We start from the raw sequence: 229,149 nt of genomic DNA on the forward strand, positions 1-229,149 counted from the left end.
TCGCGCACGGTGGCCGCGTCGGTGGTGGGGGTGAGGCCGGCCTGCACGGGCTTCCAGTAATCGGCTTGCAGGGCTTCGGTGAGAATGGCCGAGACGAAGGTCTTGCCCACGTCGGTGCCAATGCCGGTAATGAAGAGTCGTTCCAAGGAAAGGAATTAAATGGGTTCAGAGCAAATTGTCATTCCGAGCGAAGCGCGGAATCTGAGCTGGACCGCTGGATGGCTAACCCCGATTCCTCGCTGTGCTCGGAATGACAGCTGAAATTTAAAATACGGGTCTGCGGCAGCGCAGGTGCAGGAAGTACGGCACCACCCGGGCCTTGCGCAAAAACGGGTGGGCCGCCAGCTGCTCGTCGGTGGGGCAGGGCTCCTGCAGGCCTTCCAGCACGAAGCCCGCCGAAACCACGGCCGCCACCCACTGGCTTAGGGTGAGGTTGAATACCGGCACCCGGAACGGCGCGTGGCGCGCCTGCTCCTGGGCCGGGGCGGCATGAAACATCCACTCCTCGGGCTGGCCGTGCTGGTAGTCGAAGTAGCCGCCCACCTCCACGGCGTAGGGCTGGCCCTGGGCATCGCGCAGGTTGCGGCGGTGGGGCGTGGTGAAGCAGGGGTGACTGATGGAAAACTGCAGAAACCCGCCCGGCCGCAGCACCCGGAAGGCCTCGCGCAAAGCCAATGCTGGGTCGGGCACGTCCATCAAACACATGAAGGAGGTGGCGAAATCAAACGTCTCGGCCGCAAACGGCAACGCGGCGGCGCTGCCCACCAGGTACCGGATGCCCAGCGGCTCGGCAGCCTCGGTCTGCTGCGCTGCCTCTACGAAGGCGGGCGCAATATCAAGGGCCGTAACGTGGGCTCCCTGCCGGGCCAGCAGGCGCGTGTTGTACCCCTCGCCGCACCCGATATCCAGGCCCGTGCGGCCGGCCACCGGGGGCAGCCAGGCGAAGAAGGCGGGCGTGTTCAGCAGGTTGCGGTACACGTCGTAGCCGGCGCGGACCAGGGTGGTCCAGGCCGGGGCGTTGCGGTTCCAGTATTCACCTACTTCCTGGTCGTTCATAAGCGGTTTGAGTTGGTGATGAACGGGGTGTTAAATGATTAGGGACGAGTCGCTAGGATATATTTTTCGCTTAGTTCATTAGCTCAGGATTTAACCCCTGGACTATGGAGCGGTTGTTGTCGGCACAGCCGTGACTGAAGTTGCGGAGCGGAATGTAGCGCGAACTTCGCGCCCCAGGTAGAAAACCGCCCGAACGGCGCGGCGGCGCGAAGTTCGCGCTACATCATTGACGAGAAGTCAATATGCATTTCTACGCTACTTCGCTGGCCAGCACAGCGGCCAGCCCGTCAATATCCGCTTCCGAATTATCCGAATGCACAATGAGCCGTAACCGCTCCGTCCCTGCCGGCACCGTCGGTGATACGATGGCGCGCACGTCGAAACCAGCGGCCCGAGCAGCAGCGGCCACGGTGCGGACGTGGGCGGGGCCGGGGTTGCTGCTGAAGAACACGGGGTGAATGACGTGGCTTTCGGCCGGCACGTGCAGGCCGGGCACCGCGTTCAGGCGGGCTTTCAGGTAGTCGGAGAGGGCAAACAGCCGGGCGCGCTCCGGGCCGAGGTCGGGCAGCAGGGCGTAGGCGGCGGTGAGGGCGGCTACCGTGAGCGGGGGCAAAGCGGTGGTATAGATGAAGGGCCGGCTGAAGCTCAGCAGGTAGTCGCGCAGCACGGCCGGGCCGGCCACCGCCGCGCCCTGGTTGCCCAGGGCCTTGCCGAAGGTGAGGATGCGGGCAAACACGGCGTCTTCGAGGCCCAGCTCCGTAACCAGCCCTTCGCCCCGGGGGCCGTAAAGGCCGTTGGTGTGGGCCTCATCCACCACCAGGTACAGGGCCTGCTCCCGGCACAGGGCGGCCAGCTCGGGCAGCGGGGCCACGTCGCCGTCCATCGAGTACAACGCCTCCACGGCCACGAATACGCTGCCGGTGGCGCGGGCCAGCTTGCGGCGCAGGTCGGCCACCTCATTATGCCGGAAGCTCCAGGCGGTGGCAAAGGAGCCCCGGATACCATCCTTTACGGAGGCGTGGGAAGCGTCATCATAGAGAATTGTATCGCCGCGCTTAGGCACGGCCGCGAAGAATCCCATATTGGCGGCGTAACCGGAGTTAAACAACAGCGCCGCCTGGGCCCCGTGAAACTGCGCCAGCGTAGTTTCCAGCGCCTCGGCGGCGGCGGAATTACCGGTAAGCAGGCGCGAGCCGGTACTGCCAGCGGGCAGTTGGGCCGCCTCCTGCACGGCCGCCCGTACCTGCGGGTGCCGGCTCAGGCCCAGATAATCGTTGGAGCTGAAATCGACCAAACCTGCGGTGGGGGGTGTAGGCAGGCGGCGGCGGGTGCCGGCTGCTTCGCGCTTAGCCAGCTCGGCGGCCAGCCGGTTGTGAAGAGGGGAAACCATTATTGCTTCTTTTTCTCGCCGGGCAGCGGGAACTGGCGCGACAACCCCAGAGAATCGGGCTGCCACCCCAGCCGCTGCCGCGCTTCCTGCCGTACGGCCGTTTCAATTACCTGCTCATTGAGCATCCTCAGGCTGGCTACGTGCAGGGACACATCGGGCAACGCATCTTCGTACAGGATATACGTGCGCTGCCCCAGCCAGTACCACATACCCGCCACATTGCCCGCCTGGGGCGGCCCGTAACGGCGGGTGAGCTGCTGCAGGACAAAGCGGGTTTTCTTCTCCTTTTTGAGTTGATAGGTGACGCCGATAAACTGCCCGCCCCGAAACCAGAACTCCGGCTGCACCGGCTGGCCCGCTAAAGTCATGGTATCAACTTGGGGAAGCAGACCATACACCCGGCTGGTTTTCCAGCGCTTGCCGGTGCCCGAAAAGTGGGGCTTCAGGTAAGGTATCGTTGCTTCGGCTGAACCAAACATAATTCCATGCACTGCATAAGCAGAATCAAGCGGCTGGAGTGGCTCGGTACTGCGGCGTTGAGCCCGACTGAAAAACGGTAGTGTCAGCAACAGCCAAAAGAGTGTCTTGCTCACGGGCAGAAAGTAGGTCAGCTATAAAAACGCTCCTTCGGAGCAAAAAGCGTGGCCGAAGGAGCGTTGTAGCAATAAACATGAGGTTAGCATACGCCGCAGTCATGCAGACGTCAGGGCGTATGCCGGGCTACACCTCGAAGCGCTTCACTGAGAGCCAGACGCTGCCGTTCTGCCCGAAAGTGCGGGCGTTGATAACCATCCACTCCGAATCCACTTCCACCCGGTCGCCAACGCCCGGCAGCACGCCGTGCCGCTGCATGATGAGGCTCAGGGCAGCCCCGATTTTGTCTTCCAGTTCCAGAATCAGCTCGTGCGCCTCGCGGGACTCGTGCTGTTGGCGGAAGGTTTCGGCGAAGGCGTGGTCCAGGTTAAGGTCGAAGGCAATATCCATGCGGGAAAGCTATAAAATGGGTTTGGTGATGAACTCTACGCCTCCACTGCCGCCGTGCGGCCGAGCACCGTGGCACCCTCGGGCACGTCCTTGAACGACTTGCGGGGCTTGAGGCCGAGCAGGGCGAACATCTGCTTGTCGGCGTCGAAGTCGGGGTTGGGCGTGGTCAGCAGCTTCTCGCCCGAGAAGATGGAGTTGGCTCCGGCCAGGAAGCACAACGCCTGCTCCGTTACGGGCATTTCCTGGCGGCCGGCCGAGAGGCGCACCATGGTGTGGGGCATCAGGATGCGGGCCGTGGCAATCATGCGCAGCATTTCCCACACGCTCACGCGGGGCTGGGCAGCCAGGGGCGTACCTTCCACGGGCACGAGGGCGTTTACGGGTACGCTCTCGGGGTGGGCGGGCAGGGTAGCCAGCGTGTGCAGCATGGCAATGCGGTCCTCATCGGTTTCGCCCAGGCCGATGATGCCGCCCGAGCACACCGAAATACCGGCCTTGCGCACGTGCTCCAGCGTGTTCAGCCGGTCGTCGTAGGTACGGGTCGTGATGATGTCGTCGTACTTCTCGCGGCTGGTGTCGAGGTTGTGGTTGTAGGCGTAGAGGCCGGCCTGCTTGAGGCGCTCGGCCTGGTACTCGTTCAGCATGCCCAAGGTGCAGCACACTTCCAGGCCCATACCGTTCACCTGCTCCACCATGCCCAGCACCCGGTCAAAGTCCTTATTGTCGCGGATTTCGCGCCAGGCGGCCCCCATGCAGAAGCGGGTAGAGCCGGAGTCTTTGGCGCGCTGGGCCGAGGCCAGCACTTCGGCGTCGGGCAGTAGCTTGTGGGCCTGCACGCCGGTGTGGTAGCGGGCGGCCTGGGGGCAGTAAGCGCAGTCTTCGGGGCAGCCGCCGGTTTTCACGCTCAGCAGGGTGCACACCTGCACTTCGCCGGTAGCCTGGGTCTGGGCGTGGATGGCGGCGGCCTGGGTGACCAGTTCCATCACGGGCTGGTTATAGATGGCTTGTACTTCGTCGAGGGTCCAGTCGGTACGGAGGGTCATGGGTGGGATGCGTTTCGGTGGTTGATAGTCGTCGGGCGAGGGGGCCAAACGGGGCGGGTCGCCGGCGCCGAAGCGGCCAGCGGCCCGCAAGATACAGGAGAAGCGGATTTGTCGGGCAGTTACAGCGGTGTTCCGGGGGCAGGAAGGGCCGCAACCAGGGTGTGAGCCAGAGAAATTGCCTGAGCAAATTCCTTATTGCGAGTTTCTTCCTGGAAAAATCCCGCCTCCAGAATCGGGAGTTGCTGCTTTAGCCACTGCCGTAACAGGGCATTCTGGTGAGTCGCATCGGTTGGAGTAAGTGTACGGATATGCTGCTCCAACGAGTCAAGATTCGATACCATGCGCACCAGATTTTCGAAGGCCCAGCCCGATGCGGCGGGTGCCCAAGCCAGCAGCAGTGGGCTGATGGATCTGAGCAGCCGTATCAGCCAGGCCAATACTTCCTCCTCAAAAAGCACTCATGCTGGATGTGATGGGCCCACCAGGTCAACAGTGCTTCCCGGATGGCGGCCTGTTCCGCTGCCGGCCAGGAAGTCCAACCGGCAAGCTCCAGCTTACAAAACACAGTCTCTTTCTCAATGTCCGCATCCGGCCGCAACGATAGTTCCAGGAGGCGAGGAAGAAAGTAGCGGAAATCGGTAGTGTTTCCCCAAGTTGTCATAGCCTTGAACGCATAGCGCTGAAGTTGCGCTTCCGACAGGTCGGCCAGGGGCACCGTACATAAAACTATGTTTTCGGCGGCCGTGATGCAGCAGGGGCAAGCTTCTGGCAGCTGTGACAGCCGCGGATGAGAAAATATGGCGTACAGCGCCGACAGTGCTTCCGGAAACGACCGGCTGGCAGCAGTTGAAGCCCCGTTCATAGCGTCCGAATTACCCGGCAGGGGTTGCCCACGGCCACCACGCCGGCCGGAATGTCGCGCGTGACCACGCTGCCGGCCCCGATGGTTGTGCCCGCGCCAATCGTCACGCCCGGCAGCACCAGCACGCCCGCGCCCAGCCACACGTTGTCCCCGATGGTGATAGGGCGGGCAAACTCCCAGCCGGCAATGCGCGGCTCCACTTCCACCGGATGCCCGGCCGTGCTCAGCACCACGTTGGGCGCCACAAACACGTTGTCGCCGATAGTGACCGGGGCGCAGTCGAGCACTGTGAGGTTATAGTTGGCGTAGAAATTCCGGCCCAATTGGATGTTGTAGCCGTAGTCGCAGCGGAACGGGGCTTCGATGTGGGCGTCGGTTTCCCGGCCCAGCAGCTCGGCCAGCACCGGCCGGTTGAGGTCCACGGGCTCCTGGTTGTAGCGGTGGCAGAGCTGCTTGGTGCGCCGGCGCTCGGCTACCAGCTCGGGGTCGTTGGCGAGGTACGGCTCGCCGGCCAGCATCTGTTGTTTCGGGGTCAGGCTCATGGCTAAAAGTAGCGCGAACTTTGTAGTTCGCGTCTCCGCGCCAGCGGAATCGTTCGAGCGGCGTGAGGACGCAAATCGAACGGCGCGGGGACGCGAACTACAAAGTTCGCGCTACTGCCGGCTGCTAGTTATGAAACGTTGTTTCCGGTTCCGATGCAGGAGCCGCCTTGGCGTCGCGGGTGTTTTTCTGCACGGCAATGGCCCCGAACAGACTCAGCAGGAAGGCCATGGCGTAGAAGCCCTTTTCGCTCAACAGCAGCGTGGCGTTCCAGAGGCCCACCGTCAGCAGACCGATGGCCAAAATGGTGGAAAACCAGCTTAGCCCATAGTAGATGCCCGTTACGGGAATGCCCTCCAGCTGGTCGCGCACCGACTTCTGGAGGGAGATTCCCGAAAACAGCCCGTACATCAGCACCGTGAAGTAGTAGCCCTTCTCGTTGAGCGCCATCTGCGCGTTCCAGAGGCCGATGACGAAGGCAGCCATTCCGGCCAGCAAAGCAAACCAGGAAGCGGCAATGAAGGCGTTGGACGGTTTGGTGGTGTTCATGATGGTAAACGCTACAGGGTTAAAACGTGAATCGGACGTTTCCTCGTCCAACGCCTCAAACATGCCAGGTCCGCCGCGTTTTCAGGATGCCAGCATTTCGACTAATCAGACTTTTTACGGATTACGTATTTTCCCCCGGGAAGCGCGCAAAACGTGCCTGGGTTGAAGGAAAAATGTTCTTGATATGGATTTAAAGGATGTTTTGATAGTCTGTCGGGTAGGAGAGGAAGCGAATGGAATACCTGAAAAATCAGACCTCGAAAAAGAATAAATCATTGGTACGGACAGATGAAAAACAGCAGAGTCGGCCGCCTCACGTGAGGCGGCCGACTCTGCTGCTGGCGAAACAGGACCGGTAGGGCGGTTACCGCTTGCCGGGGCGGCTGGCCCCGCGCGAGCCGCGGGTGCTGCTTTTGCCTTTGGGCGGCGCGGCCGGTGCCTTGCCCGGGCCGGTGCTGCGCCCGCGGGGGCCGGCCGGCCGGCTGGCTTTGCCGAAACCGGGCCCGTCAGGGCGGATCATGGCACCGGCAGCCCGGCCGGGGCCGGTGGGCCACTGCGGCGGCTCGGTGGGGTTGGGAGCTGGTTTGCCCGCGGCTTTGCCGGCCCGGATGGCGGCTACCTTCTTGCGGGTAGGCTTTTCTACCCAGGCTCCGGCCGGCCGCTCCTGGTTGGGGCGGGCCGTGGCTGGCTTAGGAGCGCCCTGGCGACCGGGGCGGTCGGCCCAGAACTCGGCGGTGGAGGGGCGCTTGCGGCGGCGCGGGCTGCTGCCGTCGTCGGTGCCGCTGGAGTCTTTGATCATCTCAAACAGCACCTTCAGCTCCTTTTCGCGCAGCTCCCGCCACTCGCCCACGCCCAGGCCCTTCACGTTGATGTTCATCACCCGGATGCGCTCCAGCTGCACCACCTCGTAGCCGAAGTACTCACACATGCGCCGGATCTGGCGGTTGAGGCCCTGTACCAGCGTAATGCGGAAGATGTAGGGCGTTTCCTTCGACACCTTGCAGGGCTTAGTCATCACCCCGCCCAGCGGTACGCCGCTGGCCATGCCCTCAATGAACAGCTCGTTGATGGGCTTATCCACCATCACAATGTACTCCTTCTCGTGCTGGTTGCCGGCGCGCAGGATCTTGTTGACGATGTCGCCGTTGCTGGTCAGCAGAATCAGGCCCTGCGACTCCTTATCCAGGCGGCCGATGGGGAAGATGCGCACCGAGTGCTTGATGGCCCGCACGATGTTGTCCTTGATGCCGGTATCGGTGGTGGCAATGATGCCGGGGGGCTTGTTGTAGGCAATGTACACGGCATCTTCCTCGGCGCGGGGCTCAATGAGGTTGCCGTTCACCACCACCCGGTCCTTGCGCGTCACCTGGTCGCCGATGTTGCCCCGCTTGCCGTTCACGAACACGTTGCCCTGCTCGATGTGGCGGTCGGCTTCCCGACGGGAGCAGATGCCACTTTCGCTGATGTATTTATTGAGTCGGGTTGCCATGGGTTGAGTGCTTAGGGCCTGGCGCTTGGTGCTGAGGCACTTGGGCAGGCAGGTAAAAAACAGGCTGCCGGCCCCCTGAAGGGTCGGCAGCCTGCAAAGATACGGCATAAGCGGCGGCCGGCCGTACGCCCGGCCCGGGGTTTAGGCAAAAAACGCAAACAGCGCCGTTTCCAGCGCCGCCGGCAGCACGGGCGGCGTAACGGTACGTAAGGCCAGGGCCGGTTCACCACTGGCGGGCGCAAACGTGCCGGCGGTAGCGTTAAACTGCAGCCGGCCCTGCGTGAATTCGCGCAGGTGCTCCCCCGCTTCCGTCGTCATCGACTCGAAATTCAGCTGGCTGAGTTGGCCGCTGGCGTGGTCGAAATACAGCCAGAAGTACAGGTGGCCGGGGTTCTGGCTCTGGATATCCAGACGCTTGATTTCAAAAATGGTGGCCGTGTCGGCTTCGAACAGAAACAGCGGGCGGTAGGGAAAGGTCATGGGGCAAAGGTCGGGGGAAAGCGCGAGTTGACCCGTATCAGCCAAACAAGCTTTCCAGTTGGGCAGAGTCGTTACGCAGCAGCGTGTGCAGGATATGTACCGCCCGGTCAACGGGCTGCTCCAGCAGTTCCGACATGTAGGCCGGCTGCTGCTCAGTGTACAATCCCCAGAAACGTCGGATGCGTTTGGGACGGATGTAGAACACGTGGAATGCGTAATCCGCCGGTTCGCCCACTGCCGAAATACAAACGGCCTCCTGCGTCACAGTGTTCTTCACCTCAACGGAAGCCGACCAATGCACTTCGTCAGGGGGAGTAACGGTCAGTTTGGGGAGTTCTGCTTCCCACGGCACCTGCCGGAAAAACTCCAGAATCTGCTCTGGCTCCGCCGCACCGAGTTGCCGGGCTTTGGGGTGTAGGGGGTCGCAGTAAGACAAGGTAAAAGCCATGCAGCCAGTAGTTGTACTTTCGTTATCGATGGGTGTTTCCGCCGGCTTTACAGCTTCACCGTCTTCTCGCCCCGGTCCACACCTTTCAGCCAGGTAATGAGGCCGCGCATGTAGGTGGGTTGGTCGTCGTAGAAGCTCATGTGCGAGCCGTTGGGGCAGATGAGGGCGGTGCCGTGCTGCACCTTTTGGGCCACCATGCGCATGTGCGCGGGGTCCATGGTATCGTACCGGCCGCCGATGCTGAGCACCGGCACGCGCAGCTTCGGCAGGTCGGGCACGCGGTTCCAGTGCAGCAGCTTGCCCGATACGCCAAACTCGCTGGGCCCCTGCATGGTCACGTACAGCGACTGGTTCATTTTGGCAAAAGAGCGGTTCACGGGCTCGGGCCACTCGGCGGGCGGACGGCGCAGGATGTGCTCGGCATAGAAGTTGGGCAGCAGCAGCTCCATGTAGCGCGGGTTCTGGAAATCCTTGCGCGCCTCAATGGCCCGGATTTCCCTGAGCACCTCGGGCTTGAACTGCGGGGCCAGCACCTCTTCCGCGTACTTCCCGTAGTCGGGCACACTCATCATCATGTTGCTGATGACGAGGCCCTTGAGATGCTGCTGGTACTTGAGGGCGTACTCGGCGGCCAGAATGCCGCCCCAGCTGTGGCCCAGCAGCACGAAGTTGCTGCTGTCCAGCTGCAGGGCCTGGCGCACCTGCTCCACTTCCTCCACGTAGCGCGGCAGACTCCACATGCTGGTGTCCTTGGGGTTGTCGGAGTTGCCGCAGCCGAGCTGGTCGTAGTAGATGATTTCCACGCCCTCGCGGGGCAGGAAGCTTTCCATGCACTCAAAGTACTCGTGCGTGGCGCCCGGCCCGCCATTGAGCAGCAGCAGCTTCAGCCGCGGGTTGTGGCCGATGCGCTTGGTCCAGACGTTGAACCTGCCCTTGGGCGTGCTGATGGCCACCATCTGCACGCCACCGGTCTGCAGCTGCGTGGTGTCGGGGGCGGGGAAGTAGCTGCGGAGGCTGGGCGTTTCGGCAGAGCCGGTTTCGGTAGGGGCGGGGCCGGAGCAGGCGGCCAGCAGGCCCGTCAGGAGCAGGCCGGCGCAAAGGAGTTGACGGAACACGGGAGTGGGGGCAGCAGTGGAAAAACTAAACCTACCCAACTTCGCCGCCACCACCAAACGCGAAGCGGGCCACTCTATCCGGAGCGGCCCGCTTGCGTTCAAATCGTCTACAAAATCCGTGAAATCCGGAAGATTCGTTTAAATCCGTGATTTAGCCGAGCGTGTGGTACACGGCCTGCACGTCGTCGTCCTCTTCGAACTTCTCAATCAGGTTCATCACTTCCTCCAGCTGGTCGCCTTCGAGGTGCACGGTGGTGTTGGGCACGCGCTGCAGCTGGGCCGATACTACGTTCAGGCCTTTTTCTTCCAGGGCCTTCTGCATCTGGCCGAAATCGGTGAAGGCGGTTTCCACCACGATGTAGTGCTTCTCGTTGCCGTGCTCGTCTTCCTCCTGGTCGGCGTACACGTCCTCGGCGCCGGCGTCAATCAGCTCCAGCTCCAGCTCGTCCAGGTCCAGGCCTTCGGCGGCCAGCTTGAACACGCCCTTGCGGGTGAAGGTGTAATCGGAGGAGCCGGCGGTGCCCAGAGCCCCATTGCCCCGGTTGAAGTACATGCGCACGTTGGCTACGGTGCGGGTAGGGTTGTCGGTGGCGGTTTCAATAACAATGGCCACGCCGTGGGGCGCGTAGCCCTCGTACACCACTTCCTGGTAATCTTTTTCCTCCTTGCTGCTGGCGCGCTTGATGGCGGCTTCCACCCGGTCCTTGGGCATGTTCACGCCCTTGGCGTTCTGCATGGCGGTGCGCAGGCGGGAGTTGGTATCGGGGTTGGCACCCGATTCCTTCACGGCCATTACAATTTCCCGGCCGATACGGGTAAAGTCTTTGGACATCCGGTCCCAGCGCTTCATTTTGCGGCCTTTGCGGAATTCAAACGCGCGTCCCATCTATCAGTGAATTGGTAAAGTTGTGAAACAGTGAGTGAGCCCTGCGGCGGGGTGGGGCCGCAAGGGGCCGCAAGTTAGCAGAAACCCCGGCCGGGCGCAACGCGGGAATCTGGAGAAGGGGGATGCTAAAGCCTTGCTTTCCGACGCGCGAACCCGCCCAGTAGCCAGCAGGAAAGTAGCAATCCGCCCCAGAACGGCAGCAGCAGCAAGGCTGTCAACGGTGGAGTAGTGAGCAGGATGTGAAAAAGTCCTGGTCGCTGAAAAAGCAGCCATGCCAGGAGAAACAAGCTACTTTGGCAGAGAGCCCCGCCAAGCAGTACGCCAAGGAGTGGCGGGCTTGCAACTCGGCTTGTACACCACAGGGCACACCAAAACACCGGTGGCAGCAGCAAGAGAATACACACATAAAGGACCGATAACGCAGGTCCCGCACCCAGCCAAACTCCGCCGGCAGTCGTGAGCAGGAGTGTGCCGGCCGTTGTCAGTAGCACAAGCTCTGAGCGCTTTATCACTGCGTGAACCCGTTACTGCGCCCGCAGAGTGTATATACTCTGGTTGCCGGCCGGAAATCCGGTAATGGTAATCGTCAGCAGCCCGTTGCGTAGCCGGAAGGTGCCTCGGTCAGTACGAGGCTGGCCGTTTTTGCGGTAGCTGAAGCGGATGCTGTCGGCGGCAAATGTGAAACGGCCGTCCTGGTCGAAGCGCATGGTTGTGCCGTTGCCCGCCAAGGTTAGGCGCTTCTGGTAGGTGCCATCGGGGCGGAGCTGCAGGGTGCCGCTCACGCCCTTCGCCGCCAGGGGCGTAGGGCTGCTGGCCTTATCCAGAATGGCGTACGACTGGTAGGTGTACGTGGTAAAAAAAGAGGGGCTAACGCGGGCCTGACCAAATGCGGCCTGGTACGTCAGCACGGCCAGGACCGGAATGCAGCGTTTCATGCGGGCAAGATACGCGGCAGACCGGGCCCCTTCAAACCTGAAATGCCAGCAGCCATTGTTGGGCCTTCTCCTGCTGATCGAAATCGAAAAGTTGCACCTGCAGGCCTTGCACATGCTGCATAGTAGAGGCTACCCCGTAGCGGGAAGGCCAGTCCATGGAATTTATCCAGGCAATGGCCTGAACACCAGTTGTTACGAGCTGAGGTATAAATTCACGCCCGATCCACTCGGCGGCGGGCCACCATTCCCCAAATGCCTCGCTGCTGTCATTGAGTAGCTTGTGGCTATGCGTTTGGGAAGCACAGGACAGCAACTGCGCGCAGCCCTGCCGCACCGAAGCGGCATCATGATTCCCTATCCAGTGAACCCACAGCATCCCCGCGGGGGCGTTGTGGCTGATAGTGAGGGTGGGAGTATCAAGGAGCATAAGCGGGTGTGCCGTGCACTGTGCGAACAATAAGTAAAAATAGCAATTTCATAATATTATTGACGAGCTAGGGCCGGTACAGTCTGTGGGTAGGGCGTTGATCGGGCAATTTCCCGCTACATTTGAGCATGCCCACCTTTATACGCGAATTAATCCGGCCAGTGGCTGAATTACCCGAAGCAGACGTGTGTCTGGTTGGGCTACCCCTGGATTTCGGGACGGTGCTGGAGGGCGGCCGGGCCGGGGCCGCCGGAGCGCCGGACGCCATTCGGCGGGAATTGCGCCGCCACCACAAAACGTACAACCTGGAGCATAATGTGCGACTCGACGGCTTGCGCATTGCCGATGCCGGTAACCTTGGCCTGCACCACCCCGACCACGCTACCAATCACCAGACCATCCGGAGTGAACTGGCTCGGCTGCTGACAGAGTATCCGCGCGTGGTGGTACTGGGTGGCTCCCACGATGGCTCGTACAGCACCGTACGGGGCCTGCGGGATGCCACCGGTGGGGCGGCCGTGGGCGGCATCAACCTGGATGCCCACGCCGATGTGAAGGACCGGCCAGGGGTGCTCAGCAGTGGTACGCCTTTCGGGAAGCTGCTGCGGGAGGAAGTATTAGCGGGCCCGCGCTTCACCGAAATCGGGCTGCACTCCAACCTGAACACGTGGGAGGATATTGATTTCCTGCACCAGCAGCAGGCCCGCATTGTGCCCCTGGCCCACGTGCAGCAGGACGGTATGCCCGAGTATATGAGCCGGGCCCTGCGCCACGCCACTGCTGAGGGGCCTGCATTCGTGAGCTTCGACATAGACGGGTGCGCCGAGGCCTATGCTCCCGCCGTGAGTGCCCCCAGTGCCGAGGGATTTACGCCCCGGCAGGCCGTTGAAGCGGCTTTCCTGGCCGGCAAGGAGCCCGACGTGCTCCTGTTTGAAGTAGTGGAATTCAACCCCGTTTTCGACCGGGACAACCAAACCGCCCGGCTGGCGGCCACCATCGTTGCGGCGTATCTGACCGGTGTCGCGGCCGGGCTGGAGGTCTGAGGCCTACAGTGCGACATGTAATCTGACGGCGTAGTGCGGCTATCGGAGTGCTTTCTGCGTCCTGTGGCGTATTCGTTTTTTCCTTTGATTGTATGAAACTTCCTGTACTTATATCGGGCCTGGTGCTGGGGGCTCTGCCGCTGGCCGCCCAGCAGGCCCCGGCGCTCAGCCTAACGTGTCCGGTCCCGACTGCCAGCACGGCGCTACAAAAACAATACTGCGAAACCCGGGACCTGACAATACCCGCGCCGGCCATCGGCAGCACCCTCACCGTGGATGCCCGCACCAACGGCAGCATTGTTGTACGCGGCTGGAATGGTGCTGGCGTGAAAGTGCGCGCCTTGGTAACGGCCCGTGCGGCGGCCCTGACCGATGCCAAAGCCTTGGTGGCCGCTGTCAAAATCAGCACCCAGAACAACATGCTCCGTGCCGGCCGGGCCAACGAGTCGCTGGATGGCTGGGCAGCGGATTTTGAGGTGCTGGTACCCGCCACCACCAATCTGGAGCTGAAGGCCACGAACGGCAGCATCACCCTTGATAACGTAACCGGCACGCTGCGCCTGGCCACCACCAATGGTTCCCTGGTGCTGCGCAACGTAAATGGGGACGTGCGCGGCCAGACTACCAACGGTAGCCTGACGCTGCAGCTCACCGGCCCGGCATGGAGTGGCCCGGGACTGGAGGTAAGCACGGTAAATGGCAGCATCGACTGGCAGCTGCCAGCCGTGTATGCGGCCACCATCCTGGCCCGCACTACCCACGGCAAGGTTAGCGCCGAACTGAATACCAAACGCAAAAGCGTACTGCCGCACAACCTGGCCGCCACGTTGGGCAAAGGTGGGGCCCAGCTTAAAGCGAGTACAGTGCACGGCAGTATTTCCGTGAAACAACCCGCCGACACGGTGCCGATAGCCCCGGCTTCGGTTGAGTGATACGCCCTGATAAAACGTAGCATGCGGCCCTGGCTGCCGGAGCCAGGGCCGCATGTGGCGGGGCATCAACTTATTTTTCGGCTACCGAACGACTTCTTCCGTGCGCTCCCGCTTGGGCTCAGCCGCCACGGGCCGGGGATATTCGTTTTGCTTGTGGGTTTTGTAACGCTTGATGAGCACTGCTGCACCCACTAAGGCCCCCAGGCCCGCGGCGGCTACGGCAAACTTTGTCCGGATGGGGTCGTGCGGGGCCGGGGGAAGATACGCCACACCGTTTTCGTCGGTGCGGGCGGGCGTGCTCACGTAGCGGCCGTGGGCGGGCACTGTAAATTCATCGGCCAGCTTCTGCAGTTGCGCCGTGTGCTTTTCACCCGATACGGCCGGGCCGTGGCCGCATCCAATGGCGGCGGGCTGCAGGGCCGCCAGCGCCCTTATCGACTCGCCTACCTGCTGCCAGTTGTAGTTGAATGGAGCGCCGGCAATGCTGATTTCCGGCCGCTGAAGCAGCAATTCCGGTACCGACTCGTGGTTGGCCGTGGCAAAGGCGTCGCCGGCCAGTAGCGTGCGGTCCTTCTCCCGGAACAGGGCAATCTGGCCGGGAGCGTGGCCCGGTACGTGCTGCCACCGCCAGTCAGGCAGGAAAGGCGGGTCCAGGTCGTTGGCGGGTAGCTGCTGCACGTAGTCGCTGAGCTGAAACGACTGGGGCGGGAAAAACCGGGATACGAAAGCCAGAGAGCCACCACCGGCCACAGTAGGATCGGCAGGCGGATACACGGCCTTGGCCGTAAGGAAAGGCAGCTCCAACGGGTGGGCCAGCACAGGTACTTTCCAGTGTTCGGCCAGGGCCTGTGCCGAGCCGGAGTGGTCCATGTGCCCGTGGGTCAGAATAATGGCCTCCGGATGGGTGCCGGGATAAAAAATTGCGTCGGCGGCGGCAATGATGCTTTTCTCGGAGCCGGGCAGGCCAGTATCCACCAGCACCCACTCGCCGGGCGTACCGGTTTCCACAAAATATACATTCACGAAGCGCTGAATGGTGAGCTGGTGAACCCCAGCGGCTACTTTTTTCATGAGTTCGGGAGGTAGATGAACGGATACAGCCAGTACGCACGCCGGCCGAGCTTAGATATCCTTTGCCACATATTTGTACCTGGGCAGTACACCGCAATGCCTCAATTCACTACTTTGCCATCCCGGAAAGTGAGCCCCCGCAGTTCGCCTGCCGGGTATGCTTTCAGCCAGCCTCTGCCTCTTATCAATACCACCAATGACTGCCGATTTTTCTAAATCCTCCCTGTTCTCACAACTCAGGCAACAGCTGCAGCAACAGGGGTTCCGTATTGAACACCAAGACGAGGCCCGGCCCTGGGGCGGCTTTTTTGTGCTGGATGAAAACCAGGCCCAACAGTTTGCCAACCAGTATTTTGATGGACTGGCAGTGGATGAGCTACGGATTTCGGGTAAGCTCAGTCCTAAGATTCTGCTGGTAGCTCCGCACAAGCGCCTGAGCTGGCAGTACCACCACCGCCGGGCTGAAATATGGCGCGTGGTGAGCGGCACGGTAGGCGTCATTACCAGCGCCACCGACGACGAAGGTCCCCTGAAAACCTACGGCCCGGGCGAGCAACTCACGCTGCAGCAGAGCGAGCGGCACCGCCTCGTTGGCCTCGACGGGTGGGGGCAGATTGCCGAAATCTGGCAGCACACCGACGCCGCCCACCCCTCCGACGAAGACGACATCGTGCGCGTGCAGGACGACTTCGGGCGCTAAAATCACAGATGGTACAGATGGCGCGGATCCCGCAGATTCGGTCTGGTAGCGCTGCCAGCAAAGTTGAGCTCAGTGGCTGTACCACCTAACAAAACAGCCCCCTCGCATGAGGGGGCTGTTTGGGTGTTGAATGCAACGCTGGCCATGCACGGATCTGGGCTATCCGTACTATCAGCCACAGCCGTGGTTTACGCCAATGCCTTTTTCAAGTCCTGTAGTAGTTGCGCAACGCCGGCTTCTCCGCCCACGGAGCCCAGGTGCACGCGTAGGGTGCGGCGGCCCGCTGTGTGCAGGGCTTCCAGGTCGCCGGCGGCCTGGGCATTCTGGAAAGTGCCGAAGGTGTAGGGGCGGCCGGGCAGGGGCAAGTCCTGGGCGTGGTCGGTGGTGAGCTGCAGGAACAGGCCGGTGTTGGGGCCGCCCTTGTGGTACTGGCCGGTGGAGTGCAGGAAACGGGGACCGTAGCCGGCGGCCGTGGCAATGTGCAGGCGCTGCTGCACCAGCCGGCGCAGCTCGTCCAGCTCCGCGTTCAGGGCCGGCGTTTCCATCAGATACGCCTGAATGCAGAGGAAGTTATCGGTGCCGGCCTGCCCGAAGAAAGCTTTCAGTACATCGGCAGCCGTGGCCGTAGAGCCGGCTACGCTGGTGTAGTAGCTCAGGCCGTTTTCCGTTAGCACCGGGGCACTGGTCTGGGGCAGAGAGCCCCGCTCCACTACTACCTTCATCAGCTGGTCGGTGGCGGTTTTGGCGGCCTGCACGTTGGGCTGATCGAAGGGGTTGATTTCGAGCACGGCACTGGCTACGGCCGTGGCTACTTCCCAGCGGAAAAACTCGGCTCCCAGGTCCAGGGCGTCGCGCATCAGAATGGTGATGACTGGATGGCCGGCCGCCTGCAGCGCGGCTACTTTGCGGCGGTTTTCGGCGTCCGGCTGATTCTCGTAGCCCACGTACACGAATACCCGGTCCGGGCCGTACACCTCGGGCGTGCCCAGCGGGTCGCCGGCCACGGGCAGAATACCCTTATCCTCCTTGCCCGTACTTTCCGCAATCAGCTGCTCCAGCCACAGGCCCAGGTCGGTGAGGTGTTCGGGCACTACCAGCGTGAGCTTGTCGCGGCCCTGCTGGGCCAGTACACCCAGGGCCACGCCCAGCTCCAGACCGGGGTTGTGGGCCACGGCACCCTCCGAGCCGGCGGCGCGCATCATGGCAATGGCGCGCTCCAGCAGGGTCTGGATATTGATGCCGTACAGGGCGGCGGGTACCAGCCCAAAGTAGGAGAGAGCCGAGAACCGGCCGCCCACTTCGGCAAAGTTGAGGAAGATCCGGCGGTAGCCCTCGTTGGTAGCCTGGGTGACGAACTTGGAGCCCGGGTCGGTAATAGCCACGAAGTTTTCGCCGGCCTTGTCGCCCTTCAGTTCCTGGAGGCGAGCGTAGAAATAGTCGCCAAAGGCCAACGGCTCGGCCGTAGTGCCCGATTTGCTGGCCACCACAAACAGGGTTTCAGGCAGGGAAACGGCTTCTTCAATCTCGCGTACCGAGCCGGGGTTGGTGGTGTCCAGCACCAGCAGGGGCAGGCCGTCGGCGCTTTTCTCGAATGCCTGCTTGAACACGATGGGCGTCATGGTGCTACCGCCCATGCCCATTACTACCACATGCTTAAAACCGGCGGCGCGTACTTCCTGCGCAAATTCTTCGATTTCGCCTACGCGGGGTAACATGGTTTCGGCTACGCGCAGCCAGCCCATAAAGCTGCGCAGGCTCTGCTGGGCCTCCGCGTCCTGCACCCACAGGTCGGCCTGTTTCTGCCAGAAGCCGGCGGTAAAGTTTTTAGCGTTGAAATCCTGGAGTTTCGTCTCTACAGCAGCCTGATACTGGCCCAGCTGCAGCGTCATGGCCGGGATAGAGGAAGTGGAAGTGTCCATGGTAATCTGGTTCACGATATGACGGTTGAAGAGGCTGCCCCGGGCTGTAGGCCACGGGGAAGCCGTCGGCGCAGTGCCGCATGGCGCGTACACCGGCCGAAGCCGGGCGGCCGGGCAAAGGTAGAGAAGTCGTGACATTCCCGCTTTATCAGGCCGGAGTGTGTTCTCCCTGAATCAGGAATCAGCGGATAAGGCCACCAACTGCGTTTCCCATTCCTGCTCCAGCACTACCTGGGCACCTTGGGGGGCATATTCCAGCATCCAGTCGAGGGCACCGGCTACGTTGCTGAAGAACTGCACCTCGTAGCGGATGAAGGTGCGGCCGGCATACAACAGGCTCTCAACCACCATGTTGTTGTACACGTTGCTGGCAGGTAATACCAGTGCCACCCGCTCCACGGCTGGCACCGACACCCGGCCCAGCCACTGGGTAGCCAGCCACAACTGGTCACTCAGGCTAAGGGGCGGCAAATCGTGCAAATCCAGTACTACTGACCGCACTACTCCGTACTCAACGAGCTGGGCCACAGCGCTCATACTCAGCTGAAACCGCGGGAAAGCGGCGTCGGCGGGTTGCCACTGAAACCGCAGGAGCGCGTATTCGGGAGCAAACTGGGCCCGAATATCGTGTAGCGTCAGTAGCATGTGGAGGAAAGCAGAAATGCCCGGAGGGGTCAGCGAAAATACGAAACGGCCGAGCTTTTGGATGAGGGGTACAGGAAAAAAAGTGGGTACATAGATTACGCCAGAACACGCGGGCCGATATTTGCCGGATGACTCTCCCTGTTTCCCCTGCACCAACGCCCCGCCTACCGCCCGGACTGGCCCTGCTGCGCCTGAAATTTCGGGTGCTAGGTGCCCTTTCCACTGAGTGGGCTTTTGCCCGGGCCTGGAACCTGTTCACCACGCCTCGTAAACTCCCCATCAAGTCTTGGGAAACGGCAGCTTTACGCGAGGCCCGGCCGTTTGCGGTAACCGTGAGCGGCGGGCAGGTACGGGCCTACGAGTGGAACCCGACCGGCGCGCGCACCGTGCTGCTGGTGCATGGGTGGGAGCACCGGGCCAGCTTCTGGGGTGTGGCCGCGCAGGCGCTGGCAGCGGCTGGGTTTCGGGTAGTGGCACTGGATGGACCGGCCCACGGAGCGTCCTCGGGCACCCGTACCACGCTGCCAGCCTTTGCCCAGGCCGTGCAGGCCGTGGGAGATACCCTGGGTGAACTACACGCAGTCGTGGCGCATTCCTTTGGCGGGGCGGCTACGGTAGGCGTGCCGGTGCATTTCAACCAGGCTACCGGCGGGCAGCTGCCCCGGCTGGTGCTGCTGGCCGTGCCCGGCAGCACTACCGCCGTGGCCCGCCGCTTCGCCGGGCTGCTGCAGCTGCCTGCCGCTGTGGTGCAGCGCATGGACCGCCACGTACAGCAGCAGCACGGCCGCAACGCCGAGAGTTTCAGCCTGATTCAGGTAGGTCATCGGTTTCCGGCCGGCCGCGCCCTGTTGCTGCACGATGAGCAGGATGAGAGTATCCCGTTTGCCGAAGCCCGGGAAATTGTCGCCAGCTGGCCGGGGCTGGCATTTCAAGCGACTACCGGGCTGGGTCACAACCGCATCATGCGCGACCCGGCCGTGTTGCAGCAGGTAGTGGCGTTTCTGGCTTGAGAGAGGTGGGGGCCGATAGGGTAAGGGCTGGTACGCGCACCGGAACATTTGCTGCCCGTGGGCGTTAATCACCCCATGCAGCGGCCTTTTACTCGTGTGGTCGTTGCAGAAGTCTTTCTTTCACTCTCCCAACCTGTTTGAGTATGTCCGCTTCTACCCGCAACATCATTGCCTGGATTCTGCAGGGGCTGCTGGCCCTGGCGTTTATTGCCTCCGGTGGGCGCAAGCTCCTGGATATGCCCGGTACCGTGGGCATGTTTGGCCAGTTGGGCATGCCTGCGGTGCTGGCGTACATGGTGGCCATCGGCGAAGTAGTGGGCGGCATTGGCCTGCTCATTCCGCGCTTTGTGCGGTTGGCAGCGGCCGGCCTTCTCCTCATCATGATTGGGGCAGTGATAATGCACGCTACTAAAATACCGGGGGGCCTGACGAATGGGGTACCCGCTATGGTGCTGCTGGCGCTGTTGCTGGTAGTGTTGTGGCTACGCCGCCCGGCAACCACGGTTGCTTAACCCACGCGGCATGATATCCGCAGAAAGGCCGGGAAGCAAACTGCTTCCCGGCCTTTCCGTGGGTGGTTAGATAGAAGTATGCCCTTCGGCCGCCAGCTCCCGCAGCAACTCCCGCAGGTGGGTGGGCTCGGGCAGGATGCGCAGCACGTGCGCCAGGTATTCGGCCTCGGCGCGGAGGTGACGCTTTATTACCCGGATTTCCTGCTCCCGCTTTTTGCCAGTGCTGCCGCTGAAGCCATTGTCGCCGTATTTCAGCTCGTTGAGCTGTTGCTTAAGCTCCTGCTGCTGTTGCTGCAGCGCCTGGGTGTAACGCACCAGGAGAGTATCATCGGTGGTAGCGGTGGGCGTAGTATCGGAGAGCAGCTGGAGCAGGGTGTACAGGTCGTTGGTTTCGTAGGCCTCCGTGATGCGCTGCATCAGCTGGGTGCGGTGCTGTTGGGTTGCCTCGTCGCGGGCCAGGTCGGGATGATGGGCGCGCGCCAACTGCCGGTACAGGTCTTTGGTGTTGCCAAGCAGCTGCTGCTCGGCGGCGCGGGCCGTTTGGGCGGCGGCTTCCTCCGCTTTCTGCTGCCTGGTTTTGCGTCGGGCCCGGGCCGCTGCGGCGGCCTGCTCGTGGGGTGATAGGGTGGGGTCAAGAGGTTCCGCGACGGGCTCGGTGGTGTTCATCGGGGGCTGCTCGTCGTCCGCATCTACCCGACGACGCGGGGCGTACTTGCGCAGCATCTCGGCTGCATCCTCCCCGAAACGGTCCTGCAGAGCCCGTGCATTACCCACAATCAGGGCCGTAATCTGCTGTTCCTCCAAGCGACTGAAGTAGCCGAGCAGCAGGGCGTTTTCCAGCGGGCCGAATAACGCCTCCCGGGCCTGCACCACTGCCTGCGCGGCGGGGCCTACCTGCTGCCAGTAACGGCGGCGGGCCTCAGCCTGCTCCCCGCGTAGCTCCTGCAGCCGCTGCCGCAACCCTTCCACTTGCGCCACTGCTTCCCGAAATGCCTGCTGCGCCGGGGTGCCTGGCGCTTCAGCCGGGGTAGGGGTGGGCAGCTGGTTGGCGGCGGGTAGGTCAGTGAGCGGGTTGTGCAGATTCATACCGACAAAGGTAGGTGGTTGGTGGTTAGGTGGATGGGTAGTTGGGTGGTTGGGTGGTTAGGTGGTTGGGTGGTTGGTGCTGACATTCCGAGCAGGTCGGTCATCAAACGAGGATGAAAAACTTATTTTCTTTATCCACCCAACCACCCAACCACCCAACTATCTACCCAAACAGCTCATACGCCACCCGGAACGTGTTGCAGTGGGCATCCACAATGTCGCGGAGCTGCTCGGAGTAGCCGCCGCCCATGCTCACGGCTACGGGCAGGCCGGCTGCACGGCACAGGCTCAGCACGTACTCGTCGCGTTGGCGGCAGCCGGGTTGGGTGAGGGCCAGCTTGCCCAGCTTGTCGGTGCTCAGTACATCTACCCCGGCCTGGTAGAAGATGAAGTCGGGCCGTATTTCTGTCAGCAGCCGGGGCAGCGTTTCGCGCAAAATCTGCAGATACGTAGCATCACCGGTGCCCAGTTCCAGCGGAATATCCAGGTCTGACTGCTCCTTGCGCAGCGGATAGTTGGCGCCGGCGTGCATGCTGAAGGTGAACACGCGGGGCTCGTCCCGGAAAATACTGGCCGTGCCGTCGCCCTGGTGTACGTCCAGGTCCACTACCAGCACCTGCCGGGCCAGGCCGTGATGCAGCAGGTGGGCGGCAGCCACGGCAATATCGTTGAGCACGCAGAATCCTTCGCCCCGGTCCCGGAAGGCGTGGTGGGTGCCCCCGGCCAGACTCAGCCCAATGCCGTCCCGCAACGCCCGCTTCGCCGATTCTACGGTGCCGGCCACGCTGCTCAGGGAGCGGCGCACCAGCTCCGGGCTTTGCGGCAATCCCAGGCGGCGTACCTCGGCGGCCGAGAGCTGCAGGTCGCGCACCCGGTGCCAGTATTCGGCGGAATGCACCCGCAGAATATCTTCCTCGGCGGCCAGGCCCGGGTCATAGAAATCTTCGGGAGCGGCAATACCCTGCCAGAGCAGCTGCTCCTGAATGAGGGCGTACTTAGCAATGGGAAAACGGTGGCCGTTGGGCAGGCTGATGCTGTAGCGGACGGAAGAGGCAAGGCAGGGCATACGGTTTCCGCTCAACGCAACGGCTTTCCGGTAGGTTGGCCCTCCGGAGCAGAAATCGGGTTTTCCCGTATGTACTTACCTTGCCCAGGGCCGCTAGTGCATATTCCGCTCCTCAATCAGCTTGAAGAACGCCTCAGCGTACGATTCGCCGATGGGAATGATGGCCTCGCCCATATAAATGCGGTTTTTGCGGATGGAATCGATATGGGCCAGGGCCACAATGTAGGAGCGGTGTACACGCACAAAATCGGGGCTGGGCAGGCGGTCTTCAAAGGCTTTCAGGGAGTTAAGCGTCAGAATAGGCTTGCCGCCGGCGTAAATCTTGATGTAGTCTTTGAGGCCTTCCAGGTACCGGATGTCGCGCAGGTTCAGGCGTTGGGTGTGGTAGTCGGCTTTCACAAAGAGGTAGTCGTCGGCGGCGGGGGTGGGCGCAACGGGCGGGGGCAGCGGGGCCGGTTCGGTCGGGCGGGGGGCCAGGCGGTCCTGGGCGCGCTGGGCCGCCTGCAGAAACCGCTCAAAGGCAATGGGCTTCACCAGGTAATCCACGGCATTCAGGTTGAAGCCCTCCAGCGCGTAGTTCTCATAAGCGGTGGTGAAGATCACCAGGGCCTGGGGCTGCATGCTGCGCACAAACTCCACGCCCGTGAGGTCGGGCATCTGGATGTCCAGAAACAGCACGTCTACCGGCTCGCGCTGCAGCACTGTGAGGGCATCGAGGGCGCTGCGGCAGGTGCCCACCAACTCCAGAAAGGGCACGCGCTCCACGTAGGCGCTGAGCAGGCGCAGGGCCAGGGGTTCGTCATCCACGAGCAGGCACCGGAGCATAGGCCAGAGTCAGGGTTAGTTCGATGATAAATTCGTCGGAGGTTTCCTCCAGCAGCAGTTGGTGGCGGCCATCGGGGTAAAGCAGGTGCAGGCGCTGGCGCACGTTGGGCAGGCCAATGCCCGAGTTGGGGTCGAGGGTGCCGGTAGGGGCAAAGCGCGAGTTCTGCACCGTAAACAGCAGCCGGCTCTCCCGCACGATAATATCAACGGCAATGCGGGAAAAATGGCGGCCACTGACCCCGTGCTTAAAAGCGTTTTCCACGAAGGGAATCAGCAGCATGGGCTCAATCAGGGCCCCGGTCAGCTCCCCATCCACCGTGAAGCGAATGTGCACCTGCTCGTCATCGAGGCGCAGGCGCTGCAGGTCTATGTAGTTGCGCAGGTACTCCACCTCCCGCAGCAGCGGCACCCGCGCCGCCTCCGACTCGTACAGCATGTAGCGCATGAGCTGGGAGAGCTTGAGGATGGCCGCGGGCGTGTCGTCGGATTTGAGGTGGGCCAGGGAGTAGATGTTGTTGAGCGTGTTGAACAGGAAGTGCGGGCTCACCTGCGACTTCAGAAAGGCCAGCTCGGCCGTGAGCTGCTTGTTAGCCAGGTCCTGCCGGGCCTGCTCCGTGGTAAACCACTCGCCGGTGATGCGCATACCGGTACTGATAATCCAGGCCAGCACCCCCAGCAGCCACAGCCCCTGGGGCGGGCGGGAGTAGTGCATAGCACCCGGGGGCAACCGGTGGTGCACATGATGGCCCAGCAGGCCGGCCATGCGCAGCAGCATGGGCAGGTACACCAGGGCCAGCAGGCCGGCCGCCGCCAGAAAGTACAGCGCAAACTTCTTCCGGGCGAAAAGCCGGGGTACCAGCACGTAATAGTTCAGGTAGAAATACCCGGCCACCATGAGCGGCAGCAGCAAATTGCGCACCCGAAACGGTGGCGGATTTTCCGACAGCAGCCGGGGCAACGCTGCCACGGCTACCCAGGCCGCCACGTGCACAATCACGCGTAACACCTGCTCACGGGTAACTCGGGGGAAGGAAAAAACCATGCGGGAAAGCAAAGAGGCGTTGCGTACAGAAACGGCCCGAAAAAGGCTCAATGCCCCTGAACCGTTACGCCCCGGGAGCATAACGGCTCGGGACCGGCGTGGCAGATTAGCCGGAATTACTGGTTGGTGCCGGGGGCCGGGCGTTGCAGCCGTTCCTGCTGTTTCATCTGGTATTTCTGGTACTGCTCGGCCGTGAGCACCTCTTTCAGCTTGGCATCGGTGGCGGCGCGCTGGGTTTGCATCTGCTGGCGCAGGGCAGCCCGGTCGCCGCTTTGGTTGTTGGCACGGGCGGTTTGCATGGCCTGCATCTGCTCCTGCCAGATGGCCGTTACCTGGGTTTGCTGCTCGGGTGTGAGGTTGAGCTCCTGAGCCAGCGCAGCCATGCGGTTGCCGCGGCCGCTGCGGCCTTGGCCGGCGGGCTGCTCCCCTTCGGCAGGCTTCACCTTGGCTTTCTCTTTCTTAACCTTTACTTTCTTAACGGGTTCCGTTTGAGCCTGAGCCAGCGGGGCAGTGGTGAGTATGGCACCAAGTACGAGGAAGGTAATCAGCAGCTTTTTCATGGAGAAGAAAAATATAAAGCCACTACCGAAGTGGCAGGACAAGAAGAACAACTCAAACTTACGGGCCTATCCGGCACCGCGCGAAAAACATCTGCCAACCTCGTAGTTCTCTCGACGCGCCCGCTGACTCCTGCCACTGACTCCCGCCGCGGGTGCTGCCCGATGGTGGTTCCGTACCTTGTCACCTATGTCTGCCCGTCCTTCCTCTGCCGCCCCCGCCGCCGCCTCGGCTGCTACCCCCGTTTCGGCCGACTGGCTGCTGGACTCGCTGCCCAGCGGAGTGCTGGTGCTGGACGCACAGGGCCGTATCCTGCGCCTGAACCGGCAGGTGGCCGCGTGGTGGGGCTTGCCCGCCGGGCAACTCATCCAGCAGCTCTTACCCGAAGTGCCCGCGGCCGCTCTACCCCCGGAATTGTTGCGGGCGCTGCGGCAGCTGCTGGCCGGCCAGCAGCTGCCGGAGGCAACTTATTTTCTGCCGCACTGCCAGCAATGGCTGCGCCTGAGCTGTCGGCAGCAGCCCGCGCAGTGTGTTGTGTACTGGCAGCCCGTAGATGCTCCGGCCCCAGCTGCCCACCCTCCGCAAACCGGACTGCGTGAGGCGCTGGCTACATACCAAGAGCTGTTTCAGGCTACTGAGGAAGGCTTCTGCGTGATAGAAGTACTGTTTGACGAGCAGGGAAAGGCTGTCGATTACCGCTTTCTGGACACGAATCCGGCCTTTGAGCGGCAGTCGGGGCTACAAAACGTGCTGGGGCGCTGCATCAGTGAGCTGGTGCCGGCCCTGGAGCCGCATTGGTTTGCAATGTACGAGCACGTTGCCCTCACCGGGGAGCCCCGGCGCAATGAGCAATGGGTAGGAAGCCTGCGCCGTTGGTTTGATGTGTTTGCCTTTCGGGTGGCAGAGCCCCATCGGCGGTGCGTGGCCGTGATGTTTCGGGATGAAACGCCCCGTAAGCGCATGCAGGACGCGCTGCGCCAGTCGGAGGAGCAGTTTCGGGTGGTAGCCAATCTGGTGCCCGACCTACTCTGGACCAATACTACTGAAGGCGCAACCGACTGGTGCAACCAACGCTGGCTGGACTATACCGGCCAAACCATGGAGCAGGTATGCGGCTACGGCTGGATAGATGTGATTCATCCCGACGACCGGGCCGGCTCCACGCGCAGCTTTCTGGAGGCGGTGCGCGCCGGCCAGCCCCTGCACCTGGAGCACCGTATCCGGAGTGCCGCGGGCCCGTATCGGTGGTTTCTGGTGCAGATGGTGCCGTTCACGCGGCAGGGACAGGATGTAGTGCAGTGGGTAGGCGCTGCCACCGACATTCACGAGCGAAAATTAGCCGAAGCCGCCGTAGCCCGGCACAAGCAGCAGCTGGAGCAGCAAGTAGCCGAGCGCACCCAGGCCCTACAGGAAAGTCAGGCGTTGCTGCACTCGGTTTTTGAGGCCAGCATCAACTCCGTAACGGTGCTTAAAGCCGTGCGCGACGCAGCGGGAGAACTGGTAGATTTTGAGTATGTCATCTCCAATCAGATTGCCCGGTTGTACAATAACGGAGTCGACACCTCGGGTGCCAGCTACACGCAGTTGCATCCCGGCGTGAAGAAAACGCTGCTTTTCGACCGGTTTAAGGAGGTAGTGGCCACCGGTCAGCGCCTCGACCTGGAGCTGTTCTACGGGTACGAGGACATTAACCACTGGTTTCGGGTGGTGGGGGCGCGCCTGGGCGATGGGCTGGTGGTAACCGCCGAAAACATCTCCGACCGCAAAGCCCACGAGCAGGAGCAGGTGCGCAGTCTGCAGCTGCTGCAGGAAGCGGAGGAGGTAGCCGCCATGGGCAGCTGGGAATACTACCTGGCCGAAGGCCGCATTAAGTGGTCGGCAGGTATGTACCGCCTCTACCACTGGGCCCCGGATCAGGCCCCAACTCCGTCCGTGTACCTGCAGTACGCTACTCCCGAGTCGTCTGCGGCGGCCGGGCTGCTGGTGCAGCAGCTGCTGGCCGGTACCACTGGTTTCGAGCAAACTCTGCGGCTGCGGGTGGGTGGCACCGAAAAAACTGTCCGGGTGAAGGCCGTAGTCGTGCCCGAAGCTGAAGGCCGCCCGGCCCGCCTGGTGGGCATGGACGTGGATATAAGTAAGGGGCAGCGCCTGGAGCAGGAAAACCTGCGTTTGCGCCTTACGCAGCAGCAGGAGCTGTTCGCGGCCGTGCAGCAGGCCCGGGAGGCGGAGCGCCGCCGGGTGGCCGAAGGGCTGCATAACGGGGTAGGGCAGATTCTGTACGCCACCAAGCTGCGCCTGGAGCAGCTCTCCGCCTTCGCCCGGCAGTTCACGCCCGAAGCCAAAGCCGCCTACCAGGAATCCAGTCAGCTACTGGGCGAGGCCATGCGGCAGATTCGGGGATTATCGCACGAGCTGGTGCCCCACATTCTGGAATCGTTCGGGCTGACCAGCGCCTTCCAGGATATCGGCTACAAGCTCAGCAGCCCCCGGCTGCGGCTGGAGTGCCGCAGCACCCTGGCAGAGGGTGAGCATATGTTGTCGGAGACCTTACAGCTGGCCCTTTACCGCATAGCCCAGGAGCTGGCCCAGAACATCGTGAAGCACGCCCACGGCGCTACCCGGGCCTGGGTGCAGCTGGACGCAGACGCGGAAGGGGTAATTCTACGCGCAGAGGACAATGGGGCCGGTTTCACCCCGGATGTTGCCCAGAGTACCGGGCTGGGGCTGCGCAGCATCCGCAACCAAGTGAAGCTGCTCGGAGGTACCATTACCATCCAGTCGGAGCCTGCCAAAGGAGTCAAGATTCGGCTTTATATCCCGTTCACCGGACTGGTTATCCTGTAATTTGCTTTAAAATGCAAGGCGCATTTAGTTGAAAAATTAGCGTAGTAATTATGAATGAAATTATCTGGATAAATATTGATTGATGATGGTGGTAAAAAAATAAAAAATATTTTTCAGTGCTATTGACAATATAAAAATAACCTTTCTATCTTTGTCGCGTTCAAGAGCACCAACACATCCTCGAACGCCTAACTTTTATCTGTCATGCGCAGTCACTTCAACGAATATCAGCCAATGCTCTGCGGCCTGGATCGGAAGATTCAGCCGGGGTTCGGCGCGCATGCAACCAGATGAGGGTTTATTAACTGACTATCATCTACGCAAACGCCCGAACCACACCAGGTTCGGGCGTTTTTGCTTTCATCCTTCCACGACGTATTCGCTATTCCAATGTTCCTCTTCACTACTCCGTCGCCCAAATCCTGGCCACTGCTTGCCGCCCACGGGTGGCAGGTGGCCACCCCGGGCTCCGCGTTTATTTCGCAACTGCACCGCGCCTTTCCGTTCCGGTAAACTTCCGCTGGCGCGGGTGCTGAAAAAATAAACTGGTTGGTATTTATCTGCTAAGTAGCGCACGAAAAATGCGCTAATGGAAAAATATTGCCTGTTGTTTTTGGTTTGCTAAATGGCTGTTTATTGTAAAATAAGTGGCCGGGAAACGTGCGCCCATTTTTTAAATAAGACATGATTCAGATAACAACACGGGGTGCCAGTGGCGCACCTTTTTCATCGGCTGCTCGGCCCCTGAGCAGCACTTTCCGATGGCAAATCGAAACAAGCCCCTCTCGGTGGAAGCCCAGACTGCCCGCCGCGCGGCTGCGGTGCTGGCCAACCGCCCCGCCGGACACAAATGGTCCATAGCCCGGCAAATTGATTTTATCTGTACGTGCCGCTCGGTAGCCGAAGTGCACGCCCGGCTGGAGCCCGATACCGTGGCGGCCCGGCTGTACGGCCACTGCCTGCACGGCCGCACCGCCGCTGAACAGGCCATCAGCCGGGAAGCACTGCGGGCCCTGGCCCAAAGCCGCACCCACATCCTGACCCGCCCGGAGCTGGTGCCGGCCGTGGCGGCCATTACCCGGCTGTATCCGCGGCGCTGCCGCGAGGTGGCGGCGTGGCACCCGCACCGGCGTAACGCGTTCCGGCAGCTCTACAGCCTGGTGCGCCACCTGTTTGATGTGTTTTACGACGTGCCGGGGTGGGTGGTGGAAGCCTGGGCAACCGGGCAGCTCACCCAGCACGAGGTGGACATGGCCCAGCTGACCGTGCACCTGGGCAGCGGCCAGGCTCTTCGGAGTTTTCCGAATCTGCCCGTGCCGCTGAGCCGCCGCCTAGAGCACGAAATGCGCCAGGCCCCCTACGAGTACACGCTGGTGCAGGCCGTGCGCTATGCCCAGCTGGCCGCCACCGATGCCCTACACCTGCTGCCGCCGGTGCTGGGTACGCGGCTGGGCCGCGAAATCACCCCGCAGGATGCCGCCTGGTTGCAGGTGGTGGCGTTTTTTCAGTCGGCTCCGCTGCCCGCCGGCGCGCAGCTGGGGCGGGTGTGCGAGTGGATTGAAGCCGTGCGCACGGTGGGCATCAACGGCCAGCCGCCGCACCCCGGCTTCTCGCTGAAAGGCCGCCGGCCGGCCGCCGTGCTGGCCCAGGCCTGGCAGTGGTACCGCCGCACGCAACGGGCCCGGGAATACTGGGGCTACAATGTGGGCCTAGCCACTACCTGGGAAGGGCTGCCGTTTGCGGGGTACATCGCCCCCGGCCCCCACCGGGTGCACATCATCCAGCTGCTCAACTACGCCGCGTTGGTGGAGGAAGGCAGCCTGCAAAAGCACTGCGTGTCGTCGTACGTGTACTACTGCCTGCGGGGCCACTGCGGCATCTTCTCGCTGCGCATCAACGGGGTGCGGGCCCTCACGATGGAAGTGGAGCCCAACCGCCAGATCGTGCAGGTGCGGGGCCGCGACAACCGCTCACCCACCGAGCCGGAGCTGCACTGGCTCCGGTGCTGGATGGCCGAAGCCGGCCTCAGCCTCAGCGCCACAGCCTACTAACCGCCCTGCTCATGCCTGCTCCCTCCAACACCACCCGGCCGGCCGCCTCCGCCGCCGATATTCGCTCCTTCATCAACTACCTCCTGTCCTTGTCCTCCGTTCCACCGCCGCGCCTCCCGCACTAGCACTGCTGCTTATCCGGCCGGGCGCGCCACTATCCTCCCATCCGATGCGTTTCAACTATACTCCCGTTCCGGCGGCTACCGCCGTCAACCACGCCGGCGCACCCGCCTACGTGCTCACGCCGGCCCTGGAGCTGTACGCGGCCGTTGCCACGGCGGGCCTGCAAGATCAGTTCTACGAAAAAGCCGACACCCGCCTGGCCCGCCTGCGCCACCTGGTGGCCCACAACGATGCCCGGTTTGTAGCCCAGCTGGCCGTGTACGCCCGCGAAAAGCTGCACCTGCGGTCCGTGCCATTGGTGCTGGCCGTGGAGCTGGCCCGCCAGCACCGGGGTACTAGCCTGGTAAGCCGCCTGGTGGCCCGGGTGGTGCAGCGCCCCGACGAAATTACCGAGCTGCTGGCCTACTACGCCGCCGCCAACGGCCGAAGCGGCTCCAAAACGCTGGGCCGCCTGTCGAAGCAGGTGCAGAAAGGGTTGGCGCTGGCGTTCAACAAGTTTGATGGCTACCAGCTGGCCAAGTACAACCGGGCCGGGGCCGTGCGCCTGCGCGACGCGTTGTTCCTGGTGCACCCCCGCCCGCACGACGACGCCCGCCAGGCACTGTTCGACCAACTGGCCGCCGATACGTTGCCCACGCCCTACACCTGGGAAACTGAGTTGTCGGCCCTGGGGCAGGCGAGCTTTGCCACTGATGAGGCGCGTACCGCCGCGTTCCGGCAGCAGTGGACGGAGCTAATTGACAGCGGCAAGCTGGGCTACATGGCGCTGCTGCGCAACCTGCGCAACATCCTGGAAGCCCAGGTACCCGCCGAAGCCCTCGGCCGGGTGTGCGCCACCCTGGCCGATGCCCGGCAGGTGGCCCGCAGCAAGCAGCTGCCGTTCCGGTTCCTGGCCGCCTACCGGGAGGTGTTGGCGCTGAAAACCGGCGTGCTGACCTCCGCACTCACGGCCCTGGGCTTGCAACCCAACCCGGCGGCCCAGGTGCTGGCGGCCCTGGAAACGGCCATCGGCCACAGCGCCGCCAACCTACCCGGTTTCTGCCCCGAAACCCGGGTGGTAGTGGCCTGCGACGTGTCGGGCTCCATGCAACAGCCGGTGTCGGCGCGCAGCAAGGTGCTGCTCTACGACGTGGGCCTGGTGCTGGGCATGCTGCTGCAGAGCCGCTGCCCGAACGTGGTAACCGGCATCTTCGGCAACATATGGAAGCGTATTACGCTGCCCGCCGGACCGGTGCTGCGCAACGTGCAGGAACTGTACAAGCGCGAAGGGGAGGTAGGCTACAGCACTAACGGCTACCTGGTGATTGAGGACCTGCGCCGCCGCCGCGAGGTGGTGGATAAGGTACTACTCTTCACCGACTGCCAGCTGTGGAACACCCACCTCAACGGCACCAGCATGGCTCAGGAATGGGCCAGCTACCGCCGCACCGTGGCCCCCCACGCCCGCCTGTACCTCTTCGACCTGGCCGGGCACGGCACCACCCCGGTGCAGGTGCAGCCCGAGCACGGCGCGTACCTGCTGGCCGGGTGGTCGGATAAACTATTTGACGTGCTGACGGCGCTGGAAAACGGCGGCTCGGCCCTCACCGAAATTGAGCAAATCGACTTCTAACCTATTACTCGTGCTATCCTTATCCAGCCGGTTGCTTGTGCCCTGATTGAATATGCTTACCGCGGCCCCGGGAGTGGCTTTGACACCTGATATCCGCGGTGCCACTCCCGGGTTGCGTCCCGAAATTCCCACCTCCTTCCTGCTCCTTCCCATGAACCGAGAATTCCGCCAACAGATTGCCCAAACCACCCTGGCCGCCCTGCAAACCGGCTGCTACCAGTCCGGTGAGGGCCCGGCCGTAGACCTGGCCACCGCGCAGCGCGCCGCCGAAACCGGCAGCCGCCTTTACAGCCCCGCCGATGCCGGCCTGCTGCTGCGGGAGCTGCACCCGGTGCCCGGCCCCCCGGCCGATATCCAAGTGTATGCGGCCACCACGCTGGAAGCCGCCGCCCGCCTAACGGCGGAGTACCGGCGGGTGGGCTGCCTCAACTTCGCCTCGGCCCGTAACCCGGGCGGCGGGTTTCTGGGGGGCAGTCAGGCCCAGGAAGAAAGCCTGGCGCGGTCCTCGGGGCTGTATCCATGCCTCACGCAGTTCAAGCAGATGTACGCCCACAATAGCCGCCCCGACGGCACGGCCCTCTACAGTGACTACCTGGTGTACTCGCCCGGGGTGCCGGTGTTCCGCGGTGAGGCGGGGGAGTGGCTGCCGCAGCCGTTGCTGCTGGATATCATTACGGCCCCGGCCGTGAATGCCGGGGCGCTGCAGCGCAACTCCCCGGAGCTGATGCCGCAGCTGGAACCCGTAATGCGCCACCGCCTGCGGCTGGTGCTGGCCACCGCCATCCGTCACGGCGTGGAGGCCCTCGTACTGGGGGCCTGGGGCTGCGGGGTTTTCGGCAACGACCCGGCCCAGGTGGCCCGGCTGTTCCGCGAAGCCCTGGCCGACCCCGCCATCCGCAACCGGTTCCGCCGCATCGACTTTGCCATCTTCGACCCCAAGCCCCCGCACGCCGTACTTCGGGCCTTCGAGGAAGCCTTGCAGGGCGCGTAGCCGGGTACGATATGTAACCCGCCAATAGCCCGTCATACAAAGGTCAGAGGCCGAAGTATCTCGCTCGGCTGACGTCTGGATAGTATCACAACAGCAGCATACACGATGCTGCACACTGCATGACAGTTCAATTACTTCAAAAACCGCTTAAATCATTTCTGCATCCATGTTCAAGGATAGATAATGTACGTTTTGGGAAGGTGGCTGCCGCTCATTGGGCATCCACCGGCCGGAATGGCTCCGGTGCCGCGCGTGGCGGCCCGCCCATTCCACCCCGACTGACGCTTTCCGGCTACCCGTAGCCGGTGTCGTAGGCAGGCGTTCCTTCGTCTGGTTGAAGCCCACCGCTCAGGTGGGTCAGGGTTCGAATCCCCGCCGCGGCTTGGCCGCGGTGTACCGCCCGCCGCCCTTTGCCCGGCTACCGGTCCGGAAGCGCAGTCGATGGTTGTTTTTCGGGAAAGGTGGGTGCCGTAGCTGTGGCCTACTTCGCGCTCTTAACGCCCAGGTCGCGGGTTCGAGTCCCGCCGGTTTTTCTCTCGCGGGGAAGGCCGTAGCTCAGTTGGGTAGAGCAGGTCCTGGCCCGGCGCTTGTTGCCCCGCCCCACCCGAAACACCGGAAGCAGTGTCGTACGGTTGCCCTCCTTCGCAGGTCAATTTCGAGTAAAAAGAAATTCGCGGGTTCGAATCCCGCCGGCCCGCACACCCGGGCCGTGGCTGAGTGGCTGAAAGCACCTTTTTCTAGCGGGCAACCGGCCTGTTACCTGCTTCTGTTTATAGTGCCAAACGCCGCCCTGCCGGGGCCGGATGCCGTAGGGCGGCCATACTTCGCAATTGGGTTGCCCGGGTCGCAGGTTCGAATCCTGCCGCAGCAGTTGCCCCTAAACCGGGCGGCTGGTGCGTAGCTCAGCTGGTAGAGCAGGATAGAGGCCGCCCGCCTGTTGCTCTGGCCCGCGGTGGGCAGCGTTTGGAAGGAAGCACCTGCCCGGTGCCTTGTAATCGGTTACTGGCTGGCTCTCTTCGATTAGTTTGCAGCGCCGGTTTGGCCGGTAGCCCGGGTAGGGTTTCCTGGATGAGTGGGTGAGTTCCGGCTGTCGTAAAGCCGCGTTCCTTCGACCTGTTTCGTCGCTACTGCTTTGGCGTAGCTGCACGCGGCTTGCTGGTTACGCCGGAGCTCACCTTTCCGTCCTGTTTCTTTCTTCTTGATATAATCCGTTATGGCCTCACAATTACGCGGCAACGACCTTCGCCAACTGGGTTTTCCGGAAGGTCGGGCCATTGGGCTGGCGCTGGCTCAACTGCAGCGCAAGCACCTCAAAAAACTCTCGCAAACCGACCAGCTGACCTTGCTGAAGGAACTGCTGGCTAACCCCCAAACCTACCTCACCCACCTCGACTGGAGCCACACGGCCGCCGCGCTGCTGCCCCCACCCAGCCGCCACATTGCCCTTGCCGAGCGCAAGGACTACACCATCTTCGGCGCCGAGCACATTGAGCAGGGGGCCATTCATCAGATGGAAACGGCCATGAAGCTGCCCGTGGCGGTGGCCGGGGCCCTCATGCCCGATGCCCACCACGGCTACGGCCTGCCCATCGGGGGGGTGCTGGCCACCGATAACGCCGTAATTCCCTACGCCGTGGGCGTGGACATTGGGTGTCGTATGGCGCTGTCGGTGTTTCCGTTGCCGCCTAAGTTTCTGGAGCAGCGGGTGCAGGAGCTACGCAAGCTGCTGCTGGAGCACACCAAGTTCGGCGGGCGCGACGTCTTTCGCCACGGCCAGCGCCTCGACCACGCCGTGCTGAGCCGGGCGGAGTTCCAGGACATTCCCTTCCTGCGCAATAAGCTGGACACAGCCGCAGCGCAGATTGGCTCTTCCGGCGGCGGCAACCACTTTGTAGAGTGGGGCGTGGTGGACATCCTCGACCCTGCCAACGAACTAGGCGTGCCGGTGGGCCAGTATCTGGGCTTGCTCTCGCACTCCGGTTCCCGGGGATTGGGGGCCAGCATTGCCAACCACTACACCAAACTCGCCCAGGATACCTGTCAGCTCCCGGCCGAAGCCCGGCACCTGGCCTGGCTGAGCCTGGAGGCCGAAGCGGGCCAGGAGTACTGGGCAGCCATGAACCTGGCCGGCGACTACGCCTCCGCCTGTCACCACCAGATTCACCACCGCCTAGCCAAAGCCCTCGGCGAAAAGCCCTTGGGGAAAGTGGAAAACCACCACAACTTTGCCTGGAAAGAACGGCTGGCAACCGGGCAGGAAGTAGTGGTGCACCGCAAAGGCGCTACCCCGGCCGGGGCGGGAGTGCTCGGCATTATTCCCGGCTCCATGACGGCCCCCGGCTTCATTGTGCGGGGGCGGGGCGAGGTCAATTCCCTGAGCTCGGCCTCGCACGGGGCGGGCCGGCTGATGTCGCGCACCCGGGCCAAGCAGGAGCTGGGCGAGGCCGAAGTGCGCCGCTACCTGCAGCAGCACGGGGTGGAACTCATCGGGGGCGGCCTCGACGAAGCTCCGCAGGCCTATAAAGACATCCGCCAGGTGATGCAGAGCCAGACGGAGCTGGTAGATGTGCTCGGCTCATTTATCCCGCGTATTGTACGCATGGAAGGTGGCGTATAGAGAAAAGAAAGACCCGTCCGAAGTATCGGGCGGGTCTTTTTGTGGGTAAATTTCAGGGACGGCTGCGCCGATGCCGACAGTAGGTCATCTCCAGCGTTTGATGGTGCGTGGCTGGCTGATGGCGGGTAGCGGCTACTGGGAGCAAATCAGCCAGAAGTAACAGCGCTACTGCCGTAGTGGCAAGGTTAGGGGTGGAGGCGCACGGTTCCATACGAGTGGGTGCTGATATACATATGAATTAAAACAACGGCCTGGTACCGGTGTGTAGGCACAAGGCAATAGGATAAAAGAGGGGGCGACGACCTCAATAGTGTTGGGCACTATCGAGGTAAAGTAAGTAGGCATACTTACGAAAACAAAAGTAGCAATGGTTTTCGCGCCTGCTACTTTCTTTCAGATAAACGCTTGCCTATAATCGATGAGTCGAGGGATGAACCCGTTTAACTAAAAAAACGCGGGGCGTGATAAACGGTTGCACATACACGCAGACTACCCCAGCGCCAAGCGCCTGAAACCAGGTATTTGAACTGGATTTTAAGCAGTTACTGAGCTGGCTCTACTCGTACCACGTCACCCACGCGCAGGCGGCCCCCTTGCACAATCCGGGCCGTGAGGCCGCCGTGGCCGCGCATAGCGTTATAGCCACCGGGGCCTAACTCCTCTTCCATGCGGGAGCAAGGGTGGCACTCACCCGTAATTTCCAGCACTACGTCCGGCCCAATACGAACCTGCCGGTTTTTCAGGGCCAGCAGGTTCAGGCCGCTGACCACCAAATTTCGTCGTAGGCGTTCCGGGGCTACCGGTTCGGGGAGGCCTAAAAACCCGGCCACGGCAGCCAGGTGTTCCTGCTGGATCAGGGTAATCTGCCGCTTACCGCCGGGTTTGGGGCGGGCATGGTCGCCGTGCAGGTGGCGGTCTGTTTCCGCCTCAGCCTCCGGCACGCTCAGCAACTGCTCGCGCCGGGCGGGGCGCAGGCCAATCCACTCCAGGCGGCCTTGTTGGGGGAGGGTATTCAGCAGCCGGGCTACCGTCGATTTATCGTCACCCGCGAATGGGAAAGGCATAAAGAACAGCGTAAAAGTGGCGGGTACTAGCGAATTTCGGTGTGCCGGATCTGGCCGCCCAGGTTGCCGGCCCGGGCCATCAGCCCGAAGCTCACCGCGGCCCCTACCAACGCCGCCAGCGTAAACAGCCGGGCGCGGGAGGTGGGAAGAGTAGCCAGCAGCGCCAGCGCCCCGGTAAGCTCCAGGGCCCAAAAAGCCAGCTCCGCGGCCTCCTCGTGGGCATGAATAAGCTGGCGCGTAACCCCCGGCAGCCGCTCGGCCACTTCCTCGGCTCCCTCGCCGGTAAGCTGGGTTGGAATGGCCAGCAGCGCCGCCCCCAGCAGCGCGTATAACCCGACGCGGCTGGTAGTCGAATTCTTGCGAATAACGCCCGCTGCCAGTACCAGCAGGCCAAATAAACTACCCAGGATAGGTGTGTGGTTCAGGATCAGGTGCAGGTGCGCTTCATTCATAGGAGCAGACAAGAGGGGGGTAAGAAAACGGGTTATTTCATTTCGAACTGCCGGGCTACCAGGAAAGCGGCCCCGGCGGCCAGCGCGCCGGTGCCCGCCATCTTCAGCGCGCCCAGCACCGGGGGCTGGCCCGTTAGGCGGCTTTTCAGATACCCAAAAACCAGCAGGCAGGCCAGCGTAATCACCGCCGACCACAGTAGGCCCTGCTCAGGGGTATCCGTGAGGAAGTAGGCACTCAACGGAATCAGGCCACCCACCGCATACGCCGCGCTGATGGTCAGGGCACTTTTGGGGGCTTGCTTAGGGTCGGGCTTCTCCAGGCCCAGCTCGTATTTCATCATGAAGCGCACCCACTGGTCCCGGTCGGCGGTAAGTTCCTGCAAAGCCTGAGCGCGGGTGCTTTCCGAAAGGCCCATTTCCGCCAGCAGCTCATCCACTTCGGTCCGCTCCACCTGGGGTACCTCGTCAATTTCCCGGTATTCCCGCTGCAGCTCGGAGGCGTAGTGCTCCACTTCGGTGCGGCCCGCCAGGTAGCCGCCCAGGCCCATGGCAATAGAGCCCGCCACAATTTCGGCCAGACCCGCGGTAATCACCAGCCCCGACGACTGCACCGCCCCGCTGAGCCCGGCGGCCAGGGCAAACGGCACCGTCAGGCCATCGGAAAGGCCAATTACGATATCCTGCAGCATGGCTGAACTGGTCAGATGCTCTTCGGGGTGGGGGTGCACGTGTTGCATGAGCAGAAAAAAGGGCCTTGGAATTAACCTGAAGCGGAATATACGCGTATGCTAAGCAAACGAACGGCCTCGGTTGCCGACCTCGTTCTATCTCCGACCCTATTCTTCCCTCCGAACAGTATCATGGCTAAATCAACTGCCAAATCTGCCCCGGCTCCCAAAGCCGCCCCGGCCGCTGCCCCCAAAGCCTCAGCTGCCAAACGCCCGGCCGCCGCGGCCAGCAACGGCCAGAGCGTACCCAGCGTTCAGCCCATCCTGAACCAGCAGTTCAATGCCCCGGCTCCACTCCAGAAGTACGGCACCGTGTCGCAGCGCCTGCCCATCGGCCTCGATGAGAAGACCCGGCAACAGAGTGTAACCAACCTCAACCAGCTGCTGGCCGACACCATCACGCTGCGTGACCTGTACAAAAAGCATCATTGGCAGGTAGTAGGCCCTACGTTCTACCAGCTGCACTTGCTCTATGATAAGCACTACGAGGAGCAAAGCACCCTGGTAGATACCATTGCCGAGCGCATCCAGATTCTGGGTGGTGTGGCCGTGGCAATGGCCCACGACGTGGCCGAGCTGACCAGCATTCCGCGCCCACCCAAAGACCGGGAGGAAGCGCCCGTGCAGGTAGGTCGTTTGCTGGAAGCCCACCAGATTATTCTCAAAAACTGCCACGATTTTGCCAAACAGGCCGATGAATCCGGCGACGACGGCACCAACGACTTAGCGGTAAGCGACGTAATGCGCCTCAACGAAATGCAGGTGTGGTTCATCTCGGAACACGTAGTTGATACCCCGCTGGCCCGCGCCGAGTAGGTGTCCTCAGTTTTCGAACAACAAAAGCGGCTCCCGTTTCGGGAGCCGCTTTTGTTGTTATCGGTGGGCTCGTTTCTTCTCCTGATGGTTTTGCTCGGCTTCTTCCACGGAGTGAGTGCGGCCCAGATCGTGGTCCTGCCTGGCTTTGTCGGCCAACAGACAAAAATAGCCGTGTAACAGGTTGATTTCTTCCTCTGAAAAATCCTGGGCGTTGATGAGCCGGTTGCTGGCTCCTTTGTGGGCGGCCAGCAACTCGTTCAATTTCAGATGTAGCACCAGCGAATCCTTGTTCTGAGCCCGCTGAATGAGAAATACCATCAGAAACGTAACGATGGTGGTGCCAGTGTTGATGACCAGCTGCCAGTTTTCGGAATAGTGAAACAGCGGCCCCGTAACGGCCCACACCAGCACGGTGCCCAAAGCCAGGCAGAAAGCCAGTGTCGAGCCTGACCACGCCGTAACAGCACTGGCGAAGCGGGCAAAAAAGCTGGTATGGGTGGGTTCGGTGGGAGAGAGGCGGCCGGGCATCACGGAAATAAGGAGGTAGTTGGGGGAAAAAAAGCAAGGTTGGCCGCCTTGGGTGAGGGAAACGTGAAATTTTTACTGGCTGACACTGAGCCGACAACCTATTGTCAGGCAGAGTGCGCCAGAAAAAATGCCCGTCAGGTTTGTGCACGTCACTATAACCCTCTACTTTTGTCCTCGATTCGCCGCCTCAGTGAATCCGGAAGCCACGGCTTCTGCCCGAGTAAACGGAGTGCCAACCAACCTCTGCGCACGTGGTGAAACTGGTAGACACGCCATCTTGAGGGGGTGGTGCCTTCGGGTGTGGGAGTTCGAATCTCCCCGCGCGCACTCTTGAAAAAACCGCTTCGGTAGCCCGAAGCGGTTTTTTTGTGCCTGGTTCTACCGTAACCTGGCCGCGGAACCACCGGAGCCTGCCCGGTCGGAGCATAGAGAAGCTGCTATGCTTTTCGTTACTTGGCGGCCCTGTTCCCGTGTTTCTATGAAGCTACCTTCTTTGCAGCACCTAGCTGCCGAAGCTGCCCGCGTGGTGCGGCGTTTTCCCCTTACACTGTTGTGCGCCGCCGTACTGTGTAGCGTGGGCATCTACACCAACCATCTGAGCAATCAGGGGAAGCAGGACCTGGAATGGCTGTTTCCATTACTGTCGGCGGCGGGGCTGGGGCTCTCGGGTACGCTGGCGGTGGCCCTCACGGCCGAGCGGTACCAGTGGCGGCTGGTGCTGCGCTGGGGCGCGCTGGCGGCGGTGCTGGGCCTGCTGACGGTCTGGTACGCCGTAGCTCCCGCCGAGCCCAACCCGGAATGGGGTGCCCGCTTGGCCTTGCTGCTGCTGGGGGCGCACCTGACCGTAGCCGCCGGCCCCTACCTCTCCGAACTGCGCCGCTCGGCCGATACGCCCGGCTTCTGGCGCTACAATGAAACCTTATTCCTACGCATCCTCACGGCCGGGCTGTACTCCGGGGTGCTGTTTGCGGGCTGCGCGCTGGCTTTGGTAGCCGTGGAAAACCTGTTTTTCGTGGATATTAAGCCGCGCGTCTATGCCGATTTGTTTGTAGTGCTGGGCTCCATCTTCAACACCTGGTTTTTTCTGGCCGGCGTACCGCGTGATTTTGCGGCGCTGGAGCAGGAAATCAGCTACCCCAAAGGGCTGAAGGTGTTTACCCAGTTTGTCCTGCTGCCGCTGGTGGTGCTGTATCTGGGCATTCTGTACGCCTACCTGGGCCGGATTCTGCTGCTTCAGGCCCTGCCTCAGGGCTGGGTATCCATGCTGGTGCTGGCCTTGGCCGTAGCGGGCATCTTCGCGCTGCTGCTGATTCATCCCATCCGCCACGCCGCCGAAAACACCTGGATTCGCACGTTCGGGCGCTGGTTTTACTTGGCTTTATTTCCGCTGCTGGGGTTGCTGGCCGTGGCTATTGGCACCCGCATCCGGGCCTACGGCATCACCGAGGAGCGGTATTTCGTGCTGGTGCTGGCTGCCTGGCTGTTCGGTATTGCCATCTACTTCCTGGTGCGGCGCGGGCAGGGCATTATATGGATTCCGGCTTCGCTGGCCGTGGTGGCGTTTCTGGCGGCCGGCGGGCCCTGGGGCGCGTTTGCCGTGGCCCGGCGGAGTCAGCTCAACCAACTCAGCGAAATCAGCGCGCAGTACGGGCTATTGAAGGCTGGCAAGCTGGACGGGGCCGGCAAGCGGGTGCCCAATCTGCCCAAAGAGGCCCGCAAGCGCATCAGCTCCATCTTCGACTTCTTTGCAGACCGGGAAGCGGTTGATAAACTTCAGCCTTTTTTTGCCACAAAGATTGTTCTTCCCGATTCCCTTCATAATAAGCCCCGATGGGCACGCACGTACCCACAAACCAAGCAACTCTACGCTATCAGTGGGTTGCCCGAGTGGAATGAGTATGGAACAGATGCCATAGATGACACGCACTTTTCTTTTACTACTGAGCACTCGGATGCTCAGTCACTAGGCGAGGGTCGATATTGGCTTCGCACCTTGGATTTATCAGCATACCAAAAGCTCAAGGATATAAATCAAGCAGAATTTACAATTCGTGAGGGTACCTTTCAGTTACTAAAAACTTCCCAAGGCCGATTCCTGGAGCTAAGGCAGCAAACTGCTTCGAATGTCTGGAAGCCTATTCTAATAATGAATATGGCCGCATTTGGCGACTCCCTGATAGAGCGCAGCGGTAATTCCGGTTTTACTTCAGTTCCCTTGCCGACGCAGCAACTCACGCTGCACTTCCGCAATGAGCAGGCGGCGTTGCATCTGTATCTGCGTTACATCAATCGGACTAAGAACCAGTCTGATAATAGCGAAGAATATACGTATGACGGGGACGCAATGCTGGAAGTAAAATAGAAAAGGCCCGGAGCGTGCCATATGCTCCGGGCCTTTTCGTGTATTTTCGGGTGAGTTATTCCCACTCAATGGTTGCTGGTGGCTTGGAGCTGATGTCGTAGACCACGCGGTTGATGCCGCGCACCTGGTTGATGATTTTGTTGCTCACCTCGGCCAGGAACTCGTAGGGCAGGTGGGCCCAGTCGGCCGTCATGCCGTCCACGCTGGTTACGGCGCGCAGGGCTACCACCCGCTCGTAGGTGCGTTCGTCGCCCATTACGCCCACGCTCTGCACCGGCAGCAGCATCACGCCGGCCTGCCACACTTTCTCGTAAAGGCCATGCTCTTTCAGGCCGTTGATGAAGATGGCGTCGGCGCGCTGCAGCAGGTCCACTTTCTCGGGGGTAATGTCGCCGAGGATGCGGATGCCCAGGCCGGGGCCGGGGAAGGGGTGGCGGTGCAGGATATTCTCGGGCAGCTCCAGGGTGTGGCCCACTTCGCGCACTTCGTCCTTAAACAACGCCCGCAGCGGCTCCACAATCCGCAGGTTCATTTTCTCGGGCAGGCCGCCCACGTTGTGGTGGCTCTTGATGGTCACGGCCGGGCCTTTCACCGACACCGACTCAATCACGTCGGGGTAGATGGTGCCCTGGGCCAGCCAGCGGGCTCCCTCTACCTTCTGCGCTTCCCGGTCGAACACCTCAATGAAGGTGCGGCCGATGGCTTTGCGCTTCAGCTCCGGGTCGGTCAGGCCCGCCAGCGAGTCGTAGAACTCCTGGGAGGCGTCCACGCCGCGCACGTTCAGGCCCAGGCCCTGGTAGGAGTGGAGCACCTGCTCGTACTCGTCCTTGCGCAGCAGTCCGTTGTTCACGAAGATGCCGTGCAGCCGCTTCCCAATGGCCTTGTGCAGCAGCAGCGCCGCCACCGAGGAATCGACCCCGCCCGAGAGGCCCAGAATGACCTGGTCCTCTTCACCAATGGTACGCTGCAGCGTTTCTACCATCGAATCCACGAAGTGCTCCGGCGTCCAGCTCTGGTCGAGCCCGCAGATGTTCACTACGAAGTTCTGCAGCAGCGTTTTGCCGTCGGTGGAGTGCGTTACTTCAGGGTGGAACTGGATGCCGTAGGTTTCCTGACCTTCAATTTTGAAGGCGGCCACGGCTACCTCGGGGGTGCTGGCAATAATATCGAAGCCCTGGGGCAGGCTCTTAATGGTGTCGCCGTGCGACATCCACACCTGCGACTCGGTGGGCACACCGTGCAGCAGGGGCGAGTCGTGGTGGACGCGGCTCAGGCGGGCGCGGCCGTACTCCCGGATGGTAGCGGGCAATACCTCGCCGCCCTGCTGGTGGGCCAGCAGCTGCGCGCCGTAGCACACGCCCAGCACCGGTACCTGGCCCAGGTAGCGGCTCAGGTCGGGGTTGGGCGAGTCGGCGTCGCGTACGGAGCAGGGGGAGCCCGAAAGCACAACGCCCCGGATATCCTCAGTGAGGGCCGGGGCGTGGTTATACGGATGAATTTCGCAGTAAACGTTCAATTCCCGGATGCGCCGGGCAATGAGCTGGGTGTACTGCGACCCAAAATCGAGAATCAGAATTTGTTGCGGCATGGGCAAAAGTAGCGCACAGATGGGAAAACCGCCGTACCGGCCGATAAATTTTTCCCGACCCCCGCTCGCATCCGGTACAGCCGGCCGCCGGAAATCGGTTAGCTGCCATCACCGGAAACCCATGTCACAGTCAGCAGGCAGAGTGGCGGCGGCAAGCTCGTTGGGTGTGGTCGATAGCCGGGTTTATGGCTAAAGTGCTACCAATATTCGCTGGAAATGCAAGTCACAATTGAGGGAATGGTTGCCTTTACAGATGCCCCGCGCAGGTGCATTTTTGCAGCAGACCGTTCCCGTTCACTAACTACCCCTCCGTATGCACTCCGCTCTACCCTTGCTGGCTCTTTCCCTGCTTGGGGCGCTGGCACTCCCCGCTGCTGCCCAGCAACCCACCGATCCGGCTGCTGCCGACGCGGCCAAAGCTCCGCTGCTGGCCGATGCCCGCTCGCAGGCCGTCGGCAAGCCGGAAAAGAAACTGCTAGCCGGCAACGTGGTGGATGAGTGGGGCAACCCGTTGAAAGGAGCCACCGTGATGCTTGTGGGCGACCATCTGCATTCGGTAAGCACCAACTCAGCCGGTGACTACCTGCTGCCCGTTATGGCGGCGGCCCCCGTCATTCGGGTGAGCTTTGCGGGCTATGAGGATGCGGAGCGCGTAGCCCGCGGCCCGGCCGATTTGCTGTTTAAGCTGGAGCCGATTGCCGGCTACCGCAAAAACCTGAAAAAACGTACCAAAACGGCTGCCAAAGTCTGGAAACGTTAACTGGGGCAACAGCCGGAGCGGCCCCGCGCAAAAGAAAGCCGTTGATAGTGTTGTTGATAGCGGCTCGGAGGAGAAAAAAAGCGGCTGATGTACCGGTTTCGCCAAATCGATTTCTATCTTTGCACCGGCGAGTCAGAACGACCAGCTCCTGCTGAACTCCCCCAGGACCGGAAGGTAGCAAGGGTAAGCGGTTGAGCGGTGCGATTTTGGCTCGCTTTTTTTTGTCCCTATAGCTCTGCGAGTGCGGCCGCGTGCGTCGGACCCCGCGGAAGTCGTGATACATCGGAAAGAGCGGCCCTGCCAGGCCGCTCTTTCGCGTTTCGGAAGGACGGGCAATTTTACCGAGGCGTGCACGCACCCCCGGTTGATGCGGGCGGATGCGGCGCGGAATGTGTAGTCACCAGACCCGCTCCCGGGGGCAGGAGGCAGTGCGTGCCTACAAAATCCGGACAATCCGCTGGCATCCGCGAAAATCCGTGAGCAGGTGCTTAGCTTTGCGGGCATTGTTGTTTCCCAATCTACCCGCATGAAATTTTTCATTGATACTGCCAACCTGAAGGAAATTCAGGAAGCTGTAGAGCTCGGTGTGCTCGACGGCGTAACCACCAACCCTTCCCTTATGGCCAAAGAAGGCATCAAGGGCACCGACGCGGTGATGGCGCACTACCGCCAGATCTGCGAGATTGTGGACGGCGACGTGTCGGCGGAAGTTATTGCCACTGATTTTGAAGGCATCATTCGGGAAGGCGAGGCCCTGGCCGAGCTGCACCCCAACATTGTGGTGAAGGTGCCCATGATTCGGGACGGCGTAAAGGCCATTCGCTACTTCTCCGACAAAGGCATCAAAACCAACTGCACACTGATTTTCTCGGCCGGGCAGGCGCTGCTGGCTGCCAAGGCCGGTGCTACTTACGTGTCGCCCTTCGTAGGCCGGCTGGACGATATCGGGGCCGATGGCCTGCTGCTTATTCAGCAGATTGTGGATATCTTCTCCAACTACGGCTACCCCACCCAGGTGCTGGCTGCCTCTGTGCGCCACGTGCCGCACCTGATCCAGTGCGCCGAGTTGGGAGCTGACGTGGTAACCTGCCCGCTGAACGTAATCACCGGCCTGCTGAATCATCCCCTGACCGATAAGGGGCTGGCCGCTTTCCTGGCCGACCACAAGCGGGTGAACGGGTAACTTTTCGTAATGTGTGAAATGTGAAAAATGTGTTGAATGTGCCGGAAGGACATTTTCACATTTTTCACATTTTCACATTTCTCACATTATAGCGTATGTACATCATCAAAGTAAAAGGCAAGGCCAAGATTCCGGATTACATTCAGCTCCGGGACGAGGCATTTGTGCTGATTGCCTATTTCCGCGCCGACCGGCCCCTGAAGGATTTGCACCGTTACGGCCTCGAAGGCAAGGAAGACGCCCTGGCATCGGTTATTGCCAACCTGGAATTCGGCAAGCTGCAAAAGCTGGAAATTTAGCCTGCTCATTGCCGGTATCTGCCGCCTGCCAACCTAACGAAGCCAAGAACTATGACCGTACTGGAGTTGCACGATGCCTACATTATGCAGGACGTGAATACGGTGCTGCGCAACGTGAGCTTCTCGCTGGAGAAGGGGGAGTTTGCTTATTTGGTGGGCCGCACCGGCTCGGGCAAAAGCTCGTTGCTGAAAACCCTGTACGCCGATCTGCCCCTGCCCGCCGGTACGGGTACCGTAGCGGGCTTCGCGCTGCCCCGAACCGGGTCTTCCGACAAAGTGCCCTATCTGCGGCGCAAGCTGGGCATCATCTTCCAGGATTTTCAGCTGCTGTTCGACCGCACCGTGGCCGAAAACCTGCTGTTTGTGCTGAATGCCACCGGCTGGAAAGGCAAAGCCCGCAAGCAGCAGCGTATTTCGGAGGTGCTGATGCGGGTGGGGCTGGCTAATGCCGCCGCCAAGATGCCGCACCAGCTCTCGGGCGGGGAGCAGCAGCGCGTGGTAATTGCGCGGGCCATGCTCAACGAGCCCCTGCTGCTGCTGGCCGATGAGCCTACTGGTAACCTCGACCCCGACGTGGCCGACAGCATTATGCGCCTGTTCACGGAAATTAACAATGCGGGCACTGCCGTACTCATGGCCACCCACAACTACCAGCTGATTCAGCAGTATCCGCATCGGGTGCTGAAGTGCGAGCAGGGCCAGCTACTGGATTCGGCCAGAACGCCGTTTGAGTTAGTCTGAGGGTGGCGTAGAAACGGCGGCCCTACCGGGTGTGCAAAATTCAGGCGGCTGACAACCAATCCGGCGTGCCTGGAGTCCTGCCTCAGCGCGGACTTTCCCACGATGCTCATGTATTTCTGTTTGTTTTGCTGAGGATGGTAGGCCTTTCGGTACTAATTCCGGTGTTTAACTACGATGTGCGGCCCTTGGTGCGTGCCTTGTTGGCACAGGCACCCGACTGGAGCGGCCCGTTGGAAATTCACTGCCTGGATGACGGGTCGGAGGAAAAATTCCGGCTGCAGAACCGGGAATTGGGCGAGCTGCCGGGCGTGGTGTACCAGGAGCTGGCCCGAAACGTGGGCCGCGCGGCCATCCGCAACCAACTGGCTGCTGCTGCCCGGCACCAGTGGCTGCTGCTGCTGGACAACGACAGCCGCCTGCCGGATGCGCAGTTTCTGGCCCGGTACGCGGGGGCCCGCCATCTGGCTCCGGTGCTATCGGGCGGTACGGCCTACGAGCCGGCACCCCCGCCCGAAACAGCGTTGCGGCTGCGCTGGCTGTACGGGCGGCACCGGGAGGCCCGGCCGGCCGCCGTGCGCCAGCAGGCCCCTCACGGTCAGCTCACGCTCAACAACCTGCTCATTGAGGCCGAGGTATTTCGTCGGCTGGGGCTGGACGAGAGCCTGACGCGGTACGGACACGAGGACACTAAGTTTGGCTGGCACCTGCGGCGCGCCGCCGTAACCGTGCAGCACCTCGATAACCCCGTGTTGCACGATGGGCTGGAACCCGCTCCCGTATTTCTGCAGAAAACCCACGATGCAGTGCGTAACCTGGTACAACTCTATCAAGAGGAAGGGCTGGGAGCTGATACCAAGCTGCTACGGGCGGCGCTGCGCCTGAAGCGGTGGGGACTAAGTGAAGCCGTTTGCACCGCTTTCGGTCTACGGCGGGAGCAGGTGCGCCGCAATCTGCTCTCCAGCCGCCCCAGCCTCCGCCAGCTGGATGCCCTGAAGCTGTACTGGCTGCTGAACGAGCTGCGCTGACGCCGGGCAAGCGCCGGTGGTGTTCAACCAGCTTCAGCCGCTTGCCAACTGCTGAGCCTGCTGCTGCCGACGAAATCATATACAGCCAAAAAAGCCGATTTCTGCATGCAGAAACCGGCTTTTTTGAATTCCTGAGATAGAACAGCTAGTTGTTCTTGTCGTCTTTGCCGTCAAACACGTCTTTCACGGCACCACCCACTTTTTTACCGGCATTCTTTACGTCTTTGGCGGTGTTTTCGGCGGCGCGGCCTACGGCGGAGCGTTCATCCTGCGTTTCGGCGGCTACTTCTTCGGCGCCGCGCTCCGTAGCATCCGCGCCCTGTGCGGCCCGGGCTTCCGCCTTATCGTAGGATTTGAAGGCGGCGTATTTCAGTTTTTCTTTCTGGATTTCTGCCAGGTCGCCGGCCGGAATGTCCTTTTTTACCTTGTCATAGGCTTCATCCAAGGCGCGCCACTCGGCATTGATGTTGCGCCAGTCGTCGATGTCGTACCGGTTTTCGTTTTGTTTGATGTCGTTTACGAAGGCCTCATAGGTCTGGCGGGCATTGGCAGCGGTGAGGCGGGCGGCCGGAGAGCTGGGCTTGTAGTATTTACCCATTTTCATGGTGCCAGTGCTGCCGTTCATGGCAGCCGTAGCGCCGGGGCGGTTGCGCCACGTCATTTCGCGCTTATCGTAGGCCGTAGTATAGCGGGTGCGGAGCTGCTCAATTTCCTGGCGGCGGGCATCGTCGTACTGGTCGGCGTAGCGGTCCACGGCGGCAACTTTCGCATCAAAATCCGATTTTAACTGGGCAGTTTCCCGGTCGTAGTCGGCCTCTGCTTCCGAGGCTACGGCCTCTGTTTTGGCCTCCGTATCGGCTACGAACGTTTTGAAGTCGTTGTAGGCCTGGTCGCTTTCGGCCGATACTTCCTGTTTTTGGGCTTGGTTGCAGCTGGTGAGAAGGGGGCCGCCCAGCAGCAGCACGGCGGCCAGGGCCTGTAGGGTGAGCGTTTTTCTAAACATAGTAGCGGGAGTGAGGTGGGGAGAGAAAAGCTACGGCAGCCGGGAGAATAGCTACCTGCTGCGCTTAACGAAAGGGCTGGGCCTGCGGTTACGGCCGTTTCAGGATGGGGCCGGAACAGGCGGCCCCGTATCTTTGGGCGGCTCACCGGACTCTACTATCGGTTCTCATGACAGCTGCCGACGCTATTCTGCTCCCTATTCACCTCCTGGACCTGGCGGCCCAGCACGTCCCCATTCAGGCCGAGCTGGAAGCTGCGGCGCGCGGCGCGCTGGCCGCCGGGCAATTCATTCAGGGGCCGGAGGTGGCCACATTTGCCCAGGAGCTGAGCCAGTATTTGGGCGGGCCGCACGTGGTGCCCTGCGCCAACGGCACCGATGCGTTGCAGCTGGCCCTGATGAGCCTGAACCTGCCGGCCGGCACCGAGGTGCTGGTGCCGGCCTTCACCTACGTGGCTACTTTGGAGGCGGCGGCGGTGCTGGGCCTGGTGCCGGTGCCGGTGGACGTACTACCCGATACCTTCACTCTCGACCCCGCCGCCGCCGCCGCCGCCATAACGGCGCGCACCGGGGCCCTGGTGGCCGTGCACCTGTTTGGGCAATGCGCCGACCTGGAAGCCCTGCGCCGGCTGGCCGACGAGCGGGGCGTGGCCCTGATTGAGGATAACGCCCAGGCCATTGGGGCTACTTTCCAAACCAGCCGGGGCGAAACCTGGGTGGCCGGCACAGTAGGAGAGGTGGGCACCACCTCGTTTTTTCCGAGCAAAAACCTGGGTGGCTTCGGGGACGGGGGGGCACTGTTCACCCAGGACGCCGGGCGGGCGGCCTACCTGCAACAGCTGGCTAACCACGGCCAGACGCGCAAATACCACCACCAGCACGTGGGCCTCAACTCCCGCCTTGATACTCTGCAGGCTGCCCTCCTGCGGGTAAAGCTGCCCCACCTGCCCGCCTGGACGGCCGCCCGCCAGCGCGTAGCGGCCCGCTACGACGAGCTACTGTCGGGCATATCGGGCCTGCAAACGCCGCACCGCGACCCGCGCAGTACCCACGTATTCCATCAGTATACCGTAACCGTAGCCGATGAGCCCGGCCACCGCAACGCACTGCAGCAGCAGCTGGCGGCTCAGGGGGTACCTAGTCAGGTGTATTATCCGTTGCCCAACCATTTGCAGCCGGCCTACGAGCACCTGGGCTACCGGCTGGGGCAGTTTCCGGTGGCCGAGCGGCTGAGCCGGACGGTGTTGTCGCTACCCCTCCACCCGACGCTCACGGCGGCGCAGGTGGAGTACGTAGCCGATGCAGTGCGCAAATTTGTGGATGTCTGAAAATTAGGGCCGTAGCTGGTGGTACGGGTTGCCCGGCAACGCAGATCGAGGATTAAACCCAACGGAAGGCGTGTGCGGCAGGAAAATGGTTTCCTGAATAGGACGGTGACCAGAATCCTATTTACTTCCGGCTGCTTATTCCTACCACTAGTTCTTCCCTTCATATGACGAAACCGTTTACTCCTTCGGCGGCGCGTACTCCGCTGCTGCGCATGCTCCAACAGGTATTTCGGGCGGCTTCCATTGCCACCGAGCCGGGTGCCCCTTCGGCCGATGAGCTGGCTGAGCAGCTGGTGGCGCAAAGCCGCCGCCGGTTTCTGGCCCGTTCGGCCCAGGCCGGAGTGGTGCTCGGCGCGGGCTCTTTGCTGAGCGCCTGCGCCGAACTGGCCGAGCCGGTAGCGCCCCGTGGCAGCATCAGCGCCGCACAGGCGGCCAAAAGCGGGCAGCCCCGCATTGTGGTGGTGGGCGGTGGTATGGCTGGCCTCAACTGTGCCTATCAGCTTCAGAAGGCCGGGCTGGTGGCGCAGGTGTATGAGGGCAGCAACCGCCTGGGGGGGCGCATCTACACAGCCCGTAACTTCATGGGTCAGGGATTGACTACCGAGCTGGGAGGCGAGTTTATCGACTCCGGCCACCGCGACATGCTGACGCTGGCCAGTGAGTTTGGCCTCCCGCTCTACGATGTGGAATCGGCCAGCGAAACGGCGCTTATTAAGGATGCCTACTTTTTCAACGGCCGCCACTACAGCCTCAGCGAAATCATCAGCGCCTTCCAGCCCTACGCCCAGCAAATCGGGGCCGACTGTCGCTCGTTGCCTAACGTAATTACGTACGATAACCTGACGCCGGCCGCCGCCCGCTTCGATGCCATGTCCATTGCCGGCTATTTCGATTCGGTGGGGCTCACGGGCGTAATCCGGGAACTGCTGGACGTGGCCTACGAAACGGAGTACGGCCAGCCTATCAGCCAGCAAACGGCCATCAATTTTCTCTGGCTGTTTTCGGCCGATACGCACAAAGGATCCTTCGATATTTTTGGCAGCAGCGACGAGCGGTACAAGGTGCAGGGCGGCAACAGCCGGCTGATTGAAGAATTGGCTCAGCGCCTGTTGGGGCACTATACCCTGAGTCACCGCCTGGTGGCCGCCCGCAAAACCGCCGCTGGCCCCTACGTTCTCACCTTCGAACAGCCCTCTGGCACCCGCGTGGAAGTAACCGCCGACTACGCCGTGCTGACGCTGCCCTTTACGCTACTGCGCACCCTGGACCTGACGGGCCTGAGCCTGCCCGCCTGGAAAGCCCAGGCCATTCAGCAACTCGGCTACGGCAACAATGCCAAGCTGATGCTGGGCTTCAATGGCCGGCCCTGGCGCGAGCGGGGCTACACTGGCTACTTTTTCTCCGACACGGCGACGCAGGGCGGCTGGGACAGCAGCCAGCTGCAGCCTACAACCCAGGGCACGTTTACGGTGTACCTGGGCGGACAGGCAGCCGTAAATTTGGGCAGCGGCTCGCCCCAGTCGCACGTGAGTACCCATTTAGCGGTGCTGGAAGCGGCCTGGCCCGGCACCCAGGGCCGCTACAACGGCCGCGTAGAGCGGTTTCACTGGCCCACGCACCCTTTCACCCGCGCATCCTATGCCTGCTACCGGGTGGGCCAGTACAGCACCATCGCCGGAGCCGAAGGCCGGCCGGTGGGCCGCCTGTATTTTGCGGGAGAGCATTGCAGCGCCTGGTACCAAGGCTTCATGAACGGGGCCGCCGAAACCGGACGAGAGGCCGCCGAGGGTATTGCCGCCGCTATCCGCACGGGCAACACGGCTGCGGTGCTCCGCCAGCGGCTTCGGCACCGCGCCCAACACCTGGCCTAGAATTCGGGTAATTACCGGCCAAAACGCCCCTTCTGGTTTCGCCGGGAGGGGCGTTTTGGCCGGTGCCCCACTGGCAGCGGGTTGCCTGGCCGCGTGATTTGGCACCGTTTTTTCTTTTTGCCGTATCAATACCTCATTTCCTGACCTAAGCCTCCCTTTTATGCGCCGTTCTGTTCTGACTGTACTACTGCCCCTGGCCGGCGTAGCTGCTCTTACCACCGCTGCCATTACCAAGCCCGCTCAGGGCTTTAGTCTGTTTTCCATCGACCAGGATATTGCCCTGGGCAACCAGGTAGCACGCCAAACCGACTCCTTATACCAGGCCAAGGGCCAGCTGATGTCGCGCGCTGGCAATGCCCGCGCGTATCAGCTGCTGGATGGGGTAGTAAAGCGCGTGCTGGATAATGGCAACGTGAAGTACCGCACCCAGTTCCCGTGGGATGTGAAGCTCATCAAGGATGACGCCGTGCAAAATGCTTTTGCTACGCCCGGCGGCCATATTTACGTGTTTACGGGCCTGGTAAAATTCCTAGATAACGAAAGCCAGCTGGCCGGTATTCTGGGCCACGAAATTGCCCACGCCGACCGCCGCCACAGCACCCAGATGCTGCAGAAGCAGTATGGCACCAGTCTGTTGCTGGGGCTGCTGCTAGGCAACCGCTCATCGGGCCAGCTCGTGCAGATTGCGGCTGGCCTGGGCCAGCTCAAGTTCAGCCGTGCCTACGAGGTGGAGGCTGATAAGTACTCTACTATTTACCTCAACGGAACCCGCTACTACGCCTGCGACGGGGCGGCGGGCTTCTTCATCAAGGCGGAAAAGCAGGGTGGGGGCGGTACGCCGGAGTTTCTGAGCACCCACCCCAACCCCGGCTCCCGCATCAGCAGCATTCAGAAAAGCGCCCAGCAATTGGGCTGCACCAACCGTAGCGTCAATAATACCAACTTCACCGAGCTGAAGCGGATACTGTAGTTTCAGGTAGGCAAATAACCACGGTGCCGCAGATGATGCATGGCTTTCATCTGCGGCACCGTGGTTATTTGCACCATCAGGGAGTTAGTCGGCGTCGGGTTGAGACGAGGGGGGCAGCAACACCTGGTTCAGCTCGTTTTTGTGGGTGCGCCAGTCGGGCATAAACTGATCCAGGAGGCCCCAGAACCGGGCATTGTGCAGCCGCTCGTGCAAGTGCGTCAGCTCGTGAACCACCACGTACTCCAGGCAAGGCAGGGGGCGCTTGATGAGCTCCAGATTCAGCCAGATGCGCCGGGCCCCAATGTTGCAGGTGCCCCAGCGGGTACGCATCTGCTTCACGCCCCAGCTGGCTGCCTGCCGGCCCACCACCGGCTCCCAGTGCTGTAACAGGCCTGGAATGCGCTGCTTCAGCTGCTGCCGGTACCAGGCGGCTAGCACGGCGGCGCGCTGGGCACTGGTGCTTTCAGAAGGAACGTGCAGGTGCAGTTGGGCAGTGGCCTCATCGAGCCAGGCGCGTGGCCGGCCGGGGGCGGTGGTTACCTGCAGTTCGTAGAGCCGGCCCAGAAAGGGGTGCTGCTCGCCCGATACGTACTGCAGCACCGGCCGGGGTGCCCGGGTGGCAAACTGCTGCTGGTGCTTCTGAATCCAGGCGTGGCGGGCCCGCACGAACTCCTCCACCGCCGTGGCCGGGGTGTGCAGCGGTACGGCCACCCGAATCCGGCCGCCGGCGTACACCGTCAGCCGCAGGCTGCGCATGCGCTGGCGCACCAAGTCAATTTCCAGACCGGCAATAGTAGTAAGGGGCATAGGAACCCCAAAGATAATACTGCCCGGCCAGCCCGCCACGCAGCCGAAGCGGGAGAACCGGCCGTTTTTTCGCAGTTTGCGGGCCCTTTCCTTCAACGTTCCCGCAGTGCCCGGTTCCGCTCCGTTATTCCCTATTCAATTTGCTATCTGTGGCGTGGGTCACATCGGCCGCCGCCACGCCGTCCTGGTGGCCCGCCACCCCGAAGCCCAGCTGGCCGCTTTGGTGGATGTGCGCCCCGAACTGGCCGCCGACCTGGCCCGGGAGTTTCCGGGTGTGCCGTTTTTCACGTCCCTGGAGGACTACCTGGCCCACGGCCCCGCCGCCGAAGTGCTCACGGTAGCCACGCCCAACGGCCTGCACGCGGCTCAGGCCCTGGCCGGCCTGCAGGCGGGCCGGCACGTAGTCATCGAAAAGCCCTTGGCCCTGCGCACCGCCGATGCCCAAGCCGTGGTGGATATGGCCCGGCAAACCGACCGGCTGGTGTTCGGGGTGATGCAGAACCGCTACTCGCCCCCGGCGGCCTGGCTGAAACAGGTGGTGAGCGAGGGCCGGCTGGGCCAGGTATATCTGGTGCAGCTCAACTGCTTCTGGAACCGCGACGAGCGGTACTACACGCCCGGCAGCTGGCACGGTACGCGGGCCTTCGACGGCGGCACGCTGTTCACGCAGTTCAGTCACTTCATAGACTTGCTCTACTGGGTGTTTGGCGACATCGAGAACATTCAGGCCCGCTTCCGCGACTTCACCCATCAGCACCTGACGGAGTTTGAAGACAGCGGTCTAATCAGCTTCGATTTGGTACGCGGCGGGAGCGGTACGCTGCAGTACAGCACTGCCGTGTGGGACCGGAACCTGGAAAGCTCCCTGACGGTGGTGGCCGAGCACGGCAGCCTCCGCCTGGGCGGCCAGTACATGGATAAAGTAGAGTACTGCCACCTGCGCGACTACCAACTGCCCGAACTCGCGCCTACTAACCCCGCCAATCAGTACGGCGCTTACCAGGGCTCGGCCGCCAACCACGTCCACGTCATCGATAACGTAGTGGACACCCTGCGCCAGCGCGGCCAGGCCACCACTAACGCTCTGGAAGGCCTGAAAGTAGTGGAGATTATTGAGCGGATATATGCGTTGAAATAGAGCATATGAACTATCCACAGCAAGCCCTGACCGACCTGCGCGACTGGCAGCGGCGGATGCAGCAGAAGCCCACGCTACTGAACCGCGTAACGCGCCGGGTGCAGGCCCGCCTGAATGCCCTGCTGCCCGAAAAGGTACACGTGGCCATTACCGTGGCCATTCAGAAAATGGTGCAGGGCGTGCTGTTCGGCTCCACGCACACTACCCAAAAGCCGGTGGTGGAGGGTACGTTGCAGGAGCGGGAGGAGCGGGTGCGGGCCCGTATTCGGGCGTACCGCAACACGGCGGCGGTGGAAGGCGGCGTGACCGGGGCCGGCGGTTTTCTGCTGGGTCTGGCCGATTTTCCGCTGCTGCTGGGCATCAAGCTCAAGCTGCTGTTTGACATTGCCGCCCTCTACGGCCACGATGTGCGCCAGTTCCCGGAGCGGCTCTACCTGCTGCACATCTTCCAACTGGCCTTCAGCAGCCAGCACACCCGCCGCGAAACTTACCGCCAGCTCGTCGACTGGCCCACCACGCAGCAACACGTCACGGCCGAGTCGTTCGACTGGCGCACCTTCCAGCAGGAGTACCGCGACTATATCGACCTGGCCAAGCTGGCCCAACTGGTGCCCGTCATCGGGGCGGCGGTGGGAGCCGTGGCCAACTACCGCCTGCTGGAACAGCTCGGCGAAACGGCCATCATGTGCTACCGCCTGCGGTGGTTTGCCGAACATCCGCCCCTGCCAGAGCCGCAGTAATATGTCGTAATCATGCTGTCATCCTGAGTGCAGCTAAGGATCTTTTAACGTTAGAATGGTTGCCGTAGCAACGACTCGTTCTATTGTTAGAAGGTCCTTCGTCTCCGCTTAATTCGCGGAATGCTCAGGATGACAGGTTTAAGCACAAACTCAACACCCAAAAAGCCCCGACGAACGTCGTCGGGGCTTTTTGGCAAGTGGGAGAGAGGCTTAGCTTTTGCCTTGTTTCATGCCCTGACGGTGGGCTTTGTGCTTGGCCATTTTGTCGGCCTGGCGCTGGGTGTATTTGGCGTATTGGTCGGCGCTCAGGATTTGCTTCAGCTTGGCATCGTACTGAGCTTTTTCGGCCTGCATGGCGGCGCGGTGCTGTTTTTTATCGGTGGGAGAGGCAGTGCCGGCCTGGGCTTTGTGGGCGTCCATCTGCCGGGCGCGGTCGAGGGCCAGCTGGCGGACCTGGGCAGTTTGGGCGGCCGAGAGGCCGAGCTGTTTGGTGAGGGCCTGGGCGGTGTGGTCGGCGCGCTGCTCGGGCGTTTTGGCGGCCTTGTCGCCTTTCATGTGCCGGCCGTGGGCGGCTTTCACGGGCGTAGTTTGGGCCGAAGCGGCAGCGGCAGACAGGGAGAAGGCGGCGAAGAGAACCAAGAGCTTTTTCATGAGGCTATGAGAATTGAAGTTGAATGCGAGTGAAGCCGCGGCGTACCCGCCGGCATCTATTCCGGCGGTTGCAACTCCGGTGCCAGTTTCGCCTAAAACCCGCCGGGAAAAAATATAAATTTCGCTGTTAAACCTTCGATTTCGGCGCGCGTCGCAGGTTTTTCGGCTTAGCGGCAGGCGTAGCAGGCCGCCTGTTCAGAGGCGAGCAGGCGGGCGTTATACCGCCGAGTCGGCACCGGGGAAGTGGACAGTAAGTGAAGCTGTTTGGAAAGTAGCTGATAGCCTCTGGGAGAGAACCGTCAGGCTTCGTGGGGCTTAGCCTGAAGACCCAGAGGCGGTGGAGTACCGGCTTTCGTTACGGTTTACAGACGCTAAAACAGGTGGGTTTGCGGGGGCAGCAATCCGGCTTTACCTTTGCCACATCAATTCTTTCTAGCCCAAAGGATTGTTTTTATACAGAGGCGCTGAGAGACAGGCTCGAAGAAGCGTCGGCAACCATCCGCAACTCCGGAACGGTGCCAATTCCTGACCATATAAAAACAACTTGCCGTGGACTTTTCGCCCCGCTTACTTGCCCGTTCCGTTGTATCCGCTGCCGTGCTGTGCCCGTTAGGCGCGCCCACGGGGTGTTGTTGCGCGGGTTGTTGTAGCTAGTTTGGCTGCCGGGCCGGCCTCCCGCTAAGGAGGCAGCGGCCCTATTCTCCTGGTTCCGGCCCGCCGTGGCCCGAACGGCTGCGCGCCCGCTGAGGCGGGGCAGGGAGCTTTATCTGCTTTTCTCTTTCTCCTTTTTACGACCTGTCGGGCCGCGGCCCGATGCACCTCTGTATGCTCAGAAAATCATTGGAACTGCTACGGCAGGAGGCCGCCGAAACCGGCGCCGGAACGCTGAAACGAAGCCTGAACGGCTTCAACCTCATTGCCATCGGCATTGGGGTGATTATCGGGGCGGGCCTGTTCTCGCTCACCGGCATTGCGGCCGCTAACAACGCCGGCCCGGCCGTGACGCTCTCGTTTGTGGTAGCGGCCGTGGGCTGCGCCTTCTCGGCGCTGTGCTACGCCGAGTTTGCCTCCATGGTGCCGGTGGCCGGCTCGGCCTACACCTACGCCTACGCTACTATGGGCGAGTTGTTCGCCTGGATTATCGGCTGGGATTTGGTGCTGGAGTACTCGGTGGGCGCGGCTACGGTGGCCATCAGCTGGTCGCAGTACCTGCTTAAGTTTCTGAGTAAATACGGTATCAATCTGCCCCCGCAGCTGGTCATGTCGCCCTTTGAGACGGCCAAGCTGGCGAGTGGGGCCGAGGTACACGGCTTCGTGAATATTCCGGCCATGCTCATCGTGCTGGCTATTACCCTGATTATTATCCGCGGCACGTCGGGCTCGGCGTGGTTTAATGCGCTGGTGGTCACGCTGAAGGTGGCCGTGGTGCTGGTGTTCATTGCCCTGGGCTGGCAGTACATCGACCCCACCAACTACCAACCCTACATCCCGGAGAATACCGGCGTATTTGGGGAGTTTGGCTGGAGCGGGATTCTGCGCGGGGCGGGCGTGGTGTTCTTCGTGTTTATCGGGTTTGATATTGTGGCCACCATGGCCCAGGAAACCAAGAATCCGCAGCGCAACATGCCCATCGGCATCATCGGCTCGTTGCTGATCTGCACCGTGCTGTTCGTGCTGTTCGGGCACGTGATGACGGGCCTGGCCAACTACACCGAGTTCAAGAACAGCGCCGCCCCGGTGGCCATTGCCATCGAGAAAACGCCCTACGCCTGGCTGTCGTCGGCCGTCATTCTGGCTATCATCGTGGGCTATACGTCCGTAATTCTGGTGGACTTGCTGGGCCAGAGCCGGGTGTTTTTCAGCATGGCCAAAGACGGCCTGCTGCCCCCGGTTTTCGCCCGAATTCACGAGCGGTTCCGCACGCCCCTGCAGTCGAACCTGCTGCTGGGGCTGTTCATTGCGCTATTTGCGGGCTTCGTGCCCATTTCGGTGGTGGGCGAAATGACGAGCATCGGCACGCTGCTGGCCTTCGTGATGGTGTGCGTGGGCATCCTCATTATGCGCAAGCGGGAGCCCGACGCCCCGCGTGGGTTCCGCACGCCTTGGGTGCCGGTGGTGCCCATCCTGGGTATTCTCACCTGCGTGGTGATGATGGTGTCGCTGCCCTGGGAAACCTGGCTGCGGCTGGCCGTGTGGCTGGCTATTGGCCTGGCCATCTACTTCGGCTACGGCCGTAAGCACAGCAAGCTGGGGCAGGCTGGGGAATTAACTATAGAGAAGTAAAAATTGGCGAGATATGCCAGCTGTGACAGCCGGGGCCGCAAGGCCCCGGTTGTTTGCGTTGGGGGGAAGCAGCTAGGGTAGTCGGTCCCATACTTGGCCGGAGTCAGAAACCATCCGAACGATACCAGCGAGGCGGTCATAGTAGAGCACGCGCATATAGGAGGCAGGAACGGGGGCACAGTCCGGCCCGCGGTTGGTAGCCACCAATTCTACTACTTCCGGATAGGTTCGGCCCTTAACAGTGAGTTGCTGAAATGGCCCTTCCAGGGCAGTTCCCATCGGAAATTTTATTCCACGGCAGCGGTAATAGTCGCTTTGTGGGTCGGTGCTACCGATGAATTCGGTCCAGGTCCCTTCTACATACAACTGGCTAGCACGAGGATTGGTACCCTGGGATGGGTAGGATGCGAGCAGCGCCGGGCCCCGGTACATATGAAACTCGCCGCCACTGCCGAGGCTATCCGTACGCCGCACGCGTACCAATATGTCGTCGTAGTACTTGATTAACTCCGATTTGCCAATAAACGACCCAACCGGAACAACAGTACGCTCCTCCATTTGTCGGTTGTCAAGCCGTTGATACAGCTCATAGGTGCGTTGCTGCCCGCGCGAATTTTCAAACTGCCATACCGTGCCCGCTGCTAGTTGCAGCCAGGGCGCATCGGCTTCCGTGAAAAAATAGTAAGGCACGTCATTGACAGTGCGTAAGCCAGGCACCGGAGCTGGGTCCGGCGAACAGGCCGTGCCAGTTAGTAATAGGCTGTTTGTCAGAAAACGAAGGAACGATGAGCGCATCAGGATAGAGAATAGGTAACCTACCGAAAGTAAGCGTGCGGCAAGTGATTCAGCTATCAAGATGTTGCTGCATCAGACTTCTTATTGTGCAGTTGCTGGGATAATTGTATTTGACGCTATAAAGCAAAAGCACCGCCAACAGACGTTAGCGGTGCTTTTTTTAATATATACGTCTTAAAGAAAGGTGTTAAAAAAAGACTTTTCGCAGCGCCCACAGGCTCCATACAATTACCATCAGGCCCACGCCCACGAACATCCAGCGGACGGGCAGGCGGCCGGCTAGGCGGGCGGCCAGCGGCGCGGCGGCCACGCCCCCGATGATCAGGCCCAGGATAATCTGCCAGTGCGAAATGCCCAGGGTGGCGAAGAACGTAACAGCGCTGGCAAACGTGACGAAAAACTCCGTGACGCTCACCGAGCCGATAACGTACTGCGGCGTGCGGCCCCCGGCAATGAGCGTGCTGGTTACCAGCGGCCCCCAGCCGCCCCCGCCAAACGAATCGAGGAAGCCGCCGGCCGCGGCTAGTAGCCCCAGTTTCCGGTGTTTTTTGCGCTGCTGCGTTTGGGCAAAGGCTTTGCTGATGATGCGCACGCCCAGTAGCAGCAGGTACACGGCCAGCAGCGGCTTCACGTAGCTGCCGTATTTCTCGCCGAAGTGCGACAACAGATACGCGCCCGTAATGGCGCCCAGCACGCCCGGAATCAGCAGTACTTTGAACAGACGCTTGTTCACATTGCCGAAGCGGTAGTGGTGGTAGCCCGAGGCTCCGCTGGCAAACATTTCGGCGGTGTGAATGCTGGCACTCACGGCGGCCGGGGCAATGTTCAGGCTCATCAGGCTGATGGCCGTGACCACGCCGTAGCCCATGCCCAGCAGCCCGTCGATGAGCTGCGCGCCGAAGCCGATGGCCACGAACAGCCAGAAGGTTTCGGCGTGGGTGGCTGCGCCCCATACCTGCTGCCAGGTGAAGTAGTAGCTCAGAATATTGAATACCAGCATGGCCGCAAAGGCCAGCAGGGCCCCGGTGGCAATCTTGCGCCACCGCGCCGCGGCTGGCGATTCGTAGGCCGGCCCACCGGTCAGCTCGGCCGTCACGGCGTTCAGGGATTTTACCTTGTGGGCGAAGTCGCCGCCTACCTTCTCCCGAATCTGTGACATGCGCTGGAGCACGTCGTGCAGCTCGTCGGGGAGGGTGTGGGTGAGCATTTCGCGTAGGCGCTTGGCAATGGTGGGCGACTTGCCGTTGGTGCTGATGGCAATTTTCAGGTCGCCCTTCTGCACGATGGAGCCCAAGTAAAAGTCGCAGGCGGCGGGCGTGTCGGCCACGTTGCAGAGCAGGCGCTGGCGCGTGGCGTCGGCCTTGATCTGCAGGTTGAGGGCTTTGTCGTTGGTGGCCACAATCACCAGGTCGTGGCCGACGAGGTGGGTGGGGTCGTAGGGCTGCTCGCGCAGCTGCACGGCGGGGTGCTGGCCGGCCAGCACCCGCAGCTCGGGCCCAAACCAGGTAGCCACCACCGTAATGGCCGCGTTGGGGCTGTTGGCCAGCATGGCCGAGAGCTTCTCGTAGCCCACGGCCCCGCCGCCCACCAGCAGCACGTGCAGCTGTTCCAGCTTCAGAAACACCGGAAACAGCCGGTTGCCATCGGGCACTGCGGGCGGCGGCTCGGGCTGGGGCAGGGCGTTATTGGAGAAAAGGGACATGGTGGTTGGTGATGGTTGGGGTCGGATGGAAAGCAAGGCAGAACAGTACTAACACAACGTCATTCCGAGCGCAGCCGAGGAATCTCGCGTGCAATGGTAATCCTGTCGTTAGGATTAGTTGCTACAACGTCAGCACGCGAGATTCCTCGCGCTGCTCGGAATGACGTTCTAATGTTGTTCGTTCTATCGGTTACTCGTGAAACGTCAGGCCGCTTGCGGTGGGCTGCACGTAGCCCTGGCGGATGACGAAATCACCAAACCGCTCCTGGGGCTGGCGGTTCTGGGCGTAGTCGGCAAGCAGGGGCGTGAGCTCCCGCACGATGCCGTCTTCGTCCAGCATTTCCTTGTAGAGCTTGTTCATCCGCTCCCCGTTGAAAGCGGCACCGAGGTACAGGTTGTAGCGGCCCACGGCCCGGCCCACCAGCCCGATTTCGCCGAGGTAGGGACGGGCGCAGCCGTTGGGGCAGCCCGTCATCCGCAGCAGAATATCGTCCTGAGCCAGACCCTGTTGGCGAATCACCCGGTCCAATCTATCCAATAATTCCGGAAGATACCGCTCGGCCTCCGCGAAGGCCAGCGTGCAGGTGGGTAGGGCCACGCAGGCCAGCGCCCCGCGCCGCAGGGCCGTGTATTCCTTGCCGGCCTCGATGGCTACGCCGTGCTGCTGTAACACGGCCTGCACGCTCAGCCGGTGCTCGGGGGCAATGTTGGCGATGATCAGGTTCTGGTTGCCGGTGAGGCGGAAGTCGCCGGTGTGGAAGGCGGCAATTTCGCGCAAAGCGGTTTTGAGTGCGTAGCCGTCCCGGTCGAGGATGCGGCCGCCTTCCACGAACAGGGTGAGGTGGGCCCGGCCATCGGCCTGGATGGACCATCCGTAGGCGTCGCCGGAGCTGCGGAACTGGTAGGGGCGGGCAGGCTCCACGGTAAAGCCCAGGCGCTGGTTTAGCTCGGCTTTGAACACGTCGAGGCCCACGCGGTCCACGGTATACTTGAGGCGGGAGAACTTGCGGTTTTCGCGGTTGCCCCAGTCGCGCTGAATCGTCACGATTTTCTCGCAGGCATCCACCACCTTGTCGGCGGGCACGAAGCCGATGATGTCGGCCAGGCGGGGGTAGGTGTCGGGCATGCCGAACGTCATGCCCATGCCGCCACCCACGGCCACGTTGAAGCCCACCAGCTGGCCCTGCTCCTCCATGGCAATCAGACCTAGGTCGTTGGCGAAGATATCGGTGTCGTTGTAGGGCGGAATGGCCAGGGCAATCTTGAACTTGCGGGGCAGGTAGGTTTTGCCGTAGATGGGCTCGGCGTCTTCCTCGCCCTCGTTGGGGGCGCTGGTGAACTGCGGCTCCCCGTTCAGCCACAAATCCCAGTAAGCCGAGGTGCGGGGCGTGAGGTGGGCGCTGATCTGCTTCGATACCTCGTACACGGCCGCGTGCACGGGGCTCTCGTGGGGGTTGGGGTTGCACATCACGTTGCGGTTCACGTCGCCGCAGCCCGCAATGCTGTCGAGCAAAGCCTCGTTAAAGCCCTGGATGGTTTTTTTTAGGTCGCGCTTGAGTACGCCGTGCAGCTGGAAGGCTTGGCGGGTGGTGAGCTTGAGCGTGTGGTTGCCGTACTGGTTGGCCAGCTCATCCATACGCCGCCACTGCGCGGGCGAGGCAATACCGCCCGGCACCCGCACCCGAATCATAAGCGAGTACAGCGGCTCCAGCTTCTGGCGCTTGCGCTCCGAGTCCAGGTCCCGGTCCGTCTGCTGGTAGGAGCCGTGGAACTTGATCAGGTGGGTATCGTCGGGGTAGAGGGCGCCGGTGAGCGGGTTCACGAGGCTTTCGGCCAAGGTGCCGCGCAAATAGTTGCTGGCTGCCTTGACGTGCTCGACTTCGGAAAGTTTGGGGGTATCAGCCATGAGAATCAGGGAGCTGTGGAGGATGCCGGAGCAGCCGGAGCCGCAGGGCGTAAATCGAAGTTGTGGAAGTAGAAAACCCGGATGGTGTGCTGGTTGCGGTAGGTGCTACCGGCCGGCAGCTGCTGAAACAGGTGCATGTAGCCAGCCTGCAACTGGGCATGTTTGCTGAAGGGGTACACCACGCCGGCAAACAGCCGGTTCTGGTCGAAGTAGTTCAGGCGAATCTCCTTGCCGAAATTCATCATCACTTCGTTGTTGAGCAGAAACTGCCAGCCGCCGGGCTCAAAACCCCGCTTGGTAAGCGGCAGAAACAGCGCCGCGTTGTAGCGGGTGCGGTAGTTGAAATCGAAATCATCAGTGCGCTCATTCTGCCGGATAGTGCGCCGGAATCGTTCTTCCAGCCGCACCCACTGCATCAGGCGGGCCTTCGGAAACTTGCTGAACCACTGCACCTGCTGCCAGGGGCGGTGCTCGGGCTGGCCCACGGTGCGGGCCCCGTCGGGGTAATGGTGCACGTAGGCATAGCCCCCGGTCAGGCGCACGTCATCGGTGAGGTAGTACGTCAGGCCCACGCGGGCCACCGTCTGGTAGCTGGCCTGCACGAAATGGTCGTGCAGGCGCAGGTGCAGGTCGGTCCAGCTGCCCCAGTGTTGCGAAAACCGGGTTTGGTTGAATATGCCCAGCCACGTCTGCTGCTCGCGCACGTACTGTTTCTGCGCCAGCAAAGGCCGGGTCAGAAGCAGCAAGCCACAAAAGAGAAGGAGCCGTTTCATCACACTTACCGCAGCACGGTGTTATCGAACGTGAGGGCCACGTAGTACAGGCCCCCGATGGTGGGGCCGGCGGCGTACTGGTAGTAGCGGTTGTTGAAGAGGTTGGCGCCGCCGGCTTTGATGGTGGTTTTGAGGGCGGGCACGCGCACGTTCACCTGGGCATCCACGGTTTGGTAGGCGGGCACGCGGCCGTTGGCAAGGGGGCTTTCCCAGAAGAAGGTGCTCTGGTGCCGCCATACCACGTTGAAGCCCACGTTGCGCACAATTTCGCGGTTGCCGAAGCTCACGTTGGTGACCCAGTGCGGGGTGTTGAAGCCCGTCACGAAGATGTCGGGGGCGTTGTTGGCCGACAAGGCGTTGTAGTTCACGTTGCCGCCCAGGGTGTACTTCTGGTAGAAGTTGTAGGTGACGCCCAGCGTGGAGCCGTAGCTGCGGTAGTTGTTGCGGGCGTTGGTATACACCCGGTACCGGTCCTGGCGGGCGGCGCGGTTGCTGTTGAGAGCCGCCAGCACGGCATCATCGGAGCCTACCGGCACCTGCTGGCCGGCGGCGTTTTTGGGCACGCTTACTTCCACCTGGCCCAGAAAGCCGGAGTAGATGTTCACGTAGGCGTCGGCGTCGATGGAGAGTCGGTTATCCAGCAGCACGCTGCGGTAGCCCACCTCGTAGGCGTTGATCTGCTCGGGCTGCTCGGTGGGCAGGTTGCCCACTTGCAGCACGCCCCGGATTTCAGGGCGCAGGGCGGCCTGGCTGGCGGTGGTGCCGGCGTTGGCGGCCACGTAGGCATTCACGGCGGCGTTGAACTGCGAAATAGACGCCAGGGTGTAGGAGTTGTCGAGGTAGTTCAGCCCCTCGTTCACCCGAGCCAAACCGCCTACCCGGCGCACGTTGCCGTTGTTCACGAACGACAGCGCCTCAAACAACGACGGGAAGCGCCAGCCGTTCTGGTACGAGGCCCGGAAGTTGTGCAGGCCGCCGGCCGTGTACACGGCCGCCACCCGCGGGTTCAGCTTGGGGTTGAACTCGGGGTTGTAATCCAGGCGCAGCGAGGCGGTGAGTTTCAGGCGGTCCTGCAGCAGGCGCTTGGTGGCCTGCCCGAAGCCCCCGATTTTCTTGTAGTACTGGTTCTGGCCGCCGGGCTGGGTGCGCTCGGTGAGCGGGCGGCTGAAATCCACGAAGTTGTTGCCGTCGGGGATTACCTCGTACAGGCGGGCATCGGCCCCCAGCAGCACATCGGCAAACTTCACCCGCGGGCCCAGGTTCCAGATGGCATCGGTGTGGTAGGTGCGGCTGCGCTGGGTGAGAGCAGCCCCGCCCGGGATGGGCGCGCCGGGCACGTTCACGCCGCTGTCCCAGTTGTTGGTTTTCACAATCTGGGCTTTCAGGGCGTCGAAGGCGGGCGTACCGGGCACGGCGCGGCCAGCGTCGGCCACGGTGCGGGCCTGCTGCATGGCCTGGGCCAGGGTGGCCCCGCCGCTCAGCTGGCTTTGCAGCTCGGCCTTGAACTTGTTGCCCCAGGCGGCGTTGGAGCCGTTCTGCAGGTCGAGGTTCAGCGCCAGCGGGTTGAGGTTGTAGGAATTGCCGGTGTTTTCGACCAGCATGTAGGCCCGGGCCGTGAAGTTCTCGCCCTTCAGCTCCACCTTGTGGTTCTGCACCGTCACGCCGTCGAGCTGAATCTTGTTGCCGCGCTGAAACACGCCGTCCATCAGCCCGAACCGATAGCCGTAGCTCAGCTCCAGCTTGTCGGTGAGCTTGTAGTGCAGGCTGGCATCGGCCTTGATGTTGCGCACGATGGGGTTGGTGAGGTCCCGCTCGTAGTAGCCGGTGCGGCGCACGTTGAAGGTTTCGTTGCGGCCGTTGTAGGGGATGGTGATGCTCACGTTGCCAGCGTTGTCGTCGCCGTAGCGGTTCCAGAGGTCGGCGGCGGGGTTGTTGGCCCCGCTCAGCTCCGGGAAGCGCGGGTTGGCCGAGGCCAGGTTCTGCGGGTTCTGGTCGTTCTGGGTGTTGGCCAGCCAGTCGGTGCCGCGCAGGAAGCTGCCGTTCACCTTGTAGGCCCAGCGGCCCGAAGCGCCCAAGCTCTGGGCCCAGCGCACGGCCGTTTCCGTCAGCACGCTCGGGTCCCGGTCTTTGCCGTCCACGTGGTTGACGCCCACCTTCTGGTACACGCTCAGGCCCTGGTAATTGAAGGGGCTTTTGGTGGTGAGGTTGGCCATGCCGTTGATGGCGTTCATGCCGTAGAGGGCCGAGGCCGCGCCGGGCGTAATTTCCACCGAGGCCACGTCCAGCTCGGTGGGGCCGATGGCGTTGCCCAGCGGCACGCCCAACGTAGCCGCCTGCATATCCACCCCGTCCACCAGCTGCATAAAGCGGAAGTTGTTCGGGATGTTGAAGCCGCGCGTATTCGGCACCTTGAAGGTGAGCGAGCTGGTGGTCATCTGCACGCCCTTCACGTTTTCCAGCGCGTCGTAGAAGCTAGGGGCCGGCGTTTCCTTGATGGCCCGAATGTCGAGCTTCTCAATGGCCACCGGCGAGGTCAGCCGACTTTCCTCCACCCGCGACGCCGACACCACCACCTCGTTCATCGACACGGCCTTCGACTCCAGCTGCACGCTGATGGGCTGGCTGCCGCTGGCAATTTCCAGCTCCCGTGACTCGTAGCCCAGCGTGTTGAACACCAGCGTAAACGGAAATCGGAGCTTGGCTTTCAGGGCAAACTGGCCGTTGCCGTCGCTGAGCGTACCGGTGGTGCCGCCCTTCACAATAACGCTCACGCCCGGCAGTGGCTCGCCGGTAGTTTTTTCGCGCACGGTGCCACTCACCGAAATCAGGGCCTCCTGGGCGTGCAGGCCGGTGGCGCTGGCGGCAACCAGCGCCGGTACTAATAAAAAAGAGGAAAGAAGATGTTTCATCAAGTTTTTGCAAGGGGAGAAAGGACCCGGGGCGGGGCAGACGGCAGGCCGGCGCAGCCCCCGCGTCCGGGGCGCAGCGGCCGTTACCGGCTACAACATCGTCTTGGAAAAACAGCGGGCATGGGTTGTTCTGGCGGTTTGCCTCACCCCCCCGGCCCCCTCTCCAGGGGGAGAGGGGGAGCCACGGCGGGCTGGGCGGTTGTAGAGACGCGACACTTCGCGTCTCGTCGTTGCTGAGGTTGCCTTGACTGGTTCAGTATCAGTCGTTCTGGCGGGAGACGCGAGGTGTCGCGTCTCTACACTGTTCGTCCGTTTGTTCAGTACCGGCTGTTCTGGCGGGAGACGCAAGATGTTGCGTCTCTACATCGGTGGCAGATGATTACCATCTCACCACTCACGTCTCAGTACTCACTACTAATACACATCCTCCAAAAACCGGCGCGACTTCTTGAGCTGGCGCAGGTACTCGGCGGCGTAGTCGGCGTCGTGGCCGCTTTCCTGCTGGATGATCTGGCGCAGGGCCTGCTGCACGTCGTGGGCCATGCGGGATTTGTCGCCGCACACGTAGAAGTAGGCCCCGTTTTCGAGCTGCTCGTACACGCGGCGGCTTTGTTCCAGCAGGCGGTGCTGCACGTAGAGTTTCTGGGCCTGGTCGCGGGAAAAGGCCACGTCGAGGCGGTCGAGGGTGCCGCGCTTGAGGTGCTGCTGCCACTCGGTCTGGTATAGGAAGTCGGTGGTGAAGTGGGGGTTGCCGAACAGCAGCCAGTTGCGGCCCGTCGCGCCGGTTTCGGCCCGCTCCTCCACAAACGCCCGGAAAGGCGCTACCCCGGTGCCGGGACCCACCATGATGATGTCGGTGGCAGCGTCCTGCGGCAGCTTGAAGTACTCGTTGCGGTCCACCCACACCCGGGCCGTGTCGCCGATGCTCAGGTGGTCGGCCTGGTAGCCGGAGCAGGCCCCGTGCTTGGCGCGGCCGTAGGTTTCGTAGCGCACGGCCCCCACGGTCAGATGCACTTCCTCGGGGTGGGCCAGCAAGGAGGAGGCAATGGAGTAGGCCCGGGCCGGCAACGGCCGCAGCACCGCCGCCAGCTGCTGCCCCGACAGCTCCACCGGAAACTCCGTGAGCAAATCGGCCACGTCGCGGCCGTAGAGGTAGGTGCCTAGCCCAGCCGTATCGGCTAGAATTTCGCGGAGGCGCGGGTATTGCGGAGCTACGGCGGCGTAGCGCTCCAGCACGTCGCGGGTGATAACCGACAGCTCCAGCCGCTCGGTGAGGGCGGTGGTCAGATCCAGCTCCTCGGCTTCGAGGCGCACCGGGGCAGCTTCGGGCAGGCGGGCGGCCTGCAGCACCTCCTGCACCAGCGCGGGGCGGTTGCGGGGCTGCACCATCAGGGCGTCGCCGGGCTCGTAGGTCAGGCCCGAGTCAGCCAGCGAGAACTCCAGGTGGTAGGTTTCCTTGGTAGAGCCCCGGCCGTTGAGCTGAATCTTCTCCAGCAGCTCCGACCCGAAGGGGTTGCGGGCGTTGTACTCCACGGCGGTAGGCAGCGGGGCCACCTCCGGCGCGTGGCCTGCACCCACGGCCGCTACCACCGGCGCGGCCACGGCGGCACCAGCCGTTACGGGAGCCGGGGTGGGCTGCAGCTCAATGATGCGGCTGAGCACCTGCTCGGCCCACTGGTGGGTTTCGTCCTCGAAGGTTACGTCGCAATCCAGCCGCTCAGCCAGGCGGCGGCCACCCAGCTCGGCCAGGCGCTGGTCGAACTCGAAGCCAGTCTGGCAGAATTGCAGGTAGCTTTTGTCGCCCAGGGCCAGCACGGCGTACTGCAGGTCGGGCAGCTTGGGGGCGCGGCTGCTGAGCAGGAACTGGTGCAGCTCCTCGGCTGCAATGGGCGGGTCGCCTTCCCCCTGGGTGCTCACCACTACCAGCAGCAACTGTTCGGTTTTGAGGTCCTTGGTGGGGTAGTCGTTCATGTCGCGCACCTGCGGCTGCAGGCCCCGGCGGCGGGCCGCCTCGGCCACTAGGCCGGCGGCTTTCTTGCTGTTGCCGGTCTGGGAGCCAAACAGGATGGTGAGCCGACTAGCCGCGGCGGCTTCCGCCACCGCCGGAGCCGGGGCCCCGGCCGCAGCGGGGGCCGCCGCGCCGGCGCGGCCGTAGAGGTAGCCGCTCAGCCATACCAGCTGCTGGGAGGTGAGGCCCGCTGCCAGCTGCTGCAGCGCCTGGTCGTCGAGGCCAATGGGAAGCGTGGGGGAAGCTGAAAGAAGTGACATAGGACGTGGTAGTTGGGGCTGCTCTGGTCGTAGTCGCCTCACCCCCAACCCCCTCTCCGAAAAGGAGAGGGGGCTCTAGTACTAGTTTTTAGATCTAGTACTACTTCCTGTTCAGGAAGAAAGAGCGGGGCTGAGGATGTGGCTGAACAGTTGCTAAGCTAGAATTAGAGTCCTCTCTCCTTTTTCGGAGAGGGGGTTGGGGGTGAGGCGACTACGCCGCGTACAACTCCGGCAGCAGCGCCAGCTTCTCCGGGGTGGCCAGGCGGGTTACTTCGCCGATGATGATGATGGCCGGGGCGCCAATTTCGGCGGCGGCGGCGCGGGCGGGCAGCTCGGCAACAGGGCCGGTTACCAAGCGGGCGTGGGGCAGGGTGCCGTTCTGGATGATGGCGGCCGGGGTGTCGGCGTGGCCCTGCTCGCAGAAGGCCTGCACAATGCGCGGCAGCTCGCCCAGGCCCATCAGAATGACGGTGGTGCCGCGGGCGTCGCGGGCGGCTTCCCGGATGCTGCCAGCCAGCTCGCCGGTGGCGGTGGTGGCCGTAATCACCCGGAACCCTTCGCTCAGGCCCCGGTGCGTGACGGGAATACCCGCTGCCCCGGCGGCGGCCACCGCGCTGCTGATGCCGGGCACGTAGTCTGTCAGCAGGCCGTGGGCTTCGGCGTAGAGCATTTCCTCCCGGCCGCGCCCGAACACAAACGGGTCGCCGCCCTTGAGGCGCACCACGTGGCCGTAGCGGCGGGCGTAGTCCACAATCAGTGCGTTGATGTCGTCTTGGGAGTGGCTGCGCATGCCGCGCCGCTTGCCCACGGGCACCAGCACGGCTTCGGGGCGGGCGTGCCCAAGCAGGGCGCGGTTGGCCAGCGCATCGTACAAAATCACATCGGCTTCCGACAGCACCCGCGCCCCTTTGAGCGTGAGCAGCTCCGGGTCGCCGGGTCCGGCACCCAGTACCGTAAGGCGGGGCATTTGCATCGGTGAAATGGTGAAGTGGTGAAATGGTGAGTTTGACGTTCTGCTATCCTGAGCAGAGCGAAGGGCCTTGTTCTGCTAGAACAGCTCTGCGTCTTCTGCGAAAACCTCTGCGAACCTCTGCGGGAAATGACGTCCTCACGTGATAAGGTCCTTTGCTCTGCTCAGGATGACAGGCGTTTATATACCCAGGAGCTAAATTGAAAAGGCTACTGGCGGCGCAACGGGGGCGGTGAAGTACTCGGAGTTGGCGGCTTCTACCAGGCCGGCGGCCAGGGTGTCGCCGGTCAGCTCGTCTACCAGAATGAAGGAGCCAGTGGTGCGGTTATCGGTGTAGTGGTCCACGGCCAGGGGCAGGGCGGTTTTGAGGCGCACCCGCACGATGTCGTTGAGCTGGGCCTGTTCGGTGTGCACCCGGGCGAAAGTCTGCACGTTCACCTTGTAGAGGATGGCCGACACGGCGGCTTTCGAGAGGGCCGAGTGGTGTTGCACCAGCAGCTTGCGACCGGGCCACAGGGGCTGCTCGCTCATCCAGCACAGGGTGGCTTCCAGTTCGCGGGTGAGGGTGGGCTCCTCGGGGCCGGCGGGCACCAGGGCGTCGCCGCGGCTTACGTCCACGTCGTCGCGCAGGCGGATGACCACGGCCTGCGGGGCGGAGGCCGTTTCCACTTCCTGCTGGCTTACCTCAATGGCTTCAATTTCCGATTCCAGGCCCGAAGGCAGCACCCGCACACGCTGGCCGCGGCGGTACTGGCCGCTCAGAATCTGGCCGGCGTAGCCGCGGTAGTCGGGCAGCTCGGGCGTCTGGGGCCGGATGACGTACTGCACCTGGAAGCGGGGTGCGGCCTCGGTTTCCTGGGCGCCGGGCACGCTTTCCAGATGTTCCAGCAGGCTCGGGCCGGTGTACCAGGGCAGATGCTGGCTGGGCTTCACCACGTTGTCGCCCTGCAAGGCGCTCAGCGGAATGGCCGTGGCGGCGGGGAGGTGGAAGTGGTTGGTGAGCTCGGCGTAGTCGGTGGCAATGCGGGCAAACACCGCCTCGTCGTAGTTCACCAGGTCCATCTTGTTCACGGCCAGCACAAAGTGCCGGATGCCCAGCAGCGCGGCAATGAGGGTGTGGCGGCGGGTTTGCTCAATCACGCCCTGGCGGGCATCCACCAGCACAATGGCCAGATCGGCGTTGCTGGCCCCCGTCACCATGTTGCGGGTATACTGCACGTGGCCGGGCGCATCGGTGATGATGAACTTGCGGCGCGGGGTAGTGAAGTATTTGTAGGCCACGTCGATGGTGATGCCCTGTTCCCGCTCGGCGCGCAGGCCGTCGGTCAGCAACGCCAAATCCACGGTGCCATTAGAAGCCTGCCGCTTCTCCAGCGCCGCCAGTACGTCCAGCGACACCGATTCGGAGTCATACAGCAGCCGCCCAATCAGGGTGCTTTTGCCGTCGTCCACGCTCCCGCAGGTGATAAATCGTAGTAAGTCCATGAGGTGAAATTGTGAGTTTGTGAAATTGTGAATTGCTGTGCTGTTGGGGTGAAGCGGGAGAATTTCCACAACTTCACCTTTCACAACTTCACCACTTAAAAGTATCCGTTGCGCTTGCGGTCTTCCATGCCGGCTTCGGAGATGTTGTCGTCGAGGCGGGTGGCGCCCCGCTCGCTTACTTTGGCCAGCAGCAGGTCCTGGATGATGTCTTCCACGGTAGCCGCGTCGCTTTCCACGGCGGCGGTGCAGGTGGAGTCGCCCACGGTGCGGAAGCGTACCTGCCGGGTCACGATTTCGTCTTCGTCATCGAGCTGCAAATGCTCGGTGAGGCCCAGCAGCTGGCCCGAGGGCAGCACCACGCAGGTGCGCTCGTGGCCGAAGTAGATGTCGGGCAGCGGAATGTTTTCGCGCTGGATGTAGCGCCACACGTCCAGTTCCGTCCAGTTGGAAATGGGGAACACGCGCACGTTTTCGCCCTTCTGAATGCGGCCGTTGTAAATGTTCCAAAGCTCGGGGCGCTGGCGCTTGGGGTCCCACTGGCCAAACTCGTCGCGCACCGAGAAGATGCGCTCCTTGGCCCGGGCCTTCTCCTCGTCGCGGCGGGCCCCGCCAATGCAGGCGTCAAACTCAAACTCCTCGATTACCTCCAGCAGCGTGTAGGTCTGCAGCGGGTTGCGGCTGGGGTACTTGCCGCCCGGCTCGCGCAGGCGCTGCCGCCGGATGGTGTCCTCCACCTTGCGCACCACCAGCTTTTCCCCCAGGCGGGCGGCCAGCTCGTCGCGGTACTGCAGCACCTCGGGGAAGTTGTGGCCGGTATCCACGTGCACCAGCGGGAAGGGGAAGCGGCCAGGGCGGAAGGCCTTTTCGGCCAGGCGCGTGAGCACAATGGAATCCTTGCCGCCCGAAAACAGCAGGGCCGGCCGCTCAAACTGCCCCGCCACCTCCCGCAGGATGTGGATGGCTTCGGCTTCCAGCCGGTCGAGGTAATCGAAAGTGGTACTCATAGTTGTCTGGATTTCAAGTGCTTTTTTGGTTGTAGAGACGCGATACTTCGCGTCTCCCGCGTGCTGATGTTGGGTTGGCTGCGCCGTTCTTGTCGTTCTGACGACGAGACGCGAAGTGTCGCGTCTCTACAGCTTACTATCCGGCTGGCACCGGCTCCACCACCGGGTCGGGGCCGTCGTGGGGGGCGGTGGCGTGCAGGCCGCACTCTTTGGCTGAGAGGTCTTCCCACCACCAGCGGCCGGCCCGGAAATCCTCGCCGGGCTTGATGGCGCGGGTGCAGGGGGCGCAGCCGATGCTCACGAAGCCCTGCTGGTGCAGCGGGTTCACCGGAATGCCCTCCTGCTGCACAAAGGCCAGCGCCTGCTCCCAGGTCCAGTCGAACAGCGGGTGGATTTTCACGAGGTTGTGCGCCGCGTCCCATTCCACGGGGTCCATCGTCTGCCGGTTCTGGGATTGTTCGGCCCGGATGCCGGTGACCCAGGCGCCGCGGCCGGCCAGAGCCCGGTTCAGGGGCTCCACCTTGCGGATGTGGCAGCACTGCTTGCGGTTATCCACGCTCTCGTAGAACGAGTTGGGGCCTTTCTGCAGGAGCAGCTCTTCTAGGTCCTCGCGCTGGGGGGCATACACCGAAATGGGCTTCTGGTACCGGATCAGCGTCTTGTTCCAGGTAGAATAGGTTTCCTGGAAGTTGCGGCCGGTATCGAGGGTGAACACCTCAATGGGCAGGTCGTGGGCGAAAATCAGGTGGCTGAGTATCTGGTCTTCCAGCCCGAACGAGGTGGAAAAAACGGCCTGACCGGGGAAGGTGTCGGCTACCAGACGCAGCCGCTCCAGGGCGGAGGCGGCCACTACGAGAGGGCGCAGGCGGTCCAGCTGGGCGTGGACGGCCGGCGCAGCATCAGCTGCAGGCATGGCAGGAAGAGGGGGAGGAGGAAGCGGCCCGCCTGGGGCGCGGCATTCCGGCCGGAAGATGGTTCCACAGCAGGTGCCCGGCCGCACGCAGACGGCAGCCAGAAGGCAACAGGCGGAACGAGAATACACGGAGGCGCTACTCCGACGCGGCACCCGCTAGGGCGTTAGTCGGCCGGGGGCAGCACCCGAACCAGCAAAAGGGAAGTGGTTCGTGCCTACTTACAACAACAGGGCATCACCATCATCGCACAACAGCCATGCTGTACAGCACAGGAGGTAGCGGATGCGGCGGCGAAGTTGAAGAAGCGGTTCACGGTTCGTTGTTTTTATATGGTCAGGACTTGGCACCGTTTCGGATTTTCCGCTGGTTGCCGGCGCTTCAGGGAGCCTGTCTCTCCACGCCTCTGTATAAAAACAATCCTTTGTGGGTAAAAGAATTGGTGCCCCAAAGGTACGGGACGAAATTTTACACTTGCAAATTTTTCTTTTTTCAAGAACCTGATTGCTGGCTGTAATGCCGCACCGTCACGGGTATTTTCGCTTAGCGCGCATCGTCTAAAAGGAAGTATGTTTGAGCCATATCAGACCGTACGGCTCAAGATTATCCTCTATGCAAAAACTCATTTTGGTCGACCCCAATGCCTCTTTGTGTAACGCTTGGCGACAGGCTTTCGCACCTTATCAGGCAGTTGAAATTCTCCACAGCCGATTTGAGCAGGTGCCGGATTTCGACTGCATGGTCAGCGCAGCCAATTCCTTTGGGCTCATGGATGGGGGTGTCGATTTGGCCATCACCCGCTTTTTTGGCTCTGAACTCCAGGAACGGGTGCAAGCGCATATCATAAAGCACTACACGGGTGAACAGCCCGTTGGTACTAGTTTTATCGTAGAAACTGGTCACTCCCGGCACCCTTACGTGGCACACACGCCCACTATGCGTGTGCCCATGCCTATCCACGCCACAGATCACGTCTACTTGGCTATGAAGGCTCTGATCGAAGCCGTTACCGCATTTAATACCCCGCAGGAACGTATCCGGGTGGTCGTATGTCCGGGCTTGGGTACTGCAACTGGCCGAATGCCTGTGGAGGAAGCCGCGCGACAGATGGCCCTAGCTTACCGCTATTACCTCGACCCGCCCCGCGCTATCACGTGGCCTTACGCTGCCGCCCGGAATCGGCATATCATCAGTGGGGATGAATAGGGCGTAGTCGTCAGATTGTATGGGTCTGATTAAGAACGTAAAGTGTTGCCTATCTCCCTAGCCGCTTCCTGATATTTTGCAGCAGCGCGGGCAGTGCCCGTCACCAGCACTAGGCCGCCGTACACGGCCGTGAGCACCGCGGAGCGCAGCAGCATGGTGAGGAAGGGTGAGCCGACGGCCGGTACCAGCCAGGCGGCCCCGCCGGCCACGGCCGCAATGCCCAGAATCAAGGGAATACGCCAGGTGAATGGCTGCATCCGGAAGCTGTGCCACACAAACCACGTGCGGGCCAGGTTGATGCTCACCTGCGCCGCCACCGCCGCCACGGCCGCCCCCACCATACCCAGCCGGGGGATGAGCACGAGGTTCAGCCCGATGGTGAGCAAGGAGAGCGAAACGTTGAAGAGTAGATCAAACCGGTAGCGGGGCGAGGTAACCAGCAGCAGCCCGTTCACGCCCGTTACGCCATCGAACAGCCGACTGCCCAGCAGCAACAGCACCACGATAGTGCCCTGGGCGTAATCGGCGCGCATCAGGGAGTAGATGAAGTCCAGGTTCAGGCCGATGCCCAGGGCCAGGAAGCAGCCGATGAGGGTGTTGAGGCGGGTGGTGCGGCGGTAAAACTCGGCCATGCCCGTCAGGTTCTGCTCCTTCCAGTAATCGGCCAGCAGGGGGAAGGCAATTTTGTTGAGCGAGCGGGCCGGAATGGCCAGCGCCGTGCTGATGTTGAAGGCAATCTGGTAGATGCCGGCCGCCGCAAGGTTTACCTGCGCGCCCACCATCAGGGTATCGAGATACATGATAATGGAGCCGGCCAGGGAGCTAAGCAGCGTAAACGCGCCCACGCCCAGCAGCTCCCGCACCGGCCGCACCGCCAGTACCGCCCGCCGGGGTCGCCAGTGCAGCTCGCCGATGCGCACGAGGTAGCCCGTGAGCAGCAGTACCAGCACCCCGTTCACGCCCACGTACCACAGCACATAGCTGTGAAATGTGAGCCACCCGCCCGCAAACAGCAGGGCCCCGGCCAGAATCAGTACCCGCAGCAGCACATCCTGCAGAAACGAGGAAAAAGCCGTGTGGTACAGGCCCTTCAGGTAGGCATCAAGCAGGGAGTAGAGCAGGGTAAACAGCGCAAACACCGCCCCCCACAGGTAGTAGGTATTCAGCAGGGCGGCGTCCTGCTCATAAAACCCCAGGATGGTAGGCCGACCCAGCAGATACAGCCCCAGCACCACCGCAAATCCCAGCAGCGGCACGCCCACCAGAAACGGCAGGAACCCGTGGTGCCCGTTTTCGCGGTTGCGGAAGTAGGGGAAGAACCGGATGCCCACGCTGGCAAACCCCAGCGCCGCTACCTGCGCAAACAGCGTGGCCAGGCTCGACAACGTGCCCGTGAGCCCCAGCTGCTGCGGCGCCAGAAACCGGGGCAGCACCAGCGTGGTGCTCACAAACCCCAGAATCAGCCCGAAATAGGAAATAACGGTATTACGCAGCCCCTGCCGCTGAACGATGCCCAAGAGGTGAAGTGATGAAAGGTGAAGTTGTGAGTTGCCGTTCTGTCATCCTGAGCATGTCGCGCATCAAGCGAGGACGGAGGGCCTTATCACGTCAGAACGATTTTGTTCCTGGGTGATAAGGTCCTTCGTTGCACTCAGGATGACAAAGAAGGCTGAAACGACCGACAAATATCCGAGCCGTTGACGAAGGCCACGTTGCGGCTGCGAAGGTACTCCATGAGGGCGCGGAACTCGCGGGGGCCGTTGCGGGTGTTGGCCGGGTCGAAGTTTTCGTTGTGCCAAAGCACCGTACACACGCCCCCAAACCGCTCAATCTCCTGAAACATGGGCGTGAGGGCCGGCAGAATTTCCTCCGGAGCCAGCTGCAGATATTTCGGGTGGTGCAGGGTGGCGTCCATCACATTGAGCGGGATTTCGAGGAAATCAGCCGCTTCGCCTAGTTGGAAATTAAATAAGTTAAATGGTAGACAGTAGGAATTACGGAAACCGTAGTGCTCGGCAAAGCCTAGCGTAGAATCGTAACCATTGGTTAGATTATCCACCAGATCTGGTGTCACACGCGGCTCCCAGTGCAAGTAGTGGAAGCGCAGTCCCCAACCTGCGGAGTCGAATGAAACTACTTCATCATACAACCTATCGGGGTCAAGCGAAGTGCCTAAACTGCCGTGAAGCGCTACTTCTGCGCCGTGCTGTTTCAGAGTGGCTATGACTGGCAAGATTTGCTTTACTTGATAATCCGCATTGGTCGTGCCGTTGGGGGCCTTGCGGTGCTCGGGAAGGAAGAAGAATGTGCTTTTGGCGCCATACTCGGCTACGGTTTGCTGCACTTCGGCCAGATTGTCCCAGGCGTCTTTCTGGGTGAAGTGCTGCCAGTAGCGGCGGGCGAAGCCCAGCCAGTCGCGGCGCTGGAGGGCGGCTTTGGCGGGGGCTTTCCAGGCGCTGTAGAGGTTGTCGATGTCGTGGGTGATGAAGGCGGCCCAGGCGCGGCCATCGGCCCAGCGGCGGGGGCGCAGGGGCTGGCCGCCGGCGTGTTCCACGGCCGCCCGCAGCACCTCGAAGTAGTAGTTTACCACCGGCACTGCTACAAAGCCGTAGCGCTGCTGCACGCTGGCCGCGTAGGGGAAGCGCCCGTGCTGGTCCCGCTCGTCGGAGTAGAACTCCTGCCAGCCGCTGAGCAGGTAGAAGGCCGCCGAAACCACATCGGCCTGCACCCGAGCCCTGCCTTCGGGCAGCAGCACCAGTAGCGGCCGGGCGGGCTGGGCGTCGAAGAAAAACGGCAGCTGCCGGCCCTGCCACTCCCGCCACAACGGCGGAGCCGGATAGGGGGCCGTACCCGCAAAAAAGTTGTGTTCCACGGCCACCACCTCCACCTGCGGCTGCGTATCGGCGTACCCAATACTGACCGTGGGCACCGCATCATACGCCTGCCAGAAGTGCTGGAGCACGTAGTGAAGTCGGCTTTCAGCAGTAGTAGCAGGCACAGAAGGTAGCGGCGGTAACATACCGCAAGGTACTACGCAGAACAGCTCTGCGCCCTCTGCGCAACCCTCCGCATCCTCTGCGGGCTAAATTCTTTTGGCTTATTGCCCGTTAGTCTGCAGCCACTCATCCAGTAGCCGCACAGCCCGTTGCTGACTGTGGCCTTCATCGGGCGTGCCGAGGGTGGCGTTGTAGTAGGCGGCGCGGCGGTAAAGGTCCAGCGGCTTGTGTTGCCGGTAGCGGCGCAGCCAGGCGCCCAGCTCCGGCAGTGTATCGGCCCGCTCGATGAGGTTGTGGGCCACGAATCCGTAGTAATCATCGGCTATGCCCTCACTACCGAAGCGCACGTACACGCTGGCCAGATTGAGCAGCACGGATTCCAGGTGGGTACTGGTATCGGCGGCTAGCAGGGCGTCGTGCTCCCCGAGGAACTCAAACACGTTCTGCTGCCGCGCATCTGAGAACCGTAGCTGGGGGTGACGCTGCTGCAGAAACGTGAAGTCGCGCGGGTCGCCGGGGTGAGGGCGCAGGGTGAAGGTGAGGTCGGCAAACTCGGTGAACAGGTACTCGAGCGTGGCGGCCAGGGCCGGCAGGTCGTCGAGGGTGTTGCAGGCCAGGGCCACCCGGCGCACCCGCGGCTCCTGGTTGCGGCGGGCCAGAAAGGCGTCGGCCTTGGGCATGCCCACCAGCGCCACGTGGCCGCGCACGGGGCCACACTGGCGGTATTTGTCGAGGGCGTCCTGGCCTTCCAGCAGGCTTAGGTCGAACCCCAGCGGCGGGAAGCTGGTACTCACGCTGGCGTGCTGCACGTAGGCCGTGGGGATGCCTTCGGCCTGGCAGGCCAAGAGCAGGGCGCGGGCGTCGTCGTTGTGGTCGTTGGCAAACACCACGGCCCGGGGCCGGTAGTGGCGCAGGGCCCGCCGGTACACCTCGTAGTAGCCGATGGCGTTGAAAATGAGGTCAAAAAAACGCCAGGCCCGCTCACCCTCGGTGCGCCGCAACGCGCGATACACGGCCGGCAGCTGCCCATAGTACAGCAGCTTGCGCCGCAGCGAGAGACGGTTTACCTGCCGGTTGTAGCGGCCAATCTGCTTGCTCTGGCCGGCTACCAGCACGGCATCGGGCCGGGCCTCGCGCAGGAAGTGCAGGGAGTCGTAGTTATTCTGGCTCACCACGTACAGCCACACCTTGCCTTGCAGCGCCTCCGGGTTGCGCACCTTTCGGAACACGTTGCCCACCAGCCGCACCGCCGCGTAGCCGGCCACCTTCAGCAGCCGTTTCCACGGGCTGCGCGGCGAAATGGGCTCCAGCGTATGGGGTGGCAGGGAGGCAAACAGGTCGGTGAACCGCAGCTGCAGGATGTCGCGCAGGCGGGTGGCCTCACCCCCCCGGCCCCCCTCTCCGGGAGAGAGGGGGGAGCCTGATGAATCGGGGGGTGCGGGGTGGGGCATGGTTGACACGGGAGGGAACGGCAGGGAATGTGACGGGATGTGAAAATGTGCCGAATGTGGAAGGGTAGACTGCCCGTGAGGCAGCTTATAAAAATTCAGGCACTGCTGGTAGAAGCTTCACGCTTCACATTCAGCCACATTCCACCACATTTTTATTACAGCGCGTCCCAGGTGAGGGGGGTACCGGCTTTGAGAGGCTGGCGGGCGGGCTTACCCAGGAGCTGGTCGTAGTAGCGGGGGGGCAGACCGTCGCCGGGGCGCACTACGCGCAGGTTGTCTTTGGTGAAGACCTCGCCGGGGGCAATGTCCTGGGCTACGTAGAGGCTGCGCTTGTAGAGGCGGCTTTTCTCTTCGGCCCGCTGCACGCCGTACTGCACCTGGCCCAGCGCCTGCCAGGCCCGCTCGGTTTCGGTTACCAATTGGGCCACTTCCTCGGGCTCCAGCGAGAAGGCCGAGTCCACGCCGCCGTCGGCGCGGCGCAGGGTTACGTGCTTTTCTACCACGCAGGCCCCTAGGGCCACGGCGGCCACGGCCGCGCCCACGCCCATGGTGTGGTCGGAGAGGCCCACCAGCGCATCGGGGAACAGCTGCTGGAAGTGGGGCAGGGTGCGCAGGTTGGTGTTGAGGGGCGTGGCGGGGTAAGTACTGGTGCACTTCAGCAGCACCAGCTCGCGGCAGCCGGCTTCGCGCAGCACCTGCACGGCTTCGGCCACCTCAGCCAGCTGACTGGCCCCGGTGCTCATAATCACGGGCTTGCCGGTAGCGGCCACCCGGCGCAGCAGCGGCCAGTCGGTATTCTCGAAGGAGGCAATCTTGTAGGCCGGCACGTCGAGGGTTTCGAGGAAATCCACGGCGGTTTCATCGAAGGGCGAGCTGAAAGCCAGCATCCCGTGCTGCCGGGCCCGGTCGAACAACGGCTTGTGCCACTCCCAGGGCGTGTGGGCCTCCTGGTACAGCTCGTGCAGCTCCCGGCCAAACCAGAGCGAGTTGGGGTCGTCGATGCGGTAGGCCCCGGGCAGGGTCATGGTATCGGCGGTGTAGGTCTGGAGCTTGATGGCGTGGGCCCCGGCGGCGGCCATGGCATCCACAATGGCCAGGCCTCGGTTAAGGTCCTGGTTGTGGTTGCCGCTGAGCTCGGCAATGATGAGCGGGGGCTGGTCGGGGCCGACGAGGCGGGAACCGAAGGAAATGGTCATGCCGCAAAAATACGAAGCCGGCCGCAGCTACAGGTACAAATCGGGGTCGGTGGGGGAGAGGGCCGCCGGTTCCGGAGCAGCCAGGCCCAGCTGCGTGACATTCTGGACCAGTACCAACTGCTGCTCAAACTGCCTGATGCGGCGAATCACCTGAGCCGTTATCAGGGCGGCAAAGCCATCAAATGCCAGGGAAAGCGCCTGAAACTGCATGGCCGTCCGCAGGCTTTCCAGTGTCATGCCGTGGCCGATGGCCGCCACCACAATACCCAGAACGGAGCGCAGCAGAAACGAGGCCCACCACACGCGCAACACCATGTGCGGCCGAATGTGGCCGAAGGCCTCGCGCTGGGTGAGCTGCCAGATTTCGCGCATCAGCTGGTAAGGCCGGTACAGACTGGTAACCGGCAACATCCAGGCATACACCACGCTGGCGTCGGAATACGAAGTATCTACCCCAATAGCCCCAAGGTTGTAGTAAGCCCGTCGGGCCCAGCGGATAAAGCTAACGGCGCTGGCCAGCAATACCCCCAGGTTAACCATAACAGCCAGCTGGTTGAGCAGGCTGAATACCTGCAGCCGCGGCGAGTCCACGCCATCCGGCCCGAAGGAGGCTAACTGGGCCGCAAAGGCAATGTTGAATACCGCATAAGCCCAGGAGAAAATAGTAACCGCCAGAAAGATGGCATAGGCCGTCTGGCCCCGACGCTCATTATCACGCAGCATATAACCAATAAGCTGAAGTAAATTCCTCGAATAGATTGGGATACCCGCCAAAGCTAGCGGAAATCCGGTCTGTTTCAGCCACCCTGCTCGCTTTATCCGGCTAGAACTCCAGAATAAACCCGATGGTAGGTGTCACGCTGGGGTCGTCGTTAGCCAGCAGCAGCGGAATAGCGTTGAAGCCGTCAGGGCGAATGGGCTGGCCGTCGGTGGTGGCGAAGCCGGAGTTGTCGGGCAGACGCTCAAAAGTGTAGGCGGGCACACCGGGGTTTTTCAGCACGAAAGCGTTCTGCACGTCCAGGAACAAGTCCAGAGTGAAACGTTTCCAGTTCAGACGCTTATCCAGGCGGTAGTCGAACTGCTGAAAGCTGCCCAGACGCTGCGTGTTGAATTGGTTGTAGTCGAGCACGCCGCGGCCCGTGGCCAGGTAGCTGGCCTGAGAGGCGGCCAGGTCGTAGGGTGTGTAAGGTGAGCCGCCGGCGGCCCGGTACTTGAAGCCCATTTCCCAGCCCCGGCTAAACTTGCGGCCCAGCAGTGCCGAAGCCAGAAACCGGGAATCCCAGGCCGAAGGCACGTAGGCCCCGGTGCGTCCCGTAAACTCGGAGCGGAAACCCGTCAGCGACACCACGGCAAACACCTTGCGGGTCAGCTTCTGCTGGAAGAAGAACTCCAGCCCGAAGGTGCGGCCCCGGCCGGTGCTGGTTACCGCCTCATTGCCCAGGGCCGCAAAATCACCACCTAGGTTGGCCAGGCTCAGCCCGTCGCGCACCGAAACGGGATAGTAGCGGTACCGCTTGTAGAAGCCCTCCAGCGTGAACCGGGTGGCCGGGGCGGGCAGCCACTCCAGGCCCGCCACGTAATGGTCGGAGCGGATGTAGCGGTTGCCTTGATTGACCAAACGGCCGGCCTCGTCGCGGAAGCCCAGCACCGTGCTGGGCGGAATCTTGTAGTACCGGCCCACCGAGGCATTGAGGTTCAGGGTGGGCAGCAGGGCATAGGAGAGGGAGGCCCGCGGCGACAGGGTGCGGAGCAGGTTGCGGCCGTCGTCGGTGAGGGTGTTGCCATCGGTGCGCAGGCCCGCCGATAGCGTCAGCCGGTCGGACTCCAGGAAAGAGCGGGTGACCTGCACGAAGCCCCCGAAGCGGGCGAAATCCACGGCCGTCTGGAAGCGTACCTCCACGCCCGGCTGCACCTCGTTGCCGGCGGCGTTCAGCACCGGGCGACGGAGGCGGTTGAAGAAGCGGTTATCATACTGCACGTACTGCCCCACCACACCGTAGCTGTACGCCCAGCGGCCCAGGGTACCGTTCATGTCGGCCCGGAGCTTGTTTTCGGTTTCGCCGGAGCGAGTAAGCAGGATGCGCCGGCTCTCGTCGCCCTCCACGCCATCCTGAAACTGGTCGAGCTTGTTGTAGAGCTGGGTACGGCTCAGGGCCACGTTCCAGTAGCCGCGGGGTACTAGGTGGCGCAGGTTCAGGCCCACGGTGTAGTTCCACTGCTCAATTTTGGGGTTCTGGCGCAGGATCAACTCCTTCTCGGGGGTGGAGTTGCGGGGTACGCCCACTTCAAAATTATCAATGGCCCCCAGGCCCAGCGAGGTCAGCGTGGTTTTGGCCCCCAGTCGGGTGGTGGTTTTGAACTGGAAGTCCCAATAGGCCGGCCGGATGGGCAGGTCGATGGCCTTGAACAGCACCTGCAGGTAGGAACGGCGGGCCGAAGCCAGAAAGGTAGTGCGGGCCACGCGGCCGGAGTCGGGCCGGCCCAGCGGCCCTTCCAGCGTGGCTGCCACCTCGGTAGCCGAGGTGCGGAGGTTACCCTGCAGCCGGTCAGGGTTGCCGTCGCGCTGCCGGAACTGCAGCACCGAGCTCAAAGTGTTATCGTAGCGGGCATTGAAAGCGGAGGAGCTCAGCGTGACATCTTCAATAAAGCTCACGTTGAGGATGCCCGTGGGCCCGCCTGCCGAACCCTGCGTCTGGAAGTGGTTGATAACGGGTACCTCAATGCCGTCGAGGTAGTACACGTTTTCGTTGGGTGCCCCGCCCCGGATGATAATGTCGTTGCGGAAGCCGGCAGTACCGCCGGTGCCGCCCCCGCCCACGCCGGGTAGCGTTTGCACCACCTTCGATAGGTCAAAATTGCCGCCGGGGTTACTCTTGATTTCCTCGGTAGTAATGCGCTGCACGCTTAGTGGCGTTTCGGCGGTAGCCACGCGGGTGGCGCGGTTGGCCACCACCTGCACTTCACCCAACTGCTGCGCCCCGGCACTCAGCTCCAGATTGATGATGTTGGCGTTGCCGCTGTTCACCAGCACATTGGCCCGCAGCAGCGGGTCGTAGCCCAGAAAGCTGGCCCGCAGGTTGTAGCTGCCCACCGGAATACCCGTCAGGCGGTAACGGCCTTCCTCGTTGGTAGTAGCCCCCAGGGCCGTGCCCTCCAGCACCACCGTCACGCCCGGCAGCAACTCCTGCGTTGCCCGGTCACGCACCAGGCCGGTAATGGTACCCGTATTCTGGGCCGAAAGTAGCCTGGGCAGCAGCAGCACCAACCACACGGCAAAGCTGATGTAAAGAGGTTTCATGGGCATATACGTGTAGGTGGACAAGTCTACTAATTCCATTCTTTATATTATGTTTTAAAAGTAAATTTCATTTTAAAACTTTGTTATCATATCACATTGATTTGTGTTTGGGAGCAAAAGCAAGTTGTAGTTTTGTGGTGTAGGATTTTTTGCCCGGTATGAAATACGCGTTGCTTACTCAGGTATTGACGTTGCTGGAGGAGTTTGAGTCATCGGCTCCGGCGACGGGAGCCGGGACGAGCCCTTCCCTGAAAGAATTTGCGGCTTGGTTGCAGCTACGCGTATTGCCAGCCCCGGCAGAGCCGGCGGCGCAGGCTGGGCAGCCCCAGGAAACAGAAATAATCATCGGGCAGCTGGTGACTTACCTGTACCGCTACCTGCGCGGGTACTCCCGCCTGGCTCTGGCCGACTCGCCCCTGCTTACCATCGATGATTTCACGTACCTGGCTACTACATTCGGCCATCAGCCCCTAAGCAAAACTGAGCTGATCCGGCGGCATATTCATGAAACCCCTACCGGCAACGAAATTATCAAGCGGCTGCTGGCCCGGGAGTTTCTGGCGGAGCAGCCCAGCACCACTGACCGGCGCAGCAAGCTACTCAGCATCACACCCGCTGGGCAGCAGGCGCTGTTTGCCAGTATGGGCCCCATGCGGCAGCTGGCCCATCTGGCCGCCGGCACTCTTACTCCGCAGGAGCGAAGCCAGCTGGTGTATCTGCTGCAAAAGCTCGATGCCTTTCATCACCCCATCTTTGTCGGCCCCCGCCCCAACACCTTCCCCGACCTGGTGAGCCGACACCTCCCACCCGGTGCCCCCGATGACCTCGCGCCGCAGCCCGGCACCGCACCTGATTTGGTTTAAAACAGGGCAGAGAATTGGACGCTGACGCGTCAGCAGCCAAAAAACGGGAGTAGTATCAGTTCAAACCTCGGCAGCAGCCCGCCACTCAAAGGTCAGAGTGGCATTGTCGGGTGCGGGCTGTAACCCGTACCCGGCCCGCTCAAAGGCTTTTACCGATGCCGTATTTACGCGCTGCACGTGGCCCAGCACCCGGCGCACCTGCGGGAAGTGCTCCAGCACCCGGCGCGTACCGGCCAGCAGCAGCAGCGGGGCCAGCCCGCGTCCCCGGAAGCCCGCATCGAGCAGGTAGCTAAGGGTGGCATCTTCCCCGCTCACGGCAAACCGAATAAGGCCGGCCGGGCGGCCGGTGGCAGCATCCTGGGCCAGCAGCAGCAGGGCGTTGGGGTCCTGGAGGCGGGCGGCCAGCCACTGCTCGTGGTCGGGGCGGGCTACGGGATTGGGGTTGAAGGAGAACTGCCGCACGGTGGGCTCGTTGGTCCAGGCCAGGAGCTGGTCGGAGTCGGCGGGCTGTACGGGGCGCAGGTAGAAGGGTGGCTGGGGCAGCAGCAGGGCCCGCAGCTCCTGCCGCAGCCGCGTCGGGGCCAGCCCATCGAACACCCGGCGCTGGGCCTGCTGCAGGGCCACGGCCAAACGGGCGGCCTCGGGCGAGGTGAGGATGTTGGCGGCCGAAGCATAGGGGCGGGCCAGCCCCGCGCCGCGCAGGTAGTGGTCGATGTCGTGCTGGTTGTCGGCGGTGGGCAGCAGCAGCAGCAGGCCGCCCCCCGCGGCGCAGTACTCGTAGCTGACGGTGCTGGCCGAGCACACGGCCGCGCCGCACTGGCGCATGAGGGCCGCCAGCTCGGGGGGCGGCAGGTTGCGGTGCAGCGTGAGGCGGGGCTGCTCCAGGGCCCAGGTCTGCAGACTTTCCCAGCCCACGTAGGCGCTGCCCACCACCACGTGCACGCGCCGCACGGCCGGTAAAGCCAGCAGCTCGGCGGCCACGCGCTGGGTCTGGTGGGTAGGGTCGGCCCCGCCCAGGCACACCAGCACGGTGGTCGGGTCGGGTGGGGTGGAGACGGGGGCAGCGGTGCGGAAGGCGGCGCGCAACGGCGCGGTGGCCGGCCCGCTGAGCAGGCGCGCGCCGGGCTGGCGCATCTCGTACTGCCGCAGGGTGAGGCCCCCGGCGGGGTTCAGTACCAGGTCGGCGGCCAGGGGGTAGGCGTGCAGGTCGTCGAGGTACACCAGGCGGGCCAGCTTGCCGCGCACGGTGTTCTGGTAGTCGTAGCGAAAGTCGTAGCCATCGAGCACCAGCACATCGGTGGGGCGCAGCAGGTGGCGCACCAGGTAAGCGGCTTCCTCGGCCAGCGGCTGGGCGGGCAGGGCCTGCACCGTGAGGCCGGCGGCCGTCAGTTGCTCCGCTAGGGCCGCATCCGGCTCCCGAATCAGAAACAGCTGCTCCGGAAAATCGGGCCGCAGGATTTCAGCCAGCGCCAGCAGCCGCATCACGTGGCCCAGCCCGATGCGGGAGTTGCCATCAGCCCGGAAAAGCAAGCGCGCCATGAAGGGGGAGTTATGAATGATGAGTTATGAGTGATGAATTGGGCCGTCGGGAATCGGTAGAACGTCATGCTGAGCCTGCCGAAGCATCTCTACCTCTGGCTAACTTAATCGTGCCTTACATCCTGTGCTACATAGCCCAGGGTTTAAACCCTGGGCTATCGAGGGAATAACGAAGCGGTAGAGATGCTTCGGCAAGCTCAGCATAACGTTCCATGTACCGGTGCCTGGGTGTTGCTACAGCTTCTTCTGCTCGATGTGGGCGTTGAGAGCAACCAGTTCTGGGTGGGCATCCAGCAGGGCAATCAGCTGGTCAGCGAATAGCGCGTCGGCGCGGTGCTTTTCAATCAGCTGTTTAATCAGCTCGAAATCCTCAGGGGTATCTACCGTGAGGCGGTAGTCGCTGCGGCCAGGCTCCCGGCGGATGTGGGCAAACTCCACCCGGCCCGAGCGGTTCTGGTGGATGTAGGGCGTTACGTGCTCCCGGTCGGAGGCCGTGGTGGCGTGCTGGTAGGCTTCATCCAGCAGCTCTCTGGAAAATACCTCAAAGTCGAAGCCCCGCGGGTAGGTGCGCTCCAGCACGTTGGAGAGGTACAGGCGCGGATTGCCGGCGGCCAGATACTGCTGCACGGCCTCGCCCACCAGCGTGCCGTCTAGCAACGGGCAGTCGGAGGTGACGCGCACAATCACGTCCAACTCGTGGGCAGTGGCGCACTGGTGGTAGCGGGCCAGCACGTCGTCCTCGGGGCCCCGGGTGCAGGGCAGCTGGTGAGTGGCGGCGTATTCGGCCAGCGGGTCGTCGGTAGGCCGGTCGGTAATAGCCAGGTACAAGGGCTGCCCGGCCGCCCGCAGCCGCTGCACGTGGTACTCCAGCAGCGGCCGGCCTGTCACCGGGCGCAGCACTTTCCCCGGTAGCCGGGTGCTGGTCATTCGAGCCTGAGAAATAATACCGACGCGTTGCAAGGAGGTAGGTGGTTGGGTGGTTAGGTTGTTAGGTGGTTGGGTGGTTAGGTTGTTAGGTGGTTGGGTGGTTAGGTTGTTAGGTGGTTGGGTGGTTAGGTTGTTAGGTGGTTGGGTGGTTAGGTAGTTGGGCCTATGATAGGATTACTTAACCACCCAACCACCTATCCACCTATCCACCCACCACTTCCCGGATGCAGTTGATTACGTACTGCTGCTCCTCGTCGGTGAGGCTGGGGAAGAGGGGGATGCTCAGGCAGTGGGCGTAGTAGGCTTCGGCCCGCGGGAAGTCGCCGGGTTGCCAGCCCAGGCCCTGGTAGTAGGGCATGGTATGCACCGGAATGTAGTGTACCTGGGCAAAAATCTGCCGCTCGCGCAGGGCGTCATACAGGCCTTTGCGGTCGGGCACCTGAATCACGTAGAGGTGGTAGGCGTGGCCCGGGGCCCCGGCCAGCGGCGTTACTTGGGGCATTTCGGCAAAAGCCGCGTCGTAGCGGGCGGCCAGCTGGCGGCGGCGCAGCAGGCCCTCGTCGGCGCGGCGCAGCTGGCTGATGCCGAGGGCGCAGAGCATATCGGGCATGCGGTAGTTGTAGCCCAGCTCCTGCATCTCCATGTACCAGCCGCCGTCGTTGCGGGTCATCTGGGCGGGGTCTTTGGTGATGCCGTGGGTGCGCAGGCGCAGCAGGTGCTCGTAGAGGTCGGGGCGGTTGGTGGTAATCATGCCGCCTTCGCCAGTGGCAATGTGCTTTACCGGGTGGAAGCTGAAGATGGCCAGATCGGCAAACTGGCCGTTGCCGCAGCGCTGCTCCTGGCCGTGGCTGTCGGTGAAAAAGCCGCCGGGGGCGTGGCAGCTGTCCTCAATCATCCAGAGGCCAAACTCGTCGCAGAGCTGGCGGGCGGCTTCCAGGTTCACGGGCAGGCCGGCAAAATCCACCGGAATCAGGCCGTGAAAGTGCCCTTTGGGGTGACTTTCCAGCAGCCGGCGCACGGCCTGCAAATCCATCAACGCCGTGGCAGGGTCGATGTCCACGAAATGCACCTCGCCGCCGCAGTACCGCACGCAGTTGGCTGAGGCCGAGAAGGTGATGGGCGTGGTAATCACGCGCTGGCCCGGCTGCACGCCCAGCGCCAGCGCGCACAGGTGCAGGGCCGCCGTGCCGTTGGCCACGGCCACGGCATAGCGCGCCCCCACGTAAGCGGCAAACTGCTGCTCAAATTCCGCCACCTTGGGCCCCTGCGTCAGGTAATCCGAGTAGAGGGTTTCCGTCACGGCCTGCACGTCCTCGGGGGTGATGTGCTGGCGGCCGTAGGCAATGGGGCGGGTGGGCTGGAACGAAGTGGTGCTCATACAGGGTCAAAAGTAAGCGCGTGCCCGGGAATTGTCATGCGGAGCTTGCCGAAGCCTCTCTACCGCTTCGTTGCGGTACTAACCCAACGAAGCGGTAGAGAGGCTTCGGCAAGCTCCGCATGACGGGGTTTCCTGGCTATGAGCCGCCGGCTCAATGGCGGGCTGGGAGTCCGGCCGCTACTTTAGGCCCAAAAAACGCAACGGCCGCCTATTAGACAGCCGTTGCACTTCCGAAAGACAGCCGTGGCCTATGCCTCAAACATGGGGTCCACGTGCAAACGTATTTCCTCGCGGATCTGCTCGGCATCCAGCCACTCGGTGTTGTTGCTGGAATCGTAGTGGAAGCCGGGCTCCACGCGGCGGCCACCGAAGTGGCGGATGAAGTCGTCCACGTCCCAGCGCGGGGTGAAGGGCAGAATCACGTAGTATTTAGCCAGCTCCACCGTGCTCAGGGCGTCGGTTTCGGTAATCATTTCCTCGTGCAGCTTCTCGCCCGGCCGGATGCCCACAATTTCCTGGCGGCAGTCGGGGCCGATGGCCTTGGCTACCTCGGTAATCACGTAGCTCGGAATCTTGGGCACGAAGATTTCGCCGCCCCAGCTATGCTCCAGCGCGTACAGCACTAAGTCCACACCCTGCTCCAGGGAGATATGGAAGCGGGTCATGTCGGGGTGGGTGATGGGCAGCACGCCGGTTTCGCGGCGCTGCAGGAAAAACGGCACCACCGAGCCGCGGGAGCCGATTACGTTGCCGTAACGCACCACCGAGAAGCGCAGGTCGCGCGAGCCTTTCATGTTGTTGGCCGCCACAAACAGCTTGTCGGAGCAGAGCTTGGTAGCCCCGTACAGGTTGATGGGGGCCGCAGCCTTATCGGTGCTCAGGGCCACCACGTCCTTCACGCCGCAGTCGAGGGCGGCGTTAATCACGTTTTCAGCTCCGAAGATGTTGGTTTTGATGCACTCCATCGGGTTGTACTCGGCGGCGGGCACCTGCTTAAGGGCGGCGGCGTGCACTAGGATGTCGATGCCCTCGCAGGCCCGCTTCAGCCGCTCCCCGTCGCGTACATCGCCGATGAAGTAGCGGATGGCCGGGTACTTGGCGTGCGGAAACTGCTGCGACATTTCGTACTGCTTCAGCTCGTCGCGGGAGTACACCACTAGCCGCTTGACGTTCGGAAACAGCTCAAAAACCGTCTGCACGAACTTTTTGCCGAACGAGCCGGTGCCGCCGGTTACCAGGATGGATTTGTTATTGAGGTCGAGGGCCATGCTACAGGAACAGGGCCGGCCACCAGGCCGGCCGGGGTAAGGAGGGCAAAAGTAGGCATTCCGGCCGGAGCTTACGTAGTTTTGTACCCCTGACGGCAAGCCTGCTTCCCGTCATGCTGAGCGAAGTCGAAGCATCTCTACCGCTTCGTGACAGCAACATTTCAACGAAGCGGTAGAGATGCTTCGACTTCGCTCAGCATGACGCCCGATATTTCTTCTGCCGATTTCGTTTTCCCCCAGCCCATCAAACTCGTCATCTGGGACCTGGACGACACGTTCTGGCGGGGTACGCTCTCGGAAGGGGCCGTGGAGGCGGTGGCGGAAAACCTGGCCCTGGTGCGCGACACGGCCGCCCGCGGGCTCATCCACACCATCGTCAGCAAGAACGACCTGGCTCCGGTGGAAGCCCGCCTCACCGAGCTGGGCGTGCGGGACCTGTTCGTGTTTCTGCGGGTGAGCTGGCAGCCCAAGGGGCCCATCATCCGGCAGCTGCTGGAGGATATGCAGCTGCGGGCCCCCAACGCGTTGTTTCTCGATGACAACCCCATCAACCGGGCCGAGGCCCGGCACTACAACCCGGCGCTGCAGGTAGCCGACCCCATCGACCTGCCTCAACTGGCCCCCGCGCTGCGCACCCAGGGCAAGCCCGACCCCACCTACGCCCGCCTGGAGCAGTACCGCCTGCTGGAGCGCCAGCAGCAGGCCCGCGCCGACTACCAGGGCGACAACCTGGCCTTCCTGCGCGACGCCCAGGTACGGGTGGAGCTGCGCGAGGGCAAAGACGCCGTGTGGCCCGACTTCAACCGCATTGAGGAGTTGATTAACCGTTCCAACCAGCTGAACTACACCAAAAAGCGCGTGGTGTACCAGGAGCTGGAAGCCCGGCTGGAGGCCACGCGCCTGCGCTGGGGCACCGTGCGCGTGCGGGACCGGTTCGGCGACTATGGCCTGGTGGGCGTGTACGCGCTGAATACCTTCACCAACGAACTGGAGCAGTTCACCTTCAGCTGCCGCATCCTGCACCTGGGCGTGGAGCAGTGGACCTACGCCCACCTGGGCTTTCCGAAGCTGCAGGTGCAGGGCGACGTGGCCACCGAGCTGAACCAGACCGAAACGCCCGACTGGATTCAGCTGGAAACCCCGGCCGAGGCCGCAGCCGCAACGAAAGCCGCCGCGTCGCCCACGACGGACCCCGCCAAGCGCCTGCGCATCCTGCTCAAGGGCGGCTGCGACCTGGGCCAGCTCACGCCCTACCTGCAAACCTATCAGATGGAGGTGGTGGAGGATTTCAACTACGTGAACGACAACCAGGTGCCGGTGCACACCGAGCACACCGAGCTGCTGCGCCTGAGCCGCACGCTGCCGCCCGAGGAGCAGCAGCGCCTGGCCGCCAGCCTGCCGTTTCTGGATGCCGAAGCCTTCCGCCCTCGCCTCTGGCAGCCCGGCTACGATGCCGTGGTGTACAGTCCGCTGATGGATTATACCCAGGACCTATACCAGGAAAACGCCACCGGCCTGCTTATTCCCTTCGGCGGCTACCACGACCTGACGCAGGCCGACCCCACCGAGCAGGCCCAGCACTACGCCCAGCGTAGGTTTCGGGGCATGGACGAAGCCTTTCTGCGCCGCTTCCGCCAGGAATACACCTACTTCGGCCCGCTCACGCCCGCCCGGTTTCAGGAAAATCTGGCGTGGCTGCGCCAGCAGCTGCCCGCCGTCGTGCCACTGCTACTGCTCACTGGGGCCGAGGTGGAAGTGCCCGGCTCGGCGGAACCCGGGGCCGTGCAGCGCCACCAGCAGATGAATGCCGCCCTGCTCGATTTCGCCGCCCGCACGCCTAATGTACAGGTGGTGGACGTGCGCGCCCTCGTGCGCACCCGTGCCGACGTGACCAACAACCTGCGCCACTACCAGCGCCCCCTCTACAAACAGCTGGCCGACCAGCTGGCCGCCGCGCTGGCCCGCCACCAGGGCCAGGAGCTGAAACGCTCCGCCCTGGGCCAGATGCGCGCCGCGCTGCTGGATGCTCTGCCCCGGCCCGTGCGCAAAGTCTGGGACCGGCTTACGCAGTAGCGTCGTAGTCTTACTTACTCAGCAGGAAGCGCAGCGGGTCGGCGAGGCGGCGGTTCCAGGCTTGCTCGCTGTGGTTGGCTCCAGGCACGTAGCGCGTGAGCCAGGTGCGCGGGGTGTAGCCACGCTGCTGCACCACGGCATCCACCTGCCGCTGAATGGCCGGGTACAGCGCGTCGAGGGTCTGGTCGCCGCAGTCGAAGTACAGGCGGTGGGTGCGCGGGTCGGGCAAGTGGGTGCGCAGGTAGCTGATGAAGGCCTCGGGCATGGGGTTATTGCGCAGCGTGAAGGTGCCGGGCCAGTGCGTGGAGAGGCAGGCCGCCCCGCCAAATACCTGCGGGTACTCGCACAACGCGTACATCGAAATCAGCCCGCCCATGCTGCTGCCGGCCACGAAGGTGTGCGCCCGGTCGGTATACACGCGGTACTTGCGGTCAATCAGCGGCTTGAGCTCCGTGACGAGGTAGCGTAGGTAGGCGTCGGAGTTGGGCTGAAACGCCTCAGGGCTGCGGCCGGCCTGGCGGAGCTGCTGCTGCACGGTGTCGCGCTGGGCCGTAGTGAGCTGCTCGAAAGGCTTCTGGGGGAAGTAGTTGGGGTGGCGGCGCGGGCCGGCGTTCCACACGCCCACTACAATTACGTCCTGCAGCTGCCCGGCCTGCCGCAGGCGCGTTACCACGTCATCTACGTTCCAGGCCTGGTGGTTCCAGGTGGTGGTGCTGTCGAAAAGCATCTGCCCGTCGTGCATGTACAGCACCGCAAAGCGGCGCTTGCCGTCGTAGTTGGCCGGCAGCCACACGTCCACGAGGCGAGGCTCCACCAGTTGGGAAGTCACGTTGTCGAGCCGCTCGATGCGGCCTGCCACGGGTTTCTGCAGAGGCGGTGTGGGGGCCGTCTGAGCGTGAAGAGTAGTGCTGAGGAACAAGCCGGCGAGCAAGACGAATAGGCGCATGGGGCAAAGAATTTGGGCAAGAAAGCCAGGCAGAGCTACAATCTAGCTCGCACTACGGTATGTGTGGCACGGAGGAAATCAGCCTTACCAGCTGCTCCGTGAGGCTGCGGCGGGAGTAGCGGCTGCGGCCGGTGGCGGGCACCGGAATGGTGGGGTTCAATTGCCAGGCGGCTACCAACTCATCCAGATATGCCCGTATAGCGGCGCGGTCTTCGTACTCGAAGCTGCGGCCGGCCTGGCAGCCTTCCAGCACCCGGGCGGCGTCGGAGCCGGCGGGGCCGATGCAGAGAACGGGGCGGCCCGCGGCCAGGTATTCGAACACCTTGCCCGGCAGGATGCCCCGGTTGTGGGCCACGTCGGGAATGCCCAGCAGCAGGGCAGTGCAGCGCTGCATGTACCTCACGGCCTCATCGTGGGGTACAAACTCTATTAACTCGGTGCGCGCCGTGAGGCCCGCCGCGGCCAGCTGCTGCTCAATTTCCTTCGCTACCCGCCCCACGAAGCGCAGGCGCAGCGGCACCTGCGGGTGCCGGGCGGCGCAGGCGGCCATTTCCTCAAAAAACGGCCCCACGTGGTACTGCCCCGTGATGGTGCCCACGTACGTCAGCAGTAGCGCATCGGCCGGGCTTGCTTCCGGGTGCTGAAAATCAGCTTCGTCGTAGCCGTTGGGCAGCACCGCAAACTTGCCGGCGGACAGCTGGGGAACCTTGCTTTGCAGCAGGCGGCCGGTGTCGGGGCTGGTGGTAATGACCACGTCGGCGGCCTGCAGCACCTGCCGCTCGTAGCGCTGATCCAGCCAGCGGGCCACGGCGGTGCGCATCAGGGTTTGGGTGTAGTAAATGTCGGTCCACGGGTCGCGCAAATCGGCCAGCCAGTGCCAGCCGTAGCGCCGCTTCAGCTCCAGCCCAATGAGCTGGGTGGAGTGGGGTGGGGAAGAGGTCAGCACGGCGTCAAACTGCTCGCCGGCGGCTACCAGCTCGGCCACCTGCCGCAGGGCAAACCGGTTCCAGCCCCGGCGCGGGTCGGGCAGAAACACGTTGCCGCGCACGAAGCGGGCCACCCGTTGCGCCACCGAAACCCGCCCTTCATTGGCAAACCCGCCGTGCGGAATGGGCCGGTTGGTAAGTTTCTGGTAGGCCCCGAACGGCTCCCGGGTGCCCGTGCGCAGTACCCGCACACCCGGCGGTACATCGGCTTCCAGCGAGAAATCCAGCACCGGATAAGCCGCCTGGGCCGGGTCCACGGTAAGTACGGTGGGCTCGACGCCCAGCGCCGGCAAGTGCTTCACCCACTTGAGGCAACGCTGCACACCGGCCCCGCCCGAGGGCGGCCAGTAATAGGTAATCACCAGCAAACGAAGAGGGCGGGCGGCAGACTCGGGCACGGGCAGCAAAGGCAAGAGTGAAGCCGCGAAGGTACGCACCCGCGGCCTTTCGGGGTTTTCTGGTTACTTTTGGAGGCTGAACCCGGTTTTTGCTTTCCGTCAGACTATGGAATCCGTTGTACCTTCTGCTTTGGCGGCAGCCACTGGCCTGGCGCAGCAACCGGTCCTACACAATTCGGCGGCACTACTGCCGCAACAGCTGCAGGAGGCAACAGCCTTCTGGGCCGATGTGGACCGGCGGCTGTGGGTGTTGGAGGAAATCGTACTACCCAAGGCAGCCTAACCGAAATCAGCGAAATCTGTACCATCTGCACCATCTGTGATTCATGTTTGATAACCTCAGTAACAAGCTCGACCGGGCGTTTAAAACCCTGAAAGGTCAGGGCTCCATCACCGAAATCAACGTAGCGGCCACCGTAAAGGAAATCCGCCGGGCCCTGGTGGATGCCGACGTGAACTACAAGGTTGCCAAGGAAGTAACCGACAAGATTAAGGAAGAGGCCATGGGCCGCGACGTGCTCATCAGCGTGTCGCCGGGCCAGCTGATGACCAAAATCGTATATGATGAGCTGACCCAGCTTATGGGCGGCGAAAAGCAGGATATTCAGATCAAGGGCGAGCCGGCCGTGATTCTGCTGTCGGGGCTGCAGGGCTCGGGTAAAACCACTTTTGCCGGCAAGCTGGCCAACCACATCAAAAAGCAGGGCCGCTCGGTGCTGCTGGTGGCCTGCGACGTGTACCGCCCCGCCGCTATTGACCAGCTGAAAGTGCTGGGTGAGCAGGTTGATGTGGAAGTGTACGCCGAGGTGGAGAACAAGAACCCGGTGCAGATTTCCCAAAATGCCATTGAGTACGCCCGCAAAAACAACAAGAAGGTAGTCATCATTGACACTGCCGGCCGTTTGGCCGTGGACGAGCAGATGATGGCCGAAATTGAGCAGGTGAAGCGGGCCATCAACCCCGGGGAAACCCTGTTCGTGGTGGACTCGATGACCGGTCAGGACGCCGTAAACACGGCCAAAACCTTCAACGACCGCCTGAACTTCGACGGCGTGGTGCTCACCAAACTCGATGGTGACTCCCGCGGTGGCGCAGCCCTCAGCATCCGGGCCGTGGTGGAGAAGCCCATCAAGTTTATTTCCACCGGGGAGAAGATGGAGGCGCTCGACCTGTTCTACCCCGACCGCATGGCCCAGCGTATCCTGGGCATGGGCGACGTGATTTCGCTGGTTGAGCGCGCCCAGCAGCAGTTCGACGAGGAGGAGGCCAAGCGCATCAACCAGAAGATCCGCAAAAACCAGTTCAACTTCGACGACTTCCTGTCCCAGTTGGAGCAGATCAAGAAGATGGGCAACCTGAAGGATCTGGTGGGCATGATTCCCGGCATGGGCAAGGCTCTGAAGGACGTGGAAATCGATGACGACGCCTTCAAGCCGATTGAAGCCATTATCAAGAGCATGACCCCGCAGGAGCGCGCCCAGCCCGAGCTGCTGAACGGCTCCCGTCGCCGCCGCCTCGCCAAAGGCTCCGGCACCGATATTCAGCAGGTGAACAACCTGATGAAGCAGTTTGAGGACATGCGCAAAGTAATGCGCACCATGAACAAAATGAGCCAGACCAAAGGCGGCATGCAGCAAATGGCCCGCATGATGGGCATGAAAGGCCCGCTCCGCTAAACCACGGATTCAGCCGGATTCCGGACGGACTGTTACTATACCGCGCCCGGTGGCTTTGGCTGCCGGGCGCGGGGCGTTTTGTGGTAAACCGAAACGCGCTTTACAGCGGGCCATTGGGGTACTGCCCGGCGGTAATAGCAGTCAATTGCGCGGCGGAGTAGGGAGCCCAAGGAAGGTAGCAAGGTAGGAGGGTAACCAGACTGCAGGAAGTCCATTGATACAAAAAGGCCACTGCTCACGGAGCAGTGGCCTGAATGTTTAGCAGGCGAAAGACCTTAGTTTTTCACCATCGGCAGATTAATGTTCACCATCTGGCCGGTTACGCGCACAACGTAGGAGCCCATAGGCAGGGCAGGAGCCAGCGGATGTTCTTGCCCGCCGCTGAGCTGCGTGTGGTACACGCGGCGGCCGGCCAGGTCCAGCACGTCTACCTGGTACGTACCGGCGGGCAGAGGCTGAAGGTCCAGGGTGAAGCGTCCCTGGTGCGGGTTAGGGTACACGGTGGCGGTGCCTGGCAGCCGCTCGAAGCGCACGGTACGAACTGCCGTGTAGGAGCCCGTCCCATCCAGGTCAACCTGATGTAAACGGTAATACAGGGTTTTTGACGTCAGGCGGGCAGCTCCGGTATCGGTGAAGCGGTAAGAGGAAGCAGCGGTGGTCGTGCCTTTGCCCTGCACGGTGCCAATCTTCTCAAAGTCAATACCATCGGCGCTGCGCTCCACTTCGAACCGGTCGTTGTTGATTTCCTGCGCCGTGGCCCAGGTCAGCAGCGCATCCTGGCCGACGGTTTTCGCCCCGAAGCTGGTGAGGGTAACGGGCAGGGGCCGCACCACCGTTACGTCTTCGGCTGGGGAGGAAGAGGCCAGGTAGTTGCTGCCCGAAGCAGCCGTGCCACTGGCCATGGTACCGCCCGGACTAACCGTACTACCAGCGGCCGTACGCGTTGGGTCGAGGTAAGCAGCCGTGCCATCGGCCTGGTACGCAGTGCCGTCGACGGCGGTAGCGGCTATGGCCGCCCGGAACGAGATGCGCACCGAAGCGCCGGCTGGAATATTGAGGCCGGAGAATACCGGACTGCTGGCCGTGGCGGTGCTCACGGAATACCCCGTAACGGGCGACGCCGTCCCGTCCGCCAGGGTTTGCTCAACCGTGGTTGTATTGCCCGTGTTGGTGTAGGTGAATAATGGGTTTAGCGCGGCCGTTACCGAAGCACCGGTTACTCCGCCGCCCGTGTTGGACACCACCAGCACGTAGGCCGCCTGCATAGCAGCCGCCCGGTTTACCTGCGGCGTGGTAGTGCGCAGTGTTGCCGTAATGTTGGGCAAGCAGTCGTCACCCAGCGTGGTGGTAGTGGAGGTGTAGCCGGCCGAGCCATTGGTAGCACCGTTAACGGTTCCACTGGCAACCGATGCGCTACTCACCGCCGCATTGCTTAACACCACGCCGCCGCCACCGGCACCTCCGTTGCCTTCGTTCTGGCTGAACCCGCCGTTGCCCCCCGTTGCAGTTACGGTGAGCTGGTTGAGGGAAGTGCCGCGCACCACAATTGTACCTCCCGCGCCGCCACCGCCGCCACCGGAGTCGCTTACGCCTGTTCCCAACGTAGCAGCATTGGCCCCATTCGCGGATATCGTGCCGGCCGTGGCTACCGAGTTGGTACGCAGGATAATGAGCCCGCCACCTGCCCGGCCACTCGAGGTCAAAAAGCCGTCATTAACACTGGATGTACCACTGCCGCCGCCGCCGCCCAGGTACAACTTGTTGGATGGAGTGGAGTTGACAGCCCCTGCCAAGCCCCCGTTAACAGAGTTTAATGTTTGTCCATCACCGCCGGTACCCCCATTAGAGCCGCCCGCGCCGCCACTAAACGTCGTGCTATTTTTTATGCCGCCACCGCCGCCATTCGCGGCTTTACCAATGGAGTAGCTGCCAGTTGCAAAGTCGTCGTAGCTGGTTGCAACGCTGGAAACGGTACCTGTACCATCATACACCTGGGCGGGTGCCCCCGCAATACCCTCGCCTTTGGCACCGTACGCGGCAGCGGTAGAAGTGTACACGGTATTGTTGCCGTCACCCGAGTTGTTTTTGGCTGCTCCTCCCCGAAATCCTTTTCCATCCATATTCAGTGAGCCGCCGCTGAAACTGGTATTGCCCGCCACCTCCAGGACCAGTACACCGCCGGTGCTGCCGTTCCAGGCGCCGCCCGTTACGGTACCCGAAACCGTTAAGGCGGAGTACTGCGGAATGCGGATAACCTGGAATGTCTGGTAGGCGGTGTTGGAAATGTTGGTGGTAGTGCTGGTTGAGTAAGTGTTCTGCAAAGTGCTCACCAGATTCAGCCGACCCGTAGTCGGGTTAACCGCACCGGCCGCAATGGCGTACTCGTACGTACCCGCCGTTACGGTGTTCACATCACCGTAGGTTGAGCCGTTAGCAATAGTCATCTTGGTGCCTTGCGTCTGTAGCAGCAGCAGCATGTCGCCGGCTGCAATGGGGGTGTTGCTGCCCTGGCCCGAAGGCGTGGGGCTAACGGTTAGGTACGCATTACCGGTTGAGGCTGTGCCAACGCCGGCGTAGTACGTATTGGGAATGGTGCCGGCCGATAAGGAAACCGGACCATCCTTTCCCGGAATGTAGCACACCCCGGCAATATTGCCCGCGCCCGTCACCGCTACCGGGAAGGTAGAACTGTTGTTAGCAGCTACCGCATCCGGAATAACCGCCCCAGTGGGATAAGTGTAGTTGGATACGAAGGAATAGGAGCCCGGGGCCGCAGGCATTCTGACCACAACACTGTTCGTTACCGATTCGCCGGAGTTAAGCGTGATTTGCGGGAAGGATACCGTTTGGGTACCGGCGTTGTAACTGCCTCCCGAAACATACGTCACGTTGGCCGGCAGCGTCAGCGTAGGAATCAGGTTGGGTGCCACCTCCTGCCCGTTGTTAACGGCCGTTACCGTATAGGAGGTAGTCGCGCCGGGGTTCACGGCAGCGGGTCCGCTGATGGTAGTAGCCACGTCAGCCCCCGTTACCGTCACTATAATGTTGGCCGGGCTTGAACGGTCATCCAGTACCGAGGCCACGGTATACGGAATGATGACCGTACCGGAAAATGCGCCGTTGGGCGTGAAGGTGAGTACCCCGCTGCTATTCACGCTGAAAGTGCCCTGACCCGTCACCGTGTAGGTATTGTCGATGGCTGGGGTGCTGGGGTCCAGGTCAACGGAAGCTGGGTTCAGGTTGCTGCCCTGAGCAATATCGTTGTTCAGGATGCTGACGGTAACCGGGACGTTATACTTGGTGCCCGCCACGTCGTCGTTGGCAAACGGCGCTTTTACAATAGCCAGGTTCCGGATTTCGTGGTAGTTGTTGCTACCGCCCGTAGAGCCCGAAAAGCCGATGCGCAGGTTGGCCGGCGGCGTATTCACCGTAACCCGGTTAACGGCCGTTGCCACCGCGTTGCCGTGCTGAATGCGTACGGTAATCTGATACGTGCCGTTGGGTTGCGGAATCACATCAATGTAGGCCCGCCGGAAGTCGGCGCTGCCTTGCTGAGCGCGGGTGGTGGCCACATCGAGGCTGAACGGCAATGTGCCGCTGCCCGCCAGGTAAGGGTAATCAGTGGAGCCCTGACCGTTGCCGGGGCCTCGCAGGGTTACGGCATCCGGTTGCGGGCCGGGGCCACCCACGCGCCCTTCCGTTGGGTTTGAGAAATTGCCGAACTCATCAATACCGATACCCACATAGCCGTTCGGCACCCCATTGCTCACCGGATTAGCGGTTTTTTGCGCGTAGCCCAGCGAACCGCCCGAAGCACCACTTGTAAAGGCAGCCGCCGAGGTCTTATCGGCATCAACCAGAAAAACCGAAAACCCATCGGCTCCATTGCCCCCATAAGAAAAGAACTCGAAAGAAATACTGAAACCAGACGGTGCTGGGAATGACGAATTATCGATGGCGAAACCTGATTGGTTGCCGCCGTTATCCGTGAGGCGGAGGTACCCGGCACCGTTGGTATCCAGGCCGCTGGCCGCCGTCAGTACCGCCGAGTTGGGGTTGCCACCCAGCCGAAAACCGGCTCCCGAGGTCGTAGTATTCTTGAAAGACTCAACCCGCGGAAACTGGGCCTGCGCAGCAGAGGAGCAAACCAGCCCAAGACCTAGAACAGCAGCTAACCGGGGCCCCGTCCAGTGGCCAAGCCATCGGGCCGGTGCAAGGAGAAAAGATGTTTTCATAGTACGCTGACAAGGAAAAGTGAAGCAGTGACACGCCACCCAATCAGCGCCAATTCAGGACAAGCTAGATTTGATGGCGTGCAATGTTATATAACTTTTCCGTTGTAACGAATAGATTGTATTATCATTTATAAATTGTATGCTAATAGTTATATATATAGTAATCGGATTGTATTTGGTGTATTGCAATTGATTGATACAAAGCTTGATTTGTTTATGTAGAAGAAAATAAGCTACAGTTGAGCTTACCTGTTTGTACATAGCTAAGCTATTTACGGGAGGTAAAACTGTCCGGAAATGAGCGGTAAGGAATTGGTGTAATTTGTTTTTTTTTAATTTGATGATTCGTGTAATGACATAGCTTAATGAACCGTCATCAATGGGATGACAGTAAAATTGAAAACCTCACAAAAAAGGTACACTTCTCCCGGGGGCCACCCAGCACTCTGGCAAAAACAAGCTGAGCAGTGGAATAACTTTCCTCTTCCAATCCTACTTCAGGAATGGCAGCCCGGGCCGACTATTCCCGCTCGAAGGGATTAGCGGGGGTAACCAGCAGCACCTGCTCCCGCTCTACAACTACCTGGCCGGGCTGGGCGCCTTTAGGCTTGCGCACAAATTTTTTGGGCGTGTAGGTAACTGGGCACAGTGTGTCGGTTTTGCGCCGGGAATACCAGGCGGCCAGCTGCGCCGCCCGCTCCAGCACCGGCGCGGGTATTGGCTGGCCCGGCCGCTGTCGGATAACAACGTGGGAGCCGGTTACGTCCTTGGCGTGCAGCCACAAGTCGTCTTTGTGGGCGTAGCGCTGGGTGAGCAGGTCGTTGTTCTGGGCATTGCGGCCCACCAGAATGGTAAATCCACTGTCCTCGAATACCTTGAATGGGAGCTCCTGGCTGGGTTTGGCCATGGTGGCCGGGTCGAGGCCGTGCTGCTTGCGCCACTGGCGCAGGGCGCGCAGTTCACCTTGGGGCAACGCGGCCAACTCCTCCAGCCTTTCCAGCGCCTCCAGGGCTTCGGTTTCGCGCCGCTCGGCCCGGGCTTGTAGCTCCTGCGTTTCGCGCTGCTGATTTTTGGCCTTGCGGTACAGGTTCTGGGCCGTGCGCTGGGGCGTTTCGGTGGGCTTGAGCTTGATAGTGCGCGGCTGGTTGTCCTGGTAGAAATCCACCACTTCCACCTGTGCGGCTCCGGCCGGAATCTGGCTAAGGTGGGCCATAATCAGGTCGGCGGTTTGGCGGTAGCCCACCGTGTTTTCCAGGGCGTGCAGACGGCGGCGTACGTGCTGAGCGGCGGTGGCGGCTTCATCGGCGCGCTTTTCCAGCAGCTGTCGTACCTGCCGCAGCTCCTGCTCGTAGGCACGGCGGTTGAGCAGCAGGGGCACAAAGCGACGCAGGGCACCAATGGGGTCACTCACCGGCAAGGTCAATTCCACGTCCCCCACCGGCAGCAGGCTCAGGCGGGTGCGGCTCTCCAGCCGAATGATGTACAACGCCTCAGGATGCTCCAGCCGCTGCACCACTTCCCGTACCAGCGGCCACTTGGTTTCCAGCGGGGCCGGGTCGTAGCCCCGCGTACGCAAGTAAGCCACGGGCAGGTCGCCGAGGCTGGGGTACGCTTTGAGTGGGTTGAGTAGGTGGGAGGTATCAGCTGGCAGAGGAACCGGGGCCAGGTCCGCATCGGCCAGGTAGCGTTGGTGAAACAGTTGAGCCGGGGCCTCGGGCCGGAGCCGGAATACGGCGTTGGGCCGGGTGCTGTACAGTTTCAGCAGCAGGGTAGCCCCGCTCCGGAACGTAAACTGTAGCACCCGGTCCTGGGGCCAGGCGTCCACCGTGGCTACTTCCTGCCCCAGCAGCTCCGGCAGCAAATCCACGGAGTTCTGCCGGGCCCGGTGAAACGACTCGGGCAGGGCCAGCAGGGTTCCCGCTGCCGCCAGCGTGATTTTCAGCCAGAATTCCGCCGTGCCATTCGTCAGTCCAAGCACTAGCTCATCCTTTTCCTGCGAAAAGCACGAAACCACCCGGTAGCCCTGCAGCTGCCGGGTCAGGGCCGGGGCCAGTTGGCGCAGGAAGTAGTAGTTGGTGTGCATATAAACAGAATATACTGACTGGCCGATTATTGCTGCTTCAACAGCTACTTAATATTCGGCACCTAAGTAAACTCTCAAGAATAGAATGTGAGCCTTGCGCACAAACAGCGGTTTGGTTTCGAGGCTGTGGAATCCGATTGACGTGAAACGCACCATATAACGTCCGGGAGCCACTGGCAGGGTCAGCTTACCAGTGGCTGGCGCGTTGGTGTTCAGTACTACCTGATGCAGGGAATCCAGCACCGTAACCGTCACGCCGAGCGGCTGCTGATTAATTTCTTCCTCGATCTGCAAACGAAAAGTCCCGCCAGCTTGATTTTTAGCCGGGCGAAACTCTTCCCGCTCAATACGGTAGTTGCCTCCCCCAGGCGCAAACGCATGCCACCGCTCGTACGAGGAAGCAGCACAACTTCCCAGCAGCATTACGGCTAGCAGTAAGCATATTCCTTTAGCGGCAATCATGGCGTGAAATGCTTTCCAGTAGTTGACTACTCAACTATACCGTCACCCGCAGCCCATCATACGCCAGTCGGATGAAATCGGGCAGGGTGGCTTCTACCTCGCGGTGGCGGCCCAGCTGGTGGCTGATGTGGGTGAGGTAGGCCCGGCGCGGGGCCAGGTCTTCCAGAATATCCACGGCTTCCTGCAGGGTGAAGTGCGAAATATGCTGCTCGTGGCGCAGCGCATTCAGCACAATCACCTCCGAGCCGCGCATACGTTCCAGCGCCTCGGGGGAGAGGTGGTTGGCATCCGTCACGTACGTGAAGTTGCCCACCCGGAAGCCCAGCACCGGCAGCTTGTAGTGCAGCGCCCGGATAGGCTGAAACTCGACGCCCTCCACCCAGAAGCTGTTAGTGTCACTGAGAATAGGGTGCAGCTGCACCTGCGGAATGCCCGGGTACTTGTGCTCCGAAAAGATATAGGCGTATTCCCGTTTCAGCTGGTCCAGCACGCGCGGCTCGGCGTGCAGGGGCATGTCCTGCTGCTGCCGGAAGTTGTAGGCCCGGATGTCGTCGAGGCCGCCGGTGTGGTCCTTGTGCTCATGGGTGAACACCAGCGCATCCAAGTGGTGGATGTGCTCCCGTAGCGCCTGCTGCCGGAAATCGGGGCCCGAGTCGATGATGATGCTCTTGCCCTGCACCTGCAAATGCACCGATACCCGCAGCCGCTTGTCGCGGTAGTCCACGGAGCGGCACACGGCGCAGGAGCAGCCAATAATGGGCACCCCCTGCGACGTGCCGGTACCCAGGAAGGTGATGTCCACGTTGTTTGAATGATGAGTGCTGAATTATGAAGTATGAATTAACCGTTGGCAGTCAGTATTACCGACTGGCCAATTCATAATTCAGCACTCATAACTCATAATTTCCTCTACCCAACGTACTGCTTTACCACCCGCACCAAGGCATCGAAATCCAGGGGTTTGGGCAGGTAGTCGGTTACACCGGCCTCGCGGAATTGTTCCATGGAGTAGTTATTAGCATTACCCGTAATGGCAATTACCGGAATGCGGGCAATGCGGGGGTCGGCGTTGCGGCGGATTTCGCGGGTACATTCCATCCCGTCCTTCACGGGAATGTTGATGTCCATCAGTACGCAGTCGATGGGCTGGGTTTCAATCTGCTTGATAACCTCGCCCCCGTTTTTAGCCGATACTATTTTATACTTCTGGAGCTCCAGAATTTTCTTGGTCAGGTTCAGAATAACGGAGCTGTCCTCGGCAATCAGAATCGTTTTAGAGTCGGCCATGGGGAGGGAAAATGGAGAGGGGTTCGTGTAGTTTGCGTGGAGAAAAAGCAGAGGTTCACCAATTTACAGTGGCCTCGGCGTACTCAGGGGGCCTGAGTGAGAGCAGGGTATGCGGCCTTAAATTGTGCAAAAAAACCAAGTAATTGTTGAAATGATTCCGGCGTACCTTCCGTACGGCCATTTTTCAGCTCATGTTCCAAGTGCTTGGCACTTTCGGCCATGTCCCGGATGCCCAGTGTGAAGCCAGTGCCTTTCAGTTGGTGCAAATGTGGTAAAATCTGCTCGTACTGCCCAGCAGCAACAAATTCGGCGGCTTCAGAAAGGACCTGCTCCGCTTCCTGCTCGAAATCGGCATAGAGCTGAGCGGCAAACTCGCCCCCACCTAATTGCCGCAGTTGCTCCACCACTTCCAGGTCGATGCAATCGGCCACGGCGGGCGGGGTTTCCGGCTCTGGCGGACTGACTGCAACAGCGGGTTTCAGGGAGTCGGCTACGGGCGGGCCGGCCGTCCAGCGGCGCAGCACCGAGTACAGGTCCTGGCTCTTCACCGGCTTGGAAACGTAGTCGTCCATACCCTGCTGCACAAACCGCTCGGCATCCTCCTTCATCGAGTAAGCCGTCATGGCTACAATGGGCGGACAGGCCGTGCCCAGCCGCTGCCGAATTTCCTTCATGGCCGTTACGCCGTCCATTTCCGGCATCTGAATGTCCATGAAAATCAGGCTGTACACTGCATTGGGAGCGGTAGCGCGGCTGATGGCTTCAAACCCATCGGAGGCCACTACTACGTCGCAGCCCAGCTTATCCAGCAGGCGGGTAGCTACCTTTTGGTTAATGGGATTATCATCCACGAGCAGTACCCGCGGAGCCGTTTCGAAGCGTACTACTTCCTGGGGACGTTCCCGGGCCAGCAGGCGTTCCTGTACAATTTCCTCTTCGTTGCGGGCCACCCGGCAGCGCATGGTAAACCAGAACGTGGAGCCCTCACCCACGTTGGAGTACACCCCAATTTCACCACCCAGCAGCTCGGCCAGCTGCTTGCTGATGGCCAGGCCCAGGCCGGTACCCCCAAAGGCTTTGGTGGGGGTAGTGTCCAGCTGGGTGAAGTTGGTGAACAGCAGTTTTTCGTTGTCTTCGGAAATACCAATGCCCGAATCTTGTACGGCAAATCGGAGCAAATGCTCTTCGCCATCGGTAACGGTGGAAGAAACTACCACGCTTACCGTACCCTGAGCCGTAAACTTGATGGCGTTGGAGGTGAGGTTGCTCAAGATCTGGAGCAGGCGCGTTTCGTCGGTGATGATGAAGCGTGGGGTATGCGGAGCAATGTGGTAGGTGAAGGTGAGGTGCTTCTGGCTGGCCCGGTTGGCGAACAGGGAGTGAATCTTGTCCAGGGTGTAGTGCAGGTCGATGCCCGACTCGTTGAGCTGGAGCTTACCCGCCTGAATCTTGGACAGGTCCAGGATGTCGTTGAGAATGGCCATCAGCGCATCCGACGATTTGCGTAGGGTATCCACGTACTCCTCCTGCTCTTCGGAGGCCACCGTTTGGTGCAGCAGGTCAATCATGCCGATGATGCCGTTCATGGGCGTGCGCAACTCGTGGCTCATGTTGGCCAGGAAGAGGGTTTTGGCTTCCAGCGCCAGTTCGGCAGCTTCCTTGGCCCGGCGCAAATCGTCCTGCATCTGCTTCAGGCCGGTAATGTCGCGGGCAATGCCCTCGGTGCCGTTGCCGGCCTCGTCGGCCACGCGGCGGGCATTCACCAGCACGCTCACGGCGTGGCCGTCTTTGTGGCGCATGGCAATTTCAAAGTTGCGGGCCTCCCCATGGCGGCGCACCTCATCCAGCAGCGTGGCCCGCTCCAGCGGGTACATGTAATAGTCGCCGATGTAGTTGCCAATGGCCTCTTCCGGCGAGTAGCCCAGCATTTCCTGTACTGAGGGACTGAGCAGCGTAATCATGCCCTGACCATCCGTGCGGTAGTACACATCCTGGAACGACTCAAAAATGGCCCGGAATTTTTCTTCCTGGGCGGCCAGTTCCAGCTGGCTGCGTTTCTTGTCCGTGATGTCGTGGGCAATACCCGAAATTTCCTCGAAGGAGCCGTCGTCGAGGTAAATAGGGTTGAGGTAGATTTCGCGCCAGGTATCCAGACCCCGAGCGTCGCGCAGGCGCACCTCAAAGCGCTGCGGATGCCCCTGAAACGCCTTGCGGTAATTTTCCACGAAGGCTTCGCGGGCGTCGTCCTCCATCAGGGCCACGTCGGCCTGCCAGAGGTTTACATTCAGGGCCGGATACACCCCGTTGCGGCGCAGGAAATAGGCCGCGTAGTTGCGGTTGAAGGAGGAAAGACGCGAACGGGTATCCACGCTCCACATCAGGTGGGAGCCACTCTCAAAAATGGCGTTCAGGCGGGCGTTCTGCTTCTGAATCTGCACTTCATTGCGCTTGCGCTCAATAGCCAGGGCTACCTGGTTGGAAATGAAATGCAGAATTTCAATATCAGTGGGAGCGTAGGCATCAGCCTTCTGGTAATCCTGCACCGCAATAACCCCGATAATTCGCTCCCCAATGCTCAGGGGGGAGCAGAGCATTACCTCCGGCATCAGCCCGTAGGCCGTAATGGTGCCGTTGGCAATCAGGGCTTGTAGCTCCTCTTTCAGTAGGTACTGCGGGCGGCCCGTGCGGATGATGTATTCGGATACGCCCGAGGAAAACGGCCGGGCCATCATGCCCTGGTCGCCCTGGGCATTCTGGTCTACGAAGTAAGCGAATTGCAGCTGGGTGCGGGCCTCGTCGCAGAGAGCAATATAGAAGTTATTGGTTTCGATGATCTTGCTCAGCTCCCGGTGAATGGCTCCGTACAGGGAGTGCAAATCCTTGGAGCTGATGGCCAGATTGGCAATGCTGTAATACACCTTCTGCAGCCGCTCGGCCTTGATGCGGTCCGTAATATCGTGCAGAATGGCGCGGGTGCTCACCGGCTCGTTGTCCTGCCAGGAGCACGAAATGGAGCCGATGAGGTGGATGGGCTTGCCCGATTTGGTGAGAAACACCGTTTCCAGCTTGTTCACCTTCTCGCCCTTGTACAGGTTGCGCAGCTGGTAGAGCAGCTTGGCCTTGTAGTAGGGATGCACCACATCGGAAAGGGTGAGGTGGGGCAGGTCGGCGTCCTCGTAGCCCAGCTTCTCCTTCCACGCCTTATTCACGAACAGAAACCGGTTGTCGATGCTCAGGTTCTGAATCAGGTCGTGAGCATTGTCCAGAAAGTCCTGCAGGCGGTTGCGGTTATCAGTGAGGGCGCGCACGGCCACCTGCTTGTCGGTGATGTCGCGCCCCACGAACAGGATACCATTTATTTGACCCTGGTCGTCGCGCTCGAACTCGGAGTGCCAGAAGAAGGTGCGGCCCTGGCCGGAAATCGTGAGCAAGGAGCGTTCAAAGAAATCCTGCAGCTGCTCCTGCTCAATGGCCCGCTGGAAAGCGAAGCGGCGGGGAGTCTGCTCAGCCTGGGGCGCAAACAGCATGAAGTATTCGCGGCCGATGAGGGTGGCCGCCGGCCGGCCCGTTACCTCGCAGAAATACTCATTCACGTCCTGAATACGGGCCTCGCGGTCCAGCAGCAGATAGCACATACCGGCCCGGCTGAGTACGTCGCGGAACTGCCCGCGCGAAAACTGGCTGAACGGTACGTTGGGCGAGGCCGCCGTGGACGCAGGCAGCGTTACGGCACCCGGCTGTACATACTGGGCAATGTCGCGCAGGGTGAGCAGTACGAAAGCCGCGTCGCCTTGGCCGATGCGGCTGAGCGTGGCCCAGGCTTCCAGTCCCAGCCCATCGGAGCGGTGCCCGCTCCAGCGAAACGACTGGGGCTGTCCGCTCTGGGCGCAGGCAATCAGCTGTTCGCGCAGCTGCAGCTCCGAGGTCAGCTGTATAGGAGAGGCCGGGTCGGGCACCAGCGCAAAGGCCATCAGGCCGGTACCCAGCAGCATCGGGCGCGTAGTGTGCAGGTAGCTCACCGCACGCTGATTGCAGTCGAGTAGCGTGCCAGTGGTATCATACAGCAGGAGCCCATCGAAGGAATCTTCAAATAGGGCCCGGTACAACTCCGGAGCCAGGCTGGAGCCGGGCGTAGGAGCAGCGGCGGAGGTGCTGGAAAGGATGGACATAGCTAGGACAGATGCGCGGCATTATCTGGCCCAATGGGAGCCGACACCGGATGAAGTTCTTAAATTTGCGACAATTCCTGATAATACCGCCGGCTCTGGGTAGCCTGGTTTGCTGCTTGCCGTGCCTACTCGTCTGGTTTTCACCGTTACTACTGATCTGAACTACGACCAGCGGATGCAGCGCATCTGCAGCTCTCTGGCCGGGGCCGGCTACGAGGTGCTGCTGGTGGGGCGGCAGTGGCCCGCTTCCCGCCCGCTCACGCCCCAGCCGTACCGGCAGCACCGGCTGCGGTGCCGGTTCACGCGAGGCAAGCTGTTTTACCTGGAGTTCAACCTGCGCCTGCTGCTGTTTCTGCTGGGCCGGCGCGCCGCCGCCTGGTGCGCCATCGACCTGGATACGGCCCTGCCCGTGTGGCTGCGGGCCCGGCTGGGCGGGCAGCCCTTCGTGTACGATGCCCACGAGCTGTTTACGGAAGTGCCGGAAGTAGTGGCCCGCCCCCGGGTGCAGCGCCTCTGGCGGGCCATCGAAAATTTCATTGTGCCCCGGGTCAGCCTGGCGTACACGGTGGGGCCTGCCTTGGCGCGGGTATTTGAGCAGCGGCACGGCCGGCCGTTTGCGGTAGTGCGCAACATCAGCCGCCTGGAGGAGCCCCCCGCGCCAGCCGTAGCGGAGCCCGCCGCGGCGGATATCATTCTGTACCAGGGGGCGCTGAATGCCGGCCGGGGGCTGGAGCCGCTGCTGGAAGCCATGCTGCAGGTAAACGGCCGCCTTATCATCTGCGGGGAAGGCGACCTTTCCGATGAGCTGCGCGCCCAGGCCCGGCGGCTGGGGCTGCTGCAAAGCGGGCAGGTCGAGTTTCGGGGGTACGTGCTGCCCGCCGACCTACGAATACTTACCCGGCAAGCCCGGGTTGGGGTGATGCTGCTCGAAAACCAGGGGTTGAGCTACTACTACTCCCTGGCCAACAAGTTCTTTGATTATCTGCACGCCGGCGTACCGCAGGTTGTCATCGACTTCCCCGAATACCGCGCCCTGAACGAGCAGTACAACGTGGCCGATTTGATTCCGGCCCTGGAGCCCGCCACGCTGGCCGCGGCCCTTAACCGCCTGCTGCCGGACGGCGACGCCGCGCACTACCGCCGGCTGGTGGAGAACTGCCACCGGGCGCGGCCCGAGCTGAACTGGCAGCACGAGGAGCAGCACCTGCTGGGCCTCTACGCCCGGCTGCTCCCCACATCTTCTCCTTCCGTCGTATGAACCTGCTGCCTGAACTGACTGCCGCCACCGAGCCCACCCTGCTGGTTATCAGCGGACCCACGGCCGTGGGCAAAACGGCCTTATGCGTGCAGCTGGCCCAGCAACTGGGCACGGAAATCGTATCGGCCGACTCCCGGCAGTTTTTCCGGGAGCTGAGCATTGGCACGGCCAAGCCCACGTCCGAGGAAATGCAGGGCGTGCCGCACCACTTCATCAACTCGCACAGCATTACCGAGGAATACAACGCCGGCCGCTTCGAGCAGGATGCCCTGGCTTTGCTGCAAGAGCTGTTCCAGCGCCACCGGGTAGTGATTCTGACGGGCGGCTCAGGGCTGTACCTGCAGGCCGTAACGGAAGGCTTCGATGCATTGCCCGCCGTGGACCCCGCCGTGCGTCAGCAGATCAAGGCCGAGCTGGAGGCCACTGGGCTGGAGGCGCTGGTGGCGGAGCTGGCCCGCCTCGACCCGGTAACCTACCAGCGCATCGACCGGCAAAACCACCAGCGGGTAGTGCGGGCCCTGGAAATCAGCCGGGGTACGGGCCAGCCGTTCAGCTCCTTCCACGGCCAAACGGCCGCCCGGCGGCCTTTCCGCACCGTCAAAATTGCCCTCAACCGCAGCCGGGAGGAACTCTACCAGCGCATCGACCAGCGCATGGATCAGATGCTGGCCGAGGGGCTGGAAGCCGAAGCCCGCGCCTTATACCCGTACCGCCACCACAACGCCCTCCAGACGGTAGGCTATAAGGAGCTATTCGATTATTTCGAGGGCCAGTACGATTACGCCGAAGCCGTGCGCCTGCTCAAGCGCAACTCCCGGCACTACGCCAAGCGCCAACTTACCTGGCTCCGCCGCGACGCGGAGTACCAGTGGCTGCACCCACAGGAGCTTACCACGCGCGGCTAAGCTGCAGCTGCGCGCCGGGCAGAATGTTAGCCCGCGTGTCGTTCTGCAGGGCTATCCGGTCCCCCAGGCGCCAGGTATTTTCCTGATTCAAGGCAACATCCAGGTAGGCCGAGGCTATGTAGCCCACGTGAAAACCTTTTTCCCGGCGGGGCTGGTATTCGAACTGCTGATTGTTGAGCCTGGCAAATAGCCAAGAGTTCTGGGCCGCATACCCCACGAATCCGCCCCCGCCGATGCCGAACTCCAGTGTCTTATTGGCGCCGAATGGCAGCCAGTGAATTTCCTGCTCCAGATTTACGGCCCGGTAAGATTGGGGAATGGTGTAGCCGCCGCCAAACTCGTAGGGGTGAGAGTTGCCGATGTAGGCCAGCCGGGACGCCAGGCGGCCGTGCCGGCCCACTTGCGGGGCGTATTCCAGGTGGAGCTTCAGCATCGGGTAGTCGCCGGAGCCGTTGAGGCTGCTGCCCGCGCCAAGCCGCACCACGTGTTGCTTAATAGGGGCTGGGACGCTGTTCTGGGCCTGTACGGTGCTGGCTGCCAGCATTCCACCAATTAACAGAAAGTAATAATTATGCATGCGCTACGAAAAATATAGAGTGAAAAAGAAACTAATGCTGCATAAAGTGAAACACAAATTCCCTACCAGAAATTACATTCTGGTAGGGAATTGTTAAATCTTTTGAGGAATCCGCAAACGAAGGGCTACACGCTCAGAATCTCCACCATCCGCATGAAGCTCTGGTTGATGAGCTTCTTTTTGTGGATAGTATCGGTGAAGGGGGTGTACACCAGCTTGCGGTCCACGATGCCGGCCATTACGTTGCGCATGCCGTTGAGCAGGCCCTCCACGGCGGCAATACCAATCTGGGAGGCCAGCATCCGGTCGGCGGCGGAAGGGGCCCCACCGCGCTGAATGTGGCCGATGATGGTTACGCGCGTATCCAGCTCCGGAATGGCTTCTTTCACGCGCTTAGCCACGTGGTGGGCGTTGCCTTCTTCCTCGCCTTCGGCTACCACCACCAGAAAAGAGGTTTTGGAGCGCTGCCAGCTGGTTTTCAGGTTGTCGATGACGGCTTCCGTGGACATCTGCGTTTCCGGAATCATCACAATTTCGGCCCCGCCCCCAATGGCGCAGGGAATGGCAATGTAGCCGGAGTCGCGGCCCATTACTTCCACAAAGAAGCACCGGTCGTGGGAGTCAGCCGTGTCCCGGATTTTGTCAATGGCCTCCAGGGCCGTATTCACGGCCGTATCGTAGCCAATGGTGTAGTCGGTGCCGTACAGGTCGTTGTCGATGGTGCCGGGCGCACCTACTGTGGGAATGCCGAATTCCTGCTCAAACAGCATGGCCCCGGTGAAGGTGCCGTTGCCGCCAATGGCCACCAACCCGTCAATCCCGTGGTTTACCAGCTGGTCAAAGGCCTGCTGCCGGCCTTCCTTGGTCATGAATTTCTGGGAGCGGGCCGATTTGAGAATGGTGCCGCCCTTCTGGATGGTGTTGGCAACGGAGGCTGAGTCCAGCTTCACAAACTCGCCCTTGATCATGCCGCTGTAGCCGCGCATGATGCCATATACCTCAATACCGTGGTACACCGCCGTGCGAACAACCGCGCGGATAGCCGCGTTCATGCCGGGCGCATCGCCCCCACTGGTGAAAACTGCAATACGTTTCATCTATTCAAAACTGCTCTTCAGTACGCAAACGAAAGTCCGGGCCAAGCCGGAACGGGCAAAGGTGGCAAATCCGGGGGGAAAGGTAAGCGCCTACTTTGTGAAATATAAATTAACCCCGATAAATGACTGTTTTCGGGCCGCATGCGTATGCAGGTTATTGTAGAAATGCCCGGTTCTGAGTATCTTCCCTACCTAGTGCCGCGGCCCCGAGCAGGGGCCGTGCTGTTTTACTTCTGTCCGCCCGCAACTTCCCACCATCCTCAACCTAGCTGCCCGTATGTTTGGTTTCTTTGAAAACGAGCAAACCCGTAAAGTAAAAAGCCACCTGATGAACCTGGTGGCCCTGGCCAAAGCCGATGGCCACATTGACGAGCGGGAAATGAGCTTTATTGCGGCCGTGGGCAAACGGGGCGGGCTGCGGGCCGATGAAGTACGCTCCATCGTGGGTAACAGCAGCAACATCCACCTCATCATTCCCGATAACGACTCCGAGCGGTTCGACCAGATTTTCGACCTCGTGGACATGATGCTGGCCGACGGCATTGTGGACGATACCGAAATCAGCTTCTGCGTGGATATGGCCGAGAAGCTAGGGTTCCGCAAAGAGGTAGTAAGCCGCTTGGTGCGCCACATTTCTCAGTGCGTGAAGGACGGCATGGAGCGGGACCAGATCAAGGACGACGCGTTGGCACTGTTGAAAGCCTGAATAGACATTACACTCATCATCCAGCGCAAAGCGAAGGACCTTACTACGTTGGAACGATGGTTCCAACGTAGTAAGGTCCTTCGCTTTGCGCTGGATGATGGATTTTATGCAGCTTCCTCTTTTACTTCACAACCGAAGAAATTGCCCGCAACAACCCCGCACAGGCGGCGTCAATCTGCTCCTCGGTGATGGTGAGGGGCGGGGCAATGCGCAGGGAGTTGTCGCAGAATAGGAACCAGTCGGTGAGGATGTGCTCCTGCCAGAGGGCGTGGTCGATGATGGGCTTGAGCACGTCGAAGGAGTCGAATTCCACGGCCATCATCAGCCCACAGCAGCGCACCTCCCGGATGGCCGGATGCACCAGCAACTCCCGGAAGCGGGCTGCTTTCCGGGCCACACCGGCCAGCAGGTTTTCCTCCTGAATCACGCGTAGCGTAGCCAGCGCCGCCGCGCAGGAAACCGGGTGGCCGCCAAACGTAGTGCAATGGCCCAGAATGGGGTCGGTTTTAAAGCCGGCCATGATGTGCTGAGGTGCCACGAAGGCCCCGATGGGCATACCGCCGCCCATACCCTTGGCCGTGAGCAGAATATCAGGCTCGATGCCGAACTGCTCAAAGGCCCAGAACGTGCCCGTGCGCCCAAACCCCGACTGAATCTCATCCAGAATGAGCAGTGCGCCCACCTCAGTGCAGCGCTGACGCAGGGCCGTGAGGTAGCCGGGCGCAGGCAGCCGCACGCCGGCCTCGCCCGCCACGGTTTCCATCACCACGGCGGCCGTGTGCTCATCAATCAGCTCCAAATCCTCGAAGTGGTTGCGGCGCAGGTGGTGCACATCCGGCAGCAGGGGCCGGAAGGCATTCTTGAATCCCTCGGAGCCGGTGATGCTCAGGGCACCGTGGGTGGAGCCGTGGTAAGCATTGAAGCAGCTGAGCAGCTTGGTGCGGCCGGTGTGGCGCTTGGCCAGCTTCAGGGCCCCTTCTACGGCCTCGGTACCCGAGTTGGTAAAGTACACGTTGTCGAGGTGGGCGGGCAGGGTAGCGGTGAGAGCCTGGGCCAGCCGGGCCGGCGGGGCCTGCACCACCTCGCCGTACACCATCAGGTGCAGGTATTTGTCCAGCTGGTCCTGAATGGCCTGCAATACCCGGGGGTGGCGGTGGCCCACGTTGCTCACGCCAATGCCCGAAATAACGTCCAGGTAAGCCTGACCGTCGGCATCATACATGTACACGCCCTCGGCCCGCTCAATTTCCAGCAGCAGCGGAAAATCGGAAGTCTGGGCCTGGTGGCGAAGGAAAAGCTGACGAGGAGTGAGCATACGCAGGATATGGTTCGGCCGGCTCAGGTGCTCACGGAAGTGAGGCTTGGGAACCGACAGCGGTACCTTACTAACAAAAACGGGCCGCAAAGGTACGGCTCCCAGCGCGCTTACTGTCCCCAACAATAAAAAACGGCCGCCGAAGCAGCCGTTTTTGTCGATTCAGGAAAAGGAGCCGTTAGTCGTCCAGTCCATCGGCGGGAGCGGCCATACCGGGGCGGCCGGCCACGCGCTTGAGCACTTCTTTGGTAAACTGACGCTCGGCAATAAACAGCTTACCCACCTGCCGCACGCTGATTACTCGCTGGAGCCGGTCGAAATACTCCTTCTCCAGCGTGATTTCCTGCTGGCGTAGCGTGAAGGACTGGGTCAGGTTGTCCTTGATCTGCTGGTCGCTGAGGGCATCCAGGGAAGCGGGGCGGAGCAGGCGCATGCGGCGGTTCAGGTCGCGGCGCTTGGTAGTAAACTCATTGTACACCGGCCAGAACTTCTGGGCCTGGTCGGGGGTGAGGGAAATTTGCTCGGTGAGGTAGGCAATGCGGGCGTTTTCCAGCTGGCTCAGGCGTTCCTGGCGACGCGCGCCGCCCTGGGCGTGGGCCGAAGTGAGAGGCAGCCAGGCTAGCAGGCCCAGCAGCAAGGCAGTTCGAAGCAGGTATTTCATGGGAGAAAAGGCGGAAGAGGAAGGTAATACGGTAGTTATAGGTAGGTTTCTTCGGAAGGCTGCCCATCCAGTACTTCTTGCAGCTCATCGGGGGAGGCGTGCAGGTACGTGTCGGTAGGGAGGTTCTGCGTGGCGGGTAGCTCGGCTAGGTCGGAAAGGGTAATGCGCTGCTCACTGGCCATCAGGTACTGCACCAGCTCTTCCCGGGGCACCTGGGCCAGGGAGGTGCCAGCCACGGGCTGCATAGTGGCTTCCGGGCTTAGCAGAAAAGAGGCCGCGAAGCCCCCCAGCACCACCACCGAGGCCAGGGCCGTCCGCAGCGGGGCCGACAAGGCCGAGAGCCAGCCCCAGGTGACGGCCGGGGCGGGGTTGGTGGCCTGCACGCGCTGCATTACGCGCATGGGCAGCTGCTCAAAATACCGGTCCGGGGGCGGAGCCAGCGGCGGCTGGGGCCGGCGGCGGTGTTCATCCAGACGAAAAGGCTTATTCATATCAGTTGGAGGCCACGGGGGCCGTGGGGTTTAATCGGTGATGGACTCGTCGTTGATGTACTGCTCAATTTTTTTGGCGGCGTGGTGGTAGGAGGCTTTCAGGGCCCCCACGCTGGTGCCGGTTACTTCGGCCATCTGCTCGTAGGGCATTTCGTCGTAGTAGCGCAGGTTGAACACCAGCCGCTGCTTGTCGGGCAGGCGCAGGATGGCTTTCTGCAGCTTCAGCTCCACCGCGTCGCCGGCCAGGCTTTCGTCGGTCTCAAGTTTGGCGGTCAGCTCCGCGCCCACGTCGTTGAGGGGCAGGAAGAACTTGCGCCGCTTGCTGCTCAGAAAGCTCAGGCACTCGTTGGTGGCAATGCGGTAAATCCAGGTGAACAGGGAGGCATCCTGGCGGAAGTTTTCGAGGTGGTTCCACACTTTGATGAATACGTCCTGGGTCAGGTCGTCGGCATCGTCGTGGTCCACCACCATTTTGCGCACGTGCCAGTACACCTTGCTCTGGTACTTGCGCACGAGCTGGTTGAACGCCACGTTGCGGGCGGCGGGGTCACGAAACCTGGTGAGTATTTCCTGGTCTTCCAAGGCGCAGGCAGGGCGGGGTTAGAGCGGCGGTTGTGTGGGGTTAGAGGGGCCGGGCGGGCCAGGGTTTAAAGACAAATCAAAGAAAATGAACTTCAGTGTTGTAATTGTCAGGTGACTAAATAGTTAAATAAGTACTTGATTTCAGATTTGCTCAGGACTGTAAAATATAGCAAAACCCTATTTTTACCCCCGTTCCACTACCTCCACAACCAGCAGCTATGAGCAACATGATTCAGTTCGTCGCCAACCACGACGACCTTAGCACCGATAAGGGTTTCCAGTTCAAATTTTACTGCGACAAATGCCGCAACGGCCACATGTCGCGCTTCCTGCCCAACAAAATTGGTATTGCCGGGGAGCTGATGCGGGCCGCGGGCAGCCTGTTCGGTGGACATTTTTACGATGCCGGCAATGCGGCCTACCACGTGCAGCGCGCCATTGGCGGCAAGGCCCACGATGATGCCCTGGAAACGGCCGTGCAGGAGGGCAAAACCTACTTCAAGCAGTGTACCCGCTGCGGCCACTGGGTGTGCCCCGATGTGTGCTGGAACCACACCGCCGGCTTGTGCGAAGACTGCGCCCCCGACGAGCACGAGGAGCTGGCCGCCCAGCAGCGCCAGGCCGCCCGGGAGCAAATCCATACCAAAACCCGGGAGCAGGACTACACCCAAAACCTCGATTTTCTGGGTACGGCCTCCTTGGTGCAATGTCCCAATTGCCAGAGCAAGCTGGCGGCCGGCCAGAAGTTCTGCCCCAGCTGCGGCACGGCCAGCGCCGCCGCTCAACCCCGGGGCAAGTTCTGCGGCGACTGTGGCGCGGCCGTGAAGCCCGAGCAGAAGTTTTGCGCCGAGTGCGGCAGCAAGCAGTAGCCTGCGGCAGAAGACCCACTACACTCAACGGTCATTCCGAGCGAAGCCGCGGAATCTTGAGTGCTGATGTTGGAGTTACTCTTACAACGTCAGCACGCGAGATGCTTTGGCTTTGGGCCTCTGCATGAAGTCCTGTGTTGCTGTTCGGGCTACTTCGTGCTGTAAGCCACGCCGATGGTGACGTTGGTATTGTCGCGGGGTTTGCCTTCCGGAATGCGGTTTTCGAACGTATAGGCGTACGTGCTGGTAATGGCGAAGCGCGGAGTAAAGCGCAAGGCCAGCGACGAGGCGTGCGTGACGCGGTAGTCGGAAAAATCCTGCAGGTTGGGCTGGTAGAAGGTGGTGGAGTTGAAGGTGAACACGCCGTAGGAGTAGGCCACCTTCAGGCGGGTAGAGCTGCGCGATACGGTGCGGGAGCTGCCATCCTGAAAGTACGTGGCTTCCCGGATAAGCAAATTGCTCACGGCTACTTCGCGCCCCAGTGAGTCCTGGTAAAATGCCCAGCCGGGGCCCGCGCCCATTTGGTAGCGGTTGTCAATGCCGCGCAGGTTGCTTCGCTCGTAGCCCCCGATGCCGTAGAAGCGGAAATGACCTTTCCAGTAGTAGGGCGTGGCGTTAAGCAGCCATTCCCGCTCCCGCAGCCGCCGCTCCTGCTTGCCAAACGTGAAACTGCCCGAAACGGGCGCCCCAAAGTGCAGCCCCCGCAATAGCGTAACGGAGTGGGAAGTGGCAAACAGCGTGCGGTTCACGCCACCCGACGTGTACTGCCCCGAGAGCTGCCCGCTGTAGCGGATGATGGTGGTATCGGGTTTTTGGGCCCGGGCCGGCAGGGCCGCGCCGCCGAGTGGCAGCAGGAACAGTAACGGAGAAAAGCGCATTGCATCAACCAGCCGCAGAAAGACGGCGTACCGGCAAAGGTAGCCCGGGCCCGCCGGAGCCAACCGGTTTTGCTCATGGGGGCCTCATGCACGCGGCCTACCTTTGGGCCACGGGCTGGCTTTTGCCTTTTTGCCAAGTTCTTTCCTGCGTCCTCCTTTCCGCATGCTCCTACCCGAACCGCTCCGCCTCCAACTCAAAGCCCGCTACGACGCCATTGCTAACCACCACATCAAGCGCGACCTGCTGAATGCATTGCCTTTTTGGGTAGGAGCCGTGGTTACAGGGCTGGTAGCGGTGCTGTACGCCAAGTTGTTCGGGTGGGCCGAAGCGGGTACGCGCTACATCTACCACCAGTCGCCGTGGCTGTTTCTGGCCGTTACGCCGCTGTGCTTTCTGGTGGGCTGGTGGCTGGTGCAGCGGTACGCGCCCTACGCCCGGGGCAGCGGCATCCCGCAGGTCAGCGCCGCCATCGACCTGAGCAACCCGCGCCACCGCTATAAGGTGAGCCGCCTGTTGAGCCTGCGCGTTGTGGTAGTCAAAATCGTATCCAGCCTGGTGATGGTAGTGGGTGGGGCCGTCATCGGGCGCGAAGGCCCCACTATCCAGATTGCGGCCTCCATCTTCAAGCGCATCAACGACTGGCTGCCGGCCTGGTACCCCAAGGTGTCGCGGCGTAACATGGTCATTACCGGGGCGGCGGCCGGGCTGGCCTCAGCTTTCAACACGCCGCTGGGCGGTATCGTGTTTGCCATTGAAGAACTCACCAAAACGCACTTCAACTACTTCAAATCGGCCCTGCTCACGGGCGTTATCATTGCCGGCCTCACGGCCCTCAACCTGCTGGGGCCTTACCTGTACCTGGGCTACCCCAAGCTCGACCACCTGCCCATCTGGATTATTTTCGTGGTGATGCTGGTAGCGGTGCTCACCGGGTTTGCCGCCAGCAGCATGGCCGAGGCCATTCTGTGGCTGTTGCGTCAGAAAGCCCGCCTGACCAGCCCCGTGCACCGGGCGCTGTACCCGGTAGCCTGCGGCCTGCTGATTGCCGGGCTGGGCGTGGCCTTCGGGGAGCAGGTATTCGGCTCGGGTAAGGAAATTATGGTCAGCACCCTGTTTACCGCCGATAAGCACGTGGCCTGGTACCTGCCGCTGCTGCGCATCATCGGGCCGGTTATTTCCTTCTCTACGGGCGCGGCCGGCGGTATTTTTGCGCCCGCCCTGAGTGCCGGGGCCAGCATGGGAGCCGTGGTGGCCGAGTGGATGTACCTGCCCGATACGGCCACCAACCTACTGGTGCTCTGTGGTATGGCCGGCTTCCTGACGGGCGTCACGCGCAGCCCATTCACCTCGTCCATCCTGGTGATTGAAATGACCAACAGCCACAACATCATCTTCTACCTGATGCTCACGGCGCTGCTGGCCAACCTGGTGTCCAACCTCGTCACCCGCCACTCCTTCTACGACCAGCTTAAAGTGCAGTACATCCAGGAAATCCACCGCACGGAGGAGCAGGCGCGAAAAATGAACGAAATGGATTACACACAAGATATAGTTTGTCAAGTTTTGATTGAAGAAAAGTCCAAAGAGATAATTTATTTGGTGCTAAATGAATTTATACCAGGATATGAGAAAATAAATTTGGATTACACTGGTAAATCTAATGATGAAAATTATAAATTTGAATCGGAAGATGAAATGATTGATTTTTACATAAGTACTCCAAATGTTCGAAAAACCTTTTATTGGAATAAGTATAAGGAAAATTCAGATAAAATTATGGTTGGGGCCAATATCACGACAGATAATCAAATAGTATTTAGCTTGACTTTCAATGGGACTTTAAAAACAGAAGCAAAATATTATCTTCGGTTAAAAAGATTCTTAAAATCAAATGTTGGTGTAATATCTTATATTGATCCTGTTGAATATAATAATGGAAATGATTTCAAAAATAGATATAAAAATATATTATATGAATTTGAAAAAATAGTTAATAACATGTGAAAAAATAATCCACATAAAGCAATGATTTTTTTGTAAATAATAATTAATAAATTGATCAATGGCTTAATGCTGATGCGCTAATTGTGTAATACTTTCTCGTTTTCAAACATTACAAAAATAAAGCTCCCGCAACTTTACGCTACGGGAGCTTTTACTTAAATGTAAAGCTGCTGAAGCTCTACTTCCGACGAGTCATTACTTTCTCCACGGCGGCCACAATGGCGTGCTCGTTGAGGCCGTATTTTTCCATGAGCTGGTCGGGGGTGCCGGACTCGCCGAAGGAGTCGTTGACGGCCACCATTTCCAGGGGCAGGGGCTCCTCGCGGGCCAGCAGCTGGGCGATGGAGTCGCCGAGGCCGCCGTTCATCTGGTGCTCTTCGGCCGTTACCACGCAGCGCGTTTTGCGGGCCGATTCCAGAATCAGCTGGGCATCCAGGGGCTTGATGGTGTGGATGTTGATGATTTCGGCGTTGATGCCTTTCTCAGCCAGCAGCTTGCCGGCCAGGATGGCCTTCCATACCAGGTGGCCGGTAGCGAAGATGCTCACGTCGGCCCCTTCGTTCAGCACGATGCCTTTACCTACTTCAAACTGCTGGTCGGCGGGGGTGAAGTTGGGCACCACCGGGCGGCCAAAGCGCAGGTACACGGGGCCCTCGTAATCGGCAATGGCAATGGTAGCGGCCTTGGTCTGGTTGTAGTCGCAGGGGTTGATGACGGTCATGTGGGGCAGCATCTTCATCAGCCCGATGTCCTCCAGAATCTGGTGGGTGGCCCCGTCTTCGCCTAGCGTGAGGCCGGCGTGCGAGGCGCAGATCTTCACGTTTTTGCCCGAGTAGGCAATGCTCTGGCGAATCTGGTCGTACACGCGGCCGGTGCTGAAGTTGGCGAAGGTGCCGGTGAAGGGAATCTTCCCGCCAATGGTGAGGCCGGCGGCCAGGCCCATCATGTTGGCCTCGGCAATGCCCACCTGGAAAAACCGCTCGGGATTCTCCTTGATGAAGGCATCCATCTTGAGCGAGCCGATGAGGTCGGCGCAAAGGGCTACCACATTGGGGTTGGTTTTGCCCAGTTCCTGCAAGCCAGCGCCAAAGCCGCTGCGGGTGTCTTTCGATTCGGTGTAGGGAAAGTCTTTCATGAAGTATGGTAGGGAAATGGGTTTACAAAGAAGTAGCACACGCTTCAGCTTGTGCTTGATCAGACAAAACAAAGGCGTCCTCAACTGCACAAGCTGAAGCATGTGCTACTCGCCGATCCCGCCACTGCAGACCCGTCGGCAGCTCAACGGCGCTGAACTCCAGGTGAATCACGCGGCGGGGGCGGGAGCTGGTGCTGCGCTGGGAAGCGTGCAGGGTAAGGGGCTGCATCAGCATGAGTCCGCCGGCCGGCACCGCGCAGGTAACGGCTTGGGGCGTTAGCTCGGGATGCTGCTCGTTCGGAATGACGCCGAGGCGGTGGGAGCCGGGTACCACGCCCAGCGCCCCGTTGGTGGCGTCGCAGTCGTCGAGGTGCAGGCGCAGGGTGACGATGCTTTCCAGGATTTCGCGGGGCGGTAGCACGGTGGCCTCACCGTTTTTCCCCGACCAGGGGCCGTAGCCGGGCAGGTCGAGGCGCCGGTCCACCGCCACCATCACATCCTGGTGCCAGGCCACCAGCCAGTTAGAGCCGGCCGGTTTATCGAAGTAAATAGCCTTCACCAGATGCGGCATTTGCTCCGGAAACAGCTCTGCCAGTACCGCCCGCAGCCGCGGCGTAAGCAGCTGGGGCCACAGCTGCGGCACTTCGCCCAGCAGATTCCGAATGGCAAACACATCCTGACTGCGCCGGAAATTGGACGAGCTGGTCTCGGTCGACTCAATGGTGCGCAGCAGACCGGCCGTTTCCTCCGGGGAGAAAACGTTGGGCAGAATGGCGTAACCGTCGGTGCGGAGCTGGACAGTTGGGGTCATGGCTGCTGGCGTTTGGTTTGCAGATGTGACCGGACAGCCTGCGCCGCGGCGGGGTCATTCGGATGCTGGACTTGGTAGATCATCTTATCCGCCAACTCAGTATCGTCGCGGTGGAACCAACGAATAAGACTGGATACGGGAGTGAACAGGGTAGCTGCACCGACAATCATTACTGCGGCAAGCCGGTAGAATACCTGAGTAGGTACACCCTGGCGAAGATTTCGGGAGCTAAGAAATGCCCATATGAGCAACGGAATTCCGAGCACTAAGCCACTGGTAAGCTCATCAGTATCGCCAGGCCAGATCATCAAGCGAAACAGAATGCCCACTACAACCACTGCCAAAGGTAACCCGCTAAGTATGCGGAGAACGACAGCTTTGTGTACAGGATGCTGCACTTCTGGAGGAGAAAACGAAACGGGGCGAGCCTGAAAGTAGCCGCCTAAAAAATACAGAGTTGCCAGCAGGCCTGATCCTATCAACAGTATAGGGCTGCCCCCATCCGTAAGTGCCGACTTCAATAGAAAGCCGATTACAGCCAGGGCAATGAATACTTTTTCACTTATCCGAAATGCGTTATACATGCGAAAACGTGCGAATTACCGGCCGAAAATGCTGACTGAGGTGGTTTGACCGGGGCGGATGGTGAAGGTGCGCACGTCGGTGAACTGGCTGCCGGTAGCGGTTTTGGTGCGGAACACGAGGCGGTAGGCTCCGGGCTGCATCGGCAGGTTCACTTTGCTGCTGGTTTCGGGCAGGTTGTGCACCCACGTCTGCTGCTCATCCTGGCCGAGGCGGTAGATACTGCCGTAGCCTTTCAAATCCGACACGATGTTGAGGATGCCGGGGGCTTCGTAGGTTACAGTCGTTTCCTGGCCCTGCTTCACCGTGATGCGCCGCAGCTGCCGGGGCAGCGTGAGCAGCTCCACCTCGTAGTTGCCGGCCAGCAGCTTCTGCCGCGCCCCGAAGGGCAGGGCCACCGCCGTGGCCGGGTTACCCTGGGCCCGCACCACCGCCTGCACCGTGCCGTAGGGGTTGGGTGAGGCGGCGGGGTTCTGCAGCCACAGCGTGCCCTGTGGCGTTTTGTAGCTGAGCACGTTGGCCCGGCCCGGCCGGATGGGCAGGTTCGGCTGCCGCACCGGGGGCACTGTGTTAATCACCAGGTCGTAGCTCTGCAACGCGTCGATGTCGAGCACGTCGGGTTTGCTTTGGGCGTCGCGGTAGTGCACGTAGTTGTACTCGGGCAACTCCGTCACGTTGTTCACAAACGTCATATTCACGTTCGATTCCACGGGGCGGCCCTGCTCATCGGTGAGGTTTACGCTGACGGTGGTTTTGGCCAGCGTCTGGGTCACTACGTCGTTGAGGATGCTGCGAAAGGTCTTCACATCGGCCGCGTTGTAGTACTGGCCCAGGCATTCCAGCTGCTTGCCAAACTCCCGCTCGGCCCCGATGCCAATCACGAACGGCTTCAGAAACACCCGCTTGCGCTGCAGCGCCAGGGCCGTGGCGCACGGGTCGCCCTTGCACGATTCCAGCCCGTCGGTAATCAGAATGAGCACGTTGCGGGCCGCCTTATCGGCCGGAAAGTCTCCGGCCGACTGCAGCAAAGAGTACGTAATCGGCGTGTTGCCCTTAGGGTCAATTGTTTTGAGCCGGGCCTTGATGGCCGCCGCGTTTTTGGGCGCGAAGGCCACTTCCAGCCGCGAATCCTCGCAGTTGTTCTCCTTGTTTTCGTGCTGGTGCCCGTAGGCCCGCAACGCCAGCTCCAGGTGCGGGTAGGCGTTGAGCGAGTCCACCATCTTCGACAACAGCCGCTTGGCTACGTCCCAGCGTTGCTCGCCCTCCCAGGGCGCCCGCATCGAGCCGGAGGCATCCAGCACGAACAGAATGCGCGTGGTTTTAGGCTGAGTGGGCGCTACGTTCTGGGCACGCGCAGGCCCGGGGGCCAGCAGCCCCGCAAGCAAACCCATAACCAGAAGCAAATGGCGCATGGAGTGGACCTCACCCCCCGGCCCCCTCTCCTCGGGGAGAGGGGGAGCCAGGCGGGCTTTTATTGGGTTTACTGGGGTTGTCGTTTCACACTGAATGTAAACGGCCTTCAACCGATCAGCGAAATCAGCCTGTAATCAGCGAGAATCTGTGATTTAGTAGTCGCCGGCTTTTTCCACGGCCAGCTGCTGGAGGGCAATTTCGAGCTGCTCGTCGTTGGGAGCCACGCCGTGCCACTTGTGTGAGCCCATCATGAAGTCCACGCCGAAGCCCATCTGGGTGTCCATCAGCACCATCACGGGGCGGCCGTTGCGGAGCAGGCCCTGCGCTTCCTCAATGGTGGGCAGCAGTTTCTCCAGGTCGTTGCCGTCGGTTTCCAGCACCTGCCAGTTGAAGGCTTCAAACTTGGCGCGCAGGTCGCCCAGGTTCATCACTTTGTCGGTGGGACCGTCAATCTGCTGGCCGTTGCGGTCCACGAAGGCAATGAGGTTGTCGACTTTATGGTGCGGGGCGTACATGGCCGCTTCCCACACCTGGCCTTCCTCCAGCTCACCGTCGCCCATCAGCACGAATACGGTTTGGGGGTCGTTGTTGAGCTTTTTGGCCTGGGCCGCGCCCACGGCCACGCTCAGGCCCTGGCCGAGGGAGCCCGAGGCCACGCGGATGCCGGGCAGGTGCTCGTGGGTGGCGGGGTGGCCCTGCAGGCGTGAGTTCAGCTTGCGGAACGTAGCCAGCTCGCTTACCGGGAAGTAGCCCGAGCGGGCCAGCACCGAGTAGAACACCGGCGAAATGTGGCCGTTGGAGAGGAAAAACAGGTCCTGCCCGATGCCGTCCATGTCGAAGGGCTGGGGCGTGTGCTTCATCACTTTGAAGTACAGGGCCACCAGCAAGTCGGTGCAGCCCAGCGAGCCGCCGGGGTGGCCCGAGTTGACGGCGTGCACCATGCGCACGATGTCGCGCCGCACCTGGGCGGCAATCTGTTTCAGCTCAGCTACCGATTTGGTGGCTTCGGGCGTGTGGGTTTCGGAAGAAGCGGCGAATGACGTGTCCTGCGACATGGGTTCGGGTTGAGAATGGAATTGGTGAGGCAAAGGTAGGAAGTTGGCAGAGTAACCGGCGGGCCGGCTCCCGTCATCCTGAGCGGAGCGAAGGATCTTATTATAGCAGCACGACAACCGCATAAACGACTTGTCCTTACGTGATAAGGTCCTTCGCCAGCTCAGGATGACAGATGGAAGCTCTAAGTAAAAAGCCCCGCCGGAGGGGCGAGGCTTTCAGAGGAAAAACTACAGCAGCTGAGCCGCGTGGTTTTTGGTGTCGACTTTGGTAATGACTTTCTCGATCAGGCCCTGCTCGTTGATGAGGAAGGTGTAGCGCATGGTGCCCATGTACTTGCGGCCGTACATCGACTTCTCCTGCCACACGCCGTAGTCCTGCACCAGCTTCTTGTCCTCGTCTACCAGCAGTGGGAAGGGCAGTTCGTGCTTGGTGGCAAACTTCTGGTGCGACTTCTCTGAGTCGATGCTCACGCCCAGCACCTGCACGCCGGCGGCCTGGAGCTGCGCGTAGTTGTCGCGGAGGTTGCAGGCCTGGGCCGTGCAGCCCGAGGTATCATCTTTGGGGTAGAAGTAGAGGGCCACTTTGCGGCCCGCGTAGTCCTGGAGGCGGTGGAGGGTGCCGTTCTGGTCTTTGGCTTGGAAGGCCGGGGCCTGCTCGCCAGCTTGAGGTACTGCCATGCCGCGAAGATAGAAGGGATTTTTGGGGATTCAGCAACGAAATAACACCCGTCATTGCGAGCGAAACGAAGCAATCCGTCCTTTTCAGGGTGCCAAGCACCGAACAGCAGAAAGCCCCTGACGCCAGCACGGACGACAGGGGCTTTTGAGTAGGTCAATTGTTTTGCGCTTTGTGAAGGAAGGATTGCTTCGCTTCGCTCGCAATGACGGGCTGGCGTTACGGTTTGCCGGCCATAGGTTGCGGGGTGAAAATCAGGTTTTCAACGGGGAAGCCCAGCTCCCGGCCGCGGGCTACCAGCCGGTCGCGCAGGTTGCGCTCCAGGTGAGGCTTGCGGCTCAGAATCCAGAGGTTTTTGCGCTCCGGCTCGCCTACCAAGGCGTACTGGTAGTCCGATTCATCCAGGTCCAGAATCCAGTAGTCGCCCTCGAAGGGCCAGAAGAACTGCACTTTGAGGCGGGCGTTGGTGGCGTCCACGGCGCGGGCTACGGCCGTAGCGGTTTCCACGGGGCCGTTGAGGCCTTCCTGGTGGCAGGTGTTGCGCACGCTCACTTTGCCATCGGGGCGCAGCTTGTATTCGGCCGTTACGTGCTGGCAGCCTTTCTCGAAGCGGGTGGGCAGGCGGGCCACCTCGTACCAGAGGCCGGCGTACTTGTGCAGGTCCACATGGGCCACGGTGGGCAGGGCCGGATAGGCTTTGCGGCGGGTGTAGGCGTAGGCCGCTACGCCGGCCGCCACAGCGGCGGCAGCGGCTCCCAGCAGCACGGGCTGGCGACGTTTGAGCAGGTTCTTGGGCATAGGGTTGAGGTTGGACGTAGCCGATGTATACGCAAAGTCAACGGTTGCGGCCCGGGAAATTGCAGAGGCGCGCAGAAACCGGGACATCTGGTAGGTTCATCAACCATGCTTTACCTGGACCACAGAATCAGAAACGCACTGGTAAGCCAGCAGAACCATGTCTGCGGAGAAGTTTACGAAACTTGTGCCTCATATGCTTTGATTCGTTGAATCAGTTTACTGAACACAAACTGGCCCGTAACGTGGGCTTGTAGCTAATGTCAGCGCCCTATTAGAGCGGTTCACCAAAACGAGGATTTGAATCACGTACTTTCGTCTCCTTGAAAAAGTAAGTCTATGGATGCGCTAGCGTGGTTACAGCAATGGTACAAGTCGCAATGCGACGGAGAATGGGAGTTTAGACAAGGGATAAAAATTCTGTCGGTAAGTAATCCAGGATGGTCTGTCGAAATTGACGTATCTGACACGGTACTGGAGGATGTTTCAATCGAGCCAAGGGGGCATAATAAAACGCCAGATGATTGGTATGGCTTTGTGTTGGAGGATGGGCTGTTTGTGGGTTCAGGAGATTCATCTAAACTTGAGTTTATTATCCTAGCCTTCAAGGGGTTGCTAGAAGGCAAAGAACTGCCCTAATTAGCGCGTAACTGATTCTTAGTTCAGGAAAACGGTCGAATTCCTGAACGTGCTATATTTACCGCTTTCTGAGAGGATATCCCGCGGTAGAGACGCAATAGTTGAAACCTCGTCGTTGCTGAGGTTGAGCGGTTAATGTACCGCTCAACCTCAGCAACGATGAAACTCTATACCGTTCAGAAACCGGCTTTACAGCACCAGATTAATCACCTTCTCGTTCCCGGCCTGGTCGGTGAGGCGCAGGGTGGCGGGGCCGCGCAGGGGCGGGCCCAGCGTGTCGTCGCGCTCCGAGTAGATGGTGGCGTTTTTGTGCTCGAAGCGCAGCAGACGGAACTGCCCGTTCACTTCCAGCTTGTAGCTGGCCAGGCCCGAGAGGTCGTCGCCCACCTTGAACACCACGCCGCCGGGGCCGCGGCTGATGAGGCGGGCCGAGGGCGGAATGGTATCGGTGAGGAGCTTGAACTGGCCGAAGGTTTTGATGGGAGCCGTAATGGCGGTGGCATCGGCGTTCCACTTGCCGCCCACGTAGGCCCGCCCGCCCTTGGCCGTTACGCCGTAAATGGCCGTGCGGCGCGGGTCGGCTACCGGGGCTTCGGGGCGCAGGGTGAGGGCCATGGTTTCGTAGAGCGGGGTGCGAGGGTGGTGCACCGTCCAGAGGCCCTGTTTGTAGCTGGTCTGCACGTACAGGGTGTCAAACAGCGTCTTCGGGCCGAAGCCCAGGGCCAGGTGCGCCGTGCTGAAGCCGAACTCCCGGCCCGACGGAATCAGGGCCTGCCGGTCGAACTTCTTCGTTACGCGGCCGAACTGCAACGAGTCGGGGCGGCCGGCGCGCAGGTCGTAGAGGTACACGTTCTGGCTTTGCTCGGTGTAGCTGGGCCTGATGGTGAGGCGGCGGTTGCCTTTGAATAAGGTCAGGTTGCCGCCCACGGCGGCCGTGTCGGGGTCCTGGGCTACGGCCACCAGCAGGTTGCGGCTGATATCGTAGCGCAGGGCCGGGGTTTTCACGGCCACTGAGCGGGTTTTTCGGTAGCTGTCGGCCACGCCGCGCAGTGCAAAGCGCAGGGGCGTGAGGTTGCCGTAGGAGTCGCTCAGGCGCACTTCCATGGCGTACACCTTGCCCGGCTCCACGCGCAGCTTGCCCTTGCCGGGGCCGGCGGTGTACATGCGCAGGTCGTTGCCGTCGTCCACGAACAGCTTTTCCAGCTGCCGGCCCTGGGTGGCGCGCCATTCGTAATCCAGGTGGTTATTGATCTGGCGGGAGCCTTCCGGAAACGGAATGGCATCCACCACGTGCTGGTAGTGGGGCTGGCCGTTCACCAGCACCTCCACTTTCTGAATGCCGTTCTTGTTCCACACCTGGTCGAACCGGTCGAAGCCCTGCATGAGCAGGCCCACCGTGCCGTTGGCGGCAATGGTATCGGCCCATACGTAGCCGCCACCGTTAGGCAGGGGCGGGGCCTTGGGCACGAAAACCGACTTGCCGAACCGGCCCTGTACCCGGGCATCAATGCTCAGGGCTTCCACCCCGAAGGCCAGGAGCGTGGGGGCCACATGATCCTGAATTTCGGGGAAGCCGCCCCATTGCAAGGGGTTCAGCTGCTCATCCTGGGCCGTGCGCACTTCCCAGTGCAGGTGCGGCCCGGCCGAGCCACCGGTGTTGCCCGAGAGGGCCACCACTTCGCCGCGCTTCACCGGAAACTGGTCGGGCTTGAAAAACAGCTCCAGGTCGTAGGTCTGCTTTTCGTACTGGCGGCGGCGCAGCTCCTCGGCCACGGGGCCTTTAAAGCGGTTGAGGTGGCCGTACACGGTGGTGAGGCCGTTGGGGTGGGTGATGTACAGTACATTGCCGTAGCCGTAGCTGCTCTGCTTCATGCGGGAGATGTAGCCGTCGGCCGAGGCGTACACCGGCAAGTCCACCCGGCCGTCGGTTTTAATATCGAGGCCGCCGTGGAAGTGATTGGGGCGTAGCTCGCCCATGCTGCCGGCCAGAAAGTTCTGCTGGCCGGGCTTGATGGGGAACAGAAAGTAGCCGTTGGGTACCTGGGGCCGGGGAGCCGGCGCGGCGGTACCGGGCTTGTTTTTTTCGGTAGAATCGGGCTCCTGGCCGCCGCAGGCCATAGGCTGCAGCCCCAGCAACAGCAGGCTGGGTACCGCCATGCTCAGCAGGCGGCCGGGCCGGGTAATCAAAAAATCGGGCATTCGGGGAAAGGAAATCAGCAGCAGAAGGAAAGGAAAACGGTGCCGCAGCAACGCCGGAGCCGGCCACAATCGTGCCCGGTTAGCCGGGAAAAAGGATACGAGGAATATCAGGCGGAGGTGGCAGGAGCAACAAGAAGAACGTCATTCCGAGCCCCGCGAGGAATCTCGCGGGCTGACGTTGTAACGACAACCGCTCCATAGCCCAGGGTGTAAACCCTGGGCTAGTGAATCGTTCAGGCAAAGCGGTAGAGCCGCTTCACTGGGCTCAGCATGACAATTAGCATGTCATTCCTCGCGGGCTCGGAATGACATGCTGTTAGCCTATTTCACCGCCAGGTCAAACATCTTGTCCTCGCCGATGAAGCCGGTGAGCTGGTCGCCGATTTTGACGGGGCCCACGCCGCTGGGCGTGCCGGTGAAAATCAGGTCACCCATTTTCAGGGTGATGAACTGGGAGATGTAGCTGATGATTTTGGAGAAGTCGTGCAGCATCAGGCCGGAGTTGCCCTGCTGGCGCACTTCGCCGTTCACTTCCAGCCGAAAGTCGATGTTCTTCAGGTCGGCAAACTCCGCAACTGGTTTGAACTCCTGCGAAATGGGGGCCGAGCCGTCGAAGCCCTTGGCCAGCTCCCAGGGCAGGCCCTTGCTTTTGAGCTTGCTTTGCAGGTCGCGGGCCGTGAAGTCAATGCCCAGTCCGATGGCGTCAAAGTAGGTAGGGGCAAACTTCTCCTCGATATTCTTGCCGTTTTTGCAGATGCGCAGCACCAGCTCTACCTCGTGGTGGATGTCCTGGGAAAAATCGGGGAGGAAGAAGGGCTGGTTGCGCTGGAGCAGGGCAGTATCAGGCTTGGCGAAGATGACGGGAGCGTCGGGCGTTTCGTTCTGGAGTTCGGCAATATGTTCGGCGTAGTTGCGGCCGATGCAGAGGATTTTCATGCTCAGGGAGTTGGGGGAAACTGGACCGGCCGGGCCGGATAAAAAGCCGTGTACTGATACGGCCGACGAGGTAAACGGTCAAAAATAGCGTTTAATTCGTGGGCTGGAAACCCAAACGGGCCCGGTTTTACCTGCCGAAAAGGGCCACGTAAACATTTTGCCCACCCCCGCACGTATAGCACCGCAGGCAGGTACCGCCTACTGTCTGGCTTCCTGATTCGCCCGCCTTTCGTTCTGTTTTCCGTCCCGTCAACCGTCTTTTCCATGCTCAAGAAAATTGCTTTGGCCAGTTGCCTGTTCGTGGCCGCCGCCTGCTCTACGGTGCCCATCACTGGTCGTCGCCAGCTCAGTCTGGTTTCCGATACGGAGATGAATACGATGGCCGCCCAGGAATACCAGAAAGTACTTAGCAGCAGCCGCGTTATTAACAGCGGCGAGCAGGCAGCCATGGTAAAGCGGGTGGGCCAGCGCATTCAACAGGCTGTGGAAATGTACTTCCGCCAGCAAAACCAGCAGGCCCAGCTGGAAGGCTATCAGTGGGAGTTCAACCTGATTGACGACAAACAGGAAAACGCCTGGTGTATGCCCGGCGGTAAAGTGGCCGTGTACAGCGGTATTCTGCCCATTACGCAGGACGAGAACGGTCTGGCCGTAGTAATGGGCCACGAAATTGCCCACGCCGTGGCCCGGCACAGCTCGGAGCGCATGAGCCAGCAGATGGCCGCGCAGGGCCTGGGAGGGGTAGTTTCGGCGGCGGTGGGGCAGAATCCCACGGCTACTCAGAATGTGTTTTTGCAGGCGGTGGGCGTGGGCTCCTCGCTGGGACTGTTGAAGTACGGCCGCAGCCAGGAGTCGGAAGCCGACCACCTGGGGCTGATCTTCATGGCTATGGCCGGCTACAACCCCGACGGAGCCATTGCGTTCTGGCAACGCATGGAGGCCCGCGAAAATCAGGCTTCGCCCCCGGAATTCCTCTCCACTCACCCCTCCAACGGTACGCGCATTGCCGCCATCCAGAAGGAGCTGCCCGAGGCCCGGCAATACTACAAACCCCGTTAACTTACGGCTGCCTATTCAGCCCATCTAAATGAACTGTATCCCGCGCCCTGCGCTATACCTGCTGAGTACCGGCCTGCTGTTGCTGGGCGGTCTGACGGCCTGCGAAACCACCAAACGGGGCTTTCCGGAAATGAGCGCCCCCACCACCGACACGGAAGAGATGCGTCGTAAACGGGAGGTGGTGAGCAAGCAGATTGCCGAAGTATCGGAGGGCAAAATCCGGTACATTATCCCGCGGGAACAACTTTCCGCTGCCTTTACCCGGGAGTTTGGCGACGGGACGGCCATTGACAAAACCATCATCCGGAAGGTGCAGGAGACGCCCAAGGACAAAGCCGTGTACTATATCGTGGGTATGGGTTTGCGCAATGGTATGTACCGGGCCATGGCGCTGCCTTTGCAAACCTCCACCGATAACAGTCTTTACCTGCCATCCAATGCCGCCCGCTACATTATTACGGGCGTAGGCTGCACGTTTTGCTTTTTCAACTTTGAGAAAAACGAAATTGTAGGCACTACCTGTGAGGAAAATACCGGAGGCAGCCGCTGCGACCTGCGCGTGGAGTCCAACAACACTTTCTTCTCCCGTAAGTAGCCATGCTTAGCCGTAAATGGATTCTGCGCCTTTCCCTGACTGCCCTGGCCTTGCTGGTTACCACCGACCGGCGCCGCAAGGCCCCCGAGGACGTCAGCAGTAAAAAGTAAAAGCGAAACGCCCGGTGCTACTATATGCATCGGGCGTTTCGCTTTCAGGCCGTGTGAACATTCTATTCCTGAAACGTCATGCAGAGGTGCAGCCTCTGCATGACGTTTCAGGATTTTCGCAGGCAGATGAGCTGCCCGCAAGGTTTAAGCCAGGCCTTCCTGCACCAGCTCCACAAACCGCGCAATGCGGTTCACCAGCACATCGGGGTTTACTTTTTCCAGCGGGTGGGGGGTATTCATGATGATTTCGAAGGTGGCGCGGGGCATGTGGTCGGCGAAGGCGCGGGAGGCGTCCACGCCGGCGGTTTTATCCAGCTCGCCCACCAGCACCTGCACCGGTACTTCCAGCGCGGCCAGGTTGTCGGCGTTGAGCAGAGGCGCGTCGCCCAGCCCCCGCAGCAGGCTCGCCGTAGCAGCCAAAAACTCCGGCAAGGGAGTGGGCGCGTGCAGCTGCTCCAGGTGGTGGGCAAACTGCGGTACTTTCTCGCGCATGGCGGAGGCATCCAGCAGCCGGGTAGCCTGCGCAGCCGTGCCCGGCGTCCAGTCGAACTTGGTACCCAGGGTGGTGATGCTGGTAAATAGCTCCGGCCACGTTACGGCAGCCGTAAGGGCCGCGTAACCACCCATACTGTACCCAAACACGTGCACCGGCGGTAGGTTGCGGTCCAGAATAAACTGCCGGATTTCCCAGGCAAAGTGCTTCATCGAAAATGCTTCCGGTACCAACGGCTGCCCGCCGTGGCCCCCGAAGGAGAAGGAATGCACATCGTAAAACGGCGGCAGCTCCCGCTTCAAAAACTTCAGCTCCGCTTCTGAGCCAAGAGCCCCGTGCAGGAGCAAGATAGTATGCTTCATGGTCTGATTTCCGCTGGCAGGCCTTGCTTGGCGCAGGTAGGGTACGCGGGCTGCCAGCGGCAGGTTGATTAGGTGGTTACGGCCGCCGCCAGCTGGTTCAGGTCCAGCCCATCGAAGGTACCCGAGGACATCATCAGCAGGTTGGCGTTCTGCCAGCTCTGGGCGTGCAGGAAGGCGGCCAGCTCCTGGCTGTCGGTGAAAACGCGCAAATCGGGCCGTTGGAAAGCTTGTTGCACGGCTTCGGGCGGGAGTGGGGGCAGGCGCTTGTGCTCCAGCACGTGGGGGTTGAAGTACACCACCGCTACGTCGGGGGCATCGAAGGTATGGGCGTACTGGGGCAAAAAGGCCGGGTTGAGGGAGCTGAACGTGTGCAGTTCCAGGCAGGCCACCAGCCGGCGCTCCGGGTACTGGTTTTTGAAGGCCGTGGCGGTGGCTTTCAGCTTGCTGGGCGCGTGGGCGAAATCCTTGTACACTACGGAGTCAGCGCCTTCCCGCACCTTCTCCAGGCGGCGGGCTGCGCCCTTGAACGTGGCCAGGGCCTCATAAAACTCCTTGCCTTTGATGCCCAGCTGCTTGCACACTTCCTTGGCCGCCGAGATGTTGCGCAGGTTGTGTGCTCCAAACACCTGCACGGGCACTTCTTCGTCCTTTTTGGTCAGCAGGTAGGTTTTGCCGTCCCGAATAACGTGCTCGTGCGGACCGTAGCCAATGTACTTCACATCGGGGGAGCTGGGCACTGTTACCAGCTGCACCTGCTCGTCGTCCTGGTCGTAGATGAGCACGCCGGCTTTGGGCGTCATCTCCGCAAAAATCCGGAACTGCTCCCGGTACACCTCCTCCGTGGGAAACACGTTGATGTGGTCCCAGCTGATGCCGGAAATGACGCCGATGTGGTGCTGGTAGAGGTGAAACTTGGGCCGTCGGTCGATGGGGGAGGACAGGTATTCGTCGCCTTCAATGATGATGATGGGCGCGTCGTCAGTGAGCTGCACCATCAGGTCGAAGCCCTCCAGCTGGGCCCCCACGGCGTAGTCGAACTTACGGCCCCAGTGGCGCAGTACGTGCAGGATAAGCGAAGTAATGCTGGTTTTGCCGTGCGAGCCCCCAATGACAATGCGCTGCTTGTCGCGGGAAGCCTCGTAGATAAACTCAGGAAAGGAATACACCCGCAGGCCCAGCTCCTGAGCGCGCAGCAACTCGGGGTTGTCGGGGCGGGCGTGCATGCCCACAATCACGGCGTCAAGGTCCTGGGTAATCTTCTCCGGGAACCAGCCTTCTGCGGCTGGGAGCAAACCGGCAGCGGCTAACCGGCTCTTGGCGGGCTCAAATATTTCGTCATCGGAACCCGTTACCTGGGCCCCGCGCTGGTGGAGGGCCAAAGCCAGGTTGTGCATAATGCTGCCCCCGGTTGCAATCAGGTGCAGGCGTTGGAGCGAAGAAGGGGTTGCGGCCATTCGGGAAAGTAAGTAAGCAGGCCACAAAGGTACATTGCCCGGCCGATGTGTACGTGGACAGAGGCCACCGGGCCCGCGCCGTGGGGATTGGGTCCTGGGACCTTATCCTACTCTGCTCATCCTCAGTCACTGAGCTTATCCCGGTAACGTTCTGCTTAGTATCAGCATACAAAAAAGAAACCTTTTCTGCCAGTCCCGGATTGTAGAGCCCAGCCGTTAGATTTGTGCCCCTTTGGCTGAAAAGTTGAAAAGACCGGGCCGGAATCCTGCCCAAAACCGGCCCAACCTGCTTACCTTGTAGTGCTTAGTTAGTAATGAACGACCGGATGGATGACCGCCTGAAACTTTCGGCCTCGCGGGCCAAAGCTGCCTGGAACAGCCGCCCGGCGCAGCTGCCCATGGGTGGAGCCGCGGGCAAACTGCCGCCCCAGGCCCTGGAGCTGGAAGCCGCCGTGCTGGGGGCCCTCATGCTGGAAAAGGATGCCCTGACCACGGTTATCGACATTCTGAAACCCCAGAGTTTCTACAAGGAAGGCCACATCCGCATCTTCAAGGCTATCCTGAACCTGTTCGACAAGTCGGAGCCGATTGATATTCTGACGGTTACGCACGAGCTGCGGGAAATGGGCGAGCTGGAGGCGGCCGGCGGCGCGCACTACGTGGCCAACCTCACCTTCAAGGTGAACTCGGCGGCCAATATTGAGTACCACGCCCGCATCATTACCGAAAACGCCATCAAGCGGGAGCTCATCCGTATTGCCTCCGACATTCAGCGCGACGCCTTCGAGGATACCACCGACGTGTTTAACCTGCTCGACAGCACCGAGCAGTCGTTATTCGAGGTGTCGGAATCCAACATCCGCAAGAACTTTGATGATATGCGCAGCCTGATGGGCAAGGCCATCAAGGAGCTGGAAGAAAAGAAGGATCAGAAGGACGGCCTCACCGGCGTGCCCTCCGGATTTTCGGCCTTAGACCGGGTTACGTCGGGCTGGCAACCCTCTGACCTGGTGATTATTGCCGCGCGCCCCGGTATGGGTAAATGTCTTGGTAAAGGCACCAAAGTGCTGATGTTCGATGGTACCCTGCGCAACGTGGAAGACGTGCGGGCCGGCGAGCTGCTGATGGGCGACGACTCGACCCCGCGCCGGGTGCTGAGCATTGCCCGGGGCCGTGAGAACATGTACTGGGTGCGCCAGAACAAGGGTGAAGCCTACCGCGTGAACGAAAGCCATATTCTCTCGCTCAAGCGCAGCCGCACCGAGGGCCCGCACCGCCACGGCGACGTGCTCAACATCACCGTAAAGGACTGGCTCGGCAAATCGGCCAAGTTTCGCTCTAACTACAAAGGCTATAAGGTGGCCGTTGAGTTTGCTGCGCAGGAAGTGCCGGTGGAGCCGTATTTCCTGGGGCTGTGGCTGGGCGATGGTGCTTCGGACAACTGCCGCATCACCAGCCAAGACCCGGAAATCATCGACTATCTGCATCAGTACGCGGCCGACCTGGATATGCAGGTAACGGTGGGCGTGGTGGATAACCGCTGCAACAGCTACGGTATCACGCGAGGCCGGCAGGGCGGCAGTATTGCCCAATATTCCGTGCAGGACGAGCTGCGCCAGCTGGACGTGCTCAGTGACAAGCATATTCCGCAGCCGTACCTGAGCAACAGCACCGAAACCCGCCTGCAGCTGCTGGCCGGCCTCATCGACTCCGACGGCCACTTCGACCCGGTATCCAACGGCTACGAAATCACCCAGAAAAACCACCGCCTGGCCCGCCAGATCAAGTTTCTGGCCGACTCGCTGGGCTTCCGGACTTCGCTGCGCAAAAAGCGGGCATCCATCAGCGCCATCGGCTTCGAAAGCGAGGTGTACCGGGTGCGCATCTACGGCGACATTGACCGGGTACCGGTGCGGGTAGCCCACAAGCAGGCCCAGCCCTGGCGCAGCCCCGTCGACTGGCGTATGACCGGCATTTCAGTGGAGTTTGACGGAGAGGACGACTATTACGGCTTCAGCATCGACGGCAACCGGCTGTTTCTGCTGCAGGACATGACCGTGACGCACAACACCGCCTTCGTAGTATCGGCCATGCGCAATGCGGCGGTGGAGTTCAAGAAGCCGGTGGCTATTTTCTCGTTGGAAATGTCCTCGCTGCAGCTCGTGAACCGTCTGATTTCGGCCGAGGCGGAGCTGGATTCGGAGAAAATCAAGAAGGGCAACCTGGCCGACTACGAGTGGGCGCAGCTGAACCACAAGATTTCTGCCCTGTCGTCGGCTCCCATTTACATTGACGATACGCCGGGCCTCAGTATCCGAGAGCTGCGCACCAAGTGCCGCCGTCTCAAAGCCCACCACGACATCCAGATGATCATCATCGACTACCTGCAGCTGATGACGGGTAACACGGATGGCAAGGGCGGGGGCAACCGGGAGCAGGAAATTGCCTCGATTTCGCGGGCGCTCAAGGGTATTGCCAAAGAGCTGAACGTGCCGGTGCTGGCCCTGTCGCAGCTGAGCCGCTCGGTGGAAACCCGCGGCGGCGACAAGAAGCCCCAACTCAGTGACCTTCGGGAATCGGGCTCCATCGAGCAGGACGCCGACATGGTGGTGTTCCTGTACCGCCCCGAGTACTATAAGATTACGGAGGACGAAATGGGTAACCCCACCCAGGGTACCGGCGAGGTGATTATTGCCAAGCACCGGAACGGCTCCCTGGAAACCGTGCAGCTGAAGTTCATCGGCAAGTTCACCAAGTTTGCCGACCTCGACGGGGCCGGCGGCGGCTTCGGCGACGCGGGCTTCAACCCCGGCGCTTTCCCCACCAGCACCTTCGACGACGACCAATCCGGTTTCGCCCCGAACACCATCCGCCTCGGCTCCCGCATCAACAACGACGGCCCGCCGCCCGCCCAGCCCTTCCCCCGCAGCACCTTCGACGACGGGCCCCCGCCGTTTTAATTCGGCAAGAAACCCAAACCGCCCGCTGAAACCAGCGGGCGGTTTGGGTTTCCAGAACGTCATGCTGAGCTTGTCGAAGCATCTCTACTGCTTCATTGGATTACCATGGCAACGAAGCGGTAGAGATGCTTCGACCACGCCTCCGGCTCCGCTCAGCATGACGCTCTGTTACTTTAAGTTCAAACGACCCTACCCAAACATACCCACCGCATCCTTGCTGGGCAGGGCGGTTTTGCCCATCAGAAACAGGTCTACCTGGCGGGCGGCTTCGCGGCCTTCGGAAATGGCCCATACTACGAGTGACTGGCCGCGGCGCATGTCGCCGGCCACGAAGACGTTGGGCTGAGAGGTGAGGAAGTTGGTGTCGGAAGGGGTACGTACGTTGCCCCGGTCGTCGAGGGCTACGCCGAGCTGCTCCAGCAGCCCTTCGTAGCGGGGGGAGGCGAAGCCCAGGGCCAACAGGGCCAGCTGGCAGGGGATTTCGCGCGCCGAACCTTCGATTTCGGTGAAGGCGAGGCGGCGGCCCAGCACGTCGGTTTCCCAAGTAACGTCGGTGACCAGCAGGGCCCGCAGGCGGCCGTGCTCATCAGCCAGGAAGGCTTTGGTGTTGATGCCCCAGTAGCGCTGGCAGCCTTCCTCGTGAGAAGTGCTGGTGCGGAACACGGCCGTGGGGTAGTGGGGCCAGGGCTCGAAGTGGGGCCGCTCGGGGGCGGGCTGGTGCATAAGGGCAAACTGCGTGACGGAGCGGGCCTGCTGGCGGTTGGCTGTGCCCACGCAGTCGGAGCCGGTGTCGCCGCTGCCGATGACCACCACGTCGAGGCCGGTGGCCTGAATGTCGGGTTCCGACAGCGGCAGCCCGCTTACGCGGCGGTTGTGCTGAGTGAGGTAGTCCATGGCGAAGTGGATACCGGGCAGCTTGCGACCGGGCAGGGGCAGGTCTTTGGGTACCAGGGCCCCGCCGGCCAGCACCACCGCGTCGAACTGAGCGGCCAGCTCCCGGGCCGGGATGTCGCGGCCTACTTCGGTGTTGCAGCGAAACTGCACGCCGTCTTCTTCCAGCAGGCGCAGGCGGCGGTCAATCACCCATTTATCCAGCTTGAAATCGGGGATGCCGTAACGCAGCAGGCCGCCGGGCCGGTCGTCGCGCTCAAACACCGTCACGGCGTGGCCGGCCCGCACCAGTTGCGCTGCCGCCGCCAGCCCGGCCGGCCCCGAGCCCACCACGGCCACCGATTTGCCGGTTTTGAGTACCGGCGCGGTGGGCCGCACGTAGCCCCGGGCAAAGGCCGTTTCGATGATGTGCTTCTCGATTTCCTCAATGGCCACCGGTGCCGCATTAATCCCCAGCACGCAGGCCGATTCGCAGGGGGCGGGGCAGATGCGGCCGGTAAACTCGGGGAAGTTGTTGGTAGCACTCAGAATCTGGTAGGCCTGCTCCCAGTCCTGGCGGTACACGGCGTCGTTGAACTCGGGGATGATGTTGCCCAGCGGGCAGCCCGCGTGGCAGAACGGAATACCGCACTCCATGCACCGCCCCGACTGCTGCCGCAGCTGCGTATCGGAGTACTGGCCCACAAACTCACGGTTGTGCGCCACGCGCTCCTGCGGGGCGGCCTTTGCGGGCAGCTCCCGCTGAAATTCCTTGAAACCGGTGCTATTGCCCATGTGCGTGGTGCCTCACCCCCCGGCCCCCTCTCCTTCAGAGAGGGGGAGCCAGACGATTCGGACGGTTGTAGAGACGCAACATCTTGCGTCTCGTCGTTGCTGATGTTGTTTTGACTGCGTGGTGCTGATTATGCCGGCTGGCGGGCCATGCCGGCTGGCGGCTCGTTCTGGCGGGAGATGCAAAATATTGCGTCTCTACATCGTGCCGTCAGGTTCCCCCTCTTCTCCTGGAGAGGGGGCCGGGGGGTGAGGCATTACCCCACCGCTACCCGGGCCTTCTGCAGCACCTTTTTGTATTCGCTGGGGAACACCTTCACGAACTTGCCGGCTTCCTCAGGCCAGTTGGCGAGCAGGAAGGCGGCTAGCTGGCTGCCGGTGAGCTCGTGGTGCTGGCGGAGCAGGTGCTGGATGTGAGTTTCGTCGTCGGCGTCGAGCGGGTCGAGCTCCACCATTTCGGGGTTGCAATTTTGGGGGAAGGAGCCGTCGGCGTCGTACACCCAGGCGATGCCCCCGCTCATGCCGGCGGCGAAGTTGCGGCCGGTGGGGCCCAGGATGAGGGCTCGTCCTCCCGTCATGTACTCGCAGCCATGGTCGCCCACGCCCTCCACCACGGCCGTGGCCCCGGAGTTGCGCACCGCGAACCGCTCCCCGGCCTGCCCGCGCACGAACAGCTCGCCGGAAGTTGCCCCGTACAAAGCCACGTTGCCGATGATGATGTTCTGCTCGGGCGCAAACCGGGCGTCGAGGGCGGGGTGAATGATGAGGCGGGCCCCGCTCAGGCCCTTGCCCACGTAGTCGTTGGCCTCGCCTTCGAGCCGGAAGCTCAGCCCCCGCACGCTGAAGGCCCCGAAGCTCTGCCCCGCCGACCCGCGGAAGTTGTACTCGATGGTGCCCTCGGGCAGCCCGGCGGCGTGGTAGCGCTTGGTGATTTCGTTGGAGAGCAGCGTGCCGATGGTGCGGTTGGTGTTGCCCACGGCAAACTCAGCCCGCACCGGCTGCTGGTAGTCCAGGGCCGGGCGGGCGTGCTCCAGCAGCTGCCAGTCGAGGATGTGCTGGAGGCCGTGGTCCTGCGCCTCGCTTTGGTGCAGGGTGCTGCCGGCCGCGGGGGAGGTCAGGTACAGCAGGTCGCGCAGGTCGAGGTGGCGGGCTTTCCAGTGCTGGATGTCGGGGCGGGGCTTGAGGAATTGGGCCCGGCCCACCATTTCGTTCACGGTGCGGAAGCCTAGCTCAGCCATGATTTCGCGCAGCTCCTCGGCCAAGAAGCGGAACAGGTTCACGATGTGCTCGGGCTGCCCGCTGAACAGGCGGCGCAGCTCGGGGTCCTGGGTAGCCACGCCCACGGGGCAGGTGTTGAGGTGACATTTTCGCATCATCACGCAGCCCCCGGCTACCAGCGCGGCGGTGGCCACACCCCATTCCTCGGCCCCCAGCAGGGTGGCAATGGCCAGGTCGCGGCCGGTTTTCAGCTGACCGTCGGCTTGCAGCACCACCCGGCTGCGGAGCTGGTTGCGCACCAGCGTCTGGTGGGCTTCGGCCAGGCCCAGCTCCCAGGGTAGCCCGGCGTGGCGGATGCTGCTCAGGGGCGAAGCGCCGGTGCCACCATCAAAGCCCGCAATCAGAATCACGTCGGCGTGGGCTTTGGCTACGCCGGCGGCAATGGTGCCCACCCCGGCCTTGCTCACCAGCTTCACGTTGATGCGGGCCTGGCGGTTGGCGTTTTTGAGGTCGAAGATGAGCTGGGCCAGGTCCTCAATGGAGTAAATGTCGTGGTGGGGCGGGGGCGAGATGAGGCCCACGCCGGGCGTGGCGTGGCGCACCCGGGCAATCCACTCGTCCACCTTGTGGCCGGGCAGCTGGCCGCCCTCGCCAGGCTTGGCACCCTGGGCCATCTTGATTTGCAGCTCGTCGGCGTTGGTGAGGTAGTGGGCCGTCACGCCGAAGCGGGCCGAGGCCACCTGCTTAATGGCCGAGCGCATGGAGTCGCCGTTTTCCATTACCTCGTAGCGCATGGGGTCTTCGCCGCCCTCGCCGGTGTTGCTTTTGCCCCCAATGCGGTTCATAGCAATGGCTAGGGTGCTGTGCGCCTCGTGCGAAATCGAGCCAAACGACATGGCCCCGGTGGCAAAGCGCCGCATGATGCTCTCGGCCGGCTCTACCTCCGCCAGCGGCACGGCTGGGCGGTGGCGGGCAAAATCCAGCAATCCGCGCAGCGTGAAGGCCCCTTTGCCGGGCTCGTTCACCAGCCGGGCGTAGCGTTGATACGTTTCGTAGGAGTTGGTGCGGGTGGCGTGCTGCAGCAGGTGCACGGTTTCGGGGTTGAACTGGTGGGCCTCGCCCCGCCGCCGCCACTGATACACGCCGCCCTCGGGCAGCAGCAACTGTTCTTCCAGGGTGCTGCTCCGGAAGCCCTGGAAATGCTTGAACAGGGTTTCGCGGGCAATTTCATCAAGCCCCAGCCCACCAATGCGCGTCACGGCCCCGGTGAAGTACTGGTCCACCACGGCCCGGTTCAGACCCAGAATTTCGAACACCTGCGCGCCGTGGTAGCTCTGCAGCGTGCTGATGCCCATTTTGGAGAAGATTTTCAGCAGACCGTCGCACACCGCCTTCTGGTAGTTGGCTTCCAGCCTGGGCACGCTCAAAGTAGTGCCCAGCCGCCCCTCGTACTGCAGCGTGCGGATGGTGCTGAGGGCCAGGTAGGGGTTGATGGCCGTAGCTCCGAAGGCCAACAGACAGGCAAAATGATGCACCTCCCAGGCGTCGCCGGCTTCCACCACCAGCCCCACCGAGCCCCGGTAGCCCTTCCGAATCAGGTGGTGGTGCACCGCCGACACGGCCAGCAACGACGGAATGGCGGCGTGCTCCGAATCCAGGGCCCGGTCCGACAGAATCAGCACCTCAAACCCGTCGTCCACCGCATCCTCGGCGTAGCGGCAGAGGCGGGCCAGGCCGGCGGCCAGCGCCCCCGGCTTGCCATCGGCCCGGAAGTAGGTGTTGATGGTTTTGGCGTTGAACAGTCCCGTATCGATGCTGCGCAGCTTTTCCAGCTCGTGGTTGGTGAGGATGGGCTGACGCAGGGCCACGCAGTGGCAGTGCATCTTGTCCTCGTCGAGGATGTTGCCGTTGTTGCCGATGAAGGTGGCCAGGCTCATTACCAGCCGCTCCCGAATGGGGTCGATGGGCGGGTTGGTGACCTGGGCGAAGAACTGCTTGAAGTAGCTGCTCAGGTGCTGGGGCTGGTCAGAAAGTACCGCCAGCGGCGAATCGACGCCCATGGAGCCGATGGGCTCTTTGCCTTCCACCGCCATCGGCGTGAGAATGGTGTCAATATCCTCGCGGGTGTAGCCGAATACCTGGTGGTACTTGAACACCGACTCGGCCGATAAATCGGTGAACACCAGCCGGGGCTCGGGTAATTCCTCCAGCCGAATCTGGTACTCGCTCAGCCACTGGCCGTAGGGCTGGCGCGTGGCGGCTTGGGTTTTCAGCTCCTCGTCGGTGATAATCTGGCCCGCCACGGTATCAATCAGCAGCATTTTGCCGGGCTGCAGACGGCCCTTGCGCACCACCCGGGCTTCGGGCAGACCCGCGCCCAGCACCCCGGCCTCGGAGGCTACCAGCACCCGGCCGTCGTCGGTGAGGGCGTAGCGCAGGGGGCGCAAACCGTTGCGGTCCAGCATGGCCCCCACCATGCGGCCATCGGTGAACAGCAGGGCCGCCGGGCCGTCCCAGGGAGCCATAAACGTGGCGTGGAACTCGTAGAAGGCCTTTTTGAGCGGGTCCATCTGCTCGTTGCCGTCCCAGGCCTCGGGCACCAGTAGCATCATCACCTGGGGCAGGCTCCGGCCGCAGTGCAGCAGCAGTTCCACAATGTTGTCGAGGCAGGCTGAGTCCGACTGGCCGGAGTCGATGACGGGCAGCAGAATTTCCATTTCCTCGGCCGAGAAGTAGGGCGAGAGGTAGGAGGGCAGGCCGGCGTAAAACCAGTTGAGGTTGCCGCGCAGGGTGTTGATTTCGCCGTTGTGGGCCAGCAGCCGGAAGGGCTGGGCCAGCCGCCAGCTGGGGAAGGTATTGGTTGAAAACCGGCTGTGCACCAGCCCCAGCCCCGAGGTCACGCGCTCATCCGACAGCTCGGGGTAGTAGCCGCGCACCTGGTAGGTGGTCAGCTGGCCCTTGTAGATGATAACGCGGCAGGAAAACGACGTGAAGTAGACTTCTTCGCCCGCGAGCTGGGCGGCGGCTTCCCGGTTGATGAGGCGGCGCAGCACGTAGAGCTTGCGCTCAAACTCCTCGGGCGTGTGCACGCCGGTGGGGCGGCCCACAAACACCTGCTCCACGGCCGGCTCGGCGGCCAGGGCCGTGGGGCCAATGCCGGCGGGGTTCACCGGCACCGGCCGGTAGCCCAGCACCGGAAACCCCAGCCGGGCCGCGGCCTGGCTGATAAGGTCGCGGCTGATGTGGCGCAGGGCCTCGTTTTTGGGCAGGAAGGCCATGCCCACGCCGTACTCGCCGGGCTCGGGCAGGCGGATGCCCAGCGTGGTACACTCCTCCAGCAGAAACCAGTGGGGCAGCTGCAGCAGCAGGCCGGCCCCGTCGCCGGAGTCGGCGTCGCAGCCGCAGGCGCCGCGGTGTTCCATGTTTTCCAGAATCGTCAGCGCATCGGCCACAATCTGGTGCGAGCGGCGGCCATCCACGCAGGCAATAAAGCCGGTGCCGCAGGCGTCGTGCTCAAATTCGGGGCGATATAGTCCTTGCGGGGCAGTTTGCTCCATCGGATTAAGGTGTCGTAGGTTCAGGCAAGCGTGACCCCCGGCAGCAGGTCCGAGCCCATTATACCGCCACCGCGCGGGGTCGGCCGAGTGGACCGCGCACGTTTTCCGGTTTCAAACCCCGGCGGGTTTTGGCGGTTGCCAAGAGGTAAACGGGGCTGCGGGGCACGGCAGCGGCCGTTTTCGGCAGTGGCCCCGGCTCCGGCCGCTACGATTTCCAACCCCCGCCCAAACTCCGATATTTGCCCGTATGAAAGACCTGCTGCGCCCCGACCTGACCTTCCGCCTCACCGGCCGCCTGTGGGTGGAATCCACGGACGACCGGTTTATGGGCATCGGGCGGCTGGAGTTGCTGCGCCAGATTCAGCAGCACGGCTCCATCTCGAAGGCGGCGCAGGAAATGGGCATGTCGTACAAGCGGGCCTGGGACTTGGTGTCGTCGCTGAACGCCCAGAGCGCCCGGCCGCTGGTGCTCACCCAAACCGGCGGCAAGCGTGGCGGCGGCACGGTGGTAACGCCCGAGGGCGAGGCCCTGATTGCGGAGTTCGAGGGTTTGCAGGCGCGGTTTCAGGCGTTTCTGGCGGCGGAGGCGGCGCGGTTGTTCTAGCGTTGATTTTTCGCGCAGTGGCTCGCGGTGGAAGACGCAGTGTCTCGCAGTGAACAGCCACTCCGAACCACTGCGCCTTCCACCGCGAGCCACTGCGCGAAAACCTCCCGCCCGGTTATTCGTTATGTTTGAAAAAACATAACGCATGAAACACGTTACGCCCGCTCTGTTGCTGCTTCCGATACTGGCCCACGCCCAGGCCCCCGCCGACACCACGCGGCTGGGGGAGGTGGTGGTGACGGCCTCGAAGGTGGAGGAAAGTATTCTACAGTCGCCCGTAACGGTGGAGAAGCTCAACGCCCGCCAGCTGCGGCTCACGCCCGCGGCCTCGTTTTTCGATGCCATTGAGCACCTGAAGGGCGTGCAGATGATAACGCCCAGCCTGGGGTTTCGGGTGCTGAACGCCCGGGGCTTCAGCAACACCACCAACGTGCGCTTCGCCCAGCTCGTGGACGGCATCGACAACCAGGCCCCGCACATTGGCGGGCCCATTGGGAACGTGCTGGGGCCGAGTGATTTGGATATTCAGGCCGTGGAGCTGGTGCCGGGCACGGCCGCGGCGCTGTACGGGCTCAACGCCATCAATGGGCTGGCCAACTTCAGCACCCGCAACCCGTTCCGCAGCCCCGGCCTGCGCGTGCAGCAAAAAACCGGCATCAACCACCTCAACGACCCGGCCACCGGCGCGCACGCTTTTTCCGAAACCAGTGTGCGCTACGCCCGGGTGCTGGGTTCGAAGTGGGCGGTGAAGGTGAACGGCACCTACCTGCGCGGCTACGACTGGATTGCCCGCGACCCGACCGACATCAACCCCAACGGCAACGCCACCACCGGCCTGCTGGGGGCCGATAACCCCGCCCGCGACCCGGTGAGCAGCTACGGCAACGAATCATCGAACCGCTCGACGCTGACGCTGGGGGGCAAAAGCTACCAGGTGGCCCGCACCGGCTACCGGGAGCAGGACGTGACCGACTACCAGCTGCAAACCCTCAAGTACGACGCAGCCCTGCACTACAAGCTTACCGATAAAACGGAGCTGGCCTACACCTACCGCGGGGCCAACTTCGACAACGTGTACCAGCGCAGCAACCGGTTCCGGCTCGACAACTACCACCTGCAGCAGCACGCCCTGCAGCTCACCGGCCCCGTGGGGCAGGCCCGCGCCTACTTCACCCAGGAAAATACCGGCCGCAGCTATAACCTGCGCTCCGCCGCCGAAAATCTGGACCGCAGCTTCAAGCCCGATGCCCGCTGGAACCAGGATTACACCGCCGCCTGGAACGCGGCCGCACAGTCGGGCCAAACGGTGGCCCAGGCGCACGCCACGGCCCTCGCCGCCGCCGATGCCGGCCGCCTGCAGCCCGGCACGCCGGAGTTTGAGCAGCGCCTGCGCGAGCTGGCCGACATCAACAACTGGGACCAGGGCGCGGCCCTGCGCGTGCAGGCCGATATGCTGCACCTGGAAGGCCAGCTGAACCTCGGCGAAGCCCTGCGCCGGGGCGGCGGCAACCGCCTGCCCGCCTGGGCCGACGTGCTGCTGGGCCTCGACCACCGCACCTATTTCATCCAGCCCGACGGCAACTACTTCATCAACCCCACGGCGGGGGAGGACCCGTACAGCACGCTCACCTACGGCAAAACCGGCGGCTTTGTGCAGGCTGGGGCGCGGCTGGGGCAGGAGAAAGTCCGCCTGACGGCCACGCTGCGGGCCGATAAGAACGACTATTTCAGCACCCGCTTCAACCCCCGCCTCACGGCCGTGTACTCGCCCACCCAGCGCCACAACTTCCGGGTGAGCTACCAGAGCGGTTACCGCTTCCCGAGCCTGTTCGAGGGGTTTTCCAACGTGAACAGCGGGCAGGTGAAGCGCATCGGGGGGCTCCGGGTGATGTCGGACGGGGTGTTTGAGAACAGCTACTTGCGCAGCTCCATTGATGCGTTTAACGCGGCCGTGACGCGGGGCGTGAACACCGGCGGCCTCTCGCGCGGCCAAGCCATCAGCCAGAACCAGGGCCTGCTGGTGAAAAACCCCTACACCTACCTGCGGCCCGAGCACATCAACTCCATAGAACTGGGCTACAAAGCGGCCCTGCTGCCCGGCGGCCGCCTGCTGGCCGACGTGGATTTCTACTCCAACACCTACCGCGACTTTATTGCCCAAGTGGAAGCCTACGTGCCCCTGGACGCCACCGGCCAGCCCCTGCCCCCCGGCTCCGACCAGAACGCCGTAGCCACCGCCCTGAGCGCCCGCGCCGGCCAGGCCCGCTACCGCCTCTGGACGAACTCCCGCAGCCGGGTGTACAACTACGGCGGCTCGCTGGGTCTGCGCTACGAGGTGGCCGGCGGCTACCTGGCCGGGGCCAGCACCACCTACGCCCGCCTGCGCCGCACCGAGTCGGGCGACGGACTGGAGGATGGCTTCAACACCCCGCGCTGGGCCGCCAACGTAAGCCTGGGCAACGAAAACGTGGTGAAGAACTTCGGTTTTGGCCTCAACTACCACTGGCAGCAGCGCTACTACTCCCAAACCTTCCTGGTAACCGGCTACGTGCCCGCCTACGGCACCCTCGACGCCCAGCTCAGCTACCGCCTGCCCGAGCCCAACCTGCGCTTCAAACTAGGCGCCAGCAACGTGCTCAACCACTACTACGCCAGCTACCTCGGCGGCCCCAGCGTCGGCGGGCTGTACTACCTGCAGGTGACGGTTGGGTTGTAGAGACGCAATAGTTGGAGTCTAATCGTTGCTGATGTTGGACCTGTTGGGGAAGTTAATTCCAACATACAGCACGTCATGCTGAGCTTGCCGAAGCATCTCTTCCGCTTCTTTGCAATGGTAATCTATTGAAGCAGTAGAGATGCTTCGGCAAGCTCAGCATGACGTTTATTACCGAACCGTTCAACGACGAGACTCCAACTATTGCGTCTCTACTCCGTTCTGCCCCATGCTCGACGCCCTCCGCACGTACTTCCAAGGCAAGCTTCCGCTCACCGAAACGCAATTCTCCAGGCTGGCTAGCTTAATCACGCCGCGCCACTTGACGAAAGGGGAGGTACTGGGGCGGCAGGGCGAAACAGCACGCTTCGGGGCGTTTGTGGTGCGGGGCTGCCTGCGCAGCTACGTGACGGATGCCCGGCAGAAGGAGCACATCCTGCAGTTTGCCCCCGAAAACTGGTGGATTGCCGACCAGCATAGCCTGCGCCACCACCAGCCGGCCTTGTTTACCATTGAGGCCTTGGAAGACTCGGAGGTGCTGCTGTTTGGGGCCGGGTTCTATAACCAGATGGAGCAATTCGGACCGGCGTTTCAGCAGGTTTTCTACGAGTTGCTGCAGAACAGCTTGGTAGCCATGCAGCGCCGGCTGATTGGGGTGCTGAGCGCCCCGGCTGAGGCCCGGTATCAGGAGTTTCAGCAGCTGTACCCCACGCTGGCCCGGCGGCTGCCGCAGCGGCATATTGCGGCTTATCTAGGCATCACGCCCGAATCGTTGAGCCGGCTGCGGGCGGGCCGGGGGGAGAAGTGAATTGCAGCGTTGTATTTGGTAAAATATGACGAAATATAGAAATAATGCAGGGCCATTATATTCGAATTAGACTGTTATTTAGACTAAATATGGATATTGGGGTAACAAGCTGATAAATAAGGCGGCGGTAAGCTCAGGCAGTAAGGATAGGATTTTGTACAGGCAAAATACGCCGGAAAGTATAACGCCGGAACCGCCCGGCTCGTAGGCTGAAAAGGCTACCCGGCGTACTGCGCCTGGCTCAAGCCGCCGCGTATCTACTTCTATCACCTCAACCTTCTTTCTATGACCCAGCAACCGACCAACTCCGCGGCTTCCGCCGGCGGGGTGGCCGCGCCGCCGCCCACCGGCCCGGTTCGCCTCACCATCAACGGCGAGCAGCACACCCTGCAGATTGCCCCCTGGACCACGCTGCTCGACGCGCTGCGCGAATACCTGCACCTGACCGGCACCAAGAAAGGCTGCGACCATGGCCAGTGCGGAGCCTGCACCGTGCTGGTTGATGGCAAGCGCATCAACAGCTGCCTCACGCTGGCCGTGATGCACGAAGGTGAGAACATCACCACCATCGAAGGCCTCGGCACCCCCGAGAACCTGCACCCGCTGCAGCAGGCCTTCGTGGACCACGATGCCTTCCAGTGCGGCTACTGCACCCCCGGCCAGATCTGCTCGGCCCAAGGCCTCATCAACGAAGGCAAAGCCCGCACCGAGGACGAAATCCGGGAGCACATGAGCGGTAACGTGTGCCGCTGCGGCGCCTACGTCGGCATTCTGAATGCCGTGAAGGAAGTGGTGGACGCTAAAGGTGAGGTGGTGAAATAGTGAACTGGTGAGTTTGCTGTTCCGATGCCCTATGAGTGCAGCGGATGGCAGACGACCTTTTACTCCCTCATTCCAGAGAATTCACCATTTCACCACCTCACCATTTCACTGACATGAACTCATTTACCTACCACCGCGCGACGGCCGTTCAGGACGCCGTGCAGGACAAGGCCGGGCACGATGGCTCGGCGTATATCGGGGGCGGCACCAACCTCATCGATTTGATGAAGGAAAACGTGACGCGCCCCACCCACCTCGTGAGCGTGGGCAAGCTGCCGCTGGCCGACATTGAAAGCCTGCCCGACGGCGGGCTGCGCCTGGGGGCCACCGCCTCCAACGCCGACACCGCCTGGCACGACGAGGTGAAAAGCCGCTACCCGCTGCTGAACCAGGCCATTCTGGCCGGGGCCTCGCCGCAGCTGCGCAACGCCGCCACCAACGGCGGCAACCTCATGCAGCGCACCCGCTGCTACTACTTCTACGACCTGGCCACGCCCTGCAACAAGCGGGAGCCGGGCTCGGGCTGCTCGGCCATCGGGGGCTTCAACCGGGTGTGCGGCATCCTGGGCACCAGCGAGTCGTGCATTGCCACGCACCCCTCAGATATGTGCGTGGCCCTGGCGGCCCTGGCCCCCACGGTGCGCGTGAGCGGGCCCGGCGGGGAGCGGAGCATTGCCTTCGACGACTTCCACCGTCTGCCCGGCAACCAGCCCGAGAAGGACAACACCCTGGAGCCCGGCGAGCTGATTCTGAGCATCGACCTGCCCAAGGAAGGCTTCAACAAGAACTTCAGCTACCTGAAGCTGCGCGACCGGAGCAGCTACGCCTTTGCCCTGGTATCGGTGGCGGCGGCGCTGGAGCTGGACGGCAACACGATTACGGATGCCCGCCTGGCGCTGGGCGGCGTGGCCCACAAGCCCTGGCGCGACCAGGCCGCCGAAGACCTGCTCAAAGGCCAGCCGGCTACCGTGGAAACCTTTGCCCGGGCCGCGGCCAAGGTGCTGGAAGGGGCCCAGGGCCACGGCTCCAACGACTTCAAGATTGAGCTGGCCCGCCGCGCCATTGTGCGCGCCCTCAAACAGGCCGCCGAAGGCACGCAAACCGCATCCGACGTTTTTCAAAACTCCAATCCATGAGCACGACCAACTATATAGGCAAGCCCACCAGTCGCGTTGATGGTCCGGCGAAAGTAACCGGCACGGCCCGGTACGCGGGCGAGTACGCCGTGGCCGACCTGGCCTACGGCTACGTGGTCAGCAGCCCCATTGCCAAGGGCAAAATCACCAAAATCCACGCCGACGAGGTGCTGGCTCTGCCCGGCGTCATTCAGGTGTTCTCGCACGAAAATGTGCCCTCCCTGGCCTGGTTTGATAGGAGCTACAAGGACCAGGTGGCCCCCGGCGGCTCGCCCTTCCGGGCTCTGCACGACGCCGAAATCAAGTTCAGCCAGCAGCCCGTGGCCTTGGTAGTGGCCGAGAACTTCGAGCTGGCCCGCTACGCCGCCTCGCTGCTGCGGGTGGAGTACGAGCAGGAAGCCCACGAAACCAACCTCGAAACCCAGCGCGCCAAGGGCTACGAGCCCGGCCGGGGCAAAACCGGCTTCCAGCCGCCACCCCCGCCCCGCGGCAACCCCGACAAAGCCTGGGAAGAGGCCCCGCACCGCATGGAGGCTGAGTACGTGCACGGTGCCCAGCACCACAACCCCATGGAGCTGTTTGCCACCACCGTGGAGTGGCGCGGCGACGGCAAAATCACGGCCTACGACAAAACCCAGGGCGTGTACAATGTGCAGCAGTACCTCACCAAAATCTTCGGGTTGAAGAAGGACGACTGCCGCGTGGTGAATGAGTACATGGGCGGGGGCTTCGGTTCGGGGCTGCGGCCCCAGTATTCAGTGTTTCTGGCCGTGCTGGCCGCCCTGGAGCTGAAACGCTCGGTGCGCCTCACGCTCACCCGCCAGCAGATGTTCTCGTTCGGGCACCGCCCGCACACGCTGCAGTACCTCAAGCTGGCCGCCAACGCCGATGGCTCCCTGGCCGCCCTGCAGCACCACGCCCTCCACGAAACCTCGCACTTTGAGGACTACACCGAAAACGTGGTAAACTGGAGCGGCATGCTGTACCAGTGCGACAACGTGAAGCTGGGCTACCAGCTGGCTAAGCTCGACGTGTACACGCCCCTGGATATGCGCGCCCCCGGCGCGGCCTCGGGCTCGGTGGGGCTGGAAATTGCCATGGATGAGCTGGCTTACGAGGCCGGCCTCGACCCGCTGGAGTTCCGCCTGCGCAACTACGCCGAGCGGGACCAGAACCAGGACAAGCCCTTCAGCAGCAAAAAGCTGCGCGAGTGCTACCACCAGGGCGCGGCAAAGTTTGGCTGGGACCAGCGCACCCAGGCCCCCCGCTCCATGCGCGACGCGGATGGCAAGCTCATCGGCTGGGGCATTGGTGGCGGCGTGTGGGATGCCACCCAGCAGAAATCGGCCGCCAAAGCCTCCATCACCGCCGATGGGAAGCTGACGGTGCTGAGCGGAGCCGGCGAAAACGGCGCGGGCACCTACACCATCATGACGCAGATTGCGGCCGAAACGCTGGGCCTGCCCATCGAGGCCGTCACGTTTAAGCTGGGCGACACCGAGCTGCCCGAGGCTCCGCTACAAGGCGGCTCCTGGACGGCCGCCTCGGTGGGCACCGCCGTGAAAAACACCTGCGAGGCCCTGGGCGAAAAGCTGCTGAAGCTGGCTCAGAAGATGGACAACTCGCCCCTGAAGGACGCCAAGCCCGAGGACGTGGAGTTCGTGAACGGCCAGATCCGGCTGCGCACCGACGCTAACCAGGCCGTGGTGCTGCGCGACGTGCTGCAGGCCAGCGGCGAAACCAAGGTGGAAGCCGATAGCTCGGCCATGCCCAACATGCTCAAGCAGCAGCAGTACTCGCTGCACTCCCACAACATCGTGTTTGCGGAGGTGAAGGTGGACGAGGAGCTGGGCACCATCCACGTAACGCGCGTGGTGAATGCCGTGGCCGCCGGCCGTATCCTCAACCTTAAAACCGCCCGCTCGCAGGTGCTGGGCTCGGTGGTGTGGGGCATTGGCATGGCCCTGATGGAGGAAACGGTGATGGACCATAAGTTTGGCCGCTACGTGAACCACAACTTCGCCGAGTACCACGTGCCCGTCAACGCCGACATCCACGACATCGACGTGCTGTTTGTGGAGGAGGAAGACGACATTGTGAACCCGCTGGGGGTGAAGGGCATCGGGGAAGTGGGCATGCTGGGCGTGGCCGCCGCCGTGGCCAACGCCGTGTACCACGCCACCGGCAAGCGCGTCCGCGACTTACCCGTGATGATTGACAAGCTGCTGTAAGCCATTGTGGCACAAGCTTCAGCTTGTGCTGTCAGCCGTAACGCAAACCGCCCCGTAGCCGTGAGGTTGCGGGGCGGTTTTGTGTTAATCATTATTGAATGCAAATAAATTCAGTTGAAGTTTGTCTGCCTCTTTCTTCTGTCGATGCTTCTTGCCTTCCGGGGTTTCGATAGGTTTTGAATTTTCAAAATATTTATTGACTCTGGTTATATCGTAGCTTGTAATTCTCTCTATGCCATCATTGTCTATTTTTCTGTTTATTGTCAATAGGCAATTAATGGATGTTCCATTCTTGAATTGAATAGCTCCTGTTTGAACTAAGTTTTTAAATTCATTTGATTTCATGCTAAATGATATAGGTGCTCCTTTGTAAACGCCCATCCATTTGTAGTTTCCTTTTTTTAAAACGGGTGATATTATCTCAATTGTTTCATTGTCTAGTTCAATGGGAGCTAAATCATTGCTCTCCAAAATATATTCACTGAATTCTTTTCTGTAAACCGTTTTTTCTTTTGATAACATGTTTTTGTTAGTGTCTTCAATTGATAAAGATACTTTGCTTACTTTGGGATAATTTTTTAATATTTCATAGAAATTAGATCTTTTTTTCTTAATTATATTTCTATGTATATAATACACATTACTTTCTTGTGTTTCTTGTTTTAGTTTTTCTACCTCAAGCTTGAGTTTTTCTTTTTCTAGGCTTTTGAGTTCTTTATCTTCAAACGCGCTTTCAATTGCTTTTTCTATAGTTTTCTGAATAGGTGATGTGAATATGCTTACTACAATAGCTGTGATAACAGCAGTCATTACAACTGGATTTTTATTTTCTTCCTTGTGAATTAATTTAAACCAACGCCGCAGTCCTCCTTCTGCTAGAGGCTCCGTTTCAATAGAAACATAAGTGCCTAAAGACGCAGATATTGCTTTAATAAGACCTAAAAATTCGTGCTCACATCTGTTTTGAACTACAGCATCCATAGTGTGGGTGCCATCTTCAAACCAGTAGTGTAACTCCAGCGTGTTGCTATCAATAAACGATACTTGATTCTCTCTCATCATATATAAGTCACTGATTGTGTTCCTACGAATCGAACTCAGAGTGTTAGCAATATAGCTGTCTATAAAGGATACCGCGAAGAAGTTGCTAGCACTTTGTCTAAAATTCTACAATCTATCATCGGAGAATTCTGAAAACTAAACCACTGCTCGTCTTCCCCGCCACAACGCCCACAGTCCCAGCGCCGGGCCGAGGGCCAGGGGCAGCAGCAGCAGCGGAGGCGGCAGGCGCGGGGCCAGCCAGCCGGTGAGCTGCACGCTCCCGATGGTGAGGGCAAACCCCAGGCAGTTGACGATGGTGAGGGCCGCGCCGCGCGATTCGGGCGGGGCGTGCCGGGCCACCAGGGTGGAAAACATGGGCGAATCGGCCACCACCACCAGCCCCCAGAACGCCAGAAACGCCACCAGCCCCGCCGCCGAGCCCAAACCCAGCACCACCCCCGAAGCCACGCAGCACCCGCCCGACAACGCCAGCGCCCCGGCCGCTACCCGCTCGGGGCCCAGCCGCCGGGCCAGCAGCCCCGCGCCCACGCAGGCCAGGCTGCCCCCGCCAATAATCCCGAACGAGAGCAGCGGCACCGGCAGCCCCGCCGCCGGGTGCCGCGCCTGAAACGCCGCCAGTACCACCGGCACAAACGCCCAAAACGCATACAATTCCCACATGTGCCCGAAGTACCCGAACGCCGCCGCCCGAAACGGCGGCTGCCGGAACCCCGCCAGAAACGCCGTGAGCCGGGGCCGTTGCCCGGGCCGGCGGTAGGGCCCATCGGGCACCTGCGCCCACAGCGCCAGTCCGCCCAGCACCGCCAGCCCGGAGGTGGCCCCCGTCACGTAGTACCACGGCAGGGCCGCCGTGAGGCTGCGCAGCAGGTGCGGAAACGCCGTGCCCAGCACCAGCGCCCCCACCAGCCACCCCAGGGAGCGGCCCAGGCCCTCCTGATAGTAGTCGGCGGCTATTTTCATGCCCACCGGGTAAATGCCCGCCAGGAAAAAGCCCGTGAGGAAGCGGCAGGCCAGCAGCCCCTCGGCCCCGAGGCCGCTCAGGTGCACGCCCAGGTTGGCCGTGGCCGCCGCCAGCGCACTTACAAAGAATACCCGCGAGGGCGAAAACCGGTCGGCCACGGCCAGCAGCGCAAACAGCAGCGTGCCGCTGATGAAGCCCAACTGCACGGCGCTGGTGAGGGCGGCCACGGAGCCGGGCGGCAGCCGGAACTGGGCCGCCAGCTCGGGAGCTACGGCATTGCCGGCAAACCACAGCGAGGTGCAGCAGAACTGCGCCCCCACAATGGTGGGAAGTACACGGGACATGAGAGCGGGTGGGAGGGAGGGCGGGTGAGAGAGCCGCGAAAATACCACTTCCCCCCAACTGCCTAGCCCCGCGGCCCATTACACAACGGTGTAGAGACGCAATATTTTGCGTCTCGTCGTTGCTGCCGTTGGAATGGGAATGGTGACCTTAAGGTTGATTGCCCACCATGCAGAGGCTTCGGCCTCTGACGGTTTCTATGGCAACGTCAGCACGCGAGGCGCTCCGTCTCTGCATGACTGTCGAGAAGGTAGCCGTTACCAGAACCGGTTGGTGCAGACTACCTGCGTTTTCTTCCGGAGGCGCAGGCCCACCAGTACCTCGTGGCTGCCGCCGTGGTATCCGGCCAGTTTGGAGAGGCCCGCGTCGTAGGAGTAGCCGAAGGTGAACTGCTCGTAATTCAGCCCGCCCAGCACCACAAACGAATCAAACGCCCGCCACGACACCCCGCCCCAGAGCAAATCCTGGTATTTGAGCTTGGCGTTGAGGTCGAGGGAAAGCGGGGCCGGCTGCACGGCCTTCACCAGCACCGAGGGCACCAATGACCAGTCGCGGGAGAGGGGCACACGTACCCCGGCGGTGGCAAAGTAGTGCCGCCGGAGGTAGTTGCCGGTTCCGTCGGCCAGGGTGGGGCCGTAGGAGAAGTTGAGCTTGTTGCCCAGCAGCTGCGCCCCCGACACGCCCACGTAAAAATCGGAACTGTACACCCACAGGCCCACGGTGGCATCGGGCACCCGGGCGGCGTCGCTGGGGGCCACGGTGGTAGGGTCGAAAAACCGCAGCTGCGAGCCATCCACCGCAAACTGCTGCATCCCCGCCGACACGCCCAGGGCCATCCGCAGGTTGGGCCGCAGCACCAGGTTGTAGGCGTAGGAGAGGTAAGCGCCCTTGCGGCTGGTGGGCCCGGTCTGGTCGTTGTACACCAGCCCCCCGATGGCGTGGAAGGGTCGCCGCCGGTCGTAGAGGGTGCGCTTGCTGGTGGTGCGCCACTTACCCAGCGAGGAGCTGGCGCTGAGGTAGTAGGTTTTGGGCGCGCCTTCCAGCCCCGTCCACTGGGTGCGGTAGCTGGCCTTCACGTCGATGTAATCCTCCACGCCCGTGGTGCCGGGGTTGAGGATGTAGTTATTGTTCATGTACTGGCTGTACTGGGCCTGTTGCTGGGCCAGGGCCGGGGCGGCGGCCAGCAGCAGCAGGGGCAGCAGCAGTGGTAAAGCTCGTTTCATACCCATGGGGTGGTAAGGCTGTCGGTGGCAGAAGGGCGGCAGGGCCGGCCGCGCAGGAGGCGCGGCCGGCCGCCGCGGTTAGTACAGAATGGTAATCGACCCGCTGTAGGACCTACCCAGCGGCCCCTTCGTGACGACGACGTAGTAATAAGTGCCCACCGGGGCGGGCTGGCCGTTGATGTCGCCGCGCCACTCGTTGGAGCGGCCGTAGTTGTTGGCCGAGAAAATCTTGGCGCCCCAGCGGTTGAACACCGTCACGGTATTGTCGGGGAACTGCTCGATGAACTCAATCTGCCAGGTATCGTCGCGGCCGTCACCGTTGGGCGTGAAGGCGTTGGGAATCCGAATGGGCGGACGCACCACCACCGTCACCTCGTCGGAATCGGCGCAGCCTCCGTTCCCGGCCGAGAGCGTGTAGGTGGTGGTAACGGTGGGCGAGGCCACCGGCTGCAACGAGTCGCCCACGAAGCGCAGGGTCTGGGAGGGCGTCCAGCGCACGGGGTAGCGGCCATCGGCCCGGCCTTCCAGCGTTACCGAAGTGCCGGCCAGGATTTCCTTGTCGGGCCCGGCATCCACGTTCACGGGTGGCTGAATGCGCACCGGTATGGCGTTGGAGGTAGCCGTAACAGGCTGGGCACAGGTGTTGGTGGTGCGTAGGCGTAGCGTTACTACCTGTCCTTCGCGCAGGGTAGTGCTGGTGAACACCGGCCCCGTGGCCCCGGGCACGTCGGCCCCGTTCACCTGCCACTGGTACTGCGGCGCGGGGCCGGCCCCGGTTACGCTGGCAATGCTGAACGTAAGAGGGGCCCCCAGGCACACCGGCCCACCCGGCTGCACGGCAATGCTCAGCGTGGGAGCCGGCGTGGGCGTGCGGGTTACGGTTACCGTAGCCGTGGCCGGACCGGTGCTGCACAGGCCCGCGGTGGGCGTTACTTCTACCCGCACCTGGTCGCCGGTAACCAGGGTGTTGCTGGTGAAGCTGGGCCCGCTGGCTACGGCCACGTTGTTCACAAACCACTGGTAGGTGGGGGCGGCACCCGCGTTGGTAGCTACGGCCGTGAAGGTGAGCGGGGTGCCGGGGCATTCCACCGGCGGCGGAGCCAGCGTCACGGTGGGCGTCACGCGGGGCTGTACCCGCACCGTTACCACGTTGGAAACGGCCGTGGCGCAGGTGCCGGTACCCGAAGTAACGCGGCGGCGGAAATAGGTAGTGGCCGTCAGCGGGCCGGGGGCGTAGGTAGCGGCCGTGGCTCCGCCAATGGCGGCCCAGCTGTTGTTATCCAGCGACGATTCCCACTGGTAGTCATAAGTGCCGGTACCGCCAGTTGCCCCGCCGCCCGTCAGCGGACTCGGGGCCGTACCGGCGCAAATGTCCTGGTCGGCGGCAATGGTGCCAGCCGTGAGAACGGGCAGCACCGTCAGCGTGACTGCGTTGGAATACAGCGGCCCGCAGGCTCCGGAAGTTACCCGGCGGCGGAAGTAGGTGGTAGTCGTAAGCGGGCCCGGCGCGTACGTAGCGCCGCCAGCTCCTAAAATGGCTGCCCAGGTATTGTTATCCGGTGAGGATTCCCACTGGTAGACGTAGCTGCCCGTGCCGCCGGTAGCATTGGTGGTGCTGGTGAGCGGGGCCGGAGCCGCGCCCGGACACACCGTCTGGTCGGCCGCAATGCTGCCCGGTACCAAGGCCGGCGTTACCGTCAGCGTCACCACGTTCGAGTACACTGGCCCGCAGGCTCCCGCATTGGCCCGGCGACGGAAGTAGGTGGTGGCGGTGAGCGGGCCCGGGGCGTACGTGGCCCCGGTGGCCCCGCCGATGGCGGCCCAGTTGCTGTTATCCAAGGAGGATTCCCACTGGTAGGCCACCGCCCCAATGCCGCCGGTAGCAGGCCCGCCGCTGGTGAGCGGGGCGGCGGGGCTGCCGGGGCACAGCACTTGGTCGGCGGCAATGGTGCCGGCTGTCAGCTCCGGGGCCACGGTAATGACCACGGAGGCGGTGTACTCCGGCCCGCAGCTACCCGAGGTAACGCGGCGGCGGAAATAGGTGGTGCGGGTCAGGGGGCCGGGGGCGTAGGTAGCCCCGTTGGCCCCGCTGATGGTACCCCAGTTTATATTGTCTAAAGATGCTTCCCAGATGTAGTCGAAATTACCCGTGCCGCCCCCGGCTCCCGCGGTGCTGGTGAGCGGAGCGGGCGTAGCGCCGTTGCAGATACTTTGGTCGGCGGCAATGCTACCGGCCGTGAGGGCGGGTAGTACGGTTAATTTCACCACATTGGAGTATACCGGCCCGCAGCTTCCGGCCGTAGCGGCGCGCCGGAAATACGTGGTAGCGGACAATGCTCCCGGGGCGTAGGTAGCGCCAGAGGCCCCGGAAACGGCAGCCCAGCTGCTGTTGTCCGGCGACGATTCCCACTGATAGGCTACGGTACCGGACCCCCCGGCGGCCTCAGCGGAGCTGGTGAGTGGAGCCGGCGTGGCACCGGGGCACAGGGTCTGGTCGGCGGCAATGGTGCCGGGCGTGAGTACCGGGGCCACCGTCAGTGTTACCACGTTGGAGAAAGCCGGTCCGCAGCTACCCGCAGTAGCGCGGCGACGGAAGAAGGTAGTAGCCGTGAGCAGGCCGGGCGCATAGGCGGCGTTGGCAGCTCCGGCAACGGCCGTCCAGTTCACGTTATCCAGCGAGGATTCCCACTGATACGCCGGGGTGCCTACGCCACCCGCGGCGGGTGTAACGCTGGTCAGGGGCGTGGGGGTAGCCCCGCTGCACAGGGTCTGGTTAGCGGCAATGGTGCCGGGCGTGAGGGCCGGGGCCACGGTGATGATGACCGTGTTCGACACGGCCGTGCAGGGCCCGGCGGTGGCTACGCGGCGGAAGTAAGTAGGCGCCGACAAGGTGCCCGGGGCGTAGGTTTCGCCGGTGGCCCCGCTGATGTTGCTCCAGGTAGCGTTATCCGGGGAGGATTGCCACTGGTACGTAATGGTACCGTTGCCCCCGGTGGCCGGGGCGCTGCTGGTGAGCGGGGCGGCGGGGCTGCCGGCGCACACCGTCTGGTCGGCGGCAATGGTGCCGGGCGTAACGGCGGGTACCACCGTTATGGCTACCGAAGGAGTGAACGTGGGCGTGCAGTAGGGGCCTGATCCGTCAGGCAGCAGCAGTTGCGCGCGCCGCCGGAAATAGGTAATGCCGGCGGGCAGGTTGCTGGCCGGCTGATAGGTAGCTGCGGTAGAGCTGCCGGGAGCCGGCGCCCAGCTGGTGTTATCCGGAGAGGTTTCCCATTGGTACACGAGCGGCAGGCCCGCGTCGCCGAAAGCGTCGGTGGTGCTGGTGAGGGCAGCCGGGGCCGTACCAAAGCACAGGGTTTGCGGGCTGCCAATGCCGCCCGGGTTCGGTAGCGCAGGCACCCGGAGTGTTCCCGAGCTTTGCCGGCAAAAGCAGTCCGTATCAATGCGCAGCGTGACGGTGTAGTCGCCGGGGGTGGCGTACACGTGCACCGGATTTTCCAGGGTGGAAGTCGCCCCGTCGCCGAAGGTCCAGAGGTAGGTTTTGTTGTCGAAGTCAATGGGCGGGGCGGTGAAGCTGATTTGCCGGCAGCCGGTTATCCGGAAGCTGGGCCCCACGCGCAGCAAAGAGCTTTGGTTGAAATTCACCAGCCCCAGCCCGCTCAGCCGGCCGCCTAAGCTCAGACTGTCGTCGCCGTAGCGGGCTTTGGGCCCCAGGGAATCGGGGTAGGCAATGAGGCCCAGCGCCGGCTGATTGTCGCGGGCCACGTAAATCTTGCCGTTGGGCGCGGCTTGCATGGAGCCCAGGTCGGCCGGGGTTTTCTGCCGGAGCGGAATGTCCTCCTTGGTAACCGGCCCGGTCCCGCTGACGTCGAATTGCAGCAATTTGGCCGGGTTGCGCACCGTGGCGTAGAGGTAGTTGCCGGGCGAGAAGCTCACCCCGTAATATTTGCCCGCGCCCCGGTCCACAATGTACGGCACCCGTGGATCAACACTAACCTGGCCTGTGTTGGTATCGAAGGCAAACAGCTCTACGGTGCTGCTGGAGTCGCCCACCGCTACCACTTCGCTGTAGCGGGCCAGCGCCAGCCGCTTGCCCTCGGGCGTTATCTTCATCTGGCCCTTGTAGCCCAGCGCCGCCACGGTGGGGGCGTGCAGGCTGCCCACGGTTGAGAGAATGGGCGCATCAATGAGCACCGGCCCCGTGTAGCCGCCCGTAGAGAGCCGCACGCGGTAAGCCAGAAAGGCGTCGCCGCGGTTGTCAGTGCCTGTCTTACTCTCGCCCCAGCCGTGCGTAATCACCCAGATGTCGCAGCCGTTTTTGTGGAATACGGCCGTGAGCTTTTCCGCCGTGCCCCGGGCCAAAGGAGTATTTTTGGTGGCGGCCACCACGGTGCCCGGCCCGCCTCCGTCGGGTATCTGAATTTCGGAGTAGCTCAGGCCCACGGTGCTGTTCAGGGTGAACAGCAGGTAGCGGGTGGGCTGCCCGGCCGTGGGCCGGCCGGGTAGTTTGATGGGCAGCGGGCCATCGGTGGTGAAGCGGTTGCCCGCCAGGCCGGTGCCGTTGGTCATTACGGTGCCGTCGCCGTTCCACACGGTTTCGCCGTTGCTGTAAAACAGAATCCGGCCATTGGCGTCCGACATCACCCCCGAGCCGGCGGGGGCGTCCATGGCTCCGTTGGTGAGCACCGTGGGCGGAATGGTATCCGTCGCCTGGTTGAAATCGAGTCCGGCCTTGAAGCCGAAGTACCAGGTATTGGCAAACTTCTCATCGGCGGCGCACTCCGGCGGCGGGGTGCCCTGGCCCATAGCAGTAGCAGCTAGCAGCAACAGCAGGGGCAGCAGCCAGCCGGTCAGCAGCCAAGGCCGCCGCGTAGTGCATGACCGGGCTGATGGAAAGGTTGTTGGAGAAGAGGCAGCAGAGGTCGGTAGGGCGGAAGGCAGTAGCTCTGTGGGCATATAGGCGCGGGGCAGGAAGGCAGATAAATAAGCAACTGGCAAAAAGAAAAGTGCCGGCTGGCCTGTTTATTAAACGAAGCTGCAGGCCAGGCTATTGCCAGAAAAGGCGTCGTCCACGGTTTCCATTCAAGAGATACACAGCCGGCAAGGGTTGTGCAACACAATGTGCGAATAGTGCAGCGGAAAGTAAGGAGAAAACCATGAATAAAGAGTGAGGCCCCCTTGGTCTCAATGCAGACTTCGGTTGCCGACATTTCTTATCCTACATCAAGGCAACCCCGCCGGCGGGCGGCTAGCTTTGTTGTTCGTGAATTGCTTGTCCCATGCCGCGCCGCGCTTTCTTGAGGGGCGTGGTGCGCTGCCCCTGGCTACTACTATGAACTCCCTGCACGACCTCCACCACGCCGCCGCCGGCTTCCAGACTACCGCCAAGATGCCCGTGCTTTTCGTGGGGCATGGTTCGCCCATGAATGCCCTGGCCGATAACCCGTTCACCCGTACGCTGCACCAGCTGGGCCTGAGTATCCGCAACCGGCAGCTGCCGCGGGCCATTCTGGTGGTGTCGGCGCATTGGCTCACGCGTGGCACCTTCGTGGCCGTGAACGAGCGGCCCGACACCATCCACGACTTCGGGGGCTTTCCCGAGGAGCTGTTTGCCATGCAGTACCCCGCGCCCGGCGCCCCCGAGGTGGCCCGGGAAGTGCTGCAGGCCCTGCCCGACGCTCATCCCACCGACGAGTGGGGCCTCGACCACGGTACCTGGACGGTGCTGCACCACCTGTTTCCGGAGGCTGATATTCCGGTGTTCCAGCTCAGCATCGACTACCACCAGCCCCTGGCCTACCACGCCGAACTGGCCCGGCAGCTGCAGTTTCTGCGGCGGCGGGGCGTGTTGGTGCTGGGCAGCGGCAACATCGTGCACAACCTGCGCCAGAGTATGCCCAAGCTCCTGCAGGGCGACCCCACCCCCTACGCCTGGGCCTCGGAGTTTGATGAGTGGGCCAAGCATAAAATCGACCAGCGCGACCTGCGGGCCCTGGCTCACTACCAGCAGGCCGGTGCCAGCGGCCCCCTGGCCGTACCCACCCCCGACCACTACATTCCGCTGCTTTATAGCCTGGCCCTGGCCGAGCCCGACGACGACATCCGCCACGCCTACGAGGCCGTGGAGTACGGCGGCCTGAGCATGCGCACGTTTGTGGTAGGCGGGTAGGAGTTGCCGCAGAAGGCGTTTGCCACAGCCAAACGCCCGCTTTCTGCGAGCAGAAAGCGGGCGTTTTTACGTCTTGCTGGGGCTGCCGGCGTGCAGGCAGAGGTTAGGGGCCTAGAGTCGCCGGCTGGTGGGCAAACAGCCGGTTGATGCGCGGCTGGATAAACCAGATGCCCACCGGATAAAACCAGAGCAGGAAAAACTCGCCTACGAACTCGCTGAATTGCGCCGGACGCTGCAGCTCCACACTGCGCAACGCCCGGGCTACGTACTGCAGGCTGTACAGAATACCGGCCATCGACAGCAGATGCAGCGGCACAATGAACAGTGCCCAGGCAGACTGAACAGCAGGAGCGGTTGTCGAAACCACGGTTGCCAGTGCGCCCAGAATCAACAGGATGTACGCGCCGGGAAGCACGAGGGCCGCGTGCAGCCACCGGACCGGAGCAACGGTGCCCGCTGGTAGCCGCCGGGCCAGATACGTGCCCAACGTCCACAGCCACCCAAACAGGCTGCCCATCAGCAGTAGCATAACGCAGGAGTAGATAAGGATGAAAGCCGTGGGCTGCAGCGGCCGCAAAATAAGCGCCATGCTACTCGCCATCATCACGCCAAATGGCAGGATAAACGTGAGGGTAAACAGAGGCCAGGGCCTCAGGTGCAGGAAAAAGCGCATGCTATGGAAGATGGCGGAACTTCAGCAAAGGTAAAGGCCGGCACGAACTCAGCTGCCCACGCTGGGTAGTAAATTCTGCTGGCGAGGCCCTCAGCCGGTGCGCACATACCCATCAGTATTGACCGGTATTTGTGCTGCATAGCCTGAAACCGTGCAAATTCACAACCAGCCCCGCCTGTACCCGTACCTTTGCGCTGGGACAGTTACCCCCGATGGTATGATGCAGGAACAAGTACGCTTAGCCCAACACCGCACCGGCGCGGCTCTCTGGAAAAAATTTGGCCCCTACCTCACCGAACGGCAGTGGGGTACCGTGCGCGAGGATTACTCGCCTGATGGTAACGCCTGGAGCTTTCTGCCTCATGAGCTGGCTCGCAGTGTGGCCTACCGCTGGGGTGAGGAGGGCCTGGGTGGCATTTCTGATGACCGGCAGCACCTGTGCCTGAGCGTGGCTCTTTGGAACGAGCAGGATGAAATGCTGAAGGAGCGGCTGTTTGGCCTTACCAACGGCCAGGGCAACCACGGCGAGGACGTGAAGGAGCTGTACTACTACCTCGACAGCACACCTTCCCACAGCTACATGAAGATGCTGTATAAGTATCCGCAGCGGGAGTTTCCGTACGAGGAGCTGCGCCGGGAAAACGCCCGCCGCACTCGCCTGGAGCCCGAGTTTGAGCTGCTGGATACCGGTGTTTTCAGCGAGAACCGCTACTTCGACGTGTTCATTGAGTATGCCAAAGCCGGGCCTGATGATATTCTGCTGCAGATAACGGCTCACAACCGCGGGCCCGAAGCCGCCGCCCTGCACGTGCTGCCGACGGTGTGGTTCCGGAACACCTGGGCCTGGGGCCACGAAGCCGGCGCGGCCAGGCCCGCGCTGCAGGCCACCGGCCCCGCCGCCGCCGCCGCCGACCACCCCGCCCTGGGCCGCTACCACGTGTATGCCGATGAGCCGGCGGGCCTGCTGTTCTGCGATAATGACACCAACCATCACCGTACCGGCGACCCGTTCAACCCCACCAGCTCCGGCCGCTACTTCAAGGATGGTATAAACGACTACGTAGTGGAAGGGGACTTCACGGCTGTTAACCCTAAGCGGCGCGGCACCAAGATGGCCGCTCACCACCCGCTGGAGCTGGCTTCCGGCGAGTCCCGCACAGTGCGCCTGCGCCTGAGCCGGGAGGAGCTGTCCACTCCGTTTGCTGATTTCGAGCCCATTATGGCGGCCCGTTTGCAGGATGCCGACGCGTTCTACCAGTGCATGCAGCAGGAGCTGCCGCCCCAGCCCGAAGTGCGCAACGTGCAGCGTCAGGCCTTTGCCGGCATGCTCTGGAGCAAGCAGTTCTACTACTACGATGTAACCCAGTGGCTGGACGGGGACCCGGCGCTGCCCCGCCTGCCGGCCCGCCGCCGCAAGGGCCGCAACAGCAACTGGCGCCACCTGCACAACCAGGACATTATCTCAATGCCAGATAAGTGGGAGTACCCGTGGTACGCGGCCTGGGACCTGGCGTTTCACTGTATCCCGCTGGCTATGGTGGACGCGGACTTTGCCAAGGCCCAGCTGCGTCTGCTCTGTCATGACCGGTACCTGCACCCCAGCGGGCAGTTGCCGGCCTACGAGTGGAACCTCAACGACGTGAATCCGCCGGTACACGCCTGGGCAACCTGGCGGGTATACCAGATGGATAAAAAACTGCACGAAGGCCAGGGCGACACTGCTTTTCTGGAAGCCGTATTTCATAAGCTGACGCTGAATTTTACCTGGTGGGTTAACCGGAAGGATAAGAGCGAGCGGAACATCTTTGAGGGCGGTTTTCTGGGGCTGGACAACATTGGCGTATTCGATAGGAGCGCCCCACTGCCCACCGGCGGCTACATTGAGCAGAGCGATGGCACCAGCTGGATGGCCATGTTTGCCCTGAATATGATGCGCATGGCCATGGAGCTGGCCGGTCATAATCCGGTGTATCAGGAAATGGCGGGCAAATTCTTCGAGCACTTCCTCTACATTGCCGATGCTATGACCCGGGGTGGCGACGGGCAGTTCAACCTCTGGGACGAGGAGGACCAGTTTTACTACGATGTGCTGCACACCCCCGATGATGCCCGTACCAAGCTGCGCGTGCGCTCCATTGTGGGCCTGATTCCGCTGTTCGCCGTGGAAGTGATTGATGAACAGCTGCTGAACGCCTTGCCCGAGTTCACGGAGCGGGCCCGCTGGCTGCTCGATAACCGCCCTCATCTGGCTCAGTTGGTAGCCCGCTGGCAGGAGCCGGGCCAGGGAGCCCGCCACCTGCTGAGCTTATTGCGCCGCAGCCGGCTGCGGCACCTGCTCAAACGCATGCTCGATGAGCAGGAGTTTCTGTCCGATTTCGGCATCCGGGCCCTCTCGCGCTACCACCTTGAGAATCCTTACGTGTACAGCACCGTCGATACCGATTTTATGGTGCAGTACGTGCCGGGCGAGGCCGAGAGCAGTATGTTCGGGGGCAACAGCAACTGGCGGGGGCCCATCTGGTTTCCCATCAACTACCTCATAATCGAATCGTTGCAGCGCTTCCATGCCTACTATGGCGACTCCTTCCGGGTTGAGTATCCCACGGGCTCGGGACAGCGCTTCAACCTGCAGCAGATTGCGGAAGCTTTGTCGGAGCGGCTTACCCGGCTGTTTTTGCCGGATGCTGGAGGCCGCCGCCCGGCTTTCGCTGATGATGAACTGCTCCAGACCGACCCCCACTTCAAAGACTACTTGCTGTTTCACGAGTACTTCCACGGCGACACCGGGCGGGGCTTGGGCGCCAGCCACCAAACCGGCTGGACGGGCCTGGTCGTGCGGCTGCTGCGCCATCATCGTCCCGAAGCTCCGGTAGCTAGTTGGGCAACGGGAGCAACCACGGCAACGTAAGCGCCTGCTCCCGCGACCCCCTGAAAACCAAGTGGCTGTTACGGAGGGTGCCGGCGTATACCTCTATCCCCGAGCCATCGGCCGGGATAAAGATGCGCACCGTTTCGGCCGCCCGGGGCCGTACGTAGGTGGTGCCAGGCGACAGCGCATCAGCGGTGCCGGAAATCTCAAAGAAGCCAGCGGTAGTGAGTTGGAAATCAAGCATGTACTATGGTAGAGGTGTTTCAGCAGCTCAAATCCAGATACACTGCCACTTAGTTCCGCAGACCTACATGATTTCACAATTGATTACCGGATTGTACAGCGGTCCGGTGGAATAAAATGATATAACTAAAGCAAGATAGAATAAAATAAGTTACTGCCGAGCTCGGGCAGTCCTCGTCTGAAAACAAAAGCCCCGACACGTAGGTCGGGGCTTTTGCATATAAAAAAAATACAAGTACTACTGTTTGCTCTGCAGGAGCTTGAGTACGTCGGGGTTACCACCTTCCTTGGCGCTAGCCAGAACATCCTTGCCATCTTTGTCTTTGGCTTTGGGATTTGCGCCGCTGGCCAGCAGGGCCTGCACAATCTCCAGGTTGCCCTTGGCCGCGGCGGCCATCAGGGGAGTTGCTCCAAAGGAATCAGGCTTATCAACCTGGGCTTTATGCTTGAGCAGGGTTTTTACGACTTCGGGATGCCCATTCTCAGCCGCCAGAAACAAATAAGTCGTTGGGAAGCCCGGCATCATTTCTACCGTGGCGTTGGCATCAGCCCCGGCGGCCAGGAGTGCCTCAACGGCGGCGGCCTGGTTTTTCACTACGGCTGTATATACTTTCTGAGTTGGAGTTTGAGCTTGAGCAGCCGCTACGGTTCCAAAAGATAGAGCGAAACCGAGAAGAAATTTTTTCATGCCGGGAAATACACGCGGAAAGAGAGAGCAAATGCAAAGATACATTCACCCTGCCGGAATATCCCAATTTCACCGTCGGGCCTAATCGCCAGAAACGCGCAAGGGCTGGTAGGTTGTCCAGCAACAGCCGGAATTGTATTATGCCTTCGCCTGCCGGCCCATCTGCTGAGCCATCATGCTGGCTAGAATAATTTGCAGGGCATGGTACAGCATGAGTGGCAGCAGCAATAGCCCGGTGGCTGCCATGCCCGGAAACAGCAGGCTGGCCATTACGCTGCCGTGCACCAATGATTTTTTGGAGCCGCAGAACAGGGCCGTAATCCGGTCTTCGCGGGAGAAGCCCAGCAGCCGGCTCAGCATCCACACCGCGCCACCGATGGCCAGATACAAGCCCACCATACCCAGGGCCAGCAGGGCTACGTCGCGGGCGGCATAACTGCGGAAAATGCCTTGCTCAAACGACTCGCAGAAAGCCGTAAACACAATCAGCAGAATAACCACCTGGTCTGAGATGCGCAGAGTACTCTTATGTCGCTCGGCAAAGGCCCCGAAGCGGCGGTTGAGCAGCACACCCGCTACTACGGGCACTATCACCTGCCAGAGCAGGCTCACGGCCAGGCTCCAGAGGTGGCCGCCATCGGCGGAGGTTGACAGGAACAGGCTGGTCCAGAGTGGGGTAAGCACAATGCCCAGCAGGCTGCTGATGCTGGCGTTGAAAATGGCCGCCGGCAGGTTGCCACGGGCCATGCTCACCATTACTACCGACGAGGATACCGTGCTGGGCAGCGCGCACAGAAAGAAAATACTCTGCCACAGTTGCTGGCCCTTTTCTGCCTCAAACAACGGCCGCACCGCCAAAGCCAGCAGCGGAAATGCCACAAACGTGATGAACTGCACCACCACGTGCAGCCGCCAGTTGCGCAGGCCCGCGCGTAGCTTATCCAGGCTTAACCGCAGGCCGTAAAAGAAGAAAATTAACGCCACGCCGGCCGTAGTTATGGCTTTCCACGGAACAGGACTGGCCTTACCACCCACGGCCGGAAAGAAGTACGCCAGCCCCACCATGCCCAACAGTCCCAGCAGAAACCAATCGAGCAAACCGGCCCGGCGCAGTAAGGCAATCAGGCGGCTTTCGGTGGGTGGCAGGGGAGCAGGTGCAAGCGGCTGAGGCATCATAGCGGGCAAAATAAAAGCGTCGGGCTAAAGAGTAGCCCGACGCTGCGGAAACGTACGATTATGGCTGCCGGAAGGTTAATTCAGCCTTCCACTATGCGGGCACGGCCACGCGGGGCAGTTTCTTACGCTCTTTCCTTAACCGGTTCAGCCACAGGATGAGGCCGGTGATAGGGAAGGTAAAGCCCAGCACGCACACCACTAGGCTGATGATTTTGGATGGCCAGCCGAAAATGGCCCCCGTGTGTACCGGCTTGAACAGGCCCCGCACGCGCTGGCCCAGGTTGCGCTGCTCGTAGGTTTGCCGGCGCAGCACCTGCCCCGAATACTGATCGAGGAAAATTTCGTCGGTGGCATTTTCATACACCGCATTGGGCCGCAGGGTAGCTACCCGGATGCTGCCAGTGGGCTCCTTGGGCAGCTGCAGCGAGTAATACACGGCCTGCGGGGCCAACTGTCGGGCGTGGCTGAGGGCTGCGTCGGGGGTAAGGGTACCCGCTGGGGCTTCCGCCACCGGCGCAACAGACACGGGCGGCTCGGGCCGCTCCATGGGCGAGTTGGTAATGGCGTAAATCCCCTTGTTGAACCACTCAAACGACCACGCCAAGCCGGTAAAGGCAAACACGAACAGGAACAGGGCCGAGTAAAAGCCCAGCACGATATGTAAGTCGTGGTTGAGGCGCTTCCAGCCCCCGCGCCACTTTACTTTCAGCCGCTGCTTCACGGCTTTGCGGCTGGCCGGCCACCAGAGCACCACGCCGGTTCCAATGATGAACAGAAACAGGAATGTGCTCACGCCTACGATGAGTTTACCGGCCGGCCCGCCCACCATCCCGCGGTGCAATGCCATAACGGTGAAAAATACGGTTTCGCGGTAGTTCAGCTCCCCGGTAACGGCGGCCGTGTAGGGATTCACAAAAACGACCGGGCCCCGGCCACCTTCGCCGCCCTTGCCACCTTTGCCTTTTTCGCCCGTTACATCGGGGCCCTCCCGCTGAGGTTGGTGCGCTTCCTGAGAGCGGCCCGCTATGGCCTTGTTGCCCTCCAGCTTCTGGCCGCCTTCGGGGCCGCCGGCCAGACTGAACTCCACGGTGCGGGTGGGGTCGGCGTACACTTTCATGCCCACAATTCTGGCGTCGGCTTTGTAGGTTTTCACTGCGTCCTGCAGGCGGGCCAAAGGCAGGGCTGGAGTAGTGGCGGACTGCACGAAATACCGCGCAGGGTGCCAGGCCTGCTCCAGTTCTTTCTCAAATACCAGAATGCCCCCCGTGAGGCAGACCACGGCAATTATCAGCCCCGAAATCAGGCTGAGATAGAGGTGAATGTTGCGGAAAAAAGTCTTCATAGCGCAGAAAAACCCGGTTTGGAAAGTTGATGTAAAACCCGGAGGCGACTGGTTGCAGCCAGCTGCTCCCGGGTCTTGCTCACTCACTCACTTTTGAAGTATTGAGACGTAAGTACTGAGTAGTGAGGTGTATCCTTGGTTTGCTAGTCAGGTGGTTACAGGGCATCTAACTACTCACTACTCATAGTTCGGTACTTATTTTACAAACGGTACCCTACAGTAGCCGCAAACTGACGCGGGGCAATAGGGTTCACGCTGTTGTCATCGTGCACGTTGTAGCTAAGCTGGTTGAGCACGTTCGAGAGCTTGAGGCGGAGGCTCAGGCGGTCATAGGTGTAGCCCACAGAAGCGTCGAACTGGGTGTACGCGGGCAGCGGAATCAGGCGGAAGGCATCACCGGGTATATTACTGCGGGTGCTGCGGCCGGCCTGCCGCTCCCCAATGTACAGGGTAGTCAGGCCCAGGTTCAGCCCGTTCAGCACGCCGCCATTAAAGGTGTAGAACACGCTGGCGTTGGCCGTGTGGTTGGGGTTGTAGCGCAGCAAACTGCCCACAATGTACATGCTGCTTTTGGTGTAGGTGGTGCGGTTGTAGCTGTAGCCCCCAATCACCGACCAACCCTGCATGGGCTTGCTCTGCACATCCAGCTCCACGCCCTTGCTGGTTACCTCCCCGGCCAGCTCCTGGGCCGTGGGAATATTTTCATTGTAGTTGGGCGCTTTCGAATCAATCGTCTGGGCCAGGTTGCTGTTCACGATACGGTAGCCCGTGAGGTTGGCCGAGAGCAGACCATTAAACAGCTCGTTCTTCACGCCCACCTCATACTGGTCGATGAGAGAAGGCGGCAGAGCACCCCCGGTGTTGTCCACACCGGCATTGATGTTGAAGGAATTAGCGTAGGAGGCGAAAACTGACATCGTTTTCAGCGGCTGATACACCAGGCCTAGCCGGGGCGAGAAGGCGTCGTCGTAGCGCTTCGTGCGGATGAAAGATTCGGGTGTTTTCGTGGTTGGGTGCGTGTAGCGGTAGGTGCCCGTTTCCTGGTAGCTGTACCGTACGCCGGCCAGCAGCTTCAGCTTCTCGGTAATTTCGATGAGGTCTTGCACGTATACGCCCACCCGCCGGATGGGAGCGTAGGAGCGGGTATTGCGGGTGAAGTTCGGTACAGTGCTGTTCTCGGCGTAGCGCTGCGGCTCAAATACGTTGAGGGAATCGTACTTCACTATGGCGTTGTAGGCAATGGAGCGGGTATTGTACTTATCGGCATCCATGCCCACCAGTACCGTGTGCTTCAGGAAGCCGGTGCGCACCTGGCCGGTCACGTCCACCTGGCCCAGGAAGTAGTCCTCCTTCGCTTCACTGGCTTGGAGGCCGCGCACCAGGTTGCCGTATAGGGCTGGGGTGCCGGTCAGTACTTTGGTAGGCTTGCCGTTTTTATCAACCCCGCTGAATACGTCCACCGAGTCGCGCACACTGCTGGGGCGGGAGGCCGAGCGCAGGTTGTTGCTGAAGCCCTGGTAGGCCACCACGCCGCGCACCTGCCAGGTATCGTTGAGATGATGCGTGAGCGTAGCCGTGGCCGATTTCTGCTCCGTGGCAATGTTGGCCCAGTCAGTGTTCAGGAAACGGCCGCGGGGCACGTCCGGAATGCGGTAGTTGATAGCCCCCACGCCAAAGTCGGGTGTGCGGTTATCCTTCAGGTAGTCGCCTTCCAGCAGGAAATCGGTCTTTTTGCCAATCTTGAAGAGCAAAGACGGGTTCACGTAAAACCGCTCGCCCTTCACCTCATGGCGGAAGCTGCGGCTGTTTTCGTAGGTGGTATTTACCCGGAAGGCCACATGCTCACTGCCATTCACGGCCCCGTACACGTCCAGCATGGGCTTGTAGAAATCATAGCTGCCCACGCGCAGGCCAATGGAGCCCCCCGATTCGAAGCGGGGCTTTTTGGTTACCAGGTTCAGCACGCCGCCGGCCGCCACGCTGCCGTACAGAATGGCGTTGCTGCCCTTCAGTACCTCAAACCGCTCCAGGGAGCTGGTTTCGGGCAGAATGCTGTTGTTGTAGCGCACCCCATTCTTGAAGGTGTTGCTGCTGCCGAAGGCAAAGCCCCGGCCCGAAATTTCCTCCTGGTAGCCGCCCGTGTTACCGCTCACATACACGCCACTCACGTTGGCCAGTACGTCGCTCACGCGCAGTACCTGCTGCTGTTCCAGCGTCTGACGCTCCACTGTGAAGGTGCTCTGGGGCAGGTCGAGGGGGGCAATGGCCACCTTACCCACGGCTACCGGTCGCTCGTTGAGGCTGCGGCTGCCAGTCACGCGCACTTCGTTCAGCTGCTGCTGCGCCGGTTGCACTATGATGGCCGGCAGCGTGGTGGTTTCGCCCGCCATAACAGTTGCGGCTGTCTCCTGCGTGCCGAAGCCCAGGCTGCTGATGACCAATTGGTACGTGCCCGCCGGGGCCGTCAGCCGAAACTGCCCGTTGGCACCCGTGGTGGTGCCGTAGGCGGTGCCTTTCAGCGCCACCATCACGCCTTCCACCGGTACGCCCTTCTCGTCCAGCACCCGGCCCGCCAGGCGGCCCCGCTGCGCCGTATCGTCGCCGCCGGAGGCGGGGCTGACGTCTTTGGCTCGTGGGCCACTGACCACTAACGGAGCAGGCGGGACGAGGGACAGCAGGGCAAGGAGGGGTAGGAAAGCGGACATAGATGCAGGGCTTGTTTAGAATTATTTAAAACAATGCAAAGCTGCTGTCTATTTAGATAGATTCAAAATAGATATTTAGAAAAAATCTATATAGTGTAAGTTGTGGTTGATTTACACTGACGTAGTGTTGAGTTTGTGAGGGGTGAGTTCCGGTGTTAACCAAGCATTTAACTGGATTGCCGCCAGTGAACTTTGGTCTGCACCCGCCAACAGTCACCTTGGCTGCCGGTTGGTACCGCCGGAAAAGCCATCAGCCCGACCCCACACGGTGGTGGAGTCGGGCTGATGGTAATCGGGGGAAAATGGGGCTATTTAGGCTCGCACATCGTAGCGGTCCAGCATCATCACCTTGTTCCAGGCCTTCACGAAGGCTTGCACAAAGCGCTGGTGCCCATCCTGTCCGGCGTACACTTCCGCTACGGCCCGCAGTTGGCTGTTGGAGCCAAATACCAGGTCGGTACGGGTGGCAGTGAAACGTTTCTCGCCGCTTTTACGGTCATTGAGCGTGAGGGTGTAGCCTCTGGCATCAGCTTTCTTCCACTCGTAATCCATGCTGGTGAGTACGGTGAAGAAGTCGTTGGTCAGAACACCTACCCGGTCCGTGAATACGCCGTGCTCAGAGTTGTCGTGGTTGACATTCATAGCGCGCAGGCCACCGGTCAGGGCTACCCACTCAGGTGCGGTGAGGTTCAGCAGGTGGGCCTTATCCAGGAATAGCTCCTCGGGGGCTACTTTAGGCGCAATCTTATCCAAGTCGGCGTCGAGGTAATTGCGGAAGCCATCGGCCACGGGCTTAAGCCAGGTGAACATTTCCACGTCGGTCAGCTCCTGCGTAGTGTCGCGGCGGCCGGGAGTAAAGGGTACGCTAGTTGGTACACCGGCGTCGGCAGCGGCTTTCTCCAGGGCAGCACAGCCACCCAGCACAATGAGGTCGGCCAGGGATACTTTCTTGCCGTTGCTGGCTTGCTCATTGAATTTAAACTGCACCGAGCGCAGCTTTTCGATGACGGGCACCGTGCGGCGGTTTACCTCCCAGTCCTTCTGCGGGGCCAAAGCCAGGCGGCCCCCATTGGCCCCGCCACGCTTGTCGCTGTGCCGGTGCGTCACGGCTGCCGAGAAGGCCGTAAATACCAAATCCGAACCTGACACGCCCAAGTCCAGGATGTCCTTTTTCAGGGCGTCCACGTCGGCGGCCTCAATGATGGCGTAATCGGCTTCCGGGATGGGGTCCTGCCAGAGCAGGTCGTTTTCGTTGCGCTTTTCGGGGCCGAGGTACCGCTCCCGGGGCCCCATGTCGCGGTGGGTAAGCTTATACCAAGCCTTGGAGAAGGCCTGGGTGAAGGCGTCGAAGTCGTTCAGAAACTTCTCGCACACCTTGCGGTACTCGGGGTCTTCCTTCAGCGCCAGGTCGGTGGTCATCATCATCAGCGCGTGGGTTTTGCCGGGGATGTGGGCGTCGGGCGTGCGGGGAGCATTGTCGTCCACGGGTGTCCACTGCAGGGCACCGGCGGGGCTGCGGGTCTGCTTCCACTCGTGGCCGAAGAGGTTTTCCAGGTAGCTGTTGTCCCACTGGGTGGGGTTCTGGGTCCAGCTGCCTTCGATGCCGTTGGTCATCGTATGTTCGGCGTTGCCCGCGCCTACGGGGTTGTGCCAGCCCAGGCCCATCTGCTCCAGCGGGGCAATTTCGGGCGGCATCCCGATTTCCTTCGACGGAACCATGCCGTGGCTCTTGCCGAAGGCGTGGCCGCCGGCAATCAGGGCTACGGTTTCCTCGTCGTTCATGGCCATGCGGGTAAAGGTTACCCGGATGTCGCGGGCCGAGCCCATGATGTCGCCGTCGGCGTAGGGGCCTTCGGGGTTCACGTAAATAAGGGCCTGGTGCGAGGCGGCCAGCGGGTTTTCCAGGTCGTAGTTGGCGTCGCCGTTCTGGCCGCGCCAGCGCTTGTCCCGGTTCACCATCTTGTCGGGGGCCTCGGCGGTGCGCAGGTCATGGATTACTTCCGGACCCCAGTAGCCGGCGTTGTCGGCCTCCCAGGCGTCCTCGCGGCCCCCGGCGAAGCCGTAGGTAGGGAAGTTCATGATTTCGAGGGCACAGTTGCCGGTCAGCACAATCAGGTCGGCCCACGAAAGGGAGCTACCGTACTTCTGCTTGATGGGCCACAGCAGGCGGCGCGACTTATCCACGTTGCCGTTGTCCCACCAGCTTTCAATGGGGGCAAAGCGCTGCATGGCCTGGCCCGCGCCGCCGCGGCCGTCGGCAATGCGGTAGGTGCCGGCCGAGTGCCAGGCCATCCGGATCATCTGCGGGCCATAGTTGCCGTAGTCGGATGGCCACCAGTCCACGGAAGTTGTTAGGAAAGACTTGATTTCCTGCTTCAATGCCTCCAGATCAATGCGGCTGAAAGCCTCGGCGTAGTTGAAATCCTCACCCAGTGGGTTCGCCTGGGGACTGTTCTGGTGCAGCAGCTCCACCTTTAAGCGGTTGGGGTACCAGTCGGCGAGGGTGGGGGGCGTGCCCGTAGCCCCGCCTATCCGGTCGCCGCCGAACGGGCATTTACCCTGCATGTCGAAACTCGTAGTGTCGGTCTTGTCGTGACTGATGTGCAGCATGGGGAGTTAATTGGGGGTAAGAAAGGCAGTGTGAGATGCCTAACGTAAGGCCTTGTGAATGAAGAACAGATGGAGGCTGCTGCCGCAAAAAAGGGCAACCGGCTCAACTGTACGCTAATTGACCAGCTTAGGGGGCCTTCGGTTCTTACATAATTCGGGCATTAGTACCCCTTGTTGACCACGCTGCCTGTCAACGGCCCCATTCACCCGATCTAATACGTTGAAGGCGAAAAGGCTACAAAAAACGCCCTGGCGAATGGGCCAGGGCGTGTCGAGGTGTACCAGTAGCGTTGTGTATGAGTACTCAACAGGGACAGTACCGTGGAGCATACGGACGCCGGTTAGTGGCAAGGTGACCATAACCGGGAGGTGTGGCACCACGGTGGGCGTTATTACACGAACTGGGCCACGGGGGGCAGAGTGGCCTGGCGGGAAAGGGCAAAAGCGTCGGCCAGCAGCTCGTAGGAGCGGAGCCGGTCGTCGAAGTCGTGGGTGATGGTAACGGCTACCACTTCATTCACGCCGTAGGCGGCAGCCAGGGCTTCCAGCTCAGCCTTCACCTTATCGGGCGTGCCGCTCACGATGCGGGTATGATGGTATGCCAGGCGGGCCTGCAAATCAGCGGAGAGGTGGCCGATGTTCACCGTTTCCACGGCCTCGATGGGCGTGTACTGGCCGGTTTCGAGCTTGAGCATCTGCAGGGCCAGATTGTCGGCCAGGGCCTGGGCGTGAGCAGCCGTATCGGCGCACACTACGAAAGTGGCCACGTTAGCCTGAGGCGCGGCCAGCTCGGGCGAGGGCCGGAACCGTTCCCGGTACGTTTGCACCATGCGGGGGCCGCCGTTGGGGTTGATGAAGTGGGCGAAGCTGAAGGCCGCACCCACGTGGGCCGCAAACAACCCGCTTTGTCCGCTGGAGCTAAGAAGCCACATTTCCGGCACGGTATCCACAAACGGAGCTGCCTTTACCTTGGCATGAATGGTGTCCTCCACTACTTCGTCCCGCAGAAAGGCCCGCAGATCCATTAGCTGCTCAGCAAAATCCTCGTCCCGGAAAGCGTTGTGGGGGTTGAGGGCGTGGGCTGTAATCCGGTCGGTGCCCGGAGCGCGCCCAATGCCCAGGTCGATGCGGCCAGGATAGAGAGCTTCGAGCAGGCGGAAGTTCTCGGCCACCTTCAGCGCCGAGTAATGGGGGAGCATTACGCCGCCCGAGCCCAGCCGGATGTGCTGGGTTTCAGCTCCCAGGCGGGCCAGCAGTACCTCCGGAGCGGAACCGGCCAGGGTGCGGGTGTTGTGGTGTTCTGATACCCAGAAACGGACAAAGCCCAGCCGGTCCGTCAGGCGGGCCAGCTCTACGGTGTGCTGCAAGGCTTCGCGCGGAGTGCGTCCCAGCGGCACCGGCGACTGATCGAGCACGCTGAGTTGTATAATCGGGGAAGTGTGGTCAGTGGAATTCATAGCGTGTATAACCACGGAACGGACCGGTTGGTTTACCACCGCCTCTCGGCAGCTATGAACTGTGCAGCTTGTGCTGCCGCATCGGCCCAGCACCCTCCCGAGTGGCGTGGGCGTGCCCGGGTGGCGCTGCCGGCTGCGGGAATCAGACCTACCGGGCCTGCTCCAGGGCGTCGAGGTTGGGCATGGGGGCGGTGAGCAGGGCTAGGTGGCGAGTGATTTTCTCGGCCGGCCAGTGCCACCACGCCAGCTTTTCCAGGCGGGCAATGGTGTCCTCGTCGAACCGGTAGCGTACCACCCGGGCGGGGTTGCCGGCCACTACGGCATAAGCCGGCACGGTGCCCGTTACTACTGCTTTGGTGGCCACAATGGCCCCGTTGCCGATGTGCACACCCGGCATAATGGTCGCTTCGTGGCCTATCCACACATCATGCCCCACCACGGTGTCGCCCCGGGAAGGATACTTCTCAGCCACCGACTGCCCCTGGATGGCGGCTTCCCAGCCCCCGCCAAAAATAGCGAACGGAAACGTGGACACCGGGGCCGTTTCGTGGTTGCCGCCGTTCATGATGAACTTCACTCCCGAGGCCAGCGCGCAAAACCGGCCAATGAGGAGCCGGTCACCAATAAAATCAAAGTGGTAAAGCACGTTCCGCTCGAAGTTGGCGGGGTCGTCCAGGTCATCGTAATAGGTATAGTCGCCCACCTCAATGGAAGGGCGGGTCACGAGGTTTTTCAGGAATACCAGCTTGCGGTGGTGGGGCAGTGGGTAGCGGGTGGCGGGGTCGGGACCGAACATAACAGCGGGAAAGGGCGTGTAAAGGTAGGCGGCGGGGGCTGGTTTATTGCGGCAGCTTGTCGCGCAGGGCGCTGTAGGTCCAGGTGCCGGCCAGCGCCGCCAGAAGCATCACGGCGGCGGCCGGTACTCCACTGCCCAGCTGCGCAAACAGGGGGCCCGGACATGCCCCCGTAATGGCCCAGCCCAGCCCAAACAGCAGCCCCCCAATCCAGACGCCATGACTGAACTGCTTGTCGGGCAGGCTGATTGCCTCCCCACTGATGGTGCGCAGACGGTTGCGTTTGATAAGCTGAATAGACAGAATGCCGACAATAATGGCCGAGCCGATAACGCCGTACATATGAAAGCTCTGGAACCGGAACATTTCCTGAATCCGAAACCAGCTTACTACTTCGCTTTTGGTCAGGATAACGCCAAACAGCGTACCCAGCACCAGGTATTTAAAGTTTTTCATTTTGGAGACTTAGTAGCCCTGATGATAAGGGACGGAGAAGTGTAGAATTGACCGTTGGCGCATTCTATACATAAGCCGCGTAGAAAATCATTTGACGGTCCCGCTGCGCCCAGCCGAAGCATCAACCGCTTTGTCTGCGTTGTTCACTGAAGCGGTAGAGATGCTTCGGCTGGGCGCAGCAGGAGGGCATATGTGTTTCAACAGGACTTTCCAAGCAGCTTCACTTGCCTGACTGCATCCCGTATCCAGAATCTATTCTAAAACAACAGCGGATATACCACCCAGGTCATGAACAGGCCGCCCGCAAAAAAGCCGATAACGGCTACCAGTGACACCCACTGCAGATTGGAGAGGCCCGAAATAGCGTGGCCCGAGGTGCAGCCGCCGGCGTAGCGCGTGCCGAAGCCCACCAGGAAGCCGCCCAGCACCATAAATACCCAGCCGCGCCAGCTGCTCAGGTTTTGCAGGGCGAACAGTTCCCGGGGCAATAGGCCGGAAAAATCGGTGAGGTGGAGCTCGGCCCGCAGGTCGCGCACGGTGGCGGCCGAAATGGCAATAACCTCGGGGTGGCCCAGCACGCGGTAGCCCAGCAGGCCACCCAAGGTAATGCCCAGCACAAACCACAGGTTCCAGGCCTGTTGGCGCCAGTTGTAGGTAAGGAAGGGCAGGCCGGCGGGCACGCAGGCGGCGCAAATGTGGCGTAGTGAGCTACTGATGCCCAGGGCTTTGTTGCCGAGCAGCAGCAGAGCCGGGACCGTAAGGCCAATGAGCGGCCCGGCCACGTACCAGGGCCAGGGCTGGCGAAGCAAATCAAGCATAAACAATGGGAAAAAAGAACGTCAGGCCACCAAAGCCGGCTGGCGTTGGAAGGAGCAGAATAGAAAATTTTGGGTGGTGTGAAAAGGGGTATGGTGGTCCTCGGTGAGGCAGCGCAGCTTCCGGAAGCCGGTATGCAATTCGGCCGTGAGGGTGGCCTCGCTGTACTGACGGATGGGCAGGCCACTGCACCGGGTAGGGCCGGCCGGCGAAAATGTGCCCAGCGTCAGGTAGCCCCCGGGTACCACAGCCGTGCGGGCCAGCTGCAGGTATTGAGCTATTTCCGGGGCGGTGGTGAGGAAGTGAAACGCGGCCCGGTCGTGCCAGAGGGCATACCGGGTGGGTGGCACAAACGCGCGCACATCGGTTTCCAGCCAGCGCACGTGCCGGGCGGCTTCGCCCAGCCGCTGCTGCGCCCGGGCCAAAGCCGCCCCGGAAATATCCAGCACCGTGAGGTTGAGGTAGCCGGCCGCCAGCAGGTAATCCACCAGCCGGCTGTCGCCGCCGCCTACGTCAATAATCGGAGCTTCCCGGGGCAGGTGGAAGGCTTCGATAAACTGCAGGGAAGTGGCAGGCACCGGCTGCGTCCAGCTTAGCTCCTGAGGTTGCTTATGGGTGTATATCTTTTCCCAATGCGCCTTATCGGCAGCGGAAGATTCCATCTGAAAAAGGAAAATGAGGAAAAACCTGGTAGCGGAGAAATGCGGTGAACGGCCCGGAAGCGCACCGAAACGCAAAGTGTCGCGTCTCTACCCCGAGCTACTGCACCAGCGGTCCGGGCCAGTCGAGGATGCCGCCCACCAGGTGGGCTACGGTTGAGAAACCAGCTTGGCTGAGCTGACGGGCGGCGGTGGCCGAACGCGCTCCGCTGCGGCAGTACACGCACACGGGCCGGTCAGGGTTGAGAGTGGCCACGCGCTGGGCAAAATCCGAGGCGGTAACCTCTACGTTGAGAGCACCCGGGAGGTGGCCGCGAGCAAACTCATCGGGCCGTCGTACATCCAGCAGCAGTGCGCCGGGCTGGCGCAAGGCCTCCGCAAACTGCTCGGGGCTCAGGTTCTGGTAGGCGGAGGACTTGGGTTTCAGGAAGTCAAACATCAGGCAAGAGAAAAAGCGAGAATTAAAAAAACGACTTGACGGCTTCGCCCAAATCGAAAACGGGCACCCCGGGCAACGCAGCAGCCACAATGCTGCTGCCCGCCGCCGAGCGGTAGCCGCCGGCGCAATGCACTACCACGGGCTTACCGGCCGGAATTTCCAGGGCCCGCTCGCGCAGCTCGGGCAGCGAAATATGGAGCGAACCGGCAAACAGCGGCTCGTTGCGGTGCTCGGTGGCCGAGCGGATATCCACGATGGTGAACTGCCCCGGGTGCTGACGGAACAGCCCCACATTGAGCCGCGGCAGGGTAGCGGCCGAATCCGGTGTGCCTACTGCTGCCCCCAGCAGCAGGGCCTCGTAGCCGATTTTGGCCGTTTTGCGGATCAGGTCTTCCCGGGTGGCTTCGTCGGGGGCTATCAGATAGAACCGCTCCTCGGGCCCGACGATGGAGCCCAGCCAGGTTTCAAACTTGCCGCCTTGCTGAATGTTAAGCGCTCCTGCGGTGTGGCCTTGCTTGAATTCTGCCTCGGGCCGGGCATCCACCACCACCGCGCCGGGCAGCAGGGCTGCACCAGCCCCCAGGCGCGGCACCTGCTGCACGCCAGCCGCAAAGGCCGGGGCACCAGCTTTGTTCAGGGCCACATCGTAACCGAAATACTTCGGAATAAACGGTTGGTCCTGGAGCAGTTCGCGCACAAATTCCGCCTCGCTCATTTTTCGCAGCATGGGGTTGCCGAATTTCTCGTCGCCGATGGTGCTGCTGTTGGCCCCGCTCAGGGCCTTGCCGCAGAGGCTGCCCGCGCCGTGGGCCGGGTACACCAGCACGGCATCGGCCAAGGGCAGGATCTTGTCGCGCAGTGAGTGGTAGAGCTGCCGGGCCAGGTCCTCGCGCTGGGCCTTCAGGTTGCCGGCCTTCTCGCGCAGGTCGGGCCGGCCCACGTCGCCGATAAACAGCGTATCGCCGGTAAAAACGGCCACGTCCTGCTCCTCGCGGCTGAGCACGATGCTGATGGAATCAGGGGAGTGGCCAGGCGTATTCAGGGCCCGGAAGGTGAGCTTGCCGCTGCTGAACGAGTCGCCCTCGTCAAATGCGCGGTGCGGATAATCGGCCCCCACGAGCTTGCTAATCCGGATGGTGGCCCCGGTTGTCTGGGCAATTTCCCGGTGGCTGCTCACGAAATCAGCGTGCGGGTGCGTTTCGATAACAGCCACGATGCGCGCCTCGTGGGCCCGGGCAAAATCGTAGTACGGCTGCGGGTCGCGGGCCGGGTCAATGAGCACAATTTCGCGGGCGCACTCGCTCAGAATGGCGTAGGAAAAATGGGCCAGGCCCTTGTCTTCAAACTGCTCGATTTTCATGACAGAAAGCAACTAGAGAGGAAAATGAATAATGCCGAAACTGCCGGAGCAGGTCCGCAAAACGTTTACAAAACCAGCTCCCGCACCAGAATAAATGTGCCCATGGCCAGCGTAAACCACCCGAAAGCCGGCCGGAGCCTGTCGCCGGGAATGAAGCGGGCCAGGGAGGTGCCCGCCACGATGCCCGCCAGGGCAAACGCCAGAAACCCCAGCAGAAACGGCCAGGCAACCGGCGTCCCCGCGCTCAGGTCGCCAATGAAGCCAATCAGGGAATTCAGGGCAATAATGACCAGGGACGTACCCACGGCCAGCTTCATGGGCAGGCGGGCGCCCAGCACCAGGGCCGGAATAATCAGGAAGCCGCCGCCCGCCCCTACAAAGCCCGTGAGCGTGCCCACCACCAGCCCAATGCCCAATACCAGCGGGTAGTTGAAGGGCAGTTGCCTGTCAGGGGGCAGCGGCATTTCCGGCCCCCGGCGCCGGATCATGGAAGCAGCGGCTACCACCATCAGCCCGGCAAAGGCCACCAGCACCAGCAGATCTTTGGTAACCACCAGCCCGCCCACCGTAAACAACTCCGCCGGAATGGCCGGTACCACCAGCCGCCGCACCGCAAATACCGCCGCCAACGAGGGCAGCAAAAACACCAGCGCCGTTTTCAGCGACACCAGCCCCTTGCGAAAGTAGCCCGAGGCCCCCACCACCGAAGTGGTGCCCACTACAAACAGAGAGTAGGCCGTACTCAGCACCGGACTCACGCCCATTAGGTACACCAGCACGGGTACCGTCAGGATGGAGCCGCCCCCACCCAGAATGCCCAGGGAAAGGCCAATAAAAACAGCAGCGAGGTATCCGGCAGCGTGTAACATGAAAAACTGAACGTATGTAGTTATGAATGATTGTTCATGTGTTGCGGCAAAAAAAAGTCCGCTACAGGAATGTGCACGCGGCAATGCACTGAATCACATCCACCACTTCGCGCATTTTCAGGGAGTAAAACACGTTTTTGCCGTCGCGGGAGCTGCTCAGAATACCTTTCAGCTTCATGCCTGAGAGGTGGTGGGAGGCCAGGCTCTGCTCAATGTGCAGCCGCTCACTAATGTCGTTTACCGACAGGCTTTCCTGGGCCGCCAGCAGCTGCACAATAGCAATGCGGGTGGGGTGGGCCGTGGTTTTGAGGATAAAAGCCACCTTCTCCATCTTTTCGATGGACAGGTTCATTTCAACGGGAGCGGGGAGCGGTGCCATACGGTATGCAAATGTATGATCATTTGTTCATGTATACAAGCCGGGTAGTTACTTTGGTTCCGGTGCCCGAATAGTTTATTGCCAGTGGGGCCGACCTGGCCGCTATATTGGGCCGCCGGTGGGGTGGGCGGCGGCGGTTGCCGTAGGGCAGATGCTCGTGCCGCCACACCCGGTACCGCGCTTTCGCTCGCATGACGACTCCGTTACTGATCATCCTTATTGGGTTCCTGATTTTTCTGGGGCACTACCTAGCCCAGCTATTTCAGCGTACCAAAGTGCCCGATGTGGTAGGCCTGCTGTTGGTGGGTATGCTGCTGGGGCCGGTATTTCACCTGATTGACCCCACCGCTTTCGGGCGGGCAGGGCGGGTATTCACCAACCTGGTGCTGGTATTCATTCTGTTTGAGAGCGGGCTGGAGGTACGCTTTAACCAGTTGCGCTCGGCCCTGCGCGGCACGGCGGCCCTTACCACGCTTAATTTCATCGTGACGGCACTGGTGGTGTCGGCGCTGGCCCAATGGCTGACTGACCTGGATTTTCTCAGCTCTCTGATTCTGGGCACCATATTGGGCGGCACCTCGTCGGCGGTAGTCACCACGCTGGCCCGGGAGGTACACATTCTGCCCCAGACGACCACCACGCTGGTCATGGAATCGGCTTTCAGCGACGTGTACACGCTGGGCATTCCCATTGCTCTCATCAGCTTTTCCACGGGTGCTACCCTGAACGTGGCCGGCTTGTTTAGTCAGCTGCTGGTGGCATTGGTGGGGGCGCTGCTGGCCGGGGCCGGTGGCGGCTACGTGTGGCTGACGCTGCTGAGCAAGGTGCCCACGCTGCTGAAAACCCGCTTCTCAACGCCGGCCTTTGCCTTTATCCTGTATGGGGTAGTGGAACTGCTACAATTCAGCGGCCCCATTGCGGTGCTGTTTTTCAGCATTACACTGGGCAACTTACCCCTGCTGCGCCGGGGCTGGCTGCGCCCGGTACTGCCCGACCAGACGGTGGAGCTGACCACCGTGGAAAAGGATTTCTTCGCCGAAATCGTGTTTCTGCTGCGTACGTTCTTCTTCGTGTACGTGGGCCTGTCCATCGTGCTCGATGATCCGGAACTGATTGCGCTGGGCGTGGGCATGGCGCTGGTACTGTTTGTAGTACGTATTCCGGTGGTGCTGGCCGCCGCCGATAAAACCACCCCGCAGTTCGATATGGCCCTCATGAGCATTATGATTCCCAAAGGATTGGGGGCGGCGGTGCTGGCCACGCTGCCCGCCCAGCGCGGTATGCCCGGTGGAGCCACTATCCAGACCATCACCTTCGCCGTAATTGTGGCTACCACAGTGCTGTGCACGGTGCTGTTCTTTTTGCTGGAGAAGCGCCGTATTCTGGGATTCTACCAGTTGTTTTTCGGTCCACCCCGGCCCCGGGAGGCTCCCGGCGGCCCGGTAGCCGATCATTCCGGGGCTGCCCCGGGTAAGTAGGCGCGGGCCACCGGGCGTGTGCCCAGTAGAGAAAGAAAAGCCCTGGAACTGCCCTACCGGGAATGTCAGGGCCCTATCTTCGCGGCCATATGATTTCGACGTTGACGCTGGGTTTTTTGTGCGGGGCGGCCTTTCTGGCGGGGCTGGTGGATGCCATTGTGGGCGGTGGCGGCCTGATTCAGCTGCCTGCCATGCTGCTCTTGCTGAAAGGTACACCCACTCCCACCATTCTTGGTACGGGCAAGGTGTCGTCTCTGCTGGGTACGGCGGCGGCGTTCCGGCGCTACGCAGGGCAGGTGCCCATTCAGTGGCAGGCGGTGACTCCCGCGGCCGTGGTGGCGGGCGTGTTCTCGTTTCTGGGGGCGCGGGTGGTAAGCCAGTTGCCCCAGGAACTGCTGCCGAAACTGGTGCTGGGGCTGCTGGTGGTAATTGCCGTGTACACCTTCTGGCGTAAGGATTTTGGCTCGTTGCACGCGCCCCGACTGCCGCCCCGGCGGGAGCCGCTGTATGGCGCACTGGTGGGCATGATCATCGGGTTCTACGATGGGTTTTTCGGGCCGGGAACAGGCTCGTTTCTGCTGTTTGCCTTCGTGGGGCTGTTTGGCTACGATTTTCTTACGTCCTCCGCCTCGGCCAAACTGGTGAATATTGCCACGAACCTGGCGGCCCTGGCTTACTTCGCCTACACCGGCCAGATTCTATGGGCTGCCGCCGTGCCCATGGCCGTCAGTAATATCATCGGCTCCACGCTGGGCGCTCATCTGGCCCTGCGCCACGGCACCGGCTTTGTGCGCGGGCTGTTTCTGGTAGTGGTCAGTGCTTTCATTCTGAAGCTGAGCTGGCAGATGGTAGCTCCCTGAATGCGGAAACTCTGCGCATCTTTTAAACAGATAGCCCCTGACGAGAAATATCGTCAGGGGCTATCTGTTTAAAAGATGCGGCCTTCTGGTGAGGTGTCGCTATTCCTCGTAGCGGTTGGGCAGGCCAGGAGCGGCAGTGCCCTGGGCACCTTGCGTATTCGGAACGCCCATTTTCTCTTCCCGTTTCCGCTGGTACTTATCAAACTGAGCGGGAGTTAGGGTTTCTTTCAGCATTTCGAGGCGCGACTGCCCGATGTCGTCCACCACGGCGGCCATCTTGCGCACGTCCTGGCGATAGGTTTGGCGGGCAGTTTCCACGCCCCGTACGCTGATCAGGTTAATCTGGCGCACCTTCTCAATTTGCTGTGGATTCAGGCCCAAGGCCTTTTGCATATTGTCTGTAAGGCCATTAGCCCGAGCCGCAATTTGCTGCTCATTGAGGACGGGTGCCGCCGGGCGGCTGGCAGATGCGGCAGGCTTGCTGGCAGGTTTGGGGCGAGGGGCCGTTTGGGCTAGCGCCGCAGGAGCAGCAGTCAGCGCGAGTAGAGCCACTAGCAGAGAAATCTTCATAGGGAAAGCAACAAAAACGAACCCGGCGACAATTGCCGGGGTGGGTTTGCAACAGTAAAGATGGTGCCAGTTTTTGGGAAACTGACTGCCACAACGCCTGAACGGGCGGTTCTATTTCCCGGCCAGCAGAAAAATATTCGTTAGGCCGGATATATACGGCGTAACCTTTCCGCGGGCATTCCCTTACAACACTGCAGTCCTTCCCCTAATCCTTCTTGGTATGAAGTCCGATACGCGCAACTCCCTGCTGGTGGCCGCTGCCAGCGCTATTGGTTTGCTGGCCGCTACGCTCTACGTGCACCGCCGCGGCTCGTATGATTTGGCTGGTCGGGTAGTACTCATCACGGGCGGCTCGCGGGGGCTGGGCCTGATTCTGGCCCGGCAGGCGGTGGCCGAGGGGGCCCGCGTGGCCATCTGCGCCCGCGACGCCGAAGAACTGGAGCGGGCCCGCCAAGAGCTGGCCGAAGACGGAGCCGAGGTGCTGGCCCTGGCCCGCGACCTGACCGAAGCCACCGAAGTGCGCACCCTGGTAGCCGAAGTGCAGCAGCGCCTGGGCGCCATTGATGTGCTCATCAACAACGCCGGGGTTATCAGCGTGGGAGCCCTCGACCACATGGAGGTGCGCGACTACGAGGATTCGCTGAAAGTGCATTTCTGGGCCCCGCTGCATGCCATGCAGGCCGTATTGCCGGATATGCGTCGCCGGGGCGAAGGCCGCATTGTGAATATTGCCTCGGTGGGCGGCAAGGTGGCCGTGCCCCATCTGGTGCCGTACAGCGCCGGTAAGTTTGCCTTAGTGGGCCTTTCCGAAGGCTTCCGGGCCGAGCTGTTGCAGTATGGCATCCGGGTAACCACCGTGTGCCCCGGCCTGATGCGCACGGGCAGCCCCCGCAACGCTACCATCAAAGGCCAGCACCAAAAGGAGTACGCTTGGTTCAGCATTGCCGATTCGCTGCCGGCCATTTCCATGGATGCGGAGCGGGCCGGGCGCGAAATCTGGAACGCCTGCCGCCGCGGCGACGCCGAGGTGATTCTGGGACTGCCGGCCAAGCTGCTGGCGGGCTTCCACGGCCTGCTGCCCGGCACCACCGCCGATTTGCTCAGCTGGGCCAACCGGGCCCTGCCCGGCCCCACCGAGCGGCAGCTGGGCAACGAGCGGCGCTTTGGCTACGAGTCCGAATCATCCCTGACCCACTCTCCCCTCACCGCCCTTACCCGCCACGCCGAAGGGCAGAATAACGAGCAGTGAGTTGGCTGGGTAGATAGGTGGTTGGGTGGTTAGGTGTGTAACCGAGCGTTGTGCAGAGTGCAGAGGCCAGAGGCCGAGGCATCTTGCGTGCTGATGTTGTGGAGGTATCCAGATGTCAGCAGGCGGGATGCTTCGGCCCCCGGCCTCTGCACAACGTTCTGGTATGATGCGGCTGTGGGCGAAGTGTAGGCTGGCGGGTTTTTTCTATCATTACCGCTGGGTTTATTCCTTCTGCACTCAATCCGCTTTTCGTTGACTTATCCCGTTCATCTTACTCTGGGGCCGCTGGCGTTGCCGGTGCATCTGGTGCTGGAGGTGCTGGCCTACAGCCTCGGGTTTCGGGTGTACCAGCACCTGCGCCGCCGCACCCACGACCCAATTTCGGAGGAAAACCGCCTCTGGATTTTTGTGGGCTGTGCGGCCGGGGCGCTGCTGGGCTCGCGGGTGCTGGGGCTGCTGGAACACCCGGAACTGCTGCTGCACCCACCCGGCGGCTGGCTGTACTACTTCACCAACAAAACCATTGTGGGCGGCCTGCTGGGCGGGCTGGTAGGAGTGGAGCTGACCAAGAAACGCCTCGGCGTCACCACCTCCAGCGGTGATTTGATGGTGTACCCCGTCATCCTGGGCATGTGCATCGGGCGGCTGGGCTGCCACTTCTCGGGCCTGGAGGATGGTACCTTCGGCACGGCTACCACGCTGCCCTGGGCCATCAACTTTGGCGACGGCGTGCCGCGCCACCCCACCAACCTCTACGAAATGGGGTGGCTGCTGCTGCTGGCGGCCCTGCTGTGGCTTACGGAGCGGCGGGGCCCGCTGCCCAACGGCTGGCGGTTCCGGTTTTTTATGGTGGGCTACCTTGTGTTCCGGCTGCTGGTAGAGTTCCTCAAACCCACGCCCGCGCCGGCCGGCTGGGGCCTCACTGCCATCCAGTGGGCCTGCGTGGCCGGCCTGGGCTACTACGCCTGGCTCTGGGCCCGCGACTGGCGGCTTACCCGGCGGCGAACTGCTGAAGCCGCCGGGCAGCTGGTCTGATGGAAGGGGGCGCGATGAACGTGTATCGGATGATACTGGTGCTGGCAGGGGTACTCCTGCTGGCTCCGGCCTGCCGGGCGCAGCGGCTGTCGGCGGCCACGTGGGCCGGGCTGGCAAAGGCGCGGCACTCCCGCATGGGCCGCGCCAACACAGTGGGCTTGGGCTGGCCCGCTACCCACGTGCCGAAACGGTAGCCCTGTTCGAGCAGGTTTTTCAACTGCCCGAACAGGGGCATCGGGCCTGGATGCAGGAATGCCTGCAGGCGGCTATTCGGAAGTACCCGCATCCGCAGTGGGCCGCCCTCAGCTCCCGGCTGCACCTCACCGAGCAGCAGCAGCGCCAGGTAAAGGAGTATTGGGAAACCCCCTGAAGTGCAACTGCCCGCCCCGAAAACGAGGTTTCCGGGGCGGGCAGTTGCACCTCGCCCGGGTGGGTGCGCCGGAGCGCTACACCGGCTGCACAAAGCGCTTGGTGTCGCCGCGGGCAATGCATGATTTGCCGTCGGGGCCGGTGGTCAGGCTTTCAGGATACTGCCTTCCGGCCGGTGGGCTTTACGGTGCTTTGGGCAGGGCTTTGAGGGGCACCATCACCTTGTCCAGCACCACCTGGTACACGTCGGGCGTTACGCTCACGTCGCCCAGGTAGGGGTGGTCCAGGGCCACAATCAGGAAGATCATCAGGCCTACCATGAGGGCCAGCATACCGGTGAGCAGGGCGTGAAAACGTAGATTTTCCACCACGAAACAATAGGAAAACGCAATGGTGACGACGGCCCCCAGCAGCACTACCGCCCATAACACTCCCGGCACGCCGTTGCCAATGCTTTCGATGCGCTGCCGCCGCAGCTCCACCAGCCGGTTGAAGGTGCCGATGGCCTCGCCGTGCAGCACCTGCTGGGCGGGGCTGTTCACGTTGGTACGCAGCAGCTTCAGCTGAAAATCCGTCAGCACGGCCCGCTCGGTGTCATTGGCCATACCCCGGCGCTGGGCCGGCCACGATTTTTCCACAATGAACTCGGTGTACTCGCGCAGCTCGCGTTGCAGGGGTGGGCCCACGCTGTCGGGGTAACCGCTCAGGTCGCGGTAGAGCACGGCCAGCTGGGCGGCTTCCTGGGAGGCAATGCCCGAGGCATCGGAGTAGTTCTGCCAGGTGGCCACCGTGAGCAGGCCCAGCGTGAGGCCGTACAGCACGGTAACACCCGAGAAAAACCAGCCCACGGTGCCGTTGTCGATAAGCGCGGCCATGCGGCTGGAGTGCAGCCGCCGGTGCGTAACGTAGAGCCCCAGCAAAGACACCACAACGGTCAGGCCCACAATCAGCAGGGCCAGCAGCCAGGTAGGCATTTCGTACAGCCAGATCATATAGCGCAGGGAAGGGTCCACGGAATACAACGCGGCCTCCCAGGGCGACTTGGTTTCCATCGGAGGGGGTAAGGTGAAGGGAGAAAAGTGAAGCGGGAGGCGGTATGATACCGCAAACGGTTGAGTTTGGTTGCTGCCCGGGCCACCCGGGGCGGGTAGCAGGAATTCTGAAAATTTATCAGACCTTCCGCCCGCATCCTTTCCCTGCTACCTCACCCTGCCCGGATATGCCCGAACGGCCCTATACCTACTACGACTTCACCCTGAGCCTGTGCCCCCACTGCCTGCGGCGGGTGGAAGCCAAAATTGTGTTCGAGGATGACAACGTGTACATGCTCAAACGCTGCCCCGAGCACGGCCGCCAGCGCGTGCTCATTGCCACCGACGTGGAGTACTACAAGAGCATCCGCAACTACGTGAAGCCCAGCGAAACGCCCCGCCGCTTCAACACCGCCACCCACTACGGCTGCCCCTACGACTGCGGCCTCTGCACCGACCACGAGCAGCACTCGTGCCTCACCGTCATCGAAATTACGGACCGCTGCAACCTTACCTGCCCCACCTGCTACGCCGAAAGCAGCCCCCTGCACGGCCGGCACCGCACCCTGGCCGAAGTGGAAGCCATGGTAGACGTGCTGGTGGAAAACGAGGGGGAGCCCGACGTGGTGCAGATATCCGGCGGAGAGCCCACCCTGCACCCGCAGTTCTGGGAAATTCTGAATATGTGCAAGCGCAAGCCCATCAAGCACCTGATGGTGAACACCAACGGCGTGCGCCTGGCCAAGGACGAGGAGTTTGTGGCCCGCCTGGCTACCTACGCCGGGGCCTTTGAGGTGTACCTGCAGTTCGATTCGTTCCGGAAAGAAGTCCTGGAAAGCCTGCGCGGGCGCGATTTGCGCGATGTGCGCCTCCAGGCCCTGGAGCACCTCAACAAGCACAACCTCAGCACCACGCTGGTAGTCACGCTGCAGAAAGGCCTCAACGACGACGAAATGGGCGAAATCATCGACTTCGCCCTGAAGCAGAAGTGCGTGCGCGGCGTCACGTTCCAGCCCACCCAGGCCGCCGGCCGCCTCGAGCACTTCGACCCCGCCACCGACCGCCTTAGCCTCACCGAGGTGCGCCAGGGCATCATCGACCAGAGCCCGGTGTTCACGGCCGAAGACCTGCTGCCCGTGCCCTGCAACCCCGATGCGCTGGCCATGGCCTACGCCCTCAAGCTGGATGGGGAGGTGTTCCCGCTGACCCGCTACGTCGACCCCGCCGACCTGCTGCAGAGCACCGGCAACACCATCGTGTACGAGCGGGACCCGCGCCTGCGCCAGCACCTGCTCAAGCTGTTTAGTACGGCCAACACCGTGGATACCGTGCTGCCCGAAATGAACCAGCTGCTGTGCTGCCTCCCGCAGGTGCAGGCCCCCAATCTGGGTTACGATAACCTGTTCCGCATCATCATCCTGCAGTTCATGGATGCCTGGAACTTCGACGTGCGGGCCATCAAGAAGTCCTGCGTGCACATCGTGAGCAAAGACCTCAAGATTATCCCCTTCGAAACCATGAACCTGCTCTACCGCGACGAGCAGAAACAGCAGCAGCTGGAAGTGCTGCGGGATATTCCGGTGCTGTAGTCATTGTCCATGGAACAACCAACGCAACCCACGCCTGCCCCCAGGCATTACATCGGTCGTGTTCTGCTCATCAACCTGGGGATAGTGCTGGCCTTGCACCCTGGCCGGCAGCTGTTCACCGGCGGCGACGAGGGTATTTTCATGCTGCTCTTTGTGCTGGCTTACCTGAACGGGCTGTTTTTTATTGGCTGCCTGGTGAGTGGACGGAGCAAAACCGGTATTGGGTTTCTGCTGGCGGCGCTGCTGGTATTTGTCATCGGCTTCGGCGACTGCGCCACGCATCTGCGCCTGGGCAGCATGCACTGAACGGAGCTACCTGACGTCAACCAAAAAGCCAACCCGTATGAAGTGGCTACCAGCAACTGCCGCCTCTCTGATATCGGGAGTTAACCTAGTACTGGGCGCAGATGCCCTGTTGCACCACCGGGGCTCGGTAACCGCCGTATACCTGCTGGCGGCCCTGCTGATTGGCTTGATTGGCTTCGGTGACTGCGTAACTCATTGCCGACTGCACCCACAGTAGTCTTAATCCCGATACCCCGATGCAACCCGACCGTCCTGCCACGCCCCGCATTCTGCGCAACAACGTACTGGCTATCCTTGGGGTGGCACTGGTGCTGGGGCTGTTGGCCCCTTACACTGATGGAGCTTCAATAATCGTGTTTGGAGTGGTGTACCTGGGATTGGCACTGGTTAATATCGTGCTGGGCTTCGTGCACTTGAAACGGGGAGCCGCTGCTTATTTTCTAAGTGCTTTGCTGGTTTTCCTCATTGGGTTTGGCTCGTGTGCGGCCATGTTCATGCTCGGTGGAATGGGCCAGATGTAGTCCTTGCAGGTTGCCTGTAGGAGCTGGCTAACGCAAACTGCCCCGCTGGTATCAGCGGGGCAGTTTGCTTGAACGGTGGCGGAAATCAGGGAGGCGCTTAGCGCGAGAATACGGACGTGTAGGTGGTGGCAGCGCCCTGCTCACCTTTCTGCGTGAGCTTTACGCGCAGAGTGGTAGTAGTAAGCTCTTCCACGAAGAAATGGCGGGTAACATCGGGCTGGCTTACCGTCAAGGAGTCGCCGGCCAGCTTCCAGGAACCGGTAATCTGCTGAGGGGCATCCGGATGAGCTTTTAGCTGAGCTTCATCAAGTACGTAGCCACCATCTGCTTTAAAGGTGTGCAGATTGTCGCGCTGGGCGGCCTTCATGCGGGGTAAAATATCAACGGCGGGAGCAGCCGTTGCCCCTGGGGCGGTACTGGCCAGTGTGAGGCTGGCCAAGTGCCAGGGGCCGGAGGCCAACAGCTCCGGTTTTGATTGGGCATTTGCAGCGGCAGCTGCCACTTCCTGGGCGGGATCTTTTATCTCCTCAATTTCTTTCTCGCACGATGCAAACACGAGGGTGCTTGCCAACAAGCTCAGGAATACGGGCAGTTTCTTCATGAAAACGGATTTTGGTGAATGTGCAACAACACGCTCGGCGGCGTAGTACATCTGCGGCATGTGCCTCACAATTAAACGTCCAACTTCTCTACTACATCGGCTGCCTTCGACTGCCGGTGTGCAAATCTAACTAATTATAAATCGTAGTGGTTCAGGGGGTTGTCTAATTTGGTCGTATCTTCCAATGATGTATCTGAGAAGTACTATAATAGGCGCATTTTCTTGATTATATGCCGATAAATTATATAAAAAATGAAATACCCCGCAACAGCAGTAGTTGCGGGGTAGTTGAATGTATAATGGTATTATTCAGATACTAAGGTGCTGGCTGACACTTGGGACAGGTGTAGGTGGCCCGTCCGCCTACATAGGTTTTTACAATTTTAGTGCGCGGGTGCCGAGGACAGTAATGGTGTTTGTCAGTGCCGGGAGTCGCGGAATCATCCCATTCGCGCGCATGGATCAGAAAACTAGCCGGAAAATGCCGGTAATTGGCCTCGTGCTGAATGGCCGTGCGCAACACCAGCCCCATGGCGCTGTGGATACGCCCAACCTCCGCCGGCATCAGCGACGACGCCACGCGCTCCGGATGAATTTTGGCTTGAAACAGCACCTCATCCACAATCCAGTTGCCCAGGCCCGCCGCCAGCCGCTGGTCCAGCAGCAAGGGCTTAATCAGGGTTTTGCGCTTGCCCAGGGCAGTTTGCAACTGGTCTACCGTAATATCCAGCGCATCGGGACCCAGCTTTTTGGCCTGCTGGTACTGCGCTACGCCATCGGCCAGCCGGATGCGGCCGAACTTGCGCGGGTCAATAAACGCCACGCGCAGCCCCGAGCCCAGGTGCAGGGCCACCCGCGTGAAACGCGGCATATCGGCCACGTCGCGGTAGGCACCCACGTCGCCGGTCATGCCGAAGTGCAGTACCAGCACCCGACCGTCGGCAAGGTGTAGAAAGCAGTTTTTACCGAGGCGGGAAGTGCGCGTAATGGTTTGACCGACCAGGGCAGTTTGCAGCGTGGCGGCCTCCATGGCCAGTACGTGGGCATCCAGCACTTCAAAAGCGGTGATGGTTTCGCCCACCACCAGCTCATCCAGAAAGCGGCGGTAAGTTTCGACTTCGGGTAATTCAGGCATCAGGGAGAGCAGGTACGATAGACGGATGATAAGCTCAACGGGACGGGAAGCCCAAGGGTTAGCGCGCCATCCGTAACTATTAACCACGACAGCCGGCCTCCCTTGTGGGAAGCCGGCTGTCGTGGTGGGGGATATATAGGTGCTAGGAGGGGTCGGAGAGGGAGGCTACCTGTCGGCCGTTGGTATCGAAGATGCTGCCGGTCCGGCTAACGTATAGGCGGCGCTGCCGCCCATCCACCAGTACGTAGGGGTAGTTCACGCTCTCGGAGCGGGTGAGGCGGCCCACCACCTGGGCCGTTTGGGCCCCAGCGTCGAAACGCACCACGCTCAGCCGGTTGGTGAGGTAATAGTCCTCATGGGGGTTGTCGCGGAAGGTGATTTTGCCCAGCACGCTCACCGGAGCCGCCGAGGTAGCCGCCACTGTGCGCACGGGCGCAGTGGTGCGGTTGGCCAGCACGGCCGGAGTAGCCGAAGGAGCCGCCGTGCGGGAGGTGGCTACAATCTGCTGATTGGCCCGTAGCCATCCGTCGCTGATGGCAGTAAGCCGGGTGCTGCGGCCAGGGTGAGTCGGGGAGGCTTCATCGTCGGAAACGACAGCCATACCAGCCTGGGCCTCAGCCATACTGGCCCCCATTTTCCGCAGCACGAAGCCCGAGAATTCATCAGCTTCCAACTCATCGGCCGGATTGGAGCCCCCGGCCCGCAACGTATGTCCATTCAGGTGATGACCCATTTCATGGGCCAGAATGCTGATGCCTGCCCAGTCGGTGCGGCCGGCCCGGTTCACGGCGGCTACAAACCGGGGGTTGTACAGCAGGTAGCGCTGCCCCCCATACACCACGGCGGCGGCGTTCTGCACCTCGGAAGTAGCGCGCAGCTGAAAGCGGGGTTTCAACCCTACTACATCGGTAATTTCGCGCAGTACGTCGCGCTGGCCGGTAGAAGCAGACTGCGCTTCAGCTGATCCGGTTATAACAAGCCACCCGGCAAGTACCAGACCTGCAAAGCGGCGGAAAAAGCGTGAGTGGTTCATGGAAAAGTACCTTTTGTGTGAGTAGTGATAGGCAATTACCTTGCCGGAAATACTGAGCTGTCAGTTTCGTAGCTTTGGCCCGCTGGAGGAGTACTACGCAAAATTATTGTATATTCGCTGCCGCAGATATACGCTGGCTTAGCGAGTGGAAGAGGAAGAAAGAACGTGGGAAAATTTCTGAGTTACATGGAAAAAACACAATTGTCCCGGAAAAGGTTCCTGCAGGTTGGGCTTGGCGCGCTTGGGTTGGTACTGACCCTGGCAGGCGCAACGCAGGCCCAGGAGGCCTGTTTGCTGGAGCCACTGTCGTGGGCGCAACGGCTGCAGGAAGCGCCGCTGGTGGTGGAGGCGCGGGTGCAGGCCGTGCGCAGCCAGGACACCGGCCCCCACATCATCACCCTTAACGAGCTGGACGTATTTAAAGTATTCCGGGGCGCGCTGCCGGCCGGGAAACTGCTGCTGGTAACCGAAGGCGGTACCGTAGGCATGCGCCGGGAGGAGGTGTCCAATGCGCCCACGCTGGCCGCCGGCGAACAGGCCATCTTCCTGCTGCAGCCTGACCCCGGCCAGCCCGGCCGGTACCGGCTGGCGGCCGGCCCCCAGGGCCTGATCCGGCTGGACCTGACCACCGCCACCGCCGCCGACCCATTCCGGCGCTACGCATCCATTCCACTGGACCTGTACCCCGTGCTGCAGGCCCAGACCGGGAAACCATACCGCGAAATCCAGCCGAATGAAGCTCTGCTGGCCCGGTTGAGCCGGGCGGCCCGGCCAGCCGCCGCACCGCTTATTGATGATTTCAGCCCCACAACCGTCACGGCTGGTACCCAATCGGTGCTGACGATTACCGGTTCGGGCTTCGGGGCCACGCGGGGCAGCGGTACGGTGGGCTTCAGCAACGCCAACAACGGCGGAACCTCGTTCGTGTCGCCGCTGGCCGGGGAGTACCTGAGCTGGTCGGATACCGAAATCCAGGTGCGGGTGCCTTCCGTGACGGTGGGCGGAGCGGGGCCGGCGGGGACGGGCCGGCTGCTGGTTACCAACGGCACGTCGGAAAGCAGCCTGAGCAGCACCGAGCTAACGGTGAATTATTCCCTGACCAACCTCGAATACGATGGGGCTTCCGCTCCCATTGCGCTGGTGAGCCGGGATGGAGCCGGTGGCTACACGCTCACGTACAACCAGAATTTTGCGGCCAATACCGCCGCCGCCGCTTCCTTTGAGCGGGCCCTGACCACCTGGCGGAACGGGGTAGGGGCCAACCGCAAGCTGGCGGCTGGTACCACCACCATCAACTCCAACGTGGCCAACGACAACGTGAACGTGGTGAGTTTCGATGATGCCACCGAGCTGCCGACCGGGGTGCTGGGCGTCACGTACTCCTACTATTCCGGCTGTTCCAACGGCGCGGGTGGCATTAGCTGGGTGCTGGCGGGCACTGATTATATCTTTGATGGGGAGCGGAACTGGCAGTACGGCCCGGCCGCGCCCACCGGCGGACAAACGGATTTTGAAACGGTAGCCCTGCACGAGCAGGGGCACGGAATTCAGCTGGGCCATATCATCAAGCCCGGCGCGGTGATGCACTACGCTATTGCGGCCAACACCCAGAACCGGGTGCTCAACCCCACCAACGACGTGGCCGGCGGCAATGCCGAAATCGACTTCAGCCTGAGCGCCCCGCGCTGCGGCAACCCCGTGTACGTGCGGCTGGCGTCGGCTTTGCCCGTTACGCTGGTGAGTTTCGGCGCCGAGCGGGTGAGCGGGGGCGTACGGCTGCGCTGGCAGACGGCGGCGGAAATAAATAGTGCCTTCTTCGCGGTGGAAACTTCCCTGAACCCGGCCGGTGAGTGGCAGGAGCTGCAACGGCAGCCCGCCGCCGGCAACTCCACCACCGCCCGCACCTACGAGTATCTGGACTACCGGACCGTGGCCGGGCTGCGCTACTACCGGCTGCGGCAGCAGGACGAAGACGGATCCGTGCACTACTCCGCCGTGGTAACGGCCCATGTAGCCGGGACCGGCGAACTGACGGCTTACCCCAACCCGTTCGGGACGGAGCTGCGGGTGGCTTTGCCCGCCGCCGAAGCCGCCACGCTGCGCCTCTACAACCTGGCGGGTCAGCTGGTGCAGGAGCAGCCAGTACCGGCTGGGCAAACCGGGGCAGAGCTGCCGGCTACGGCTTTGCGGCCGGGAGTGTACCTGCTGGAATGGCGCGCGGCCAGCGGGCAAGTGGCTCGTACCAGGGTGGTGAGGCAGTAGCTCTGTTGCGTGGTTATGCAAAAGCCGCCGGTCCGAAACGCTTCGGGCCGGCGGCTTTTTGGTTGGCAAACTGTGCAGTCACCGTCTTGAGAAAAGCAGCGGATTCGCGCTACAGCCTAAGCCAGCTGTCCTTTCGGGCGAATCAGGGCCTGGGGCCGCTCCCCGATTTGCTGGCGCCACATGGCGTAGTACAGGCCGCCTTGGGCCAGTAGCTCTTCGTGGCGGCCGGCTTCGGCCACGTGGCCGCGCTCCAGTACAAAAATCCGGTCGGCGTGCAGGATGGTGCTGAGGCGGTGGGCAATGAGGATGGTAATATGCTGCCGGGAGCCGGACAGCTCCCGCACCGTCTGGCTGATTTCCTCCTCCGTAAGCGAATCCAGCGCCGAGGTGGCCTCATCAAATACCAGCAGCGTGGGATGGCGCAACAAAGCCCGGGCAATGCTCAGGCGCTGTTTCTCGCCCCCTGATACCTTCACGCCCCCTTCGCCAATTACGGTATCCAGGCCCAGCGGGGCGCGGGCCAGCAGGGAGTCGGCGGCGGCCTGGCGCAGGGCGCGCAGGCACTGCTCGTCGGTGGCCGTGGGGGCCACGAAGCGCAGGTTTTCCCGGATGGTGCCCGCAAACAGCTGGGTATCCTGCGTCACGAAGCCAATCTGCTCGCGCAGGGCATCGAGGTCCAGCTCGGGGCCGGGAATGCCGTTGTACAGGATGCGGCCCCGCTCCGGCGGATACAGGCCCACCAAGAGCTTCACCAGCGTGGTTTTGCCCGAGCCCGAGGGGCCCACGAAGGCAATGGTCTGGCCCAGCTCGGTCCGGAAACTGATGCCATCGAGGGCGGGGGAAGCGGCCGTGAGGTGCTGGAAGTGCACGTCGTCGAACTCCAGCGTTTGGATCTGGCCGATGTTTTTGGGATGAGCCGGCTTTACCTCCTTCGGCGTATCCAGAATCTGCTGGTAGTTGGCCAGGGAAGCCTCCGTTTCGCGGTAGATGTTGATGATGGTGCCCAATTCCTGCAGCGGCCCGAAAATGGCGAAGGAGTAGAAGAAGAACGTGATGAACTTGCCTGGCTCAATGATGCCCTGCACCACCAGAAACACCAGCATCAGCAGAATCACGTTGCGCATCAGGTTTACAAACGTGCCCTGCACAAACGATAGGGAGCGGAGGTAGCGCACCTTTTTCAGCTCCAGCTTCAGAATTTTTCCGGTGGTGGCGTTCAGCCGCTGGGTTTCCTGCTGGGCCAGCCCCAGGCTTTTGATCAGCTCAATGTTGCGCAGGCTTTCGGTGGTAGAGCCGGCCAGGGCCGTGGTTTCGGCCACAATGGTTTTCTGAATCACCTTGATGCGCTTGCTCAGAAAAAAGCTCAGCGTGGCCAGCAGCGGAATGGTGAGGAAATACACGAGTGCAATGGGCCAGTACACGCTCAGGGCGTACCACGTCACGAAAATGATGCCCACCAGGGAGATAAACAGCACGTTGATAAAGCTCTGAATGAGCTTCTCCACATCGGTGCGCACCTTTTGGAGCTTGCCCAGGGTTTCGCCCGAGCGTTGGTCCTCAAACACTTGGTAGGGCAGCTCCAGGGAGTGCCGCAGGCCGTCAGAGTACAACGCGGCTCCCAGCCGTTGGGTGATGACGTTGGTGTAGTAATCCTGGAAGTTCTTGGCAATGCGCGACACCATCGCCACGCCCAGCGCCTGCAGCACCAGCCAGCCCGCGCCGCCCGTCAGAAACTCCCAGAACGATGGGTGTAAGCCACTTTTCAGCTTCGGCGACACGTACCGGTCAATGATTTTGCCCAGAATGTAGGGGTCGAGCAGGGAAAATACCTGGTTGATGGCCGCCAGCAATAACGCCAGCGCCAGCAGCCCCCAGTAGTTCCGAAGGTAGCTGTAGAGTAATTTCATGAGCAGCAAAGAGAGAGGAGAGAGCACACAAGCCGCAAAGCCCCCGGAAAGTTTTCGGGAGGCGCTAAACGGGGAGTTTATCGACGGAGGACTTATTCCAGTGCTGGACAATGGCGGGTACGCTACTCTCAATCCAGTCAGCGAGACGGCGCACGTGCTGGGCGGCCTGCTGGCCCAATGGCGTAAGGCTGTATTCCACGTGCGGGGGCACTACCTCGAAAGCCACGCGGTGCACTAGGCCATCGGCCTCCAGCCACTGCAGGGTCTGGGCCAGCATCCGCTCACTTACGCCCCCAATCAGCCGGCGCAGCTCGCTGAAGCGGCGGGTTTCGCCCTCCAGCACCAGCAGCACCAGCACGCCCCAGCGACTGGTCACGTGCTTCATCACCGTGCGCGAGGGACAGGCGGCCGAGAGCAGGTCGCCGCGCCGCATCTTTTCCGTTAGCGTAGCGGCTTCCAGAGCAGGAGGTAATTTATCTTTTTTCATACTTACCTTTTTGTACGTACTTACTTTACGTAAGTATAGCACATACTTTTGCGGCGTTCCTCACGTAACCGATGAAACCCATGAAAATTGCCGTTACCGGAGCCACCGGCCAGTTGGGCCGCCTGGTAGTTGAAAAGCTGAAAACCCGCATACCCGCCCACGAAGTGGTGGCGCTGGTGCGCAACCCCGCCAAAGCCGCCGACCTGGGCGTGGAAGTGCGCGAAGCCGATTACGGGCAGCCCGCCACGCTCAGCACTGCCCTGGCTGGCGTAGATAAGCTGCTGCTGATTTCCTCCAGCGAAGTAGGTAAGCGGGCCGAGCAGCACCACAACGTCATCGAAGCTGCCAGGCAGGCCGGGGTGCAGCACATCATCTATACCAGCGTGCTGCACGCCGATACCTCACCGCTAAGCCTGGCTGATGAGCACCGGGCCACCGAGGCCGAGCTGAAGGCCTCGGGCATAGCGTACACGCTGCTCCGCAACGGCTGGTACACCGAAAACTACACGGGCTCGGTAGGCGGTGCCGTGGCCGGTGGGGCTTTTATCGGCAGTGCCCAAAACGGTAAAATTTCCTCGGCCACCCGCGCCGATTTTGCCGATGCCGCCGTGGCTGTGCTAACCAGTGAAGGCCACGAAGGCAAAACCTACGAGCTGGCCGGCGACGAAGCCTACACGCTGCCGGACCTGGCCGCCGAAATTTCGCGGCAGACCGGTAAGGACATTCCCTACCGCAACCTGCCCGTGGCCGACTACGCCGCCGCGCTGGCCAGCTTCGGCGTGCCCGAAGGCTTCGCCCACGGCATTGCGAGCTGGGATGCAGATGCCGCCGAAGGTGCCTTGTTCGACGACAGCCGCCACCTCTCCCGGCTGATTGGCCGCCCCACCACGCCGCTGTCCACGGCCGTAGCCGCGGCCCTCAAGTAACCAGATAGAAGGTCAGGTTAAATCACCGTAAAGCCCGCTGCCAACAAATTGGCGGCGGGCTTTTTCCTAGCGGGCGTCTGTGGCTGTGAAGAGGTTAGATGCCGCAGGGTGTTGTTAAGCCGTGGCCTCACCGGCGGTGCCGGCTACCAGCCGGGTGCTGCCCGGCACCATAACGGGCGGCGCGGCGGTGGGGCGGTAGTGCTGGGCCAGCAGGTGGGTGATGTGCGGTGGCTCGGGACCCTGGTGGAGCGGCCGGATCTGGCTTTTCAGCGCGGCTTCATCCCGGCTTACGCCCCGGTCGTGCTGCTGCTCATGCTCCTCCCACGATTCCACCAAGAAGTATTCCACCATGCGCGTTGGGTCGGCCAGGTCGGCGTAGAGGCCCCAGCCAATAGCGCCCTCGCGCCGCCGAATGCGGCCCAGCTGCTCCATGAGGTAGGTGAACAGGGGCCGGTGCTCGGGCAGAATGCGGTACGTGGTGGTGATGATAACGGGCCCTTCGGTGGCGGCGGGTTCTTCGGCCAGCACCGGCTCTAGCCGGGCCCGGGCAGGGGTATGGTCGAGGGCTTCGGGCGAGTTGCGCAGGGAAAATTTCAAGACCAATAGCGTGCTCAGGCCCAGCCAGCCGGCCGCCCCGCCCAACGCCAGCGGCAGGCCCCACTGCTGGGCTACCGAGCCCCACACCACCGAGCCCAGCGCCATACCGCCCTGAATAGTGAGCAGGTAGAGGCTGATGGTGCGGGCCTGCACCCAACGCGGTACCACCGTCTGCACGCCCACGCTGAAGGAATTCAGCACCAGCATCCAAGCCATGCCCACCAGCGTGAGCAGCCCGTAGAGCAGCCATTTATTATCGGCGAAGCCCAGCCCCAGCAGACCCACGGCAAACGCCGAAGTGGCCAGCGTCACGCGCCAGTCAATGCTGAGGCGGCGGTTAAGGCGGGGCAGGGTCACGGCGGCAATAACGGCCCCCAGGCCCATGCACGAGAGCAGCAGGGAGTAAAACGAGGTGGGCAACTGCAGCCGCCGGGCCACCACGGCGGGCATCAGGGCAAACAGCGCGCTGGCCCCAAACGTGAAGCTCACGCCCCGCACCAGAATATGCTGCACGGCCGGCGCAAACCGGGCGTAGCGCACCCCGCCCCGAATGGCCGCCACCACCCGCTCGGTAGCCAGCGTGGCCGTCGCCTGTGGCTCCCGTTTCCAACGGTACACCATGTAGATAGTCGCCAGAAACGATAGTCCGTTCAGCAGAAACGCCGCCCCCGCCGAGAAATACCCGATTACCAGCCCGCCCAGCGCCGGCCCGAAGGCCCGGGCCAGGTTGAAGCTCACGCTGTTGAGGGCAATGGCCTGGGGCAGTTCCTGGCGCGGCACCAGCTCGGGCGTTACGGTTTGCCACACGGGGTTATTCAGCGCCCCGCCCAGCCCCAGCAGAAACGTCAGCGCGAGCAGCAGCCAGGGCGAGTTTAGACCCAGCAGCGTAACGGTAGCCAGCAGCAGCGCCACCACGGCCATCCAGGTTTGGGTGGCCAGCAGCATTTTGCGGCGGTCCACCAAATCGGCCAAAGCCCCGGCGGGCAGGCTTAGCAGGAAGATGGGCAGCGCCGAGGCCGTTTGCAGCAGCGCCACCAGCACCGGCGAGGCAGTCAGCTCCGTCATCAGCCCCACGGCCCCCACGTTCTGCATCCAGGTTCCAATGTTCGATACGAACGAGGCCACCCAGAGCATCCGAAAAAACGGAATTTTGAGCGGCGTGAAAGGTGAAGTGGACGTTGCTGGCGGCGCGGGGGCAATAATCGGAGCAGACATATTGTTCCTTTACGTGATGGTGGGGTAGGAGGGTACGGGGACGGGAGGGTAGGCGGTATTGCGAGCAGCGCGAAGCAATCCGTCCTTTTCGAAGCCCCGAGCCCTGAAAACCGCAAAGCCCCTGCCATCCGCTCGGACGTCAGGGGCTTTTGCATAGGCCGATGCTTGGCGCGTTATAAAGGACGGATTGCTTCGCGCTGCTCGCAATGACAGGTTTCCGTCGCTACAACCGTATCCCGATGCCCGGCCCGAACAGGAAGAACAACGACTTCTTGTTCATCAGGTATCCCCCGCCCAGGTACAGTGGAAACGTGAGCTTGGCGTCGGAGCGGGTGGGGTACACCGAGCCCAGCACCACAATGCCCAGGTCCCGGTTCACGTTGGCATCCTGGCTCAGGTTGAAGGCATTCAGGGCCACAAACCCGGCCCCCACTTTGTACGGGCGCAGCTTGTTGATTTTGGTGGGGTGGTAGAAGCTGAACTGGGCCAGCGTGGCCAAGGAGATACCACCAAACGAGGTAAAGCTCGACTCGCCCTTGTATTTGGTCAGCAAACCGCCCGGAAAGCTGATATCGATATCAAACTTTACCCGGCGCTGCAGCACTAACTCCAGCTTCTGGGTAAAGCCCGGCTCACTATACTGCGCCTGGTTGTGGCGCACCGTCACGATAATCGTGCTCCAGTCGTCCAGCGAATACGTTTTGCGGGAGGAAAGCAGGTTGTTCAGGCTGATATTGCCCACCTGGCATTGCTTGTCCTGGTAAAAAGCCGCCCGCACCGAGCCTTCATCCGGACAAATCACCACGTTGTCGATGGTGCGCATCTCAATCAGCTCGCCCTTGGCGTTCTGCGTCCGGATGTCAAAAGTAAGGTACTGCTTGCCGTAGAGCTGCTTATCGGAGTCAATAGCCCCGGTATTAAAGCTGAATACCACGTCGCTCACCGTCCGGTCGTAGAGCACCGGACCGTTGAGGCGGGTAATCGGGCGTGGGGCCTCGCCAAAGGTGACGCCCACAAAATCCAGCGGGTGGGGGCGCTGAAACTCCCGCACCGCCAGGCTCTGGCCGGTAGCCTGGCCGGCGTTGTAAATCGTGATGCGCCGCTTATCAATGGTAATGGGCACCTGCACCCGGTACACCACGGCCGCATCCGACTTCACGCTGGAATCGGACGGAATCACCCGCACATCATCAAAGTGAAACCGGGCCCGGCTCAACGACTCGCCTTCCAGGCGCACATCCACGGTTTCGCCGGGGTTTACGGTAGCGTTGGTGGTCCAGTCGCCGCCCCGGTGCCGCACGCTCACGGCCGTAATGGCAGTTTTGGGCGAAATATTGAAGTTGGTGATGTACTTGGCCAGGTCGTTTTCCTTGATGTAGAGGTAGCTTTCCGTCTGGCGGTGGGTGTTGTACACGCGCAGCCAGCACAGCACCCGGTCGTTGGTAAGGTACTGGCGCGTAAACAGCTCGGCAATCAGCGTGCCGCCGGCTTCCTCCTGGTCCTCGATGCGGTAGGTGCGCTTCAGGTCGAAGGTGCGGCCATTATCCAGAATCAGCTCCACGCCCTTGCGGCGCGAGTTATCATCCAGGGTAATTTCCTTCTTATCCACACTCAAAAACCGCAGCCGGGAGGCCTTCACCGTAAACTCCTGGCGAATGGGCGGCAGCGCGTAGGTTACGCGGCGGTTGTTATCGGTGAGGAAGGGTCGCTCCGTTTGAGGGCGCAGCGTGAGCTGACGGGTACCCAGGGCATTGGGCAGCACATGCAGGCGCAGCACGCCTTTTTCCTGCTCCAGGCGGTAGTCGATGTCCTGGCCGCGCGTCCACTCGGGCGTTACCCGGATGTTTTTGGCGTTGTTGCTGCTCAGGTCGAATACCTTTTCCTCGCCCACAAACAGCTCCGTGTCCGCGGGGCGGAACTCCAGGGTGGTGCGCGTAACGGGCAGCAGCTTCACGGTTTCGGAGCGCGGGGCAAACCCAATGGAGTCGGAGGGCTGGCGGAAGGTCAGACTCAGAAACTTGTTGCTGCCCAGATCCTTAAAGCGCAGCTTGGCCCGGTAGTACTGGGCCCCATCCACGGGCGTTAAGGAATCGAGCAGGGTGAAGTCGGCGGAGCGTTGCAGGCGCAGGCCCTGGCGGCCGGGTGTTTCCGGGTACACCAGCAGTTCGGCCGTTTCGTCGTCCTGGCGGTAATAGAAGTACAGCTGGGACTCGCCCTGCACCTGCACCGTATTGCGGCTGAGGCTGTAGCGGGTGGTATCGGTGCGCAGGCTCAGGTCGCGCAGAAGGGGGGCGCGCTGGGCGCGGGTGGTCTGGGCACAGAATAGCAGCAGACAGGTAACGAAAACGCCCGCCAGCCCGCGAATCCCGGAAAGGTGTAACACGGCAAACAAAGGAAAAACGGCTCCCGACCCACCGGAAGCTTCTGCAAAGGTAGGCCGCCCCACCGGCCGGTTGCACGGCCGGCCGGGGTTTTTGTGATAATTCTGGGGAAATAGGAAGTTGCCGGAAAAACAAAAAGCCTTCTGCCGGGTAGCAGAAGGCTTCTTATGTAGTCCGTAGGGGAATCGAACCCCTGTTGGCAGAATGAAAATCTGCAGTCCTAACCCCTAGACGAACGGACCAGTTATCCAAATCCGGCTGTCGTTTTCCGTTTTGGTGATGCAAAAGTAGTGCGTTTTCGACTTACTGCAAATACCAGCAGCTAAAAAAACTATTGAAAATGGCTAACCGTCGCAGAATCAGGCAAATTATTTTTGCTTTGCCCGGTTTCGGTCCCACCACACGTAGGCTCCGAACAGCACCACGCTCACGCCTGTCACCCAGAGCAGGCCGGTTTTCAGCCGCTCACTGTCTTCGCCCAAGTAGGCCAGCAAAGCAATGAGCGGCACTACGCCGGCCACCGTGGCGGTCATAAACTTCCAGTAGCCCATGCGGGCCAGGCCCGCCACGAAGCTGATAGCGTCGTCGGAGAGGGCGGGGGAGAGACGGGCAATGATGACGGCCCACACCCCGTAGCGGTCCACCACGTCCAGTACCTTCTGCTCGGTTTTGCGGCCCAGCAGCTTCTGCACGAAGGAGTCGCCCAGGGCCCGACCCAGCGCGTAGCCCACCGAGGAAGCCACCACCACGCCCAGCAGCGCCAGCAAAGACCCCCACCACGGCCCGTAGGCCAGAATGGCCACCAGAATCAGCAGCACCACGTTTACCACAAACAGGAACATCTGCACCACCATGGCTACCACCAGCACCACCGGCCCCCAGTAGCCGAACTGCTGCATCCAGGCGGCAATGCGCGGCTGCTCCCCCGACTTGAGCACTACCCAGGCCTCCTGAACCTGCTCCTGAAACGCGGGCCAGCCAAACCAGCAGCCCGCCAGCGCGGCCAGCAAGGCCAGGGTAATGTAGAGTGGTAAATGGCTACTGCGTTTGCGGGCAGCGGGCGAAGCGGTAACGATAGAAGACAAAACGAAGGAAAGGCTAGGGTGAGAACTGGTAAACTGACCCGGGACAACAGGGTTTTGGTGCGCATACGCACCCCACGAATCGGTGGCTGACACAACCTCAACGGGGCGGGCAGGGTACTAGCCTCTACCAGACGACGCCCGACGCCCCCAGGTTGCCGGGCAAATTTCCTGCTTCATGACAAAACATACCTATGATTTCGGCCTGATTGGCAACTGTGCTTTCCTGGGCCTGATTGGCACCGACACGGCCGTGCGCTGGCTTTGCTGGCCCCGCTTCGACAGCAGCTTCGTGTTTGGCTCGTTGCTGGATGAGCAGAAAGGCGGCGAATACAGCATCCGGCCCGCCGATGCAGCCCAGGAGTTCACCTCCCACCAGAAATACCTGACCAACACCAACGTGCTGCAGACCGATATCAGTACGGCCGACGGCAGCTACCGCGTCACGGATTTTGCGCCCCGCTTCCCGCAGTATGAGCGGTACTACAAGCCGCTGATGTTTATCCGGAAAGTGGAGCCGCTGGAGGGCGCGCCCCGCATTCGGGTAGCGTGCCGGCCGGTGGGCCGGTATGGCGAGCTGGCCCTCACGCGCCGTCGCAGCTCCAATCACATTGCATTTCTGGGCCTCGAAGAGGAAATCCGCCTCACTACCAACATTCCGCTCACCTACGTACTGGAAGAAGAGGATTTCGTGCTCAATGAGCCCAAGTACCTGGTGATGACCTACGGCGCACCACTGGAAGCCCCGCTGGAAAGCACTGCCGAGCGGTTTCTGCGCGCCACCATTGACTACTGGCGTACCTGGGTGAAGAGTACCAGCATCGGTAGCTTCCAGCAGAGCCAGGTGCTACGCTCGGCGCTGGTTCTGAAGCTGCACCAGTACGAGGATACCGGGGCCATCATTGCCGCCACCACCACCAGCCTGCCCGAAGCCCCCGGCAGCACCCGCAACTGGGACTACCGCTACTGCTGGATGCGCGACACCTACTACATCCTGACGGCCTTCAACAACATCGGGCACTTTGAGGAGATGGAACGGTATTTCCACTACATCGTGAACATATCCACCAAAGTGCAGGGCCGGTACCAGCCGCTGTACGGCATCAGTGGGCAATCGAAGCTGGTGGAGCAGGAACTGCCGCTGGCCGGCTACCAGGGCAACCAGCCGGTGCGCATCGGCAACGACGCCTACACCCATATTCAGAACGACGTGTACGGGCAGGTGCTGGTGGCCCTGCTGCCGCTGTACGTGGATTGCCGCTTCTTGGACCCTGAGCGCCGCGCCCCGGAAAAGCTGATGTACGACACGCTGGCCCTGATTGAGCAGACGATGGAGGAGCCCGATGCCGGTTTGTGGGAGTTCCGCAACCTGGCCCAGAAGCACTGCTACACCTACCTGTTCCACTGGGCCGGCAGCCACGCCGCCCGCAAGGTAGCCCGGGCCGTAGGCAACCCCGAGATGGAAGCCCGCGCCGACCGGTTGATGCAACTGGCTGCCGACCACATCGAGCAGTGCTACAACCCCGAACTGCAGGCTTATACCAACGCCATTGGCTCGCCCCACCTCGATGCCAGCGGGCTGCAGCTGATTCTGATGGGCTACCTCGACCCGGCCTCGGAGCGTGCCCGCCAGCACCTGACGGCCCTGGAAAATGCCCTGATGACGCCTGAAGGCCTGTTTTACCGCTACCGCCACGCCGATGACTTCGGCACGCCCGAAACCACTTTCCTCATCTGTTCCTTCTGGTACGTGGAGGCCCTGGCCAGCGTGGGCCGGGTGGAAGAAGCCATCCGGGAGTTTGAAAAGCTGACCACCTACACCAACCACCTGGGCCTGCTCTCGGAAGATGTGGATGCCAAAACCGGCTCACAGTGGGGCAATTTCCCCCAGGCCTACAGCCACGTTGGCCTCGTCAATGCCGCCTACCGCATTGCCCAGAAGCTGGCCAAACCCAATTTCGTGTAGGGTGTGATGATAAGAGGATAGTCATTGCGAGGAGGCACGAGGAAGCAATCCGTCCTCTTTAGTGCTCCAACCGTTGACCAATTCAAAAGCCCCTGACGCCAGTGCAGACGTCAGGGGCTTTTGCGTGAAACAGAGTTGGGTGCAGGAGAAGGACGGATTGCTTCGCTTCACTCGCAATGACGGGTGCCCTTTCACAATGATGGGTTACAGCAGGCTCCGCAGCAGCTGGCGCACGTCGGTGGTGGCGGCAACGTGGTAGCGGGCCAGGGAGCGGGCGGCGGTGCCCACTTTAATGGTATAGGCCTCGGGCGGCATGGCCCGGAAGGTGTCTTCGTCGGTACGGTCGTCGCCGAGGGCCAGGGTGAAATCGGGCTGGTAGGTAGCCAGCCAGCGGGCGGCGGCGGTGCCCTTGTTCAGCCCGGCCGTTTTGATTTCAATCACCTTATTGCCCTCCATCACCTGCAAATCGGTGTTGGAAGTCATGAAGGAGAGGTGGTTGAGTAGGTCGCGGGCCCGCACGGCCCCCAGCTCGGCGTCGGCGCGGCGGTAGTGCCAGACCAGGGAATACTCCTTGTCTTCGATGAACGAGCCGGCGGTGCGGGCCACGTACAGCTCCAGAATCGGCCGGATTTCCCGCTTCCAGTCGTTGTTGAGGGTCTGGAACAGCTGCCACTCCTCGCCGGCCGCCCGCAGCCACACGCCGTGCTCGGCAATGAAATCAACGGGCAGATGGCCCAACCAGGCTTGCAGTGTCGCCCGGTCGCGGCCACTGATGATGACCACGCGGTTCCGCGGCTCATCGGTGAGGGCGCGCAGCAGCAGCAGCAGCTCCTGGTCGGGCTGGGCGCGCTGGGGATTGGCGTGGAAGGGGGCCAGCGTACCGTCGTAGTCCAGCAGCAGCAGGCGGTTTTCGGCGGCGCGGTACTCGGTCAGCAGCTGCTCGGAGAGGGCCGGATGCAGGGTTTCCGTGGTGAGGGTGTGCTGCTTCATTTTGGTATACTCCAGCCGGTTCATGAACAGCCTGGTCCAGGCAAACACATTGTACTGGCGCACCAGGGCTTGCATGGCGCTCATGCGCTGCACCTGCTCGTCCTCGGGCATCACCAAAGCATCGTGCATGGCCTCGGCCAGCTCGGCCGTATCGGTGGGGTTGATGATGAGGGCATCCGATAGCTCCCGGGCCGCGCCGGCCCGCTCGCTCAAAATCAGCACGCCCTTCTGATCAACCTTGCTGGCAATGAATTCCTTCGCCACCAGGTTCATGCCGTCGCGCATGGGCGTTACCAGTGCCACTTCGGCCAGGCGGTAAAGGGAGGCCAGCTCGTCCAGCGGGAAGGAGCGGTAGAAGTAGTGAATGGGCGTCCAGGAGATGGTGCGGTACTGGGCGTTGATGCGGCCCACCAGCTCGTCGATTTCCTCCTTGAGCGAGGCATACTGGGCTACCTGGTCGCGGGAGGGCACCACCACCATAATCAGGCTCACTTGCTCGCGCCACTCGGGGTAGCGCTGCAGCAGCACTTCAAACGCCCGCAGCCGCTGCGCAATGCCCTTGGAGTAATCGAGCCGGTCGATGCTGAGAATCACGCGCACGTCGCGCAGGGCTTGCCGGTAGGTGGCCTCGTGGGCAATAGCCGCCTCGGACGCGGCGGCCTGCACGTACCGCTCGTAGTCAATCCCCATCGGGAAGGCATCGGCCAGCACCGTACGGGACCCGGTTTCAATCTGCCCGTTCTGGGAGGAGTAGCCCAGCAGCTGCGACACGGCGCTCAGGAAATGGCGCATGTAGCCGAAGGTGTGAAAGCCCAGCAAATCGGCCCCCAGCATGCCGCGCAGCAACTCGCGCCGCCAGGGAAGCACCCGAATCAGCTCGTAGCTGGGGAAGGGAATGTGCAGGAAAAACCCGATGGTGGCGTTTGGGCGGGCTTCCCGTAGCAGCTGGGGCAGCAGCAGCAGCTGATAATCATGCACCCAGATGGTGTCCTCGGGACCGGCCAGCTCCAGTACGGCCCGGCAGAATTTCTGGTTTACGGCCACGTAGGCGTCCCAGTGGGCCTGTTCGTAGGTGGCGTACTGGGTGAAGTAGTGGAAAGTAGGCCAGAGCGTGGAGTTGCTGAAGCCCTCGTAAAAGTCCCGGATTTCGGCTTCGGTGAGGAACACGGGCACCATGCTGTCCTGGCGCAGCTGCTCGCACACGTATTCCTCTTCGGCCGCATCTTCCACAAACAGCCCCGGCCAGCCTACCCACACGTTGCCCTCCTGCCGGTAAATGGAGCCCAGGCCGGTTGCCAGTCCGCCCTCACTGGGCTGAAACGTGAGGCTGTCGTCGGAGCGGAGGATTTTGGTAGGAAGGCGGTTCGAGACGATAATGGTGCGCGACATCGGCGGAAAAGGTTGGTGAACCCTTAGACGTACGGCAGAAAACCGTCCGCGGCCACTAGTTTCTTTCCCGATTTGTGTTATCGCGCCGGCCGCGTAAGTACTTAAGCACAACTGTAAAATACCCCGGTTTCGCCCTCGTCAGGCCCCAGCGGACTCCCGGCCAACGCGGCCCAGGCGCGTATCCTGAAAGCCGATATTGTGCTGGAAGATATAGCTCGGTATCCGGTCAAAGGCTAAGTGAAACCAGATTAACAAGTAATGTGCTTCTCGCCATCGGCCCCCGAATAAAACACCCGGCAGGCCCCGGAAAGCACCAGTTCTGAACGCGGAGTGGGTGCATGGTTGCGGCAAAACCAGCTACGCGGTTATGGGCGCCCGTGGTTGGTGTAGCGCGAACTTTGTAGTTTGCGTCCCCGTGCCGTTCAGATGGTTGTCGTTCTGGGGCGCGAAGTACGAAGTTCGCGCTACTCCACCCGCGTCACCCGCAGGTAGTCGAGCATAGCCTGGTTTACTTCCCCGTTCATGTTCTCGTTGGTGGGCTCGAAGCTGAGCGTCAGCGTATGTTGGCCTTTGGGGAGCTGCACCAGCACGGAGTTGGTAAAGCCCCAGTTTGACCACTCGGCCACGCCGCGCTGGGGCAGCACCACGGTGCCCAGCGGCTGCCGGCCCAGGCGCAGCGTGCGGAGGGCGCACTTGTTGTCGGTGTTGAGGGGGCCGTTGCCGTTGGCGTAGCGGAAATCCAGGGCGTAGAGGCCGGCTTCGGCAACGGTAACCGGAATAGTCAGGCGGGTATTCGCCGTTTTGCTGATTTCCACGAAGCCCGCACCGCTGAACCCTTTGTACGGCTTGCCCGATTTCGGGGCGCGGGTTTCCAGCTGCACCAGCTGGGCCGGGCGGGCGGCCACCACCAGCGGCTCACTGGCAAACGACTCCAGCCCCTGCCCATCCACGGCTACCAGCTGGTACTCGGCGTAGGCGGCGGGCGTAACGGCCACGCTGGTTTCGGTGGTGCGGGCCGCAAACCGGCCGTTGCGCAGCACCTGATAGGCGCTGGCCCCGGCCACCGGAGCCCAGCTGAGGCGGCCGGCGGCATAGTGCACGGCGGGCGTTTCGGGGGCAAAGGCGTTTTCAGCGTGGGTAACTACATAGGTTGGCTCCGGCACGCTATTTACCAGGGCAATGCGCACCTGATGGTGCCCGGTGAGCGAAGCCGGTATGGCATTGTCCGTTACGGGGCTGCCATCCAGCGTCATGCTGTCAATTCGGTTGCCGTAGCCTGTCAGCTCAATATCCAGGACTGCCTTTCGGTAGTGAAAGTTGGTAAGCGTGCGGGTGCCTTGTAATGCCTTGGGTACGAAAGGCCGGAATACCAGTTGGGTAGGCTCGAAATTCATTCCGAATAAGCCTTTGTAAACCAGGCCCAGACTACCCGAAAGGCTCCAGAGCATGTTGCTGGAGTTAATCTGCGTACCGGCAAAGTCGCCATTCTGTGCTACGAAGTTTTCCTTGTTGGTCAGGAACAGCGCTGCCGGCCGGTACACCGCCGCCATGCTTTCCAGAAAGGCCTGCTCATTAGCCACCTTAGCGGCGGCCAGTCCCCATAAACTCTGCACAAACGGCCACACCGCGTTATTATGATAAGGCGGAATGCCCGGAATCTGGGGGTAGACGCACGGAATGCCATAGGCCGTCACGGGCGTGCGGGCTATTACTGATGTGGCTCGCGCGGACCTGGCCACGTCATACAACACGCTTAACGCCTCACCTAATGCTTCGGCTTTGGGCGATAGGCTCAAAAAGTTGCGGCCGTACAGATACTGCCCGTAATAGCCCTTCTCCGGCTGCCAGAGGTGCGTATTTATTCCGGTCCGGATGGTTTTGGCCAGTCGCCAGTATTGCCCGGCCGTAGTGGTGTCGCCCAACTGCCCGGCCATTTCCGACAGCACCACGTTGGCCTGAAAATGTACGGCGTTGGTGCCCAGGTTTTCGCTCTGGTAAATATCCACCGGCTGCATCCAGCGCGGGTAGGTCTGCTCCCGCCAGTCCAGAAACGACGACTCGCCGCGCACGAGGCCGGATTGGGCGTCGTAGGCGTTCTGCCGGTCGTCATCCAAAGAGTTTTTAATAATGGGGTACACCTTGCGCAGCCAGTCCTCGTCGCCCGTCACCAGGTAGATTTCCCAGGCGGCCACGGCCCAGATCATCCGGTCGGTGGAGCAGGGGTAGGCCCCACCGGTACCGGTGTCCTGAATGATGCGGCCGTTGGCGCTAACCTTGCGCAGCAGGCTGTTCATGGCCACTTTCGGCTGCAAAGTTGCCTGGGCCAGAATGATAGAATAGCTGATGTCGCGCGTCCAGACGCCGGCCCACTCCTGGCCGGTGCGGAAGGTGCTGTCGGGCTCCACGGCGCGGCGAGCTTCCTCCAGAGCCAGGTTGTAGAGGGCGTCAGTCAGCGGGTAATCGGAGCGGTACTGCGGAAAATCGGCCGTGTTCAGGGTTTGCTGCCAGCGGCCGGCCGTAGATTTGGCAGCTTTGGGCTGGTTTAGCACCAGCATTACCTCGTAGATGCCGTTGCCGTCGGGGTCTTTGAGTTCCAACTCCTGTTTGCCGGCCAGGTTGGCAAAATCCCAGCTTAGCGGAGCGGTGTTGCCAGCCACGAATACGCCTTTAAAATCCTGGGCGTAGAGCTTCTCGCCGGCATAGGTGGTAAAGTAGCCCTGCTTCTTGAACGCCGCCAACACCGGCCGCATATCCAGCCGAATCGTCAGCGGCGTGTTGGGTGCCAGGTAGGTGTTGGCGGGTACCTCCGTTTTATCGACAAACTGCTGCCCAAACGTAAGCACCGGCGTTTCTAGCGCCGTGCTGCCGGCTCTGGGAAGGGCCACGATGCTATGGTCCCGGCCCGGGGCCATTTCGTTGTCGGCTCCGTTTAGGCTGAACTTGAACGTGATGCGCGGGGCCTGGTAAGCGTTGGCCGGGCTCTGGTAATTGGACGTCAGCTCCGTGCGCGACACGGCCCGGCCCACGTGCGGGCCCTGCTCCACCCGGTCGGCGTAGAGAGCATAGGCTTCGTTTTTCCAGATCAGGGGGGCTTCGGCCGGGAGCGGCGAAGCGGGCACGGCGGCAGATTTCACTGGGGCAGCGGGTTTGGGCGTCTGGCAGGCACTCAGCAGGGCCAGAGCCAGCAGGCCGCCCAGCGCGGGGGCAGAATACGACATCACCGCTAGCAGACGCAGAAGCCCGCCCGGCGGTTGCGCGGAGAAGACACTGCCACCGAGCCAAAAACAAAAAAGCCTTCCGCTGGGCAGCAGAAGGCTTTTTATGTAGTCCGTAGGGGAATCGAACCCCTGTTGGCAGAATGAAAATCTGCAGTCCTAACCCCTAGACGAACGGACCAGACTATCAGAAGCGGAGCGTTATTCCGTTTTGATGATGCAAAGATAGGTGGCTGAACATTCGGCGCAATACCCGGTTTTGAAAAAACTTTACCGGATGGCGTAAATAAGCTGATTTTCAGGTAAAAATTTTTGCGGCGGGGCTTTCCTGCGCAGTCAGGTGGGTGGGTTTTCGGGGCATTGACCGCCCATTCGGGCCCGAGTTGTGGTTTGATTTGGCGAAGTACCCCCAGCCCGTTACCTTCGCTCCGCGTTTTCACCCGGCCCTCCCGGACCGATAAACCTCCCATTTCCCCAACTTATTATGGCTAAAATCAAAGTTGCCATCAACGGCTTCGGCCGCATCGGCCGCCTGACGTTCAAGGCGCTGCTCCAGCGCGAGAACGTGGAAGTCGTGGCAATCAACGACCTGACCGACAACAAAACGCTGGCCCATCTGCTGAAGTACGACTCCGTACACGGCCGTTTCGATGGTACGGTAGCTTACGACGAAGAAAGCCTGACTGTAAACGGCCAGCGCATTGCTGCTTTGGCCGAGCGTGACCCCAAGCTGCTGCCCTGGGGCCAGATGGGCGTTGACGTGGTGCTGGAATCCACGGGCCGCTTCGTGGACGAGGCCGGTGCGGGTCAGCACCTGACCGCCGGTGCCAAGAAAGTGGTTATTTCGGCTCCCGCTACCGGCAACATTCCTACGGTAGTACTGGGCGTGAACGAAGACATCCTGACGGGCGAGGAAACCATCCTGTCCAACGCTTCGTGCACCACCAACTGCCTGGCCCCCATGGCCAAGGTGCTGGACGATGCTTTCGGTATCGAGAAAGGCTACATCACCACGGTGCACGCCTACACCTCCGACCAGAACCTGCAGGACGCACCCCACAAAGACCTGCGCCGCGCCCGCGCCGCCGCCTACAGCATCATCCCGACTTCGACGGGTGCTGCCAAAGCTGTTGGCCTCGTGCTGCCCCAGCTGAAGGGCAAACTGGATGGTATTGCCATGCGCGTGCCCATTCCAGATGGCTCGACGACCGACCTGACCGTTATCCTGAAAAAGGAAGTGTCGAAGGAGGAAATCAACGCCGCCGTGAAGGCTGCCGCTGAAGGCCCCCTGAAAGGCATCCTGGAATACAGCACCGATCCGCTGGTGAGCATCGACATCGTGGGCAACCCCCACTCATGCATCTTCGACTCGGAGCTGACTTCGGCCAACGGCACGCTGGTGAAAGTAGTAGGCTGGTACGATAACGAAACCGGCTACAGCACCCGCACCGCCGACCTCATCCAGAAGCTGGGCGAGAAAATGAATGGCTAAACGTTCCGGTAAGTCACAGAAAAAAGGGGTTCCGTTTCCGGAACCCCTTTTTTCTGTGACTTACCGGAACGGAGTAACTGAGTAGCGGAGTAACTGTGTAAATCGTAGAGGCAGGAGGAGGTCTGCGTGCTATTCGTAATACAGGTGGCGCCACGGGCTGACAACCACACTCAGCTAAGCAGCTATATTCCGGAGCCGGGCAACGGCTGCTTACCTTTGTTCACCCCGTCCCCCAGGAATTTGCTCAGTTACTCCGCTACTCAGTTACTCTCCCCGTGCGCATCTGCTTTATCCTGAACCCCACTTCCGGTACCAACCGCACCCAGGATGTGCCGGCGCTGCTCACGCGCTACGCCACGGCCGCTGGGGCCGACTTCGAGATTCAGCTGACCCAGCGGGCCGGGCATGCCACCGAGCTGGCCCGGGAGGCGGCGGCGCGCGGCTGTCGGGTGGTAGTGGCCGTGGGCGGTGATGGCACGGTGAACGAAGTAGCCCGGGGCCTGCTGGGCACCGGGGCCGCCCTGGGCATTGTGCCCCGGGGCTCGGGCAACGGGCTGGCCCGCCACCTGCGCCTGCCGCTGGATCTGCCGGGGGCCGTGCGCCGCGCCTGCCAGCCCACGTTTCAACGGATTGATGCAGGCCAGATTAACGGATACTGGTTTTTCTGCACGGCGGGGCTGGGGTTTGATGCCCACGTGAGCAAGCTGTTTGCACAGGCCGGTACCCGCGGGCTGAGCACCTACGTGAAGGTGGCCCTGCGCGAGTACCGCCGCTACCGCCCCACGCCGGTGCAGGTGGAGCTGGAAAACAGGCAGCTGCTGGATACCCACTGCTACGTGCTGGCCTTCGCCAATGCCGCCCAGTACGGCAACAACGCTTACATAGCGCCCCAGGCCAATATTCAGGATGGCCTGCTGGATGTGTGCCTGATTGATGCGCTGCCCATGCTGCGGGCCGTGCGGGTAGGAGTGGGGCTGGCGTTGGGCACCCTGGCCACCTCGGGCGGAGCCACTTACCACACCAGCCGCCGCGTGCAGGTGTATGCCGCCCAGCCCCTGGGTTTTCACGTGGATGGCGACTACGTTGCCGACGCCACCGAATTTGCCGTGGAGCTGCACCCGCTGGCCCTGGAAGTAGCGGTGTAGTGGTGATTTAGCGACTTCGTGATTTAGTGAGTAGGTAATGCCGTTTCTTTGTTGGGTGAAACAGGCCCACTCGCTAAATCACTCAGTCAGTACATCACCGCATGAAAGCCAATAAAAACCGCCGGGAAGGCGTAGTATACTCTACCAACCCTGACTTCGAGTATCAGGACACCCACGAGCCGGCCGCCGTTACGCTGCCCCCGCAACAACAGAATTTGCGCGTGCAGCTGGATAAAAAGTCGCGGGGCGGCAAGCAGGTCACGCTCGTGACGGGCTTCGTGGGCCAGGATGAGGATCTGCAGACGCTGGGCAAGCTGCTCAAAACCAAGTGCGCTGTGGGCGGCAACGCCAAGGATGGCGAAATTATCATCCAGGGCGACTTCCGCGACAAGGTCATGGCTGTGCTGCTGGAGAAAGGCTATAAGGCCAAGAAAGCCGGCGGATAGTCGTAGAGGTCAAAGGATGGCGGCTGGTGTTTTGACGTTAAAATCAATACCGCGGGGGAATTGGGTAACGGCAGCGTAGTGGTTCCGCCAGGAGAGTAGCAATTTGCAGCTGATAATCTTTTCCCGGCCGCACAGGCCGCTACGCACTCCTTTTTTATCCGCATGAACCCACTCCGTAATCCTGTTTCTGCCCGTCGTCTGGGGCTGTTGGGGCTGCTGTGCCTGCTCTGGGGCACGCTTCGGGCCGAAGAAATTAAGTCGCCGAACGGGCAGCTGACGCTCAACGTCACGCTGGCCGAGGGCGGCGTGCCCACCTACTCACTCACCTACAAAGGCCGGCCGGTTATCAAACCCAGCAAGCTGGGCCTGGAGCTGAAAAACACCACCAGCCTGCAAGCCGGCTTCACCCAGACCGACAAGCAGACCCGCTCGTTCGACGAAACCTGGACGCCGGTGTGGGGTGAGGCAAAGACCATCCGCAACCACTACAACGAGCTGGCCGTGACGCTCACTCAGGCCGCCACTCAGCGCACCATGCGCGTGCGGTTCCGGGTGTTCGATGACGGCCTGGGCTTCCGCTACGAGTTCCCGCGCCAGCCCAAGCTGGACTACTTCACCATCCAGGAAGAACGCACCCAGTTTGCCCTGGCCGGTGACCACAAAGCCTTCTGGCTGCCCGGCGACTACGACACCCAAGAGTACAGTACCGTTACGTCCAAGCTCTCGGAAGTGCGCGGCAAGATGAAAGCCGCCACCACGCCCAACGCCTCCCAGACGCCTTTCTCGGCCACCGGCGTGCAAACCCCGCTGATGATGAAAAGCCAGGACGGCCTCTACATCAACATCCACGAGGCGGCCCTCATCGACTACAGCTGCATGCACCTGGAGCTGGACGATAAGAACATGGTGCTGGAAAGCCACCTGACGCCCGACGCCGTGGGCGACAAAGGCCTGATTCAGACGCCCGCCAACTCGCCCTGGCGCACGGTGATTGTGAGTGACAAAGCCGGCGACATTCTGCTCTCCAAGCTGGTGCTCAACCTCAACGAGCCTACCAAGTACCGGGACGTATCGTGGATTAAGCCGGTGAAGTACGTGGGCGTGTGGTGGGAGATGATTACGGGCAAGGGCACGTGGTCGTACACCAACCAGGAGAACATCAAGCTTGACTCCATCGACTACAAAACGGTGAAGCCCAACGGCACCCACAGCGCCAACAATACGCGGGTGAAGCAGTACATCGACTTCGCCGCTCAGCACGGCTTTGACGCGGTGCTGGTGGAAGGCTGGAATACCGGCTGGGAAGACTGGTTCGGCAAGCACAAGGATTATGTGTTCGACTTCGTGACGCCCTACCCCGACTTCGACGTGGCCGAGCTGAACCGCTACGCCGCCAGCAAAGGCGTGAAGATCATCATGCACCACGAAACCTCGGGCTCGGTGCGCAACTATGAGCGGCACCTGGATTCGGCGTTCCAGTTCATGAACAAGTACGGCTACAACGCCGTGAAAACCGGCTACGTGGGCGACATTGTACCCCTGGGCCACCACCACTACGACCAGTGGGTGAACAACCACTACCAGTACGTGCTGGAAAAGGCCGCTGAGCACAAAATCATGGTAAACGGCCACGAAGCCGTGCGCCCCACCGGTCTGGCCCGCACCTACCCGAACCTCATCGGCAACGAGGCCGCCCGCGGCACCGAGTACGAGTCGTTCGGGGGCAACAACGCCGACCACACCACCATTCTGCCCTTCACCCGCCTCATTGGCGGCCCGATGGACTACACGCCCGGCATCTTCCAGACGCGCATCAGCACCTTCAATCCGCAGAACACGTCCTTCGTGCACAGCACCCTGGCCCGGCAGCTGGCTTTGTACGTGACCATGTACTCGCCCCTGCAGATGGCGGCCGACATGCTTGAGCACTACAACGAGCACCTCGACGCGTTCCAGTTCATCAAGGACGTGGCCGTGGACTGGGATGATACGAAAGTGCTGGAAGCCGAGCCCGGCGACTACATCACTTACGCCCGCAAGGCCAAGGGCAAGAGCAGCTGGTTTGTGGGCAGCACCTGCGACGAGCAGGGCCGCACCTCCCGCGTTGACCTGAGCTTCCTGGAGCCCGGCAAGAAGTACACCGCCACCATCTACGCCGACGCCAAAAACGCGCACTACGAGAAGAACCCCCAGGCCTACCAGATCCGCAAGCAGACGGTAACCAGCAAAACCAAGCTGACCCAACTCTGCGCCCCCGGCGGCGGCTACGCCATCAGCCTGGTGGAGACGAAGTAGAAAGACAACGCCCGTCATTGCGAGCGGAGCGAAGCAATCCTTCCTTTTCAAGGCGCGAATCTTTGACCTACAAAAAAGCCCCTGACGCCAGCACGGCCGTCAGGGGCTTTTCGCATTTCAGGGCTTTGCGCTTCGTGAAGGAAGGATTAGCTACGCTGTCCTTCAGGTGCTTCGCTCCGCTCGCAATGACGAGCCGCTTTTACTTTGCCCCTTCGATTTCACGCAAGTGCCGCAGCGCCCGTTCCACGTCCTCCGGGGTGTCGATGCCGATGGTTTCCAGCTCGGTTTCGGCGGTCTGGATGCGGTAGCCGGCTTCCAGCCAGCGTAGCTGCTCCAGGCTTTCGGCCAGCTCCAGCGGGGAGGGCGGGAGTTGGGTGATTTCGCGCAGCACATCGGGGCGGTAGGCGTAGAGGCCGATGTGGCGCAGGTAGCGGTGGTGGCGCAGCCACTCGGCCTGCGGGTGCTGGCGCTGGTAGGGCAGGGGGTGGCGGCTGAAGTAGAGCGCCTCGGCCCGGGCGTTGAGCACCGCCTTGGGCAGGTGGGGGCTGAACAGTTCCTCCTCGCTCACTACGGGCTTCACCAGCGTGGCCAGCTGCGGTGGCTCGGGGGCGGCAAACAGCTGCACCAGCGCGTCAATCTGGGCGGGGTGGATAAACGGCTCGTCGCCTTGGATGTTGATGATGCAGTCGGCCTGCACCTGCAGCTGCTCGTAGGCGTCGCGCACCCGGTCGGTGCCGCTGGGGTGGTCGGGGTCAGTCAGCACGGCCTCACCCCCGAAGCTGCGCACGTGGTCCAGAATGCGCGGGTCGTCGGTGGCTACCACCACCCGGCTCAGGCTGGATTGTTGGGCCTGGCGCACTACCCGCTCAATCATGGATTGGCCCCCCAAATCAACGAGGGGCTTGCCCGGCAGGCGGGTGGAGGCGAAGCGGGCGGGAATAATACCGATGGCGAGCATGGGAAACGGAATCAGAAGGTGAGCGGCGCAAAAAACGCGAAAAACCAACAGACCGTCCCACTCCGGAAGCCCACAAGGCGGTTTTGGGCGGGGTTCTTCCTGAAAATCATCAACTGCATACTGCTCCTGTCCTAGAATGGCGGTGGCTTCAACCTGAATCCGTAACTTTCGGCAAATTGTATGGAAGTGGGGCATGCTGTACCGATATTGCTTTGCTCCCACTTTGTGCCCGCCAACTAGTATGTTCCGATTCCCGTTGCTGACTGCCGCGTTTGTTCTCACTGGTATTTCTGCCTGGGCCACTACCAGCCCGGTTGCCCCGCCCGATTCCATTGGCGTGGAGTATCGGGGTAATAAGCTACTGATCAAGCACCGCGTAACCCCCGGCGAAACGCTCTACGGCGTGGCCCGGCGCTATAAAGTACCGGTGGAGGATATTGTAGAAGCCAACTCCGGCCAGAAAGGCGCGCTGGTAACCGGGCAGGTTATTTTGGTGCCCCGCAACCGGGTGGTACTCACCCAGCCGGCCGCGTCCAAAGCCACAGCTACCGCTCCGGCCGCTACCCGCGCCCTGGCCACCGATGCCCGCGGTAACAAGGTGTATAAGGTGGAGCCCGGCGTAACGCTGTTTGCCATTGCCCGTCGCTTCCAGACCACTCCCGCCGAACTGTCCCGCCTCAACGGCTTTCCGGCCAATTACAACGTGCGCGTGGGCGAATCGGTGATTGTGGCTGGTACGGCCGCGGCAGCGCCGGCCGCGCGACCCAGCACGCCGGTGGCCGCCACGCGCCCGGCCCCCACGGCCCGCCCCGAGCGAGACGAGGAAGCCGAGCAGGATGCCCGCGAAGCCCGGGAAAAAGAAGCGCGGGAACGTGCCGCCCGGGAGCGGGCCCGCGACTCAGCCAGCTCACCGGCCATCACGCCCGCCGCGCCTGCCACTACCGCACCGGCTCCCGAGCGGGAAAAAGTGCCCACCCGCGCCAGCGAAATCGTGCGGCGCGTGTCGGAAAGCGGCTTGGCTACGGCTATACAGACGGATGCCTCCGACAAGTACCTGGCCCTGCACAAAACGGCTCCGGTGGGCACCATCATGGAAGTGAAGAACATCATGAACGGGCAGTCGGTGTACGTGCGCGTGATTGGGCAGCTGCCTGACACCGGCGAAAACACCAACATCCTGGTGCGCCTCTCCAAGCGGGCCGTGCAGCGCCTCGCCACCCCCGACCAGCGCTTCCGCGTAGAAACCAACTACGTACCGTAACGGTGAAATTGTGAAGTGGTGAACTTGTGAAGTAGTGACGTTCAATTCGCACAAACTGCGCAAATAGAACATCAGACTCACAAGTTCACCACTTCACAAGTTCACCACTTCACCGCATGAACCACGCCCAGGTGCGGGCCCTGCTCGACGAGAAGTACCGCCACTACGATCAGCCCGGCTTTATACCCCTCGACCCCATCAGCATCCCGCACCAGTTTACGCAGCGGCAGGATGTGGAAATCAGCGGGCTATTTGCGGCTTTGCTGGCCTGGGGCCGCCGGCCCACCATCATCAGCAAGTGCCGGGAGCTGCTGCAGCGCATGGACAATGCGCCCTACCAGTTCATCCGGCAGCATCAGGACGATGACCTGAAACGCCTGCTGGGCTTCTGCCACCGCACCTTCTGCGACACCGACCTGCTCTACTTCGTGCACTGGCTGCGCTGGTTCTACACCCGCCACGACACGCTGGAAGACGCCTTTTTGGTAGGCAACACTCAAAAGGAGCGGCTGGAAAATTTCCACAACCTGTTCTTTAGCCTCGACGATGCGCCCCAGCGCACCCGCAAGCACGTGGCTACCCCGGCCCGGGGCTCGGCCTGCAAGCGCGTGAACATGTACCTGCGCTGGATGGTGCGCCCCGACGCGCACGGCGTGGATTTTGGCCTCTGGACGCGTCTCTCGCCCGCCAACCTCATCTGCCCCTGCGACGTGCACGTGGAGCGCGTGGCCCGCCGCCTGGGTCTGCTGGAACGCAAGCAGGTAGACTGGCTGGCCGCCGAAGACCTCACCGCCCACCTCCGCACCTTCGACCCCCAGGACCCTGTGAAGTATGATTTCGCTTTGTTCGGACTAGGGGTAGAAGGGGAGATGTAAGATAACTAGCAGTGCTAAAATGAGAAATTATACGGTTCGAGTTGCGAGAGTTAAACGGGTAGTAGTCATTTGCTTGGGCTGTATAATCTTGTTGATTGCCGGACCATTCATAGTAGACTTGCCAAATACAAACTATACGTATGGCATTGTTCTGTTTTGGTCGTTTGCTTGTATGGGTATTGGCTACTTCCTGTTAAAGCAGTTAGCAATGGAACCTTTGCAAGTGAGTTTAAGTGCAGAGGAGCTGATTATTGATTCACCTCGGTCAGGGAGTAAACAGGTTATCAAACTTGATGACATTGCGTCATTTGTGAGTCAGGAATTCAACGGCAGCAAATCCCTGCGGTTGCGGCTCCATTCCGGAAAAAAAGTAACATTAGGCCGCAGTGATACCTTTGCTGCGAATGATGAGTTGCCAACTTTGATTGCGGATTTCCAGGAATATATATGCGGCCGGGCCGCAACCAATGAGCATCGTCACAAACCTGCCATTATTCGGGAAATGAGCTTTTTCGAGAAGCCAATTGCTAGTGTATTAGGTTGGATTATTGTAGCAGGTCTGGCTTGGTTCAGTATCGATCTACTGATGCATGGAGTGAGAGATGGAAAATGGGGGGCATTATTTATGATTTATGGCAATGGTTTGGCTTACCTGGGCTCATGGCTGGCTGTCCGCCGGAACGCCCGAAATTGATAATTACTATTCTATAGTATTTGTCGACTTCAGCGAATCTTTAGCCTGCATTATACTGTTTATCTTCGCATTCCATTCCGATTTCCAAGACTCCCCGATTTGATTTTACCCCAGAATTTCGAGCAGAAGATTGGCTTCACGCAGCTGCGTGAACTGCTGGACGGCCTGTGCCTGAGCGCGCTGGGCCGGCACTTTGTAGCCAAGATGAGCTTCCTGACCAAGCACGACCAGCTGGAAAAGCTGCTCCTGCAAACCGATGAATTCCGCCAGCTGCTCAACAGCGGGGCCGAGTTTCCCGGCTCCCACTACCACGACGTAAACCAGCACCTGGTGCGGGCCAATCTGCCCGGCTCTTACCTGGAGGTGGCGGCTTTCTACGCCATCAAGATGAGCCTGCGCACTATCCGCGAGGCCCTTACCTTTTTCAGCCGTACCGAGGAAGACCTGTACCCCACGCTGCGCCTGCTGGGCATTGGCGTGCAGGTAGACCGCAACCTGCTGGCCGCCCTGGATAAAGTGGTGGACGACGAGGGCCTCGTGCGCGATGATGCCTCGCCGCTGCTGCGCCAGATCCGGCAGGAGCTGATTGCCCGGCAGGTGCAGCTGCGCAAGCAGATTGCCGGCATTCTGCGCCACGCCCGTCAGGAAGGCTGGGTGCCCGAGGGCTCCGAGCCCACCATCCGGGGTGGCCGTTTGGTACTGCCCGTTATTGCCGAGCACAAGCGCCGGGTGAAAGGCCTGATTCACGACGAGTCGGCCACGGGCCAGACGGTGTACATCGAGCCGGAGGCCGTCTTCGAGCTCAACAACGATATCAAGGACCTCGACAACGCCTACCACCGCGAGCTGGTGCGCATTCTGCTGCAGCTCACGGCCCAGCTGCGCCCTCATATTCCGGATCTGCGCAAGGCGTATCAGTATCTGGGCTTGCTCGACTTCATTCGGGCCAAGGCCCAGCTGGCGCGCCGCCTGGAGGCGTCCTTGCCCGTGCTGCATCCGCGTCCGATGATGCGCTGGCAGCAGGTGCGCCACCCGCTGCTCTACCTCACGTTCCTCAGCCACGCCAAGGACGACCCCCGCGAGGTGGTGCCCCTGGATATTGAGCTCACGCCTGAGCAGCGCATCCTGCTGATTTCGGGGCCCAACGCGGGCGGTAAGTCGGTGAGCATGAAAACGGTGGGCCTGGTGCAGTATATGCTCCAGTGCGGCCTGCTGATTCCGGCCGGCGAAACCTCCGAGGCCGGTATGTTCGATGATATTTTCCTCGACATCGGCGACGAGCAGAGCCTGGAAAACGACCTGAGCACCTACTCCTCCCACCTGCTGAGCATGAAACAGTTTGTGACGCTGGCGGGCAAGCGCAGCCTGGTGCTGATTGATGAATTTGGTACCGGCACCGAGCCCAGCCTGGGCGGGGCCATTGCCGAGGCGGTGCTGGAGCAGCTCAACCGCGCCCGGGCTTTCGGCGTCATCACTACGCACTACACCAACCTGAAAAACTATGCCGAGCGCACGCCCGGCATCGTGAACGGGGCCATGCGCTACGACCCCGAGCAGCTGCAGCCCTTGTACCGGCTGGAAATCGGTAAGCCGGGTTCCTCGTTTGCCATCGAAATTGCCCGTAAAATCGGGTTGCCGAAGCAGCTGGTGGAGCGCGCCACGCAGCTTGTGGGTAAGGATAAAATCCGCTACGACCGGCTGCTGGAAGGCCTTGAGAAGGAGAAAACTGAGCTGGAGCAGCGCACCGCCGAAGCCGCCAAGGCCGAGCGGCGCATGAAAAAAGCCGCTCAGGAGTATCAGGACCTTAAGAAGTACCTCGACGATACCACGCTGGAGGTGCTGCGCGACGCTAAAGCCAAGGCCAAGCTGCTGCTTAAGGATGCCAACCAACAGATTGAGTCTACCATCCAGGAAATCCGGATTGGGCAGGCCGAGAAGGAACGTACCAAGGAAGCCCGCGGCAAGCTGGAAACCTTCGTGCGCGAAAAGCTGCACATCGAGCCCCCCAAGCCCCGGGCCACCCGCGAAATGGCCGACCCCAACACCCTCAAACCTGGCGATAAAGTGGCGCTGCTGGGGCAGGAGGGCCACGGCGAAATCATGAGCGTGAAGGGCAAGACGGCGGAGGTGAGCTTCGGCGGGCTGAAAACCATCGTAAAAGTCAGCCAGCTGGAAAAGCTCACCCGTTCCGAAATTCGGGAGCGGGAGAAAACGGCTGCGCGTAAGGCCCCGGCCCAGCATGCCACGCTGGATATTACGGGCCGCATGGCCGGCTTCAACACTACTCTGGACCTGCGCGGGGAGCGGGCCGAAGATGCGCTCAATAAAATCATGGCCTACGTGGATGACGCCGTGATGCTGGGCGTGCCGGAAATTAAAATCCTGCACGGCCGCGGTAACGGCGTGCTGCGCCAGATTGCCCGCGACTACCTGCACCGCACCCGCGCCGTAGCCAGCGTAGCCGACGAGCACGCCGACCGCGGCGGCGACGGCGTGACTATTGCCGTGCTGAAGTAAGTTTCCCGGATTCAAAGCCCGCCCTGGCTGCCTGCAATGGTAGTTAGGGCGGGCTTTTTATTTATTTCACAGCATGAAATCTATATTGATTCGGATAGTAGTTGGTGGATTACTGCTGTTGGGCGGGTTGGGAGTATGTATACTGTGTACCGACCGGGTGATGCCCTGGAACAAAGCAGAAGCCATAAATACAACCCTGGAATGGGGTGGGCTGGCCGCACTTCCGGTTCCTGTTTCTGAGGTAGAAATTAAAAAAGTAGATGGTTCATTCAGCCAGAAATTCTCTCTGCGGTTTAAGTGCGATTATGCCGCGCAACGCCGCTGGATACACAGTAGTAGTGGCCTGAAGAACGGTCGTTTACAAGCAGTAACGGGAGAAGGAGCATCCTCAACATTTTGCTTGCACCCTAACCAAGATGGAGTTTATGGCGGAACGTTGACAATTCGGGGGCAAGAAGTGGAGCTTCAGATGAAAAGAAGCTATTGTTGGTGAGCGGTCGGTCATAGTTGACAATCAAGTAGTCTGGTGCGAGGCAACTATCTTGCTCCGGGTGGCCGCGCTGGTAGCCCTGCATAATTAGGTATCTGCTATGGAGGATACGCGAAGCCGCCGCTGGGCCGTAGTAGGGGCGGTGCTGGGGCTGACGGGCCTGGGTCTGCAGTTTTACCTCACGTTTACCACCGGCAGCTGCCGCCGCTGGAAACCGTCATTCGTTTCTGCAGCTACTTCACCATCCTGACCACTGCGCTGATTACGGCGTATTTTCTGGTACGTGGGCTGGTGTCGGGCGGGCGGCTTGGGCACTGGGTGCGGCAGCCGGAAGTAAATACTGCCCTCACGGTGTACATTCTGGTGGTGGGCGTGGTGTACCAGACGGTACTGCGCGGGCTGGTGCCCGTGGCCGGCTGGGGCCGCATGGCCGACGATATCCTCCACGGCCTCGTACCTTTGCGCGCGCTGGGCTTTTAGCTTACACGCTGCTGCGCGGGCCAGGAGTCCGGTTTTATCCGTATCCGTTCGTGGATGCGGCGGCCCTGGGCTACCCGCGCGCGCTGCCCAACAGTGCTGTGGTGCTCCTGGTGCTGCTGGCGTTTTCGCTGGTGCTGGGCAGCGTGGCCAGCCAGTACCGGACCGCTGAGGCGGCTCCTTCATCTTTTTTTCGCTTTCGATTTTGCACCCTCGCAACCCCCACAACGCCCGCTACGATTTTCCGCAGCTGCTCAGCCATAGCCCCGAGCTGGCCGCCTTCGTGGTGCCCAACCCCACCGGCGACCAGACCATTGACTTCAGCAACCCGGCCGCGGTGAAGGCCCTGAATCGGGCCCTGCTGCGGCAGTTCTATGGCGTGCAGCACTGGGATATTCCGGCCGGCTACCTCTGCCCGCCCATTCCCGGCCGCGCCGACTATCTGCATTACGCCGCCGATTTGCTGGCCGAAACCAACGGCGGCGAGGTGCTCCACGGCAAAGCCGTGCACGTGCTCGACGTGGGCGTGGGGGCCAACTGCGTGTACCCCATTATCGGCTCCCAGACGTACGGCTGGCGCTTCGTAGGCTCCGAAATCGACCAAGTAGCCTTGAAAGCGGCCCGCTCCATGGTGGCCGCCAACCCAGTATTGACCGGCCGCATCGACTTCCGCCTGCAAACCCACGCTGACTACGTGTTTGACGGTATTGTGAAGCCCCGGGAGGAGTTTGACCTGGTGGTGTGCAACCCGCCGTTCCACGCGTCGGCGGCAGCAGCGGCCGAGGGCAGCCAGCGCAAAAACCGCAACCTGGGCTACCCCAAAGCGGCCGCACCGGTGCTAAATTTCGGGGGGCAGAACTCGGAGCTATGGTGCGAAGGCGGGGAGGAAGGCTTTCTGAAACGCATGGTGGCCCAAAGCGCGCCGCTGGGCCAGCAGGTGTTGTGGTTCACCACGCTCATTTCTAAAAAGGAAACTCTACCCAGCATCCAGCACTTCCTGAAGCTGGCCGGCTCCCCCGAAACCCGCATCCTCAACATGAGCCAGGGCCAGAAAATCAGCCGCCTCGTAGCCTGGTCGTTCCAGACGCCCGAGCAACGCCAGACCTGGGCCCAGCGGCGGTGGAAAGCCTAGGTTTTTACCATTTGTCATCCTGAGCAGAGCGAAGGACCTTATCACGTCAGAACGAGTAGTTGTTACGATTGTCGTTTAGGCGTGATAAGGTCCTTCGCTGCTCTCAGGATGACAGTTGAGAAATATCAATTAACAAGAAAGGCGGCTCCCGATACCGGGAGCCGCCTTTCTTGCTACGTAAGCAGTCAGAAATCTAACTTCTAACAATAACCTACTCCACTACTACGCGGCTAACCTGCGTCGATTCGGCGGTTTCGATTTGCATCAGATACAGGCCGGCGCGCAGCTGTGAGGCGTCCACGCTTACGTCCTGGCCGGTGAGGGCTTTAGTCTGGTCGAGGACGACGCGGCCGGTGGCGTCGCGCAGGATGACGCGGGCCGTACGGGCGGCACCGGACTGCACCCGCAGCTGGAACTGGCCGCGGGTGGGGTTGGGGTACACCTGCACGCTGCTCTGCTGCACCGTGGCGGTTTTGCTGCTCAGTACCAGGTTACACACCTGAATCCCCCGGTTCTGCTCGCTGATGCGGGCGGCGAATTCCTGGTAGTACTGGTTGGTGACGCGGGCATCGTGCACGATGAGCGTATTCTCGTCGTTTTCGGTATCGGCCGAGAGGCTCCAGTTGTGGGAGCCCACAAATACCTGCGGGTCCGACTGCGCCGCGCCGGCATCGATGATGGCGTATTTGTGGTGCATGATGCCGCTGGCCGATTTCACCAGGGCCCGCTCGCCCAGAGCCGTGCGGATGGTGCGCAGAATGGCTCCGGTGCCGGTGTTGCTGGTGTCGTTAAGCAGCACCTCGGAGCAGCCGACCAGGTTGCGCGCCCGCACCTGGTCCACGATGGCGCGGCCGATATCGGTGCGGGTGATGAGCATGGTGGCAATGTGCAGGTCGTTATCGGCCGACTGGATGGCCTGAATCAGGCGGCTGTTCACTTGGTCGGTAGGCGAAAACCACGATTCCACCGACTTGCCACCGATAACTAGGTAGTGGGGCGTGTTATCGGTTTTGGCCGAGCCGAAACGGGCCGTAGCCTGGGTGCCGCCGCCCCACATTTCGTTGAATTCGATGGTGTAGGTGCGGGCCAGGGCCTGGTCCTGCACGGCAATGGCGTTGTTGCGGTCGGTGCTGAGCTGGGCCGGCGTCCAGTTGGTTGAGCCCGTCCACACCCACGGCACGTTGGGGTTGGTGGCCTCGGCATCAATCACCACAAACTTGTTGTGCATGATGTTTTGCTGCGTCTGACGGCCGATGCGCGGAATGGCCGCGTTGAGGCCCGGAATGCTCACGTTGGCATTTTCATCCTCAAACAGCACCCGTACCTGCACGCCGCGGGCGTGGGCCGCGTTTACGGCCGTCAGAATGGTGGGGCTGTTCCAATTGTAGATGGCAATATCCAGCGTCTGCCGGGCCAGGCCGATGTAGCGGGCCAGGGTATCGGCAATAGTTCCGTTGGGCAGGTAAGTAGCGGCGTTGCCGGGCGAGGCCAGGGCGCTGTTGACGGAGTTGGTGAAGTAGGTGCGCATCTTCCCGCTCGACAGCGCGGCCGTCACCATTGGCACTACCCGCGACTCCGAGGTGCCGATGCTGTTGGTTACGGCGGCCTTCACGTAGTACACCACGCCCGGCTGCAACCCGCTCAGCGCGATGCTGTGCTGGGTGGCGGCCGTGGTGCTGCCGGCTACCTCCGTAAACGGGCCAGTGGGCGTGGTGGCGTAGCTCAGTTTGGCCGTGCCCGCGTTTTCGGTGGTAAAGTTCACGCTGAATCCCGTCGACGTGATGGTGCTGGGGAAGGGCGTGTTCTGAAGATTGGGCGTGCCGCCCAGCACGAAATCGGCGTAGCGGCGGGGCAGCACTTGGTAGCCGCCGGTGCCCGTCGAGCTGAACTGGCTCATAATGCCCACCACATCAAACGGAGCCGCCGGAATAGGCCGGCCCGTAATATCGTTGGTGGCACTGCTGCCGGGCGTGCGCAGCGCGGCGTTGGGGGTGCCGTTGAGCAGGTAGTTGGTCGCGTTGGCAAACGCGCTGACCGTCCCACCGCTGCTGCTGGTGATGCGGGTAAGCCCGTTGATGCGCACTACCCGGCTCTCGTACTGCTCGGCGAAGGGCGTAGCCAGGGCGGTAGCCGCATCAACTGTAATAGCTGGCCGGATGGTGCGGCCCTGGGCCAGTACGGCCACACTGGTTACAGGGTCAAGCTCCAGAATACCGTTGAAGTTCTTCAGCGTGCCGCTGATTTCGATACTGTCGCCGGGAATGAGGCCGGCAAAACCGGCCGCCGAAGTGGAGTACGCGGCCAGGCCGCCGGTGCCATCCTGCAGGTAGCGGATAATGCCCAACTCGGGCCCGTTGGTAACCACGCCGCGTACGGCCACGGTAGCCCCAACCCCGGCCTGGCGGGCCTGAGCCACGCTGACAACCGTTTGGGCCCGGGCCGAAAGTACCGCTCCGCCGTACAGCAACGCCAGAAGCGTAAAGTTTTTCATGCGAATCAAAAAGAAATGAAAGTGTGAGAAAACGAAGCAGTCAGCGCCAAGGCGCTCGGCCCGCGCCTAGCGGCCCACGGGCTTCTTCTTATTATCCGTAAGCATCGGCACGGCTGCCGACCGGGACGTGCCCGCCGCGTTGGTGGAGGAAACCCGCACGTAGTAGGAGGTATTGGGCTCCAGGTTGCTGATTTCGACGGTGTGCAGCCGGGTAGGGGCCGGCAGATCCACTACTGTGCCCAGGGCGGAGGTTTTGCCGTATTCCACCTTCGTGGTGCCCGGGTTGGCCGTCTGGAATACAACCGTGAAGCCGTTGCGGTACACGTTGGTGGGCACCGGCTCGCCTTCAATGGCCGGTAGTCCGCCCGCCACCACAAAATCGGAAGACAGACGGGGCAGAATCTGGTAACCGCCCGTGCCGTTCTGGGTGAACTGGCTCACCGAGCCGACTACATCAAAGGTGCCCGTGGGCGGGGTTTTGTCAACCAGCCCTTTCTCCCCGGTGGAAGCCACGTGAATCCGGACCGGATTGTTTTTCTGGCCGTTGAGCAGGTAGTTGGTATTGCCCTTTAATGACTCGGCCGGGGTGCCGGCGGCCGTAGCCAGGCTCGTTACTCCTTTAATGCGCACCAGCCGGCCTTCGTAGGCATCGTCGAATACGGTGTTCATTTCGGCCGCTGGTACCTCCACCACCGTCACCGGGCGGCCCGAGGCTATTTTGGACACGCTGGCTACCGGGTCCATTTCCAGCAGGCCATTGTAGTTTTTGAGCGTGCCGGTAATCTGCACACTGTCGCCGGGTACCAAGGTGTGCAGGTCCGAATTGGTGGTCGAAAAGACCGCAAGGCCCGCCACTTTATCCTGCACAAACCGCAACTGCCCCAGCTCGGGGCCGTTGGTCACTGTTCCCCGGATGGTGACCGTGGCTCCGGGGCCCGCCGCCCGGGCCGCCGTGATGGTGGGGGGAGCGGGAGCCACCGGGGCGGGAGCCACCGGGGCGGGAGCCGTAGCGGGCTTGGCCGGGGCCGGCTTGCGCTGGGCCTGGGCGGCCAGCGTAGTAGAGAGCAGGAGTGCCGGAAGTAAAAGCTGTTTCATGTAGAGGGGGCGGTTGCGTGCGGACGGTAAAAGAGTGCAATCAGGAGGTAAGTAGCAGAACAGTAGCTTCGCCAGTTGAGGTAAAAATACACCTTTCTATTCCTAAAATGCTGCACTTTTTTCCGCGGATGGGAAAAAACCCAGAAACGAAAGGGGCCGGCTGCTTTAAAGCAGTCGGCCCCTTTCTGGATTGCCTATAAGATGTTCACCTCAGGGTGCAGCTCAATGCCGAACTTCTCGCGCACCGAGGCAATGATGTCGTAGGCCAGCTCCCGGATATCGTGGCCCTGGGCCCCGCCGTGGTTGACCAGCACCAGGGCTTGTTTATCGTGCACGCCGTGGGCCCCGCGCCGCTGGCCCTTCCAGCCGCACTGCTCAATCAGCCAGCCGGCGGGCACCTTTACGCCCCCTGGTACGGGGTAGCCCGGGATGCCGGGGTGCTGGGCTTGCAGCTCCTCAAACTTGGCCTGCGACACCTCCGGATTCTTAAAGAACGAGCCGGCATTCCCAATCTGGGCCGGGTCGGGGAGCTTGCTGCGGCGGATGTGCATCACGGCCTCGCTTACCTGCCGCGGAGTGGGCTCCTCGCCAATGCCCATATCCTCCAGCGTTGTTTGGATGGCCCCGTAGCTGACGTTGGGCTGAGCACGGCGGTGCAGGCGCAACACCAGTCCGGTTACTACATACTGGTTTTTGAGCGGCCCCTTGAACACCGATTCGCGGTAGCCGAAACCGCACTCCGCGGCCGTAAAGGTGCGCACGTGGCCGGTAGCCAGCTCCAAGGCCTCCAGGTGGTCGAAGGTATCCTTCAGCTCGGCCCCATAGGCTCCGATGTTCTGGAGCGGTGCCGCGCCCACCGTGCCCGGAATCAGGGACAGGTTTTCGATGCCGTTGAGCTCACTATCCAGCGTAAACTGCACCAGCCCGTGCCACGACTCGCCGGCCCCGGCCCGCACCAAAGCCGAGTCGTCGTCTTGGCTTACCACTTCCAGCCCCCGGATTTCGTTTTTCAGCACTACGCCGTCGAAATCCTGAGTGAACAAGAGGTTGGACCCCCCGCCCAGTATCAGCTTCTCGGCCTGCTGCACCTCGGGTAGCGCCAGCAACGCCCGCAACTCATCGGTGGAGGCAAAGCGGGCAAACAGCCGGGCTTTTACATCGAGCCCAAAAGTGTTGAAGGGACGCAGGGAAACAGAGTGTTCAAGTAGGGGAGCCGGGGCCATAGCGCAGGAAAACGGATGATGCAGGCGCAAAGGTAGCCGTTTGCCGCCTCGTTCAGGTGCGGCCTCGCGCACGGCCACCCACCCCCGGCACCGGCAAGGCCAATAGGGTACCTGGACGGCAGAAGAATCAATAAAAGGATGAGGCAGGCCGACAGCCCGCGGGTAAGTCAGAATGCCTTGCGCTTTCGGTGGGGCGCATCCATCACCAGTGTTACCAGCAGGGCGTGGGGCAGCGTCACGATGGAGGCCACCACCAGCGCCAGGCTGAACCAGGCGGCGGCATCGGGCAGGCGATGAGCCAGCAGGCGGCCCAGCACCAGCAACGCCATACAGCTCAGTAGTAGCAGCGGCGCGGCTCGCCGCAGGAAAAACACCAGCTGGGGCAGCAGGGCCCAGCCGGTTGGCAGCAATTGCCCATTACTCAGCCAGCTGGTCAGGCGCAGTACGTGCTGCAGGCTGTGCCAATACACAAAGTACACCGCCACCGACCAGCGCGGCGGCAGTAGCAGGAGCAGCCCGGCCAGTACCAGCAGCTCCACCAGCTCCCGGCGTAGCAACTCCCAGCGCCGCTGCCGGGCATACCAGCCCCAGAGTGCTGCGTGCCCGGTCACCACTACTATTCCCAGCCCGCCCGATACCGCGCCGAACGTGAACGGGGAAATAGCTGCTGCTCCGGTGAAGCGCAGCAAATCGTTGACGATGCTGGCCGTCTCGACGGGCCACCAGGCGGCCGGTACCGCAAACAGCAACGTGCCGCGCAGCAGACTATGGCTGAGCCAGACCGCCCCTGAAACCTGGGTGGGCGGGGGAGCATCGGCCGAGCCCCAGTGCCACATGGTGAGCAGAAAAAACAAGCCAACGGTAGCGGCCGGCCAGCGCCACCAGCACAAGCCCACGACAACTGCCAGGCCCAGGTACCCGACCAGAAACCGGCCCCAGTAGCGCCAGTCGCGCAGCGCGTTTGCGGCCGGCGCTGCGGCGGGCACTACCAGTTGGTCGCAGGCTCCGTGGGCAAGGCCCAACGCCACCATGCCCACAGCCAGCGGTACGCCCAACACGAAGTTGGCGTAGGCTGGAAACAGCTGCCCAAGCCCGACTAGTAGGCTAACGGCCGCGTAGGAATAATAGCGTGGGGGCCAGGGCACCGCCGCCATTGTACCGGAAGAAGAAAGCATACGTAGCGGAGAAAGAGCAAGCAGGCTGCACGACCCGGGGTGGGCAACGCAGCCTGCCAGCCGGTGAATTCCAGGAAAGCCGGAGTAACCCCCCCGCCGCTACACCACCGAGGCGGCGTTGGCTGGGGCTACCTTCACCACCGATTCGCTGCGGGCAATGCCATACACCACCAGGCCGAAGCC

189 protein-coding genes, 3 tRNA genes, 1 other RNA gene and 2 riboswitches (2 of these 195 running past the window's edge) are annotated in these 229,149 nt (G+C 61.7%); of the genes, 71 read left to right on the plus strand and 122 right to left on the minus strand.

Going from position 1 to position 229,149, the window contains the following annotated elements:
• The 17 genes from bioD to ACN19L_RS00355 all read right to left on the minus strand — a co-directional run.
• A protein-coding gene (bioD, locus tag ACN19L_RS00275) for a dethiobiotin synthase (protein ID WP_426491210.1) crosses the window boundary here: on the minus strand, window positions 1-146 show its beginning. 475 nt of this gene lie to the left of the window's left edge; the window shows 146 of its 621 coding nt (coding positions 1-146); it begins with the start codon at window positions 144-146; its stop codon lies beyond the left edge, outside the window.
• A 118-nt stretch (window positions 147-264) separates the two neighbouring features.
• Window positions 265-1,056 carry a methyltransferase domain-containing protein gene (locus ACN19L_RS00280; protein WP_426491211.1) on the minus strand — a complete coding sequence of 264 codons (792 nt, stop codon included), beginning with the start codon at window positions 1,054-1,056 and terminating at the stop codon, window positions 265-267.
• Between the two features lie 250 nt (window positions 1,057-1,306).
• Window positions 1,307-2,446: an aminotransferase class I/II-fold pyridoxal phosphate-dependent enzyme gene (locus ACN19L_RS00285; RefSeq protein ID WP_426491559.1), complete on the minus strand. Its 1,140-nt coding sequence runs from the start codon at window positions 2,444-2,446 to the stop codon at window positions 1,307-1,309.
• The gene (locus tag ACN19L_RS00290; RefSeq protein WP_426491214.1) at window positions 2,446-2,925 is read right to left on the minus strand and encodes a hypothetical protein; all 480 of its coding nucleotides are present in this window, start codon (window positions 2,923-2,925) and stop codon (window positions 2,446-2,448) included. The genes ACN19L_RS00285 and ACN19L_RS00290 overlap by 1 nt, the downstream gene beginning before the upstream one ends.
• Window positions 2,926-3,166: 241 nt before the next feature.
• Complete coding sequence (locus tag ACN19L_RS00295) at window positions 3,167-3,430, minus strand: hypothetical protein (RefSeq protein WP_426491215.1); 264 nt, start codon at window positions 3,428-3,430, stop codon at window positions 3,167-3,169.
• 35 nt (window positions 3,431-3,465) lie between these two features.
• Window positions 3,466-4,473, minus strand: a complete 1,008-nt coding sequence (gene bioB / locus ACN19L_RS00300) for a biotin synthase BioB (RefSeq protein ID WP_426491560.1) — start codon at window positions 4,471-4,473, stop codon at window positions 3,466-3,468.
• A 119-nt stretch (window positions 4,474-4,592) separates the two neighbouring features.
• The gene (locus tag ACN19L_RS00305) at window positions 4,593-4,910 is read right to left on the minus strand and encodes a hypothetical protein (protein ID WP_426491561.1); all 318 of its coding nucleotides are present in this window, start codon (window positions 4,908-4,910) and stop codon (window positions 4,593-4,595) included.
• Window positions 4,898-5,335 (minus strand): hypothetical protein, encoded by a 438-nt coding sequence (locus ACN19L_RS00310; protein ID WP_426491562.1) that lies wholly within the window; start codon window positions 5,333-5,335, stop codon window positions 4,898-4,900. The genes ACN19L_RS00305 and ACN19L_RS00310 overlap by 13 nt, the downstream gene beginning before the upstream one ends.
• A complete protein-coding gene (locus ACN19L_RS00315) occupies window positions 5,332-5,877 on the minus strand; it encodes a sugar O-acetyltransferase (protein ID WP_426491563.1) in 546 nt (181 codons plus the stop codon). Before ACN19L_RS00315 ends, ACN19L_RS00310 begins: the two co-directional genes overlap by 4 nt.
• A gap of 124 nt (window positions 5,878-6,001) precedes the next feature.
• Window positions 6,002-6,424 carry an inner membrane protein YiaA gene (gene yiaA / locus ACN19L_RS00320; RefSeq protein WP_426491219.1) on the minus strand — a complete coding sequence of 141 codons (423 nt, stop codon included), beginning with the start codon at window positions 6,422-6,424 and terminating at the stop codon, window positions 6,002-6,004.
• A 364-nt stretch (window positions 6,425-6,788) separates the two neighbouring features.
• Window positions 6,789-7,913: a 23S rRNA pseudouridine(2604) synthase RluF gene (gene rluF / locus ACN19L_RS00325; protein WP_426491564.1), complete on the minus strand. Its 1,125-nt coding sequence runs from the start codon at window positions 7,911-7,913 to the stop codon at window positions 6,789-6,791.
• Between the two features lie 141 nt (window positions 7,914-8,054).
• On the minus strand, window positions 8,055-8,393 hold the full coding sequence (locus tag ACN19L_RS00330; protein ID WP_426491565.1) for a hypothetical protein: 339 nt from the start codon (window positions 8,391-8,393) through the stop codon (window positions 8,055-8,057).
• 37 nt (window positions 8,394-8,430) lie between these two features.
• A complete protein-coding gene (locus ACN19L_RS00335) occupies window positions 8,431-8,841 on the minus strand; it encodes a hypothetical protein (protein WP_426491566.1) in 411 nt (136 codons plus the stop codon).
• A gap of 47 nt (window positions 8,842-8,888) precedes the next feature.
• Window positions 8,889-9,956: a proline iminopeptidase-family hydrolase gene (locus ACN19L_RS00340; protein WP_426491567.1), complete on the minus strand. Its 1,068-nt coding sequence runs from the start codon at window positions 9,954-9,956 to the stop codon at window positions 8,889-8,891.
• Window positions 9,957-10,107: 151 nt separating this feature from the next.
• A complete protein-coding gene (locus ACN19L_RS00345) occupies window positions 10,108-10,842 on the minus strand; it encodes a YebC/PmpR family DNA-binding transcriptional regulator (RefSeq protein ID WP_426491568.1) in 735 nt (244 codons plus the stop codon).
• A gap of 524 nt (window positions 10,843-11,366) precedes the next feature.
• Entirely contained in the window at window positions 11,367-11,777 is a 411-nt protein-coding gene (locus ACN19L_RS00350) for a hypothetical protein (protein ID WP_426491569.1), read from the minus strand.
• A gap of 31 nt (window positions 11,778-11,808) precedes the next feature.
• Window positions 11,809-12,204, minus strand: coding sequence for an STAS/SEC14 domain-containing protein (locus ACN19L_RS00355; protein ID WP_426491570.1), 396 nt, complete (start codon window positions 12,202-12,204; stop codon window positions 11,809-11,811).
• A 128-nt stretch (window positions 12,205-12,332) separates the two neighbouring features.
• Between ACN19L_RS00355 and ACN19L_RS00360 the strand changes: the two genes are divergently transcribed.
• Together ACN19L_RS00360 and ACN19L_RS00365 are read left to right on the plus strand one after the other, a co-directional pair.
• Window positions 12,333-13,247, plus strand: coding sequence for an arginase family protein (locus ACN19L_RS00360; RefSeq protein ID WP_426491571.1), 915 nt, complete (start codon window positions 12,333-12,335; stop codon window positions 13,245-13,247).
• Window positions 13,248-13,339: 92 nt separating this feature from the next.
• Window positions 13,340-14,179: a DUF4097 family beta strand repeat-containing protein gene (locus tag ACN19L_RS00365; protein WP_426491572.1), complete on the plus strand. Its 840-nt coding sequence runs from the start codon at window positions 13,340-13,342 to the stop codon at window positions 14,177-14,179.
• Window positions 14,180-14,260: 81 nt separating this feature from the next.
• On the opposite strand, the gene ACN19L_RS00370 is transcribed toward ACN19L_RS00365, so the two are convergent.
• Complete coding sequence (locus ACN19L_RS00370) at window positions 14,261-15,250, minus strand: MBL fold metallo-hydrolase (RefSeq protein WP_426491573.1); 990 nt, start codon at window positions 15,248-15,250, stop codon at window positions 14,261-14,263.
• Window positions 15,251-15,446: 196 nt separating this feature from the next.
• Here ACN19L_RS00370 and ACN19L_RS00375 point away from each other — a divergent pair, with 196 nt between their 5' ends.
• Entirely contained in the window at window positions 15,447-15,950 is a 504-nt protein-coding gene (locus tag ACN19L_RS00375; RefSeq protein ID WP_426491574.1) for a phosphoheptose isomerase, read from the plus strand.
• Window positions 15,951-16,138: 188 nt separating this feature from the next.
• On the opposite strand, the gene ACN19L_RS00380 is transcribed toward ACN19L_RS00375, so the two are convergent.
• Complete coding sequence (locus ACN19L_RS00380) at window positions 16,139-17,884, minus strand: hypothetical protein (protein WP_426491575.1); 1,746 nt, start codon at window positions 17,882-17,884, stop codon at window positions 16,139-16,141.
• Between the two features lie 159 nt (window positions 17,885-18,043).
• A complete protein-coding gene (locus tag ACN19L_RS00385; RefSeq protein WP_426491576.1) occupies window positions 18,044-18,514 on the minus strand; it encodes a hypothetical protein in 471 nt (156 codons plus the stop codon).
• A 128-nt stretch (window positions 18,515-18,642) separates the two neighbouring features.
• Here ACN19L_RS00385 and ACN19L_RS00390 point away from each other — a divergent pair, with 128 nt between their 5' ends.
• Complete coding sequence (locus ACN19L_RS00390) at window positions 18,643-19,524, plus strand: alpha/beta fold hydrolase (RefSeq protein WP_426491577.1); 882 nt, start codon at window positions 18,643-18,645, stop codon at window positions 19,522-19,524.
• Between the two features lie 143 nt (window positions 19,525-19,667).
• A complete protein-coding gene (locus tag ACN19L_RS00395; protein WP_426491578.1) occupies window positions 19,668-20,036 on the plus strand; it encodes a DoxX family protein in 369 nt (122 codons plus the stop codon).
• A gap of 66 nt (window positions 20,037-20,102) precedes the next feature.
• On the opposite strand, the gene ACN19L_RS00400 is transcribed toward ACN19L_RS00395, so the two are convergent.
• From ACN19L_RS00400 to ACN19L_RS00420, 5 genes are all read right to left on the minus strand, one after another.
• Window positions 20,103-21,122 carry a J domain-containing protein gene (locus ACN19L_RS00400; RefSeq protein WP_426491579.1) on the minus strand — a complete coding sequence of 340 codons (1,020 nt, stop codon included), beginning with the start codon at window positions 21,120-21,122 and terminating at the stop codon, window positions 20,103-20,105.
• Window positions 21,123-21,285: 163 nt separating this feature from the next.
• Complete coding sequence (locus tag ACN19L_RS00405; protein ID WP_426491580.1) at window positions 21,286-22,188, minus strand: histone deacetylase family protein; 903 nt, start codon at window positions 22,186-22,188, stop codon at window positions 21,286-21,288.
• 93 nt (window positions 22,189-22,281) lie between these two features.
• A complete protein-coding gene (locus ACN19L_RS00410; RefSeq protein ID WP_426491581.1) occupies window positions 22,282-22,995 on the minus strand; it encodes a LytR/AlgR family response regulator transcription factor in 714 nt (237 codons plus the stop codon).
• Window positions 22,988-24,055, minus strand: coding sequence for a sensor histidine kinase (locus tag ACN19L_RS00415; protein WP_426491582.1), 1,068 nt, complete (start codon window positions 24,053-24,055; stop codon window positions 22,988-22,990). Before ACN19L_RS00415 ends, ACN19L_RS00410 begins: the two co-directional genes overlap by 8 nt.
• Before the next feature lie 116 nt (window positions 24,056-24,171).
• A complete protein-coding gene (locus ACN19L_RS00420; RefSeq protein ID WP_426491583.1) occupies window positions 24,172-24,615 on the minus strand; it encodes a hypothetical protein in 444 nt (147 codons plus the stop codon).
• A gap of 187 nt (window positions 24,616-24,802) precedes the next feature.
• On the opposite strand from ACN19L_RS00420, the gene ACN19L_RS00425 reads away from it, so the two are divergent.
• From ACN19L_RS00425 to ACN19L_RS00445, 5 genes are all read left to right on the plus strand, one after another.
• Entirely contained in the window at window positions 24,803-27,457 is a 2,655-nt protein-coding gene (locus tag ACN19L_RS00425) for a PAS domain S-box protein (protein WP_426491584.1), read from the plus strand.
• A 761-nt stretch (window positions 27,458-28,218) separates the two neighbouring features.
• Window positions 28,219-29,508, plus strand: coding sequence for a PcfJ domain-containing protein (locus tag ACN19L_RS00430; protein ID WP_426491585.1), 1,290 nt, complete (start codon window positions 28,219-28,221; stop codon window positions 29,506-29,508).
• Between the two features lie 169 nt (window positions 29,509-29,677).
• The gene (locus ACN19L_RS00435) at window positions 29,678-31,243 is read left to right on the plus strand and encodes a TROVE domain-containing protein (protein WP_426491586.1); all 1,566 of its coding nucleotides are present in this window, start codon (window positions 29,678-29,680) and stop codon (window positions 31,241-31,243) included.
• A 151-nt stretch (window positions 31,244-31,394) separates the two neighbouring features.
• Window positions 31,395-32,234: a TIGR02452 family protein gene (locus ACN19L_RS00440; protein WP_426491587.1), complete on the plus strand. Its 840-nt coding sequence runs from the start codon at window positions 31,395-31,397 to the stop codon at window positions 32,232-32,234.
• Window positions 32,235-33,447: 1,213 nt separating this feature from the next.
• On the plus strand, window positions 33,448-34,851 hold the full coding sequence (locus tag ACN19L_RS00445; RefSeq protein ID WP_426491588.1) for an RtcB family protein: 1,404 nt from the start codon (window positions 33,448-33,450) through the stop codon (window positions 34,849-34,851).
• Window positions 34,852-35,393: 542 nt separating this feature from the next.
• Here ACN19L_RS00445 and ACN19L_RS00450 read toward each other — a convergent pair.
• From ACN19L_RS00450 to ACN19L_RS00460, 3 genes are read right to left on the minus strand one after another with little or no spacing between them, the layout of a single operon-like run.
• Window positions 35,394-35,915, minus strand: coding sequence for an MOSC domain-containing protein (locus ACN19L_RS00450; protein WP_426491589.1), 522 nt, complete (start codon window positions 35,913-35,915; stop codon window positions 35,394-35,396).
• Between the two features lie 26 nt (window positions 35,916-35,941).
• Window positions 35,942-36,367: a hypothetical protein gene (locus ACN19L_RS00455; RefSeq protein ID WP_426491590.1), complete on the minus strand. Its 426-nt coding sequence runs from the start codon at window positions 36,365-36,367 to the stop codon at window positions 35,942-35,944.
• Between the two features lie 32 nt (window positions 36,368-36,399).
• The gene (locus ACN19L_RS00460; RefSeq protein WP_426491591.1) at window positions 36,400-37,104 is read right to left on the minus strand and encodes a VIT1/CCC1 transporter family protein; all 705 of its coding nucleotides are present in this window, start codon (window positions 37,102-37,104) and stop codon (window positions 36,400-36,402) included.
• 123 nt (window positions 37,105-37,227) lie between these two features.
• On the opposite strand from ACN19L_RS00460, the gene ACN19L_RS00465 reads away from it, so the two are divergent.
• Window positions 37,228-37,911, plus strand: coding sequence for a Dps family protein (locus ACN19L_RS00465; protein ID WP_426491592.1), 684 nt, complete (start codon window positions 37,228-37,230; stop codon window positions 37,909-37,911).
• A gap of 57 nt (window positions 37,912-37,968) precedes the next feature.
• On the opposite strand, the gene ACN19L_RS00470 is transcribed toward ACN19L_RS00465, so the two are convergent.
• On the minus strand, window positions 37,969-38,439 hold the full coding sequence (locus ACN19L_RS00470; RefSeq protein WP_426491593.1) for a low affinity iron permease family protein: 471 nt from the start codon (window positions 38,437-38,439) through the stop codon (window positions 37,969-37,971).
• 245 nt (window positions 38,440-38,684) lie between these two features.
• On the opposite strand from ACN19L_RS00470, the gene ACN19L_RS00475 reads away from it, so the two are divergent.
• Both ACN19L_RS00475 and ACN19L_RS00480 read left to right on the plus strand, forming a co-directional pair.
• A tRNA-Leu gene (locus ACN19L_RS00475) sits at window positions 38,685-38,766 on the plus strand.
• Between the two features lie 151 nt (window positions 38,767-38,917).
• Window positions 38,918-40,801 carry a DUF4153 domain-containing protein gene (locus ACN19L_RS00480; protein WP_426491594.1) on the plus strand — a complete coding sequence of 628 codons (1,884 nt, stop codon included), beginning with the start codon at window positions 38,918-38,920 and terminating at the stop codon, window positions 40,799-40,801.
• 55 nt (window positions 40,802-40,856) lie between these two features.
• Here the strand turns inward: ACN19L_RS00480 and guaA are convergent, their stop codons facing one another.
• Window positions 40,857-42,389 (minus strand): glutamine-hydrolyzing GMP synthase, encoded by a 1,533-nt coding sequence (guaA, locus tag ACN19L_RS00485; RefSeq protein WP_426491595.1) that lies wholly within the window; start codon window positions 42,387-42,389, stop codon window positions 40,857-40,859.
• Window positions 42,390-42,702: 313 nt separating this feature from the next.
• Here guaA and ACN19L_RS00490 point away from each other — a divergent pair, with 313 nt between their 5' ends.
• The 6 genes from ACN19L_RS00490 to ACN19L_RS00515 all read left to right on the plus strand — a co-directional run bounded on the left by ACN19L_RS00490 (window position 42,703) and on the right by ACN19L_RS00515 (window position 46,397).
• On the plus strand, window positions 42,703-43,149 hold the full coding sequence (locus ACN19L_RS00490) for a carboxypeptidase-like regulatory domain-containing protein (protein ID WP_426491596.1): 447 nt from the start codon (window positions 42,703-42,705) through the stop codon (window positions 43,147-43,149).
• 124 nt (window positions 43,150-43,273) lie between these two features.
• An RNA gene (gene ffs, locus ACN19L_RS00495) (signal recognition particle sRNA small type) lies at window positions 43,274-43,370 on the plus strand.
• A 305-nt stretch (window positions 43,371-43,675) separates the two neighbouring features.
• Window positions 43,676-44,332 carry a fructose-6-phosphate aldolase gene (fsa, locus tag ACN19L_RS00500; protein ID WP_226267827.1) on the plus strand — a complete coding sequence of 219 codons (657 nt, stop codon included), beginning with the start codon at window positions 43,676-43,678 and terminating at the stop codon, window positions 44,330-44,332.
• A gap of 95 nt (window positions 44,333-44,427) precedes the next feature.
• Window positions 44,428-44,631: a fructose-6-phosphate aldolase gene (locus tag ACN19L_RS00505; protein ID WP_426491597.1), complete on the plus strand. Its 204-nt coding sequence runs from the start codon at window positions 44,428-44,430 to the stop codon at window positions 44,629-44,631.
• Window positions 44,632-44,682: 51 nt separating this feature from the next.
• Entirely contained in the window at window positions 44,683-45,372 is a 690-nt protein-coding gene (locus ACN19L_RS00510; RefSeq protein WP_426491598.1) for a cell division ATP-binding protein FtsE, read from the plus strand.
• Window positions 45,373-45,506: 134 nt separating this feature from the next.
• Window positions 45,507-46,397: a glycosyltransferase family 2 protein gene (locus ACN19L_RS00515; RefSeq protein WP_426491599.1), complete on the plus strand. Its 891-nt coding sequence runs from the start codon at window positions 45,507-45,509 to the stop codon at window positions 46,395-46,397.
• 145 nt (window positions 46,398-46,542) lie between these two features.
• On the opposite strand, the gene ACN19L_RS00520 is transcribed toward ACN19L_RS00515, so the two are convergent.
• Entirely contained in the window at window positions 46,543-47,400 is an 858-nt protein-coding gene (locus ACN19L_RS00520) for a hypothetical protein (protein ID WP_426491600.1), read from the minus strand.
• 167 nt (window positions 47,401-47,567) lie between these two features.
• Here ACN19L_RS00520 and ACN19L_RS00525 point away from each other — a divergent pair, with 167 nt between their 5' ends.
• The 3 genes from ACN19L_RS00525 (at window position 47,568) to ACN19L_RS00535 (ending at window position 51,566) form a co-directional block, all read left to right on the plus strand.
• Window positions 47,568-48,725: a DegT/DnrJ/EryC1/StrS family aminotransferase gene (locus ACN19L_RS00525; protein WP_426491601.1), complete on the plus strand. Its 1,158-nt coding sequence runs from the start codon at window positions 47,568-47,570 to the stop codon at window positions 48,723-48,725.
• A 164-nt stretch (window positions 48,726-48,889) separates the two neighbouring features.
• A complete protein-coding gene (locus tag ACN19L_RS00530) occupies window positions 48,890-50,596 on the plus strand; it encodes an FAD-dependent oxidoreductase (RefSeq protein WP_426491602.1) in 1,707 nt (568 codons plus the stop codon).
• Window positions 50,597-50,756: 160 nt separating this feature from the next.
• Complete coding sequence (locus tag ACN19L_RS00535) at window positions 50,757-51,566, plus strand: M48 family metalloprotease (RefSeq protein WP_125433268.1); 810 nt, start codon at window positions 50,757-50,759, stop codon at window positions 51,564-51,566.
• Between the two features lie 84 nt (window positions 51,567-51,650).
• On the opposite strand, the gene ACN19L_RS00540 is transcribed toward ACN19L_RS00535, so the two are convergent.
• Window positions 51,651-52,373: a M48 family metallopeptidase gene (locus tag ACN19L_RS00540; RefSeq protein ID WP_426491603.1), complete on the minus strand. Its 723-nt coding sequence runs from the start codon at window positions 52,371-52,373 to the stop codon at window positions 51,651-51,653.
• 106 nt (window positions 52,374-52,479) lie between these two features.
• On the opposite strand from ACN19L_RS00540, the gene ACN19L_RS00545 reads away from it, so the two are divergent.
• A complete protein-coding gene (locus tag ACN19L_RS00545; protein ID WP_426491604.1) occupies window positions 52,480-53,511 on the plus strand; it encodes a Gfo/Idh/MocA family protein in 1,032 nt (343 codons plus the stop codon).
• Between the two features lie 5 nt (window positions 53,512-53,516).
• The gene (locus ACN19L_RS00550; protein ID WP_426491605.1) at window positions 53,517-54,251 is read left to right on the plus strand and encodes an EcsC family protein; all 735 of its coding nucleotides are present in this window, start codon (window positions 53,517-53,519) and stop codon (window positions 54,249-54,251) included.
• Window positions 54,252-54,461: 210 nt separating this feature from the next.
• Here ACN19L_RS00550 and ACN19L_RS00555 read toward each other — a convergent pair whose 3' ends face one another.
• The gene (locus tag ACN19L_RS00555) at window positions 54,462-54,902 is read right to left on the minus strand and encodes a hypothetical protein (RefSeq protein WP_426491606.1); all 441 of its coding nucleotides are present in this window, start codon (window positions 54,900-54,902) and stop codon (window positions 54,462-54,464) included.
• 448 nt (window positions 54,903-55,350) lie between these two features.
• A riboswitch (SAM riboswitch) is annotated at window positions 55,351-55,442 on the plus strand.
• A 285-nt stretch (window positions 55,443-55,727) separates the two neighbouring features.
• Between ACN19L_RS00555 and ACN19L_RS00560 the strand changes: the two genes are divergently transcribed.
• On the plus strand, window positions 55,728-57,185 hold the full coding sequence (locus ACN19L_RS00560; protein WP_426491607.1) for an amino acid permease: 1,458 nt from the start codon (window positions 55,728-55,730) through the stop codon (window positions 57,183-57,185).
• Between the two features lie 72 nt (window positions 57,186-57,257).
• Here ACN19L_RS00560 and ACN19L_RS00565 read toward each other — a convergent pair whose 3' ends face one another.
• The 10 genes from ACN19L_RS00565 to ACN19L_RS00610 all read right to left on the minus strand — a co-directional run bounded on the left by ACN19L_RS00565 (window position 57,258) and on the right by ACN19L_RS00610 (window position 71,910).
• On the minus strand, window positions 57,258-57,980 hold the full coding sequence (locus tag ACN19L_RS00565) for a hypothetical protein (RefSeq protein WP_426491608.1): 723 nt from the start codon (window positions 57,978-57,980) through the stop codon (window positions 57,258-57,260).
• Between the two features lie 187 nt (window positions 57,981-58,167).
• Complete coding sequence (locus ACN19L_RS00570) at window positions 58,168-59,682, minus strand: TSUP family transporter (protein WP_426491609.1); 1,515 nt, start codon at window positions 59,680-59,682, stop codon at window positions 58,168-58,170.
• A 190-nt stretch (window positions 59,683-59,872) separates the two neighbouring features.
• Window positions 59,873-61,588, minus strand: a complete 1,716-nt coding sequence (locus tag ACN19L_RS00575; RefSeq protein ID WP_426491610.1) for an NADPH-dependent assimilatory sulfite reductase hemoprotein subunit — start codon at window positions 61,586-61,588, stop codon at window positions 59,873-59,875.
• Between the two features lie 5 nt (window positions 61,589-61,593).
• Complete coding sequence (locus ACN19L_RS00580) at window positions 61,594-62,334, minus strand: DUF2490 domain-containing protein (RefSeq protein ID WP_426491611.1); 741 nt, start codon at window positions 62,332-62,334, stop codon at window positions 61,594-61,596.
• Window positions 62,335-62,366: 32 nt separating this feature from the next.
• Window positions 62,367-65,270 (minus strand): TonB-dependent receptor, encoded by a 2,904-nt coding sequence (locus ACN19L_RS00585; protein ID WP_426491612.1) that lies wholly within the window; start codon window positions 65,268-65,270, stop codon window positions 62,367-62,369.
• A gap of 414 nt (window positions 65,271-65,684) precedes the next feature.
• Window positions 65,685-67,538, minus strand: a complete 1,854-nt coding sequence (locus ACN19L_RS00590) for an assimilatory sulfite reductase (NADPH) flavoprotein subunit (protein ID WP_426491613.1) — start codon at window positions 67,536-67,538, stop codon at window positions 65,685-65,687.
• 211 nt (window positions 67,539-67,749) lie between these two features.
• Window positions 67,750-68,511 carry a uroporphyrinogen-III C-methyltransferase gene (cobA, locus tag ACN19L_RS00595; protein ID WP_426491614.1) on the minus strand — a complete coding sequence of 254 codons (762 nt, stop codon included), beginning with the start codon at window positions 68,509-68,511 and terminating at the stop codon, window positions 67,750-67,752.
• A gap of 192 nt (window positions 68,512-68,703) precedes the next feature.
• A complete protein-coding gene (locus ACN19L_RS00600) occupies window positions 68,704-69,993 on the minus strand; it encodes a sulfate adenylyltransferase subunit 1 (protein ID WP_426491615.1) in 1,290 nt (429 codons plus the stop codon).
• A gap of 95 nt (window positions 69,994-70,088) precedes the next feature.
• The gene (cysD, locus tag ACN19L_RS00605; protein WP_426491616.1) at window positions 70,089-70,997 is read right to left on the minus strand and encodes a sulfate adenylyltransferase subunit CysD; all 909 of its coding nucleotides are present in this window, start codon (window positions 70,995-70,997) and stop codon (window positions 70,089-70,091) included.
• A gap of 136 nt (window positions 70,998-71,133) precedes the next feature.
• Complete coding sequence (locus ACN19L_RS00610; RefSeq protein ID WP_426491617.1) at window positions 71,134-71,910, minus strand: phosphoadenylyl-sulfate reductase; 777 nt, start codon at window positions 71,908-71,910, stop codon at window positions 71,134-71,136.
• A 323-nt stretch (window positions 71,911-72,233) separates the two neighbouring features.
• Window positions 72,234-72,325, minus strand: a riboswitch (SAM riboswitch).
• A gap of 195 nt (window positions 72,326-72,520) precedes the next feature.
• On the opposite strand from ACN19L_RS00610, the gene ACN19L_RS00615 reads away from it, so the two are divergent.
• Entirely contained in the window at window positions 72,521-73,114 is a 594-nt protein-coding gene (locus ACN19L_RS00615; protein ID WP_426491618.1) for a macro domain-containing protein, read from the plus strand.
• A gap of 29 nt (window positions 73,115-73,143) precedes the next feature.
• Here ACN19L_RS00615 and ACN19L_RS00620 read toward each other — a convergent pair whose 3' ends face one another.
• From ACN19L_RS00620 to ACN19L_RS00645, 6 genes are all read right to left on the minus strand, one after another.
• The gene (locus ACN19L_RS00620; protein WP_426491619.1) at window positions 73,144-74,631 is read right to left on the minus strand and encodes a lipopolysaccharide biosynthesis protein; all 1,488 of its coding nucleotides are present in this window, start codon (window positions 74,629-74,631) and stop codon (window positions 73,144-73,146) included.
• A gap of 134 nt (window positions 74,632-74,765) precedes the next feature.
• Entirely contained in the window at window positions 74,766-76,112 is a 1,347-nt protein-coding gene (locus ACN19L_RS00625) for a DUF7033 domain-containing protein (RefSeq protein WP_426491620.1), read from the minus strand.
• Between the two features lie 99 nt (window positions 76,113-76,211).
• Window positions 76,212-77,561, minus strand: a complete 1,350-nt coding sequence (locus tag ACN19L_RS00630) for a hypothetical protein (protein ID WP_426493555.1) — start codon at window positions 77,559-77,561, stop codon at window positions 76,212-76,214.
• A gap of 155 nt (window positions 77,562-77,716) precedes the next feature.
• Entirely contained in the window at window positions 77,717-78,757 is a 1,041-nt protein-coding gene (gene pseI, locus ACN19L_RS00635) for a pseudaminic acid synthase (protein WP_426491621.1), read from the minus strand.
• Between the two features lie 27 nt (window positions 78,758-78,784).
• A complete protein-coding gene (locus ACN19L_RS00640; protein ID WP_426491622.1) occupies window positions 78,785-79,480 on the minus strand; it encodes a DUF4328 domain-containing protein in 696 nt (231 codons plus the stop codon).
• A gap of 100 nt (window positions 79,481-79,580) precedes the next feature.
• A complete protein-coding gene (locus ACN19L_RS00645) occupies window positions 79,581-82,055 on the minus strand; it encodes a TonB-dependent receptor (protein ID WP_426491623.1) in 2,475 nt (824 codons plus the stop codon).
• A gap of 158 nt (window positions 82,056-82,213) precedes the next feature.
• Between ACN19L_RS00645 and ACN19L_RS00650 the strand changes: the two genes are divergently transcribed.
• Window positions 82,214-82,918 carry a MarR family winged helix-turn-helix transcriptional regulator gene (locus tag ACN19L_RS00650; protein WP_426491624.1) on the plus strand — a complete coding sequence of 235 codons (705 nt, stop codon included), beginning with the start codon at window positions 82,214-82,216 and terminating at the stop codon, window positions 82,916-82,918.
• A 60-nt stretch (window positions 82,919-82,978) separates the two neighbouring features.
• Here the strand turns inward: ACN19L_RS00650 and pseG are convergent, their stop codons facing one another.
• From pseG to pseB, 4 genes are all read right to left on the minus strand, one after another.
• Complete coding sequence (gene pseG, locus ACN19L_RS00655) at window positions 82,979-84,457, minus strand: UDP-2,4-diacetamido-2,4,6-trideoxy-beta-L-altropyranose hydrolase (protein WP_426491625.1); 1,479 nt, start codon at window positions 84,455-84,457, stop codon at window positions 82,979-82,981.
• A gap of 234 nt (window positions 84,458-84,691) precedes the next feature.
• Complete coding sequence (locus tag ACN19L_RS00660; protein WP_426491626.1) at window positions 84,692-85,417, minus strand: cytidylyltransferase domain-containing protein; 726 nt, start codon at window positions 85,415-85,417, stop codon at window positions 84,692-84,694.
• Between the two features lie 169 nt (window positions 85,418-85,586).
• A complete protein-coding gene (gene pseC, locus ACN19L_RS00665) occupies window positions 85,587-86,762 on the minus strand; it encodes a UDP-4-amino-4,6-dideoxy-N-acetyl-beta-L-altrosamine transaminase (RefSeq protein ID WP_426491627.1) in 1,176 nt (391 codons plus the stop codon).
• A 248-nt stretch (window positions 86,763-87,010) separates the two neighbouring features.
• Window positions 87,011-88,030: a UDP-N-acetylglucosamine 4,6-dehydratase (inverting) gene (gene pseB, locus ACN19L_RS00670; RefSeq protein WP_426491628.1), complete on the minus strand. Its 1,020-nt coding sequence runs from the start codon at window positions 88,028-88,030 to the stop codon at window positions 87,011-87,013.
• A gap of 198 nt (window positions 88,031-88,228) precedes the next feature.
• On the opposite strand from pseB, the gene ACN19L_RS00675 reads away from it, so the two are divergent.
• Window positions 88,229-90,103, plus strand: a complete 1,875-nt coding sequence (locus ACN19L_RS00675; protein WP_426491629.1) for a hypothetical protein — start codon at window positions 88,229-88,231, stop codon at window positions 90,101-90,103.
• 10 nt (window positions 90,104-90,113) lie between these two features.
• Here ACN19L_RS00675 and ACN19L_RS00680 read toward each other — a convergent pair whose 3' ends face one another.
• Together ACN19L_RS00680 and ACN19L_RS00685 are read right to left on the minus strand one after the other, a co-directional pair.
• Window positions 90,114-91,049 (minus strand): alpha/beta hydrolase, encoded by a 936-nt coding sequence (locus ACN19L_RS00680; RefSeq protein WP_426491630.1) that lies wholly within the window; start codon window positions 91,047-91,049, stop codon window positions 90,114-90,116.
• 52 nt (window positions 91,050-91,101) lie between these two features.
• The gene (locus ACN19L_RS00685; RefSeq protein WP_426491631.1) at window positions 91,102-92,433 is read right to left on the minus strand and encodes a glycosyltransferase family 4 protein; all 1,332 of its coding nucleotides are present in this window, start codon (window positions 92,431-92,433) and stop codon (window positions 91,102-91,104) included.
• Window positions 92,434-92,539: 106 nt separating this feature from the next.
• Here ACN19L_RS00685 and ACN19L_RS00690 point away from each other — a divergent pair, with 106 nt between their 5' ends.
• Complete coding sequence (locus ACN19L_RS00690) at window positions 92,540-92,716, plus strand: hypothetical protein (RefSeq protein ID WP_426491632.1); 177 nt, start codon at window positions 92,540-92,542, stop codon at window positions 92,714-92,716.
• Between the two features lie 43 nt (window positions 92,717-92,759).
• The gene (ffh, locus tag ACN19L_RS00695; RefSeq protein WP_426491633.1) at window positions 92,760-94,109 is read left to right on the plus strand and encodes a signal recognition particle protein; all 1,350 of its coding nucleotides are present in this window, start codon (window positions 92,760-92,762) and stop codon (window positions 94,107-94,109) included.
• 275 nt (window positions 94,110-94,384) lie between these two features.
• Here the strand turns inward: ffh and ACN19L_RS00700 are convergent, their stop codons facing one another.
• The 6 genes from ACN19L_RS00700 to ACN19L_RS00725 form a co-directional block, all read right to left on the minus strand.
• Complete coding sequence (locus ACN19L_RS00700; RefSeq protein WP_426491634.1) at window positions 94,385-98,344, minus strand: Ig-like domain-containing protein; 3,960 nt, start codon at window positions 98,342-98,344, stop codon at window positions 94,385-94,387.
• A gap of 520 nt (window positions 98,345-98,864) precedes the next feature.
• Complete coding sequence (locus tag ACN19L_RS00705) at window positions 98,865-100,427, minus strand: NFACT RNA binding domain-containing protein (protein ID WP_426491635.1); 1,563 nt, start codon at window positions 100,425-100,427, stop codon at window positions 98,865-98,867.
• A 48-nt stretch (window positions 100,428-100,475) separates the two neighbouring features.
• Complete coding sequence (locus ACN19L_RS00710; RefSeq protein WP_426491636.1) at window positions 100,476-100,889, minus strand: carboxypeptidase-like regulatory domain-containing protein; 414 nt, start codon at window positions 100,887-100,889, stop codon at window positions 100,476-100,478.
• 34 nt (window positions 100,890-100,923) lie between these two features.
• Entirely contained in the window at window positions 100,924-101,691 is a 768-nt protein-coding gene (locus tag ACN19L_RS00715; RefSeq protein ID WP_426491637.1) for an MBL fold metallo-hydrolase, read from the minus strand.
• 107 nt (window positions 101,692-101,798) lie between these two features.
• The gene (locus tag ACN19L_RS00720) at window positions 101,799-102,176 is read right to left on the minus strand and encodes a response regulator (protein ID WP_226267920.1); all 378 of its coding nucleotides are present in this window, start codon (window positions 102,174-102,176) and stop codon (window positions 101,799-101,801) included.
• Between the two features lie 83 nt (window positions 102,177-102,259).
• On the minus strand, window positions 102,260-106,345 hold the full coding sequence (locus ACN19L_RS00725; protein WP_426491638.1) for a PAS domain S-box protein: 4,086 nt from the start codon (window positions 106,343-106,345) through the stop codon (window positions 102,260-102,262).
• A 121-nt stretch (window positions 106,346-106,466) separates the two neighbouring features.
• On the opposite strand from ACN19L_RS00725, the gene ACN19L_RS00730 reads away from it, so the two are divergent.
• A complete protein-coding gene (locus ACN19L_RS00730; protein ID WP_426491639.1) occupies window positions 106,467-107,603 on the plus strand; it encodes a glycosyltransferase in 1,137 nt (378 codons plus the stop codon).
• Window positions 107,600-108,508, plus strand: a complete 909-nt coding sequence (gene miaA / locus ACN19L_RS00735) for a tRNA (adenosine(37)-N6)-dimethylallyltransferase MiaA (protein ID WP_426491640.1) — start codon at window positions 107,600-107,602, stop codon at window positions 108,506-108,508. The genes ACN19L_RS00730 and miaA overlap by 4 nt, the downstream gene beginning before the upstream one ends.
• Here the strand turns inward: miaA and ACN19L_RS00740 are convergent.
• Both ACN19L_RS00740 and pfkA read right to left on the minus strand, forming a co-directional pair.
• The gene (locus ACN19L_RS00740) at window positions 108,492-109,085 is read right to left on the minus strand and encodes a hypothetical protein (protein ID WP_426491641.1); all 594 of its coding nucleotides are present in this window, start codon (window positions 109,083-109,085) and stop codon (window positions 108,492-108,494) included. The two genes, miaA and ACN19L_RS00740, sit on opposite strands and share 17 nt — an antisense overlap.
• Before the next feature lie 125 nt (window positions 109,086-109,210).
• Window positions 109,211-110,182, minus strand: a complete 972-nt coding sequence (gene pfkA / locus ACN19L_RS00745) for a 6-phosphofructokinase (RefSeq protein WP_426491642.1) — start codon at window positions 110,180-110,182, stop codon at window positions 109,211-109,213.
• Window positions 110,183-110,459: 277 nt separating this feature from the next.
• Between pfkA and ACN19L_RS00750 the strand changes: the two genes are divergently transcribed.
• Entirely contained in the window at window positions 110,460-110,888 is a 429-nt protein-coding gene (locus tag ACN19L_RS00750; protein ID WP_426491643.1) for a TerB family tellurite resistance protein, read from the plus strand.
• A 121-nt stretch (window positions 110,889-111,009) separates the two neighbouring features.
• On the opposite strand, the gene ACN19L_RS00755 is transcribed toward ACN19L_RS00750, so the two are convergent.
• The 4 genes from ACN19L_RS00755 to ACN19L_RS00770 form a co-directional block, all read right to left on the minus strand.
• The gene (locus ACN19L_RS00755) at window positions 111,010-112,203 is read right to left on the minus strand and encodes an aspartate aminotransferase family protein (protein ID WP_426491644.1); all 1,194 of its coding nucleotides are present in this window, start codon (window positions 112,201-112,203) and stop codon (window positions 111,010-111,012) included.
• Between the two features lie 178 nt (window positions 112,204-112,381).
• On the minus strand, window positions 112,382-112,864 hold the full coding sequence (locus ACN19L_RS00760; RefSeq protein WP_426491645.1) for a hypothetical protein: 483 nt from the start codon (window positions 112,862-112,864) through the stop codon (window positions 112,382-112,384).
• A 35-nt stretch (window positions 112,865-112,899) separates the two neighbouring features.
• Window positions 112,900-113,355 (minus strand): hypothetical protein, encoded by a 456-nt coding sequence (locus tag ACN19L_RS00765; RefSeq protein ID WP_426491646.1) that lies wholly within the window; start codon window positions 113,353-113,355, stop codon window positions 112,900-112,902.
• Window positions 113,356-113,385: 30 nt separating this feature from the next.
• Window positions 113,386-113,937 carry an RNA polymerase sigma factor gene (locus ACN19L_RS00770; protein ID WP_426491647.1) on the minus strand — a complete coding sequence of 184 codons (552 nt, stop codon included), beginning with the start codon at window positions 113,935-113,937 and terminating at the stop codon, window positions 113,386-113,388.
• A gap of 218 nt (window positions 113,938-114,155) precedes the next feature.
• Here ACN19L_RS00770 and ACN19L_RS00775 point away from each other — a divergent pair, with 218 nt between their 5' ends.
• A complete protein-coding gene (locus ACN19L_RS00775) occupies window positions 114,156-114,806 on the plus strand; it encodes a zinc ribbon domain-containing protein (RefSeq protein WP_426491648.1) in 651 nt (216 codons plus the stop codon).
• A 149-nt stretch (window positions 114,807-114,955) separates the two neighbouring features.
• On the opposite strand, the gene ACN19L_RS00780 is transcribed toward ACN19L_RS00775, so the two are convergent.
• Window positions 114,956-115,684, minus strand: a complete 729-nt coding sequence (locus ACN19L_RS00780; protein ID WP_426491649.1) for a DUF481 domain-containing protein — start codon at window positions 115,682-115,684, stop codon at window positions 114,956-114,958.
• Window positions 115,685-115,847: 163 nt separating this feature from the next.
• Here ACN19L_RS00780 and ACN19L_RS00785 point away from each other — a divergent pair, with 163 nt between their 5' ends.
• Complete coding sequence (locus tag ACN19L_RS00785) at window positions 115,848-117,689, plus strand: chloride channel protein (protein WP_426491650.1); 1,842 nt, start codon at window positions 115,848-115,850, stop codon at window positions 117,687-117,689.
• A 178-nt stretch (window positions 117,690-117,867) separates the two neighbouring features.
• Here the strand turns inward: ACN19L_RS00785 and ACN19L_RS00790 are convergent, their stop codons facing one another.
• The 7 genes from ACN19L_RS00790 to ACN19L_RS00820 form a co-directional block, all read right to left on the minus strand.
• Complete coding sequence (locus ACN19L_RS00790; RefSeq protein WP_426491651.1) at window positions 117,868-118,824, minus strand: transketolase family protein; 957 nt, start codon at window positions 118,822-118,824, stop codon at window positions 117,868-117,870.
• Window positions 118,825-118,846: 22 nt separating this feature from the next.
• Complete coding sequence (locus ACN19L_RS00795; RefSeq protein WP_426491652.1) at window positions 118,847-119,635, minus strand: phytanoyl-CoA dioxygenase family protein; 789 nt, start codon at window positions 119,633-119,635, stop codon at window positions 118,847-118,849.
• Window positions 119,632-120,219, minus strand: coding sequence for a hypothetical protein (locus ACN19L_RS00800; protein ID WP_426491653.1), 588 nt, complete (start codon window positions 120,217-120,219; stop codon window positions 119,632-119,634). The genes ACN19L_RS00795 and ACN19L_RS00800 overlap by 4 nt, the downstream gene beginning before the upstream one ends.
• Before the next feature lie 15 nt (window positions 120,220-120,234).
• Window positions 120,235-121,608: a vWA domain-containing protein gene (locus tag ACN19L_RS00805; protein ID WP_426491654.1), complete on the minus strand. Its 1,374-nt coding sequence runs from the start codon at window positions 121,606-121,608 to the stop codon at window positions 120,235-120,237.
• A gap of 174 nt (window positions 121,609-121,782) precedes the next feature.
• Window positions 121,783-122,685, minus strand: coding sequence for a transketolase (locus ACN19L_RS00810; RefSeq protein ID WP_426491655.1), 903 nt, complete (start codon window positions 122,683-122,685; stop codon window positions 121,783-121,785).
• Window positions 122,686-122,913: 228 nt separating this feature from the next.
• Window positions 122,914-123,363 (minus strand): thioredoxin-dependent thiol peroxidase, encoded by a 450-nt coding sequence (bcp, locus tag ACN19L_RS00815; RefSeq protein WP_426491656.1) that lies wholly within the window; start codon window positions 123,361-123,363, stop codon window positions 122,914-122,916.
• A gap of 217 nt (window positions 123,364-123,580) precedes the next feature.
• Window positions 123,581-124,159, minus strand: coding sequence for a lipocalin family protein (locus tag ACN19L_RS00820; RefSeq protein ID WP_426491657.1), 579 nt, complete (start codon window positions 124,157-124,159; stop codon window positions 123,581-123,583).
• Between the two features lie 336 nt (window positions 124,160-124,495).
• Here ACN19L_RS00820 and ACN19L_RS00825 point away from each other — a divergent pair, with 336 nt between their 5' ends.
• Window positions 124,496-124,795: an immunity 53 family protein gene (locus tag ACN19L_RS00825; RefSeq protein WP_426491658.1), complete on the plus strand. Its 300-nt coding sequence runs from the start codon at window positions 124,496-124,498 to the stop codon at window positions 124,793-124,795.
• Window positions 124,796-124,984: 189 nt separating this feature from the next.
• Here the strand turns inward: ACN19L_RS00825 and ACN19L_RS00830 are convergent, their stop codons facing one another.
• Window positions 124,985-126,994 (minus strand): M23 family metallopeptidase, encoded by a 2,010-nt coding sequence (locus ACN19L_RS00830; RefSeq protein ID WP_426491659.1) that lies wholly within the window; start codon window positions 126,992-126,994, stop codon window positions 124,985-124,987.
• Between the two features lie 321 nt (window positions 126,995-127,315).
• A complete protein-coding gene (locus ACN19L_RS00835; RefSeq protein WP_426491660.1) occupies window positions 127,316-127,930 on the minus strand; it encodes a fumarylacetoacetate hydrolase family protein in 615 nt (204 codons plus the stop codon).
• A gap of 264 nt (window positions 127,931-128,194) precedes the next feature.
• Between ACN19L_RS00835 and ACN19L_RS00840 the strand changes: the two genes are divergently transcribed.
• Window positions 128,195-128,989, plus strand: coding sequence for a M48 family metallopeptidase (locus tag ACN19L_RS00840; RefSeq protein ID WP_426491661.1), 795 nt, complete (start codon window positions 128,195-128,197; stop codon window positions 128,987-128,989).
• 28 nt (window positions 128,990-129,017) lie between these two features.
• A complete protein-coding gene (locus ACN19L_RS00845; RefSeq protein ID WP_426491662.1) occupies window positions 129,018-129,584 on the plus strand; it encodes a hypothetical protein in 567 nt (188 codons plus the stop codon).
• Between the two features lie 254 nt (window positions 129,585-129,838).
• Here ACN19L_RS00845 and ACN19L_RS00850 read toward each other — a convergent pair whose 3' ends face one another.
• Together ACN19L_RS00850 and ACN19L_RS00855 are read right to left on the minus strand one after the other, a co-directional pair.
• Window positions 129,839-130,549 (minus strand): alpha/beta fold hydrolase, encoded by a 711-nt coding sequence (locus ACN19L_RS00850; RefSeq protein WP_426491663.1) that lies wholly within the window; start codon window positions 130,547-130,549, stop codon window positions 129,839-129,841.
• 68 nt (window positions 130,550-130,617) lie between these two features.
• Window positions 130,618-132,003 (minus strand): UDP-N-acetylmuramate--L-alanine ligase, encoded by a 1,386-nt coding sequence (locus ACN19L_RS00855; RefSeq protein WP_426491664.1) that lies wholly within the window; start codon window positions 132,001-132,003, stop codon window positions 130,618-130,620.
• A gap of 398 nt (window positions 132,004-132,401) precedes the next feature.
• On the opposite strand from ACN19L_RS00855, the gene dnaB reads away from it, so the two are divergent.
• Complete coding sequence (dnaB, locus tag ACN19L_RS00860) at window positions 132,402-134,963, plus strand: replicative DNA helicase (RefSeq protein ID WP_426493556.1); 2,562 nt, start codon at window positions 132,402-132,404, stop codon at window positions 134,961-134,963.
• Window positions 134,964-135,152: 189 nt separating this feature from the next.
• On the opposite strand, the gene ACN19L_RS00865 is transcribed toward dnaB, so the two are convergent.
• Both ACN19L_RS00865 and gltB read right to left on the minus strand, forming a co-directional pair.
• Window positions 135,153-136,628 (minus strand): glutamate synthase subunit beta, encoded by a 1,476-nt coding sequence (locus ACN19L_RS00865; protein ID WP_426491665.1) that lies wholly within the window; start codon window positions 136,626-136,628, stop codon window positions 135,153-135,155.
• A 254-nt stretch (window positions 136,629-136,882) separates the two neighbouring features.
• Window positions 136,883-141,400 (minus strand): glutamate synthase large subunit, encoded by a 4,518-nt coding sequence (gltB, locus tag ACN19L_RS00870; protein ID WP_426491666.1) that lies wholly within the window; start codon window positions 141,398-141,400, stop codon window positions 136,883-136,885.
• A 247-nt stretch (window positions 141,401-141,647) separates the two neighbouring features.
• Here gltB and ACN19L_RS00875 point away from each other — a divergent pair, with 247 nt between their 5' ends.
• The 6 genes from ACN19L_RS00875 to ACN19L_RS00900 all read left to right on the plus strand — a co-directional run bounded on the left by ACN19L_RS00875 (window position 141,648) and on the right by ACN19L_RS00900 (window position 149,714).
• Entirely contained in the window at window positions 141,648-142,004 is a 357-nt protein-coding gene (locus ACN19L_RS00875; protein WP_426491667.1) for a winged helix-turn-helix domain-containing protein, read from the plus strand.
• 145 nt (window positions 142,005-142,149) lie between these two features.
• The gene (locus ACN19L_RS00880; RefSeq protein ID WP_426491668.1) at window positions 142,150-144,720 is read left to right on the plus strand and encodes a TonB-dependent receptor; all 2,571 of its coding nucleotides are present in this window, start codon (window positions 142,150-142,152) and stop codon (window positions 144,718-144,720) included.
• Between the two features lie 226 nt (window positions 144,721-144,946).
• Window positions 144,947-145,525 carry a Crp/Fnr family transcriptional regulator gene (locus ACN19L_RS00885; protein WP_426491669.1) on the plus strand — a complete coding sequence of 193 codons (579 nt, stop codon included), beginning with the start codon at window positions 144,947-144,949 and terminating at the stop codon, window positions 145,523-145,525.
• Window positions 145,526-145,810: 285 nt separating this feature from the next.
• Window positions 145,811-146,347: a (2Fe-2S)-binding protein gene (locus ACN19L_RS00890; protein WP_426491670.1), complete on the plus strand. Its 537-nt coding sequence runs from the start codon at window positions 145,811-145,813 to the stop codon at window positions 146,345-146,347.
• Between the two features lie 113 nt (window positions 146,348-146,460).
• A complete protein-coding gene (locus ACN19L_RS00895; RefSeq protein WP_426491671.1) occupies window positions 146,461-147,483 on the plus strand; it encodes an FAD binding domain-containing protein in 1,023 nt (340 codons plus the stop codon).
• On the plus strand, window positions 147,480-149,714 hold the full coding sequence (locus ACN19L_RS00900; protein ID WP_426491672.1) for a xanthine dehydrogenase family protein molybdopterin-binding subunit: 2,235 nt from the start codon (window positions 147,480-147,482) through the stop codon (window positions 149,712-149,714). Before ACN19L_RS00895 ends, ACN19L_RS00900 begins: the two co-directional genes overlap by 4 nt.
• Window positions 149,715-149,798: 84 nt before the next feature.
• Here the strand turns inward: ACN19L_RS00900 and ACN19L_RS00905 are convergent, their stop codons facing one another.
• The 4 genes from ACN19L_RS00905 to ACN19L_RS00920 all read right to left on the minus strand — a co-directional run bounded on the left by ACN19L_RS00905 (window position 149,799) and on the right by ACN19L_RS00920 (window position 158,258).
• Window positions 149,799-150,776, minus strand: coding sequence for a hypothetical protein (locus ACN19L_RS00905; RefSeq protein ID WP_426491673.1), 978 nt, complete (start codon window positions 150,774-150,776; stop codon window positions 149,799-149,801).
• Window positions 150,777-150,911: 135 nt separating this feature from the next.
• The gene (locus tag ACN19L_RS00910) at window positions 150,912-152,081 is read right to left on the minus strand and encodes an MFS transporter (protein WP_426491674.1); all 1,170 of its coding nucleotides are present in this window, start codon (window positions 152,079-152,081) and stop codon (window positions 150,912-150,914) included.
• A gap of 255 nt (window positions 152,082-152,336) precedes the next feature.
• The gene (locus ACN19L_RS00915) at window positions 152,337-153,302 is read right to left on the minus strand and encodes a PorP/SprF family type IX secretion system membrane protein (protein ID WP_426491675.1); all 966 of its coding nucleotides are present in this window, start codon (window positions 153,300-153,302) and stop codon (window positions 152,337-152,339) included.
• Window positions 153,303-153,380: 78 nt separating this feature from the next.
• Window positions 153,381-158,258 (minus strand): gliding motility-associated C-terminal domain-containing protein, encoded by a 4,878-nt coding sequence (locus ACN19L_RS00920; protein WP_426491676.1) that lies wholly within the window; start codon window positions 158,256-158,258, stop codon window positions 153,381-153,383.
• Between the two features lie 376 nt (window positions 158,259-158,634).
• Here ACN19L_RS00920 and ygiD point away from each other — a divergent pair, with 376 nt between their 5' ends.
• Window positions 158,635-159,471 carry a 4,5-DOPA dioxygenase extradiol gene (ygiD, locus tag ACN19L_RS00925; RefSeq protein WP_426491677.1) on the plus strand — a complete coding sequence of 279 codons (837 nt, stop codon included), beginning with the start codon at window positions 158,635-158,637 and terminating at the stop codon, window positions 159,469-159,471.
• A 103-nt stretch (window positions 159,472-159,574) separates the two neighbouring features.
• Here the strand turns inward: ygiD and ACN19L_RS00930 are convergent, their stop codons facing one another.
• A complete protein-coding gene (locus ACN19L_RS00930; protein ID WP_426491678.1) occupies window positions 159,575-160,144 on the minus strand; it encodes a hypothetical protein in 570 nt (189 codons plus the stop codon).
• A 217-nt stretch (window positions 160,145-160,361) separates the two neighbouring features.
• Here ACN19L_RS00930 and ACN19L_RS00935 point away from each other — a divergent pair, with 217 nt between their 5' ends.
• On the plus strand, window positions 160,362-163,052 hold the full coding sequence (locus ACN19L_RS00935; protein ID WP_426491679.1) for an MGH1-like glycoside hydrolase domain-containing protein: 2,691 nt from the start codon (window positions 160,362-160,364) through the stop codon (window positions 163,050-163,052).
• Here ACN19L_RS00935 and ACN19L_RS00940 read toward each other — a convergent pair.
• The 15 genes from ACN19L_RS00940 to ACN19L_RS01010 all read right to left on the minus strand — a co-directional run bounded on the left by ACN19L_RS00940 (window position 163,018) and on the right by ACN19L_RS01010 (window position 179,006).
• Window positions 163,018-163,257, minus strand: a complete 240-nt coding sequence (locus ACN19L_RS00940; RefSeq protein WP_426491680.1) for a hypothetical protein — start codon at window positions 163,255-163,257, stop codon at window positions 163,018-163,020. The two genes, ACN19L_RS00935 and ACN19L_RS00940, sit on opposite strands and share 35 nt — an antisense overlap.
• Window positions 163,258-163,494: 237 nt before the next feature.
• Window positions 163,495-163,944, minus strand: coding sequence for an ankyrin repeat domain-containing protein (locus tag ACN19L_RS00945; protein WP_426491681.1), 450 nt, complete (start codon window positions 163,942-163,944; stop codon window positions 163,495-163,497).
• 138 nt (window positions 163,945-164,082) lie between these two features.
• On the minus strand, window positions 164,083-165,120 hold the full coding sequence (locus tag ACN19L_RS00950) for a bile acid:sodium symporter family protein (RefSeq protein ID WP_426491682.1): 1,038 nt from the start codon (window positions 165,118-165,120) through the stop codon (window positions 164,083-164,085).
• Window positions 165,121-165,211: 91 nt separating this feature from the next.
• On the minus strand, window positions 165,212-166,462 hold the full coding sequence (locus ACN19L_RS00955) for a PepSY-associated TM helix domain-containing protein (protein ID WP_426491683.1): 1,251 nt from the start codon (window positions 166,460-166,462) through the stop codon (window positions 165,212-165,214).
• A gap of 200 nt (window positions 166,463-166,662) precedes the next feature.
• On the minus strand, window positions 166,663-169,167 hold the full coding sequence (locus tag ACN19L_RS00960; RefSeq protein WP_426491684.1) for a TonB-dependent siderophore receptor: 2,505 nt from the start codon (window positions 169,165-169,167) through the stop codon (window positions 166,663-166,665).
• A gap of 312 nt (window positions 169,168-169,479) precedes the next feature.
• A complete protein-coding gene (gene katG / locus ACN19L_RS00965; RefSeq protein WP_426491685.1) occupies window positions 169,480-171,777 on the minus strand; it encodes a catalase/peroxidase HPI in 2,298 nt (765 codons plus the stop codon).
• A 392-nt stretch (window positions 171,778-172,169) separates the two neighbouring features.
• Window positions 172,170-173,234, minus strand: a complete 1,065-nt coding sequence (locus ACN19L_RS00970; RefSeq protein WP_426491686.1) for an LLM class flavin-dependent oxidoreductase — start codon at window positions 173,232-173,234, stop codon at window positions 172,170-172,172.
• Window positions 173,235-173,382: 148 nt separating this feature from the next.
• Window positions 173,383-174,030 carry a CatB-related O-acetyltransferase gene (locus ACN19L_RS00975; protein ID WP_426491687.1) on the minus strand — a complete coding sequence of 216 codons (648 nt, stop codon included), beginning with the start codon at window positions 174,028-174,030 and terminating at the stop codon, window positions 173,383-173,385.
• Window positions 174,031-174,073: 43 nt separating this feature from the next.
• On the minus strand, window positions 174,074-174,484 hold the full coding sequence (locus ACN19L_RS00980; RefSeq protein WP_426491688.1) for a DUF6691 family protein: 411 nt from the start codon (window positions 174,482-174,484) through the stop codon (window positions 174,074-174,076).
• A gap of 257 nt (window positions 174,485-174,741) precedes the next feature.
• Window positions 174,742-175,308 (minus strand): YeeE/YedE family protein, encoded by a 567-nt coding sequence (locus ACN19L_RS00985; RefSeq protein WP_426491689.1) that lies wholly within the window; start codon window positions 175,306-175,308, stop codon window positions 174,742-174,744.
• A gap of 15 nt (window positions 175,309-175,323) precedes the next feature.
• Complete coding sequence (locus ACN19L_RS00990) at window positions 175,324-175,962, minus strand: class I SAM-dependent methyltransferase (RefSeq protein WP_426491690.1); 639 nt, start codon at window positions 175,960-175,962, stop codon at window positions 175,324-175,326.
• Window positions 175,963-176,059: 97 nt separating this feature from the next.
• On the minus strand, window positions 176,060-176,398 hold the full coding sequence (locus ACN19L_RS00995) for a rhodanese-like domain-containing protein (protein WP_426491691.1): 339 nt from the start codon (window positions 176,396-176,398) through the stop codon (window positions 176,060-176,062).
• A 22-nt stretch (window positions 176,399-176,420) separates the two neighbouring features.
• Window positions 176,421-177,758 carry an MBL fold metallo-hydrolase gene (locus tag ACN19L_RS01000; RefSeq protein WP_426491692.1) on the minus strand — a complete coding sequence of 446 codons (1,338 nt, stop codon included), beginning with the start codon at window positions 177,756-177,758 and terminating at the stop codon, window positions 176,421-176,423.
• Window positions 177,759-177,823: 65 nt separating this feature from the next.
• Window positions 177,824-178,627 (minus strand): sulfite exporter TauE/SafE family protein, encoded by an 804-nt coding sequence (locus tag ACN19L_RS01005; protein ID WP_426491693.1) that lies wholly within the window; start codon window positions 178,625-178,627, stop codon window positions 177,824-177,826.
• A 61-nt stretch (window positions 178,628-178,688) separates the two neighbouring features.
• Window positions 178,689-179,006, minus strand: a complete 318-nt coding sequence (locus ACN19L_RS01010; RefSeq protein ID WP_426491694.1) for an ArsR/SmtB family transcription factor — start codon at window positions 179,004-179,006, stop codon at window positions 178,689-178,691.
• A gap of 191 nt (window positions 179,007-179,197) precedes the next feature.
• On the opposite strand from ACN19L_RS01010, the gene ACN19L_RS01015 reads away from it, so the two are divergent.
• Both ACN19L_RS01015 and ACN19L_RS01020 read left to right on the plus strand, forming a co-directional pair.
• Window positions 179,198-180,484 carry a cation:proton antiporter gene (locus tag ACN19L_RS01015; RefSeq protein WP_426491695.1) on the plus strand — a complete coding sequence of 429 codons (1,287 nt, stop codon included), beginning with the start codon at window positions 179,198-179,200 and terminating at the stop codon, window positions 180,482-180,484.
• A gap of 89 nt (window positions 180,485-180,573) precedes the next feature.
• Window positions 180,574-181,344 (plus strand): sulfite exporter TauE/SafE family protein, encoded by a 771-nt coding sequence (locus ACN19L_RS01020; RefSeq protein ID WP_426491696.1) that lies wholly within the window; start codon window positions 180,574-180,576, stop codon window positions 181,342-181,344.
• A gap of 99 nt (window positions 181,345-181,443) precedes the next feature.
• On the opposite strand, the gene ACN19L_RS01025 is transcribed toward ACN19L_RS01020, so the two are convergent.
• The gene (locus tag ACN19L_RS01025) at window positions 181,444-181,914 is read right to left on the minus strand and encodes a hypothetical protein (RefSeq protein WP_426491697.1); all 471 of its coding nucleotides are present in this window, start codon (window positions 181,912-181,914) and stop codon (window positions 181,444-181,446) included.
• Window positions 181,915-182,134: 220 nt separating this feature from the next.
• Between ACN19L_RS01025 and ACN19L_RS01030 the strand changes: the two genes are divergently transcribed.
• Together ACN19L_RS01030 and ACN19L_RS01035 are read left to right on the plus strand one after the other, a co-directional pair.
• Window positions 182,135-183,163, plus strand: a complete 1,029-nt coding sequence (locus ACN19L_RS01030) for an SDR family NAD(P)-dependent oxidoreductase (RefSeq protein WP_426491698.1) — start codon at window positions 182,135-182,137, stop codon at window positions 183,161-183,163.
• A gap of 252 nt (window positions 183,164-183,415) precedes the next feature.
• Window positions 183,416-184,198, plus strand: coding sequence for a prolipoprotein diacylglyceryl transferase (locus ACN19L_RS01035; RefSeq protein ID WP_426491699.1), 783 nt, complete (start codon window positions 183,416-183,418; stop codon window positions 184,196-184,198).
• On the opposite strand, the gene ACN19L_RS01040 is transcribed toward ACN19L_RS01035, so the two are convergent.
• Window positions 184,155-184,433, minus strand: a complete 279-nt coding sequence (locus ACN19L_RS01040) for a hypothetical protein (RefSeq protein WP_426491700.1) — start codon at window positions 184,431-184,433, stop codon at window positions 184,155-184,157. The genes ACN19L_RS01035 and ACN19L_RS01040 overlap by 44 nt on opposite strands.
• Window positions 184,434-184,442: 9 nt before the next feature.
• Between ACN19L_RS01040 and ACN19L_RS01045 the strand changes: the two genes are divergently transcribed.
• A complete protein-coding gene (locus ACN19L_RS01045) occupies window positions 184,443-184,568 on the plus strand; it encodes a hypothetical protein (protein WP_426491701.1) in 126 nt (41 codons plus the stop codon).
• A 181-nt stretch (window positions 184,569-184,749) separates the two neighbouring features.
• On the opposite strand, the gene ACN19L_RS01050 is transcribed toward ACN19L_RS01045, so the two are convergent.
• Window positions 184,750-185,619 (minus strand): hypothetical protein, encoded by an 870-nt coding sequence (locus ACN19L_RS01050; protein WP_426491702.1) that lies wholly within the window; start codon window positions 185,617-185,619, stop codon window positions 184,750-184,752.
• A gap of 167 nt (window positions 185,620-185,786) precedes the next feature.
• Between ACN19L_RS01050 and ACN19L_RS01055 the strand changes: the two genes are divergently transcribed.
• From ACN19L_RS01055 to ACN19L_RS01070, 4 genes are read left to right on the plus strand one after another with little or no spacing between them, the layout of a single operon-like run.
• Complete coding sequence (locus ACN19L_RS01055) at window positions 185,787-187,187, plus strand: radical SAM protein (protein ID WP_426491703.1); 1,401 nt, start codon at window positions 185,787-185,789, stop codon at window positions 187,185-187,187.
• A 9-nt stretch (window positions 187,188-187,196) separates the two neighbouring features.
• The gene (locus ACN19L_RS01060; RefSeq protein WP_426491704.1) at window positions 187,197-187,493 is read left to right on the plus strand and encodes a hypothetical protein; all 297 of its coding nucleotides are present in this window, start codon (window positions 187,197-187,199) and stop codon (window positions 187,491-187,493) included.
• Between the two features lie 37 nt (window positions 187,494-187,530).
• Complete coding sequence (locus ACN19L_RS01065; protein ID WP_426491705.1) at window positions 187,531-187,710, plus strand: hypothetical protein; 180 nt, start codon at window positions 187,531-187,533, stop codon at window positions 187,708-187,710.
• A gap of 19 nt (window positions 187,711-187,729) precedes the next feature.
• A complete protein-coding gene (locus ACN19L_RS01070; RefSeq protein ID WP_426491706.1) occupies window positions 187,730-188,014 on the plus strand; it encodes a hypothetical protein in 285 nt (94 codons plus the stop codon).
• Window positions 188,015-188,111: 97 nt separating this feature from the next.
• Here the strand turns inward: ACN19L_RS01070 and ACN19L_RS01075 are convergent, their stop codons facing one another.
• The 3 genes from ACN19L_RS01075 to ACN19L_RS01085 all read right to left on the minus strand — a co-directional run bounded on the left by ACN19L_RS01075 (window position 188,112) and on the right by ACN19L_RS01085 (window position 190,783).
• The gene (locus ACN19L_RS01075; protein ID WP_426491707.1) at window positions 188,112-188,615 is read right to left on the minus strand and encodes a DUF5004 domain-containing protein; all 504 of its coding nucleotides are present in this window, start codon (window positions 188,613-188,615) and stop codon (window positions 188,112-188,114) included.
• Window positions 188,616-188,931: 316 nt separating this feature from the next.
• Entirely contained in the window at window positions 188,932-189,750 is an 819-nt protein-coding gene (gene mutM / locus ACN19L_RS01080) for a DNA-formamidopyrimidine glycosylase (RefSeq protein WP_426491708.1), read from the minus strand.
• Window positions 189,751-189,892: 142 nt separating this feature from the next.
• Entirely contained in the window at window positions 189,893-190,783 is an 891-nt protein-coding gene (locus tag ACN19L_RS01085; RefSeq protein WP_426491709.1) for a membrane-binding protein, read from the minus strand.
• Window positions 190,784-191,029: 246 nt separating this feature from the next.
• Between ACN19L_RS01085 and ACN19L_RS01090 the strand changes: the two genes are divergently transcribed.
• A complete protein-coding gene (locus ACN19L_RS01090) occupies window positions 191,030-193,045 on the plus strand; it encodes a T9SS type A sorting domain-containing protein (protein ID WP_426491710.1) in 2,016 nt (671 codons plus the stop codon).
• Window positions 193,046-193,161: 116 nt separating this feature from the next.
• On the opposite strand, the gene ACN19L_RS01095 is transcribed toward ACN19L_RS01090, so the two are convergent.
• Window positions 193,162-194,952 (minus strand): ABC transporter ATP-binding protein, encoded by a 1,791-nt coding sequence (locus ACN19L_RS01095; protein ID WP_426491711.1) that lies wholly within the window; start codon window positions 194,950-194,952, stop codon window positions 193,162-193,164.
• A 64-nt stretch (window positions 194,953-195,016) separates the two neighbouring features.
• Window positions 195,017-195,439 carry a winged helix-turn-helix transcriptional regulator gene (locus ACN19L_RS01100; protein ID WP_426491712.1) on the minus strand — a complete coding sequence of 141 codons (423 nt, stop codon included), beginning with the start codon at window positions 195,437-195,439 and terminating at the stop codon, window positions 195,017-195,019.
• An 80-nt stretch (window positions 195,440-195,519) separates the two neighbouring features.
• Here ACN19L_RS01100 and ACN19L_RS01105 point away from each other — a divergent pair, with 80 nt between their 5' ends.
• Window positions 195,520-196,365, plus strand: a complete 846-nt coding sequence (locus ACN19L_RS01105) for an SDR family oxidoreductase (protein WP_426491713.1) — start codon at window positions 195,520-195,522, stop codon at window positions 196,363-196,365.
• A 114-nt stretch (window positions 196,366-196,479) separates the two neighbouring features.
• Here ACN19L_RS01105 and ACN19L_RS01110 read toward each other — a convergent pair whose 3' ends face one another.
• The 4 genes from ACN19L_RS01110 to ACN19L_RS01125 all read right to left on the minus strand — a co-directional run bounded on the left by ACN19L_RS01110 (window position 196,480) and on the right by ACN19L_RS01125 (window position 201,643).
• The gene (locus ACN19L_RS01110) at window positions 196,480-198,177 is read right to left on the minus strand and encodes an MFS transporter (protein WP_426491714.1); all 1,698 of its coding nucleotides are present in this window, start codon (window positions 198,175-198,177) and stop codon (window positions 196,480-196,482) included.
• Window positions 198,178-198,400: 223 nt separating this feature from the next.
• Window positions 198,401-200,560, minus strand: a complete 2,160-nt coding sequence (locus ACN19L_RS01115; protein WP_426491715.1) for a hypothetical protein — start codon at window positions 200,558-200,560, stop codon at window positions 198,401-198,403.
• 168 nt (window positions 200,561-200,728) lie between these two features.
• A tRNA-Glu gene (locus ACN19L_RS01120) sits at window positions 200,729-200,800 on the minus strand.
• 126 nt (window positions 200,801-200,926) lie between these two features.
• Window positions 200,927-201,643, minus strand: a complete 717-nt coding sequence (locus tag ACN19L_RS01125) for a TVP38/TMEM64 family protein (protein WP_426491716.1) — start codon at window positions 201,641-201,643, stop codon at window positions 200,927-200,929.
• Between the two features lie 175 nt (window positions 201,644-201,818).
• Between ACN19L_RS01125 and ACN19L_RS01130 the strand changes: the two genes are divergently transcribed.
• Window positions 201,819-203,606, plus strand: a complete 1,788-nt coding sequence (locus ACN19L_RS01130; RefSeq protein ID WP_426491717.1) for a glycoside hydrolase family 15 protein — start codon at window positions 201,819-201,821, stop codon at window positions 203,604-203,606.
• A 204-nt stretch (window positions 203,607-203,810) separates the two neighbouring features.
• Here the strand turns inward: ACN19L_RS01130 and ACN19L_RS01135 are convergent, their stop codons facing one another.
• The 3 genes from ACN19L_RS01135 to ACN19L_RS01145 form a co-directional block, all read right to left on the minus strand.
• The gene (locus ACN19L_RS01135) at window positions 203,811-205,985 is read right to left on the minus strand and encodes a bifunctional alpha,alpha-trehalose-phosphate synthase (UDP-forming)/trehalose-phosphatase (protein WP_426491718.1); all 2,175 of its coding nucleotides are present in this window, start codon (window positions 205,983-205,985) and stop codon (window positions 203,811-203,813) included.
• Window positions 205,986-206,449: 464 nt separating this feature from the next.
• Window positions 206,450-209,203, minus strand: a complete 2,754-nt coding sequence (locus ACN19L_RS01140) for an MGH1-like glycoside hydrolase domain-containing protein (protein WP_426491719.1) — start codon at window positions 209,201-209,203, stop codon at window positions 206,450-206,452.
• 106 nt (window positions 209,204-209,309) lie between these two features.
• Window positions 209,310-209,381 (minus strand) — tRNA-Glu (locus tag ACN19L_RS01145).
• A gap of 303 nt (window positions 209,382-209,684) precedes the next feature.
• On the opposite strand from ACN19L_RS01145, the gene gap reads away from it, so the two are divergent.
• From gap to ACN19L_RS01165, 4 genes are all read left to right on the plus strand, one after another.
• Complete coding sequence (gene gap / locus ACN19L_RS01150; protein WP_226268099.1) at window positions 209,685-210,692, plus strand: type I glyceraldehyde-3-phosphate dehydrogenase; 1,008 nt, start codon at window positions 209,685-209,687, stop codon at window positions 210,690-210,692.
• A 275-nt stretch (window positions 210,693-210,967) separates the two neighbouring features.
• Window positions 210,968-211,837, plus strand: a complete 870-nt coding sequence (locus ACN19L_RS01155; protein WP_426491720.1) for a diacylglycerol/lipid kinase family protein — start codon at window positions 210,968-210,970, stop codon at window positions 211,835-211,837.
• 101 nt (window positions 211,838-211,938) lie between these two features.
• Window positions 211,939-212,283, plus strand: coding sequence for a translation initiation factor (locus tag ACN19L_RS01160; RefSeq protein WP_426491721.1), 345 nt, complete (start codon window positions 211,939-211,941; stop codon window positions 212,281-212,283).
• 162 nt (window positions 212,284-212,445) lie between these two features.
• On the plus strand, window positions 212,446-214,578 hold the full coding sequence (locus ACN19L_RS01165) for a glycoside hydrolase family 97 protein (protein WP_426491722.1): 2,133 nt from the start codon (window positions 212,446-212,448) through the stop codon (window positions 214,576-214,578).
• A gap of 199 nt (window positions 214,579-214,777) precedes the next feature.
• Here the strand turns inward: ACN19L_RS01165 and kdsB are convergent, their stop codons facing one another.
• Entirely contained in the window at window positions 214,778-215,536 is a 759-nt protein-coding gene (gene kdsB, locus ACN19L_RS01170) for a 3-deoxy-manno-octulosonate cytidylyltransferase (protein WP_426491723.1), read from the minus strand.
• A gap of 241 nt (window positions 215,537-215,777) precedes the next feature.
• On the opposite strand from kdsB, the gene ACN19L_RS01175 reads away from it, so the two are divergent.
• The 8 genes from ACN19L_RS01175 to rlmF all read left to right on the plus strand — a co-directional run bounded on the left by ACN19L_RS01175 (window position 215,778) and on the right by rlmF (window position 222,982).
• Window positions 215,778-216,797 (plus strand): LysM peptidoglycan-binding domain-containing protein, encoded by a 1,020-nt coding sequence (locus ACN19L_RS01175; protein WP_426491724.1) that lies wholly within the window; start codon window positions 215,778-215,780, stop codon window positions 216,795-216,797.
• Between the two features lie 116 nt (window positions 216,798-216,913).
• A complete protein-coding gene (locus ACN19L_RS01180) occupies window positions 216,914-217,672 on the plus strand; it encodes a TIGR02757 family protein (RefSeq protein WP_426491725.1) in 759 nt (252 codons plus the stop codon).
• An 88-nt stretch (window positions 217,673-217,760) separates the two neighbouring features.
• Complete coding sequence (locus ACN19L_RS01185; protein WP_125424202.1) at window positions 217,761-218,366, plus strand: hypothetical protein; 606 nt, start codon at window positions 217,761-217,763, stop codon at window positions 218,364-218,366.
• A 99-nt stretch (window positions 218,367-218,465) separates the two neighbouring features.
• The gene (locus ACN19L_RS01190; protein WP_426491726.1) at window positions 218,466-220,883 is read left to right on the plus strand and encodes an endonuclease MutS2; all 2,418 of its coding nucleotides are present in this window, start codon (window positions 218,466-218,468) and stop codon (window positions 220,881-220,883) included.
• Between the two features lie 73 nt (window positions 220,884-220,956).
• Window positions 220,957-221,376, plus strand: coding sequence for a hypothetical protein (locus ACN19L_RS01195; RefSeq protein ID WP_426491727.1), 420 nt, complete (start codon window positions 220,957-220,959; stop codon window positions 221,374-221,376).
• 97 nt (window positions 221,377-221,473) lie between these two features.
• A complete protein-coding gene (locus tag ACN19L_RS01200; RefSeq protein ID WP_426491728.1) occupies window positions 221,474-221,623 on the plus strand; it encodes a hypothetical protein in 150 nt (49 codons plus the stop codon).
• Window positions 221,624-221,649: 26 nt separating this feature from the next.
• Complete coding sequence (locus ACN19L_RS01205; protein WP_426493557.1) at window positions 221,650-221,853, plus strand: Pr6Pr family membrane protein; 204 nt, start codon at window positions 221,650-221,652, stop codon at window positions 221,851-221,853.
• A gap of 202 nt (window positions 221,854-222,055) precedes the next feature.
• Entirely contained in the window at window positions 222,056-222,982 is a 927-nt protein-coding gene (gene rlmF / locus ACN19L_RS01210) for a 23S rRNA (adenine(1618)-N(6))-methyltransferase RlmF (protein ID WP_426491729.1), read from the plus strand.
• 211 nt (window positions 222,983-223,193) lie between these two features.
• Here rlmF and ACN19L_RS01215 read toward each other — a convergent pair whose 3' ends face one another.
• The 5 genes from ACN19L_RS01215 to ACN19L_RS01235 form a co-directional block, all read right to left on the minus strand.
• Window positions 223,194-225,473, minus strand: a complete 2,280-nt coding sequence (locus ACN19L_RS01215) for a phospholipase D-like domain-containing protein (RefSeq protein WP_426491730.1) — start codon at window positions 225,471-225,473, stop codon at window positions 223,194-223,196.
• Window positions 225,474-225,539: 66 nt separating this feature from the next.
• Window positions 225,540-226,568, minus strand: a complete 1,029-nt coding sequence (locus ACN19L_RS01220; protein WP_426491731.1) for a DUF5689 domain-containing protein — start codon at window positions 226,566-226,568, stop codon at window positions 225,540-225,542.
• A gap of 194 nt (window positions 226,569-226,762) precedes the next feature.
• Entirely contained in the window at window positions 226,763-227,791 is a 1,029-nt protein-coding gene (gene murB, locus ACN19L_RS01225; RefSeq protein ID WP_426491732.1) for a UDP-N-acetylmuramate dehydrogenase, read from the minus strand.
• A gap of 167 nt (window positions 227,792-227,958) precedes the next feature.
• A complete protein-coding gene (locus tag ACN19L_RS01230; RefSeq protein WP_426491733.1) occupies window positions 227,959-228,966 on the minus strand; it encodes a Brp/Blh family beta-carotene 15,15'-dioxygenase in 1,008 nt (335 codons plus the stop codon).
• A 99-nt stretch (window positions 228,967-229,065) separates the two neighbouring features.
• A protein-coding gene (locus ACN19L_RS01235) for a bacteriorhodopsin-like (RefSeq protein ID WP_426491734.1) crosses the window boundary here: on the minus strand, window positions 229,066-229,149 show its final stretch. The gene runs 690 nt beyond the window's last position; 84 of the gene's 774 nt are visible here — the last part of the coding sequence; the start codon falls outside the window, past its right edge — the gene reads right to left on this strand; it ends in the stop codon at window positions 229,066-229,068.

The sequence above is a fragment of the Hymenobacter sp. 102 genome (assembly GCF_049949205.1).
GTDB lineage: Bacteria > Bacteroidota > Bacteroidia > Cytophagales > Hymenobacteraceae > Hymenobacter.

What these genes read in the sequence shown, in the direction of transcription:
- ACN19L_RS00535 (WP_125433268.1), top strand. Translation starts at nt 50,757, where the DNA reads ATGCGCCGTTCTGTTCTGACTGTACTACTGCCCCTGGCCGGCGTAGCT.
- ACN19L_RS00450 (WP_426491589.1), bottom strand. Translation starts at nt 35,915, where the DNA reads ATGCCTTTCCCATTCGCGGGTGACGATAAATCGACGGTAGCCCGGCTG.
- ACN19L_RS01220 (WP_426491731.1), bottom strand. Translation starts at nt 226,568, where the DNA reads ATGAAACAGCTTTTACTTCCGGCACTCCTGCTCTCTACTACGCTGGCC.
- ACN19L_RS00940 (WP_426491680.1), bottom strand. Translation starts at nt 163,257, where the DNA reads ATGCTTGATTTCCAACTCACTACCGCTGGCTTCTTTGAGATTTCCGGC.
- ACN19L_RS00440 (WP_426491587.1), top strand. Translation starts at nt 31,395, where the DNA reads ATGAACCGAGAATTCCGCCAACAGATTGCCCAAACCACCCTGGCCGCC.
- ACN19L_RS00640 (WP_426491622.1), bottom strand. Translation starts at nt 79,480, where the DNA reads ATGCTGCGTGATAATGAGCGTCGGGGCCAGACGGCCTATGCCATCTTT.
- ACN19L_RS00385 (WP_426491576.1), bottom strand. Translation starts at nt 18,514, where the DNA reads ATGCTACTGACGCTACACGATATTCGGGCCCAGTTTGCTCCCGAATAC.
- ACN19L_RS00915 (WP_426491675.1), bottom strand. Translation starts at nt 153,302, where the DNA reads ATGAAACGAGCTTTACCACTGCTGCTGCCCCTGCTGCTGCTGGCCGCC.
- gltB (WP_426491666.1), bottom strand. Translation starts at nt 141,400, where the DNA reads ATGGAGCAAACTGCCCCGCAAGGACTATATCGCCCCGAATTTGAGCAC.
- pseG (WP_426491625.1), bottom strand. Translation starts at nt 84,457, where the DNA reads ATGGCGCGCTTGCTTTTCCGGGCTGATGGCAACTCCCGCATCGGGCTG.
- ACN19L_RS00345 (WP_426491568.1), bottom strand. Translation starts at nt 10,842, where the DNA reads ATGGGACGCGCGTTTGAATTCCGCAAAGGCCGCAAAATGAAGCGCTGG.
- gap (WP_226268099.1), top strand. Translation starts at nt 209,685, where the DNA reads ATGGCTAAAATCAAAGTTGCCATCAACGGCTTCGGCCGCATCGGCCGC.
- miaA (WP_426491640.1), top strand. Translation starts at nt 107,600, where the DNA reads ATGAACCTGCTGCCTGAACTGACTGCCGCCACCGAGCCCACCCTGCTG.
- ACN19L_RS00420 (WP_426491583.1), bottom strand. Translation starts at nt 24,615, where the DNA reads ATGAAAAAGCTGCTGATTACCTTCCTCGTACTTGGTGCCATACTCACC.
- ACN19L_RS00650 (WP_426491624.1), top strand. Translation starts at nt 82,214, where the DNA reads ATGAAATACGCGTTGCTTACTCAGGTATTGACGTTGCTGGAGGAGTTT.
- ACN19L_RS00375 (WP_426491574.1), top strand. Translation starts at nt 15,447, where the DNA reads ATGACTGCCGATTTTTCTAAATCCTCCCTGTTCTCACAACTCAGGCAA.
- ACN19L_RS00760 (WP_426491645.1), bottom strand. Translation starts at nt 112,864, where the DNA reads ATGAAATACCTGCTTCGAACTGCCTTGCTGCTGGGCCTGCTAGCCTGG.
- ACN19L_RS00830 (WP_426491659.1), bottom strand. Translation starts at nt 126,994, where the DNA reads ATGCCCGATTTTTTGATTACCCGGCCCGGCCGCCTGCTGAGCATGGCG.
- ACN19L_RS01175 (WP_426491724.1), top strand. Translation starts at nt 215,778, where the DNA reads ATGTTCCGATTCCCGTTGCTGACTGCCGCGTTTGTTCTCACTGGTATT.
- ACN19L_RS00315 (WP_426491563.1), bottom strand. Translation starts at nt 5,877, where the DNA reads ATGAGCCTGACCCCGAAACAACAGATGCTGGCCGGCGAGCCGTACCTC.
- ACN19L_RS01230 (WP_426491733.1), bottom strand. Translation starts at nt 228,966, where the DNA reads ATGCTTTCTTCTTCCGGTACAATGGCGGCGGTGCCCTGGCCCCCACGC.
- ACN19L_RS00285 (WP_426491559.1), bottom strand. Translation starts at nt 2,446, where the DNA reads ATGGTTTCCCCTCTTCACAACCGGCTGGCCGCCGAGCTGGCTAAGCGC.
- ACN19L_RS00455 (WP_426491590.1), bottom strand. Translation starts at nt 36,367, where the DNA reads ATGAATGAAGCGCACCTGCACCTGATCCTGAACCACACACCTATCCTG.
- pseC (WP_426491627.1), bottom strand. Translation starts at nt 86,762, where the DNA reads ATGAGCACCACTTCGTTCCAGCCCACCCGCCCCATTGCCTACGGCCGC.
- fsa (WP_226267827.1), top strand. Translation starts at nt 43,676, where the DNA reads ATGAAATTTTTCATTGATACTGCCAACCTGAAGGAAATTCAGGAAGCT.
- ACN19L_RS00590 (WP_426491613.1), bottom strand. Translation starts at nt 67,538, where the DNA reads ATGTCACTTCTTTCAGCTTCCCCCACGCTTCCCATTGGCCTCGACGAC.
- ACN19L_RS00460 (WP_426491591.1), bottom strand. Translation starts at nt 37,104, where the DNA reads ATGCAACACGTGCACCCCCACCCCGAAGAGCATCTGACCAGTTCAGCC.
- cobA (WP_426491614.1), bottom strand. Translation starts at nt 68,511, where the DNA reads ATGCAAATGCCCCGCCTTACGGTACTGGGTGCCGGACCCGGCGACCCG.
- ACN19L_RS00645 (WP_426491623.1), bottom strand. Translation starts at nt 82,055, where the DNA reads ATGAAACCTCTTTACATCAGCTTTGCCGTGTGGTTGGTGCTGCTGCTG.
- ACN19L_RS00920 (WP_426491676.1), bottom strand. Translation starts at nt 158,258, where the DNA reads ATGCCCACAGAGCTACTGCCTTCCGCCCTACCGACCTCTGCTGCCTCT.
- ACN19L_RS00430 (WP_426491585.1), top strand. Translation starts at nt 28,219, where the DNA reads ATGGCAAATCGAAACAAGCCCCTCTCGGTGGAAGCCCAGACTGCCCGC.
- ACN19L_RS01140 (WP_426491719.1), bottom strand. Translation starts at nt 209,203, where the DNA reads ATGTCGTATTCTGCCCCCGCGCTGGGCGGCCTGCTGGCTCTGGCCCTG.
- ACN19L_RS00560 (WP_426491607.1), top strand. Translation starts at nt 55,728, where the DNA reads ATGCTCAGAAAATCATTGGAACTGCTACGGCAGGAGGCCGCCGAAACC.
- ACN19L_RS00710 (WP_426491636.1), bottom strand. Translation starts at nt 100,889, where the DNA reads ATGATTGCCGCTAAAGGAATATGCTTACTGCTAGCCGTAATGCTGCTG.
- ACN19L_RS00415 (WP_426491582.1), bottom strand. Translation starts at nt 24,055, where the DNA reads ATGGTTTTTTCCTTCCCCCGAGTTACCCGTGAGCAGGTGTTACGCGTG.
- ACN19L_RS01165 (WP_426491722.1), top strand. Translation starts at nt 212,446, where the DNA reads ATGAACCCACTCCGTAATCCTGTTTCTGCCCGTCGTCTGGGGCTGTTG.
- ACN19L_RS00890 (WP_426491670.1), top strand. Translation starts at nt 145,811, where the DNA reads ATGACCCAGCAACCGACCAACTCCGCGGCTTCCGCCGGCGGGGTGGCC.
- ACN19L_RS00955 (WP_426491683.1), bottom strand. Translation starts at nt 166,462, where the DNA reads ATGAAGACTTTTTTCCGCAACATTCACCTCTATCTCAGCCTGATTTCG.
- ACN19L_RS00700 (WP_426491634.1), bottom strand. Translation starts at nt 98,344, where the DNA reads ATGAAAACATCTTTTCTCCTTGCACCGGCCCGATGGCTTGGCCACTGG.
- ACN19L_RS00490 (WP_426491596.1), top strand. Translation starts at nt 42,703, where the DNA reads ATGCACTCCGCTCTACCCTTGCTGGCTCTTTCCCTGCTTGGGGCGCTG.
- ACN19L_RS00615 (WP_426491618.1), top strand. Translation starts at nt 72,521, where the DNA reads ATGCAAAAACTCATTTTGGTCGACCCCAATGCCTCTTTGTGTAACGCT.
- ACN19L_RS00585 (WP_426491612.1), bottom strand. Translation starts at nt 65,270, where the DNA reads ATGAAACATCTTCTTTCCTCTTTTTTATTAGTACCGGCGCTGGTTGCC.
- ACN19L_RS00290 (WP_426491214.1), bottom strand. Translation starts at nt 2,925, where the DNA reads ATGTTTGGTTCAGCCGAAGCAACGATACCTTACCTGAAGCCCCACTTT.
- ACN19L_RS01030 (WP_426491698.1), top strand. Translation starts at nt 182,135, where the DNA reads ATGAAGTCCGATACGCGCAACTCCCTGCTGGTGGCCGCTGCCAGCGCT.
- ACN19L_RS00330 (WP_426491565.1), bottom strand. Translation starts at nt 8,393, where the DNA reads ATGACCTTTCCCTACCGCCCGCTGTTTCTGTTCGAAGCCGACACGGCC.
- ACN19L_RS01015 (WP_426491695.1), top strand. Translation starts at nt 179,198, where the DNA reads ATGACGACTCCGTTACTGATCATCCTTATTGGGTTCCTGATTTTTCTG.
- ACN19L_RS01055 (WP_426491703.1), top strand. Translation starts at nt 185,787, where the DNA reads ATGCCCGAACGGCCCTATACCTACTACGACTTCACCCTGAGCCTGTGC.
- mutM (WP_426491708.1), bottom strand. Translation starts at nt 189,750, where the DNA reads ATGCCTGAATTACCCGAAGTCGAAACTTACCGCCGCTTTCTGGATGAG.
- ACN19L_RS00880 (WP_426491668.1), top strand. Translation starts at nt 142,150, where the DNA reads ATGAAACACGTTACGCCCGCTCTGTTGCTGCTTCCGATACTGGCCCAC.
- ACN19L_RS01100 (WP_426491712.1), bottom strand. Translation starts at nt 195,439, where the DNA reads ATGAAAAAAGATAAATTACCTCCTGCTCTGGAAGCCGCTACGCTAACG.
- ACN19L_RS01065 (WP_426491705.1), top strand. Translation starts at nt 187,531, where the DNA reads ATGAAGTGGCTACCAGCAACTGCCGCCTCTCTGATATCGGGAGTTAAC.
- ACN19L_RS00295 (WP_426491215.1), bottom strand. Translation starts at nt 3,430, where the DNA reads ATGGATATTGCCTTCGACCTTAACCTGGACCACGCCTTCGCCGAAACC.
- ACN19L_RS01020 (WP_426491696.1), top strand. Translation starts at nt 180,574, where the DNA reads ATGATTTCGACGTTGACGCTGGGTTTTTTGTGCGGGGCGGCCTTTCTG.
- ACN19L_RS00790 (WP_426491651.1), bottom strand. Translation starts at nt 118,824, where the DNA reads ATGAAAGACTTTCCCTACACCGAATCGAAAGACACCCGCAGCGGCTTT.
- rluF (WP_426491564.1), bottom strand. Translation starts at nt 7,913, where the DNA reads ATGGCAACCCGACTCAATAAATACATCAGCGAAAGTGGCATCTGCTCC.
- ACN19L_RS00800 (WP_426491653.1), bottom strand. Translation starts at nt 120,219, where the DNA reads ATGTATAACGCATTTCGGATAAGTGAAAAAGTATTCATTGCCCTGGCT.
- ACN19L_RS00570 (WP_426491609.1), bottom strand. Translation starts at nt 59,682, where the DNA reads ATGTCCCTTTTCTCCAATAACGCCCTGCCCCAGCCCGAGCCGCCGCCC.
- ACN19L_RS00905 (WP_426491673.1), bottom strand. Translation starts at nt 150,776, where the DNA reads ATGATGAGAGAGAATCAAGTATCGTTTATTGATAGCAACACGCTGGAG.
- pseI (WP_426491621.1), bottom strand. Translation starts at nt 78,757, where the DNA reads ATGACCATTTCCTTCGGTTCCCGCCTCGTCGGCCCCGACCAGCCCCCG.
- ACN19L_RS00690 (WP_426491632.1), top strand. Translation starts at nt 92,540, where the DNA reads ATGGAATCCGTTGTACCTTCTGCTTTGGCGGCAGCCACTGGCCTGGCG.
- ACN19L_RS01070 (WP_426491706.1), top strand. Translation starts at nt 187,730, where the DNA reads ATGCAACCCGACCGTCCTGCCACGCCCCGCATTCTGCGCAACAACGTA.
- ACN19L_RS00910 (WP_426491674.1), bottom strand. Translation starts at nt 152,081, where the DNA reads ATGTCCCGTGTACTTCCCACCATTGTGGGGGCGCAGTTCTGCTGCACC.
- ACN19L_RS00525 (WP_426491601.1), top strand. Translation starts at nt 47,568, where the DNA reads ATGACAGCTGCCGACGCTATTCTGCTCCCTATTCACCTCCTGGACCTG.
- ACN19L_RS00675 (WP_426491629.1), top strand. Translation starts at nt 88,229, where the DNA reads ATGACGCCCGATATTTCTTCTGCCGATTTCGTTTTCCCCCAGCCCATC.
- ACN19L_RS00740 (WP_426491641.1), bottom strand. Translation starts at nt 109,085, where the DNA reads ATGCATAATTATTACTTTCTGTTAATTGGTGGAATGCTGGCAGCCAGC.
- ACN19L_RS01010 (WP_426491694.1), bottom strand. Translation starts at nt 179,006, where the DNA reads ATGGCACCGCTCCCCGCTCCCGTTGAAATGAACCTGTCCATCGAAAAG.
- ACN19L_RS00850 (WP_426491663.1), bottom strand. Translation starts at nt 130,549, where the DNA reads ATGAAGCATACTATCTTGCTCCTGCACGGGGCTCTTGGCTCAGAAGCG.
- ACN19L_RS00885 (WP_426491669.1), top strand. Translation starts at nt 144,947, where the DNA reads ATGCTCGACGCCCTCCGCACGTACTTCCAAGGCAAGCTTCCGCTCACC.
- ACN19L_RS00400 (WP_426491579.1), bottom strand. Translation starts at nt 21,122, where the DNA reads ATGAATCTGCACAACCCGCTCACTGACCTACCCGCCGCCAACCAGCTG.
- ACN19L_RS00795 (WP_426491652.1), bottom strand. Translation starts at nt 119,635, where the DNA reads ATGACCCCAACTGTCCAGCTCCGCACCGACGGTTACGCCATTCTGCCC.
- ACN19L_RS00895 (WP_426491671.1), top strand. Translation starts at nt 146,461, where the DNA reads ATGAACTCATTTACCTACCACCGCGCGACGGCCGTTCAGGACGCCGTG.
- ACN19L_RS00855 (WP_426491664.1), bottom strand. Translation starts at nt 132,003, where the DNA reads ATGGCCGCAACCCCTTCTTCGCTCCAACGCCTGCACCTGATTGCAACC.
- ACN19L_RS00405 (WP_426491580.1), bottom strand. Translation starts at nt 22,188, where the DNA reads ATGCCCTGCCTTGCCTCTTCCGTCCGCTACAGCATCAGCCTGCCCAAC.
- ACN19L_RS00550 (WP_426491605.1), top strand. Translation starts at nt 53,517, where the DNA reads ATGAACTATCCACAGCAAGCCCTGACCGACCTGCGCGACTGGCAGCGG.
- ACN19L_RS01060 (WP_426491704.1), top strand. Translation starts at nt 187,197, where the DNA reads ATGGAACAACCAACGCAACCCACGCCTGCCCCCAGGCATTACATCGGT.
- ACN19L_RS00360 (WP_426491571.1), top strand. Translation starts at nt 12,333, where the DNA reads ATGCCCACCTTTATACGCGAATTAATCCGGCCAGTGGCTGAATTACCC.
- ACN19L_RS00630 (WP_426493555.1), bottom strand. Translation starts at nt 77,561, where the DNA reads ATGCCCCACCCCGCACCCCCCGATTCATCAGGCTCCCCCCTCTCTCCC.
- yiaA (WP_426491219.1), bottom strand. Translation starts at nt 6,424, where the DNA reads ATGAACACCACCAAACCGTCCAACGCCTTCATTGCCGCTTCCTGGTTT.
- pfkA (WP_426491642.1), bottom strand. Translation starts at nt 110,182, where the DNA reads ATGAAACGTATTGCAGTTTTCACCAGTGGGGGCGATGCGCCCGGCATG.
- ACN19L_RS00960 (WP_426491684.1), bottom strand. Translation starts at nt 169,167, where the DNA reads ATGTCCGCTTTCCTACCCCTCCTTGCCCTGCTGTCCCTCGTCCCGCCT.
- ACN19L_RS00425 (WP_426491584.1), top strand. Translation starts at nt 24,803, where the DNA reads ATGTCTGCCCGTCCTTCCTCTGCCGCCCCCGCCGCCGCCTCGGCTGCT.
- ACN19L_RS01135 (WP_426491718.1), bottom strand. Translation starts at nt 205,985, where the DNA reads ATGTCGCGCACCATTATCGTCTCGAACCGCCTTCCTACCAAAATCCTC.
- ACN19L_RS00540 (WP_426491603.1), bottom strand. Translation starts at nt 52,373, where the DNA reads ATGCCCCTTACTACTATTGCCGGTCTGGAAATTGACTTGGTGCGCCAG.
- ACN19L_RS00370 (WP_426491573.1), bottom strand. Translation starts at nt 15,250, where the DNA reads ATGAAAAAAGTAGCCGCTGGGGTTCACCAGCTCACCATTCAGCGCTTC.
- ACN19L_RS00335 (WP_426491566.1), bottom strand. Translation starts at nt 8,841, where the DNA reads ATGGCTTTTACCTTGTCTTACTGCGACCCCCTACACCCCAAAGCCCGG.
- ACN19L_RS00515 (WP_426491599.1), top strand. Translation starts at nt 45,507, where the DNA reads ATGGTAGGCCTTTCGGTACTAATTCCGGTGTTTAACTACGATGTGCGG.
- ACN19L_RS00970 (WP_426491686.1), bottom strand. Translation starts at nt 173,234, where the DNA reads ATGAATTCCACTGACCACACTTCCCCGATTATACAACTCAGCGTGCTC.
- ACN19L_RS00945 (WP_426491681.1), bottom strand. Translation starts at nt 163,944, where the DNA reads ATGAAAAAATTTCTTCTCGGTTTCGCTCTATCTTTTGGAACCGTAGCG.
- ACN19L_RS00775 (WP_426491648.1), top strand. Translation starts at nt 114,156, where the DNA reads ATGAGCAACATGATTCAGTTCGTCGCCAACCACGACGACCTTAGCACC.
- ACN19L_RS01000 (WP_426491692.1), bottom strand. Translation starts at nt 177,758, where the DNA reads ATGAAAATCGAGCAGTTTGAAGACAAGGGCCTGGCCCATTTTTCCTAC.
- ACN19L_RS00310 (WP_426491562.1), bottom strand. Translation starts at nt 5,335, where the DNA reads ATGAACGGGGCTTCAACTGCTGCCAGCCGGTCGTTTCCGGAAGCACTG.
- ACN19L_RS00755 (WP_426491644.1), bottom strand. Translation starts at nt 112,203, where the DNA reads ATGCTCACTCCTCGTCAGCTTTTCCTTCGCCACCAGGCCCAGACTTCC.
- ACN19L_RS01195 (WP_426491727.1), top strand. Translation starts at nt 220,957, where the DNA reads ATGAAATCTATATTGATTCGGATAGTAGTTGGTGGATTACTGCTGTTG.
- ACN19L_RS00865 (WP_426491665.1), bottom strand. Translation starts at nt 136,628, where the DNA reads ATGGGCAATAGCACCGGTTTCAAGGAATTTCAGCGGGAGCTGCCCGCA.
- ACN19L_RS01095 (WP_426491711.1), bottom strand. Translation starts at nt 194,952, where the DNA reads ATGAAATTACTCTACAGCTACCTTCGGAACTACTGGGGGCTGCTGGCG.
- ACN19L_RS01040 (WP_426491700.1), bottom strand. Translation starts at nt 184,433, where the DNA reads ATGCCCCTGTTCGGGCAGTTGAAAAACCTGCTCGAACAGGGCTACCGT.
- ACN19L_RS00990 (WP_426491690.1), bottom strand. Translation starts at nt 175,962, where the DNA reads ATGGAATCTTCCGCTGCCGATAAGGCGCATTGGGAAAAGATATACACC.
- ACN19L_RS00600 (WP_426491615.1), bottom strand. Translation starts at nt 69,993, where the DNA reads ATGGACTTACTACGATTTATCACCTGCGGGAGCGTGGACGACGGCAAA.
- ACN19L_RS00705 (WP_426491635.1), bottom strand. Translation starts at nt 100,427, where the DNA reads ATGCACACCAACTACTACTTCCTGCGCCAACTGGCCCCGGCCCTGACC.
- ACN19L_RS00680 (WP_426491630.1), bottom strand. Translation starts at nt 91,049, where the DNA reads ATGCGCCTATTCGTCTTGCTCGCCGGCTTGTTCCTCAGCACTACTCTT.
- ACN19L_RS00465 (WP_426491592.1), top strand. Translation starts at nt 37,228, where the DNA reads ATGGCTAAATCAACTGCCAAATCTGCCCCGGCTCCCAAAGCCGCCCCG.
- ACN19L_RS00975 (WP_426491687.1), bottom strand. Translation starts at nt 174,030, where the DNA reads ATGTTCGGTCCCGACCCCGCCACCCGCTACCCACTGCCCCACCACCGC.
- ACN19L_RS00810 (WP_426491655.1), bottom strand. Translation starts at nt 122,685, where the DNA reads ATGTCGCAGGACACGTCATTCGCCGCTTCTTCCGAAACCCACACGCCC.
- ygiD (WP_426491677.1), top strand. Translation starts at nt 158,635, where the DNA reads ATGAACTCCCTGCACGACCTCCACCACGCCGCCGCCGGCTTCCAGACT.
- ACN19L_RS01215 (WP_426491730.1), bottom strand. Translation starts at nt 225,473, where the DNA reads ATGAAAAACTTTACGCTTCTGGCGTTGCTGTACGGCGGAGCGGTACTT.
- ACN19L_RS00820 (WP_426491657.1), bottom strand. Translation starts at nt 124,159, where the DNA reads ATGCCCAAGAACCTGCTCAAACGTCGCCAGCCCGTGCTGCTGGGAGCC.
- ACN19L_RS00355 (WP_426491570.1), bottom strand. Translation starts at nt 12,204, where the DNA reads ATGCTCCTTGATACTCCCACCCTCACTATCAGCCACAACGCCCCCGCG.
- ACN19L_RS01045 (WP_426491701.1), top strand. Translation starts at nt 184,443, where the DNA reads ATGCAGGAATGCCTGCAGGCGGCTATTCGGAAGTACCCGCATCCGCAG.
- dnaB (WP_426493556.1), top strand. Translation starts at nt 132,402, where the DNA reads ATGGGTGGAGCCGCGGGCAAACTGCCGCCCCAGGCCCTGGAGCTGGAA.
- ACN19L_RS00470 (WP_426491593.1), bottom strand. Translation starts at nt 38,439, where the DNA reads ATGCCCGGCCGCCTCTCTCCCACCGAACCCACCCATACCAGCTTTTTT.
- ffh (WP_426491633.1), top strand. Translation starts at nt 92,760, where the DNA reads ATGTTTGATAACCTCAGTAACAAGCTCGACCGGGCGTTTAAAACCCTG.
- ACN19L_RS00900 (WP_426491672.1), top strand. Translation starts at nt 147,480, where the DNA reads ATGAGCACGACCAACTATATAGGCAAGCCCACCAGTCGCGTTGATGGT.
- ACN19L_RS00445 (WP_426491588.1), top strand. Translation starts at nt 33,448, where the DNA reads ATGGCCTCACAATTACGCGGCAACGACCTTCGCCAACTGGGTTTTCCG.
- kdsB (WP_426491723.1), bottom strand. Translation starts at nt 215,536, where the DNA reads ATGCTCGCCATCGGTATTATTCCCGCCCGCTTCGCCTCCACCCGCCTG.
- ACN19L_RS00610 (WP_426491617.1), bottom strand. Translation starts at nt 71,910, where the DNA reads ATGCCTGCAGCTGATGCTGCGCCGGCCGTCCACGCCCAGCTGGACCGC.
- ACN19L_RS00845 (WP_426491662.1), top strand. Translation starts at nt 129,018, where the DNA reads ATGAACTGTATCCCGCGCCCTGCGCTATACCTGCTGAGTACCGGCCTG.
- ACN19L_RS00720 (WP_226267920.1), bottom strand. Translation starts at nt 102,176, where the DNA reads ATGGCCGACTCTAAAACGATTCTGATTGCCGAGGACAGCTCCGTTATT.
- murB (WP_426491732.1), bottom strand. Translation starts at nt 227,791, where the DNA reads ATGGCCCCGGCTCCCCTACTTGAACACTCTGTTTCCCTGCGTCCCTTC.
- ACN19L_RS00930 (WP_426491678.1), bottom strand. Translation starts at nt 160,144, where the DNA reads ATGCGCTTTTTCCTGCACCTGAGGCCCTGGCCTCTGTTTACCCTCACG.
- cysD (WP_426491616.1), bottom strand. Translation starts at nt 70,997, where the DNA reads ATGAGTACCACTTTCGATTACCTCGACCGGCTGGAAGCCGAAGCCATC.
- ACN19L_RS00520 (WP_426491600.1), bottom strand. Translation starts at nt 47,400, where the DNA reads ATGTTTAGAAAAACGCTCACCCTACAGGCCCTGGCCGCCGTGCTGCTG.
- ACN19L_RS01085 (WP_426491709.1), bottom strand. Translation starts at nt 190,783, where the DNA reads ATGAACCACTCACGCTTTTTCCGCCGCTTTGCAGGTCTGGTACTTGCC.
- ACN19L_RS00780 (WP_426491649.1), bottom strand. Translation starts at nt 115,684, where the DNA reads ATGCGCTTTTCTCCGTTACTGTTCCTGCTGCCACTCGGCGGCGCGGCC.
- ACN19L_RS00950 (WP_426491682.1), bottom strand. Translation starts at nt 165,120, where the DNA reads ATGATGCCTCAGCCGCTTGCACCTGCTCCCCTGCCACCCACCGAAAGC.
- ACN19L_RS00785 (WP_426491650.1), top strand. Translation starts at nt 115,848, where the DNA reads ATGCTCCTACCCGAACCGCTCCGCCTCCAACTCAAAGCCCGCTACGAC.
- ACN19L_RS00825 (WP_426491658.1), top strand. Translation starts at nt 124,496, where the DNA reads ATGGATGCGCTAGCGTGGTTACAGCAATGGTACAAGTCGCAATGCGAC.
- ACN19L_RS00765 (WP_426491646.1), bottom strand. Translation starts at nt 113,355, where the DNA reads ATGAATAAGCCTTTTCGTCTGGATGAACACCGCCGCCGGCCCCAGCCG.
- ACN19L_RS00995 (WP_426491691.1), bottom strand. Translation starts at nt 176,398, where the DNA reads ATGTTTGACTTCCTGAAACCCAAGTCCTCCGCCTACCAGAACCTGAGC.
- ACN19L_RS00555 (WP_426491606.1), bottom strand. Translation starts at nt 54,902, where the DNA reads ATGAAAAAGCTCTTGGTTCTCTTCGCCGCCTTCTCCCTGTCTGCCGCT.
- ACN19L_RS00805 (WP_426491654.1), bottom strand. Translation starts at nt 121,608, where the DNA reads ATGGGTTTGCTTGCGGGGCTGCTGGCCCCCGGGCCTGCGCGTGCCCAG.
- ACN19L_RS00510 (WP_426491598.1), top strand. Translation starts at nt 44,683, where the DNA reads ATGACCGTACTGGAGTTGCACGATGCCTACATTATGCAGGACGTGAAT.
- ACN19L_RS00280 (WP_426491211.1), bottom strand. Translation starts at nt 1,056, where the DNA reads ATGAACGACCAGGAAGTAGGTGAATACTGGAACCGCAACGCCCCGGCC.
- ACN19L_RS00750 (WP_426491643.1), top strand. Translation starts at nt 110,460, where the DNA reads ATGTTTGGTTTCTTTGAAAACGAGCAAACCCGTAAAGTAAAAAGCCAC.
- ACN19L_RS00350 (WP_426491569.1), bottom strand. Translation starts at nt 11,777, where the DNA reads ATGAAACGCTGCATTCCGGTCCTGGCCGTGCTGACGTACCAGGCCGCA.
- ACN19L_RS00980 (WP_426491688.1), bottom strand. Translation starts at nt 174,484, where the DNA reads ATGAAAAACTTTAAATACCTGGTGCTGGGTACGCTGTTTGGCGTTATC.
- ACN19L_RS00875 (WP_426491667.1), top strand. Translation starts at nt 141,648, where the DNA reads ATGAAAGACCTGCTGCGCCCCGACCTGACCTTCCGCCTCACCGGCCGC.
- ACN19L_RS00530 (WP_426491602.1), top strand. Translation starts at nt 48,890, where the DNA reads ATGACGAAACCGTTTACTCCTTCGGCGGCGCGTACTCCGCTGCTGCGC.
- ACN19L_RS00575 (WP_426491610.1), bottom strand. Translation starts at nt 61,588, where the DNA reads ATGGCTGATACCCCCAAACTTTCCGAAGTCGAGCACGTCAAGGCAGCC.
- ACN19L_RS01025 (WP_426491697.1), bottom strand. Translation starts at nt 181,914, where the DNA reads ATGAAGATTTCTCTGCTAGTGGCTCTACTCGCGCTGACTGCTGCTCCT.
- ACN19L_RS01075 (WP_426491707.1), bottom strand. Translation starts at nt 188,615, where the DNA reads ATGAAGAAACTGCCCGTATTCCTGAGCTTGTTGGCAAGCACCCTCGTG.
- ACN19L_RS00395 (WP_426491578.1), top strand. Translation starts at nt 19,668, where the DNA reads ATGTCCGCTTCTACCCGCAACATCATTGCCTGGATTCTGCAGGGGCTG.
- ACN19L_RS00725 (WP_426491638.1), bottom strand. Translation starts at nt 106,345, where the DNA reads ATGTCCATCCTTTCCAGCACCTCCGCCGCTGCTCCTACGCCCGGCTCC.
- guaA (WP_426491595.1), bottom strand. Translation starts at nt 42,389, where the DNA reads ATGCCGCAACAAATTCTGATTCTCGATTTTGGGTCGCAGTACACCCAG.
- ACN19L_RS01180 (WP_426491725.1), top strand. Translation starts at nt 216,914, where the DNA reads ATGAACCACGCCCAGGTGCGGGCCCTGCTCGACGAGAAGTACCGCCAC.
- ACN19L_RS00565 (WP_426491608.1), bottom strand. Translation starts at nt 57,980, where the DNA reads ATGCGCTCATCGTTCCTTCGTTTTCTGACAAACAGCCTATTACTAACT.
- ACN19L_RS00435 (WP_426491586.1), top strand. Translation starts at nt 29,678, where the DNA reads ATGCGTTTCAACTATACTCCCGTTCCGGCGGCTACCGCCGTCAACCAC.
- ACN19L_RS01005 (WP_426491693.1), bottom strand. Translation starts at nt 178,627, where the DNA reads ATGTTACACGCTGCCGGATACCTCGCTGCTGTTTTTATTGGCCTTTCC.
- pseB (WP_426491628.1), bottom strand. Translation starts at nt 88,030, where the DNA reads ATGGCCCTCGACCTCAATAACAAATCCATCCTGGTAACCGGCGGCACC.
- ACN19L_RS00365 (WP_426491572.1), top strand. Translation starts at nt 13,340, where the DNA reads ATGAAACTTCCTGTACTTATATCGGGCCTGGTGCTGGGGGCTCTGCCG.
- ACN19L_RS01200 (WP_426491728.1), top strand. Translation starts at nt 221,474, where the DNA reads ATGGAGGATACGCGAAGCCGCCGCTGGGCCGTAGTAGGGGCGGTGCTG.
- ACN19L_RS01130 (WP_426491717.1), top strand. Translation starts at nt 201,819, where the DNA reads ATGACAAAACATACCTATGATTTCGGCCTGATTGGCAACTGTGCTTTC.
- ACN19L_RS00935 (WP_426491679.1), top strand. Translation starts at nt 160,362, where the DNA reads ATGATGCAGGAACAAGTACGCTTAGCCCAACACCGCACCGGCGCGGCT.
- ACN19L_RS00505 (WP_426491597.1), top strand. Translation starts at nt 44,428, where the DNA reads ATGTACATCATCAAAGTAAAAGGCAAGGCCAAGATTCCGGATTACATT.
- ACN19L_RS01050 (WP_426491702.1), bottom strand. Translation starts at nt 185,619, where the DNA reads ATGGAAACCAAGTCGCCCTGGGAGGCCGCGTTGTATTCCGTGGACCCT.
- ACN19L_RS01105 (WP_426491713.1), top strand. Translation starts at nt 195,520, where the DNA reads ATGAAAATTGCCGTTACCGGAGCCACCGGCCAGTTGGGCCGCCTGGTA.
- bcp (WP_426491656.1), bottom strand. Translation starts at nt 123,363, where the DNA reads ATGGCAGTACCTCAAGCTGGCGAGCAGGCCCCGGCCTTCCAAGCCAAA.
- ACN19L_RS00390 (WP_426491577.1), top strand. Translation starts at nt 18,643, where the DNA reads ATGACTCTCCCTGTTTCCCCTGCACCAACGCCCCGCCTACCGCCCGGA.
- ACN19L_RS00840 (WP_426491661.1), top strand. Translation starts at nt 128,195, where the DNA reads ATGCTCAAGAAAATTGCTTTGGCCAGTTGCCTGTTCGTGGCCGCCGCC.
- bioB (WP_426491560.1), bottom strand. Translation starts at nt 4,473, where the DNA reads ATGACCCTCCGTACCGACTGGACCCTCGACGAAGTACAAGCCATCTAT.
- ACN19L_RS00835 (WP_426491660.1), bottom strand. Translation starts at nt 127,930, where the DNA reads ATGAAAATCCTCTGCATCGGCCGCAACTACGCCGAACATATTGCCGAA.
- katG (WP_426491685.1), bottom strand. Translation starts at nt 171,777, where the DNA reads ATGCTGCACATCAGTCACGACAAGACCGACACTACGAGTTTCGACATG.
- ACN19L_RS01110 (WP_426491714.1), bottom strand. Translation starts at nt 198,177, where the DNA reads ATGTCTGCTCCGATTATTGCCCCCGCGCCGCCAGCAACGTCCACTTCA.
- ACN19L_RS01160 (WP_426491721.1), top strand. Translation starts at nt 211,939, where the DNA reads ATGAAAGCCAATAAAAACCGCCGGGAAGGCGTAGTATACTCTACCAAC.
- ACN19L_RS00480 (WP_426491594.1), top strand. Translation starts at nt 38,918, where the DNA reads ATGAAGCTACCTTCTTTGCAGCACCTAGCTGCCGAAGCTGCCCGCGTG.